The sequence below is a fragment of the Salinibacterium sp. SWN139 genome, from assembly GCF_015864625.1.
Taxonomy (GTDB): domain Bacteria; phylum Actinomycetota; class Actinomycetes; order Actinomycetales; family Microbacteriaceae; genus Rhodoglobus.
The window spans coordinates 626445-856266 of sequence record NZ_JADYWV010000001.1 but is presented as its reverse complement, the minus strand read 5'-3'; the positions used below and the strand labels follow the sequence as shown (position 1 = coordinate 856266).

At 61.1% G+C, this 229822-nt stretch carries 224 protein-coding genes, 4 tRNA genes and 4 pseudogenes (2 of these 232 only partly in view); 77 read left to right on the top strand and 155 right to left on the bottom strand.

Translation table 11 applies throughout. From position 1 onward, the window contains the following. The 3 genes in view from I6E74_RS04075 to I6E74_RS04065 are tightly spaced (at most 19 nt apart) and all read left to right on the top strand, a layout consistent with a single transcriptional unit that may run on beyond the window. Nucleotides 1-722, top strand: partial view of a branched-chain amino acid ABC transporter permease gene (locus I6E74_RS04075; RefSeq protein WP_197123184.1) — the 3' portion only. The gene continues 259 nt to the left of window position 1, outside the view; only the last 722 of its 981 coding nucleotides appear in the window; the start codon falls outside the window, past its left edge; it ends in the stop codon at nt 720-722. A 19-nt stretch (nt 723-741) separates the two neighbouring features. After that, nucleotides 742-1686, top strand: a complete 945-nt coding sequence (locus I6E74_RS04070; RefSeq protein WP_374189214.1) for an ABC transporter ATP-binding protein — start codon at nt 742-744, stop codon at nt 1684-1686. Further along, nucleotides 1683-2420 (top strand): ABC transporter ATP-binding protein, encoded by a 738-nt coding sequence (locus tag I6E74_RS04065; protein WP_197123180.1) that lies wholly within the window; start codon nt 1683-1685, stop codon nt 2418-2420. The genes I6E74_RS04070 and I6E74_RS04065 overlap by 4 nt, the downstream gene beginning before the upstream one ends. A gap of 457 nt (nt 2421-2877) precedes the next feature. On the opposite strand, the gene I6E74_RS04060 is transcribed toward I6E74_RS04065, so the two are convergent. From I6E74_RS04060 to groES, 5 genes are all read right to left on the bottom strand, one after another. Further along, nucleotides 2878-4149, bottom strand: coding sequence for an ABC transporter substrate-binding protein (locus I6E74_RS04060; RefSeq protein WP_197123178.1), 1272 nt, complete (start codon nt 4147-4149; stop codon nt 2878-2880). A gap of 170 nt (nt 4150-4319) precedes the next feature. After that, entirely contained in the window at nt 4320-5579 is a 1260-nt protein-coding gene (locus I6E74_RS04055) for an ABC transporter substrate-binding protein (protein ID WP_197123175.1), read from the bottom strand. Nucleotides 5580-5709: 130 nt separating this feature from the next. Further along, entirely contained in the window at nt 5710-6996 is a 1287-nt protein-coding gene (locus I6E74_RS04050) for an ABC transporter substrate-binding protein (protein ID WP_197123174.1), read from the bottom strand. A 56-nt stretch (nt 6997-7052) separates the two neighbouring features. Beyond that, nucleotides 7053-7997: an EamA family transporter RarD gene (gene rarD / locus I6E74_RS04045; protein WP_197123172.1), complete on the bottom strand. Its 945-nt coding sequence runs from the start codon at nt 7995-7997 to the stop codon at nt 7053-7055. 138 nt (nt 7998-8135) lie between these two features. Beyond that, nucleotides 8136-8432, bottom strand: a complete 297-nt coding sequence (groES, locus tag I6E74_RS04040) for a co-chaperone GroES (protein ID WP_197123170.1) — start codon at nt 8430-8432, stop codon at nt 8136-8138. Nucleotides 8433-8556: 124 nt separating this feature from the next. Between groES and I6E74_RS04035 the strand changes: the two genes are divergently transcribed. After that, nucleotides 8557-9747 (top strand): class I SAM-dependent methyltransferase, encoded by a 1191-nt coding sequence (locus I6E74_RS04035; RefSeq protein ID WP_197123168.1) that lies wholly within the window; start codon nt 8557-8559, stop codon nt 9745-9747. 53 nt (nt 9748-9800) lie between these two features. Here the strand turns inward: I6E74_RS04035 and I6E74_RS14340 are convergent, their stop codons facing one another. The 9 genes from I6E74_RS14340 to glmS form a co-directional block, all read right to left on the bottom strand. After that, complete coding sequence (locus I6E74_RS14340; RefSeq protein ID WP_231604464.1) at nt 9801-10787, bottom strand: DUF4190 domain-containing protein; 987 nt, start codon at nt 10785-10787, stop codon at nt 9801-9803. A 75-nt stretch (nt 10788-10862) separates the two neighbouring features. Continuing rightward, nucleotides 10863-11141, bottom strand: coding sequence for a DUF4190 domain-containing protein (locus I6E74_RS04025; RefSeq protein WP_197123166.1), 279 nt, complete (start codon nt 11139-11141; stop codon nt 10863-10865). Between the two features lie 99 nt (nt 11142-11240). Further along, nucleotides 11241-12362 (bottom strand): tRNA (adenosine(37)-N6)-threonylcarbamoyltransferase complex transferase subunit TsaD, encoded by a 1122-nt coding sequence (gene tsaD, locus I6E74_RS04020; RefSeq protein WP_231601118.1) that lies wholly within the window; start codon nt 12360-12362, stop codon nt 11241-11243. Continuing rightward, nucleotides 12362-12853 carry a ribosomal protein S18-alanine N-acetyltransferase gene (gene rimI / locus I6E74_RS04015; RefSeq protein WP_197123164.1) on the bottom strand — a complete coding sequence of 164 codons (492 nt, stop codon included), beginning with the start codon at nt 12851-12853 and terminating at the stop codon, nt 12362-12364. The genes tsaD and rimI overlap by 1 nt, the downstream gene beginning before the upstream one ends. Further along, on the bottom strand, nt 12850-13470 hold the full coding sequence (gene tsaB / locus I6E74_RS04010) for a tRNA (adenosine(37)-N6)-threonylcarbamoyltransferase complex dimerization subunit type 1 TsaB (RefSeq protein WP_197123162.1): 621 nt from the start codon (nt 13468-13470) through the stop codon (nt 12850-12852). Before tsaB ends, rimI begins: the two co-directional genes overlap by 4 nt. Further along, nucleotides 13454-14026 carry a tRNA (adenosine(37)-N6)-threonylcarbamoyltransferase complex ATPase subunit type 1 TsaE gene (gene tsaE / locus I6E74_RS04005; protein WP_307784372.1) on the bottom strand — a complete coding sequence of 191 codons (573 nt, stop codon included), beginning with the start codon at nt 14024-14026 and terminating at the stop codon, nt 13454-13456. The genes tsaB and tsaE overlap by 17 nt, the downstream gene beginning before the upstream one ends. After that, nucleotides 14023-15123: an alanine racemase gene (gene alr, locus I6E74_RS04000; protein WP_197123160.1), complete on the bottom strand. Its 1101-nt coding sequence runs from the start codon at nt 15121-15123 to the stop codon at nt 14023-14025. Before alr ends, tsaE begins: the two co-directional genes overlap by 4 nt. Further along, a complete protein-coding gene (locus I6E74_RS03995) occupies nt 15116-15490 on the bottom strand; it encodes a holo-ACP synthase (protein WP_197123158.1) in 375 nt (124 codons plus the stop codon). Before I6E74_RS03995 ends, alr begins: the two co-directional genes overlap by 8 nt. Before the next feature lie 8 nt (nt 15491-15498). After that, entirely contained in the window at nt 15499-17349 is a 1851-nt protein-coding gene (gene glmS / locus I6E74_RS03990) for a glutamine--fructose-6-phosphate transaminase (isomerizing) (RefSeq protein WP_197123156.1), read from the bottom strand. Nucleotides 17350-17404: 55 nt separating this feature from the next. On the opposite strand from glmS, the gene coaA reads away from it, so the two are divergent. Continuing rightward, complete coding sequence (coaA, locus tag I6E74_RS03985) at nt 17405-18352, top strand: type I pantothenate kinase (RefSeq protein WP_231601775.1); 948 nt, start codon at nt 17405-17407, stop codon at nt 18350-18352. Nucleotides 18353-18417: 65 nt separating this feature from the next. Here the strand turns inward: coaA and glmM are convergent, their stop codons facing one another. The 11 genes from glmM to I6E74_RS03930 form a co-directional block, all read right to left on the bottom strand. After that, nucleotides 18418-19779 carry a phosphoglucosamine mutase gene (glmM, locus tag I6E74_RS03980; protein WP_197123152.1) on the bottom strand — a complete coding sequence of 454 codons (1362 nt, stop codon included), beginning with the start codon at nt 19777-19779 and terminating at the stop codon, nt 18418-18420. Nucleotides 19780-19805: 26 nt separating this feature from the next. Further along, nucleotides 19806-20294, bottom strand: coding sequence for a 30S ribosomal protein S9 (rpsI, locus tag I6E74_RS03975; protein WP_197123150.1), 489 nt, complete (start codon nt 20292-20294; stop codon nt 19806-19808). 41 nt (nt 20295-20335) lie between these two features. Beyond that, complete coding sequence (rplM, locus tag I6E74_RS03970) at nt 20336-20782, bottom strand: 50S ribosomal protein L13 (RefSeq protein ID WP_010203785.1); 447 nt, start codon at nt 20780-20782, stop codon at nt 20336-20338. 172 nt (nt 20783-20954) lie between these two features. Continuing rightward, nucleotides 20955-21731 (bottom strand): class II aldolase/adducin family protein, encoded by a 777-nt coding sequence (locus I6E74_RS03965; protein WP_197123148.1) that lies wholly within the window; start codon nt 21729-21731, stop codon nt 20955-20957. 61 nt (nt 21732-21792) lie between these two features. Next, nucleotides 21793-23208 carry a rhamnulokinase family protein gene (locus I6E74_RS03960; RefSeq protein ID WP_197123146.1) on the bottom strand — a complete coding sequence of 472 codons (1416 nt, stop codon included), beginning with the start codon at nt 23206-23208 and terminating at the stop codon, nt 21793-21795. Nucleotides 23209-23228: 20 nt separating this feature from the next. Beyond that, the gene (locus I6E74_RS03955) at nt 23229-23978 is read right to left on the bottom strand and encodes a glutamine amidotransferase (RefSeq protein WP_197123144.1); all 750 of its coding nucleotides are present in this window, start codon (nt 23976-23978) and stop codon (nt 23229-23231) included. A 25-nt stretch (nt 23979-24003) separates the two neighbouring features. Next, nucleotides 24004-24567 carry an RpiB/LacA/LacB family sugar-phosphate isomerase gene (locus tag I6E74_RS03950; protein WP_197123142.1) on the bottom strand — a complete coding sequence of 188 codons (564 nt, stop codon included), beginning with the start codon at nt 24565-24567 and terminating at the stop codon, nt 24004-24006. Continuing rightward, nucleotides 24564-25607: an ABC transporter permease gene (locus I6E74_RS03945; protein ID WP_197123140.1), complete on the bottom strand. Its 1044-nt coding sequence runs from the start codon at nt 25605-25607 to the stop codon at nt 24564-24566. The genes I6E74_RS03950 and I6E74_RS03945 overlap by 4 nt, the downstream gene beginning before the upstream one ends. Before the next feature lie 8 nt (nt 25608-25615). After that, nucleotides 25616-26632: an ABC transporter permease gene (locus tag I6E74_RS03940; RefSeq protein WP_197123138.1), complete on the bottom strand. Its 1017-nt coding sequence runs from the start codon at nt 26630-26632 to the stop codon at nt 25616-25618. A 1-nt stretch (nt 26633) separates the two neighbouring features. Continuing rightward, the gene (locus tag I6E74_RS03935) at nt 26634-28148 is read right to left on the bottom strand and encodes a sugar ABC transporter ATP-binding protein (protein ID WP_197123137.1); all 1515 of its coding nucleotides are present in this window, start codon (nt 28146-28148) and stop codon (nt 26634-26636) included. Between the two features lie 91 nt (nt 28149-28239). After that, nucleotides 28240-29271 (bottom strand): autoinducer 2 ABC transporter substrate-binding protein, encoded by a 1032-nt coding sequence (locus tag I6E74_RS03930; RefSeq protein ID WP_197123135.1) that lies wholly within the window; start codon nt 29269-29271, stop codon nt 28240-28242. 282 nt (nt 29272-29553) lie between these two features. Between I6E74_RS03930 and I6E74_RS03925 the strand changes: the two genes are divergently transcribed. After that, on the top strand, nt 29554-30606 hold the full coding sequence (locus I6E74_RS03925) for a LacI family DNA-binding transcriptional regulator (RefSeq protein WP_197123133.1): 1053 nt from the start codon (nt 29554-29556) through the stop codon (nt 30604-30606). 45 nt (nt 30607-30651) lie between these two features. Here the strand turns inward: I6E74_RS03925 and I6E74_RS03920 are convergent, their stop codons facing one another. The 12 genes from I6E74_RS03920 to I6E74_RS03865 all read right to left on the bottom strand — a co-directional run bounded on the left by I6E74_RS03920 (nt 30652) and on the right by I6E74_RS03865 (nt 38797). After that, on the bottom strand, nt 30652-31572 hold the full coding sequence (locus I6E74_RS03920; RefSeq protein ID WP_197106436.1) for a tRNA pseudouridine(38-40) synthase TruA: 921 nt from the start codon (nt 31570-31572) through the stop codon (nt 30652-30654). Nucleotides 31573-31645: 73 nt separating this feature from the next. Then, a complete protein-coding gene (rplQ, locus tag I6E74_RS03915) occupies nt 31646-32158 on the bottom strand; it encodes a 50S ribosomal protein L17 (RefSeq protein WP_197123131.1) in 513 nt (170 codons plus the stop codon). Between the two features lie 38 nt (nt 32159-32196). Further along, nucleotides 32197-33192 (bottom strand): DNA-directed RNA polymerase subunit alpha, encoded by a 996-nt coding sequence (locus I6E74_RS03910; RefSeq protein WP_129072180.1) that lies wholly within the window; start codon nt 33190-33192, stop codon nt 32197-32199. Nucleotides 33193-33355: 163 nt separating this feature from the next. Further along, complete coding sequence (gene rpsK / locus I6E74_RS03905) at nt 33356-33754, bottom strand: 30S ribosomal protein S11 (RefSeq protein WP_197106438.1); 399 nt, start codon at nt 33752-33754, stop codon at nt 33356-33358. A gap of 51 nt (nt 33755-33805) precedes the next feature. Next, nucleotides 33806-34180 carry a 30S ribosomal protein S13 gene (rpsM, locus tag I6E74_RS03900; protein WP_197106439.1) on the bottom strand — a complete coding sequence of 125 codons (375 nt, stop codon included), beginning with the start codon at nt 34178-34180 and terminating at the stop codon, nt 33806-33808. A gap of 196 nt (nt 34181-34376) precedes the next feature. Next, nucleotides 34377-34493 (bottom strand): 50S ribosomal protein L36, encoded by a 117-nt coding sequence (rpmJ, locus tag I6E74_RS03895; protein ID WP_197106440.1) that lies wholly within the window; start codon nt 34491-34493, stop codon nt 34377-34379. A gap of 75 nt (nt 34494-34568) precedes the next feature. Continuing rightward, nucleotides 34569-34790, bottom strand: coding sequence for a translation initiation factor IF-1 (gene infA, locus I6E74_RS03890; RefSeq protein ID WP_010203795.1), 222 nt, complete (start codon nt 34788-34790; stop codon nt 34569-34571). A gap of 144 nt (nt 34791-34934) precedes the next feature. Next, entirely contained in the window at nt 34935-36068 is a 1134-nt protein-coding gene (locus tag I6E74_RS03885; RefSeq protein WP_197123129.1) for a mannitol-1-phosphate 5-dehydrogenase, read from the bottom strand. Beyond that, entirely contained in the window at nt 36065-36502 is a 438-nt protein-coding gene (locus I6E74_RS03880; RefSeq protein ID WP_197123127.1) for a PTS sugar transporter subunit IIA, read from the bottom strand. The genes I6E74_RS03885 and I6E74_RS03880 overlap by 4 nt, the downstream gene beginning before the upstream one ends. Nucleotides 36503-36513: 11 nt before the next feature. Next, nucleotides 36514-38043 (bottom strand): PTS mannitol transporter subunit IICB, encoded by a 1530-nt coding sequence (locus I6E74_RS03875; RefSeq protein WP_197123125.1) that lies wholly within the window; start codon nt 38041-38043, stop codon nt 36514-36516. A gap of 57 nt (nt 38044-38100) precedes the next feature. Continuing rightward, entirely contained in the window at nt 38101-38367 is a 267-nt protein-coding gene (locus I6E74_RS03870) for an HPr family phosphocarrier protein (RefSeq protein WP_197123123.1), read from the bottom strand. Next, the gene (locus tag I6E74_RS03865) at nt 38360-38797 is read right to left on the bottom strand and encodes a PTS sugar transporter subunit IIB (RefSeq protein WP_231604463.1); all 438 of its coding nucleotides are present in this window, start codon (nt 38795-38797) and stop codon (nt 38360-38362) included. Before I6E74_RS03865 ends, I6E74_RS03870 begins: the two co-directional genes overlap by 8 nt. Nucleotides 38798-38820: 23 nt before the next feature. On the opposite strand from I6E74_RS03865, the gene I6E74_RS03860 reads away from it, so the two are divergent. Beyond that, the gene (locus I6E74_RS03860) at nt 38821-40755 is read left to right on the top strand and encodes a transcription antiterminator (protein ID WP_197123119.1); all 1935 of its coding nucleotides are present in this window, start codon (nt 38821-38823) and stop codon (nt 40753-40755) included. A gap of 785 nt (nt 40756-41540) precedes the next feature. Here I6E74_RS03860 and I6E74_RS03855 read toward each other — a convergent pair. The 26 genes and pseudogenes from I6E74_RS03855 to hutH all read right to left on the bottom strand — a co-directional run bounded on the left by I6E74_RS03855 (nt 41541) and on the right by hutH (nt 59019). Continuing rightward, nucleotides 41541-42140 (bottom strand): adenylate kinase, encoded by a 600-nt coding sequence (locus I6E74_RS03855; RefSeq protein ID WP_197123117.1) that lies wholly within the window; start codon nt 42138-42140, stop codon nt 41541-41543. Beyond that, complete coding sequence (gene secY, locus I6E74_RS03850; RefSeq protein ID WP_197123115.1) at nt 42137-43459, bottom strand: preprotein translocase subunit SecY; 1323 nt, start codon at nt 43457-43459, stop codon at nt 42137-42139. Before secY ends, I6E74_RS03855 begins: the two co-directional genes overlap by 4 nt. Nucleotides 43460-43583: 124 nt before the next feature. Continuing rightward, complete coding sequence (gene rplO / locus I6E74_RS03845) at nt 43584-44186, bottom strand: 50S ribosomal protein L15 (RefSeq protein ID WP_197123113.1); 603 nt, start codon at nt 44184-44186, stop codon at nt 43584-43586. Next, complete coding sequence (rpmD, locus tag I6E74_RS03840) at nt 44186-44371, bottom strand: 50S ribosomal protein L30 (protein ID WP_009773114.1); 186 nt, start codon at nt 44369-44371, stop codon at nt 44186-44188. The genes rplO and rpmD overlap by 1 nt, the downstream gene beginning before the upstream one ends. Next, entirely contained in the window at nt 44371-45096 is a 726-nt protein-coding gene (gene rpsE / locus I6E74_RS03835; protein WP_197123112.1) for a 30S ribosomal protein S5, read from the bottom strand. Before rpsE ends, rpmD begins: the two co-directional genes overlap by 1 nt. Then, nucleotides 45093-45464 (bottom strand): 50S ribosomal protein L18, encoded by a 372-nt coding sequence (gene rplR, locus I6E74_RS03830; RefSeq protein WP_197123110.1) that lies wholly within the window; start codon nt 45462-45464, stop codon nt 45093-45095. The genes rpsE and rplR overlap by 4 nt, the downstream gene beginning before the upstream one ends. 2 nt (nt 45465-45466) lie before the next feature. After that, nucleotides 45467-46003, bottom strand: coding sequence for a 50S ribosomal protein L6 (gene rplF / locus I6E74_RS03825; protein WP_197106452.1), 537 nt, complete (start codon nt 46001-46003; stop codon nt 45467-45469). Nucleotides 46004-46009: 6 nt separating this feature from the next. Then, nucleotides 46010-46408 (bottom strand): 30S ribosomal protein S8, encoded by a 399-nt coding sequence (gene rpsH / locus I6E74_RS03820; protein WP_197123108.1) that lies wholly within the window; start codon nt 46406-46408, stop codon nt 46010-46012. 73 nt (nt 46409-46481) lie between these two features. Then, nucleotides 46482-47072 carry a 50S ribosomal protein L5 gene (gene rplE, locus I6E74_RS03815; protein WP_197123105.1) on the bottom strand — a complete coding sequence of 197 codons (591 nt, stop codon included), beginning with the start codon at nt 47070-47072 and terminating at the stop codon, nt 46482-46484. Nucleotides 47073-47167: 95 nt separating this feature from the next. After that, nucleotides 47168-47503: pseudogene (gene rplX / locus I6E74_RS03810) on the bottom strand (50S ribosomal protein L24); the annotation flags it as partial. A gap of 2 nt (nt 47504-47505) precedes the next feature. Further along, nucleotides 47506-47877 (bottom strand): 50S ribosomal protein L14, encoded by a 372-nt coding sequence (rplN, locus tag I6E74_RS03805; RefSeq protein ID WP_100388198.1) that lies wholly within the window; start codon nt 47875-47877, stop codon nt 47506-47508. Beyond that, nucleotides 47877-48176 (bottom strand): 30S ribosomal protein S17, encoded by a 300-nt coding sequence (rpsQ, locus tag I6E74_RS03800; protein ID WP_197106456.1) that lies wholly within the window; start codon nt 48174-48176, stop codon nt 47877-47879. The genes rplN and rpsQ overlap by 1 nt, the downstream gene beginning before the upstream one ends. A 2-nt stretch (nt 48177-48178) precedes the next feature. After that, a complete protein-coding gene (rpmC, locus tag I6E74_RS14655; protein ID WP_197123101.1) occupies nt 48179-48511 on the bottom strand; it encodes a 50S ribosomal protein L29 in 333 nt (110 codons plus the stop codon). Beyond that, a complete protein-coding gene (rplP, locus tag I6E74_RS03790) occupies nt 48511-48930 on the bottom strand; it encodes a 50S ribosomal protein L16 (RefSeq protein WP_009773124.1) in 420 nt (139 codons plus the stop codon). Before rplP ends, rpmC begins: the two co-directional genes overlap by 1 nt. Nucleotides 48931-48932: 2 nt before the next feature. After that, entirely contained in the window at nt 48933-49748 is an 816-nt protein-coding gene (gene rpsC / locus I6E74_RS03785) for a 30S ribosomal protein S3 (protein ID WP_197106458.1), read from the bottom strand. Further along, on the bottom strand, nt 49748-50140 hold the full coding sequence (rplV, locus tag I6E74_RS03780; RefSeq protein WP_197106459.1) for a 50S ribosomal protein L22: 393 nt from the start codon (nt 50138-50140) through the stop codon (nt 49748-49750). The genes rpsC and rplV overlap by 1 nt, the downstream gene beginning before the upstream one ends. A 24-nt stretch (nt 50141-50164) precedes the next feature. Further along, complete coding sequence (gene rpsS / locus I6E74_RS03775) at nt 50165-50446, bottom strand: 30S ribosomal protein S19 (RefSeq protein WP_009773127.1); 282 nt, start codon at nt 50444-50446, stop codon at nt 50165-50167. Nucleotides 50447-50461: 15 nt separating this feature from the next. Beyond that, complete coding sequence (gene rplB, locus I6E74_RS03770; RefSeq protein WP_197106460.1) at nt 50462-51301, bottom strand: 50S ribosomal protein L2; 840 nt, start codon at nt 51299-51301, stop codon at nt 50462-50464. Between the two features lie 17 nt (nt 51302-51318). After that, a complete protein-coding gene (gene rplW / locus I6E74_RS03765) occupies nt 51319-51618 on the bottom strand; it encodes a 50S ribosomal protein L23 (RefSeq protein WP_010203832.1) in 300 nt (99 codons plus the stop codon). Next, nucleotides 51615-52274 (bottom strand): 50S ribosomal protein L4, encoded by a 660-nt coding sequence (gene rplD / locus I6E74_RS03760; protein ID WP_197109484.1) that lies wholly within the window; start codon nt 52272-52274, stop codon nt 51615-51617. The genes rplW and rplD overlap by 4 nt, the downstream gene beginning before the upstream one ends. A 5-nt stretch (nt 52275-52279) precedes the next feature. After that, nucleotides 52280-52930, bottom strand: coding sequence for a 50S ribosomal protein L3 (rplC, locus tag I6E74_RS03755; RefSeq protein ID WP_197123099.1), 651 nt, complete (start codon nt 52928-52930; stop codon nt 52280-52282). A 40-nt stretch (nt 52931-52970) separates the two neighbouring features. Then, nucleotides 52971-53279, bottom strand: a complete 309-nt coding sequence (gene rpsJ / locus I6E74_RS03750) for a 30S ribosomal protein S10 (protein WP_009773132.1) — start codon at nt 53277-53279, stop codon at nt 52971-52973. A 512-nt stretch (nt 53280-53791) separates the two neighbouring features. Further along, entirely contained in the window at nt 53792-54961 is a 1170-nt protein-coding gene (gene hutI / locus I6E74_RS03745) for an imidazolonepropionase (protein ID WP_197123098.1), read from the bottom strand. Then, on the bottom strand, nt 54958-55815 hold the full coding sequence (locus I6E74_RS03740; protein WP_197123097.1) for an arginase family protein: 858 nt from the start codon (nt 55813-55815) through the stop codon (nt 54958-54960). Before I6E74_RS03740 ends, hutI begins: the two co-directional genes overlap by 4 nt. Further along, complete coding sequence (gene hutU / locus I6E74_RS03735) at nt 55802-57466, bottom strand: urocanate hydratase (protein WP_197123096.1); 1665 nt, start codon at nt 57464-57466, stop codon at nt 55802-55804. Before hutU ends, I6E74_RS03740 begins: the two co-directional genes overlap by 14 nt. 8 nt (nt 57467-57474) lie before the next feature. After that, nucleotides 57475-59019 (bottom strand): histidine ammonia-lyase, encoded by a 1545-nt coding sequence (hutH, locus tag I6E74_RS03730; RefSeq protein WP_197123095.1) that lies wholly within the window; start codon nt 59017-59019, stop codon nt 57475-57477. Between the two features lie 79 nt (nt 59020-59098). Between hutH and I6E74_RS03725 the strand changes: the two genes are divergently transcribed. Further along, a complete protein-coding gene (locus I6E74_RS03725) occupies nt 59099-59866 on the top strand; it encodes an IclR family transcriptional regulator (protein WP_197123094.1) in 768 nt (255 codons plus the stop codon). Nucleotides 59867-59920: 54 nt separating this feature from the next. On the opposite strand, the gene tuf is transcribed toward I6E74_RS03725, so the two are convergent. The 17 genes from tuf to I6E74_RS03640 all read right to left on the bottom strand — a co-directional run bounded on the left by tuf (nt 59921) and on the right by I6E74_RS03640 (nt 79038). Then, nucleotides 59921-61114: an elongation factor Tu gene (gene tuf, locus I6E74_RS03720; protein WP_197106468.1), complete on the bottom strand. Its 1194-nt coding sequence runs from the start codon at nt 61112-61114 to the stop codon at nt 59921-59923. 109 nt (nt 61115-61223) lie between these two features. Continuing rightward, the gene (gene fusA / locus I6E74_RS03715) at nt 61224-63338 is read right to left on the bottom strand and encodes an elongation factor G (protein ID WP_197123093.1); all 2115 of its coding nucleotides are present in this window, start codon (nt 63336-63338) and stop codon (nt 61224-61226) included. 89 nt (nt 63339-63427) lie between these two features. Then, nucleotides 63428-63898, bottom strand: coding sequence for a 30S ribosomal protein S7 (rpsG, locus tag I6E74_RS03710; RefSeq protein ID WP_009773140.1), 471 nt, complete (start codon nt 63896-63898; stop codon nt 63428-63430). Continuing rightward, complete coding sequence (gene rpsL / locus I6E74_RS03705) at nt 63898-64272, bottom strand: 30S ribosomal protein S12 (protein WP_197123092.1); 375 nt, start codon at nt 64270-64272, stop codon at nt 63898-63900. The genes rpsG and rpsL overlap by 1 nt, the downstream gene beginning before the upstream one ends. A 335-nt stretch (nt 64273-64607) precedes the next feature. Next, a complete protein-coding gene (locus I6E74_RS03700; RefSeq protein ID WP_197123090.1) occupies nt 64608-65450 on the bottom strand; it encodes a hypothetical protein in 843 nt (280 codons plus the stop codon). Nucleotides 65451-65567: 117 nt separating this feature from the next. Further along, complete coding sequence (locus tag I6E74_RS03695; RefSeq protein WP_197123088.1) at nt 65568-66266, bottom strand: hypothetical protein; 699 nt, start codon at nt 66264-66266, stop codon at nt 65568-65570. After that, on the bottom strand, nt 66263-66997 hold the full coding sequence (locus I6E74_RS03690; protein WP_231604462.1) for a fimbrial assembly protein: 735 nt from the start codon (nt 66995-66997) through the stop codon (nt 66263-66265). The genes I6E74_RS03695 and I6E74_RS03690 overlap by 4 nt, the downstream gene beginning before the upstream one ends. Next, nucleotides 66994-68034 carry a type IV pilus assembly protein PilM gene (gene pilM / locus I6E74_RS03685; RefSeq protein ID WP_197123086.1) on the bottom strand — a complete coding sequence of 347 codons (1041 nt, stop codon included), beginning with the start codon at nt 68032-68034 and terminating at the stop codon, nt 66994-66996. Before pilM ends, I6E74_RS03690 begins: the two co-directional genes overlap by 4 nt. A gap of 18 nt (nt 68035-68052) precedes the next feature. Then, nucleotides 68053-68856 carry an A24 family peptidase gene (locus I6E74_RS03680; RefSeq protein ID WP_197123084.1) on the bottom strand — a complete coding sequence of 268 codons (804 nt, stop codon included), beginning with the start codon at nt 68854-68856 and terminating at the stop codon, nt 68053-68055. Beyond that, complete coding sequence (locus tag I6E74_RS03675) at nt 68853-70586, bottom strand: hypothetical protein (protein ID WP_197123082.1); 1734 nt, start codon at nt 70584-70586, stop codon at nt 68853-68855. Before I6E74_RS03675 ends, I6E74_RS03680 begins: the two co-directional genes overlap by 4 nt. Continuing rightward, nucleotides 70583-71287, bottom strand: coding sequence for a Tfp pilus assembly protein FimT/FimU (locus I6E74_RS03670; RefSeq protein ID WP_197123080.1), 705 nt, complete (start codon nt 71285-71287; stop codon nt 70583-70585). Before I6E74_RS03670 ends, I6E74_RS03675 begins: the two co-directional genes overlap by 4 nt. Continuing rightward, the gene (locus I6E74_RS03665) at nt 71287-72681 is read right to left on the bottom strand and encodes a prepilin-type N-terminal cleavage/methylation domain-containing protein (RefSeq protein ID WP_197123078.1); all 1395 of its coding nucleotides are present in this window, start codon (nt 72679-72681) and stop codon (nt 71287-71289) included. The genes I6E74_RS03670 and I6E74_RS03665 overlap by 1 nt, the downstream gene beginning before the upstream one ends. A gap of 137 nt (nt 72682-72818) precedes the next feature. Then, nucleotides 72819-73247, bottom strand: coding sequence for a prepilin-type N-terminal cleavage/methylation domain-containing protein (locus I6E74_RS14650; RefSeq protein WP_197123076.1), 429 nt, complete (start codon nt 73245-73247; stop codon nt 72819-72821). A 285-nt stretch (nt 73248-73532) separates the two neighbouring features. Continuing rightward, entirely contained in the window at nt 73533-74774 is a 1242-nt protein-coding gene (locus I6E74_RS03655) for a type II secretion system F family protein (RefSeq protein WP_197123074.1), read from the bottom strand. Further along, nucleotides 74774-76804, bottom strand: coding sequence for a type IV pilus twitching motility protein PilT (locus I6E74_RS14645; protein WP_304611035.1), 2031 nt, complete (start codon nt 76802-76804; stop codon nt 74774-74776). Before I6E74_RS14645 ends, I6E74_RS03655 begins: the two co-directional genes overlap by 1 nt. 21 nt (nt 76805-76825) lie before the next feature. Further along, a complete protein-coding gene (locus I6E74_RS03645; protein WP_197123072.1) occupies nt 76826-78499 on the bottom strand; it encodes a GspE/PulE family protein in 1674 nt (557 codons plus the stop codon). Nucleotides 78500-78591: 92 nt separating this feature from the next. Further along, on the bottom strand, nt 78592-79038 hold the full coding sequence (locus I6E74_RS03640) for a hypothetical protein (RefSeq protein ID WP_197123070.1): 447 nt from the start codon (nt 79036-79038) through the stop codon (nt 78592-78594). A 225-nt stretch (nt 79039-79263) separates the two neighbouring features. On the opposite strand from I6E74_RS03640, the gene I6E74_RS03635 reads away from it, so the two are divergent. The 3 genes from I6E74_RS03635 (at nt 79264) to I6E74_RS03625 (ending at nt 82090) form a co-directional block, all read left to right on the top strand. After that, entirely contained in the window at nt 79264-79881 is a 618-nt protein-coding gene (locus tag I6E74_RS03635; RefSeq protein WP_307784369.1) for a LuxR C-terminal-related transcriptional regulator, read from the top strand. Nucleotides 79882-79958: 77 nt separating this feature from the next. Continuing rightward, nucleotides 79959-81095, top strand: coding sequence for a sensor histidine kinase (locus tag I6E74_RS03630; RefSeq protein ID WP_231604461.1), 1137 nt, complete (start codon nt 79959-79961; stop codon nt 81093-81095). Then, nucleotides 81092-82090, top strand: a complete 999-nt coding sequence (locus I6E74_RS03625; RefSeq protein WP_197123064.1) for a hypothetical protein — start codon at nt 81092-81094, stop codon at nt 82088-82090. Before I6E74_RS03630 ends, I6E74_RS03625 begins: the two co-directional genes overlap by 4 nt. 87 nt (nt 82091-82177) lie before the next feature. Here the strand turns inward: I6E74_RS03625 and I6E74_RS03620 are convergent, their stop codons facing one another. From I6E74_RS03620 to speB, 3 genes are all read right to left on the bottom strand, one after another. After that, a complete protein-coding gene (locus I6E74_RS03620) occupies nt 82178-86059 on the bottom strand; it encodes a DNA-directed RNA polymerase subunit beta' (RefSeq protein ID WP_197123062.1) in 3882 nt (1293 codons plus the stop codon). A gap of 44 nt (nt 86060-86103) precedes the next feature. Further along, nucleotides 86104-89628, bottom strand: coding sequence for a DNA-directed RNA polymerase subunit beta (gene rpoB, locus I6E74_RS03615; protein WP_197123060.1), 3525 nt, complete (start codon nt 89626-89628; stop codon nt 86104-86106). A 211-nt stretch (nt 89629-89839) separates the two neighbouring features. After that, on the bottom strand, nt 89840-90853 hold the full coding sequence (speB, locus tag I6E74_RS03610; protein ID WP_197123059.1) for an agmatinase: 1014 nt from the start codon (nt 90851-90853) through the stop codon (nt 89840-89842). A gap of 79 nt (nt 90854-90932) precedes the next feature. On the opposite strand from speB, the gene I6E74_RS03605 reads away from it, so the two are divergent. The 8 genes from I6E74_RS03605 to I6E74_RS03570 all read left to right on the top strand — a co-directional run bounded on the left by I6E74_RS03605 (nt 90933) and on the right by I6E74_RS03570 (nt 97042). Further along, nucleotides 90933-91799 (top strand): spermidine synthase, encoded by an 867-nt coding sequence (locus tag I6E74_RS03605; RefSeq protein WP_197123057.1) that lies wholly within the window; start codon nt 90933-90935, stop codon nt 91797-91799. 348 nt (nt 91800-92147) lie between these two features. Beyond that, complete coding sequence (locus tag I6E74_RS03600) at nt 92148-92699, top strand: alternate-type signal peptide domain-containing protein (protein ID WP_197123055.1); 552 nt, start codon at nt 92148-92150, stop codon at nt 92697-92699. 94 nt (nt 92700-92793) lie between these two features. Then, nucleotides 92794-93375 carry a TasA family protein gene (locus I6E74_RS03595; protein ID WP_197123053.1) on the top strand — a complete coding sequence of 194 codons (582 nt, stop codon included), beginning with the start codon at nt 92794-92796 and terminating at the stop codon, nt 93373-93375. Next, the gene (locus I6E74_RS03590) at nt 93372-94310 is read left to right on the top strand and encodes a hypothetical protein (RefSeq protein WP_197123051.1); all 939 of its coding nucleotides are present in this window, start codon (nt 93372-93374) and stop codon (nt 94308-94310) included. The genes I6E74_RS03595 and I6E74_RS03590 overlap by 4 nt, the downstream gene beginning before the upstream one ends. Then, a complete protein-coding gene (locus tag I6E74_RS03585) occupies nt 94301-95155 on the top strand; it encodes a hypothetical protein (protein ID WP_197123049.1) in 855 nt (284 codons plus the stop codon). Before I6E74_RS03590 ends, I6E74_RS03585 begins: the two co-directional genes overlap by 10 nt. Further along, on the top strand, nt 95148-95837 hold the full coding sequence (locus tag I6E74_RS03580) for a signal peptidase I (protein WP_197123047.1): 690 nt from the start codon (nt 95148-95150) through the stop codon (nt 95835-95837). The genes I6E74_RS03585 and I6E74_RS03580 overlap by 8 nt, the downstream gene beginning before the upstream one ends. 23 nt (nt 95838-95860) lie before the next feature. Further along, entirely contained in the window at nt 95861-96328 is a 468-nt protein-coding gene (locus I6E74_RS03575) for a SprT-like domain-containing protein (protein ID WP_197123045.1), read from the top strand. A gap of 51 nt (nt 96329-96379) precedes the next feature. After that, nucleotides 96380-97042: a CGNR zinc finger domain-containing protein gene (locus tag I6E74_RS03570; protein WP_197123044.1), complete on the top strand. Its 663-nt coding sequence runs from the start codon at nt 96380-96382 to the stop codon at nt 97040-97042. 24 nt (nt 97043-97066) lie between these two features. Here the strand turns inward: I6E74_RS03570 and I6E74_RS03565 are convergent, their stop codons facing one another. The 3 genes from I6E74_RS03565 to I6E74_RS03555 form a co-directional block, all read right to left on the bottom strand. Beyond that, complete coding sequence (locus I6E74_RS03565) at nt 97067-97369, bottom strand: DUF427 domain-containing protein (protein WP_197123043.1); 303 nt, start codon at nt 97367-97369, stop codon at nt 97067-97069. A gap of 87 nt (nt 97370-97456) precedes the next feature. After that, complete coding sequence (locus tag I6E74_RS03560) at nt 97457-97978, bottom strand: 2-phosphosulfolactate phosphatase (RefSeq protein ID WP_197123042.1); 522 nt, start codon at nt 97976-97978, stop codon at nt 97457-97459. Between the two features lie 114 nt (nt 97979-98092). Beyond that, complete coding sequence (locus I6E74_RS03555) at nt 98093-99151, bottom strand: NAD(P)-dependent alcohol dehydrogenase (protein WP_197123041.1); 1059 nt, start codon at nt 99149-99151, stop codon at nt 98093-98095. Between the two features lie 107 nt (nt 99152-99258). Between I6E74_RS03555 and I6E74_RS03550 the strand changes: the two genes are divergently transcribed. The 5 genes and pseudogenes from I6E74_RS03550 to I6E74_RS03530 all read left to right on the top strand — a co-directional run bounded on the left by I6E74_RS03550 (nt 99259) and on the right by I6E74_RS03530 (nt 104327). Further along, nucleotides 99259-99759 (top strand): hypothetical protein, encoded by a 501-nt coding sequence (locus I6E74_RS03550; protein ID WP_197123040.1) that lies wholly within the window; start codon nt 99259-99261, stop codon nt 99757-99759. A 62-nt stretch (nt 99760-99821) separates the two neighbouring features. Then, on the top strand, nt 99822-100814 hold the full coding sequence (locus I6E74_RS03545; RefSeq protein WP_197123039.1) for a DNA topoisomerase IB: 993 nt from the start codon (nt 99822-99824) through the stop codon (nt 100812-100814). 49 nt (nt 100815-100863) lie between these two features. Beyond that, a pseudogene (gene ligD / locus I6E74_RS03540) lies at nt 100864-101748 on the top strand (non-homologous end-joining DNA ligase); the annotation flags it as partial. A 20-nt stretch (nt 101749-101768) separates the two neighbouring features. Further along, entirely contained in the window at nt 101769-102371 is a 603-nt protein-coding gene (locus I6E74_RS03535; RefSeq protein WP_197123037.1) for a DUF1684 domain-containing protein, read from the top strand. A gap of 297 nt (nt 102372-102668) precedes the next feature. Continuing rightward, nucleotides 102669-104327, top strand: a complete 1659-nt coding sequence (locus I6E74_RS03530) for a DEAD/DEAH box helicase (protein WP_197123035.1) — start codon at nt 102669-102671, stop codon at nt 104325-104327. Nucleotides 104328-104435: 108 nt separating this feature from the next. Here the strand turns inward: I6E74_RS03530 and I6E74_RS03525 are convergent, their stop codons facing one another. After that, nucleotides 104436-104975 (bottom strand): NUDIX hydrolase family protein, encoded by a 540-nt coding sequence (locus tag I6E74_RS03525; protein ID WP_197123033.1) that lies wholly within the window; start codon nt 104973-104975, stop codon nt 104436-104438. 206 nt (nt 104976-105181) lie between these two features. On the opposite strand from I6E74_RS03525, the gene I6E74_RS03520 reads away from it, so the two are divergent. The 6 genes from I6E74_RS03520 to I6E74_RS03495 all read left to right on the top strand — a co-directional run bounded on the left by I6E74_RS03520 (nt 105182) and on the right by I6E74_RS03495 (nt 113670). Continuing rightward, the gene (locus I6E74_RS03520) at nt 105182-106000 is read left to right on the top strand and encodes a hypothetical protein (RefSeq protein WP_197123030.1); all 819 of its coding nucleotides are present in this window, start codon (nt 105182-105184) and stop codon (nt 105998-106000) included. A gap of 91 nt (nt 106001-106091) precedes the next feature. After that, nucleotides 106092-106715, top strand: a complete 624-nt coding sequence (locus I6E74_RS03515) for an alpha/beta hydrolase (RefSeq protein WP_197123028.1) — start codon at nt 106092-106094, stop codon at nt 106713-106715. A 140-nt stretch (nt 106716-106855) separates the two neighbouring features. Beyond that, nucleotides 106856-111625, top strand: a complete 4770-nt coding sequence (locus tag I6E74_RS03510) for an ATP-dependent helicase (RefSeq protein ID WP_197123026.1) — start codon at nt 106856-106858, stop codon at nt 111623-111625. Further along, entirely contained in the window at nt 111618-112478 is an 861-nt protein-coding gene (locus I6E74_RS03505) for a DNA-formamidopyrimidine glycosylase family protein (RefSeq protein WP_197123025.1), read from the top strand. The genes I6E74_RS03510 and I6E74_RS03505 overlap by 8 nt, the downstream gene beginning before the upstream one ends. A gap of 131 nt (nt 112479-112609) precedes the next feature. Beyond that, nucleotides 112610-113275: a hypothetical protein gene (locus I6E74_RS03500; protein ID WP_197123024.1), complete on the top strand. Its 666-nt coding sequence runs from the start codon at nt 112610-112612 to the stop codon at nt 113273-113275. Then, nucleotides 113272-113670 (top strand): (deoxy)nucleoside triphosphate pyrophosphohydrolase, encoded by a 399-nt coding sequence (locus I6E74_RS03495; protein WP_197123023.1) that lies wholly within the window; start codon nt 113272-113274, stop codon nt 113668-113670. The genes I6E74_RS03500 and I6E74_RS03495 overlap by 4 nt, the downstream gene beginning before the upstream one ends. 279 nt (nt 113671-113949) lie before the next feature. On the opposite strand, the gene I6E74_RS03490 is transcribed toward I6E74_RS03495, so the two are convergent. Together I6E74_RS03490 and I6E74_RS03485 are read right to left on the bottom strand one after the other, a co-directional pair. Then, complete coding sequence (locus I6E74_RS03490; protein WP_197123022.1) at nt 113950-114588, bottom strand: hypothetical protein; 639 nt, start codon at nt 114586-114588, stop codon at nt 113950-113952. A gap of 116 nt (nt 114589-114704) precedes the next feature. Next, on the bottom strand, nt 114705-115865 hold the full coding sequence (locus tag I6E74_RS03485) for a DNA cytosine methyltransferase (RefSeq protein WP_197123021.1): 1161 nt from the start codon (nt 115863-115865) through the stop codon (nt 114705-114707). A gap of 156 nt (nt 115866-116021) precedes the next feature. Here I6E74_RS03485 and I6E74_RS03480 point away from each other — a divergent pair, with 156 nt between their 5' ends. The 11 genes from I6E74_RS03480 (at nt 116022) to I6E74_RS03430 (ending at nt 127497) form a co-directional block, all read left to right on the top strand. Then, on the top strand, nt 116022-117221 hold the full coding sequence (locus I6E74_RS03480; protein WP_197123020.1) for a hypothetical protein: 1200 nt from the start codon (nt 116022-116024) through the stop codon (nt 117219-117221). Continuing rightward, on the top strand, nt 117218-118057 hold the full coding sequence (locus I6E74_RS03475) for a DUF3883 domain-containing protein (protein WP_197123018.1): 840 nt from the start codon (nt 117218-117220) through the stop codon (nt 118055-118057). The genes I6E74_RS03480 and I6E74_RS03475 overlap by 4 nt, the downstream gene beginning before the upstream one ends. A gap of 48 nt (nt 118058-118105) precedes the next feature. Then, on the top strand, nt 118106-120298 hold the full coding sequence (locus I6E74_RS03470; protein ID WP_197123016.1) for a RecQ family ATP-dependent DNA helicase: 2193 nt from the start codon (nt 118106-118108) through the stop codon (nt 120296-120298). Nucleotides 120299-120420: 122 nt separating this feature from the next. After that, nucleotides 120421-121266 carry a hypothetical protein gene (locus tag I6E74_RS03465; RefSeq protein ID WP_197123014.1) on the top strand — a complete coding sequence of 282 codons (846 nt, stop codon included), beginning with the start codon at nt 120421-120423 and terminating at the stop codon, nt 121264-121266. Nucleotides 121267-121422: 156 nt separating this feature from the next. After that, complete coding sequence (locus tag I6E74_RS03460; RefSeq protein WP_197123012.1) at nt 121423-121986, top strand: hypothetical protein; 564 nt, start codon at nt 121423-121425, stop codon at nt 121984-121986. 64 nt (nt 121987-122050) lie between these two features. Beyond that, entirely contained in the window at nt 122051-122773 is a 723-nt protein-coding gene (locus tag I6E74_RS03455; RefSeq protein WP_197123010.1) for a hypothetical protein, read from the top strand. A gap of 196 nt (nt 122774-122969) precedes the next feature. Continuing rightward, nucleotides 122970-123341 (top strand): hypothetical protein, encoded by a 372-nt coding sequence (locus tag I6E74_RS03450; RefSeq protein ID WP_197123008.1) that lies wholly within the window; start codon nt 122970-122972, stop codon nt 123339-123341. Nucleotides 123342-123435: 94 nt separating this feature from the next. Continuing rightward, nucleotides 123436-123717, top strand: a complete 282-nt coding sequence (locus I6E74_RS03445; protein ID WP_129072251.1) for a metal-sensitive transcriptional regulator — start codon at nt 123436-123438, stop codon at nt 123715-123717. Between the two features lie 61 nt (nt 123718-123778). Then, the gene (locus I6E74_RS03440; protein WP_197123006.1) at nt 123779-124003 is read left to right on the top strand and encodes a heavy-metal-associated domain-containing protein; all 225 of its coding nucleotides are present in this window, start codon (nt 123779-123781) and stop codon (nt 124001-124003) included. Further along, complete coding sequence (locus I6E74_RS03435) at nt 124003-126309, top strand: cation-translocating P-type ATPase (RefSeq protein ID WP_197123004.1); 2307 nt, start codon at nt 124003-124005, stop codon at nt 126307-126309. Before I6E74_RS03440 ends, I6E74_RS03435 begins: the two co-directional genes overlap by 1 nt. A gap of 84 nt (nt 126310-126393) precedes the next feature. Further along, a complete protein-coding gene (locus I6E74_RS03430; RefSeq protein ID WP_197123002.1) occupies nt 126394-127497 on the top strand; it encodes a sorbosone dehydrogenase family protein in 1104 nt (367 codons plus the stop codon). A 55-nt stretch (nt 127498-127552) separates the two neighbouring features. Here the strand turns inward: I6E74_RS03430 and I6E74_RS03425 are convergent, their stop codons facing one another. Beyond that, nucleotides 127553-128617, bottom strand: coding sequence for a YihY/virulence factor BrkB family protein (locus I6E74_RS03425; RefSeq protein WP_197123000.1), 1065 nt, complete (start codon nt 128615-128617; stop codon nt 127553-127555). A gap of 102 nt (nt 128618-128719) precedes the next feature. Between I6E74_RS03425 and I6E74_RS03420 the strand changes: the two genes are divergently transcribed. Next, a complete protein-coding gene (locus tag I6E74_RS03420) occupies nt 128720-129610 on the top strand; it encodes a VOC family protein (protein ID WP_197122998.1) in 891 nt (296 codons plus the stop codon). Here the strand turns inward: I6E74_RS03420 and I6E74_RS03415 are convergent, their stop codons facing one another. Then, complete coding sequence (locus I6E74_RS03415; protein ID WP_197122996.1) at nt 129611-130237, bottom strand: GyrI-like domain-containing protein; 627 nt, start codon at nt 130235-130237, stop codon at nt 129611-129613. A 30-nt stretch (nt 130238-130267) separates the two neighbouring features. Next, entirely contained in the window at nt 130268-130639 is a 372-nt protein-coding gene (locus tag I6E74_RS03410) for a PH domain-containing protein (RefSeq protein ID WP_197122994.1), read from the bottom strand. A gap of 151 nt (nt 130640-130790) precedes the next feature. On the opposite strand from I6E74_RS03410, the gene I6E74_RS03405 reads away from it, so the two are divergent. Together I6E74_RS03405 and I6E74_RS03400 are read left to right on the top strand one after the other, a co-directional pair. After that, nucleotides 130791-132035, top strand: coding sequence for a ThiF family adenylyltransferase (locus tag I6E74_RS03405; protein ID WP_307784368.1), 1245 nt, complete (start codon nt 130791-130793; stop codon nt 132033-132035). A gap of 2 nt (nt 132036-132037) precedes the next feature. Further along, nucleotides 132038-132463: a molybdenum cofactor biosynthesis protein MoaE gene (locus I6E74_RS03400; RefSeq protein ID WP_197122991.1), complete on the top strand. Its 426-nt coding sequence runs from the start codon at nt 132038-132040 to the stop codon at nt 132461-132463. Between the two features lie 12 nt (nt 132464-132475). Here I6E74_RS03400 and I6E74_RS03395 read toward each other — a convergent pair whose 3' ends face one another. From I6E74_RS03395 to I6E74_RS03360, 8 genes are all read right to left on the bottom strand, one after another. Then, nucleotides 132476-132721: a MoaD/ThiS family protein gene (locus I6E74_RS03395; RefSeq protein ID WP_231604460.1), complete on the bottom strand. Its 246-nt coding sequence runs from the start codon at nt 132719-132721 to the stop codon at nt 132476-132478. 1 nt (nt 132722) lies between these two features. Next, nucleotides 132723-133853 carry a GTP 3',8-cyclase MoaA gene (moaA, locus tag I6E74_RS03390; RefSeq protein WP_197122987.1) on the bottom strand — a complete coding sequence of 377 codons (1131 nt, stop codon included), beginning with the start codon at nt 133851-133853 and terminating at the stop codon, nt 132723-132725. 9 nt (nt 133854-133862) lie between these two features. After that, on the bottom strand, nt 133863-134690 hold the full coding sequence (locus tag I6E74_RS03385; protein WP_197122985.1) for an MOSC domain-containing protein: 828 nt from the start codon (nt 134688-134690) through the stop codon (nt 133863-133865). Nucleotides 134691-134812: 122 nt separating this feature from the next. After that, nucleotides 134813-136093, bottom strand: coding sequence for a sulfate/molybdate ABC transporter ATP-binding protein (locus I6E74_RS03380; protein ID WP_197122983.1), 1281 nt, complete (start codon nt 136091-136093; stop codon nt 134813-134815). A gap of 3 nt (nt 136094-136096) precedes the next feature. Beyond that, nucleotides 136097-136999 (bottom strand): ABC transporter permease, encoded by a 903-nt coding sequence (locus I6E74_RS03375; RefSeq protein ID WP_231604459.1) that lies wholly within the window; start codon nt 136997-136999, stop codon nt 136097-136099. Further along, on the bottom strand, nt 136996-137826 hold the full coding sequence (gene modA, locus I6E74_RS03370) for a molybdate ABC transporter substrate-binding protein (RefSeq protein WP_197122981.1): 831 nt from the start codon (nt 137824-137826) through the stop codon (nt 136996-136998). Before modA ends, I6E74_RS03375 begins: the two co-directional genes overlap by 4 nt. A gap of 2 nt (nt 137827-137828) precedes the next feature. Then, nucleotides 137829-138242 (bottom strand): molybdopterin-binding protein, encoded by a 414-nt coding sequence (locus I6E74_RS03365; protein WP_197122979.1) that lies wholly within the window; start codon nt 138240-138242, stop codon nt 137829-137831. Between the two features lie 223 nt (nt 138243-138465). Next, nucleotides 138466-139860, bottom strand: coding sequence for an OFA family MFS transporter (locus I6E74_RS03360; RefSeq protein ID WP_197122977.1), 1395 nt, complete (start codon nt 139858-139860; stop codon nt 138466-138468). Between the two features lie 153 nt (nt 139861-140013). Between I6E74_RS03360 and I6E74_RS03355 the strand changes: the two genes are divergently transcribed. Next, nucleotides 140014-142329 carry an FdhF/YdeP family oxidoreductase gene (locus I6E74_RS03355; RefSeq protein ID WP_197122975.1) on the top strand — a complete coding sequence of 772 codons (2316 nt, stop codon included), beginning with the start codon at nt 140014-140016 and terminating at the stop codon, nt 142327-142329. Nucleotides 142330-142344: 15 nt separating this feature from the next. Here the strand turns inward: I6E74_RS03355 and fdhD are convergent, their stop codons facing one another. Further along, entirely contained in the window at nt 142345-143196 is an 852-nt protein-coding gene (gene fdhD / locus I6E74_RS03350; RefSeq protein WP_197122973.1) for a formate dehydrogenase accessory sulfurtransferase FdhD, read from the bottom strand. 140 nt (nt 143197-143336) lie between these two features. Between fdhD and I6E74_RS03345 the strand changes: the two genes are divergently transcribed. Genes I6E74_RS03345 through moaC form a run of 4 tightly spaced genes read left to right on the top strand, consistent with a single transcriptional unit; the run spans nt 143337 to nt 146177 of the window. After that, nucleotides 143337-143966, top strand: coding sequence for a molybdenum cofactor guanylyltransferase (locus I6E74_RS03345; protein ID WP_197122971.1), 630 nt, complete (start codon nt 143337-143339; stop codon nt 143964-143966). Further along, on the top strand, nt 143963-144367 hold the full coding sequence (locus tag I6E74_RS03340) for a DUF6457 domain-containing protein (protein ID WP_197122969.1): 405 nt from the start codon (nt 143963-143965) through the stop codon (nt 144365-144367). The genes I6E74_RS03345 and I6E74_RS03340 overlap by 4 nt, the downstream gene beginning before the upstream one ends. Next, nucleotides 144367-145701, top strand: coding sequence for a gephyrin-like molybdotransferase Glp (glp, locus tag I6E74_RS03335; protein WP_197122967.1), 1335 nt, complete (start codon nt 144367-144369; stop codon nt 145699-145701). The genes I6E74_RS03340 and glp overlap by 1 nt, the downstream gene beginning before the upstream one ends. Next, on the top strand, nt 145698-146177 hold the full coding sequence (moaC, locus tag I6E74_RS03330; protein ID WP_197122965.1) for a cyclic pyranopterin monophosphate synthase MoaC: 480 nt from the start codon (nt 145698-145700) through the stop codon (nt 146175-146177). Before glp ends, moaC begins: the two co-directional genes overlap by 4 nt. A gap of 60 nt (nt 146178-146237) precedes the next feature. Here moaC and I6E74_RS03325 read toward each other — a convergent pair whose 3' ends face one another. Then, on the bottom strand, nt 146238-146747 hold the full coding sequence (locus I6E74_RS03325; RefSeq protein WP_197122963.1) for a molybdenum cofactor biosynthesis protein B: 510 nt from the start codon (nt 146745-146747) through the stop codon (nt 146238-146240). Nucleotides 146748-146800: 53 nt separating this feature from the next. On the opposite strand from I6E74_RS03325, the gene I6E74_RS03320 reads away from it, so the two are divergent. Continuing rightward, the gene (locus I6E74_RS03320; RefSeq protein ID WP_197122961.1) at nt 146801-147310 is read left to right on the top strand and encodes an N-acetyltransferase; all 510 of its coding nucleotides are present in this window, start codon (nt 146801-146803) and stop codon (nt 147308-147310) included. Nucleotides 147311-147322: 12 nt separating this feature from the next. On the opposite strand, the gene I6E74_RS03315 is transcribed toward I6E74_RS03320, so the two are convergent. Genes I6E74_RS03315 through I6E74_RS03305 form a run of 3 tightly spaced genes read right to left on the bottom strand, consistent with a single transcriptional unit; the run spans nt 147323 to nt 151484 of the window. Continuing rightward, on the bottom strand, nt 147323-149035 hold the full coding sequence (locus tag I6E74_RS03315) for an amidase (protein WP_197122959.1): 1713 nt from the start codon (nt 149033-149035) through the stop codon (nt 147323-147325). Further along, nucleotides 149032-150120, bottom strand: a complete 1089-nt coding sequence (locus I6E74_RS03310; protein WP_197122957.1) for an agmatine/peptidylarginine deiminase — start codon at nt 150118-150120, stop codon at nt 149032-149034. Before I6E74_RS03310 ends, I6E74_RS03315 begins: the two co-directional genes overlap by 4 nt. 2 nt (nt 150121-150122) lie before the next feature. Beyond that, nucleotides 150123-151484: an NAD(P)/FAD-dependent oxidoreductase gene (locus I6E74_RS03305; RefSeq protein ID WP_197122955.1), complete on the bottom strand. Its 1362-nt coding sequence runs from the start codon at nt 151482-151484 to the stop codon at nt 150123-150125. A 56-nt stretch (nt 151485-151540) separates the two neighbouring features. Between I6E74_RS03305 and I6E74_RS03300 the strand changes: the two genes are divergently transcribed. Beyond that, a complete protein-coding gene (locus tag I6E74_RS03300; RefSeq protein ID WP_197122953.1) occupies nt 151541-152185 on the top strand; it encodes a TetR/AcrR family transcriptional regulator in 645 nt (214 codons plus the stop codon). Nucleotides 152186-152261: 76 nt separating this feature from the next. Here I6E74_RS03300 and I6E74_RS03295 read toward each other — a convergent pair whose 3' ends face one another. Beyond that, the gene (locus I6E74_RS03295) at nt 152262-153614 is read right to left on the bottom strand and encodes a cell wall-binding repeat-containing protein (RefSeq protein WP_197122951.1); all 1353 of its coding nucleotides are present in this window, start codon (nt 153612-153614) and stop codon (nt 152262-152264) included. Between the two features lie 137 nt (nt 153615-153751). Here I6E74_RS03295 and I6E74_RS03290 point away from each other — a divergent pair. From I6E74_RS03290 to I6E74_RS03275, 4 genes and pseudogenes are all read left to right on the top strand, one after another. Then, nucleotides 153752-154291, top strand: a pseudogene (locus I6E74_RS03290) (tellurium resistance protein TerC); the annotation flags it as partial. Further along, nucleotides 154288-154530: a hypothetical protein gene (locus tag I6E74_RS03285; protein ID WP_197122949.1), complete on the top strand. Its 243-nt coding sequence runs from the start codon at nt 154288-154290 to the stop codon at nt 154528-154530. The pseudogene I6E74_RS03290 and the gene I6E74_RS03285, both read left to right, overlap by 4 nt. A gap of 463 nt (nt 154531-154993) precedes the next feature. Then, the gene (locus I6E74_RS03280) at nt 154994-155671 is read left to right on the top strand and encodes a DUF3800 domain-containing protein (protein ID WP_197122948.1); all 678 of its coding nucleotides are present in this window, start codon (nt 154994-154996) and stop codon (nt 155669-155671) included. A gap of 616 nt (nt 155672-156287) precedes the next feature. After that, a complete protein-coding gene (locus I6E74_RS03275) occupies nt 156288-156620 on the top strand; it encodes a hypothetical protein (protein ID WP_197122946.1) in 333 nt (110 codons plus the stop codon). Between the two features lie 25 nt (nt 156621-156645). Here I6E74_RS03275 and I6E74_RS03270 read toward each other — a convergent pair whose 3' ends face one another. Both I6E74_RS03270 and I6E74_RS03265 read right to left on the bottom strand, forming a co-directional pair. Continuing rightward, nucleotides 156646-156951 (bottom strand): hypothetical protein, encoded by a 306-nt coding sequence (locus I6E74_RS03270; RefSeq protein ID WP_197122944.1) that lies wholly within the window; start codon nt 156949-156951, stop codon nt 156646-156648. 73 nt (nt 156952-157024) lie between these two features. Continuing rightward, entirely contained in the window at nt 157025-157450 is a 426-nt protein-coding gene (locus I6E74_RS03265; protein WP_197122942.1) for a hypothetical protein, read from the bottom strand. A 268-nt stretch (nt 157451-157718) separates the two neighbouring features. Here I6E74_RS03265 and I6E74_RS03260 point away from each other — a divergent pair. Beyond that, nucleotides 157719-158869 (top strand): annotated as a pseudogene (locus I6E74_RS03260) (IS3 family transposase). Nucleotides 158870-158964: 95 nt separating this feature from the next. Then, nucleotides 158965-159516, top strand: coding sequence for a site-specific integrase (locus I6E74_RS03255; protein ID WP_374221045.1), 552 nt, complete (start codon nt 158965-158967; stop codon nt 159514-159516). Nucleotides 159517-159698: 182 nt separating this feature from the next. Here I6E74_RS03255 and I6E74_RS03250 read toward each other — a convergent pair whose 3' ends face one another. Beyond that, nucleotides 159699-160838, bottom strand: coding sequence for a site-specific integrase (locus tag I6E74_RS03250; protein WP_197122940.1), 1140 nt, complete (start codon nt 160836-160838; stop codon nt 159699-159701). Between the two features lie 205 nt (nt 160839-161043). On the opposite strand from I6E74_RS03250, the gene I6E74_RS03245 reads away from it, so the two are divergent. From I6E74_RS03245 to I6E74_RS03230, 4 genes are all read left to right on the top strand, one after another. After that, nucleotides 161044-161334 carry an AlpA family transcriptional regulator gene (locus tag I6E74_RS03245; protein ID WP_197122938.1) on the top strand — a complete coding sequence of 97 codons (291 nt, stop codon included), beginning with the start codon at nt 161044-161046 and terminating at the stop codon, nt 161332-161334. A gap of 416 nt (nt 161335-161750) precedes the next feature. Further along, entirely contained in the window at nt 161751-163385 is a 1635-nt protein-coding gene (locus I6E74_RS03240; protein WP_197122936.1) for a hypothetical protein, read from the top strand. A gap of 323 nt (nt 163386-163708) precedes the next feature. Beyond that, nucleotides 163709-164854, top strand: coding sequence for a plasmid recombination protein (locus I6E74_RS03235; protein WP_197122934.1), 1146 nt, complete (start codon nt 163709-163711; stop codon nt 164852-164854). Nucleotides 164855-165025: 171 nt separating this feature from the next. Beyond that, on the top strand, nt 165026-166660 hold the full coding sequence (locus tag I6E74_RS03230; RefSeq protein ID WP_197122932.1) for a DNA methyltransferase: 1635 nt from the start codon (nt 165026-165028) through the stop codon (nt 166658-166660). Between the two features lie 238 nt (nt 166661-166898). On the opposite strand, the gene I6E74_RS03225 is transcribed toward I6E74_RS03230, so the two are convergent. Together I6E74_RS03225 and I6E74_RS03220 are read right to left on the bottom strand one after the other, a co-directional pair. Then, a tRNA-Ser gene (locus I6E74_RS03225) sits at nt 166899-166988 on the bottom strand. Nucleotides 166989-167024: 36 nt separating this feature from the next. After that, nucleotides 167025-167603 carry a hypothetical protein gene (locus I6E74_RS03220; protein WP_197122930.1) on the bottom strand — a complete coding sequence of 193 codons (579 nt, stop codon included), beginning with the start codon at nt 167601-167603 and terminating at the stop codon, nt 167025-167027. A 174-nt stretch (nt 167604-167777) separates the two neighbouring features. On the opposite strand from I6E74_RS03220, the gene I6E74_RS03215 reads away from it, so the two are divergent. The 4 genes from I6E74_RS03215 to radA are packed head-to-tail and all read left to right on the top strand — an operon-like array spanning nt 167778 to nt 171482. Then, on the top strand, nt 167778-169433 hold the full coding sequence (locus I6E74_RS03215; protein WP_197122929.1) for an FAD-dependent oxidoreductase: 1656 nt from the start codon (nt 167778-167780) through the stop codon (nt 169431-169433). A 48-nt stretch (nt 169434-169481) separates the two neighbouring features. After that, nucleotides 169482-169784, top strand: a complete 303-nt coding sequence (locus tag I6E74_RS03210; protein ID WP_197122927.1) for a rhodanese-like domain-containing protein — start codon at nt 169482-169484, stop codon at nt 169782-169784. Nucleotides 169785-169786: 2 nt separating this feature from the next. Next, nucleotides 169787-170095 (top strand): metal-sensitive transcriptional regulator, encoded by a 309-nt coding sequence (locus tag I6E74_RS03205; RefSeq protein ID WP_197122925.1) that lies wholly within the window; start codon nt 169787-169789, stop codon nt 170093-170095. 31 nt (nt 170096-170126) lie between these two features. Then, entirely contained in the window at nt 170127-171482 is a 1356-nt protein-coding gene (gene radA, locus I6E74_RS03200) for a DNA repair protein RadA (protein WP_197122923.1), read from the top strand. 91 nt (nt 171483-171573) lie between these two features. On the opposite strand, the gene I6E74_RS03195 is transcribed toward radA, so the two are convergent. The 7 genes from I6E74_RS03195 to I6E74_RS03165 all read right to left on the bottom strand — a co-directional run bounded on the left by I6E74_RS03195 (nt 171574) and on the right by I6E74_RS03165 (nt 179541). Then, nucleotides 171574-172695 (bottom strand): DUF2510 domain-containing protein, encoded by a 1122-nt coding sequence (locus I6E74_RS03195; protein ID WP_307784366.1) that lies wholly within the window; start codon nt 172693-172695, stop codon nt 171574-171576. Nucleotides 172696-172880: 185 nt separating this feature from the next. Further along, the gene (locus tag I6E74_RS03190) at nt 172881-173306 is read right to left on the bottom strand and encodes an SseB family protein (protein ID WP_197122921.1); all 426 of its coding nucleotides are present in this window, start codon (nt 173304-173306) and stop codon (nt 172881-172883) included. A gap of 12 nt (nt 173307-173318) precedes the next feature. Continuing rightward, complete coding sequence (locus I6E74_RS03185) at nt 173319-173945, bottom strand: hypothetical protein (protein ID WP_231601112.1); 627 nt, start codon at nt 173943-173945, stop codon at nt 173319-173321. A gap of 26 nt (nt 173946-173971) precedes the next feature. After that, nucleotides 173972-174475 carry an amino-acid N-acetyltransferase gene (locus I6E74_RS03180; protein ID WP_197122919.1) on the bottom strand — a complete coding sequence of 168 codons (504 nt, stop codon included), beginning with the start codon at nt 174473-174475 and terminating at the stop codon, nt 173972-173974. Between the two features lie 176 nt (nt 174476-174651). Next, the gene (locus I6E74_RS03175; RefSeq protein WP_197122917.1) at nt 174652-177129 is read right to left on the bottom strand and encodes an ATP-dependent Clp protease ATP-binding subunit; all 2478 of its coding nucleotides are present in this window, start codon (nt 177127-177129) and stop codon (nt 174652-174654) included. Nucleotides 177130-177257: 128 nt separating this feature from the next. Then, a complete protein-coding gene (locus tag I6E74_RS03170) occupies nt 177258-178343 on the bottom strand; it encodes a hypothetical protein (protein WP_197122915.1) in 1086 nt (361 codons plus the stop codon). A 130-nt stretch (nt 178344-178473) separates the two neighbouring features. After that, on the bottom strand, nt 178474-179541 hold the full coding sequence (locus I6E74_RS03165) for a hypothetical protein (RefSeq protein ID WP_197122913.1): 1068 nt from the start codon (nt 179539-179541) through the stop codon (nt 178474-178476). Nucleotides 179542-179664: 123 nt separating this feature from the next. Here I6E74_RS03165 and I6E74_RS03160 point away from each other — a divergent pair, with 123 nt between their 5' ends. From I6E74_RS03160 to I6E74_RS03135, 6 genes are read left to right on the top strand one after another with little or no spacing between them, the layout of a single operon-like run. Further along, nucleotides 179665-182337 (top strand): ABC transporter substrate-binding protein, encoded by a 2673-nt coding sequence (locus I6E74_RS03160; RefSeq protein WP_197122911.1) that lies wholly within the window; start codon nt 179665-179667, stop codon nt 182335-182337. A gap of 3 nt (nt 182338-182340) precedes the next feature. Beyond that, nucleotides 182341-183330: an ABC transporter permease gene (locus I6E74_RS03155; protein WP_197122909.1), complete on the top strand. Its 990-nt coding sequence runs from the start codon at nt 182341-182343 to the stop codon at nt 183328-183330. After that, on the top strand, nt 183327-184184 hold the full coding sequence (locus tag I6E74_RS03150; RefSeq protein WP_197122907.1) for an ABC transporter permease: 858 nt from the start codon (nt 183327-183329) through the stop codon (nt 184182-184184). Before I6E74_RS03155 ends, I6E74_RS03150 begins: the two co-directional genes overlap by 4 nt. Beyond that, nucleotides 184181-185863, top strand: a complete 1683-nt coding sequence (locus tag I6E74_RS03145; RefSeq protein ID WP_231604458.1) for an ABC transporter ATP-binding protein — start codon at nt 184181-184183, stop codon at nt 185861-185863. The genes I6E74_RS03150 and I6E74_RS03145 overlap by 4 nt, the downstream gene beginning before the upstream one ends. Before the next feature lie 41 nt (nt 185864-185904). Then, nucleotides 185905-187065 carry a peptidase C39 family protein gene (locus I6E74_RS14535; RefSeq protein ID WP_307784365.1) on the top strand — a complete coding sequence of 387 codons (1161 nt, stop codon included), beginning with the start codon at nt 185905-185907 and terminating at the stop codon, nt 187063-187065. 24 nt (nt 187066-187089) lie between these two features. After that, on the top strand, nt 187090-188046 hold the full coding sequence (locus tag I6E74_RS03135) for a pirin family protein (protein WP_197122905.1): 957 nt from the start codon (nt 187090-187092) through the stop codon (nt 188044-188046). Nucleotides 188047-188051: 5 nt separating this feature from the next. Here I6E74_RS03135 and I6E74_RS03130 read toward each other — a convergent pair whose 3' ends face one another. The 5 genes from I6E74_RS03130 to I6E74_RS03110 all read right to left on the bottom strand — a co-directional run bounded on the left by I6E74_RS03130 (nt 188052) and on the right by I6E74_RS03110 (nt 195472). Beyond that, the gene (locus tag I6E74_RS03130; protein WP_197122903.1) at nt 188052-190232 is read right to left on the bottom strand and encodes an alpha-galactosidase; all 2181 of its coding nucleotides are present in this window, start codon (nt 190230-190232) and stop codon (nt 188052-188054) included. Beyond that, nucleotides 190216-191550: an ABC transporter substrate-binding protein gene (locus I6E74_RS03125; protein ID WP_197122901.1), complete on the bottom strand. Its 1335-nt coding sequence runs from the start codon at nt 191548-191550 to the stop codon at nt 190216-190218. Before I6E74_RS03125 ends, I6E74_RS03130 begins: the two co-directional genes overlap by 17 nt. Before the next feature lie 75 nt (nt 191551-191625). After that, nucleotides 191626-192504 carry a carbohydrate ABC transporter permease gene (locus I6E74_RS03120; RefSeq protein WP_197122899.1) on the bottom strand — a complete coding sequence of 293 codons (879 nt, stop codon included), beginning with the start codon at nt 192502-192504 and terminating at the stop codon, nt 191626-191628. After that, nucleotides 192504-193436: a carbohydrate ABC transporter permease gene (locus tag I6E74_RS03115; protein ID WP_197122897.1), complete on the bottom strand. Its 933-nt coding sequence runs from the start codon at nt 193434-193436 to the stop codon at nt 192504-192506. Before I6E74_RS03115 ends, I6E74_RS03120 begins: the two co-directional genes overlap by 1 nt. Continuing rightward, on the bottom strand, nt 193433-195472 hold the full coding sequence (locus I6E74_RS03110; protein ID WP_197122895.1) for a beta-galactosidase: 2040 nt from the start codon (nt 195470-195472) through the stop codon (nt 193433-193435). Before I6E74_RS03110 ends, I6E74_RS03115 begins: the two co-directional genes overlap by 4 nt. A gap of 235 nt (nt 195473-195707) precedes the next feature. Between I6E74_RS03110 and I6E74_RS03105 the strand changes: the two genes are divergently transcribed. Continuing rightward, nucleotides 195708-196730 (top strand): LacI family DNA-binding transcriptional regulator, encoded by a 1023-nt coding sequence (locus I6E74_RS03105; RefSeq protein ID WP_197122894.1) that lies wholly within the window; start codon nt 195708-195710, stop codon nt 196728-196730. A gap of 96 nt (nt 196731-196826) precedes the next feature. Here the strand turns inward: I6E74_RS03105 and I6E74_RS03100 are convergent, their stop codons facing one another. The 16 genes from I6E74_RS03100 to tilS all read right to left on the bottom strand — a co-directional run bounded on the left by I6E74_RS03100 (nt 196827) and on the right by tilS (nt 210593). Further along, a complete protein-coding gene (locus I6E74_RS03100) occupies nt 196827-197015 on the bottom strand; it encodes a hypothetical protein (protein ID WP_197122892.1) in 189 nt (62 codons plus the stop codon). 98 nt (nt 197016-197113) lie between these two features. Next, entirely contained in the window at nt 197114-197272 is a 159-nt protein-coding gene (locus I6E74_RS03095; protein ID WP_197122890.1) for a hypothetical protein, read from the bottom strand. Nucleotides 197273-197280: 8 nt separating this feature from the next. Next, nucleotides 197281-198780: a lysine--tRNA ligase gene (lysS, locus tag I6E74_RS03090; RefSeq protein ID WP_197122888.1), complete on the bottom strand. Its 1500-nt coding sequence runs from the start codon at nt 198778-198780 to the stop codon at nt 197281-197283. Nucleotides 198781-198838: 58 nt separating this feature from the next. Continuing rightward, on the bottom strand, nt 198839-199708 hold the full coding sequence (gene panC / locus I6E74_RS03085) for a pantoate--beta-alanine ligase (protein ID WP_197122886.1): 870 nt from the start codon (nt 199706-199708) through the stop codon (nt 198839-198841). Then, complete coding sequence (locus I6E74_RS03080; protein ID WP_197122884.1) at nt 199705-200454, bottom strand: Rossmann-like and DUF2520 domain-containing protein; 750 nt, start codon at nt 200452-200454, stop codon at nt 199705-199707. The genes panC and I6E74_RS03080 overlap by 4 nt, the downstream gene beginning before the upstream one ends. After that, nucleotides 200454-202121: a PH domain-containing protein gene (locus I6E74_RS03075; protein WP_307784364.1), complete on the bottom strand. Its 1668-nt coding sequence runs from the start codon at nt 202119-202121 to the stop codon at nt 200454-200456. Before I6E74_RS03075 ends, I6E74_RS03080 begins: the two co-directional genes overlap by 1 nt. Next, entirely contained in the window at nt 202118-202603 is a 486-nt protein-coding gene (locus tag I6E74_RS03070; RefSeq protein WP_197122882.1) for a PH domain-containing protein, read from the bottom strand. Before I6E74_RS03070 ends, I6E74_RS03075 begins: the two co-directional genes overlap by 4 nt. After that, entirely contained in the window at nt 202600-203088 is a 489-nt protein-coding gene (locus I6E74_RS03065) for a DUF3180 domain-containing protein (protein WP_197122880.1), read from the bottom strand. The genes I6E74_RS03070 and I6E74_RS03065 overlap by 4 nt, the downstream gene beginning before the upstream one ends. After that, nucleotides 203082-203612 (bottom strand): 2-amino-4-hydroxy-6-hydroxymethyldihydropteridine diphosphokinase, encoded by a 531-nt coding sequence (gene folK / locus I6E74_RS03060; protein WP_197122879.1) that lies wholly within the window; start codon nt 203610-203612, stop codon nt 203082-203084. Before folK ends, I6E74_RS03065 begins: the two co-directional genes overlap by 7 nt. Beyond that, nucleotides 203609-204028: a dihydroneopterin aldolase gene (gene folB, locus I6E74_RS03055; protein WP_231604457.1), complete on the bottom strand. Its 420-nt coding sequence runs from the start codon at nt 204026-204028 to the stop codon at nt 203609-203611. The genes folK and folB overlap by 4 nt, the downstream gene beginning before the upstream one ends. Beyond that, nucleotides 204025-204834 carry a dihydropteroate synthase gene (gene folP, locus I6E74_RS03050; RefSeq protein ID WP_307784363.1) on the bottom strand — a complete coding sequence of 270 codons (810 nt, stop codon included), beginning with the start codon at nt 204832-204834 and terminating at the stop codon, nt 204025-204027. The genes folB and folP overlap by 4 nt, the downstream gene beginning before the upstream one ends. A gap of 10 nt (nt 204835-204844) precedes the next feature. After that, nucleotides 204845-205429, bottom strand: a complete 585-nt coding sequence (gene folE, locus I6E74_RS03045) for a GTP cyclohydrolase I FolE (RefSeq protein WP_197122878.1) — start codon at nt 205427-205429, stop codon at nt 204845-204847. Between the two features lie 7 nt (nt 205430-205436). Further along, nucleotides 205437-207437, bottom strand: a complete 2001-nt coding sequence (ftsH, locus tag I6E74_RS03040) for an ATP-dependent zinc metalloprotease FtsH (protein WP_197122877.1) — start codon at nt 207435-207437, stop codon at nt 205437-205439. Between the two features lie 127 nt (nt 207438-207564). Beyond that, nucleotides 207565-208998 (bottom strand): serine hydrolase, encoded by a 1434-nt coding sequence (locus I6E74_RS03035; RefSeq protein WP_197122876.1) that lies wholly within the window; start codon nt 208996-208998, stop codon nt 207565-207567. Nucleotides 208999-209008: 10 nt separating this feature from the next. After that, nucleotides 209009-209560: a hypoxanthine phosphoribosyltransferase gene (hpt, locus tag I6E74_RS03030; RefSeq protein ID WP_129072323.1), complete on the bottom strand. Its 552-nt coding sequence runs from the start codon at nt 209558-209560 to the stop codon at nt 209009-209011. Next, nucleotides 209550-210593, bottom strand: coding sequence for a tRNA lysidine(34) synthetase TilS (tilS, locus tag I6E74_RS03025; RefSeq protein WP_197122875.1), 1044 nt, complete (start codon nt 210591-210593; stop codon nt 209550-209552). Before tilS ends, hpt begins: the two co-directional genes overlap by 11 nt. Before the next feature lie 48 nt (nt 210594-210641). On the opposite strand from tilS, the gene I6E74_RS03020 reads away from it, so the two are divergent. Then, complete coding sequence (locus I6E74_RS03020) at nt 210642-211133, top strand: inorganic diphosphatase (protein ID WP_197122874.1); 492 nt, start codon at nt 210642-210644, stop codon at nt 211131-211133. Between the two features lie 120 nt (nt 211134-211253). Here I6E74_RS03020 and I6E74_RS03015 read toward each other — a convergent pair whose 3' ends face one another. The 3 genes from I6E74_RS03015 to I6E74_RS03005 form a co-directional block, all read right to left on the bottom strand. After that, the gene (locus I6E74_RS03015) at nt 211254-212072 is read right to left on the bottom strand and encodes an SDR family NAD(P)-dependent oxidoreductase (RefSeq protein ID WP_197122873.1); all 819 of its coding nucleotides are present in this window, start codon (nt 212070-212072) and stop codon (nt 211254-211256) included. 51 nt (nt 212073-212123) lie between these two features. Further along, nucleotides 212124-213455, bottom strand: a complete 1332-nt coding sequence (locus I6E74_RS03010; RefSeq protein ID WP_231601108.1) for a M23 family metallopeptidase — start codon at nt 213453-213455, stop codon at nt 212124-212126. A 161-nt stretch (nt 213456-213616) separates the two neighbouring features. Continuing rightward, on the bottom strand, nt 213617-214891 hold the full coding sequence (locus I6E74_RS03005) for a M23 family metallopeptidase (protein WP_197122871.1): 1275 nt from the start codon (nt 214889-214891) through the stop codon (nt 213617-213619). A gap of 258 nt (nt 214892-215149) precedes the next feature. Between I6E74_RS03005 and I6E74_RS03000 the strand changes: the two genes are divergently transcribed. The 3 genes from I6E74_RS03000 (at nt 215150) to I6E74_RS02990 (ending at nt 215475) form a co-directional block, all read left to right on the top strand. Beyond that, nucleotides 215150-215225, top strand: a tRNA-Glu gene (locus I6E74_RS03000). Nucleotides 215226-215249: 24 nt separating this feature from the next. Continuing rightward, nucleotides 215250-215323, top strand: a tRNA-Asp gene (locus tag I6E74_RS02995). Between the two features lie 79 nt (nt 215324-215402). Next, nucleotides 215403-215475 (top strand) — tRNA-Phe (locus I6E74_RS02990). Between the two features lie 151 nt (nt 215476-215626). Here the strand turns inward: I6E74_RS02990 and I6E74_RS02985 are convergent. From I6E74_RS02985 to I6E74_RS02940, 10 genes are read right to left on the bottom strand one after another with little or no spacing between them, the layout of a single operon-like run. Then, nucleotides 215627-216895 (bottom strand): hypothetical protein, encoded by a 1269-nt coding sequence (locus I6E74_RS02985; RefSeq protein ID WP_197122869.1) that lies wholly within the window; start codon nt 216893-216895, stop codon nt 215627-215629. A 10-nt stretch (nt 216896-216905) separates the two neighbouring features. Then, the gene (locus I6E74_RS02980; protein ID WP_197122867.1) at nt 216906-219194 is read right to left on the bottom strand and encodes a hypothetical protein; all 2289 of its coding nucleotides are present in this window, start codon (nt 219192-219194) and stop codon (nt 216906-216908) included. Next, nucleotides 219194-220582, bottom strand: coding sequence for a hypothetical protein (locus I6E74_RS02975; protein WP_197122865.1), 1389 nt, complete (start codon nt 220580-220582; stop codon nt 219194-219196). The genes I6E74_RS02980 and I6E74_RS02975 overlap by 1 nt, the downstream gene beginning before the upstream one ends. Further along, nucleotides 220575-221021, bottom strand: a complete 447-nt coding sequence (locus I6E74_RS02970) for a hypothetical protein (protein ID WP_197122863.1) — start codon at nt 221019-221021, stop codon at nt 220575-220577. The genes I6E74_RS02975 and I6E74_RS02970 overlap by 8 nt, the downstream gene beginning before the upstream one ends. Before the next feature lie 3 nt (nt 221022-221024). Beyond that, nucleotides 221025-221390, bottom strand: a complete 366-nt coding sequence (locus tag I6E74_RS02965) for a hypothetical protein (RefSeq protein WP_197122861.1) — start codon at nt 221388-221390, stop codon at nt 221025-221027. After that, nucleotides 221390-223270, bottom strand: a complete 1881-nt coding sequence (locus I6E74_RS02960) for a hypothetical protein (protein ID WP_197122859.1) — start codon at nt 223268-223270, stop codon at nt 221390-221392. Before I6E74_RS02960 ends, I6E74_RS02965 begins: the two co-directional genes overlap by 1 nt. Beyond that, nucleotides 223254-223784 (bottom strand): hypothetical protein, encoded by a 531-nt coding sequence (locus tag I6E74_RS02955; RefSeq protein WP_197122857.1) that lies wholly within the window; start codon nt 223782-223784, stop codon nt 223254-223256. The genes I6E74_RS02960 and I6E74_RS02955 overlap by 17 nt, the downstream gene beginning before the upstream one ends. Continuing rightward, complete coding sequence (locus tag I6E74_RS02950; protein WP_197122855.1) at nt 223781-224338, bottom strand: hypothetical protein; 558 nt, start codon at nt 224336-224338, stop codon at nt 223781-223783. The genes I6E74_RS02955 and I6E74_RS02950 overlap by 4 nt, the downstream gene beginning before the upstream one ends. Next, the gene (locus I6E74_RS14690; protein WP_197122853.1) at nt 224335-225738 is read right to left on the bottom strand and encodes a polymorphic toxin type 4 domain-containing protein; all 1404 of its coding nucleotides are present in this window, start codon (nt 225736-225738) and stop codon (nt 224335-224337) included. Before I6E74_RS14690 ends, I6E74_RS02950 begins: the two co-directional genes overlap by 4 nt. Nucleotides 225739-225797: 59 nt before the next feature. Then, on the bottom strand, nt 225798-228308 hold the full coding sequence (locus I6E74_RS02940) for a hypothetical protein (protein WP_197122851.1): 2511 nt from the start codon (nt 228306-228308) through the stop codon (nt 225798-225800). Nucleotides 228309-228353: 45 nt separating this feature from the next. Here I6E74_RS02940 and I6E74_RS14530 point away from each other — a divergent pair, with 45 nt between their 5' ends. Beyond that, nucleotides 228354-228482 carry a hypothetical protein gene (locus I6E74_RS14530; protein WP_255529111.1) on the top strand — a complete coding sequence of 43 codons (129 nt, stop codon included), beginning with the start codon at nt 228354-228356 and terminating at the stop codon, nt 228480-228482. 342 nt (nt 228483-228824) lie between these two features. Here the strand turns inward: I6E74_RS14530 and I6E74_RS02935 are convergent, their stop codons facing one another. The 3 genes in view from I6E74_RS02935 to I6E74_RS02925 are tightly spaced (at most 10 nt apart) and all read right to left on the bottom strand, a layout consistent with a single transcriptional unit that may run on beyond the window. Beyond that, a complete protein-coding gene (locus I6E74_RS02935) occupies nt 228825-229091 on the bottom strand; it encodes a hypothetical protein (protein ID WP_197122849.1) in 267 nt (88 codons plus the stop codon). After that, nucleotides 229088-229537, bottom strand: coding sequence for a hypothetical protein (locus tag I6E74_RS02930; protein ID WP_197122847.1), 450 nt, complete (start codon nt 229535-229537; stop codon nt 229088-229090). The genes I6E74_RS02935 and I6E74_RS02930 overlap by 4 nt, the downstream gene beginning before the upstream one ends. 10 nt (nt 229538-229547) lie before the next feature. Next, a protein-coding gene (locus tag I6E74_RS02925) for a hypothetical protein (protein WP_197122845.1) crosses the window boundary here: on the bottom strand, nt 229548-229822 show its final stretch. Its footprint extends 898 nt past the window's final position; only the last 275 of its 1173 coding nucleotides appear in the window; the start codon falls outside the window, past its right edge; it ends in the stop codon at nt 229548-229550.

Below are 229822 nucleotides of genomic sequence, written 5' to 3'. Positions count from 1 at the left end.
CCCTGCGACTGCGCGGTGACTATCTCGCCATCGTGACCATTGCGGCCGCCGAGGTTGTGCGTCTGCTGTTCCTGACCACGACATTCGACAAGTACACCGGTTCTGCCGATGGACTGAGCGGATACCACGAGAGCTTCCGTGCGTTCAACCCGATTCCCGATGGCACCTACGGCTTCGGCCCGTGGGAGTACAACGCCAACGGTTGGTGGGTTCGTATCTTCGGAATCACAATTCTGGCGCTTGCTGCCTTCATCCTCTGGGCTGTCATGCGCAGCCCGTGGGGCCGAGTGATCAAGGGAATCCGTGAAGACGAGGATGCCGTGCGCGCCCTCGGCAAGAACGTGTTCTCCTACAAGTTGCAGTCGCTCATGCTCGGTGGTGTCTTCGGCGCCATGGGTGGAATCATTTACGCCCTCCCGGCCTCGGTGAACCCCGGTGTGTACGTCACGTCGCTCACGTTCTTCGTCTATACCGCGTTGCTGCTCGGTGGAGCTGCAACGATCTTCGGACCGATTATCGGTTCGGTGATCTTCTGGGGTGTGCAAACCCTCCTGAGCAACCTGCTTCCCGCCATGGTCAACGTCGGCCTCTTGCCGTTCATGACCACGACGCAGTCGCAGACGGTGCGTTTCATCCTTGTGGGTGTGGCACTGATGTTGCTCGTGATCTATCGACCGCAGGGCATCCTCGGCAACAAGAAGGAGCTGACCTTTGTCAAGTAATGACGCATCGGCTGCGCCGGTGCAGCGAGCAAAGACAACCGGACTCCACAAGGGCGACATCGTTCCTGGTGTTGCCAAGGTTGACCCGATCATCATCGCTGACGGAATTCGTCGAACATTCGGTGGCCTCACTGCGGTGAACGTCGACCACGTCGAGATCCCCCGCAATGCGATTACCGCATTGATTGGCCCGAACGGTGCCGGTAAGACGACGCTGTTCAACCTTCTGACCGGCTTCGACAAGCCTGATGAAGGCAAGTGGACTTTCGATGGGCACCCGCTCGCCGGAATGGGCGCGCACAAAGTGGCCGGCCTCGGCCAGGTGCGCACGTTCCAGCTGACGAAGGCCCTCGGGCTCTTGACGGTTCTTGAGAACATGAAACTCGGTGCCAAGGATCAGATCGGGGAGAACATTTTCCGCGCCATGATCCCCAGCCTCTGGCGCAAGCAAGAAGCCGAGATCGAAGAGCGCGCAATCGTTCTGCTCAAGAAATTCAAGCTCGACACCAAGTCGTCTGACTTCGCCGCCAGCCTTTCCGGTGGACAGCGCAAGCTGCTCGAGATGGCTCGCGCCCTCATGAGCCAGCCGACGCTGGTGATGCTGGATGAGCCCATGGCCGGTGTCAACCCCGCGTTGACTCAGTCGCTGCTCGACCACATCCTCGACCTGAAGGAAGAGGGCATGACCGTGCTCTTCGTGGAGCACGACATGCACATGGTGCGTCACATCGCCGACTGGGTAATCGTGATGGCTGAAGGTCAGGTCGTTGCTGAAGGTCCCCCGGATGAGGTCATGAAGAACCAAGCCGTCATCGATGCGTACCTCGGTTCGCATCAAGATGTCGACCTGGGAATCGTTACGGGCCGCATCGAAGGCGAACTCAACACTGAAGCGATCGAACTTGCCGCGGAGGTCAAACACCTCGACGAAAACATCGCTAACCGCAAGGAGACCGGCAAGTGAACGCAATCCCTACCGAGAATGCGGTTGTCCACGTCAAGGGCCTGACCGCAGGGTACCTGCCCGGCGTCGACATCCTCAACGACTGCAATTTGGTCGCTAACCCGGGTGAACTGATCGGAATTATTGGTCCGAATGGTGCCGGCAAGTCGACCCTACTCAAGGCCATTTTCGGTCAGGTGCAGGTGCGCGGCGGATCGATTAGCCTCAACGGCGATGACATCACCGGCCTCAAAGCTAACAAGCTTGTCGCCCGCGGAGTCGGTTTTGTTCCGCAAAACAACAACGTGTTCCCGAGCCTGACGATCGAAGAGAACCTTCAGATGGGGCTGTACCAAAACCCCAAGATCTACGATGAGCGTCTCGAATTTGTGACTGGCATTTTCGCCGAGTTGAAGTCGCGCCTCAAGCAGCGCGCGGGTTCACTCTCGGGTGGAGAACGCCAAATGGTCGCCATGTCTCGCGCACTCATGATGGATCCGCACGTTCTCCTTCTCGACGAGCCGTCTGCTGGACTCTCACCGGTGAAGCAGGATGAGGCGTTCATCCGCGTATCGGAGATCAACAAGGCCGGCGTGACCACGATCATGGTGGAGCAGAATGCACGTCGTTGCCTGCAAATCTGTGACCGCGGCTACGTTCTCGACCAGGGTCACGATGCGTACGAAGGCACCGGGCGCGAGCTCCTGAATGACCCCAAGGTCATCGGGCTCTACCTTGGAACCCTCGGCACCTAGCCAATACGCTTCTCACAAGGCCCCATCCGGATTCGTTCGGGTGGGGCCTTTTTGGTGCTCCGGGAGCGGCCGTGGGGCTCAATCGGGGCCATGCAGCGGCGTCCTGCTCCCCCACCACAGCGCCCGCAGCGCTCAGAGACGTCCTGAGCGGTCGTTTCGTACCGAACCATCCACGAATACGCCGGGACGAAGTAAGGCGCTTACAGGGCGACCTGATGCAGTTTCACGTTTGACTCGAGTGCAGTGATGGCCGTGAAACGCTTTCAGCACCGCCCCACGGCTCAACGACGCATCCGTGGGGCAACGCTGCACCCGACTTCGTGAACACGCCTCAGAAGGGCACACCCGGTCCACAGGGAAAACCCATTACGCGCCACCGCAGTCCCCCGCACGCAAAAAGGCCCCAACCCGTGAGGGTTGAGGCCTTCTCTTAGCGAAAGCTAAGTCTCAGTGAGACTTAGTAAGCGCTGTAGGTGTTGTCTTCACCGTACTGGTAGATACCAACCTGAGCTTCGGTGGGGTCACCGAGCTCATCGAAGGTGATCGGACCAGAGATGCCGTCGTAGTCAGCTACGCCGCCACCGTTGATGATTTCTGCACAGTCAGCGAAAGTGGTGCACTTCTCGCCGTTGCCCGAACCACCCGATACTTCCTGAAGCTTCTCAGCGATTGCTGCGGAGTCGGTGGAACCGGCTGCGAGCGATGCGAGAGCAAGAAGGATTACCGAGTCGTAGGACTCTGCTGCATAGCTGAACTCTTCGAGCTCAGGCTGTCCGGATTCGACCCAGAAGTCGTTGACGGCCGACGTGAAGTCAGCAATCGTGTCGACGCTCAGGCCGGGAAGAGTTCCCTTGGCGCCCTCGAGGGTTCCAGCAGCAAACTCGTCACCGAAGTTGGCGAGGTTACCGTCTACGAAGTAGAGGTTCTCGGCCGGGAAGCTGCTGACGATGCTCGGAAGCATGGTCGAAACTTCTTCGAACGTGATCAGTGCGATGGCGTCAGGGTCAGAAGCAAGAACTTCAGAGATCTGAGCATCGAACGTGGTGTCACCGGTGTTGTAGGTGGGCTGTGAAACTACCTCGCCACCGGCGGCTTCGAATGCTTCCTGCGTGTAGCCGGCAAGACCGGTTCCGTAGGAGTCATTGAGAACGATCATGCCAAGGGTCTCGTGACCATCGGCAGCGATCAGGTTACCGAGAACCTCACCCTGAAGTACGTCGGAAGGAGCGGTACGGAAGTACAAGCCCTTGTCGTCGTACGTCGAGAATGCGGCCGAGGTGTTTGCCGGCGAGAACTGGATTACTCCAGCGCCAACAACCTGGTCAATGAACTGAAGTGAAACACCCGAGGATGCTGCACCAAGAATTGCGGAAACGTCTTCACCGAGCAGGCGAGGGATTTCAGTCTCGTATGCCTTGTTGTCGGTGTCACCGGAGTCGCCCTGAATAAGGTCGATCTGGATGCCAGCATCGGCTTCGTTGACCTGCGACGCTGCATACTCGGTTCCCGCGATCTCGGGCGGGCCGAGGAATGCGAGGTTACCGGTTACGGGCAGTGCCGTTCCAAGCTTGAGGGACAGTTCGCCACCCTCGGATCCAGTGGAGGTTTCTCCACCGTCAGTTGCACAGCCGGCCAAAACCAGTGCGCTTGCACCGACGATTGCGAGACCGCTCAACAGGGTCCGCTTGGACCGTGATGGGGAGGCCGTAGCCTTCGCGAATACGCTCATGTTGCTCCTTGCGTTTCGAATGTGTTCAGGAATCAAATGTGGCACTACCGTGTCACCACACTGTCAAGCTATGCCCACCCGGCACATCCGCACAATACGTCTGTACTACAGCCTTGTAACGCTCTTGGGAATCGTTACCATTCGTAGACTTTGGGAAACACGGGTGTTTCTTACTTAATCCGGGTGTACACGTTGTCGCTACCGTACTGGTAAATCCCAATGATGGCGCCCTGTGGATCACCATTGTCATTGAGGGTTATCGGGCCTGAAACACCGTCGTAATCTACGGTGCGACCATCGAGCACAATCTTCGCCGCATCCGCAAACGTTGTCGCGACTTCACCGTCACCGCTGCCGCCGGAGACTTCTTGCAGTTTGCTCGAGATCGCTTCGCCCGAAATCTTTTGCGAGGCCAACGCGGCCAGGCTCGCAAGAATCACGGCGTCGTAACTCTCGGCGGCATAGCTAAAGTCTTTGAGGCTGGGGTTGATCTCCAACAGTCGATCCGTGAAGCCCGAAATCGTCGAGATATCAAGACCGGGATGCGTCACGATCGAGCCCGTGAGGCTGCCATTCGCAAATCCCGAGTCACGCTCGCCAAGCGACAATCCGGTGAAGAAGAGTTGGTCGCCTGAGTAACCGGCAGCGATGAACGCCTTAGCAATCTTCTCGGCCCGCTTCGAGCCCACGATCGCCACGGCATCCGGCTCTGCAGCGATTGCTCGCTCGATCTTCTCATCGAGATCAGTCGCGCTTTCATCGATCATCTCTTGAGAAAGCAATTCGCCTCCACCGCGCAAGAACGCTTCGCTGAGAGCACGCGGAAGAAGCGGTTCACACAGCGTGTCTTCGGAGAGGATCGCGATTGATCCCTCACCAATACGCTCTGCCATCTCGTTGCCCAGTGCGGTGCCTTCGAGCGCACAAGACGGCGAGGTGCGCCAGTACAGGTTGTTGTCACCGTAGTTAGAGAAGTCAGGAGAATCGTTCGCCGGCGAGATCTCGACAACGCCCGCTTCGGTGATCGTGTCGATCACTTTCTTGGAAATACCGTTGGAGAGTCCGCCGATAATCACCGTTGCACGAGCAGCGAGCAACTCCGTGACGGCATCCTCGGCGGTCGTTCCCGTGGAGTCGCCGGAATCGGCCGACTCCACGTTCACCGTGAGCTTGGCATTGGCGTCATTCACATCTTGAGCAGCCAATGCGATCGCAGCAGACACTGCCGGACCGAACTTGTCGAGCGCTCCGGACTCGGGCACCAAGGCTCCGACGGTGAGAGTCAAATCTTTGGGGGTAAGGGTCTCCTCAACGGGCTCCTCAACCGAGCATGCGCTCAGCATGAGGGCCGCAACGAGCACGCCTGCAACTGCCGTGAACCCGCGTCGGGCTCGCAGCGACACGCGTGATCCATAGGGCATGGATGTCATCACAGTCGCTCCTATCTACCACCCACAACAGAGAGCGGCATTGTTACGGTACTGGCCAATGCTGAAAAGGAGAACTCAGCGCGGGCCATTTAGGGTCAGAATCTCGCCCCCAATCCGGGCGGCACTCGAACTAGCCGACGATTGAGCCACTCTTAAAGACGAACTTATTTTCACCGTCGTAGGTGTAATAACCCCAGAATGCGGGCTCTACGTTGCCACCGGGAGTGAAGTTCACAGGGCCAGAAACACCGTCGTAGTCGATGTCGTTCGTGGTCTTGAGCACTTCGAGGCATTCCTCAAAACTCAGACACTTCACACCGCTTTTCGAGACATCGTAAAGCGAACCGGCGATGGCCTCACCTGCATCGTCCCCCGCCACGATTGCAGCGAGCGCCGCCAGCATCGTGGCGTCGTAGGCTTCTGCCCCGTAGCGGTAAGTCGTCAGCTTCGAGTTGGTGTCCTTAAGAGTGGCGATAAAAGTCTTTGACGGCTGCGCTCCCTCAATAACTCCCCGAACACCCTTGAGCGTGCCGTTTTTGAACGCTTGCGAATAGTCGCCCGTGTTCAGCGAGGTGAGCCAGAGCTCCGATCCCTTATATCCGGCCGCGACGATCTTCTCGATGGCGGCCTTCGTTGCCTTCTCAGCTTCATAGGTCGACCCGATCACCACGATGTCGGGTTCTGCCTTCTTCACGCTGGCGGTGATCGTGTCGAACTTCGTAGTTGAACTCGTGAAGACCTCATCCGCGACGAGTTCGGTGTCATACTCGGCGAGCGCTTCGACGAACGTGTCGTGCAGCGCTACGCCCTCCTCATCGTCGACATAGACAAAAGCGATTCTCTGCGTTGTGTCGCCACCAGCCAAAGTTTCAGCGAGCGCATAGCCCTGCTGGTCGTAGGCCGGGATGGTGCGGAAGAAGTAGCCGTCATCAAAAACGTCGTCGAGACTCGACAGCGTTGCGGCGGGCGAGATGAGCGGGATCTTCGCGTCTATGGCCAACGGGATTGCTCGCTGCGCCAGCACCGACGATGACGGGCCGATCACAACATCGACATCCTTAGAGACCAAGGTCTTGAAGTTCGACTCAAGCTTCGTGTTCTTAGCCTCGCCCGAATCGACCGCGACGATCTCGACCGGCTCACCGTTCACTCCGCCAGCAGCATTAATTTCCTTGACCGCGGCGGCTACACCAGCTTTCTGCGCTGCAGCCAGAAACGAAAACGTGCCACTCGTCGGAAAAATCGTGCCGATACGAAGAACACCATCACCGCTCGGCGTGGCTACGGAAGTGGGAACGACCGTGGGCGTCGACGCCACAATCGGAGCGGGGGTCGGCGTAGGAGTACTGCACGCAGCGAGAGCCACCGCGATCGTTACCGCCACAGCCACACGTCGAGTCGCTCGAAACCTCGTCATTGCCTAACCTCTCTCCGCGCGCTGACCTCGGGCGATCAGGCACCTTCAACGGAATACTACGGTGCGCCCGGTGCTTCAGCCGCCGAACCAAGCCGCGTGCGCGAAGAGTGGCGGAAGAGATCGTAGGTCAAAATAGCGAGCGCAATCCAGACGATCGCGAAGCCCAACCAACGCTCCGGCGGCATCGCCTCGTGGAACACAAAGACCCCAACAATGAGTTGAAGGATTGGTGCCAAGTACTGGGCCAAGCCCATATAGGTGAGCGGCAATCGCCGCGCTGCAGCAGCAAACAGAATCAACGGGATCGCGGTGATGGCACCCAAAAAGAGCGTCAAAGTGAGGTGTCCCGGTCCCGCCGTGCCCGCTGCGAGCTGCCCGTTGGCCGCAAGCACGAGCAGAATAACAATCGCAACCGGCGTCAAAAATGCTGTCTCGACGGCGAGGCCGCCCACGGCATCCGCCTTAGGCCCCACGCTTTTCTTCACGAGACCGTAAAGGCCAAAACTGAACGCGAGGCCCAACGCGATCCACGGAAAGCTGCCGTAGCCGATGGCCAAGACGAGAACGGCGAGCGCACTAATTGCCAGGGCGACCCATTGCAGCGGGCGAAGGCGCTCGCGCAGAACGAGCACCCCGAGGAGCACCGTGACGATCGGGTTCGTGAAATACCCGAGAGCAGCCTCAACGATGTGGCCGTTCAGGCTCGCGTAAACATAAATGAGCCAGTTGACGACAACAAAGGCGCCGCCCAAGCCCAACATCCAGAAGGTGCGACGATCGCGGACGATCGCCATGACCCGTGCGTATCCCCGCGTAACCACCAGAAGCGCCGCGCAAAACACCAGAGACAACACGATTCTCCACGCGACAATCTCGATCGCACCCGACTCTTTGAGCGAGAAAAACACGATCGGCATCGCGCCCCACAAAACGTAGGCAGACACAGCAAAGCCGAGGCCGCTGGGCGAGACGCGATCAGTCGCCGAAGAAGTGGAGGTCACTACTAAATCCTAGGGTCGGATGCTGCCCGCACATGCCACCGGGAACGGCGAAAGCCCAGAGCCGAGGCCCTGGGCTTTCGAGACGCCTCACCGCGAACGGGAGACGAGAAAGTTAGTATCGCGTGAGCGAGAGACTACTTAGCGAACGATGACAGCGAGAACGTCGCGAGCCGAAAGTACGAGAAGGTCTTCTCCGCCGTACTTCACCTCGGTTCCGCCGTACTTGGAGTAGATGACCTTGTCACCAACTGCGATGTCGAGCGGCACGCGGTTTCCGTTGTCGTCGATACGACCGGGACCTACAGCGACTACTTCACCCTCTTGGGGCTTCTCTTTCGCAGTGTCAGGAATGACGAGCCCAGACGCGGTGGTCTGTTCTGCATCGACCTGCTTGATAACAATGCGATCCTCGAGCGGCTTAATGGACACCGACACGTTTGACCTCTTTCTAAAAGTGCTTGGGCTGGCACACTCCGTGCAGGAGTGCCAGATCAACTATACGGCTTGGTTGGCACTCGATCAACGTGAGTGCCAATACGGATGCGGATACGGTTAGAGAATGAATCAGAGCGAATTGCGCGAGCTACTTTCAGCCGAGGGCCTTCGCCTCTTGGACTCGCTGCCGACCTGGCACTCGAGTGACGAAATCGTGCGCACCGTCGCCGAGCTTCGCAAGGCCGGCCACACCCCCGGCTTGGTTGCTGCCGTGCTCAGCCAATCCAAACTTCGCGCGAAAGCCGCCAGCAAGTTTGGCCCGTTTGCCGACCGGATGCTCTTCACCGAGGCCGGCCTCGAACAAGCAACTCGCCTTTCCGTCGCTGCCCAGCACGCCGGCCGGTTCTCGAAGGCCGGAGTGAAGTGGGTAGCCGACCTCGGCTGTGGCATTGGAGCGGATGCTCTCGCCATCGCCGCCCTCGAGATCAACGTCACCGCCGTTGAGCGTGACGAAACCACCGCCGCTATTGCCAGCTTCAACCTCGCGCCGTGGAGCAATGCCCAAGTCGTTCACGGCGATGCCGAAACTACTGACCTCGCTGGCATTGACGGTATCTACCTCGACCCCGCCCGCCGCGACGCCCGGGTGCGTCTCACTAACCCCGCCGACTGGACGCCCTCCCTCGACTTTGCGTTCGGTCTCGCTGAGCGCTATCCAACGGGCATCAAACTCGGCCCCGGAATTGACCGCGACCTCATCCCTGACACCGCCGAAGCCCAGTGGATCTCTGTTGGACGCGAAGTTGTCGAGCTAGGACTGTGGTTCGGGGCTGTCGCCCGCCCCGGCATTCGGCGCGCAGCCCTCGTGATCGGAGACCATGGCACTGCTGAACTCACGGCAGCCGCCGACAGCGAAGACGAACCCGCTGGAGAACTCGGACAGTTTCTCTACGAACCCGATGGCGCCGTCATCCGTGCCCGCCTCATCGGGGATCTTGCACGACAACTGAACGGGCGAATGCTCGACACCTCCATCGCTTACTTCAGTGCGGATGCTGCTGTCGCGAGCCCGTTCGCAAGCTGCTTCGAGATCGTCGAGGACTTCACTCTCGACAAGCGTTCGCTCAAAAAAGAATTGGCGGCGCGAAAGATCGGCACGTTGGAAATCAAAAAGCGCGGGGTCGACATCGACCCCGCGACTTTTAGAACGTCACTCTCGCTCAAGGGCGAAAACAGCGCGACACTGATTCTGACGCGCGTTGCTGGCAAACGCCGCGCACTGCTTGCTCAACGAGTGACACCAACTGCGGCCTAATACTGAAATTCCCGCCTCACTAGTGAGGCGGGAAAATCGGCACGTGTTAAGACTTAGTAGCCGTAGCCATAGCCGTTTCCACCAACGAAGATGAACGGCAGCAAGAAGGCAATCGCAATAAAGATGCCGACGATCAGGCTGAGGCCGATTCCAACGTAACCCGTGATGAGACCGGTGAGCCAGAACGGGCGGGCATACTTCTGCTTCTTCTGGGCAAGGTGGCCGAGAACAACCGCGGCCAGCGCAGGCAAGAATCCCATGAAGATGAAGGAAAACAACAATCCAGCGATTCCGGTGACCATCGAGGCGATGGAAAGCCCCTGAGGGGGGCCAGCCGGAACGGGGGTGAACGAAGCCTGCCCAGGAGTAGTCGTGTCTGCATAGCCGGGAACCGGAGTTCCACTCGGAGCCGCGTAAGGGTCACCAGCCGTAGGCGCCGCAGAAGCGGCTGGTGCTGCGGGAGGAACAGCCGGAGCTACGGGAGCACTCGATGCAGCCGTTGATGCCCCGGCGGGCTTCGGCGCTGGCGGGACGGGCGGCACGCTCGCTGCTGCGCTGCCAGCCGTCACTGCCGCCGCGGATGTGGCAGTAGTGGTGGCAGGCGTTGCAGCAGATGGTGTGGCTGGTGTCGCTGAGTCATTTGCGTTGGCTGCTTTAGCCGCTGCTGTCGTGGCCGCTGTTGTCTTAGCAGCGGCAGCCTTGGTCGCCGCAGCCTTGGTGGTTGCAGCTTTAGCCGTTGTCGACTTTGCTGCGGTTGCTTTTGTCGCCGTTGCTTTCGCCGTTGCTGGCTTGGCAGTCGTGCTCTTAGCAGCGCTGACCTTGGGCGCCGCAGTGACCTTAGGCGCGGCGGTTACCTTGGCCGCGGAAGTCGATTTGGATGCAGCAGTGGACTTAGCAGCGGTCGCCTTAGAGGCAGGCGACTTCTTCGCTGCGGGCTTCTTGGCCGAGGGGGTGGCTTTCGCCAGGGTCTCGTCAGAAGTTGAGGACGCGCCGGGCGTTGAGATCGACGGAATTGAGTCGTCTGAGTTGTTGGTAGCCATGGGCACACTTTAGCAAGACTCTCCCCACAGAAAAGGGCCCGCACTCGCGTGCGGGCCCTTTTCGTGCGTTGCTGCTTAGTACGAAGTTCCTGCGGCGCCGAGGGCGATGACGAAGCCGATGGCGAGGAAGAGGAAGACAACGAAGCCGAGGTATCCGAGGATGAGGCCGATGATGGCGAGAACGTTACCCTGCTCACCGGTCTTCTTGATCTGGCTCAGGCTAATGTGCCCGAGGATGATGCCGACGAGGCTGAGACCGAAGACCGATGTCACGAGGGAGATGATCGAGAGAACATTCCACTTCGCGGGCGCTGCGCCTGCAGGTGCTGCAGCGTAGGGGGTGGGTTCTGACATGGCGAAATGCTCCTTAGTTCATGGGCCAATTGCGGCGCACCTATATTCTCAGCCTGAAAGAACCCTGTCAACGCGAGTAACCCAGATTTTACTTCGCCATCACGCCTGAATCTGCGTTACGGGGAGCGTGGAGTCAGCGCTGAAGCCCAAAGTTGAGGGCTCTTTGCCTGCCATAATTAATTGGGCGCCCAGTGCTGCAATCATCGCCCCATTATCGGTACACAGCGACAACGGAGGAATCCGCAGCTCGATCCCCGCCTCCGCACACCGCGCGGCGGCTAGCTCACGAACGCGGTAATTCGCCACGACACCACCCCCGAGTAACAGGCGCGGCACCTCGCGATCAACGCAGGCCGCGACAGCCTTGGTGAGGAGTACATCAACGACGGCCTCGCGGAAACTTGCTGCGACATCCGCAATCGAAAAGTCGGTGCCTGCGTCCTGCTCGCGCTCAACCCAACGAGCGACCGAGGTTTTGAGACCCGAGAACGAGAAGTCGTAACGGTGACGATCAACATCTTTGGTATGGGTGAGTCCGCGCGGAAAACGGATCGCCTTTGGATTGCCGCCGATAGCAACTCGATCGATCTGGGGTCCACCGGGATAGGGCAATCCGAGCAAGCGCGCGACCTTGTCGAATGCCTCGCCCGCAGCGTCATCAATCGTCTCGCCGAGGAGCTCAACATCAGAAACGAGATCCCGCACCAGCAGCAGAGAGGTGTGACCACCAGATACCAGCAGAGCAATCGTCGGAAGCTCAATCTCAGTTCCATCATCGCGCAAGACATCGGCGCCGACGTGACCAACCAAGTGATTCACCGCATACAAGGGCTTGCCCGTGGCTACCGAAAGCGCCTTGGCAGCCGCAACTCCAACCATGAGAGCGCCTGCAAGCCCCGGGCCGCTCGTGACCGCGATCGCGTCCAGCTCGGACAGTTCAACGCCGGCTTCGGCGAGCGCCTGCTCGAGCGCTGGTTGCATCGCCTCGAGGTGCGCGCGAGCCGCAACTTCGGGAACCACGCCCCCGTAGCGAGCGTGCTCATCCATCGACGACGAGATCACATTGGCCAACAATTGATTGCCGCGCACGATACCGATTCCGGTCTCGTCACAGCTCGTCTCGATGCCAAGCACGAGTGGATTTGTGGTGTTGGCGGGAAGCTGACCCGAGAGAGCAGAGCTTGCTACCGCTGAAGCTGGATTCGGAGCCGGATTCGACATCAGGCACCCACCGCGGGAGAAAGTTTGGGCTCAGGAATAGTGAGTCGCATCACGATGGCATCAACCCCATCCGGTTGGTAATAGTTCGGTCGCACCGCAATGCGCTCGAAGCCGAGCGAGTCATACAGTCGCTGCGCAGAGGGATTATCGTCGCGCACCTCAAGAAAGAGCTCGCTCGCCCCGCGATCGCGCGCTTCCACCATCAGCGCGTGCATCAGCGCACGACCGATTCCCTGACGCCGCGCATCCGGAGAAACAGCAATCGTCTGGATGTCAGCCTGTGGCGACCGGAACGGCGAACGCAATCCCGCATAGGCCGTGACCACCGCGGGCTCCCCCACGGGATGCGCGATCACGTAGTACCCGTGGTTGTCGCGAATCTCCGCACGCATCATGTCACTCGACCAGGCATCGTTCGCGAACTCGCTGGTCTCAATCGCCATGATGGCGTCGAGGTCGTTCTCGGTCGCGCGGCGCAATTGCCAGCTCATGCGGTTACTCGTTTCGGTCCGGCGGAGAGTGTGACGTCTGGCGAACGCAAGTAGAGCGCCTCTTCGCCGGCAAAAGGACGGTGGTGTTCGCGCAGCAGGAATGCGAGCCGTGCCAAGTTCGAGGCGTGCACGGGTTGCGAATCCCTCAGTTGAAAGTGTTCGAAACTCGGGACGCTAGCGGCGAGCTCGGCGGCGGGAGCGAGCGCCGGGCCAGCAACGCGCACGGGCAACCCCGCGGCATCCGATCCCTCGTACGTTGACCAGTACAGTTCCTTGCGACGGGCATCGGTGGCCACGACGATCGGTTCAGTTTCCCCAAGCGCTAGTGCGTCATGCGTCACGACAGGCAGCAACGGAAGGCCAGCGCCAAAGGCAAAAGCTCGAGCCGCCACAATACCAACGCGCAGGCCCGTAAAGGGCCCGGGGCCCATTCCCGCAACGACACCGGTCAGGTCGGTTACAGCGCACTCAGCGTCGGTCAGGCAGCTGCGGATGAAGTCGCCAACGACTTCGGCGTGCTTGCGAGTATCCAAAGAATTGTGTTCCGCTCTCACCACGCCCTGAGCGTCGACGATCGCAACGCTCGTGCCCGCCGAGGTATCAATCGCTAACAGCATTGAGCCACTCCATGTCTGCCCATCTCGGACCACTTCCCGTCACGGTGACGGTGCGCGGCTCGATCGCCTCGTCAGCAAAATCGTCGGCGTGATCGCTGGAGGCGTCGACGCCGTCTGAATCGGGGTCCTCATCTGCCGCCCCGGCGCCCACCGGGCGCACGATGTCGACGGTGAGCCAGCTTTCGCTCACGCCGTCGAGCAAGCCAGCGCCCCATTCGACGACCACAATGGATGACTCAAAGTCGATGTCGAGGTCGTCGAGCTCTACGGCACTACCAAGACGGTATGCGTCGACGTGCACGAGCGGTGGCGCCTCCGCCTGCGAAACTTCTGCTCCCGAATCGTCGAGTCTCGGATGCGTGCGCGCCAGCACAAAAGTGGGGCTCGTGACCGTGCCGCGGATGCCGAGAGTCTCCCCGATCGCGCGCGTCAGCGTGGTCTTTCCGGCACCGAGCTCGCCATTGAGCATCACCAGATCGCCCGCCACAAGTTGCGCGGCGATGACGGCACCCAGCTCGGCCATGCGGTCGGGAGAAGCGATTGTCAGTGTGGTCACGACTCATACCTGCGGGTTACACGGGAACCGATGCGGGTCACGATTTCGTAGTTGATAGTGTCAGCGGCTGCCGCCCAGTCATCCGCCGTCGGCACCGATTGTGCTGGGTCGCCGAAAAGGACTGCCCGATCGCCGACTGCGACGTTCGCGTTGCCCATGTCGACAACAATTTGATCCATCGCGACACGACCCGCAACTCGACCGACGACGCCATTGATGGAAACCGGTCCGCGATTGGAGGCATGACGGGGAACCCCATCGCCGTAGCCGAGCGGCACGAGCGCGAGCGTGGTGTCTTGCTCGCACCGGTAGGAGTAGCCATAGGAAACCCCAGAACCGGCAGTAACGCGCTTCACCGACACGACAGGAGCGCTGAGGGTCATGGCGGGTACGAGACCGAGTGCCGCAGCATCCACATCGGCGGCGGGTGACAGCCCATAACTGCTGATGCCGACACGAACGAGATCAAAACGAGCAGAAGGATGTTTGATCGCGCCCTCTGACGCGGCTAGGTGGCGCAGTTCGGGGCGGAGCCCTACCGACTCGGCCATGGCGACCGCGGCCGAGAACTGCTCAATCTGGTCAGCGTCGTGCTCGGCACCCGCGTTGGCGAGGTGACTCCACAGACCCCGCACGCGAACGCGACCCGCGAGCTCGTGAACAACCGCCGCTTCGAAGAACTGGTGCCACTCTTCGAGGAAGGCGCCATTGCGATGCAAGCCTGTATCGACTTTCAAATGCACGAACGCAGTATCGGATGTCGCGGCCACCTCATGCAGCTGCTCGGTGCTGCTCACGCCGAGGTCGATATTCGCGCGAACCGCTTCGCCAAACGCTGCCCCCGGCTGGTGTAACCACGCCAGCAGCGGAGCGTCGATTCCGGCGCCGCGCACGGCAAAGGCCTCGGTCAGATCAGCAACGCCGAGCCAGTCGGCGCCTCCCGCGAGAGCCGCGCGGGCACTCTCGATAGCACCGTGGCCGTAACCATTGGCTTTGACAACAGCCATCACCTGCACCGGCGCAACGAGCGCCCGCAGGGTCGCAACGTTGTGGGTGATGGCCGCCGTGTTGATAGTGGCGAGTCGAAGATCAGCCATGGTGTGCCTCCGCGATGACATAGGCGATCGCGATTCCGGCGTCGTGACTCATCGACAGGTGCACCGAGGTGATTCCGCGACGTTCGGCAATGGCTTTGGTCGAATTGTGGAGCTCGAGCGAAGGATTGCCGAGCTGGTCAGAAACCACCCGCATGTCGTGCCAAGTGACTCCCGCCGAATCGCCGAGGGCTTTGATGAGTGCTTCTTTCGCCGCAAAACGCCCTGCTAGCGAGCGCAGGGGTCGCGGTTTACCGTCTTTGAGTTGTTCGCTCTCAGAGAACAGGCGCGATGTGAGGGTCGGTGTGCGCTGCAACGCTCGCTCGAAGCGGGCGATATCAACGACATCCACACCGATCCCCACAATCACGGTGAAACCTATTCGACGGTGACAGACTTCGCGAGGTTGCGAGGCTGATCGACGTCGAGTCCCTTCGCAGCAGAAAGCTCCATGCCGAAGATGTGCAACGGAATGACAGCAAGCAGCGGCTCAAAGAACGAGCCAGCCAACGGAATCGGAATAACCTCATCGGCGAACGGCAGCACTGCGGCATCGCCCTTCTCGGCGATCGCAATAACCCGGGCGCCTCGAGCACGGATCTCCTGAATGTTGGAGACAACCTTCTTGTGCAAAGAGTTCGGGTCGCGGGGGCTCGGAACGATCACGAAGACAACCTGACCAGGCTCAATGAGCGCGATCGGGCCGTGCTTCAACTCGCCAGCAGCAAAACCCTCCGCGTGAATATACGCGAGCTCCTTGAGCTTGAGCGCGCCTTCAAGGGCGATCGGGTAGCCAACGTGGCGACCGAGGAAGAGCACTGACTGGGTGTCTGTCATCCAGTGAGCCAGCTGCTTGATCGACTGCGACGTGACCAAAACCTCGGAGATCTTGTCGGGAATCGCCTGCAACTCGGCGACATTCTCGCGAATCTCCTCATCGCTGAGCGTGCCGCGCACGCCCGCAATGTGCAGACCAATCAAGTACAGCGCCGTGGCCTGCGCGACGAAAGCCTTCGTGGATGCCACAGCAACCTCAGGACCAGCGTGCGTGTACACAACAGCGTGCGATTCACGCGGAATCGTTGCGCCGTGCGTGTTGCACACCGAGACAACCTTCGCGCCGGACTCCATCGCGAACTTGACCGCCATGAGCGTGTCCATCGTTTCGCCGGACTGGCTGATCGAGATCACAAGCGTGCGGTCAGTCAAAATTGGGTTGCGGTAGCGGAACTCGTGAGCGAGTTCAACATCGACAGGAACGCGCGCCCACGCCTCGATGGCGTACTTGCCGAGCATTCCCGCGTACGCCGCGGTTCCACACGCAATGATGACGATGCGGTCGATGTTCGCAATCACGTCATCACCGAGAGGCTCGAATTCAGTGAGCTTGACCAGCCCATCCTGAACGCGACCAAGAATGGTGTTAGCTACGGCATCCGGCTCTTCGCTGATTTCCTTCGCCATGAAGCTCGACCAGCCACCCTTTTCGGATGCTGAGGCGTCCCACGCGATGTCAAATTCCTCGACCTCAACCGGGTTGCCGTCGAAGTCGATGACGTCGACAGAGTCGGGACGGATCGTAACGATCTGGTCTTGGCCAATCGCAACCGCGCGACGCGTGAACTCTACGAAAGCCGCAACGTCAGAGCCCAAGAAGTTCTCGCCGTCGCCCAAACCGATGACGAGCGGAGAGTTGCGGCGAGCGCCGACAACAACACGTGGCTGGTCCTGGTGTACGGCGAGGAGAGTAAAAGCGCCCTCAAGACGCGAAACGACGCTCTGCATCGCAGCGGTGAGGTCACCCGTCTTGTCGTACTCGCGCCCGATCAGAAGGGCTGCAACCTCAGTGTCGGTCTCGCTAATGAACGTTTCGCCCTCGAGGAGCAACTCGTTCTTCAACTCAGAGAAGTTCTCGATAATGCCGTTGTGGATCAGCGCGAGCTTAGAGTCGCGGCTCAAGTGCGGGTGAGCATTCACGTCGGTGGGGCCACCGTGGGTTGCCCAACGGGTGTGGCCGATTCCGGTGGCGCCATTGCCCAAAGGGTCGGCTTCAAGATCATCCAAGAGCATCTGCAGCTTGCCTGCACGCTTGCGCGTTCCGAGCACTCCAGCCTCGTCGATAATCGCGACACCGGCGGAGTCGTAACCCCGGTATTCAAGACGCTTGAGACCGCCGAGGAGAACCTCAAGGCTTTTTTCGTTACCAACGTAACCGACGATTCCACACATGGAGACGAGTTTAGTTCCCCAAACTGGGTATCCGTGCGCAGATAGGATGTTCGGGATGCATGAAAATGGCTCCGGACACGGTCACATCTCTCCCTTTCTTGAAATTGATCGGAGCGATTGGGCTGAACTTGCCCCGAAAATGAAAGTTCCCCTGACCCAGGCGGAGCTCATTGAGCTGCGCGGACTCGGCGACGAACTCGACCTCACCGAAGTTGCTGAGGTGTATCTTCCCCTCAGCCGCCTCCTTAATCTGTACGCAGAGAATGCCCAACAGCTGCACTCTGCGACCACCCAGTTTTTGGGAGCATCCACCGGACGCACGCCTTTTGTCATTGGTGTCGCTGGGTCTGTCGCCGTGGGAAAGTCCACGATCGCCCGGCTGCTCCGCGAGCTGCTCTCCCGTTGGGAAGGCACCCCGCGCGTCGAACTTCTCACCACCGACGGCTTTCTGCACCCCAACGCTGAGCTGGAACGCCGCGGCATCCTTGAACGCAAGGGGTTCCCCGAAAGTTACGACCGTCGGGCGCTGCTCCGCTTCGTCAGCAAAATCAAAGCCGGCGAACCCGTTGTGCGCGCACCGTTCTACTCCCACCTGGCCTACGACATCATCCCGGATGCAGCAGTGACCGTGCGCAAACCCGACGTACTCATCGTCGAAGGCCTCAACGTGCTGCAACCACCAAGCCCCGGCAATAGCCTCGCCGTCAGCGACCTCTTCGACTTCACCATCTACGTGGATGCGCGTACGAGCGACATTGCGCACTGGTACGAGGAACGCTTCCTGCGGCTCCAGCGCGGCGCGTTCAGCAATCCGCGATCCTACTTTCACCGCTTTGCCGATCTCAGCGAGAGCGCAGCCCGGGCACGCGCTCAAGAAGTGTGGAAGCGCACCAACGAACCCAACCTCATCCAGAATGTTCGCCCCACCCGACCACGGGCGTCACTCATTCTGCGCAAGGATGCGAACCATGCGGTGTCGAAGGTGCTGCTGCGCAAGACGTAGAGCATTGAGGCCTCGCCGGGCACACGAGGGACTGTCGCGGGCAGCCAATGCGGCGAGAAAACTCGTTAGTTGCCGAGTTCAGAAAGCACAACAGCGGCAAGGCGATCTGCCATCTGCTGAGCGACCTCATGGTGCTCGGCTTCGACCATGACACGAATCATGGGTTCAGTGCCGGATGCCCGCAAGAGCACGCGGCCGGTGTCGCCCAGTTCAGCTTCCACAGCAGCAACCGCGTCAGCGATGGCGGCGTTGGAACCGAGTGCGTGGTGGTCAACCCCGCGAACGTTCACAAGAACCTGCGGGTAGACCGTCATGACAGCAGCGAGTTGCGCCAGTGTTTTGCCGGTGCGAGCCATCTCGGCCACGAGGTGAAGTCCGGTGAGGATGCCGTCGCCCGTGGTCGCAAACTTGGTCATGATGACATGGCCCGATTGTTCTCCGCCGAGGGACAAACCGTGCTCGCCGAGTGCTTCGAGCACGTAGCGGTCACCGACCTTGGTTTCGAGCATCTTGATATTGTGCTCGGCCATGGCACGACGAAGTCCGAGGTTGCTCATCACGGTCGCGACGAGCGTGCGGTCGTTCAGCACCCCACGTTCAGCCATCGAGACAGCCAGGATTGCCATGATCTGGTCGCCATCGACGATGTTGCCCTCTTTGTCCACAGCGAGGCAACGGTCAGCGTCGCCGTCGTGGGCGATGCCGACATCGGCACCGTGCGCGAGGACTGCGGAGGCAAGGTTGTCGAGATGCGTCGATCCAACGCCCTCATTGATGTTGATGCCGTCGGGGTCTGCACCGATCACGGTGACCTTGGCGCCGGCATCCGTGAAAACCTGGGGCGAAACCCCAGCGGCTGCACCGTGAGCACAGTCAAGAACGACGTGGATGCCGTCGAGCTGGTTCGGCAGCGTCGACAAGAGGTGCACGACGTAGCGGTCTTCAGCATCGGCGAAACGACGGATGCGACCAACCTCAATACCGGTGGGAGCGAGGCTCGGTGCGGCGAGGGCTGCTTCGATGCGGTCTTCAACCTCATCGGGAAGTTTGGTGCCGCCCTGACCAAAGAACTTAATTCCGTTGTCGGGGGCGGGATTGTGCGACGCGGAGATCATTACTCCGAGGTCGGCTTTGAAATCGGCAACGAGAAACGCAGCTGCCGGGGTGGGAATTACCCCGGCGTCGAAAACATCGACGCCCGAGCTCGCGAGCCCCGCGGATACTGCGGCGGATATGAATTCGCCGGATACGCGGGGGTCGCGTGCAACAACTGCGACGGGACGGCGGCCAGAAGCGCGCCGGCCATCAGCAACTCGACCCTGACCCAGTACGACTGCTGCCGACTGAGCCAGGCCGAGTGCAAGCTCGACAGTAAGATCACTGTTCGCTAAACCGCGAACACCATCTGTACCAAAAAGACGTGCCATGCGTTGCCGCTAGCAGGGAAAGCGGGTTAGCGCTTCGAGAACTGCGGAGCCTTACGAGCCTTCTTGAGTCCAGCCTTCTTACGCTCCTTGACGCGAGCGTCACGGGTAAGGAAGCCAGCCTTCTTGAGGATTGCACGGTTGTTCTCTTCGTCAATCTGGTTGAGCGAACGAGAGATACCGAGACGCAGTGCGCCGGCCTGACCCGAGGGGCCACCACCGGTGATGCGTGCGATTACGTCGTAACCGCCGAGCAGGTCAAGAACCTTGAACGGGTCGTTGATGAGCTGCTGGTGAAGCTTGTTGGGGAAGTACTCGGCGAGCTCACGGCCGTTGACCGTAATGGTGCCCGAACCGGGAACGAGACGCACGCGGGCGATTGCCTGCTTGCGACGTCCGACGGCTGCGCCGGGAACGGTGAGAACGGGGCGAGGCGCGGTGGGCGCCTCAACTGCTGCCGACTCGGTCGTGTACGACTCGGGTGCACCCTCGGTGATTGAATCTTCGATCTTAGCCACTGTAATAAGTCCTTTTATCTTTGCTTAGTAAAGCGCGGGCGCTACTGAGCGACCTGGGTGAGGGTGTACGGAGTCGGCTGCTGAGCAGCGTGAGGGTGCTCAGTACCCGCGTAAACCTTCAGCTTGGACAGCTGAGCGCGACCGAGTGAATTCTTGGGGAGCATTCCACGGACGGCCTTTTCAACGGCGCGCGTGGGGTGCTTCTCCAGCATCTCGGAGTACGTGGTGGCCGTGAGCCCACCCGGGTAACCGGAGTGGCGGTAAGCCTTCTTCTTCGCGAGCTTGGAGCCGGTGAGGGCAACCTTCTCAGCGTTGATGATGATGACGAAGTCACCCATGTCCATGTGAGGAGCAAAGGTGGCCTTGTGCTTTCCACGAAGCAAGATGGCTGCGTGGCTGGCAAGACGGCCGAGAACGATGTCGGCGGCGTCGATGATGACCCATTCCCGCTTGACGTCTTCGGGCTTGGGCGAATATGTACGCGTCACAATAGTGCTGCTTTCATTGATCGAGTGAGGTGTTCGTGAATCCCGCTCCGATGGTTGTTTCAGAAGAAACAATGCCGGTTGGAGGGCTCATGATCGGATGTCGCACCCTATAGTGCAGACACCAAGGGTCAACACTAGCGGAACTGCGGCCCGGCGGCAAACGCCTCAGCTACTATTTGGTGGTGCCCGTGAGAGCAGCACGGCGCTCACGGAAGTCGGGGCGGTCGAAGTAGTGGGCAGTCACTTCCGCACTCAAACTCGCGATTCCGCCGGCTTGTAACGCACCGAGACGAACCCGGGCGCTCTTGACCGCCATCAGGGAAATCGCCTCAGCCCCCTCCGCCGTATCAGCAATCGCGACGATGCCGTGGTTTCCCAACAGAATCAACGACGGCACTTCACCATACTGTTCGACGTGCTCACCGAGTCGTGACAAAAACAGCTGGCCAAGTTCGATACCGGGCTGAGCATAAGGAATGTAGAGACTACGACCCAGGACCATGAGCTCGTCTGAGTAAACGGCATCGACGAACGAGGTTTCAGCGTGCACGCTCGCGAGCAACGAAACGACCGCGGTCGGGTGGGTGTGAGCCACGTACCGCGCCGGTGCATACGCGCGCACCGCCACGTGAATGAGGGTCTCAATGGATGCCCGCACCCGCTGACCGTCGATCTCACCGGCATCCAGTTCGGCCGTCAATCGGTCTTGGCTGGCATTCGGATCACGCAGCACCTCGAGGAGAGGTTCGATTTCGACGCTGACAAAGTTTGCTGCCGTTGCGTTCTGCATCGAGGAACCCGACGTCTTGACGATAATCGTGCCATCAGCGATCAATTCGCTCGTGTTGCCTTCAGCGAGAATCACGAGGTCGCGCTCGGGTAGGCCGAGGCGGGTGGTGAGTCCGAGGAGATCGGCGCTAACGAGGTCGGGAGCAATTCGTGCGGTCATCTTTTCAGTCCTTATGTTGGGCGAATTCAGGGGTGAGACTAATTCAGGGAGAGTTGCGGGGTCAGCGAGGCGTGTAGCTGACGGGATGATGTGTGCGTCGCACGAGATCGCGAAGCGAGTCGAGACTGCCCGAGATGTGTCCCATCGCGCGCGCTTGAACAAGGACACTTCCGAGCGCTGTCGCCTCGACTGGGCCCGCGAGAACCGGGATTCCCGCGCGGTCAGCGGTGCGCTGACACAGCAAACGGTTGAGGGATCCGCCGCCAACGATGTGGATCGTCTTTACCGGGACGTCGCCGAGCAATCCAGCGCTGAGCACGGCATCCGCGAAAGCTTGAGCGAGAGATTCAATAATGCAGCGTGCCATCTCGGCGCGATTGCCGGGTGCGCGGATGCCGCGCTCCGTGCACCACTCAGTGATTCGTCGAGGCATATTGCCTGGCGCCAAGAATCGAGGATCGTTGACGTCAACTACGGGCATCGCGTCGGAGACGGCGGAGGCTGCCTCAATAAGTTCGGGCAAACTGATCGCTTCGCCGTCGCGTTCCCACTGGCGCACTGCTTCACTCAAAATCCACAACCCCATGACATTGCGCATGAGAAGAATGCGTCCATCGACGCCGACCTCGTTGGTGAATCCACCGGTACGGGTCGCCTCAGTAACAACGGGGCTCTCCAACTCGACACCAGCCAGTCCCCACGTGCCGCACGAAATAAACGCTGCCGTCTCCGGTTGCATCGGAATCGCCGTCACCGCCGACGCCGTATCGTGCGAGCCAACGGCGACCACTTCGATGGGTGACTCTGCGCGCACTTGGGCGACGACATCCGCGTCCAGCTCGCCAACGCGAGTACCCGGGATCACGAGCTCGGGCAACAGTTCGCGCCGCACTCCGGCGACGTCGAGCAGGCTGTCGCTCCACTGCCGAGTGTGCACATCGAGCAGTCCGGTCGTTGAGGCCATCGTGGTCTCGGCGATGCTGATCCCACTCAGCCAGTAGGTAAAGAGGTCGGGCATGAGGAGAACGGTGTCAGCTAGCTCGAGCCGATTTTCTGCCGCGTCGGCTGAAAGCTGGTAGATCGTGTTGATCGGCATGAACTGGATGCCGGTTGCCGCATATTGCTCAGCCTGCGGGCTCAGCGATTGCACGCGCTCGACCGCGGCGTCGGTTCGTTCATCGCGATAGTGCCGTGGATTGCCGAGAAGCTGTCCGTCGCGCAGCAGCCCGTAATCGACTCCCCACGTGTCGGTCGCGACAGACGACACCGTTGGCACTTCGCGGATCGCCGAAGTGAGCCCGTCGAGCGCGCCCTGCCACAGGGAGAGAACGTCCCAATGCAGGCAGCCGCGCACGCTCACCGCACGGTTAGTGAATCGCGCGTGCGTTGCCGTGCGCAACTGGTCAGGGCCGACCTCGCCCAGAATTACACGGCCGCTAGTCGCGCCAAAGTCGAGCGCAACAACGTGGCCCACCATTTAGTCCTACTTGCCTGTGCTTAGTCAGTCTCGCGAGCGAGCCACGAGATCAACTGGTTCCACATGGGAGCAAAGCCGTCCCATTCCAAGAACTCGGTCGGCAGCCAGTGCGGGCCCATGTCGCTCGCAAAAGCGGCAACGCGGCCGGCACCTTCGGCATCCACGACAAGAAGAGGGAACGCCCCGACAGTCGCCAGGGTCTGGGCACCGTCGCGGGCAACCAAGCGATGATGACCGAGCACTGCGGGCCACGAGGTCGGCAGGCCGGCGGTGGCAGAATGGTTGTCGAGGGACACGGCTTCGACACCCTGCGGAGTCTCTTCGCGGTCGTCGCCAATCTCCATTTCGACCGGCAGAACGCTCGCCAAGGCAGTGTTGCGGTAGTTCGCTTTCGCTTCGATGCCTTGGAAGCTGAGGTAGCCGCCAACCATCAAGAGCGATCCTCCGTCGCGCACCCACTGCGCCAACACTTCGAGGCGATGCGGAATCCGCTCGCCCTTGGCAAAGACGCCGTTGGGCAGCAAGAGCGTATTAGCCCCGATGTCGCTGAGCACGACAACGTCGTACTGGCTGAGCTCCTCAGCGGTGGTCGGGAATCGTTCGGCCGCAACGTGGTTGGGCTGGAACTCAACGCTGTTACCCGCTGACTTCAGAGCAGCGATGAAATCATCTGCCCCCTCGGCATATGCGGAAGTGACAAAGGAGTCAAAACCCTTCGTGTGGATCGACGTCGTCGACCATGACTCTCCTGCGAGCAATACCTTCGCCATGTGTCTCCCTCTGGCTATCGATCAGTTAGTAAGCGAGGCCGCGAGGCTCTGGCCCCATGGCAACGTTGCGCTCGTCGACGATCTCAAAACCGTTGTCTTTGTAGGCCTGGTAGTCGAAGTTTTCACACTCTTCGTAGCCGATCATGTGGTAATCGCCGAAGCCTTCCCAGTTCTCGTAGCCGTCACCAAAGCTGTTATCAAGGAACGCATCCGCCATGGCCATTCCGAGGCGCGGGCCAATGTAGAACGCGCCCATCGCCATGAGGTTGCAGTTGTTCGCCGTGGCCGCACGCAACGCCGATGGCGCACTTTCACAGACGGCGGCGTGCACGTGAGGCACCTTGCTCGCAGCAACGTGGATGCCCATTCCGGTGCCACAGAACGCAAGAGCCTTTTCAAACTCGCCCTCGGCAAGCTTGGCTCCGAGCATGAACCCAGCTCGCTGGTACATCGGAGCGTCGTCGAGAGTGGGGGTCAGGTCAGTAACAGTCCAGTCGCGCGCCTCAAGGTGCCGCTTGACGGCCTCTTTGAGAGGGAATCCAGCAAAGTCAGCGCCTACAACAACGTGGCGGTCTTTAGTCAGTTTCATGATTTGTTTCCTTTCACACCGAACAGACGAGAGAGCCTGTTCTTTTTAGTCCATTGATTCACCACGATGACGAGCAGCAGCACTCCACCCCAGATCAGCGGGCGGTAGAAGTTGCTGATATTCGGGAAGGTGTTGAGCAGCGATGAGAGAACCTGCAGCACAACGACCGCGAGGATCACTCCCGACAATCGACCTGATCCACCGTTCGGGTTCACTCCGCCCAGCACCACGATAAGCACTGCGAGCAGCGTGTACGTGGAGCCATAGTCAGCCTTCGCCGAGTTGTAGTTGGCCAGCATCACGAGACCGGCGGCCGCGGCGTAAATGCCCGAGGTCATATAGGTGCGGATGATGAGGTTGTCGGTCTTGAGCCCACTGAACTGCGCCGCTGTTTCGTTCGAGCCGAGCATGTAGAGCTTGGTGCCGAATGCGGTCTTGTACATGATCAGAGCGATCACGACAGTGGCGAGGATGAAGATGATGAGCGGCATCGGAATGATTCCGAAGACGCGCTGCGCCATGATCTCGCCGTACTGGGCGGGAAGGCCACTGGCGGGCTTTCCTCCCGTGATGATGACCGCGATACCCGTAAAGAGCTCAAAGGTTCCGAGCGTCACCAGAATCGCGGGGATCTTCACTTTGGCTATCAAGAACCCGTTGAAGGCGCCGGCTATCGCTCCCACAATGAGCGAGAACGCGATCGCCGCGACAACAGCGAGGTAGCCCTGGGGACTGTCGGAGCCGGTGGGTGCAATCGACATCATGAGGGTCGCGCTGCCGATTGCTGTCATATTGGCGACGCCGACCACAGAGAGGTCGATACCTCCAATAATCATGGTGAGCATCACCCCGAGAGCCATGAGGCCAAACTCGGGGAACTGCACAGCCATTGACTGCCACGTGGCAATTCCAAAGAAGTTCTTAGTCTTGACGAGCATGAAGAACGTCAAGAGCAGAACGAGAATCACGGCGAGGCGCGTGACGTGGGGGTCGCGAGTGAGACGATCCCGAAGAGGCGTAAGAGTCGTTAGAGCAGACATGGCCGTCCCTATCCTTGAACCAGCGCGGGTGCGCGTTTGCGTGATCGGGTGAGTTGCACGGCCGAAATACCTGTTCCGACGAGGATCAGGGTGCCGAGCGCGAAGCCCTGCCAGAAGGTGGGGATGCCGACCAAGATCATGCTGTTTTGCACGATCACAATCAACAGCGTGCCCAGCATCGTTCCGGTCAGGGTTCCGGTTCCTCCCGTAATGGAGGCACCACCGAGCACGACCGCGGCGATAACCATGAGCTCCATACCGAGCAGGTTCGTCGGATGCATTTGGTCCATCATGCTCGTGCGCACCAGTCCAGCGAGGCTGGCAATAATTCCCACAATGACGAAGAGCCAGAACTTGATCTTGCGCACTTTGAAACCTGCGCGAGCAGCAGCACTTTCGTCGCCGCCAATCGCGTAGAGGCCGCGGCCGAAGGTGGTGTACCTCATCACGACGAAGGCAACAGCAACGACCGCAACCAAGATGAGGAATGCCACCGGCATGTTCGAGGTGAGCCCTGACTCAGGGTTCGTCGCCACGAACAGTGTCGAGCGGCCGAAGTCGCTCATCCCCTGCGGCAGGTTCGGAATCTGAACCGACTTGAACACGCCCTGCATGACTCCGGAGAAGACGCTGGCGGTTCCGAGGGTGATGATGAGCACAGGCACCACAAACCTCGAGGTGAACAGTCCGTTGAACGCCCCGAGGATTGCCCCGACCACAACGACCATCAGGAACGGCAACCAAACTCCCCCGGTGTAGCCCGCATCCACGAGCACTCGGGTGGTGGCGTAGACGGAAAGCGACGCCAGCGCCGGAAATGAGACATCGATTCCGCCAGCGACCAGCACCATGAAGGCGCCAACCGCAAAGATGCCGGGAACGACCATCGCATTGGCGAGGTCGACCAGGTTGTTTGCGGAGAAGAATTGCCCGCTGCGCAACTGGATGACAATGCTCACGGCAATGATCACGAGCAAAAGGTAGAACTCGTTTGATTTAGTGAGCTTTCGCACTAACTTGGCCATCTCAGCCCTTCCCGTCAATAGTGCTCGGGTCTTTCGACATGAGCTCGGCGAGCTCGGATTCGGTCGTCGTGCGCGGGTCAATTTCCGCCACGATTCGTCCTGCGTTCATCGCCATGACCCGGTTGCAGTTCTGGATGACCTCAGGGATGTCATCGGAGATGATGATGACGCCGAGGCCTTCGCTGGCAAGCGTGCGCAAAATGCGATGGATGTCGTGCTTCGATCCGATATCGACACCGACCGTTGGGCCGTTGAGAATCAAAATCTTCGGGTGAGTGGCGAGCCACTTCGCGAGCACGATGCGCTGCTGGTTTCCTCCGGAAAGAGTGTTCACCGGGTTAGCAGGGTTGGGCGTTGCGATCTTGAGCTCGTCGACCCAGCGCTGACCTTCGGCATCCGCCTTGCGCTGATCGAGTGCCCCGAACTTCGAGACGAACGAATCGATCTCGGAGATCACGATGTTTGAGCTAATGGAACGCTCGAGGAAGAGACCTTCGGTGAGGCGGTCTTCGGGAACGTAGCCAATACCGTGAGCGATCGCGGCGCGCACGCTGCCGACCTCGACGACTTCACCGTTGATCAGGATCTTGCCCGAATCGGCAGGCTTCGAACCGAAGAGCGAGAGCGCGAGTTCCGTTCGTCCGGAGCCAAGCAGCCCGGTGATTCCCAGGATTTCGCCCTTACGCAGTGTGAGGTCAACATCCGCAAACGCTCCATCGACGCCGAGTCCCCGCGTTTCCAAGATGGGCTCTTCGGAGACGTGCTCAGGAACGAAGTGGTCGTCGTCGAACTCGCGGCCGGTCATGTGGTGCGAGAACGTCGCGTGATCCAGTTCCTCCGGCAGGCACGTGATAACCGACTTACCGTTGCGGATGATCGTGAAGCGTTCACTGATCTCGAACACTTCGTCCAGCTTGTGGCTCACAAACAGCGTCGCAATTCCACGGGCCTTGAGATCGAGGATGATGGCAAAGAGCGCGTCAACCTCGCGCTTCGTCAGAGCCGTGGTTGGTTCATCCATAATGATGAGTTTTGCGTCGCTCATGAGCGCGCGGGAGATAGCGACGAGTTGCTTCTGTGCCACAGAAAGCTGGCCGACCTTCTCGTCGAGGTCGATCGTAAAGTTAATTTTGGCGATCGCCTCTTCAGCGACGGCCCGCATCCGCTTCCAACTCACGAAAGTGCGGTGGGCTGCGAGCTCGGCGTTGAGCGCCAAGTTCTCCATCACCGTGAGGTTCGGAAAAACGGAGAAGTCTTGATAAATGACCTGAACGCCGTTCGAGATCGCCTCGATGGGCGACAGCTTCGAAAACGTCTTGCCGTTCAGTTCGATGGTTCCGGTATCGGGGGCGTGTACACCAGACATGACCTTGATCAGCGTGGACTTGCCACTGCCATTCTCTCCAGCGAGACAGTGAATCTCTCCGGGAGCGATCTCCAAGGTGATGCCATCAAGCGCTTGAACGCCAGCGAAAGCCTTACCGATATCGCGTACCGCGATGACGTTATCTACCATCGTCCGGTCCTTTCCGCGCGTGAATAAATCTGGGGGTGCGACCAGGGCAGAACGAATGTTCGCTCTGCCCTGGTCGCGTAAACGGAACTGTTTAGAAGCCGAAGCTGTCTACGTTGTCCTTGTCGATAACAACCCAGCCGTTACCTTCGAGAACCTTGTCGCTACCTTCAGCGAAGGTCATGTTTTCGTAACCGGTGACTCCGAGGTTCACGCCGTCAGCGATGTCTTCGCCGTCGAGGATCTGCTCGGCGAGCGATGCCAGAGCGTAACCAGCGTCTGCCGGGTCCCAGAGGGTCAGCGTCTTGACGAGGCCCTTTTCGAGGATCGACTTGTTAGCGGCCGGCATGCCGGTTCCGCTCACGAAGACCTTGCCGGTGAGGCCGAGTTCTTCGATCGCACGAGCGACACCAGGAGCGTCAAACGACGAGGTTCCGACGATGCCGGTTACTTCGGGGTACTTCTTGAGGAGTTCCTTGGCTGCTTGGTAGGCAACCTCTCCGTCGTCCTGCGACTCAACGCGCGGCTCGGCAGCAAGCAGCGTCATGTTCGGGTAAGCCTCCATTTGACGAGCAACAGCACCGTCAGCCCACTCGTTGTGCGACGCGTTAGTTACGTGGCCAACCATCGTGGCGTAGGTGCCCTCTTCGCCCATTGCCTCAGCGAGGTTGTCCATGATGAACGCACCGTACTGGGTGTTGTTGAAGGCTTCGATGTCGTACATCGTGTTTTCCTGGCTGGCACCTTCGTGGGTGACAACAACGATGCCGGCGTCCATGGCCTGCTTCAAGACGGTCTCAAGTGCTCCGGGGTCAACCGGTACGACGCCGATGGCGTCTACACCCTGAGCGATGAGGTCTTGGATGACCTGAACCTGCAGTGTGGCGTCCGTTTCAGCGGGGCCCTTTTGGTAAACATCGTTGCCGGAATCAGCCGCGAACTTGTTGACGCCCTCTTCCATGCGAACGAACCACGGGTTAGTCGAGTCCTTGGGGACGATAACGATTGTGTAGGCGTCTTCCCCGGATGCGGTAGATGTGTCGGCGTCAGCGGAACATCCAGCGAGGCCGAGTCCTACGACGGCCACGAGACCGATCGCGAGGCCTGCAAAGCGACGTTGCTTCATGTGTTTCTCCTTTTGGTGTGAGTGCAGTGTTGCGCGGACGCAGCGCCTAGAGCCTCAGCACTTTCGCGTCATTGCGCCCGGTCGAGAATTTTGAACCGGTTCATTTTTTAAAGCGGTTCAAACGTACACTGGACAAATACCGATATGCAACCGCTAGGCAAAGATGATCACAACGATGCGATTACGAGAAGCTCGACTGCACCCATACCCGGTGCACCCCGGCAATGCCCTTAGAGTGAGAAACCTGCAGCACCCGAACCATGCACAAGAAGTGAGCTATCCATGAGTACCCCCGACACTGCGACATCGAAGTCGCCCGCCGGGATCCGCGATGTCGCCGCACTGGCCCAGGTGTCGACAGGCACCGTGTCGAATACGATCAATCGCCCCGACACTGTTCACCCGCGCACCCGCGCCGCCGTTGAGAAAGCGATTGCCGAACTTGGCTTCGTGCCCAACCAGCAAGCCCGCGTGCTCACGGGAGCCTCGAGCAACGTCATCGGGCTTGTTGTTCTGGATATCGAAAGCCCCTTCTATATGGAAGCCGCGCACGTCATCGAGCGCACCGTCCGCGAATCGGGCCACGTGGTGATGCTCTGTAACTCCGAAGGCGACACGACCCGCGAGTCTGGACTTCTCGCAATGTTGGCCGCCCAGCGAGTCCGCGGCGTACTACTGGCACCCGCGAGCCTCGACGAAGACTCCGACCCCTACAAAGACCTCCCGGGCGATCTGCCCGTTGTGTTGATCGACTACAACGGCGGTCCAGAACACTGCTCCATTTCCGTCGACAACGTCGCAGGAGGGCGCCTCGCAATCGAACACCTGCTGCAGCTAGGCCACACCCGCATCGCTGTCGTCGGAGGACCAACCGGGCTCCGTCAGTTCGCCGATCGCGCCCAAGGCGCACGCGAAGCGATCATTGCAGCCGGCATGGATCCAGAAGTGTCTTTGATCGAAGTCAGTACGTCAGGGATCGGCATCCAAGATGGTCGACGAGCCGCGGAACTGCTTCTCGAGGGAGACTCCCCCGACGCCGTATTTTGCGGAAACGACATGCTCGCCTTCGGCGTCTACCGCGGACTTATCGACGCGGGACTCAGCGTGCCAGAGGACGTTGCGCTCGTCGGGTACGACGACATTGACTTCGCTCGCGATTGGGTTGTGCCGCTCACGTCAGTGCGCCAGCCCATTGACGAGCTCGGCACGCGCGCCGCACGATTGCTCATTGAGCACTCAGCGCGAGAAGATTCCCACACCCACCGTCAAGAAGTGCTCCCGCCCGAGCTTGTCGTACGACGTTCCACCGACCTTCGGGCACCCGCGCAGCACTGACGCGGTCGGTAACAACGGCGGCAGCGCAGCGCGCCGCAGCGGTGACTAGTCGATCAACTCGCGACGTGATCGCGTGAGTTCTGCGCGCGCGTGCAGTTCTTCATCTGGCGGATACCCGACCTCAACAAGCGTGAGTCCTTTAGCCGGCATGACCTTGTATTCGCTGCCCTTCGAACGTTCATCACGGATGTCGGCGGGGCGCGAAGCATCGATCTTGCCCTGTCCCACAAAGACTCCGGCTCCCACGAGCGACCGCACCATGCTGTGGCAAAACGCATCGGCGCGCACTTCGGCGAGGATGATGCCCTCATCGGTGCGGGTAAAGCTGAATCGCTCAAGGCTGCGCACCGTCGTGGCACCTTCGCGGGGCTTGCAATAGGCAGCCCAATCATGGAGCCCGAGAAGCTCTTTCGCCGCCACGTTCATCGCGTCCACGTCGAGAGTGGCCGGGTACCAGAGTGTGTGATTGCGTTGACGCGGGTCACGCGGTGACTCGTTGTCGGCGATGCGGTACTCGTAGCGTCGCCAGAGGGGCGAGAACCGGGCATCGAACCCGTCCGCTGCGATCACTGACTGGGTCACGAAAATGTCGGACTCAAGGCCCGTGATGCCATTGATCCGTCGTGCCAGCGAGGCCGGTCCGTCATATCGCCGGCCGCCCATGTTGCCGCGACGCGGGCGGTCGAGGCTGCGCAGCTGAGTCTCTGTGAGGTCAAGGTGAGCCACTTGGCCTGTCGCGTGAACGCCGGCATCCGTGCGTCCGGCAACGACCAGTTGCGGTGTAACCCCAAACCGCCGAAAGATGACGGCCAGGGCGTCTTCAATGGTGCCCTGCACGGTGCGCAGCACAGGCTGCTTGCCCCACCCAAAGAAGTTCGTACCGTCGTAGGCGATATCTAGCCGCAGGCGGGCAAAGGGCGCGGCATCCGACTCAAGCGCCGGGATGGCGGGTGCCGTTTCAGTCATAGTCCAACCCTATTTCACGAAGAAAACCCCGGCCCGCACGAAGCGGAGCCGGGGTTTTCTCGAACGAAGAAAGTTACTTCTCTTCTGCAGTCTCTGCAGCAGCATCCTCGACGGCGACGTCTTCGGTTGCTACTTCTTCAACGGGAGCCTCCTGGGCGGCGGGCTCTTCTGCAGCAGCCTTGGGCTCAGCCTTAGCGGCAGCCTTCGGGGCCTTCTTCTTGGGCGTTACGGGCTCAAGAACGAGTTCCATCTGAACCATCGAAGCGTTGTCTCCCTTGCGGAAACCAAGCTTCGTGATGCGAGTGTAACCACCATCGCGGTTCTCAACCTGCGGTGCGATGACCGTGAAGAGTTCGTGGATGACAGTCTTGTCGCCAATGATTCCGAGCGCGCGGCGACGGTTGTGCAAGTCACCCTTCTTCGCGAACGTGATCAGGCGCTCAGCAACGGGACGCAGACGCTTCGCGCGCATTTCCGTTGTCTTGATGCTCTTGTGCGTGAACAGGGCTGCGGCCAAGTTGGCAAGCATGTGGCGCTCGTGCGCCGGTCCACCGCCGAGACGCGGGCCCTTAGTAGGTGTAGGCATTTTCTAATTCTCCAGTGTCAAAGTTTCGAGCCAGTGGCTCAAGCGTTGGTCTCGTCGTCGGCGTATCCGCCGTAGAAGTGTGCTCCGTCGAATCCGGGAACGCTGTCTTTCAACGACAGTCCCATCTCGACGAGCTTGTCGCGCACTTCATCAACCGACTTCTGACCGAAGTTACGGATGTTCATGAGCTGGGTCTCCGAAAGAGCAACCAGTTCACTTACGGTGTTGATGCCTTCGCGCTTGAGGCAGTTGTAGCTACGCACCGAAAGATCAAGATCTTCGATCGGCATGCTGAGTTCGGTCGAAAGCACGGCGTCAACCGGTGCAGGACCAATCTCAATACCCTCTGCTGCCGTGTTGAGCTCGCGAGCGAGTCCAAACAGTTCGGTCAGCGTGCGACCGGCCGAAGCCACTGCATCGCGAGGGGTGATTGCCGACTTGGTTTCAACATCTACAACCAGACGGTCAAAGTCAGTGCGCTCACCGGCACGAGTTGCCTCGACGCGGTAGGTGACCTTGAGAACGGGCGAGTAGATCGAGTCGACCGGAATTTGGCCGGCTTCGCTGAACTCGCTGCGGTTCTGAGTTGCGGTGACATAGCCACGGCCACGCTCGATCGTCAGCTCAAGTTCAAACTTGGCCTTGTCGTTGAGCGTTGCGATGACGAGTTCCGGGTTGTGAATCTCTACACCGGCAGGTGCTGAGATGTCCGCTGCGGTAACTTCACCAGCACCCTGCTTGCGCAGGTAAGCGGTGATCGGCTCGTCGTGCTCACTGGAGACTACGAGGTTCTTGATGTTGAGGATGACCTCAGTGACGTCTTCTTTGACACCGGCGACGGTGCTGAATTCGTGAAGAACTCCATCGATACGGATGCTGGTGACAGCTGCTCCGGGGATCGACGAAAGAAGGGTGCGACGGAGTGAGTTTCCGAGGGTATAACCGAAACCAGGTTCGAGCGGCTCGATAACGAACCGTGAACGGAATTCGGAAATGTTCTCCTCAGCAAGGGTGGGACGCTGTGCAATCAGCACTGGTAATTCCTTTCGGCGAAGTGTCCGCTATATGACACTTGTGGGCGACGGGTGGCTGGCCCGACGTTGTATTGAGTTGTGCGCTGGAACTGTGAGCGAGGGCCACAAGGGCCCTCGCCACGACGCCAGCACTAACGAGTTGCCCCGCTAGTACGGCGTGAAACTAAACGCGACGACGCTTGGGCGGACGGCAACCATTGTGCGTCTGCGGTGTTACGTCGTTGATCGAACCCACTTCGAGGCCAGCGGCCTGCAGCGAGCGAATCGCAGTTTCGCGACCCGAACCCGGTCCCTTGACGAAAACGTCAACCTTCTTGACACCGTGCTCCTGAGCCTGGCGTGCAGCCGACTCAGCAGACATCTGCGCGGCATAAGGGGTCGACTTACGCGAACCCTTGAAGCCAACGACACCTGACGACGACCAGGCAAGAACTGCGCCGGTGGGGTCAGTGATGGTCACGATGGTGTTGTTGAACGTTGACTTGATGTGAGCCTGGCCCACAGCAATGTTCTTCTTTTCTTTACGACGCGGCTTACGAGCGGCCGATTTTGGTGCTGCCATTGTTTTCTCCTAAAACGTTGATGGCGACGACACTGGGGTTGAACCCAGGGTCTATCGGGCCTTCTTCTTGCCGGCTACGGTGCGCTTCGGGCCCTTACGGGTACGAGCGTTGGTCTTCGTGCGCTGACCGTGAACGGGCAGTCCCTTGCGGTGACGGATACCCTGGTAGCTTCCGATTTCAACCTTGCGGCGGATGTCTGCTGCAACCTCACGGCGGAGGTCACCTTCTACCTGGAAGTTTCCTTCGATGTAGTCGCGCAGCGCGATGAGCTGGTCATCGGTGAGATCCTGAACACGGATCTCTCCGCTGATCTGAGTGTCGGCGAGGGTTTTGAGTGCCCTCGTGCGGCCAACACCGTAAATGTAAGTCAGTGCGACCTCTACACGCTTGTCGCGTGGGATGTCGACGCCTGCTAGACGTGCCATAGTGGCTTCTCCTGTTTGATGAGTGGAGGTCTGTAACAGCACCTGTGCACCGGCCTCCAACCGATGGTGTCCCTATTACTTGTTTTCACAAGTCTCAGATCTGGTGTTGCTAGTTCTCGTATTTAGTTATGTGCGCTGCGGTGTGTGGCGATTGCTCGCCCCACCCCGTGCAACTGTGCGATCTGCTCGCGGAACCTTAGCCCTGGCGTTGCTTGTGACGCGGGTTCGACTTGCAGATAACCATGACGCGACCGTTGCGGCGAATTACGCGGCAGTTGTCGCAGATGGGCTTAACGCTGGGGTTAACCTTCATTATTTTTCCTTGTGAATCGCTGTCGTCGTTCCACTAGCCCGCAAGGGCAGCGTGGACGTTACTTTCCAGCGCGGTCTACTTGTAGCGGTAGGTGATGCGGCCGCGAGTCAGGTCATACGGGCTCAGCTCTACAACTACACGGTCCTCCGGAAGGATTCGAATGTAGTTCTGTCGCATTTTGCCGGAGATGTGCGCGAGCACAACGTGGCCGTTCGTCAACTCAACACGAAACATCGCGTTGGGCAGAGCCTCGACTACTGCTCCTTCGATCTCAATGACACCGTCTTTTTTGGCCATAGCCTCTTCGTCGCTATAAGTGGGGTTCGCTGGTCTGCGTAGATTGTGGTGAGTGACTTTCGAGAAAGCCAAGGCGCGAAAAAAACGGCCTGAAACACCAAAGAGAAAGCCTACGCTAATCCCGGGCGTTTCACCAAGTTGGGGCTAAGATTGCGCGCTAACAGTTTCGACTGCAGCGGCAAAGAGAGCATCGCCCTCGCGCAGTCCCATAACTTCGGTGACGAATTCGGGGGCGGTGAGCGACGACCGCAGCTCCATCATCCGCACACTTTCGGGGTCTTCAGCCACGGTGAACTGCATCGCGGCACCGACCGCACGCAGGATCGCGTGAGGAGTCGTTCCCGATGCTGCCAGTTCGCTGGCAGGGCTGATAAAGCGTTCGTTGCGCGACAACTTGCGCAGCGGACTACGGCCAACGCGCTCCGGAGTGTCCGGCAGGTGAGGGTTGCTAAATCGACGAGTACACGTCGCGACATAGTCGGCGTGGTCAGCAGCATCAAAGCCGTGCTTGGCGACAAGCATGGCGCTGGTCTCCGCCAAGACGGCATCGACCTCCGCCGCAACCTCAGGGATCGCCATCGCGGCAGAAAGTGTCTCCGCCCCGCGAAGATAGCCGTGGTACGCCACGGTGGCGTGGCCAGTGTTGACGGTGAAGAGCTTGCGCTCGATGTAGGGCTCAAGATTGTCGACGAAATGTACGTCGGCAATGTCGGGAACGTTGTCCCCAAACGGTGCGCTCTCAATAGCCCACTCGAAAAAGTCTTCTACCGTGACGTCGAGTCCTGCAGCGGGATCCTGGGCTGGCACGATGCGGTCGACCGCAGTGTTAGCAAAAATAGCTTTCGCGGCGAGCGTTTCAGCATCGACAGCGACCGCAACTTCGGCGCGCAGATTGTTCGTGGCATAGAGCGCGTTCTCACACGCCAGCACCTGCAGAGGCGGCAGATCATCAGCGCGAGCCTTGATCGCCTGAGCAATCAAGGGAGCGACAAACTTGAGGATGTTGGGGCCGACAGCAGTCGTAACCATGTCGGCGGTGGCGATCTCTTCGATCACGCCAGCTTCATTGCTCGCACTGTTGAGTGCGCGGAAGTTGTCGACAGTCTCAGTGCGGGGTTCCGCGCCCACCTCGTGCACCTGGTAGCTGTCCGCTGCGGCGAGGCTGTCGATGAGCTCCGCTGCGACATCCGCAAATACGATCTCATAGCCAGCCTTGTGCAGGATCAGACCGACGAAGCCGCGCCCGATGTTGCCAGCTCCAAAATGTACGGCCTTCATGCGTTGTTCAATTCAGAGAGAAGACCGAGCAACTCGTCTTCGCTCGATGCGTCAATGAGCTTCTGCACTTCGTCATTGTCGCTAAAGATTGTGGCTACCGCAGCGAGGGTGTCCATGTGTCCGCCATCTTTGCCTGCAATGCCGACAACGAAGCGAACCTCGTTGCCATCCCAATCGATGGGATCCGCGTACCGCACGAACGAGAGCGCAGACGACAAGATCGTGTCCTTGCCCTCGTTCGTGCCGTGCGGAATGGCTAGGAAGTTACCCATGAACGTTGAAGTCAACTCTTCACGGGCCTTCATGAAACCAAGGTACTCGGGCGTTACCGCGCCAGCAGCAATCAGAATCTCCGCCGCCTCAGCGATGGCTTCTTCTTTGGTGCGAGCGGTGCCAGCCGCTTTGATCTGGTCTAGCTCGAGTACCTTGCTCATGATTTCTCCTGTTATTCGCTAACCATGTTTACGACTTCATCGTATTTCGGACTGTTCATGAAGTTATCAACTGAAACATGGATTGCGCCGGGAACTTTCTCCGTGGCACGGTCAGTCAGTTGATTCTGCGTGATGATGAGGTCTTCCGAACCATCGAGGTTCGCGATTGCCTTGTTCGTCACGTTGACGCCCTCGATGCCGGCCTTCGCAAACTTGTTGCGGAGAACGGTTGCTCCCATGGCACTCGATCCCATGCCTGCGTCACACGCAAACACAACGTTCTGGATCTTCGTGGCAGTTGCTGCACCAGCAGTTGCACCAGCAGTTGCAGCACCAGCTCCGAGCAGGTCGCTTACCGAGCTGCCCTTGCCCTTGTTGGCCTCGTTCTTAGCAACGGCTGCTGCGAGAGCATCGTCACCGTTGGCCATAGCTTCCAGGTCGCGCTTACGACCCGCACGAATGATGATCGAAGCGACCAGGAATGAGACAGCCGCGGAGAATACAACCGACAGCAATACGCCAACGATGCTTCCGGGAGGCGTCTGGGCGAGAACCGCAATGATCGAGCCCGGTGATGCCGGAGCGCGCAGACCCGACTGGAAGATGACGTTCGTGAGAACACCAGTTGCTCCACCAGCGATTGCTGCAACAACGAGCAGCGGCTTAGCCAAAACGTACGGGAAGTAAATCTCGTGGATACCACCGACGAAGTGAATCAGGATGGCACCAGGAGCGCTCGCACGCAGCAGACCAACACCGAATACCAAGAAGGCAAGCAGGATACCGAGGCCGGGGCCAGGGTTTGCTTCGATGAGGAACAAGATCGACTGTCCCTTTTCAAGAGACTCGGCCGTTCCCAGCGGCGTGAAGACACCGTGGTTGATGGCGTTGTTCAGGAAGAGGATCTTGCCGGGCTCAACGAAAACGCTTGCCAAAGGCAGCAGGCTGTTGTCAACAAGGAACGCGATAACCGCTTCGAGACCGTTGCTGATCGCCGTGACGAGCGGAGCGATCAGGAAGAATGACGCAATCGCGAGCAGCATGCCAACGATTCCACCAGCGAAGTTGTCGACGAGCATCTCGAAACCAGGACGAATCTTTCCCTCCCAGAGTGAGTCGATCTTCTTCATGACCCACGCAGCACCGGGACCAACGATCATGGCGCCCAGGAACATCGGGATACCGGCGCCAATGATGACACCCATCGTCGCGATGGTTCCAATAACTCCACCGCGGGTTCCGTAAACCATGCGGCCACCGGTGTTAGCGATGAGCAAGGGAAGTAGGTAAATGATCATCGGACCGACGAGGCCCGTGTTTGTTACCTCGGGGTCAAGGCTCCAGCCACCAAGCTGCTGAACCCAGACCGGGTCGATGCCGAGCAACGGCAACCAACCTGTTTGGATGAACAGTGCAGTGATAAAGCCCCAAGCGATGAATGCCGCAATGTTGGGCATCACCATTCCGCTAACGAAGGTTCCAAATTTCTGGACCCCTACGCGCGCACCGCCACTCTTGGCGGTCGTAGACGACGTTGTCATTGTTTTACTCCGATATCTGTGATGTGAGGATACTGCGAGGGAAGCGGCCGAACACGACTAGCTCTCGTCGTGATCGGTACTGAGAATTTCGGTCAGGGTGGCGATAACGGCATCGGCGCCCTCGCCTTCAGCGGCAATGGTGACCTCGTCGCCATGCGTGACGCCGAGCGAGATGACGCTCAGGATGCTTGAGGCATTTACCGACTTGTCGCCTTTGGCGATAGTGACGTCGAGTCCAGAGGCAGCTGCCGCCTGGGTGAAGAGTGATGCGGGACGAGCGTGAAGCCCGTGTGCCGAAGCCACCCGAATAGTTTGTTCAGCCATTGTTGCTGCTTTCTGTCGTTACTTGAGGGAAGGAATCAAGGAGGTCGAGGGCAATATTTGCGCCAGCTGCATCAAAGTTCAGGGCCGGAAGTTGGATCGCTTTCGCACCAATCGCGTCGGCGGCAATTGCTGCCTGGTCGAAGAAATCTGCAACGTGGGAGCTCACCAGCACGACATCCACAGAAGTGAGAGGCATACTCAGCGCTGCAACGCTCGCGGGGGTAAAGGTATGAGGCAGACCGCGAACAGTCGCCTGTCGACGAAGTGCGTGTGCCAAAAAGGTGCTCGAGGCACCTGCTCCGCACAAAACCAGCACTGTAGACACCTGATCGCCTCCTCGCGATAAACCTTCTTCACACCTTCGATATCTATAGTGGCTGGGAAGGTCCCCTGAGTTCCAGTAGAGAAGATTCCGCCCCCGCGGAAACATTCATAGGCAAGAATGGAGTTCTCATGCTTGCCAATCACGCACGACTCATCGACTACCTCGCTCAAGCCGAGGCGTGGGTGACCGCTGCCGAGCTTGCTGACAAACTTGGCGTCACTACGCGCAGCGTGCGCAGTTACGTCACTGCGGTGAAGTCCTCAGCGCTTCCTCTTGAGGTCATCGAGTCATCGACGGCCGGCTATCGCCTCAACCGCGAGAATTACGCAGAGTTCCTCAAGGGCGCATCAAATCGCGAGGCAGAACGCCCCCGCGATCGCCAGTACCATCTTGTTCGTCGCCTTGGCGATGCTCCTGACGGCACAGACATTCACGCCCTCGCCGATAGCTTTTTCGTCAGCGAGTCGACTATCGAAGCCGACCTGCGAAAGATCAAGGCAGCCGTAGAGGAATCAGGGTTAACGCTCACTCGGCGCGGGCCGCTCGTCATCTTGTCAGGAACGGAGCCCAACCTTCGTCGGCTGCTCAGCAAGATGTTCCGTCACGAAGAATCCCAGGGTTTTCTTGAACTCGAGAGTATTCAGCGTGAATTTGAGTCGTCCGATCTCCGCTCGTTTAAGACTTCGCTGCTCGAGCTCCTCGACTCCCACGGGTACTTTGTCAACGAATATGGGATTAACCATGTCTTGCTCCACGTTGCGATTGCTGCAGACCGCACGCTCCCGCGCGATCAGGACACTGCGGATGACGCAAGCTCTCCCCCAGCTCTGAGCACCGCGCCAACCCTCTCCAAAGAATCGGCAGCCTTTTCCATCGACCTCGCGGCGCTCATCACGTCGCACTTCGGCGCGAATCTGCGAGAAGACGACCTTAATGAGATCGAGCTCCTGCTCACTACGCGCGTCATTACCCGCGTCGCAAGCCCCGATTCGCCTGCGGATGTCGATCTAGAGGAACTCACCTCTCGCGTTCGCCGCACCGTGAAGCACGTTGGCGAGGAATACCTCATTGACCTTGACGACGACGACTTCATCATGAGGCTGTCATTACACGTGCGCAATCTCATCCTTCGCGCGCAAGACCTCTCCTACTCGCGCAACCCCATGACGCGGTCAATCAAGACCACTTATCCGATGATCTACGAACTCGCAGTGTTCATCGCGGCGGAAGTGCAACGCGATGAAGGCATCACGATTCACGACGACGAGATTTCCTACATTGCCCTTCACGTTGGCTCGCACCTCGAGCGTCAGGCGAAGCGCGAGGTGCGACTGACAGCCGCGCTCGTATGCCCCAACTACCATGACCTCCACGTCATCTTGCGAGAGCGAATCGAAGCCGTGCTCGGCGACGAGCTGCAACTTCGCATCGTGATCACTCGAACCGATGTCGACCTCGCTGAGCTCTCCACCGATCTCGTTTTGACCACCATCGATCTGCGGTCGTTCGCTGACAACGTTGTGCTGATTCAACCGTTCTTGACCGAAACCGATGTGGATGCGATTCGTCGCACGATCGGTCGCATCCGCCGGCTGCGTCGCCGGCGTGAACTCACCGATGAACTCTTGCGCTTCTTTGACCCCGCGCTGTTCTTGCGCAACTTTACCGCCCCGAGCGAGGAAGCGATGATCGCCGCCCTTGGACATCGGATGATCGAAGCCGGCGTTATTGACCACGGCTACATCACAGGCGCGATCGAACGCGAACGCATGTCATCCACGGCCTTCACCGACACCCTGGCTGTTCCCCATGCGATGACCATGAACGCTCACCGCACGGCAATAAGCATCGTCATCAATGAAACGCCGATGCCATGGGGTGAAAACAAGGTCAACGTGATCGCCTTGATCGCCTTCAGCGCTGCCGGTCGCACAACGTTCCAAACAGTGTTCGACCAATTCGTAACGGTCTTTTCTGACCGTGAGTATGTGCAGCAACTCGTCAAGAAGGCGGTCGACTTTCCCACATTTATCGATGAACTAGTTCGAGGCATCGAAAGCTAGCGATCAGGGGCAATAATTTCTGCGAGATCGTGCGCGGAGTGAACCTGATTGCGATGCGCCAGTCGCGAACCGTCTTTTTTGTCCGCCTGTGCAGGCGAATCAGTAGTTGGCGAGCTCCCAGTATTCGTATTCGTCAACCCACACCGTCTGTTCGACTGCCCAGCCCTCGAGATTTGTAAGAGCGAAGCAAACCGCCACGATCTCCTACTCCAGCCCAGTGCGCTGCCATTCGTTCATATAGGGCTTTTGATTTGTCTGGGCGTCGTAGCGCGCCGTGGAGAGATCGACGAATGTCACGCATCCCGCAACATCTTGACCGCAAAGGGCGTCTGCGTCGTCGAGAGTATAAAACGCGAAGCACATGCCGAGAGAGAGTTGGCAACGGATTCCATTGTCGTGCCGGCACTATTTGTCGCGGTGATTGTTGCCGCCACGGCGAACACCTCTGTTAGTTCGGCGCTTGTTGTTTCGAGGCAGAGGGAATCCTCACGCACCTCGCGCGCCTCCCGCCCGCGCTTTCAGGCCCAACTTTCAACGATGAGCTCGACTCGCGCCCCGATCACTCGATCCTTCTGTTCGATGTGTCCGTAGCCTGCTCAAGCCTGATGAAGCTCTGCGGCGATGACGAAAGCTAGGGCCAGAACGACGATCGCGATGATGAAATCGCGCCGCTCAGCCGGTTTCCCGACGCTGTGGATAGCGACCGCTATCCCCTAATCGTCAGGATGGATAACAACTCACGGCGCAGAACACGCTGCTAACGGCGCTAGCCACCAATCAGAGTTTTAGCGAGAACCCGCATCAGTGGCAGAAATACCGCGATCGAAAAGAGCTTCGGTGATTCGCGCAGTGACCGCGTCAATTTCGCCAAGAGCATCGATCGTGACAAGCACGCCGCGGTCCGCGTAGACCTTCACGAGCGGAGCAGTCTGTTCGCTGTAGACCTCAAGACGGTGACGAACTACCTCTTCGGTATCATCGCTGCGGCCCTGTTCGAGCGCGCGCTTACGAAGGCGGTCCACAACGACATCAGGATCCGCTTCGAGTTCGACGACAACATCAAGCGCAGCACCGTGGCTTGCCAGAAATTCGTCAAGCTCGCGGACCTGATCGGTCGTGCGAGGGTAGCCGTCGAGCAGGAAGCCCTGCTTGGCGTCTGGCTCTTCGAGACGATCACGAATCAATGCGTTCGTGAGCGAGTCAGGAACATTGTCGCCGGCATCCATAAATGCTTTGGCTTTGTTCCCGAGCTCCGTGCCGTTCTTCACATTGCTGCGAAAAATGTCACCAGTAGAAATTGCAGGAACGCCGTAGATCTCGGCAAGACGAGCGGCCTGGGTGCCTTTTCCAGCACCAGGGGGACCAATCAAGAGAAGTCGTGTCAACGCAACAAACCTTCGTAATGGCGCTGCTGCAGCTGCGAATCGATTTGCTTGACGGTCTCAAGACCGACGCCAACGATAATCAGGATGCTAGCTCCGCCGAATGGGAAATTCTGGTTGGCCCCGATGACTACGAATGCAATCAAAGGGATCATTGCCACGAGGCCTAGGTACAAAGAACCAGGCAAGGTGACGCGAGTCAAGACGTAATCGAGGTATTCGGCGGTCGGTCGACCGGCACGGATACCAGGAATGAAGCCACCGTACTTCTTCATGTTATCTGCGACTTCTTCAGGGTTGAAGGTAATCGCAACGTAGAAGTAGGTGAAGCCCACAATCAGCAGGAAGTAACCGATCATGTAGATCGGGCTATCGCCTGAAACCAGATTGTTCTGGACCCAGACAACCCATGCTGCAGAGGTTTCGCCAGCTTGTGGCTGGTTGAACTGTGCAATCAAGGCGGGGAGGTAGAGCAACGACGAAGCGAAGATCACGGGGATCACGCCGGCCATATTGACCTTGATCGGAATGTAGGTGTTGTTACCACCGTAGGTACGACGGCCCACCATGCGCTTGGCGTACTGCACAGGGATGCGCCGTTGCGACTGCTCGACAAATACAACGGCCGCCATGATTAGGATGCCCATGAGCAGCACAAGAACGAACGTCTCGATGCCGCTAGCCACGTAGATGCCCCAGAGTGCGCTCGGGAACGTTGCAGCGATCGAGGTGAAGATCAACAGCGACATACCGTTACCGATACCGCGCTCAGTGACGAGCTCTCCCATCCACATGATGAGGCCGGTTCCTGCGGTCATGGTGATGACCATGAGCAAGATCGCGTACCACGCATCGTTGGTGATGAGTTGGCTACATTCGGGAGCACCAGCCGACTGGAACAGTGCACCACTTCGCGCGACAGTGATCAATGTCGTGGACTGGAGAATCGCGAGAGCGATTGTGAGGTAACGCGTGTACTGAGTCAGCGTTGCCTGGCCAGACTGGCCCTCTTTGTGAAGAGTTTCAAAGTGTGGGATGACCACACGAAGTAGTTGCACAATGATCGAGGCCGTGATGTACGGCATGATTCCGAGTGCAAATACGGAAAGTTGAAGGAGTGCCCCACCGCTAAAGAGGTTGATGAGGTCGTACAGTCCGCCACTCGATGAGTTGTAGGCGAGACATGCCTGAACGTTGGCGAAGTCAACGAACGGCGCGGGGATGAAGGAGCCAAGTCTAAACAGCGCAATGATGCCTAGCGTGAACCCGATCTTCCTGCGAAGGTCAGGCGTCCGTATGATCCGCGCGACAGCTTTAAACACAAGGCCTCCGATTTATCTATGTACTACGGGCGAGTGGGGAACCCCCTGCGGGATTCCCCACTCAACCTGCCTGCGTTTGTCACCGGTGTGACTAACGCGACACTAACGTTTGTCGTAGTGACAGTTACTGAACCGAACCGCCGGCCGCAACGATCTTCTGCTCGGCAGAGCCGGAGACCTTGTCAACTACAACGTTCAGCTTAACCGCAATATCACCCTGACCAAGAACCTTGACCTTTTCGTTCTTGCGAACCGCGCCCTTCGACACGAGGTCAGCAACGGTTACGTCGCCTCCCTTGGGGTACAGTTCCGCGAGCTTTTCGAGGTTTACAACCTGGTACTCGACGCGGAATGGGTTCTTGAATCCGCGCAGCTTAGGTGCACGCATTACGAAGTTGATGTTTCCACCTTCGAAACCAACGCGCATGTTGTAACGCGCCTTGGTTCCCTTGGTTCCACGGCCCGCGGTCTTACCCTTGGAGCCTTCACCACGACCAACACGCATGCGGTCTTTCTTAGCACCGGCAGCGGGACGGAGGTGGTGCATCTTCAGAACCTGCGGGCGGCTTGCAACATCGTCGCTCGAGGACTTCGTGGTGGTCGATGCCTTAGCGGCGGTCGACTTCGCAGGAGCCTTCGTGGCGGATGCCTTCGCAGCAGGAGCCTTTTTGGCAGCAGGAGCTTTCGCAGCTGCAGCCTTTTTTGGGGTTTCTTTCTCGTCAGCCATTAGTCAATCTCCTCGACCTTGACAAGGTGAGCAACCGTGTTGACGTAACCACGGTTCTGCGAGTTGTCCTCGCGCACAACCACGGAACCGATGCGCTTGAGCCCAAGGCTGCGCAGCGTGTCGCGTTGGTTCTGCTTCTCACTAATTTTGGACTTGATCTGGGTTACCTTCAGGCGACCAGCCATCAGACACCTGCCTTAGCTTCAGCCTCGGCGCGCAGCAAGCGTGCCGGGATTACGTGTTCTGCATCGAGCCCACGACGAGCGGCAACCGAACGCGGCTCTTCGAGCTGCTTGAGTGCCTCAACCGTTGCGTGAACGATGTTGATCGTGTTCGAGGAACCGAGCGACTTGCTCAGTACATCGTGGATACCGGCGCACTCGAGTACGGCACGAACGGGTCCACCAGCGATAACACCGGTACCAGCGGATGCGGGACGCAGCAGGACTACACCTGCGGCTGCCTCGCCCTGGACCGAGTGAGGGATGGTAGCGCCGACGCGAGGAACGCGGAAGAAGTTCTTCTTCGCCTCTTCGACACCCTTGGAGATCGCGAGAGGAACTTCACGAGCCTTGCCGTATCCGACTCCGACCATTCCGTTGCCGTCACCAACGACGACGAGAGCGGTGAAGCTAAAGCGACGACCACCCTTGACGACCTTCGATACACGGTTGATGGTGACGACGCGCTCCAGGAACTGGTTCTTGTCGTTGTCGCGGCTGTTGTTGCCACCACGTCCACCACGGTCGGGTCCACGCTCGCGACCGCCACGACGAGCCTCGCGGGGCTCGCTCGTTACGTCGGTCGCGGGGGCGTCTACGACGACCTCGGGTACGGAGATGGCGGTAGTCGCCTCAGCGGCCACGGCCTGCTCCTTGTTAGTTGTCTTGTTGTCCACGTTGTCGCTCACAGGTTCAATCCACCCTCTCGCGCTCCGTCGGCGATTGCTGCAACGCGACCTGCGTAGCGGCTTCCACCACGATCAAATACGACGGCTTCAACACCGGCGTCCTTGGCACGCTCGGCCACCAACTCACCGATCTTGCGTGCCTTGGCGGTCTTGTCACCATCGAACGTACGCATGCTCGACTCCATAGTCGACGCCGAAGCGACGGTAACGCCCTTGGAGTCATCGACAACCTGGACGAATACGTGACGTGCTGAACGCGTAACCACGAGACGGGGGCGCACTTCGGTGCCCACGACCTTCTTGCGGAGACGTGCGTGACGACGGCCCTTAGCGGCCGACTTGCTCTTACCTCTGGTTCCGAGAGCCATGTCTACTTACCACTCTTTCCGGCCTTGCGACGAACAACTTCGCCGGCGTAGCGCACACCCTTGCCCTTGTAGGGCTCTGGCTTGCGCAATTTACGAATGTTGGCTGCTACTTCGCCAACCGCCTGCTTGTCGATGCCGCTGACAACTAGTTTGTTATTGCCCTCGACCGCGAAGCTGATGCCTGCGGGCGGGTCAACGGTGATCGAGTGCGAGTACCCGAGAGCGAACTCGATTGAGCTGCCCTTTGCGGTGACGCGGTAACCAGTACCAACGACCTCAAGGCCCTTGGTGTAACCGTCGGTAACACCGATGATCTGGTTAGCGATGAGCGTACGAGTCAAGCCGTGCAGTGAACGCGATTCGCGCTCGTCATCGGGACGGGTTACGAGAACCTGACCCTCTTCGAGTGCTACAGCGATAGGTGCCTTGACGGTGAGCGCGAGCTCACCCTTCGGGCCCTTTACAGTGACGTCCTGGCCGTTGATGGTGAGTGTGACACCAGCGGGGACATCAATAGGAAGTCTTCCGATACGTGACATTTTGGGTTACCACACGTAGGCGAGGACTTCCCCACCTACGCCCTTCTGAGTCGCCTCTTTGTCGGTCAAAAGACCTGAGGAGGTGGACAAAATAGCCACACCGAGTCCGCCAAGAACCTTGGGGATTTCGGTCGAGCGAGCGTATACACGAAGACCAGGCTTCGAGACGCGCTTGATTCCCTTGATGGAACGCTCGCGAGTGGGGCTGTACTTAAGTTCGATCGTGAGGGTCGAACCCACGCGAGCGTCCTCGGTGCTCCAGCTGAGGATGTATCCCTCGGCCTTGAGCATTTCAGCCAGGCGCGACTTCAGCTTGCTGTTAGGCATTGAAACGCTGTCGTGGTGCGCCGAATTGGCGTTGCGCAGTCTGGTCAGCATGTCAGCGACCGGATCTGTCATTGTCATTATGTGTTTCCTGTCTCAACTGGTTTCGGCATCCGTTACACGAAGGCCGACCTGGTCGATCGGTGTTACTTGGTTAGTTAGATGCGTTCTCAGCGGTGCGGAAGGGGAAGCCCAGAGCCTTAAGCAATGCGCGACCTTCTTCGTTGTTCTTACCGGTGGTGACGATAGTGATATCGAAACCACGAACGCGGTCAATCTTGTCCTGGTCGATCTCGTGGAACATGGACTGTTCCGTGAGGCCGAAGGTGTAGTTACCGTTGCCATCGAACTGCTTGTCCGACAGACCGCGGAAGTCACGGATACGCGGAAGCGCCAGCGTGATCAGACGGTCGAGGAACTCCCAAGCGCGGTCACCACGGAGGGTAACGTGTGCGCCAATGGGCTGTCCTTCACGAAGCTTGAACTGAGCAATCGACTTGCGAGCGCTAGTTACGTAAGGCTTCTGACCAGTGATCGCGGTGAGGTCCTTGACGGCCCCATCGATGATCTTTCCGTCGCGAGCAGCTTCACCGACACCAGTGTTGACGACGACCTTGACGATCCCCGGAACCTGGTGGACGTTGGAAAGTCCAAGGTCCTTCTTGAGCTGAGCCGCGAGTTCATCGCGGTACTTCTGCTTGAGGCGCGGCTGGATTTTGCCAGCAGCAGGTGCAGTCGTCGTCATTAGTCTGCGTCCTTCTCGGTTGCCTTCTCGGCATCCTTCTTCGAAGCCTTGGGCTCAGCCTTAGCTGCCTTGGACTTCTTGGTCTCTACGCGGCGCGACTTCTTGAAGAAGCGCTCGCGCGTGGTCTTGCCACGGTCATCGGTGCCGACAGTGAAGCCAACACGAGCCGGGAGCTTGGTCTCGGGGTCAACGAGGGCGACGTTCGACACGTGAATCGGTGCCTCCATCGTCTCGATGCCACCGGTCTTGGTTCCACGCTGAGTCTGGCCAACCTTGACGTGCTTGGTGACGAAGTTGACACCCTCCACGACAATGCGGTCTTTTCCAGCGATAACACTGATAACGCGACCCTGCTTGCCGCGGCTTCCGCCACGCTCTTCGGTCGGGCCGCTGATGACCTGTACGAGGTCACCCTTGCGAATCTTTGCCATATCTACAGCACCTCCGGTGCGAGCGAGATGATCTTCATGAACTTCTTGTCACGAAGTTCGCGGCCAACCGGCCCGAAGATGCGAGTACCACGGGGGTCTCCGCCATCGGACTTGAGGATTACAGCCGCGTTCTCATCGAACTTGATGTATGAGCCGTCTGGACGACGAGTCTGCTTGATGACGCGAACGATGACGGCCTTGACGACCTCACCCTTCTTGACGTTGCCGCCAGGAATTGCGTCTTTGACGGTTGCCACGATGACATCGCCGAGACCTGCGTAGCGACGGCCTGAGCCACCGAGAACGCGAATCGTGAGGAGCTCCTTGGCGCCGGTGTTATCGGCAACCTTTACTCGGGATTCCTGCTGAAGCATTACTTAGCCTTTTCGAGGATCTCGACCAGACGCCAGCGCTTCGTAGCGCTGAGCGGACGGGTCTCGCTGATAAGTACGGAGTCACCGACGCCGGCCGTGTTGGCCTCGTCGTGAACCTTCACCTTGGAGTTACGGCGAACAACCTTGCCGTACAACGGGTGCTTTACGCGGTCTTCAACGATGACAACGATGGTCTTATCCATCTTGTCGCTCGTAACCAGTCCGCGACGGGTCTTACGGTACCCACGAGCGACCTCGGCGGTCGTCTCCGCGGTCTTCTTGTCTTCAACCTTGGCCATGACTACGCCTCCTTCGTCTCGTCAGTGGAGTCTGCTGCGGTCTCAACCGCTGCATCCGCCTTCTTGGTGCTGCGCTTCTTGGTCTCCTTGGCGGGAGCCTCGACAGCAGCGGGGGTTGCACGGATGCCCAGCTCGCGCTCACGGATAACCGTGTAGATGCGGGAGATGTCGCGCTTTACAGCGCGGATACGTCCGTGGCTTTCCAGTTGACCAGTTGCGGCCTGGAAACGAAGGTTGAAAAGTTCTTCCTTCGACTTCTTCAGCTCGTCAACGAGTCGTTCGTCTTCAAAAGTGTCTAGCTCGACAGGGGCTAGCTCCTTGGATCCGATCGCCATTATGCGTCGCCCTCCTCGCGCTTGATGATGCGTGCCTTGAGGGGCAGCTTGTGAATTGCACGAGTGAGTGCTTCGCGCGCAGTCGTCTCGTCCACGCCGCTGAGCTCGAAGAGCACGCGACCTGGCTTGACGTTGGCGACCCACCACTCGGGCGAGCCCTTACCGGAACCCATGCGGGTTTCAGCGGGCTTTTTGGTGAGCGGGCGGTCGGGGTAGATGTTGATCCACACCTTTCCACCACGCTTGATGTGACGCGTCATTGCGATACGAGCTGCCTCAATCTGGCGGTTCGTAACGTATGCGGGCGTCAGAGCCTGAATACCGTACTCGCCAAACGACACCGTGGTTCCACCAGTAGCGTGGCCGCTACGGGAGGGGTGGTGCTGCTTGCGGTACTTGACCTTACGCGGAATCAACATTGTTATGCCTCAACTCCTGCTGCAACCGGTGCGTCGGCCTTGGGGGCTTCTGCCTTGGGTGCTTCAGCTTTCGGTGCGGACGAAGGGCCACCGGTGCGACGACCGCCACGGTCGCCACCATCGCGACGCTCTGGACGCGACGACTTCTGGTTAGCCTGCTCGCGAGCGAGCTCCTTGTTGGTGATGTCGCCCTTGTAGACCCACACCTTGACACCGATACGACCGAACGTGGTCTTAGCCTCGTAGAAGCCGTAGTCGATGTTTGCGCGCAGCGTGTGCAGCGGAACGCGACCTTCGCGGTAGTACTCTGAGCGGCTCATTTCTGCGCCACCCAAACGACCCGATACCTGGATGCGAACACCCTTGACCGAACCAACGCGCTGGGCGCCCTGAAGACCCTTGCGCATTGCACGACGGAAGGCGACACGAGCAGCGAGCTGCTCTGCGATTCCCTGTGCAACGAGCTGAGCCTCAGCCTCGGGGTTCTTGACCTCGAGGATGTTGAGCTGGATCTGCTTACCGGAGAGCTTTTCGAGCTCGCCACGGATACGCTCTGCTTCGGCGCCGCGGCGACCGATCACGATGCCCGGACGGGCAGTGTGAATGTCTACGCGAACGCGGTCACGGGTGCGCTCGATTTCAATGCGAGCAACACCTGCGCGGTCGAGGTTCGACTTGAGCAGGTTGCGGATCTTTACATCTTCCGCAACGTAGTCGCTGTAACGCTGACCCGGCTTGGTGCTGTCAGAGAACCAACGCGACACGTGGTCGGTGGTGATTCCCAGACGGAAACCGTAGGGGTTTACCTTCTGTCCCATTACTTCTTCCCTGCCTTGTCGGCCTCGGCTTCAACGACGTGGTCTGGCGTGGCCAGCACGACCGTGATGTGGCTTGTGCGCTTCAGGATCTGGAACGCGCGGCCCTGGGCACGCGGCTGGAAACGCTTGAGCGTTGCACCGTCGTCGACGTAAGCCTTCGAGATGATCAGATCCTGTTCGTCCAGGAACGTGTTCGAAGCATCTGCCTTGACTCGCGCATTCGCGATTGCAGATGCAACCAACTTGTAGACCGGCTCGCTCGCGCCCTGAGGTGCGAACTTCAAAATTGCCAGTGCTTCCTGTGCTTGCTTGCCGCGAATCATGTTGACAACGCGACGAGCCTTCATGGGGGTCACGCGGATGTGACGCACGCGTGCGATCGACTCCACCATTTCTCTACCTCCTTCACCACCGCGTTAGCGGCGGCGACCCTTCTTGTCGTCCTTCACGTGTCCACGGAAGGTACGGGTGGGCGAAAACTCGCCGAGCTTGTGCCCAACCATGGTTTCGGTGATGAACACCGGAATGTGCTTGCGACCATCGTGCACCGCGATCGTGTGACCCAGCATTGCTGGAACGATCATCGAGCGGCGCGACCAGGTCTTGATTACGTTCTTGCTCTTGGCTTCGTTCGCCTTGACAACCTTTTGTAGGAGGTGGTCGTCGACGAAGGGGCCCTTCTTCAGACTGCGTGGCATCTTCTGACTCTCCTACTACTTGCGCTTCTTGCCGACATTGCGGCGGCGAACGATGAGCTGGTCACTGGGCAGTTTGCGCTTACGTGTGCGCCCTTCTGCCTGGCCCCAAGGGGAAACGGGGTGACGTCCACCGGACGTCTTGCCCTCACCACCACCGTGGGGGTGGTCAACAGGGTTCATGGCAACACCACGGACGGTCGGGCGAACGCCCTTCCAGCGCATGCGGCCGGCCTTTCCCCAGTTGATGTTCGACTGCTCGGCATTGCCGACCTCGCCGATCGTTGCGCGGCAACGAACGTCAACGTTGCGGATTTCTCCGGAAGGCAAACGCAGCTGCGCGTAGGGGCCCTCTTTTGCAACGAGTCGAACTGATGCTCCAGCGGAGCGGGCCATCTTGGCGCCGCCACCGGGGCGAAGTTCAATCATGTGGATAACCGTACCGACGGGGATGTTCTTCATCGGGAGGTTGTTACCAGGCTTGATGTCTGCGCCGGGACCCGACTCAACAATGTCGCCCTGATTGAGCTTGTTCGGAGCAACGATGTAGCGCTTCGTGCCATCAACAAAGTGAAGCAGTGCGATACGTGCGGTGCGGTTGGGGTCGTACTCGATCTCGGCAACGCGGGCGTTTACGCCGTCTTTGTCGTTGCGCTTGAAGTCGATTACGCGGTACTGGCGCTTGTGGCCACCACCGATGTGACGAGTCGTGATGCGACCTGCGTTGTTGCGTCCACCAGTCTTCGGCAGAGGGCGCAGAAGCGACTTCTCCGGCGTTGAACGGGTGATCTCAGCAAAGTCTGCAACCGAGGATCCACGACGACCAGGCGTCGTGGGCTTGTACTTGCGAATAGCCATTAGTTTCTCCTTGGTCCCTAGCCGACAGCGGTGAAGATGTCGATGGAACCGGACTTGAGCGTGACGATGGCGCGCTTGGTGTCCTTGCGCTTGCCCATACCGAAACGGGTACGACGGGTCTTGCCCGTGCGGTTCAACGTGTTGACCGAGTCGACCTTGACGCTGAAGATCTTCTCAATAGCGAGCTTGATCTCGGTCTTGTTCGCACGGGGGTCTACCTCGAAGGTGTACTTGCCCATATCGATCAGGTTGTAGCTCTTCTCAGAGACCACGGGAGCGATGATGATGTCGCGCGGGTCCTTGTACGTGACGGTCATGCGCTGACCTCTTCCTTGTTCGAAGACTTGGTGTTGAACGCAACGAACGCGTCGAACGCGCCCTTGCTGAACACGATGTCGTCGCTGACGACGACGTCGTAGGCGTTGAGCTGGTCGTAAGCCAAGACGTGAACCGTGTCGAGGTTGCGAATGCTCTTGAGGCTGGTTGCATCTTCGCGCTGGAGAACAACGAGAACGTTCTTGCTCGGCGCGATGTTGTTCAGCAGAGCCAAGACAGACTTCGTCGAAGGCTTGCCGTCTACAGCGAGAGCGTCGATGACGTGAATTCGCTCACCACGAGCCCGGTCAGACAACGTGCCGCGAAGTGCTGCAGCAATCATCTTCTTGGGGGTGCGCTGTGAGTAGTCACGCGGGTGCGGCCCGTGAACGATGCCACCACCCTTCATCTGAGGAGCACGGATCGAGCCCTGACGAGCGCGACCGGTTCCCTTCTGCTTGAACGGCTTGCGACCAGCACCCGAAACTTCACCGCGGCGCAGGGTGTTGTGCGTACCCTGACGTGCTGCTGCACGCTGTGCAACAACAACCTGGTGGATGAGCGGAACGTTGGTCTGCACGTCGAAGATCTCGGCGGGAAGTTCAACAGAGTCGACCTTCTTGCCCTTGGCGTCGATGACGTCGATGGAGGTAGCCATGTGTACTACGCCCCCTTCACTGCGTTGCGGACGAAGACGATACGGCCACGAGCACCGGGAACAGCGCCCTTGATGAGCACGAGTCCCTTCTCAAGGTCGATCGAGTGGACGGCGAGGTTCATGACCGTTACACGGTCACCACCCATACGACCGGCCATGCGCATGCCCTTGAAGACACGGCTGGGGGTCGACGAGGCACCAATGGAACCAGGCTTGCGGTGGTTACGGTGCGAACCGTGGCTTGCAGATACACCCTTGAAGTTGTGACGCTTCATAACACCGGCGAAACCCTTACCCTTGCTCGTGCCGACAACGTCGACCTTCGAGCCTGGAGTGAAGATGTCGACCGCGAGTTCTTGGCCAACGGTGTACTCCGCGGCGTCAGGGGTGCGAATCTCGGTGAGGTGACGGCGAGGCGTAACACCTGCCTTATCGAAGTGACCGGTAAGCGGCTTGTTGACCTTACGAGGGTCGATCTGGCCGTACGCGATCTGGACTGCGCTGTATCCATCAACCTCGGGGCTACGCAGCTGCGTAACCACGTTCGGGGTGATTTCGACAACGGTCACGGGAACGAGCTTGTTGTTCTCGTCCCAAACCTGCGTCATGCCGAGCTTTGTGCCCAGCAGACCCTTAGTCGTCTTAGTTGTAGACATTATTTTCCTTATCGGCTCTGTCGCTCAATAACTGCGCGAGCTAAAGCTTGATCTCGATGTTGACGTCGGCCGGCAGGTCGAGACGCATAAGCGAATCCACAGCCTTGGGCGTCGGGTCGATGATGTCGATGAGCCGCTTGTGGGTGCGCTTCTCGAAGTGCTCGCGGCTGTCCTTGTACTTGTGGGGAGAACGGATAACTGCAATCACGTTCTTCTCGGTGGGCAGCGGCACGGGGCCTACTACCGTGGCACCCGCGCGGGTAACCGTGTCAACAATTTTGCGTGCCGACGAGTCGATGACCTCGTGGTCGTACGACTTAAGTCGAATGCGGATCTTTTGTCCCGCCATGACTGGCTCTCTTCCCTTAGTACTTTGGCTGCACTGCGTGCACCTGGGCTGTTCGACGCCGGATGTTGCCACCCGAAGACGCTCAGCACTTTTGCTTTCGCACCACTATTTATCTGTCAAGTTCTTGCTGTCACTGCTTGTGATACCAACTCGCGAAACCGCGAGGAGCACATGCCAGCGAACTGGCACAAGCGTCTCCCGCAGCACGAATTCTTTCGAATCGAATTGGGGAGTTGGTTAAGCTTGGTTCTGCTCCCCGCGGCCTAGCTACAACACGGTGTATAACTCACGCTCTGCGAGGGTCATACGATGTGGAACTATGCACTGCCTGGAAGTGATCCGCACGCACGTGGCGGCGAAATGTTGAACTAGAAGAGTTTGTCACATCCACGCATTTACTGCAACCCGGGCGTGTCGGATTTTTGCGGCGCCATTCGCCGTCGTCACGCTGGCGACGTGATGGCTCGATTTGAGCATCCGCTTGCGCCTGATAGCGGGACTTTTGGGGAGTCTCAGGCCAAGGGCCGCACCAGCTCGTGAACGCCATCCACAAAGACGCTGGAGACCAGCGGTACCCCGGGGCGATACGCCAGATGACGGTAGTGCGGAGCATCGAGAAGCTGAGCATTCGCTCGCGCGCCGACCGTTAAACGACCCACGTCATCGCGGCGCAAGGAACGTGCCCCTCCGAGCGTCGCCGCCGTGACGGCTTCTAGCGACGTCATCCCCATTTCGCGCACCGCGAGGGCAATGCAGAACGGGAGGGATGACGTGAAACTCGAGCCGGGATTGCAATCGCTGGCGAGCGCAACCGTCACGCCAGCGTCAAGGAGTCGCCGGGCATCCACGTACGGATGTCTGGTGGAGAACTCGACCCCGGGAAGCAGTCCAGCAACCGTACTGCTGCCCGCGAGCGCTTGCACATCGTCATCGCTGAGATAAGTGCAGTGATCGACACTCGCCGCGCCCAGCTCAACCGCGAGTTGCACAGCACCTGACTCCGCCAGTTGCGCACCGTGCAGACGAGCGCCCAAGCCACGAGCCTGCCCGGCCGTGATGATGGCGCGCGTCTCGTCCTCGGTGAAGGCACCGTTGTCGCAGAACACATCGATCCAGCGCGAATGGGGAGCGCACGCCTCCAGCATGTCGCCCATCACCAGGTGCACGTAGGCCGCACGGTCTGCCGCAAACTCATCGGGGACGACATGCGCACCCAAGAACGTAGTTTCCTCAGTGAGCATGGCCGCGAGCCGCAACATCCGCGCCTCATCTGCAACGCTGAGACCGTACCCGCTCTTGATCTCGATCGTCGTCGTGCCCTGGCGGCGCATCTCCGCAACCAAAGCGGTCGCATTCGCGAGCAACTCAGCGTCAGTCGCCGCCCGCGAAAGTGCGACCGTGCGACGGATGCCGCCCGCCTCGTAGCGGCGGCCAGCCATGCGAGCCTCAAACTCATCCGAGCGGTCCCCCGCGAAAAGGATGTGGCTATGGCTGTCAACAAAACCAGGAAGGACACAGCGACCAGCGGCATCCACTCGCCCGTCAGCAGCAGGAGCATCGACCGACGCACCCCACCAGACCACGCGACCCTCGTCGAATACGAGGGCGGCATCGGCGATCTCTGCACGCTCGTCATCATGCGTGAGCAATAGGCCAATGTTCTCGATCGCCGTGCTTGTCATCGCAGCGACACTCCCGCGATTGCTTCGAGGACGCAGAGCGCCACCAAGCGCACCGTTCGTTCATCAGGAGCGTCAGCGGCGGCATCCACCTCGACGAGATCAATCGAGGAGACGGCTTGATGCGCGGCAGCGCGCCGTGCGGCCGTGCGCAACTCAATCGCCGAGATACCCCCCGGCACCGACGCGGGGCACCCGGGAGCAACCGAGCGATCACACACATCGACATCAAGATCGACGTGGATAGGCCCGCCCGCCGCGCCAGCAATCTCCAGCGCCTGCGCCATCACCTCATCCATCGAGCGCGAACGCAACTCGTCACGCGTGATCACCATGATGCCCGCGTCCCTAGCGCGCTCGGCATAGGCGTGAGAATTGGCCAGCGGCTCAATACCGATCTGCACCACACGACTGCCATCGAGGCCGGCCTCAAGAAGGCGACGCACGGGTGAACCGTTACTGGCGCCGTCTCGTAGGTCGTAGTGGGCGTCGAGCGTGATCAGCCCAGCGGACGTGATGTCTGCGCCCCACCGCCCCAACGCCGTCGGAACCGTAGCCGCATTGTCGCCGCCCAACGCGATAACGAGCTCAGCCCGCAGCTGCGCCACCGCATCAATCGCACCCTGCTCGTTCAGGTCGGGTTCGCGCACGGTGCCGGCGTCCACGATCCGAAGATCAGACAGCGCGGCATAACGACGAAGTGCCTCACGAACCGCAGCGGGAGTTGTGTGAGCCTGCGTCGGAGAGAGTGACGTGCGCGACGTCGGGATACCGATGAGTGCGACATCCGCCCACTCGTCGTCAACCGGCGAAGGCCAATCCCCCGCACGCGGCCACAGCGGATCAGCGTTGAGCATTGTGACCCTTCGTGAGCGGAGCCTCGTTCATGGGAATGCGAACGCCGAGGTTGTCGGCGACCGCGATGGCTTCATCGTAGCCAGCATCAACGTGACGGATGACGCCCATACCTGGGTCATTCGTAAGCACTCGCTCAAGCTTCTGGGCGGCAAGCTCGGTGCCATCAGCAATCGTGACCTGGCCCGCATGGATCGACCGGCCAATGCCAACACCGCCACCGTGATGAATGGAGACCCACGTTGCTCCCGACGAGGTATTGACCAGAGCGTTGAGCAACGGCCAGTCAGCGATCGCGTCGGAGCCATCCTTCATCGCCTCGGTCTCGCGGTACGGCGACGCCACCGAACCGCTGTCGAGATGATCGCGCCCGATCGCGAGCGGGGCAGCCAGCTCACCCGAGGCGACCATCTCGTTGAAGAGCAAACCGGCCTTGTCACGTTCGCCGTAACCCAACCAGCAGATGCGGGCAGGGAGCCCCTGGAAGTGCACGCGCTCCCCCGCAAGCTTGATCCAGCGAGCGAGCGATTCGTTCTCGGGGAACAACTCGAGAATCGCCTTGTCTGTCTTGTGGATGTCGCTGGCCTCGCCGCTGAGAGCGGCCCACCGGAACGGCCCCTTGCCCTCCGCAAATAGCGGACGGATGTAGGCCGGCACGAAGCCGGGGAATGCAAACGCATCGGCATAACCCGCCGCGAGCGCCTCGGTGCGCAAGTTGTTGCCATAGTCAAAGACCTCAGCTCCCTGACGCTGGAAGCCAACCATCGCCTCGACATGAATCGCCATCGATTCGCGGGCACGCTGGGCGAAATCGGGCTGGCTGCGGGCACTCTGCCAGTCGTGGAAGTCCACGCCGAGAGGAAGGTAAGCGAGAGGATCGTGAGCGCTGGTCTGGTCGGTGACGATATCGATCGGCGCCCCCATTGCGAGCAACTCGGGCACCGCAGCAGCCGCATTCGCCAGCACCCCAATCGAGAGCGGCTTCTTCGCATCGCGCGCGGCAACAGCGAGTTCGACCGCGTGCGCGAGCGACTTCGCCTCAACGTCGAGGTAGCCGTGATCGATGCGACGCGTGATGCGGCTCTGGTCAACATCAATACAGATCGCAACACCGTCGTTCATGGTTACGGCGAGCGGTTGGGCCCCGCCCATACCTCCGAGGCCAGCCGTAAGGGTGATGGTGCCCGCCAGAGTACCGCCGAATCTCTTAGCCGCGACTGCAGAGAAGGTCTCGTAGGTGCCTTGCAGAATGCCCTGCGTACCAATGTAGATCCACGATCCTGCCGTCATTTGGCCGTACATTGTGAGGCCAAGCTGCTCGAGCCGACGAAACTCATCCCAGTTCGCCCAGTCGCCAACCAAGTTGGAGTTCGCCAACAACACCCGGGGAGCCCACTCATGGGTCTGCATCACACCGACGGGCTTGCCCGACTGAACCAGCAGCGTCTCGTCACCCTTGAGGGTCGTGAGCGAACGAACAATCGCATGATAACTGGGCCAGTTACGCGCAGCCTTGCCCGTGCCGCCATAGACGACGAGATCTTCCGGGTGCTCAGCAACCTCAGGGTCGAGGTTGTTTTGGAGCATGCGCAAAGCACCCTCCTGCTGCCAGCCGAGAGTATTGAGCGTGGAACCGCGGTGTGCCTGAATCACGACGTCTCCTAGCTGAGTTCGGTAATGGTGCGTGCGGCGGACACGAGTGCGCCCGACTGCACAAGCGCAACGCTCGCCGCAATGTCGGGGGCCAAATAACGGTCGGGCCCTGCGGCGGGAACGTGCTCGCGCAAGTTCGCGATCACCGCCGCCGACACCGGCGATGGTCGCTCGCCGCGCATCTCGATTCCCCGCGCCGACGTCAGCAACTCGATGGCGATCACGCGCGACAACCCATCGATACTGCGGCGAAGCTTCAAACCAGCGCTCCACCCCATCGAGACGTGGTCTTCCTGCATCGCGCTCGTCGGAATTGAATCGACGGATGCCGGCGCCGCCAACCTTTTCATCTCGCTGACGATTCCCGCCTGGGTGTACTGCGCGATCATGTGCCCAGAGTCCACCCCGGGATCGTCGGCCAGAAACGCGTTAAGGCCGCCGCTGCGATTGCTGTCGAGGAATCGGTCAGTGCGACGCTCGCTCATGCTCGCAACATCCGCGGCGACTATCGCCAAGAAGTCGAGAGCGTAGCCAACCGGGGCCCCATGGAAATTGCCGTTGGATTCCAGCCGGCCATCCACCGTCACCACCGGGTTGTCGATCGCGCTCATAAGCTCACGCTCGGCCACCCGACGCGTGTGATTAACCGTGTCGCGCGCCGCTCCGTGAACTTGGGGCGCGCACCGCAACGAGTAGGCATCCTGCACCCGCGTGAAGCCTCTCGTAGCGTGGGCCGCAATCGTGTCGGAGTCTCGAAGCACCGCGCGCATGTTGGCTGCCGACTGCGCCTGACCCGGATGAGGCCGGAGGGCATGCAGGTCCTCCGCGAAGACTCGGTCGGTTCCCGCCAAACCCTCCACGCTCATGGCAGCGGACAGGTCGGCGGTGGTGAGCAACGCCTCAAGATCAGTAATCGCCAACGACAGCATGCCGAGCATCCCATCGGTGCCGTTGATCAGCGCCAAGCCCTCTTTCTCGTGCAAAACAACTGGGGTAATTCCGGCGGCTTTCAGCGCAGCGGATGCCGGCAGCTGCTCGCCCGCAACGCGTACGTCGCCCTCGCCCATCACCGCAAGCGCGCAATGCGCGAGCGGAGCGAGGTCTCCGGAACAGCCGAGGCTGCCGTACTCACCAACGATGGGGGTGATCCCCGCGTTCAGCAGAGCCGCGTAGGTTTCCGCAACGACAGGCCGCACGCCGGTGCGCCCGGTGGCCATCGTCGAGAGTCGCAACAGCATTGTGGCCCGCACCACTTCGTCGGCAATTTCCGCACCGGAACTTGCCGCGTGACTGCGCACGAGTGACCGCTGCAGTTGCAGGCGCTGCTCGGGGGCGATGTGCTTTGTCGCCAGCGCGCCAAAACCGGTGGAGACACCGTAGTGCGGGCGCACGTCTTCGGCCAACGCTTCAATCACCGCACGCGACGCAACCATCGCGCTCGTTGCTTCGGGCGAGATCGTGACGGGTGCACCGTGGCGCGCGACCGCCACAACATCGGAGATGCTCGCGGCGCCGACGCCGATGGTCACTGTTTGGCCGGGGGCTGAGGTCATGATCCCAGTGAACGCGCATCGCCCCTCCGCCACGAGTGGATATCGCGATATGGTGTCTGAAATACCAGACAGGAGCCGCGTGTCCAACATTCCTGCCGCGCGCAACACCATGGCTGTGCTGCGCCACCTCGCGACCCGCAAAGGGCCTGTGCCAGCCTCTGCTTTGGCGCGCGAGCTAGCGCTCCCCCGGTCATCCGTCTACCAGCTGCTTACCGTCATGATCGACGAAGGATTCGTGGTGCATTACCCCGAAGACCGCACCTATGGATTGAGCTCCCTCGTCTCTGAGATCGGCACGTCTGCACTGCGTAGCGAACGGCTCTCCGCACTCGCTAGCCCGCTCATGCGGAGCCTCGCGGCCGAAGCCCCGATCCCGGTTGTCGCGCACCTTGCCGTGCTCAGCGGTGCGGATGTCAGTTACGCCGCTCGAGTGCAAGGAACCCGAGCGCCCACCACTGTTTCGGCTGTTGGCGTCAAACTTCCCGCGCATTTGACTGCGACTGGCCGAGCCATGCTGGCGCAACTGACTGCTCCGCAAGTGCGAGCGCTGTATCCCGCGCGCAGCAGCCTTACCCGGCGCCAGACCGCAGGGCCGAACACACTGGCAGAACTCGACCGGCTACTGGCTGCGACTCGTGAGCGCGGCTGGGCGAGCGAAGTGGGCGACATCACTGCGGAGTATGCCTCGGTTGGCGCTGCAGCGTTCGACCGCAATGGCTACCCTTCGGCAGCGATCGGGCTCACTTTCAGAACGGATGCCGTCGAAGACCAGTGGGACGAGCTCGGCCAGGCCACAATGGCCGCCGCTCGCGCCCTCACCTCGAGGCTCACCGGCCGCGCTGGTTAAACGACGAAGGGCCGAGCCTTTCGGCTCGACCCTCGTCGTAATTAGTTACTGAGCTTACGCCAGAACCTTGGTTACCTTACCGGCACCTACGGTACGTCCACCCTCACGGATGGCGAAGCCGAGGCCCTCTTCCATGGCGATGGGCTGAATAAGCTCAACGGTCATGTCAGTGGTGTCGCCAGGCATAACCATCTCGGTGCCCTCAGGCAACGTGATGACGCCGGTGACGTCGGTGGTACGGAAGTAGAACTGCGGACGGTAGTTCGCGTAGAACGGGTTGTGACGCCCACCCTCATCCTTTGACAGGATGTATGCGGTTCCCTCGAAGTTCGTGTGAGGAGTAACGGAACCAGGCTTAACAACAACCTGTCCACGCTCAACATCTTCACGCTTGGTTCCACGAAGAAGCAGACCACAGTTCTCGCCAGCCCATGCTTCGTCGAGCTGCTTGTGGAACATCTCGATACCAGTGACCGTGGTCTTCTGGGTCGGACGGATTCCAACAATCTCAACGTCAGAGTTGATCGAAAGCGTTCCACGCTCGGCGCGGCCCGTAACAACGGTTCCACGACCAGTGATCGTGAAGACGTCTTCAACCGGCATCAAGAACGGCTTGTCCTTGTCGCGGATGGGGTCAGGAACGTTCTCGTCAACAGCATCCATGAGGTCGAGGATGGACTGGGTCCACTTCTCGTCGCCCTCAAGAGCCTTGAGACCTGAAACCTGGACAACAGGAACGTTGTCGCCGTCGAAGCCCTGGCTGGAGAGGAGTTCGCGAACCTCGAGCTCAACGAGCTCAAGAATCTCTTCGTCATCTACCATGTCGGACTTGTTCAGTGCAACGAGCAGGTAAGGAACACCAACCTGCTTCGCGAGCAGAACGTGCTCGCGAGTCTGAGCCATCGGTCCGTCGGTCGCTGCAACCACGAGGATTGCACCGTCCATCTGAGCTGCACCGGTGATCATGTTCTTGATGTAGTCAGCGTGGCCCGGAGCGTCTACGTGTGCGTAGTGGCGCTTGGGGGTCTCGTACTCAACGTGCGAGATGTTGATGGTGATACCGCGTTGACGTTCTTCCGGAGCCGAGTCAATCGACGAGAAGTCGCGCTGCACGTTCGTCGCCGAAGGGTACTTGTCAGCAAGTACCTTCGAGATCGCTGCCGTGAGCGTGGTCTTTCCGTGGTCAACGTGACCGATGGTTCCGATGTTTACGTGCGGCTTGGTCCGCTCGAACTTGGCCTTAGCCACTGTGGGTCCTCCTCAGGACTCGGTTGCTCTGCACCCGACGACTTTTCACTGCCGAATGTTTCGCAAGTTGGTGTGTATCTATGTTAGTTGCGCGCTGGTAGTGCGGCGATTACTCGCCCTTGTTCTTTGCAACAATCTCGTCAGCTACCGCGCGGGGAACCTCAGAGTAACTGTCGAACGTCATCGAGTACACCGCACGACCTGAAGTCTTGGACCTCAAGTCACCGACGTAGCCGAACATTTCCGACAGTGGTACGTGGGCGCGAACGACCTTTACGCCGGTCGCGTCCTCCATGGACTGGATCTGTCCGCGGCGACTGTTAAGGTCACCGATGACGTCTCCCATGTACTCCTCGGGAGTACGAACCTCGACCGCCATGAGCGGCTCGAGGAGAACTGGGTCAGCCTTGCGCGCTGCCTCTTTGAATGCCATGGTTCCCGCAATCTTGAACGCCATTTCTGACGAGTCAACATCGTGAGCAGCACCATCGAGGATGATTCCCTTGACGCCGACCATCGGGAATCCTGCGAGGATTCCGACGTTCATCGACGCCTGGAAACCCTGGTCGATTGAGCCAATGTATTCACGAGGAATACGGCCACCGGTGACCTTATTTACGAATTCGTAAATCTTGTCGCCTTCAACCTCCATCGGCTCGAGCGAGATCTGGACCTTAGCGAACTGTCCCGATCCACCCGTCTGCTTCTTGTGGGTGTAGTCGTGCTTGTCCACAATGCGGCGGATGGTCTCGCGGTACGCAACCTGCGGCTTACCAACGTTGGCTTCAACGTTGAATTCGCGCTTCATGCGGTCTACGAGGATGTCGAGGTGAAGTTCACCCATTCCCTTGATTACCGTCTGGCCAGTTTCCTGGTTCTGTTCGGTACGGAACGTGGGGTCTTCTTCAGCGAGCTTCTGAATAGCAATACCAAGCTTCTCTTGGTCAGCCTTCGTCTTCGGCTCGATCGCTACCTCGATCACGGGCTCAGGGAACGTCATCGACTCAAGAACGACCTGGTCGTTCGGGTCACACAGCGTGTCACCAGTCGTGGTGTCCTTGAGGCCAATGACGGCGTAGATGTGTCCAGCGGTAACGCTGTCGACAGGGATTTCCTTGTTGGCAGCCATCTGGAAGATCTTTCCGATGCGCTCCTTCTTGCCCTTGGTGGAGTTAGCAACAGCTCCACCAGAGTCAAGGTGTCCCGAGTACACGCGAATGTACGTGAGGCGACCGAAGAAGGGGTGCACTGCAACCTTGAAGGCCAGAGCCGAAAACGGCTCCGAAGCATCAGGCTTGCGGATGATGATCTTGTCTTCATCGCGGGGGTCGCGTGCTTCCATGGGAGGCACATCAACCGGCGAGGGAAGGTAGTCGATAACAGCGTCGAGCATCGGCTGAACGCCGCGGTTCTTGAAAGCAGAACCACAGAGAACCGGGTAGATCTCGCTGTTGACGGTGAGCTTACGGATCGCAGCCTTGATCTCAGCAACGCTGATCTCTTCGCCGGCGAAGTAACGCTCCATGATGGCGTCGTCGGTCTCAGCGACAACCTCGAGAAGAGCGGTGCGGTACTCCGCAGCTTTCTCCTTGAGGTCTTCGGGGATCTCTTCGATGGCGTACTTGGCGCCCATCTGAACGTCACCCTTGGAGTCGCCGCGCCACGTGAGTGCACGCATCTCAACGAGGTCAACAACACCCTCGAACTCAGACTCGAGTCCGATGGGGAGCTGGATAACGAGGGGACGAGCACCGAGGCGCTTCACGATGGTGTCTACCGTGTAGTAGAAGTCCGCGCCCATCTTGTCCATCTTGTTGACGAAGCAGATGCGAGGAACGTCGTACTTGTCGGCCTGGCGCCATACAGTCTCCGACTGCGGCTCAACACCTTCTTTACCGTCGAACACAGCGACTGCACCGTCGAGAACGCGGAGCGAACGCTCCACCTCAACCGTGAAGTCAACGTGGCCGGGGGTGTCGATGATGTTGATCTGGTTTTTGTCCCAGTAACAGGTCACAGCAGCGGACGTGATCGTGATGCCACGCTCTTGCTCCTGCTCCATCCAGTCAGTAGTCGACGCACCATCGTGAGTTTCACCAATTTTGTGGTTTACACCCGTGTAGAACAGGATGCGCTCAGTCGTAGTGGTCTTGCCGGCATCGATGTGAGCCATGATGCCAATGTTGCGGACCTTAGTCAGGTCGGTGAGCACGTCCTGTGCCACAGGTTCCTCCGAAGTATGTTGGTGAAGCGAGAATCTCAAGAGTGAAGCGAGCCAGACAGCGTCTGACCCGCCTCACTGCGAGGTGCTGACTACCAGCGGTAGTGAGCGAATGCCTTGTTCGACTCGGCCATCTTGTGGGTGTCTTCGCGGCGCTTTACAGCGGCGCCAAGTCCATTCGATGCGTCCAAGATCTCGTTGGTGAGACGCTCAGTCATCGTCTTTTCACGACGACCCTTTGCGTAGCTCGTGAGCCAACGCAATGCGAGCGTGTTAGCACGGTGCGACTTGACCTCAACAGGAACCTGGTAGGTCGATCCACCGACACGACGCGACTTGACCTCGAGGGTCGGGCGAACGTTGTCGAGAGCCTTCTTGAGCGTGACAACGGCGTCTTGGCCGGTCTTCTCTGTTACGCCTTCGAGTGCGCCGTAAACGATGCGCTCAGCAAGGCCCTTCTTGCCATCAAGAAGAATCTTGTTGACAAGCTGGCTGACAATGGGTGCGCCGTAAACCGGGTCTGCGACTACGGGACGCTTTGGTGCTGGTCCTTTACGAGGCATTACTTCTTATCCTTCTTCGCGCCGTAGAGGCTACGAGCCTGCTTACGGTTCTTAACGGCCTGGGTGTCGAGCGCTCCGCGAACGATCTTGTAGCGAACACCGGGGAGGTCCTTTACACGACCACCGCGGATGAGCACCATCGAGTGCTCTTGAAGGTTGTGACCTTCACCGGGAATGTAGGCCGTGACCTCGGTACCGTTAGAAAGCTTGACACGAGCAACCTTGCGAAGAGCCGAGTTCGGCTTCTTCGGAGTTGTTGTGTAGACGCGCGTGCAAACGCCGCGCTGCTGCGGGTTGGACTTAAGGGCGGGCGTTTTGGTCTTGACGACCTTCGGCGAGCGTCCCTTACGCACCAACTGCTGAATGGTGGGCACTAAATTACTCCTTGATTTTGCTGCACGGTGACAGCGTCATGATGGTTAGCATTCGACGTTCTTTTCAGAACACCGAGTTCATCTGGACCCACGCCCCTACCGAACTGATCGGTTGGTTTGCGGGTATGCCGTGGGGGCCAACCGGAAGGTCGAACCCTGTGGTGTGGAGTGACTCGCGCCTAAACCCCGCGTGAGCGGTAATCCTCGAGAGGCATGGCTTAAGCGCACGACAAAGCGCACACCTCAGAAAGAATAGCCCCCGGGATAGGCCGGGGTCAAATGGTCACAGCCCACACGCAGGCTCCAGAACAGGGCACGCGTGCACGGCAGAGACTTTAGCGCTGAGCAGCAGTTTTCTCCGCGAGCTCAGCTTCCCACTTGGCACGCGCATCCACGTTGCGTTGCGTGACCTTGCGGCCTCGTCTCGCGACCAACGCACCCGTCCACAACGAGACCTCGCGGCCCAGCAAACCGGCGGCGATGACAAGCGGATCCGCCAGCGCTGCAAGGAACATTGCGTGAGCCTGCTCCGGAGTATTTTGAATGACACCGTTGATGAGCAAGAGGGCGCCGACTGTACCGAAGTACACGACGAGCCCCACGATGATGCTCGAAAAGACGTGTGCCGCCCAACCTGCGCGGTTCACAATGAGCGCGATCACGATGGCACCAAGTGCGAAGAAGGCGACAGGAACGTAGAACGAGGGCGCCTGCACGAAAGCGACCGCAACTCGGCCCGACTCGGCTGCACCAATGATGACGACAGCGATGGCGAAAACGATCGCGAAGGCGACAGTGGATGCCAGCGCAATGAAAATACCGAATCCACGGTTGCCCGCAACCTTCGGCGGCGTCGGCGCAGTCACATAAACGACCCGGGGCTCACCGGATGCAGCGGCTCCCGTCGTCTCGGCCACTACCGGCTCGGACTCGGGCTCGGGCTCGGCGACGATCTCGGGCGCCACTACCAGAGCGGGCTCCGCAACAGGCTCCGCTTCAGCTTCGAGCGTGGCGTCGTCGTACACAGCAGACTCAGTGGACGCAGTAGGCGCCTCGAAGGGATCGACAAGCGGCGTTGCAGCGTCAGAAGCAGCGGGGGTCTCGTCGACAACCACAGCATCCTCGATGTTGTCGTCGTTCTTCGGTGAAGAACCACGCTCTACAGATGGATCGGTCATGACTGATGCCTCCTCGTGCCAGCGACTGATCCGCCCAGTCTACCGAAGCAACTCTTAGAAACGAGAAGAACGCCACGACCAAGAGGTCGTGGCGTTCTTCTCGTTCTTTGAATATGACTAGCTAACGGTGCCGTTGCCGCTCACTGCGAACGCAGTCGCACTATCTACAAGCACGTACACCACCCCAGAGAGTGAGATCTCGAATAGATCTGAGGTGCCGTCTCCTTGAACAGAAACGGTAGTCACTGAGAACGATCGATCGTTCAGCTGAACGCTCTCCAAGAACTTGTTGAGATCGTCATACGAACCGGTGGCGTTGACGTCAACGCCCAAAGCCACTAAGCCGGGCACGGACTGCACAGCCTGCGCGCCTGGCTGCACCTCGGGTGCTGCAGCTTCTCCGCCAGCATCGGCGTCAGATTCCTCAGCGTCAGCGTCCTGCGTGCTTTCTACGGGCTCCGCTTCGGGAGCAATCGCATCGGTGGCGGTGACGTATGAAATGTCGACGATTGTCACTCCCGCCGCCTCCGCTAGAGTGGCGAGTTGCTCAGCGAAAACTGAGGTACCGTGCGCGGAAGGAACCGATTTCTGCACTTCGGCGAGGTCGGCGAATAGCCCCTCAGAATTTTCGGCAAGCGCCTTAAGCGCGTCGAGTTCGTTCTGCTTGACTTGATTCTGCGCCTCAACCGCGATGATCTCCTCGTCGGCGCTCGACACGTCGGCAAGCGCTGGAGCGACGCCGATTGCGTAGCCTGCGAGCAGGATGATGATTACTGCAACTGCCCCAATGAGCGTCCACATTCGTGTCAATGTCATGAGCCGTTCTCCTCGTCGTTCGTGCCTTCAGCCGGAGCCGCTTCATCAGCACCCTCTTCTTCCTCGACGAAGCCGTCGAAGCGGTGCAGGAGAGCATCACGGGTGACAAACACAGCGACTTGAGCGAGGTAGGTCCCCTCTTCTTGCTTTACTGACACGAGCGAGACATCAGCGACACCATCGACGTCAGGCGCGCTGCGAACCCACGAATCAATCTCGGCCACTGATGATGCAGTGATCTCGATACTGAACTGAGCGATGCGCTCGGGATCGAGCGGCGACACCGACGCGCCGTAACCCAGCAGTGGTGTTGCCGTCTCAAAGCTGTACGAGCTGAAAAACATCGCGCCAGTGAGCTTGTCACCTAGGTCATCGACGACCGTCTGAACTGAAATTTCAGTGGAGGTCGCGAAGATTTGAGCCGCGGTCGTGGATTGTAGGAGTTGACTAGCGGTGCGCACCTCGTTGTACTCGCCTTGTTGTTGGGTGAGCGCCAGCGTGGTCGCGCGTGCATTCTCGAGAGCGAGAGTGCGCTGCAACGAAAGGAGATTTACGGCGCTGGCGGCCAAAATAGCGACGCCCAACGCAACAATCGCCATGAAGATAGCACGGCCTCTGGCGGCATTGGCAGCCTTGCGCTGGCCGACCTCAGGCGGGAGCAAGTTCGCGTAGGGCGGATAGGCAATCGCTACCTTTATCTCACGGCGCTGTGCAGGTTTTTTGTCGCTCATGCGGAGACCCCCGTTACCAATCCAAGCGCGAGGGACATGTCGTGAACGTCGCCGGTGCCACGTAGGTCACGAGCCACCGTCACCATCGAGAACGGATCCGGCTGACTTGCCGGCACCTTTGTGAATTCAGACACAGTTTCTACGAGCCCGAGCAGTCGAGAACCGCCACCGCTCATGACGATCCGGTCTATGGCACGATTCTCTCGCGCGTTTTGGAAGTACTGCATCGTCGCACGGATCGCAAGCAGGGTCTCATTGACCAATTCGAACGACACCTCGAGGGCAGGCCGTTGCTCGGCGGTTGCTCGAGCTGCAACGACACCCACCGAACGCTTGATCGCTTCGGCGTCGCGCGCCGAAATGTCCATGCGCTGCGAAATTCCCTTGGTGATGTCTGCGCCACCGCTGGGCAGCAAGCGCACAAAGTGCGGCACGTGACCGTCGAGCGCCACCAAAGTTGTCGTCGCGGCACCGATGTGCACAAGCAATGTTGTCATGTTCGCTGACTCGGAGCTCGAGAACAGACGCGTGAGAGCGAAGGGTGAGAGGTCTACGTTTTGCGGGTTCATCCCCGCAGCGATCGCAGCATTCACGTTCACCAGGAGTGGTGCCTTGATAGCCGCGACCAACATCCCGGAAAGCATAGGGCCATTTTCTCCCTCGGTCTCTGCTGCCGGATAAAAATCGAGCAACGCCTCCGTCGCTGGAACGGGAAGAAGATCCTGAACCTGGAACGGAAGAGACTCGCGTACCTGATTCAGCGGAAGCCGCGGAACCTTAATATCGCGGGCGAGCACCTTAGAGTTTCCGACGCCCATAACAACGTCCTTTGTGCGAAAGCCGCCCTGTGTCCAGAGACTGCGGATCGCTGCCGTGACGGTAGCCGAGTCAACGACCTCTCCCGCACGCACAGCGCCTTCCGGTAAAGGCGCCTCGCCAAAGCGAAGAATTGTCGGTCGTGGCTGTTGTGGATTATCGACTTCGACAGCACGAACGGCTGTCGTGCCGATATCAAGCCCTACTAGTTTCTTTCCCATATATCCCCCCGGTGGCGATCAGCTAAGACCACTCGCCACCATATATCCATTCCAAATTTGTGCGCCGAAGGCGATACCTAACCACGCTCCCGCTATCATCCACGGGCCAAACGGGATCGCGGTGCGGCGACGCGCGCGCTTGATCAGTAGCAATACGACGGCAAAAAGGCCGCCAAACAAAAACGCGGCGAACGCGCCGACGGCAAGCACTCCCCATCCCAGCCATCCCAAATAGAGGCCGAGCACAGGAGCCAACTTGACGTCGCCCATGCCCATCCCCCGCGGGGAGATGAGAGCAACGATCAGGTAGAAGGCGAACAGCGCGGCGCCTCCTGCTAGGGCACCAACGAGCGCTCCCCAATTACCGGTGCCCGCGCTGGCCAGCGCCAACAGCGCTGCACCGACCACGATCGAAGGCAACACGACGGCGTTGGGCAAAGTCTGAGTATCAAGATCGATGAGCGTCAGCGCAATCGACACCGCTGCAAGATAAAGGAACGCCGGTAGCGCCCAGACAAGCGTGGTGTCGGCGCCAATTACAGCGGCGATGACACCAAACGCGACGGCAGTAACCGCTTCGACCAGCGGATAGCGAGCGGCGATCGGTTCGCCGCAGTCACGGCACTTCCCGCGCAAAAGGAGCCATCCGAATACCGGGATGTTGTCATGCCACCGAATGGAGTGCTCACACTTTGGGCACGCACTCGGAGGCGAGGAGATCTTCTCGCCACGAGGAATCCGCCATACGACGACGTTCAGAAACGACCCGACAGCAAGCCCCAAGAGCACAGTAAAAACTACGAGTAGAAGGGTTGCGCTCATGAGATCTGGGCACCAGTGCTCGCGAAAGCCGGCGATACTTCAATCCACACGTTCACTCCATAGGTCGTTGTCACTGGCGACAAGAACTTAGGAGGAGCCGTGAAGCGTAGTCGCGTGTCATAGACGTAGTTCTTGGTGTAACCACCATTACCCTGACGCACGATTCCACGGAATTTCTGAGCAATTGCGCCGTTTACGGTAAGAGTACCGCGCCCGCTTCCCGCTCCCGGGTTTTGCACTGCGAATGTGTGGCCCACCGAAAGAATGGCGGCGTCGATGCGACGGTGATTGTCGCTGAGAAGTGTGTTATTGCTGCTGGTTACGGGGTTCCACACCCAGACGGCGTCGTTTCCGACCAGGCCAAGAACGTCGTCGTCGACGCTGTTGTATGTGATGTCATCGGTGACATAGACGTAGTGCTCAGCGGACAGCGTTGTCTGTCCGCTCAGCGTTCCCTCGACGAACAAGTCACCAACGCGGCACTCATACGCGCTGCTGGGCGCAGTCTCATAGTAGGTGGGGTAGCCGATGCCGTTACCGACACGGTTGCCCGATGCGCTGCGGCAGTTGAGCCCGTCTGGCTCGTCATTGCTCGCCCAATAGTTGGGGTCAGACGACACTGCCGGCACGTCCTGGATATAGATGACGTTGCTGGGCGGAAGGTCAAATGTGTCACCACTGCTGCTGTTGATGCGGTCAACGTTGCCGCACTCAATCGGTTCACTTCCGCCCGTGGCCGGCGAACCCGTGATCTGAGTCTTGATAGTCCACGGCGAATGTACAGTGATAGTGCCGTTTGAGTTGAGGTTGATTTCTGTCGGGCCCGTGTACAGGCAACCTGGGCGCGGAACACCGTCTGTGATCAAGTCTGAGCGGGTCTCACGCAAGTGCTGGGAGTTGGTGGCGGGCATCCCGATCACCGGAGAGAACGACGGTGAGTTCAGTACCGCGAACGACTGACCACTGCAGTTTTGACCAAGCGAGTTCTTCGGGTTATAGCTAAGCCCGCTCGACGGGGCGTAGCTCGTAGTCACATTGCCCAAGAAGCTCGCGTTACAGATGCGAATCGTGTCGTTAGAGTGAACCGGACCATCGACGGTGTCACCGCCCGAGAAGGCGATTTCGCCGCAGTTGTTGCCACGGCCATCCCACCAGTACTTAACGCAGGAGTTGTTTGCTCCGGAGAAGGCGGGATCCTGAATTTCGTAGTCGGTGAAGTAGAGGAAGTCAATGAATCCCGACTGCCTCAAGTCGGCAACGATCGTGCGGGTTTCTGTGCCTACCTTGCCTGTAGAACGCACGCGGATAACTCCACTGCCCGCATACTCCGAATTATCGACTTCGTAACGGAAGAATGACCCGCTCTCCCCGGAGTCGGGCACCGGAATTGCAACCCACGGTTCGCCGTCCAAAACATTAAACGCGTCGTTGATGGTGGCCGCAGTCGCGGGAAGGCGAACATCGCTGGTTGACGAGAAGGCTGCGTCGGGGTTGCCGTACTGCACGTAGGACGTGTCTTCAGAGAGTCTGCTCTGGTAATCCTCAACGCCGGCATAGGCTGCGGCGAGAGACGCCGACCACTCCTGAGTAGCAACCGCCTGACGGAAGCCGCCTGTCGCGAAGGCGACCGCTGTGGTCACGAGGAGCCCCAAGACAACAGTGATCCCAATCACCATCGGCAGGGCGGCGCCCTTTTCGCCGGCGAGGCGTGCACGTACGAGACGGATCATCGGTCAATTCCAATCCTAGAGAGGCCGAGGTTCGGGATACCCACGGTGTTTTCGAGACTTGCCGTCTTCGCGTTTCCGGACGGATCAGTCTGAATAGTCATCGACACTTTCACCGCGGCCACTGCCCGGCGCTGAATCGTTGTAAGGGTGCCATCTTCCGGCGGAACCATCTCGGTGTTGCTGGCATCAAAAAACCGAAAAACCGGCGACGTGCCGTTAGAAACCTGGCGCACAACTGTGCGCTCGGTTGCGGGCGTTGGCCCAAAGGTGAAGTATGACGAGCTGAGTTGCGCATCCCACCGCCGCTCGACGAGCGTGCGGTCGGACGTGATCACGAACTCGACTTTGACCGGCTCCGGACTGGCGGCATCCGTGTCGAGGTAGGCCTGAAGCACGACGCGCTCAGCACCGGCGTAGCTAAACACAGGATCGTTCGCGACCGCAGGGCCAATCGGAATTTCCGTGCCCGAACGAATGACACGAGTGAGTTCGTTCATCGCGATTGCCGCGCTCGAAGTGTTATTCGAGGCCGAACGCGATTCTGCAAAGGAGCGCGTGAAAGTGATGAAAATTGTCATCACCATCGCGAGAAGCATCCCCATGAGCGCGATGGTGACAATGAGTTCACTCAGCGTAACCCCCGCCTCGTCGCGGTGAATCCGCGAGACGCGAGAAAAGAGAGTGGAGCGCAATCGTTTCATTACGGAGCCACCCTCGGGTCGACTGTAACAATGCCAGAAGATGGAGTTGAGGTCCCCAGAAGAAGAGAGACCAGGCTGCCTGAGGACAAAGGAACCCAACCGCCCAAGCCATTCCATCGTTCCAACTCCCATGTTCCGTAGGGCAGAGCGATGTGCGTGGTGTCGCTGCGAATCGAGGAAATTACGAGCTGTTCTCCCGTAGTGCACCCAGGGTCACCGTTCACGGTAGCCGGCGCGACCGTCGGCGCGACTGCGGTAGCCCGCAGCGCGCGACCGGCGAGGCCCGAGACCGCCACGAGGCCCATCGGCACGGTCATCTCGGCATTGCCGCCGGGCTCTGCCGCGACAGCCTCTGGTACGGGCGAACTGTAGGTGACGCCGTCGACTGCGATGTCATCCCAGTCTTGAGGGTTCCGTGAAGCACAGTATGGCTCCGTGCTGGTCGCCGATTCAGGCTTGGGAATATAAGTTCCCGCGTAGCCGACGTAGCCGGAACGCCAGGGGAAAAGATCGATATCTCTCGTCAACGAAGAGTTCGTGCTGTCGCTGAGATGAACCCCGTACGAGCTACTGAATGACGTCGTCATGTCTCTCGGGATCTGCACGTCGCTCGGTACAGGGTTCGACACGTAGTTCACATCGAAGTCTGCCGAGTCGTCGTAATTGAACGAAACAGAACTCGCGGTACCGGCCTGCACCTGGGTGAGCTGGCTCGGCACCGTCGATTGACCATCGTCGCTGATGTACCCAGAGCGAGAGACTGACACGTCATAGTTGCCCGGAGCGACTTTGAGTATGTAGGTGCACCCCTGCGCGTCCGTAGCGGGAGGAGCGACCGTGAGGTTTTGCGCCCCGTTGGCCGGCGAGGCCCTTGTAGCTGTGACAGAGACACCCGCAGCCCCCGCCCCAGAACCGCCCGTAACGGACACCAGAATGGTGCCGAGCCCCGGGTCATTGATGCGGTCGTTCGGAGCAAGAAGCGTGTCGAAGCGGACGGGCTCAGTGCCGGTGCGCATGTTCGTCCACGAGACCTCAATATTGATTTGCTTGTACTGGAGTGTGCCACCGCCGGTACCGCAGGAAGCGCCGGTGTTCTCGGAATCGACCCATTGGGTTGAGCGTGTGACGGTGAAATCGTCGCCATTGAGCGTTTTCACATAACTATCGTCACCAAGTGTGAAGACGTCGCCGGCATCTCGAGCCAAGTCAATTTCTTGAGAGGCGAGGTTAGCGGCGACGATGCGAGCGCGGTTATCGCGAGTGACCGTAAGAACCGTGGTCAGTGATTGAAGAACGCCGAGCGAGACGATCGCGAAGATCATCATCGCCACGAGAACCTCAAGAAGGCTCATTCCTGCGTCGGAGCTACGAAGACGCTGTAGAACCTTGTGCATGATGAGCCCTTTCGTTCGGGTGTTAAGGCTTGCGGGTAGTACACGAGAGAAGGGTTCCCTCGGGAGAGCGATCACTCTCGGATGTGCAAACGGGGCGCCGCCGCCTGGCGACGCCCCGTTTACGGTGTAACTAAGGGTTACGGAGTACTAAGGTCGGTCGGTGTGGTTACACCGGTGTTGCTGTCGTACTCCCACGTGCGGGTGTCGTAGAGGTCGTGGGTTACATCGATCGTGTACGTGGTGGCGGTAACAGTACCAACCGTGAGGTTCACGTCATTCGTAGCCTTGTAACCGTTGTCGATCAGAGCCTGGTCGTTAAGGGCTGCGAACGAACCATTGGCGCTGACTGCGTGAGTCTCGGCAGCGATAACAGCGTTAGCGATGTCCGACTTGACCTGTGATTCCCAAGCGCCCTGGCGCTGGTTGAGGAAGAACGGGATAGCGATCGCGGCAAGGATGCCGATGATCAGAACAACAACGAGGAGTTCAACAAGGGTGAAGCCCTTCTGGTCGTTCTCGAGGTCTGAGCGCTTGCTGCGCAGTGCTTCATTCAAACGTGCAATCATTAGGATTTTCCTGTCTGTGGTTCGGATCTTGGACAGGGGCCCCCAGAAAAAATTAGCTTCTCAGCCCCCACAAAAAATACTCTCAACATGTGGGCTACCTGAGAATCCCACAAACGGGGGTGAACTGCCCGAATCACGCCCCCAGTCTGAGGGGTCATAAGCGCGTCGAACCACAATATGCGCCCCGTTCGCGGGTAAGAGCGCCTGTTTAAGACCAAACGGGGGCACCGCGACTCGGGTCGCGATACCCCCGCCTGGGGCTGCTAGGTGCCTATTGACTAGGTACTACTTGATCTGATCGAAAATTGCGAAGATCGGGAGATAAAGCGCGATGACCATAACGCCGACGATCGCGCCGATGACGCCGATCATAAGGGGCTCAATGAGCGCCGTAAGCTGCTCCGTTGTCTTCTGAACCTCGTCATCATAGAAGTCTGCAATTTTGGAGAGCATGACTTCCATGGATCCGGAATCTTCACCCACCGCGACCATCTGGGTCACCATCGATGGGAAGACGCTCTCTCGAGCCAGTGGACCCGAAACGGACTGACCCGAGCGAACCGAGTCGGCAACGCGACGCAGCGCCTCCTCGATCACATAGTTTCCTGAGGTCTCCCCCACGATCGAGAGAGCCTGCAAAATGGGAACACCGGCACCAAGCATGGTTCCAAAGTTTCGGGTGAAACGTGAGATGGAGACCTTGCGAAACAGCGGGCCGAATACCGGCATGCGCAGTTTCCACGGATCAAGCGCCTGGCGAACGCGATCAGTGTGTTTGTTCTTTCGCCACCACACCGAGAAAGCGATACCGGCAATAATCAACACAGGGGCGGCAAACCTCATGCCTGCCGACATCCACACCAAAACCTGGGTGAGCAACGGCAGCTCGCCACCGAGGTCGGCGAACATCTGCTCGAACACCGGCACGATGAAGACCAGCATGCCGACCACTGCGGCGACGGCCATGATGAGGACAACGACCGGATAGGTCAGCGCCGACTTAATCGTACCGCGAAGCTTGACTTCACCCTCAAAGTTGCCTGCGATGGACTCGAGAGCGTTATCGAGAAACCCGCCCGTCTCACCAGCGCGAACCAGATGGATCATGATTGGCGGAAAAACCGTGCCGTGCTTGGCGAAAGCATCAGACAGCGTTCCCCCGGTCTCAACGTCTTGGCGAATCTCGCTTAGAGCCTTGGCCAGCGTCGGATTCTCGGTCTGCTCCGACAGAATTACAAGAGCGCGAATAAGGGAGAGACCCGACGAAATCATCGTCGACATCTGACGGCTCATGACCGCGAGGTCATCAAGACCTACGCTCTTCTGCAAGAAGGAGAGATTAATCTCCTTATTGAGCCCAGAGCCTGCCCCCGCCTCCGTGACAGAAATCGGGCTGATCTCCATGGAACGGAGCCGCACCAAAACCGCATTCTCGTTAGGAGCATCGATGCGCCCCTTCACAACTTTGCCGCTCTGATCCCGCGCCCTGTATTCGAATGACTTTGTCGTGGAAGCTGTCGCGGCCATTAGTTGGGTACTCTCGTCGAGCTATCGCTCATCAAGCGGTGCATGCCCTCTGGGTCATGCGACTTTGCCAGTGCGGCCTCTTCGGTAATCGCACCCGACTTAGCCAACCCCGCAAGGTGCTGGTCCATGGTGTGCATGCCGCCACTACGACCTGCCTGCATCGCCGACGGAATCTGATAGATCTTGCCCTCGCGAATGAGGTTTCCGATAGCCGGAGTCATCGTGAGCACCTCGGTGGCCGCAACTCGGCCTTTGCCGCTGGCTTTTCGCACGAGAGTCTGACAGACGATGCCTTGAAGCACGGCCGCAAGCTGCGTACGAACCTGGCCCTGCTGGTGCGGCGGGAAAACGTCAATGATGCGGTCAACGGTTTGAGCGGCATCCTGCGTGTGCAGGGTTGCGAACACAAGGTGACCGGTCTCCGCCGCGGTAAGCGCGATAGAGATCGTTTCGAGGTCTCGAAGCTCACCAATCAGGATGACGTCGGGGTCTTGACGCAGAACGTGCTTCAGCGCTGCGGTGAACGAATGAGTATCGCGGCCAACTTCTCGCTGGTTGACGAGTGACTTCTGGTTGCCGTGCAAGAACTCAATCGGATCCTCGACCGTCACAATGTGGTCGGCCCGGGTGCGGTTCACGAGGTCGATCAGCGCAGCAAGCGTTGTCGACTTTCCCGAACCAGTCGGGCCGGTGACGAGAACGAGTCCACGCGGCAGGCCAGCAAACTGACCAACCGACTCCTGAATACCCAGATCTTTAAGCTGCTTGATCTCTGTCGGAATGATTCGGAAGGCGGCACCAAGGTTTCCGCGATCCATGTAGAAGTTCACACGGAATCGGGCAGCCTCAGAAAGTTCGAACGCGAAGTCGAGTTCGAGAACCTCGAGAAACTGTTCCTCCTGCTTTGCATCGAGAATGCTGAACAATGCGGTACGAGTACGTTCCTTGTCCCATTCGCCCATTCCCTTCAACGGCTGCAGTCCACCATCCACGCGGATCATGGGAACAGCACCCGAGGAAATGTGGAGGTCAGACGCACCGGTGTACACAACCTCTTTGAGCGCGTCGAGCAGCTCAGGGTTGGAGCCTTCGCGTGCCGTGAGTTCCATGTCGGGGCGCGCTTCGCGAGCCTCTTCAACGATCTCCGGTACGGAAAGCAACTGAGACTCTCGCGTCGGCTGAGGATCGGCAGCGCCGAAGCCACTCGTGAAGCTCAAAAGCCCCTCGTCAACTCCGGGCGGTGGGAAGTTCAGCGCATCGTCAGCCTCAGGCGCGACGTCCGGAAGATCTAGAAGGCCTCCCTCAGCAGCAGCCGACGGTGGCGGGAATGCCATCGTGGGCGGATCCAACGGAACCTCGTTCAGAACTTCGGTGGGGCTGTCGCCGGCATCCGACGCATCCTCCGTGAAATATGGAACCTCTGCGGCCGTCGGTGACGGAGCAGGTGCCGCAGGCGGCGCTTCAGCAACAGGTGGAGCTTCCGGCGCTGGCATCGATGCGCCAGCGGCTGACGTTGCAGCCGAGGTCTGAGACATCGCGCCGGCGGCAGCCTGGCGGAACAGTTCATCGAGCGAATCGATCGAAGTGACCGGTTCGGTAGCCATGCGGCGTGCGCGACGCCCACCCTCAGCAGCGGCATCCGCTGACGGCGTAGCAGCGGGCTCAGCCGGAGCCTGCGCTGCAGGTGCAGGTGCAGGTGCAGGCGAGGTTGGCGGTGCGGGAGGTGCCGAGGCGGCAGAAGTGTCGGTGCTATTGATCGAGCCAGACGGCGGTGGAATCGTCGGAAGCGGCGACGCCGGCACCGTTGCGGCGGAAGCCGACGGCGCAGCACCCGTTTGTGCCCACTCAGGGAACGCCGAGGACGATGCTGCTGACGCCTGCGGGCTGCCAACACCAGGAACGCTGGTTCCCGGCATGGGCGGTGGAGCATCCGCTGGGACGCTCTGCCCTGAAGGCGCGCTCTGTCCCTTCGGTGTGAACAAACTTTCGTCGACCGATTGCGACGGGATGTCGTAAATCCGCTTAGCCATAATTCCCCCAGATACTTCGTCTTATGCGACGACGCGCAAAATCTCTTCGATGGATGTCAAGCCCAGCTGAGCCTTAGCCCAACCGTCCATGCGCAGAGTGCGCATCCCCTGCTCGATCGCGACGCGGCTGATCTCCGCGCTTGACGAACGAGCAACAGCGAGACGTTCAATCTCTTCGGACACTGCCATCACTTCGTGCAGTGCAATTCGACCGCGGTATCCCGTCTTGGAACACACGGTGCACCCGACAGGTGCATACAGGGTCGGCATCGGACCTTCTGGGTTGAAGCCGACCTTCAAGTTCACGAGATCCTGCGGGTTGTGAGCCGCAGGCTGCTTGCAGCGATCGCAGAGGCGTCGCGCAAGTCGCTGAGCGACGACACAGTCGATGGCCGAACCGACCAAGAATGGCTCAATGTCCATCTCGATCAGGCGGGTGATAGCGGCCGGTGCGCCGTTGGTGTGCAGAGTGCTCAACACGAGGTGACCGGTGAGAGCGGCTTCGATCGCAATCTGCGCCGTCTCTTGGTCTCGGATCTCACCGATGAGAACGACATCCGGGTCAGAACGCAGAATCGAGCGCAGCGCACTCGCGAACGTGAGCCCCGCCTTCGGGTTGACCTGCACCTGGTTGATGCCCGCCATGCGGTACTCCACCGGGTCTTCAACCGTGATGACGTTGATCTCCGGGCGAGCAACGGCATTAAGGGTGGTGTAGAGCGTGGTCGACTTACCGGAACCCGTAGGACCGGTAACGAGGATCATGCCGTACGGCTTCGTGTACGCCTCTTTGAAGATCGCGGCGTTGTGCTCAAGCAAGTACAGCTGGCTTAGATCGAGCGTCGTGTTCGAGTTGTCGAGAATACGCATGACGACTTTTTCGCCGTAGACGGTGGGCAGGGTCGCAACACGAAGGTCAATTTTCTTCTGACCGTGGATGACCGAAATACGACCATCCTGAGGCTTACGACGCTCAGCAATGTCCATTTCGGCCATGATCTTGAGACGCGAAATAACGCCGTTCTGGATCTGACGCGGAGCACGCTGCATTTCGTGCAGAACACCGTCGATACGGTAGCGAACACCGAGGTCGTGCTCACCGGGCTCGATGTGAATATCCGAAGCCTTGTCTTGGATGCCCTGGCTGATCAGCAAGTTCACGAAGCGAACGATAGGTGCGTCGTCTTCGGTCGGCTCATTGTTATTCGAGGCAAGCGCGACATCCGTGGAGGTCGCTTCTTGCTCAAGTTCGCTGGAGAGGCTCGAGAGTTCACCGTCAGCGCGGTGGAACCGGTCGAGGGCTGCTTGGAGATCGCTGCGCTCAGCAACGACGGTGCGCACTTGGCGACCGGTGGCTGCACGGATGTCATCGAGGGCGAAGATGTTGCCGGGGTCGACCATGGCGAGCACGAGGTATCCCTCGCTGAACGCGATCGGCAAAACCTCGTGGCGGCGGCAAATCGAGGCCGGTGCAAGCGCAACAGCCTGGTGGTCAACCGCGAAGTCAACGAGCTCAACGAACGGCACTCCAGCCTGCGCAGCACGCGCGGACGCGAGTTGTGCCGGCGAAATTGTTCCGCTGTCGAGTAGATTTCTGACGAGGGCTTCCTCATCAGAGTGCGAAGTTCCTACAGAATCAATGCTCTCAATCGGCATCATTCCGCGAAGAATCAATACTTCAGCAAGTGTTGTCACGCGTGCCTCCCCCCAAGGTCCTAGCGGAGTCCAACGCTAATCGACTCACATCTGCACCACTAGCCCCACTTGTGAGGGGTAGTCAGGACGTTTCAGGAAGCCCATTCGCCGCGAGTCGCAGCATTAAGTGCCAAATTGATGTTTTTTTCGACGTAAACGGCCAATCGCGGCAACGCGCATTCAGTCACGACATCGGCAATATCTTGCGCGTGACGATGAGCACACGCCTGCACAGTGGACCGCGCCGCTGCCACGCACGTCGGACACGGCTTGGTGGAACGCGCCTCCGTGCCGGGGCAGTGTCGCTCTTCATGCAACGAGACAGCAAGTTGGAACGTCACAACTTCCAGTGTTTCCACGAACGAGTGGATGAGGTCGTGCGGCCACTGACCGCGGCGATCGGCAGCGGCGAATTCAGATTCGCGGCACGTGACACAACCAGCTTCGGTTCCGGGAGCGGGGCTGCGCCATTCGGAGACCATGCGGTACCAGCGGTGAAGAGAGCAGTCGATCAGATCATTAACGGCGTGACGATTCACAAGCCCTCTGCCCCCTAAGTAGTCGTACGAGTTGATCGTGTCACTGGGTGCCCACTTCTCACAGTCGTCACTATCAATGACACCCGTTTGGGGGACAGACAGAAAGTTCCGGTAGATTTGTCTGTGGTAACTGCAATCCTTTGCCAACAACACGCCTACCCCGATCCGAACGAGGCACCATTGACAACGCAGGACCAACCACCACGCTCCTACCGAGTCGCACACGTGGACGACCACGAAACTGTGCAGCTCGGCTTCGCGTCGTTGCTCGGCCACTGCCCTGACATCACCCTCCTTGCCTCAGCGTCGAGCGTAAGCGACCTCGAATCGGTGGTGCACCTCCTCGACCTCGTCGTTCTTGACGTGCGCCTCTCGGACGGCAGCACCGTCGAACAGAACGTCGCGTGGCTGCGCGAGCGCGGGCTCAACGTGTTGGTGTTCACCGCTGCAGACAACGCCTCCGAGGTGCGGGCCGCATCCCGGGCAGGCGTGCTTGGCATTGTTCGCAAATCGGAAGCACGCGACATCATCGTCGATGCTGTGCGCGAAGCAGCGTTGGGCAATCCTGTGGTCACGACCGACTGGGCTGCCGCGCTCGACTCCGACCCCGAGCTATCGGCAGCCGGCTTGAGCCCGAAGGAACAAGAGGTGCTCGCCCACTACGCCTCAGGCGATAAGTCTGTTGCGGTCGCCCACCGCGCTGGACTCTCCACCAGCACCGTTGCCGAGTATGTGCGCCGCATCCGCCACAAATATGCGATGGCCGGGCGCCCCGCCCACACCAAAGTCGACCTCTACAAGCGCGCGGTCGAAGACGGCATCCTTCCTCCTCCCAGTTCATGAAGAAGGGCCGCAGCGTGATCAGCCTCATGAGGACGCCGCCCGGTTCCGAAGGTGCAGAACTCGGGGTTGTCCGGAGTATGACAACCGTGCTGGCGGCGGCAACACTCTTCTTCTTGGCGCTCACCGCTAGTTCGTTCTTCGATCAGGCGCAGTATTCCTATCCCTATTGGCAACTCGTCGCCGGCATTGCCGTCTTTGGAACTCCCCTAGTGATGGTGGCCGTCGCGCCGTGGAGTTCCTTGCACCAGCTTCGCATTCTCCATGGGGCATATGCCGTCATCTTCACGATCGCGGTGCTGAGTTGGGTGCCCGCTTTCATCAACGGCCCCATGCCCGGCGAGATGGCCCCCTGGACCGTCGGCCTGACTGCGCTCGGCACCGTACCCGCGGCGATAGCCTGGCGTCCGGTCGCAGCGTGGGCCTTTTTGCTCGGTAATTCCTTTGCGATCACGCCCATTCGTATCCTTGCTGATGGTGGCGCCGACGTCTCACTCGCCGTGCAATTCGCGTTCTTCACCATCACGGTGTGTGCCGCATTCACCGCGGTGGCTACCGTGGCGATGGGTGCTGGACGTGAAGTGGATGCCGCAACGGCCGCCGCTCGCACGTCAACCATGCGTGCCGCAGCCCTCACCGCGCGTGGAGAGGAGCAAGCTCACCTCGACGCGCTCGTGCATGACGAAGTGATCGCCACAATCTTTGCCGCGGCCGGCGCCGGTCGCAGCGATTCCTCCTCCACCCGACTTCAGGCGGCCCGCACCATCGCCCGCCTGAGAGAGCTCAAAGACGCGACCGCAAGTGTCCCCGAGCTCATCCACGTCGACTACCTGATCCAGGGCCTCACGACATCCATCAATGAGACGACGGATGCCGCCACCTTCACTGTCGAGGGCACCCGACGAAAACCGCTCCCGTCGTCGATCGCAAGTGCGCTCATCGAAGCCACCGTCGAAGCCTTGCGCAACAGCGTCGTCCATGCGGCGGCCACTGTCGAGCCCGTCAGCCGCGACGTGCTCTTGCGGCTCGCTACCGACCGGGTAGAAATATCGGTGACTGACGATGGGCAAGGATTCGATCCACAGAGTGTTCCCGCGAACCGGCTTGGCATTGTGGTCAGCATTCTCGGCCGGGTGCAGGCACTTTCCGGCGCCTACGCCACCGTGGTGTCAAAACCCGGCGAGGGAACGTGCGTGACTGTGGGGTGGACCGAATGAAACAAGATGCCACTCAATCTCGACGCCTTGAACTGCCCCAAATAACCGGTCGTGGTGCCCATCTATTGATCTGGATCTACTTCGTCACGATGTCGTCGCTCGCACTGCTCTCACTGGATGACGTGCGATCCCCTGTGCCGGTGTACATCTCCATTGGGTTGTTCGCCACCATCTGGTTCGTCCTCACGCGAGACACTCACCCACGGGTGAGCACCGGAGTGAGCGTGTACGTCATCGTCGCCAGCGTTGCCGCTTCCGCCCTCTCCTCCGACAACGCCATCACGGGAGGGTTCTCGCAGTGGTACGTCGGCGCCGGAGCCATCGCGATGTTCTACCTCAGCTTGCGCCGCCGTGACCTTCTCGCGTGGATCGGATTCGCCGCAATCGGCACGACCGTCATCCTGTGGGGCTTCACAACGGACGACCGGCTCCTCGAAGCAATTGTGCTCGTTGCGCGCCAAGCACCTTTCGTGCTGGTCGGCTCTCTCTTCTCTCTGGGCATGCGCCGCACCAGCCAGCGTTTGGACGGCATCCATGAGGCTGAGACGGCACGCGCCGCCGCAGAAGCTGCGGCGCTCGCTCGCACAGCGGAACGTTCCCGCCGGCTTGTTGCCCTCGACTCAGCCGTGGGGCCCCAGCTGCAACGCATAGCGGATGGAGTTGAGTTGACGACGGCGGAACGCGACGAACTGCTCATCGCTGAGGCGCGCTTACGAGATAGTTTGCGCGCCCGCCAGCTCGATCTGCCCGAGATTGTGGCCGCAGTGCAGCGCACCCGGCGACGAGGAATCTCGGTGGTGCTGCTCGATGACCGCTACCCTCTGCCGCTGCCCTACGGCACTCTGCCGATCATCACCGAAGCCGCGGTGCGCATCCTTGACTCCGCCAACACCGGCGCAGTCACGATCCGTTTACTGCCCGCTGGCCGGCCACTGCTGGCCACGCTCGTGGCGGATGACGACGAGTACTCCCGCATCGAAATTCCGTCGCTCTAGCGGCCAACTTCAGTCGCACGACAAAGGGCCCCCGTCGCAATGACGAGGGCCCTTCGTGGTATCACCCGGAGGTGATGCCGAGACTACTTAGTTGTAGGTTCCCGGCGTGGAATCATTCGAGCTGAAGCTGTCGAAGTCGACGAAGCTCAAGTCGCTCTCGGTGAGGCTTGCGTCATCAGCGAAGATGCGGTTGGGGTAACGTTCAGCTTTCGCCTCTTCCGTTGCCTCGACCGATACATCGCGGTAGCGCGGCAATCCCGTACCAGCCGGGATGAGCTTACCGATGATGACGTTCTCCTTGAGTCCCATGAGCGGGTCAGACTTGCCTTCCATGGCCGCCTGCGTAAGAACGCGGGTGGTCTCCTGGAACGACGCAGCCGACAGCCACGACTCCGTTGCCAGCGAGGCCTTGGTGATACCCAAGATCTCCTGACGCGCGGATGCCGTTGCCTTGCCCTCGGTGAGAACACCGCGGTTGAGCTCGTTGTACTTCGAACGGTCGACCAGCTCACCCGGAAGGAGTCCGGTGTCACCGTGGTCAACAACAGTCACCTTGCGGAGCATCTGACGAACGATGACCTCAATGTGCTTATCGTGAATCGGAACACCCTGCGAGCGGTAAACGCCCTGGACGCCATCGACGAGGTGCTGCTGTACGGCACGGACACCGCGAACACGAAGAACTTCCTTCGGGTCAACGTTTCCGACGTGCAGCTGCGTGCCGAGCTCAACGTGCTGGCCATCCTCGATGAGGAGGGTTGCGCGACGCAGAATCGGGTAAGCGATGGGCTCGTCACCATTGTCTGGCGTGAGGATCAGCTTGCGGCTGCGGTCAGTGTCTTCGATCGTGACGCGACCAGCGGCTTCTGCGATGGGGCTTGCACCCTTAGGGGTACGAGCTTCGAAGAGTTCCGTAACGCGGGGAAGACCCTGCGTAATGTCGTCTGCCGAAGCAACACCACCGGTGTGGAAGGTACGCATGGTCAGCTGAGTACCGGGCTCACCGATCGACTGTGCGGCGATAATTCCGACAGCCTCACCGATGTCAACGAGAAGTCCCGTTGCGAGCGAGCGGCCGTAGCAGACTGCACACACACCAACAGCGGACTCACACGTGAGTACCGAACGAACCTTGATGCTGTGAACACCAGCAGCCACGAGCTTCTCGAGCAGAACGTCTCCGACGTCTGCACCAGCAGCAGCAACTACATCGCCCTTGTCGTTGGTGGCTTCCGCAGCAAGGCTGCGAGCGTAGACCGAGTTCTCAACGTTGTCGTCGAGGATCCACTTGCCATCAGCGTTCTGCGCTGCGATCGGCATGTCGAGTCCCTTGCGGGTGCCACAGTCGTTTTCACGAATGATGACATCCTGCGACACGTCAACGAGTCGACGCGTGAGGTATCCCGAGTCTGCAGTACGCAGTGCGGTGTCAGCCAGTCCCTTACGAGCACCGTGAGTCGAGATGAAGTACTCGGCTACAGTCAGGCCCTCCTTGTAGGAGTGAACGATCGGGCGAGGAATGATCTCACCCTTCGGGTTCGATACCAGACCACGCATACCGGCGATCTGACGAACCTGCATCCAGTTACCACGAGCACCAGACGACACCATGCGGTTGATGTTGTTGTCGGTGCGGAAGTTGGACTGCATGGCAGTCGCTACTTCTGCGGTTGCCTTGTTCCAGATCTCGATGAGCTCCTGACGACGCTCGGCGTCGGTCGTGAGTCCCTTCTCGTACTGGCCCTGAACCTTGGCTGCGATCTTCTCGTAGCGGCCAATGATCTCCGGCTTGTTCGGCGGGGTCACGATGTCAGACAGCGCAACGGTTACACCGGAGCGAGTAGCCCAGTGGAATCCAGCGTCCTTGATCGCGTCAAGAGCTGATGCAACATCCACCTTCACGTACCGCTCAGCGAGGTCGTTGACGATAGCCGAAATCTGGCCCTTGTCAGCGAGTGCCTCAATGTACGGGTAGTCCTTCGGAAGCGCCTCGTTGAAGAGGGCACGACCGAGGGTCGTCTCCATGAGCTTGGACTGACCCTGAACGAAGCCCTCAGGGGCATCTTCTTCAGAGAGGTACACGTTGTCGAGACGCAGACGCACCTTGGCGTTGAGGTCGAGCGAGTGCTGATCGAACGCGAAGATCGCTTCAGCAACCGACGAGAACGCGCGGCCTTCGCCAGCAACGCCTTCCTTGAGCGTGGTCAGGTGGTGCAGACCAATGATCATGTCCTGGGTGGGCAGGGTCACTGGGCGACCGTCAGACGGCTTGAGGATGTTGTTGCTTGCGAGCATCAGGATGCGAGCTTCAGCTTGTGCTTCAACCGACAACGGAAGGTGAACAGCCATCTGGTCACCGTCGAAGTCAGCGTTGAACGCAGCACAGACGAGGGGGTGAAGCTGAATAGCCTTACCCTCAACGAGCTGAGGTTCGAATGCCTGGATGCCCAAACGGTGCAGTGTTGGTGCACGGTTCAGCAGCACGGGGCGCTCGCGGATGATCTCTTCGAGGACGTCCCAGACCTGCGGACGTGCACGCTCAACCATGCGCTTAGCGCTCTTGATGTTCTGAGCGTGGCTCAGGTCGATCAGGCGCTTGATAACGAACGGCTTGAACAGCTCGAGAGCCATCTGCTTCGGGAGACCACACTGGTGCAGTTTGAGCTGCGGTCCCACGATGATTACCGAACGACCGGAGTAGTCAACGCGCTTTCCGAGCAGGTTCTGGCGGAAACGACCCTGCTTACCCTTGAGCATGTCGCTCAGGGACTTGAGGGCACGGTTACCAGTACCCGTGACGGGGCGACCACGACGACCGTTGTCGAACAGTGCGTCAACGGCTTCCTGAAGCATGCGCTTCTCGTTGTTGACGATGATCTCGGGAGCACCGAGGTCAAGGAGTCGACGCAGACGGTTGTTGCGGTTGATAACACGACGGTAGAGGTCGTTGAGGTCGGAGGTCGCAAAGCGGCCACCATCCAGCTGAACCATCGGGCGAAGCTCCGGAGGAATAACCGGAACAACGTCGAGCACCATCGCGGCCGGCGAGTTGCCGGTCTGAAGGAACGAGTTGACTACGCGCAGGCGCTTGATGGCGCGGATCTTCTTCTGACCCTTGCCGTTAGCGATCTGGTCGTGCAGCTCAACGCTCTCGAGAGCAAGGTCGAAGGCCTGCAGGCGCTTCTTGATTGCCTCGGCACCCATGAATGCTTCGAAGTAGCTACCGAAACGGTCCTGCAGTTCCTGGAAGACAGAGTCTTCAGGCTTCAGGTCACCGATCTTGAGGGTGCGGAAGTCTTCCCACACGCGCTCAAGCTGAGCAATCTGCTCATCGATCGACTTGCGCAGCTGAGACATTTCTTTCTCAGCAGCATCCTTGACACGACGCTTCTGGTCGGCCTTCGCACCCTCTTCTTCAAGAGCGGCGAGGTCTTCCTCGAACTTGGTCAAGCGGTCAGCGATGCGGGAATCGCGCTGGCCCTCAAGCGTCTTGATTTCGAGACGGATCTCGTTCTCCAGCGCAGGCAGGTCAGCGTGACGGCCCTCTTCGTCAACCGAAATGATCATGTATGCAGCGAAGTAGATGACCTTTTCGAGGTCCTTCGGTGCCATGTCAAGCAGGTAACCGAGACGACTCGGAACACCCTTGAAGTACCAGATGTGGGTAACCGGAGCAGCAAGCTCGATGTGACCCATGCGCTCACGGCGCACAGCCGACTTGGTTACTTCAACACCACAGCGCTCACAAACGATGCCCTTAAAGCGGACACGCTTGTACTTGCCACAGGAGCACTCCCAGTCGCGCGAGGGTCCGAAGATCTGTTCGCCGAACAGACCATCTTTCTCCGGCTTGAGTGTGCGGTAGTTAATGGTCTCTGGCTTTTTTACTTCACCGTGCGACCAGCGACGAATGTCGTCGGCGGTAGCGAGACCGATTTTGATTTCATCAAACGCGTGAACGTCGAGCAATTTATCTTCTCTCTTCGAAAGTTCTGCAGTCGTGGTCGGTCGAGTTAAATCTCGTCAACAGACGAGGACTCGAACCGCGCGGAAATGTTGATGCCCAACTCTTCAGCGGCACGGAACGCTTCATCGTCCGTGTCGCGCAGGTTGACCGTTGAGCCGTCGGCCGAAAGAACTTCGACGTTGAGGCACAGCGACTGCATTTCCTTGATGAGAACCTTGAAGCTCTCGGGGATACCGGGCTCCTGAATGTTCTCGCCCTTAACGATGGCTTCGTATACCTTGACGCGACCGAGGATGTCATCCGACTTGATCGTCAGAAGTTCCTGCAGAGCGTATGCGGCACCATAGGCCTCGAGTGCCCACACTTCCATCTCACCGAAGCGCTGTCCACCGAACTGAGCCTTACCACCGAGTGGCTGCTGAGTAATCATGGAGTACGGACCGGTTGAACGAGCGTGGATCTTGTCGTCAACGAGGTGGTGCAGCTTGAGGATGTACATGTAACCGACCGAAACGGGAGCCGGGAACGGCTCACCCGAACGACCATCGAACAACGGGGTCTTACCCGTGTGGTCGATGAGACGAACGCCGTCACGAGTAGGAGTCGTGGAGTCAAGAAGACCCGCGATTTCCTCTTCGTAAGCACCGTCGAATACAGGGGTAGCAACCTTGGTTCCTGGTGCAGCGCTGAACGCTTCCTCAGGAAGGTTCTTCGCCCACTCCGGCTTGCCTTCAACTTCCCAACCCTGCTTCGCAACCCAACCGAGGTGAGTTTCGAGAACCTGACCGAAGTTCATTCGACCGGGGATACCGAGCGGGTTCAGGATGATGTCGACCGGGGTTCCATCGGCCAAGAACGGCATGTCTTCGACAGGCAGAATCTTGGAGATAACACCCTTGTTGCCGTGACGACCAGCGAGCTTGTCACCTTCGGTGATCTTGCGCTTCTGGGCGATGTACACAACAACACGCTGGTTGACACCCGAGCCGAGCTCGTCATCGTTGTCTGCAGAGAATTCCTTGACAGCAATGATTGTGCCCTGCTCACCGTGGGGAACCTTCAACGAGGTGTCGCGAACTTCGCGGCTCTTCTCGTTGAAGATGGCACGGAGCAGACGCTCTTCAGCCGAAAGCTCAGTCTCACCCTTAGGCGTGACCTTGCCGACGAGGATGTCGCCGGGGCGAACCTCTGCACCGATACGGATGATTCCACGCTCGTCGAGGTCAGCCAAAAGTTCTGGGCTAACGTTCGGCAGATCGCGCGTGATCTCTTCCTTACCGAGCTTGGTGTCGCGAGCATCCACTTCGTATTCTTCGATGTGGATCGACGACAGTACGTCATCCTTAACCAGGTTCTGGCTCAGGATGATCGCGTCCTCGAAGTTGTGACCCTCCCACGGCATGAATGCCACGAGGAGGTTCTTTCCGAGTGCGAGCTCGCCGTTCTCGGTTGCAGGACCATCAGCGATGACCTGACCAACTTCGACGCGCTCTCCGGCGCTGACGATGACGCGGTGGTTGTAGCTCGTGCCCTGGTTAGAGCGGTCGAACTTGCGCAGGAAGTATTCCTGCGTTCCGCCCTCATCGAGCTGAACAACAACGACGTCTGCTGAAACCTCAGAGACAACACCAGCCTTGAGCGTGGTGACAACGTCACCAGAGTCAATGGCGGCGAAGGCTTCCATACCGGTTCCGACAAGCGGGCTCTCGCTGCGCAGCAGCGGGACAGCCTGACGCTGCATGTTGGCACCCATGAGTGCGCGGTTTGCATCGTCGTGCTCGAGGAAGGGGATGATCGAGGTCGCTACCGACACCATCTGGCGCGGCGAGACATCCATGTAGGCAATGTCTTCAACGGGAACGAGGTCAACCTCGCCACCCTTCTTACGTGCAAGCACGCGAGGCTCAGCGAACTTCATGTCCTTCGTGAGCGGTGCGTTTGCCTGCGCGACGATGTAGTCGTCTTCGTCGCTTGCAGTCAGGTAGTCGATGGTCGTCGAAACAACGCCGTCAATGAGGCGACGGTATGGGGTTTCGATGAAACCGAATGCGTTAATACGTGCGAACGAGGCGAGCGAACCAATCAGACCAATGTTGGGGCCTTCAGGAGTCTCAATCGGGCACATGCGGCCGTAGTGAGAGGGGTGAACGTCTCGAACTTCAACACCAGCGCGCTCACGGCTCAGACCACCAGGGCCCAGCGCCGAAAGGCGACGCTTGTGGGTCAGTCCCGCGAGCGGGTTGTTCTGGTCCATGAACTGCGAAAGCTGCGACGTTCCGAAGAACTCCTTGATCGCGGCGACGACGGGGCGCACGTTGATCAGAGTCTGCGGGGTGATCGCTTCGATGTCCTGTGTGGTCATGCGCTCGCGAACAACACGTTCCATACGGCTGAGGCCGGTACGAACCTGGTTCTGGATGAGCTCACCCACGGCACGGATACGACGGTTGCCGAAGTGGTCGATGTCGTCAATGTCGAGACGAATGGCAACCTTCTTGCCATCGCGGACGCCCTTAACACTGGCTACACCGCTGTCGCTTACCGAAACGTTGGGTGCCGAAGTGTCGTGAAGCGAAACCATGTACTTGATGGTCGCGATGATGTCTTCAACGGTGAGCACCGACTCTTTAATGTCAGTGTCGAGACCGAGCTTGCGGTTGATCTTGTAACGACCAACCTTCGCGAGGTCGTAGCGCTTCGAGTTGAAGTAGAAGTTGTCGAGAAGCGCGCGTGCGGCTTCTGCAGCAACCTGCTCGCCGGGGCGAAGCTTGCGGTAAATGTCCTTGAGCGCCTCTTCCTTGGTAAGGATGTTGTCCTTCTCCAAGGTGGCTTCGATCGACGGGAAGCCCTTGAACTCCTCGAGGATCTCTTCGCTGGACAGGCCGAGGGCCTTCAGGAAGACCGTGACCGACTGCTTGCGCTTGCGGTCGATGCGAACGCCGACCTGGTCGCGCTTGTCGATCTCGAACTCAAGCCAAGCACCACGGCTCGGGATGATGCGAGCCGAGTAGATGTCCTTGTCGGACAGCTTCTCGGGCTGGCGGTCGAAGTACACACCAGGCGAACGGACGAGCTGCGAAACAACTACGCGCTCGGTTCCGTTGATGATGAAAGTACCGCGAGCGGTCATGAGGGGGAAGTCGCCCATGAAAACAGTCTGAGTCTTGATTTCACCGGTGAGGTGATTCATGAACTCAGCGTTCACGTAGAGAGGCGCAGCGAAAGTCTTGCCGCGCTCCTTGCACTCGTCAATCGAGTACTTGGGTTCTTCAAGCTCAGGATCAGTGAACGACAGTTGCATCGTCTCGCCGAGGTCTTCAATCGGTGAAATCTCTTCAAAGATTTCATCGAGACCACTACGAGTCGGCAGATCGGTACGACCAGCGGCAACACCGTCAGTTACACGGTTCTTCCAGATGTCGTTTCCGACGAGCCAATCAAAGCTCTCGGTCTGCAAGGCGAGCAGATCGGGAACCGTTAGCGTGTCAGTGATTTTTGCGAAAGAAAGCCGCGAAGCTGAGCGGCCGTTTTTCGGGGACTTATTGGTGGACGCATCGCGCGCAGCAGCCAAGGAACAACCTCCGTGAACCCCGTCGGGTTCGTCTGTCAAGATAAATGACGGTCGGTAATGAAATGCTCACCAGAAACGCCCCGCCGCTATACTCGGGGCACCCAGCTGTCCGCAATATGACTGCTTAATTTGTCTGGGAGCGCAAGGATCTACTATAAGCCGCTATGCCGCGCCATGTCCACCCGATTCTTGACCTAAACCGCAAATTCGACTAGGGGTTTGCTGTGAGTCCCGCCGCACGCTTCTTCGCCGCCATCGCTCCGAAGGCCTCCCAGATGAGCCGATGGGCGTTGTTTACGGTGATGTCGGCGTGGTCGTAGGCCGGCGCGACCTCCATGACATCGAAACCAACGACATCCGTTTCGAGCACAATCTGGCGGATGATGCGCAGCAAATCAATGGGCGCGAAGCCACCGGGCTCTGGCGTTCCTGTTGCCGGAGCGAAGCCGGGATCGAGCACATCGATATCAATCGAGATGTAGACCTTGGATGCTCGAGCCTTCGCCGCCGCGATAATCTCGGGAATCATCTCCTTGACGCCGCGCTCCCAAAACTCTTGCATCATGAAGTGTTTGAGACCGTTGTCGCGCATCCACTTCTGATCTTCTTCTCCCGGCCAGTAGCCGCGCAGGCCGACCTGTAAGAAGTTGGGGCCAGGGATCGCGCCCGATTCAATGAGACGACGCATCGGGGTCCCGTGGCTGGCGAGGTTGCCCTCGAGGATGTTCGCGGTGTCGGCGTGGGCATCGAAATGAATCATGACCACATTGCCGAAACCGTGGTGCTCGGCAACCGCAGTGGCTGCCGGCCACGTGATGGAGTGATCTCCGCCGATGATGAACGGGATGATGCCACGACTGGCAACTTGAGAGACGCGATCGAAGATGGCCGCCTTCGATAGCTCCCACATTCCGTGACTCGCAATGGCATCCCCGTAATCGACAACGTCGAGGTGGTCGAAGATCTCGACGCCAAGATCGAGGTGATAGGTGCCGGGGTCGTAGGCGCTGGCGCGCAAAGCACGAGGCCCGAAGCGGGCACCGGGGCGGTTGGTGGTGCTGTCATCCCAGGGGGCACCTACGACCGCGACATCCGGTTTCCAGGAATCGAGCTGCTCTGGCTCGCTCAGCATCGGTCGCATTCCGAACGTTGCCGGCCCCACGTAGGACTGGGCGTTCAATTGCGCCTTGAGGTGGGGAGGGAGTTCGCGGTTCACATCGGCCATGCTTCACCGTACCGCCCAGCGGTTCTGGCGCCCGCGAGCGCGGCTGCATGTCTGTACGGAGTGTGGCAAAGTCAATGCCATGGCCGAACATCCCAGCACCACCCTGAAATTGAGCGGCCACTTTGCCGAAATTGCCCCTGACCGTTGGCAGGATGGCGCCTTCACTTTGACCGTGGACGGCACCCCGCAGTCGCACGTCAACATGGACGACCCCAGCCAGCTGTTCTTCGAGTACGTGCAGCGCATGGGCCACGTCATCGATCAGCTCTCAGAACCCGGCGCCCCCATCACTGCCGTTCACCTCGGTGGCGGCGCCCTCACTCTGCCCCGCTATGTCGAGGCCACACGTCCAGGCTCACGCCAACAGGTCGTGGAGTTGGAATCGGATCTTGTGGATTTTGTTCGCGCCGAACTTCCGTGGTCGAAGCGGGCATCCATCCGCGTTCGCCACGGTGACGCTCGCGAAGTGCTCGCGAAGTTTCCGGCGGGGATGCGCGGAGCCGTTGATCTTCTCGTAGTAGATGTCTTTAGTGGCGCCCGCACTCCGGCCCATGTAACGAGTGTCGAGTTCTACGAGGAAGCGATGACGCTGCTCGCACCCGAGGGCGTTGTCGTCGTCAACGTTGCTGACGGCCCAGGGCTCGCTTTCGCACGCAGTCAGGCCGCAACGCTCAAGCACACGGTCGGCCATGTGGCCGCGCTCGCCGAGACTCAGATTCTCAAGGGGCGTCGTTTTGGCAACATCGTGCTTGTCGGCTCACCCTCAGCACTGCCCCTGCATTGGATGCCGCGGCTTCTTGCCGGTGGCCCGCACCCCTCAAAAGTGGTCGCCGGAGTGGAACTTTTGGACTTTATTGGCAGCTCTCCGGTGGTCACAGACGCCACTGCGGTGAAATCTCCACCCCCATCCAAAAATATTTTTCAGGTCAAACCGGGTAGAGGATAGACAGATCTGTCCCCTTGTACCCCGATTTTTCTGAGACTTTCGGGGTACAAGCGCTGTACCCTTTTCGCGGTCTTTGGGCGACAACCCCGTAAAAACGGGGTATTTCGTCCCCCAAACGAGTGTGTCTAGTCCCCCATGGTGCGGACATAGCCTGCCCCCCATTACTGGGGACTGTCCTCCTTAGGGAGGACAAGTAGATTCGTTTTTAGGAAGTTGAGAGCGAGGCCCGAACCTCGTTTCTTCTCACCTGAGATGCAGGAACCCGAAACCAGCAGACAGCTTCTTGAATCCCGACCAACCCGAACCACACTCATCCCGGCCTGCTCCGCTGCGCCGCGAAAGGAAATCATGAACAAGCTCGTCAAAGGCTCCATCGCAGGTGCAGCAGGAATCGCCCTTCTCCTCGGTGGAGCAGGAACCCTCGCTACGTGGAACTCCTCAGTAACCGTCGCTTCGCCCGGCAGCATCGCTGCTGGCACGCTCGACATCGCAGCCGGTAGCGGCTCGACCGACGGCTGGAAGCTCGGCACCGCAGCGACCGTCTCATCGCCCGCTAGCTTCAAGATCGTTCCGGGTGACACCGTCACCTACACCAAGACCTTCAACGTGACCGCAACCGGCGACAACCTCGCCGCTACCGCTGCACTCGGCGCCACCGCGATCACCGCAGCAAGCTCATCCGCTGCAGACACCGCGCTCGCCGCAGCACTCACCAAGTCGGCTACCTTCACCGTCAACGGAGCAGCCACGTCGAGCGTCGTTGCAGCCGCTGGCACACAGCCCGTCGTTGTCTCTGTCACCATCACGTACCCGAAGAGCGCCACCGCCGGAGCCGAGAACAGCTCCAAGCTCGGCGCGGCATCGCTGAGCGGCTTCACCATCACACTCACGCAAAACTAGTTTTACCCGGTTGGGTGTGCGGCCTGGGGGGACGCACACCCGACAGTCCTCTTCACATTTCACAGCAGTTTCTCTCATCGAAAGGCGGTGCACCATGAACTCTTCAACAGTTCGCGGATCGCACCGCCTTGACATGGTTAACGGCCGCCACCAGCGCCGCGCAGCATCGCCCCTCGCCGTCTTCGGCGGAGGAGCCCTTGGCGTGGTGAAAGCACTCACCGTCCTCACCATCGCCGTCTCGCTCGGTCTCGTTGGCACCGGCGGAACCTACGCCTACCTCAACTCGTCCGTCACTGCGACGCCCGGTTCGACTATCAGCGCCGGAACAGCAGCGCTCACCGTCGGAAACCAAACCCTGAACTGGTCGGCGCTCGCGCCCGGCAAGTCAGTCACCGGCACCTTCACCATCACCAACACTGGCGACGTGCCCCTCGTCCTTTCCGCAGCAATCGCTGCCACTGCAACGGGTTCCTCGACGACGAACCCCTTCACGATCTCCATCGCCAACAGTGCGTGCCCCGCCTCAGGAACTCCTACAGGAACGCTGAACAGCACACTCGCCGCCGGCGCCTCCACGAGCGCCTGCCTCGTCGTCACCCTTCCCGCTAACGCTCCCGCAAGCGCCCAGTCGACTAACGTTGCCATCACCGCAACGATTTCGGGGGTTCAGCCGTGATCCGCTCAGGAGCAAGCGCCAGCACGGTCGACTACCGGGGCATGAAGCGCTCCACTCGGATGTCGATCATCGCGGGTGTCGCCGTCTTTCTGACGCTGGTCTCCGGAGTCAGCTTCGCAGCCTGGACTGCGTCGTCGGCTAAGACCGCCACGGCTACGACCGGCGCCGTTTCACTCACAACCTCGACGACCGCTGGCGCAGCGACGATCACCGCACTCGGTCCTTATACCTACACCGCAACCAACGGGTCGGTGACGAAGCCGATCACCGTGCGCAATACCGGTTCCGTTGAGGCATCTATTACTAGCGTGACGATCACTCGCAGCGGAACCCTCGCCGGCAACCAAGTCGCCGTGAAGTTCTGGGTCGGCACGAGCTCCGCCTGTGCCGCAACGACGCCGGTTGTGTCGAGCACGCTCAACGGCGGCACTGTTTCTCTGAGCACGTTGAACCTGACTCTCGCGTCGACTGGTAGCGCCATCCTGTGCACCTCGACGACGTTCACTGGCAGCATGACGACCCAGGCTGGCAAGACCACCACAGCGACGTTCGCCGTGAACTCGAGCGCTGGCACCAACTGGAACACCACCGACTCGACGACGGCCGCAAGCCGTTCGTTCACGCAGGACATCTTCGAGAGCAAGGCTCCGAACGCTCCGACAGCGACTCAGTGCGTGAACCAGAATTCCTACACCGCGATCACGATCTCGTGGTCGACTCCAAGTGGCTTCACGACACCCAACGGTGGCTACAACGTTTATTACAACGGAGGCTTTGTAGCCAACACCAGCGGCAACTCAATGGGGCTGTCCAGCAGCGGCGCAACCGGCGACCTGACAGTTCGCGCGGTAGCCGCTGACGGCACCGAATCTGTCGACTCCGCAACAATCCCAGTAGAGCCACGCTTCTTCAACTACGGCCTCTCATGCGGCTAGGACTTCGCCGGACATTCGGAATCGCCACTGCGGCACTGCTGAGTCTCATGCTCGGCGCAACTCCCGCGAGCGCAGCAACCGGCGTGGGAGTAATCGAGCTCAGCGACGACGGTGTCTCGTTCGCTCGCACCTACCCTGGTGCGATCTTCGACAGCATCGCGTTGCTCAGCCCAGGCGACAGCCAGACCGAGACGGTCTATGTGCGCAACACCGGCACCGTGGCGGGCTACCTGCGCATCACCATGCAGGATGTGTCGTACTCCGACACGAACTACGCGGATGCACTCACGGTGACCACCAGCACACCAAACAACGCCGGTTCTCCGCAGTCCATCAGCGGAGCCTCGCCCTGCCTCGTCACCAACGAGGGTGTAACCATTGCCGCCGGGCAGACCGTGCCTGTGACGGCAACCCTCGACCTCGGGGACCTGACCGGCTCGCAAGGCCAAGGAGCTACGGCATCCGTATCGCTTCGTTTCACGCTCTCGGACACAACGCCAGGAACTCTACCCGCGACGCAATGCACGAATTCAGGTTCGACAGTGCCACTCGTGCCCGCCGTACCCGGCACAACAACCGGCACAGGCACGACAGCCACCGGCGCAGGAAACAGCTCAACATTGCCTGTTCCCACGCCGAGCCCGAGTCCCGCGATCGCCGACGCTGGGGACGACACCGCATCGGGCCTCACCCCCACTTTCCCTTCCGGATTCACTCTTGACCCCAACTCTTGGCGGCTTTACCAGGAGTACCTTGTACTGATCCTGTTCTTGGCCGCACTTGTTGGCGCTGGTATCTCATGGATCGCCGGGCGACGCACACGAAAGGACACTGACGATGTCTGATCTACCGACTCGCGCAACCGCTCGCAACACGGGCGCTGACGAAGAAAAATCGCGTGGCATTCTCTACTACCTCGGTATGGGCATCAGCGGCGGACTATTCGCTCTGGTACTGCTCGTCGGAGCCCTCGTCATCATCATCCCGAACCTCACGGGCTCGCTTCCGCTCACAGTGCTGACCAGCTCGATGGAGCCGGGTCTTCCCCCGGGAACGCTCATCGTCGTCAAGCCCATCGACACCAACGAGATCATCGTTGGGGATGTCATCACCTACCAAATCGAGTCAGGCAAGGCCGGTGTCATTACTCACCGCGTCACCGGCATCACCAACTCCAGCGACGGCACCCGCACCTTCACGCTCAAGGGCGACAACAATGACGTCGCCGACGAACTGCAAGTGCTGCCTGTTCAGGTGCAGGGCAAGCTCTGGTACAGCGTTCCGTGGATTGGTTACGTCAGCAATTTCGTCAACGGCAATGCGAAGAGCTGGCTCGTTCCCGTGATTGCCATCGGCCTCTTCGTCTACGCCGGGTTCATGATCGCCAGCGGGATCATCTCGGGCGCCCGCAAGCGCAAACGTCGCCGGGCCCGCGCTCAGCGTGAAGCCGAGCGTGCGGCATCCATCGCAGCAGCAACCGAAGCCGATGCGGTCGAGCCCGCCGATAACCGCGTGCGGTTCGACTAGCCCTCATCCATTAGCCTCGACAGGTGGCTGAACTTTCCCGAGTGCGCGTGTGGGCGGATGCCCTCATCCGACTTCACTTGGATGACAGCTGGCAGTTCACCTTCGACAACGCCAAAACACGCGCCGGGCTCTGCAACTACACCCACAAACGCATTTCGGTATCGCGCTATTTGGCGGCCAGGTACGAAGATGACGAAATTCATCAGATCCTGCTGCACGAGATCGCGCACGCCATGGCGGGCTCCGGTGCCGGGCACGGAGCGCAATGGAAGGCCGTAGCGAAAGAGCTCGGCTATGAGGGTAAGCGACTGCACGGTGGAGCGATCGCCGATGAGTTTGCGCCCTGGGTTGGCACTTGCCCGGCAGGCCACCAACACTTTCGCTACCGCAAGCCGACCCGACCTCTGGCGTGCGGGCTGTGCTCTCGTCGCTTCAGCACGGCCAACCGCATCGACTGGGTGCACCGAGTTGTGTCGCGGCCTCGCGGGTAGCCGCGAGCGCACCCGGTCACGGGGTGTCCCGTAACCGGCGATAATGGTTAGGTGCAGCATCCCGAAACCACCACTCCTACTGGCACGCCCAGAACCATGCCCGCCAACACGCCTGCGAGCGACAACGCCGGCGGTGCGACTGGCCAATGGTTTACGTCGCGCACGTCACGTCAGTGGTGGTTCGATTCTGGTGCCCGCGCACTCGACTTCGCCTACACGGGCGCGATGGGCAACAATCCCGAGTGGGAACGCCTGCGCACCCCGGCCGACCTCGCGACGTGGCTTGAGGGTCGCTTTGAAGCCTGCGATGGAACCGTCACCGATCGTGACCTCACCGATGCGAAGGGCCTGCGCGAAGCAATTGCGTCGATCGCCACAGCACTGAGCGTGAACGGTCAGCCTGACCCGAAGCAGATCGACATCATCAACCTGTTCGCTGCGACCCCGGATGTTCCCCCGCGGCTAGCGGGAGGAAACCTGCAGGCAGGCCGCACGCGCGTTCGCACCGGCCAAGCCCTCGCAACGATGGCGCGTGAAGCCGTCTTCTTGTTCGGCGACGAACAGCACGAACGCATCCGGGAGTGCGCTGCCGACGATTGCGCTCTCGTCTTCTACGACGAATCCCGCTCCAATAACCGCCGTTGGTGCTCGATGCAGCGCTGCGGTAACCGCGCAAAAGTGCGCAGCCATCGTGCCCGCACTGCGGCACGCTAACTGCGCACTAGAGAAAGTTGTCGATTAGTCGACGAACTGAACCTCTTTCCAGAAGGTGACGTAGTTGGAGAAGTCTTTGCCGACGCGCTCTGCGGCGCCCGGGAGGATGTTCGGGTAGCTAAAAGCGCGGTCCTGGAACTTCTGGCCGTTGGCGCTGACGATGAAGTACTGGCAGTCACCCTTCCACGGGCAGTGGTACGGGGTGGGGCTCTTCTCGAGCAGTTCGTGGTTCACGCTGGCCGGCGGGAAGTACCAGTTGCCCTCAATCTTGAGGAGATCTTCCTTGGGTGCTTCTGCGATGACGGTGTCGCCGATTACTGCCTTCATACTGTCCTCCATTGAGTCGGTCGTTAGTGAGTCAATGACGGGGTGCTCAGTCAGTGACTACTCGGTTCAACGCTCACGGAGCAAGCGTCATTCCCGAACGATGGCAAACCTGACTGCAGCGTTGCTGACAATGGCCTCATCGAGGGCGCCGCGTCCGGCATCCTGAATCAGCTGCTGACCTGCCGTACTCGCCGACAGCAGGTGGTTGTGGGCAGGCTGCAAGCCGGTAAACGCAGCGACGGCGGATGCCGCTTCCGGCGAAATGTAATCAATGCCGGCATCGGCGAGAGCATCTACGATCGCACCCGCCGCGAGGAGGTCGTCGACGGTGAACCCGCCGTGCGCGTTTCCGGCAGCGATAACGGCGACGGTGAAGCGGTCACCTTTGAGTTCTTGTTGCGCGATGACCCATCCGGCGACGGCCGTGGCTGCCCCGGTGCCGGCGCTGAGAATCGAGAATGTTCCGGGCAACTCGGGGGCGGGCGTTGAACCGTCGGCGAGAGCATCCGCCCACACGACAACGTCGGCACCGGTGCTCAGCTCGAGCGCTTGGGCGCCGCCGAAGCCAAAGCGAACTTGGTACTGGGGTTGGGTACGGGGATCGTTCACTTCTTGAGGTTAAACGCGGCGGTCGTCTCGGTCACGTTGGGTTACAGAATGTGACATCAGACGCGGGCGGGCGGCGTCGGACTGCCGCATCGCTGCAACGACGAAATCACGCAGCTATTCAGCAGGGTTCGGAGCCCCACTCGGCACGACCGCAACCTTGCCTCTGCCATGGCTGGAGGCGATCTGGTCGATCGCGTCAACGACTCCGTCGAGCCCGACAACGCGTTCGATCGCGGGAACGAGCTCGCCGGATGCGAGCAACTCGGCAAGGTAGTTGAGGTCGTCGGGCGTGGGTGCAGCGGTGAACTGGTGGAAGGAGACATCCGTCCCCTTGAAGGCCCGCCCCATGCGCATCAGGTGGAAGACGGGGCCGACCCACCGGTTGGTCATGGGGCCGCTGACTCCCACGACGCGGGCGCCGGGAGCAAGGATGCTGCGCAGCTCGCCTGCGGTTCGGTTGCCCATGAGGTCGAAGACCACGTCGTACTGGCCGCCGGCCGCGATGTAGTCCTCGGTTTCGTAGTCGATGACGCGCGTAGCGCCCAAGGCCCGCGATTGCTCCACGTTGCGACCGCTGCAGACTGCAGTGATCTCCGTTGCGCCGAGAATGCGAGCGAGCTGCACGGCAAACGTGCCGACTCCACCCGCTGCACCATTGATGAGCACGCGGTCACCGGGCTGCACTGCGCCTTCGCGTCGCAAGCCCTGCAGCGCGGTGAGGCCAGCGACCGGCGTTGCTCCGGCCGCCACGAAGTCGATACGCGCCGGCAGCACAACACAGTTCTTGGCGGTGACGGACGCGTACTCGGAGAATGCTCCGCCGGCTGCCTCGCCAAAGACAGCATCTCCGATCGCGAAGCCGGTGACGCCCTCGCCGACCGCAAGCACGCGCCCCGCGACATCCGCTCCTGGGCTGAGACGCTTGGGTTTACGCAGCCCCATGACCAATCGAACGAACAGCGGCGTGCCACTCAGGATGCGCCAGTCGAGAGCGTTCGCGGAAGAACCAAGCACCTGCACTAGTAGCTTTCCCGGCGTGACAGCGGGAGTCGGAATGGTCTCGATCGCCAGGACATCTGTGTCGCCATAGCGCCGAGCAGTCACGGCCGTCATCGTCTCGGGTATCGCCCCGGCGGTGCTCGGATTCGAACTCGTGTGGGGAGGAATGGGCATCGCGGCTCCTGCCGAATCGGTGCCCACAGTTTAGGACGAGCGTGCGCCACTTGGTTCTTTTCTGTTCCACTCTGGATTCCTGAATCGCACTGGTAGAAACTATGACTATGCGCGTTCTGCTGAAGCTCGTACTCGATTGTGACCCCGACGACGCGTGGCGTGCCATCCGCAGCCCGCACGTGTTTCAACAAGTGTCGGCCCCGCTGACGACCTTCAAATCCTTGGAGGTCGGCGGCTTTCCTGAGCTGTGGCAGCCCGGCGAGCATCCGGTCAATATGGCAGCGCTCGGCCTTGTCACGGTTGGTCAGCAAGTGATCGACATATCGTTCGAGGAGGCCCCCCATGGTGTTCGCCTCGTGCGCGACCGTGGCCGCGGCCTCAGCGGCCCCCTCGCTCTCGTCACCGAGTGGGAACACACGATGGCCGTCAGCCCCGCTCCCGGGGGAAAAACTCTGTATCGCGACCAGTTGATCTTTAGCGCTGGCATCCTCACTCCCCTGCTGTGGCCGCTCTATTGGGCCTTCTGGCAGTGGCGTGGTGCCGCACTGCAGCGACTTGCCCCAACGTGGAGTTGGGGCACAACAAGAAGAACTAATCTCAATCTTTAGGTTGACCGTTGTGGCTTCAGCCGTCGGCGTGAGCCGAATCGTGGGCACGAAAGGAACACGCGGTGCCTCGACTGCGGCGAAGCAATACAACAGGGCGCGGCTACTCGCGCGTGCGATCGGGCCGGGGGTTCAGCTACCGCGACCCTGCTGGCGAAACAGTAACCGAGGCCGATCTCAAGGCGCGTTTCGGCTCGCTGGGCATCCCACCGGCATGGACTGACGTGTGGATTTGTCCGTACGAAAACGGTCACGTGCTTGCGACCGGCTTCGACGAGGCAGGCCGTCGCCAATACATCTACCACCCGGCCTGGCGTGAGCGTCAAGATCGCGTGAAGTTCGACCGCGCGCTCGAACTCGCGGCGGTGCTCCCCGGCGCCCGCGGTGTCGTCACCCGTACTTTGCGCTCCAGCGACGACCCCCGCGAGCGCACTCGTGCCGCCGCGTTTCGGATGCTCGACACCGGCTCATTGCGCGTCGGCAGCGAACGCTATGCCGAAGAGCACGGCAGCCACGGCCTCTCCACTCTGCTGTGCGACCACGTCACCGTCATCGGCGACCGCGTGCAACTCTGTTTTCCCGGCAAGAGCGGCCAGCGGTGGGAAAGCGAAATTGTGGATGCCGATCTCGCCGAGTTCATCCGGCGACGCCTGCGCAGTGCTCCCGATGCATCGGTACTGTCGTGGCGGGAGGGCCGCGAGCGCCGGTCGCTGACCGCTGCGGATATCAACGACTACGTTCGCGAGCGCACGGGTGGCGACTTCACCGCCAAGGACTTTCGCACGCTGCGCGGCACAGTTGCTGCCGCGTCAAGTCTGGCGGTGAGCGCGGCTGCTGCCGAGGTCGCGGTGCCGAAACTGAGCCAACGGGCACGCTCGCGCGCCATCCGAGAGGCAATGGAGGCCGCCGCGGAGGTGCTCGGTAATACGCCCGCCATCGCGAAGAAGAGCTACGTCGATCCCCGCATCGTTGACCTATTCTCGGCGGGTGAGACCATCGATCCGCACCGGCTCGCCTCCGCGGAAAGTGAAGTGCGTCTGTTGCTCTCCCGCGACTGAGTCAAACGCTGGCCTTGTGTGGCGAGTGGTTTGAGCGCATTCTGAACGGATGGCGCACTCACGGCAGGCCATCACCATCGACGGCCACTCCCTCACCCTGAGCAATCTCGACAAGGTGCTCTACCCAGAAACGGGAACCACCAAAGCCGACGTTCTTGAGTACTACGACGCCGTCGCCGACTTGGTCATCGCGCACGCCCACGACCGCCCTGCCACCCGAAAGCGCTGGGTTGACGGGGTAGGAACTGCTGAGAACCCGGGCGCCGTCTTCTTTCAGAAAAACCTCGAAAACTTCGCGCCTGACTGGATCGCTCGCCGCACAATGAAACACAAAGACCACTCCAACGTGTACCCGCTCGTCAACGACCGCGCGACTCTCGCCTGGTTCGCTCAGGTGGCTGCCCTCGAAATTCATGTTCCGCAGTGGCGATTCGGCGAGAACGGCCAGCCCAAGAATCCCGATCGGCTAGTGCTCGACCTTGACCCCGGTGAGGGCGTCGGGCTGCCCGAGTGCGCCGAAGTCGCGCGCTACGCTCGCGCGCTATTGGAAGACATGGATCTGAAACCGGTGCCGGTGACCAGCGGGAGCAAGGGTATCCATGTGTATGCGGGCCTCGATGGGCGCTCCAACTCTCACAAGATGTCAGCGGTGGCGCACGAGCTGGCGCGAGCGTTAGAGGCCGATCATCCTGACCTCGTTGTTAGCGACATGAAGCGTTCGCTGCGCCCCGGCAAGGTGCTCGTCGACTGGAGCCAAAACAGTGCCGCCAAGACCACGGTGGCGCCGTATTCGTTGCGCGGGCGCCTCCATCCCACCGTGGCAACGCCGCGCACCTGGCACGAAATTGCCGACCCCAACCTTGCTCAACTGGGGTACCGCGAAGTGATGGAACGGGTGACGCAGCTCGAGGATCCGCTCGCCGCACTGTCGGCTGCGCGAGATAACCTGAAGCCATGACCGCCCTTGAGGTAGCCGACTGGCGCCGCCGCAACTTCGCTCTCTACGCCGCTATCCGCGAGAACCCGGATGCAGCGAGCGCCCACGCCGCTTGGCGGGCGGGTCGAGATGAGATGTTTGCCACGCATCCAGCTTCGCCGCTCTTGCCGGAGGACCTGCGCGGCTTTAAGGGGCTGCCGTTCGAGGCCTACGATCCCGCTTGGCGTTTCGAGGCATCCATTGTTCCGGGCGACGGTCGCCGCATGAACGTCGAGACCGGAACGGATGGCGTGGTGCCGTTCGACCTGCTGGGCACGGTCGAGATTGATTCGGTTGGCTCGCTCGATGTGTGGCGCCTTGCTTCGTATGGCGGCGGCATCTTCATCCCCGTGAAGGATGCTCTTTCTCGCGTGAAGGGTGGAACCTACGGTGGCGGCCGCTACCTTCTCGACACCGTCAAAGGTGCCGATCTCGGACCGGGTAGTACCCCCGAGTCGCTCGTGCTCGACTTCAACTTTGCGTACAACCCGTCATGCGCCTATGACCCGGCGTGGGCGTGCCCGCTCGCGCAGGCCGGCAATACTCTGGCTGGGCAAGTGCCGGTAGGCGAGCGCTACTAGAGGCATAACTGCTACGCTGGGGTTACTTGCGAAACAATTGTGTTTCCCTGCGTCGTAGAACGCTTCCCTCTTCTCGCCCACGTCAATCAGAAACGTGCGGCTCGTAGAAAACTTTCTCCGGCGAACTGGAGTAATCCGCGCCGAACGAAAGTTCGAGATCTGACCTGTGTGCCGCACCCGTGCGAAACGCCTGATTGGGTCGGTGTAGATCAGCACTGCCACGTTCATTTTGAACTGTGCCCGTGTGCCTCCGGTGTAACGCCCATCTGTTACTTATGCCTGAAAGGCACCATTACTTTGACTGAACAAACTTTTAGCTCGCTTGGCGTACCCGCGCCTCTCGTTGCTGCTCTTGCAGCCGACGGCAAGACCACGCCGTTCCCCATCCAGCTCGACACCCTGCCTGACACGCTCAACGGTCGCGATGTTCTCGGCCGCGGAAAGACAGGCTCGGGCAAGACCCTCGCCTTCTCTCTTCCGATGGTTGCTCGCCTCGGTGGCACACTCTCCGGTGGCAAGCGTCGCCCGGGTCGCCCGCTGGGTCTCGTGCTCGCACCGACCCGCGAGCTCGCCACACAGATCTCTGCTGTGATCGAACCTCTCGCTGCCGCGTATGGCCTCAACACCACCACAATCTTCGGTGGCGTGAGTCAGAACCGCCAGGTTGCTGCCCTCAAGGCCGGCGTCGACATTATCGTTGCCTGCCCCGGTCGCCTGGAAGACCTCATGAAGCAGGGCTTCGTGAGCCTCGACGCAATCGAGATCACCGTGCTTGACGAGGCCGACCACATGGCCGACCTTGGATTCTTGCCCGTCGTGACCCGCATCCTCGACAAGACCCCCAGCAATGGACAGCGGATGCTGTTCAGCGCCACCCTCGACAACGGTGTAGACAAGCTGGTTCGCCGCTTCCTCCACAACGAGGTTCTGCACTCGGTCGACGAAGCAAACTCGCACGTCTCCGCCATGACCCACCACGTCTTCGAGACCGAGAGCGTCGAATCCAAGCGCGTTCTCATCGAGAAGCTTGCTTCGGGAACCGGCCGCCGCATCCTCTTCATGCGCACCAAGCACCACGCCAAGAAGCTGGCACGCCAGTTGACGGATGCCGGAATCCCCGCCGTTGACCTGCACGGAAACCTCTCGCAGGTTGCCCGTGACCGTAACCTCGCCGCGTTCTCCGCTGGCGACGTGAAGGTGCTTGTTGCTACTGACGTCGCAGCCCGCGGCGTGCACGTCGACAACATTGAGCTGGTGATCCACGTTGACCCGCCCGCCGAGCACAAGGCATACCTGCACCGCAGTGGCCGTACCGCTCGTGCTGGTGAAGAGGGCGACGTTGTGACGATCGTTCTTCCGACCCAGCGCAAAGACACTGCAGCGCTGTTGCGTAAGGCCGCCATCACGGTGACCCCGCAGCACGTGAACGCCAAGTCAGAAGCCGTCGTGGCCCTGACCGGTGAAGTAGCCGAATACGTCAAGCCTGCGCCTCGCGCAGCAGTCCCCGCCCGTGGCCAGTCACAGGGTGGACGTTCGCAGGGTGCAAACGCCCAGCGCAAGCGTTCACGTCGCGACGGCGAAGGCGGATTCTACGAAGGCGAACGTGATGGTGCCCGTGAGAGTGGCCGTGGTGGCGCCGGTGGACGTGGCGGCAACGGAAGCAACTCTCGTGGTGGCCGTAACGGTGCCGCTCGCGATGGCCAGGCACGTGATGGCGCTCGCGATGGCGCTCGCGGCGGCCAGCAGCGTAACGATCGTCAAGGCTCCGGCCGTGGCGCCGTCGTTGCCGGTTCAGGCTCAAGCGAACAGCGCTCAACTCAGCAGCCGCGCCAGCAGCAAGCTGAAGCTCCCACGCGTCCGCGCGGCGGCAAGGGCCGCGCTCAGGCCGGAAGCGGACCCGTTCGCGTTGGCCAGGTAGTGCGACCCAACCGTCGTGCTTCGAGCAGCGGGCGCTAAGGCTCAACGCAACACAGCTTTACCGTCTGAGGGCGGCGAATCTCACCCAGCAATGCTGGGTTGGGGTTCGTCGCCCTTCGGCGTTTAACGGGTGGTTGGGCTCGCGAGTTACGGCAGAACGCCGACGGAAGCGAGGGCGGCGCGCAAGAGTGCGCCGCGGCCACCTTCCATGTCGGCGGTGACGTCGTCGGAGACCGCTGCGGCGGGGCTCAACCAGGTGAGCTCAAGCGCATCCTGACGCGGTTCGCACGTACCCGTGACAGGAACGACGTAGGCCATCGAAACGGCGTGCTGGCGGGGATCAGTGAACTGGCTATCGCCGGGCCACGGGAAGTACTCGGCGACCATGAACGGGGTCGGGCTTGCGGGCAAAAGTGGGAAGGCCATCGGGCCCAGATCTTTTTCCAGATGACGGAACAGAGCGTCGCGCAACGTCTCGCCAAACATGACACGACCAGAGACGAGGGTGCGGGTGATCTCACCATCGTTGCCGCGCACCAGGGTGCCGACCTCAGTGACGCGACCCAGCCCATCCACTCGCACAGGAACCGCCTCTACATAGAGCAGCGGCAGTCGCCTGCGGGTCTCCGCAAGCTCCTCATCTGAAAGCCAAGACGAGTTGGGATCTGGTGTGCCGACGGAGCTCATGCTCCATTGTCACCCATCGTGCGGGTTTGGCGTGCACGATGTCGGCGGTCGGATGCCGCGGCGGGCTTGCCCTGGCCGGTGACTAGTCGCTCACAATCCCGCTTTCTCTCGCGCACTGCACAGCTCGCGCACTCCACGCTGGAGGCACCAACCCCCGAATTAGCGTTCATGTCTCAGGCACTCGCCTGTCACGCGAAAGGGAACCCATGACCGATCAGACACCCCGCAACAGTCCGCCTCAGCTTCCCCTTCCGGCGGACGGGTCGGCGCACGACCCGGCAAGTGCTGGAGACCCGACCCCACGACGCGGGTTACCGCGCTGGGCGTGGGCGCTCATCGCCGCCGGCGGACTCGTGTTCATCGGTATCGCCGCAGCGTTCGTCGTGACCGCAAGTCACGTCTTCGGCACTCCACCAGCAGCGGATTGCGACAATGATCGCTGCAATTCTGAAGGCACAGCGATCACGAAGGGAAAGTCAACGCGATCGCCTGCGCCGCTGGCTGGTGGCGTGGAACACATCCCGCTGACGACATTGGCGGTGTTTGAGGGGCAGCCGGTGTGGGCTTGGCAAATGACTCCTGACTGGACGCACGTCACCTTCGACGACAACGGCGTCAACGTGTGGCAGCACGACGAAACCGGGTGTTCGCTCATCACGTCACAAACTGTTGCTAGCCAGATGGCTGAGAGTCCCACTGACAGCATTCCCTCAGAAGAAATGGTCGATGGCGTCATTGAGGCTTACGCCGACAAAGGCCCCGAAGCCTCGGTTCTTGACGCGGGAACCATCGACGTCACTTTTTCTACAACACAAGGCGAAAGCGCAATCGAATTTGCCACAGGAACTCTGGCGCTCACCTTACCAACTGGCGAACATCAGGTTGCAGAAGTCATTGCCCGCTCGATGCCCGACTCCGGCACCTCGCTCGTCGCAACGATGACGTGTGATCCCGCAGTGCACGCTGCAGCAGCCGAGCCCTACGGTCAACTCCGGACAATTTTGGCCGTGATCATTTACCCCTAAGCCTGCTGTGCGGAGCTTTCAAAGATTGATGCTTAGCCCCGTCGGTGCTTAGCCACGTCGGTGCTTAGCCCCGCCGCGTAGGCTTGGTGCCATGCAGATCGATTCCTCCGCAGTGCTCTGGTCGGCCCCCGAACGTGAACGGGCCGGCCGCCCGCTCATCGTGCTGTTACACGGGTATGGCTCCCACGAGGGCGATCTGTTCTCGCTTGCTCCCGCCCTGCCGCTCGGCCCCGTCATCGCGTCGCTGCGAGCGCCGCTCCCCGAGAGTGGCGGATTCTCGTGGTTCCCGATCGACCTCAGCGGTGGCGGGCTCCCCCAGGTTTCTGGCGTGGATGACGCCGCCAACGCCGTGCTCGAATGGCTCGATTCCCAGCAGTACACGAGTGTGAGCCTCCTCGGTTTCTCGCAAGGGGCCGCCATGTTGCTCCAACTCTTGCGGCTCGCCCCGGAACGCTTCACGAGTGCCGTCGCACTCTCCGGCTTCGTGGCCAGTGCCGAGCATCCGGGAGATGCGAAGCTCGCGAGCATCCGCCCGCCCGTGTTTTGGGGTCGCGGCACGGATGACCCGGTCATTCCCGCGGCGGCAATTGAGCGCACCGAAGAATGGCTCGTCGACCACACGCGCGCTGAGACCCGCATCTATGAGGGGCTCGCGCACGCGATCTCGACCGACGAGCTCAACGACTTCGTGAGCTTCTTGCACGCGCACGCGTAGCGTTTCATGGTGCGGTTCGCGGGGCGGCCGCGAGTGAACGGCGGTTGCGGTGGTGCGTCGTTACCGCCGTTGGCAGTCGCGCTGCACGCCCACGGCGAAATCCGTAGGGCACTGTCAGGGGTTGCGACGAAGATAGAACAATGAGCGACGTGCTCGGCAAATTTTCGCCCGCCACCCGAGAGTGGTTCCAGGGCGCGTTCGATGCTGCCACCCCGGCGCAACTCGGTGCGTGGGATGCAATCTCTACCGGGGCGCATGCACTTGTCGTTGCCCCCACCGGTTCGGGCAAGACGCTCGCAGCTTTCCTGTGGGCGATCGACCAACTCGCGTCGAGCCCTCCCCCGGCCAACCCCAAGCAGCGCACGCGAGTGCTCTACATTTCCCCGCTCAAGGCGCTCGGCGTCGACGTCGAGCGCAACCTTCGTGCTCCCCTCGTCGGCGTCACCCAAACCGCTCGGCGGCTCGGGCTTGGCGAGACCGACATCACCGTGGGCGTGCGATCGGGAGACACGACCCAGCAAGACCGGCGTCTGCTTGCCCGACTGCCTCCCGACATCCTGATCACGACTCCTGAGTCGCTGTATCTGATGCTCACTTCGGCGGCCCGCGAGACCCTCAAGAACGTCGACACCGTCATCATCGACGAGGTGCACGCCGTCGCCGCCACCAAACGTGGCGCGCACTTGGCGTTATCGCTCGAACGGTTGGATGCTCTGCTCGCGAAACCCGTGCAGCGCATCGGGCTCTCCGCCACCGTGCGACCGATCGAAGAAGTTGCGCGGTTCTTGGGCGGCCGCTCCCCCGTGACGATCGTGCATCCGCCGTCGACCAAGACGTTCGAGTTGAGCGTTGTCGTTCCCGTGCCCGACATGACGATTCCCGGCACCGTGGCATCGGCACGCGGCACAGCCAGCGGCGGCGACGGCAGTGACGATGAAGCAACGCCCGAATCGGCGGCATCCCTGTGGCCGCACGTCGAAGAGCGCATTGTGGACGCGATTCTCGAGCACCGCTCCACCATCGTGTTCGCGAACTCCCGGCGCCTCGCCGAGCGGCTGACGGCACGCCTCAACGAGATCTACGACGAGCGGATGAACGACGGCAGCGTCGACGGCGACGAAGCCCGCGCCCGCAGCCAAGCCAGTGCGGATGCCACGGCCTACGCCGCCCCGCAACAACCGTGGAAGCCACCCTCCGAGATGATGGCGCAGAGCGGCTCCACGATGGGCGCCGCCCCGTTGCTCGCTCGCGCGCACCACGGCTCCGTGAGCAAAGACCAGCGCGCGATCATCGAAGACGACCTCAAGACCGGCGTGCTGCGCTGTGTTGTCGCAACCAGCTCGCTCGAACTCGGCATCGACATGGGCGCCGTCGACCTCGTCATTCAGGTCGAGTCGCCGCCGTCGGTCGCGAGCGGGCTTCAACGCATTGGGCGAGCCGGGCATCAGGTGGGAGAAATCTCCAAAGGCATGCTTTTCCCGAAGCACCGCACCGACCTCATCCACACCTCTGTTGCTGTTGAGCGGATGCGCAGCGGGCAGATCGAAGCTCTCTCGGTGCCGACGAACCCGCTCGATGTGCTCGCGCAGCAGACCGTCGCCGCGGTTGCTCTCGACGAGATCGACATCGAGGACTGGTTCGACACCGTGCGCCGCAGCGCGCCGTTCTCGACCCTGCCTCGAAGCGCCTTCGATGCGACCCTCGACCTGCTGAGCGGTCTCTACCCGAGCGACGAATTCTCTGAGCTGCGGCCGCGCGTGGTGTGGGATCGGGTTGCCGGCACCATCAGCGGCCGCCCCGGCTCGCAACGCTTGGCCGTCACCTCGGGCGGCACCATCCCCGACCGCGGCCTCTTCGGCGTGTTCATGATCGGCGGCGAAGCAGGAGCTCCCGGCCGTCGAGTGGGCGAACTCGACGAAGAGATGGTTTACGAATCGCGTGTCGGCGACGTCTTCGCGCTCGGCACCACCAGCTGGCGCATCGAAGACATCACCCACGATCAAGTGCTCGTCTCCCCCGCCTTCGGGCAGCCCGGCCGCGTGCCGTTCTGGAAGGGCGATGGCCTCGGCCGCCCGGCAGAATTGGGCGAAGCGATCGGGGCGTTCACGAAAGAAATTGCTACGGCATCCGCTGACGATGCGCGCGCTCGGGCCGAATCGATCGGGCTCGACGAGCATGCCGTGAGCAACCTGCTCGCCCTCGTCACCGAGCAGAAGGCGGCGACGGGGCACGTTCCGAGCGACACGACTCTCGTCGTCGAGCGGTTCCGCGATGAGCTGGGCGACTGGCGCGTGATCCTGCATTCCCCGTACGGCATGCCCGTGCACGCGCCCTGGGCGTTGGCGATTACGGCGCGCATCCGCGAACAGCTGGGGGTGGATGGCGCAGCCATGGCCGGTGACGATGGCATCGTCGTGCGCATCCCCGACACCGATGCCGCCCCGCCCGGTGCCGACCTCTTTGTGTTCGACGCTGAAGAGCTCGAACAGATTGTCACGGAAGAAGTGGGTGGTTCAGCCCTCTTTGCCGCGCGCTTTCGGGAATGCGCCGCCCGAGCCCTGCTGCTGCCGCGCCGCGACCCCGGCAAGCGTTCGCCGCTGTGGCAACAACGCCAACGCGCTTCGCAGTTGCTGGATGTCGCGCGCAAGTACCCGAGCTTTCCGATCGTGCTCGAGACGGTGCGCGAAGTGCTGCAAGACGTGTACGACCTGCCGGCGCTCACGGCGCTGACGAAGCGCATCGCCAGCCGTGGCATCCGCGTGATGGAGACCGAAACGGATGTGCCGTCGCCGTTCGCGCGCAGCCTGCTGTTCGGCTATATGGCCGCTTTTGTCTACGAGGGTGATTCGCCGTTGGCTGAGCGTCGGGCCGCTGCGCTCTCGCTTGACCCGGCGCTGCTCGCCGAGCTGTTGGGGCGCGCTGAGCTGCGCGAACTGCTCGACCCCGGCGTTATTGAACAGACCGAGAACGAGTTGCAGCGACTCGAGCCCGACCGTCATGCCCGGAATGCAGAAGGGCTCGTCGATCTGTTGCGCGTGCTCGGCCCGCAGTCCGTCGCCGAGATCGAGGCGCGCTCGCTCGTCACCGGCGCCGCCCTCACGACCGACCTCACCGGGCTGGCGAAAGCCAACCGCGTGCTCGAAGTGACCATCGCGGGCGAACGCCGCTGGGCCGTCATCGAAGATTCCGCTCGCCTGCGCGATGCCCTCGGGGTGCCGCTGCCGATCGGTGTTCCGGCCGCCTTCATCGAACCCGTTGACGATCCCGTCGGCGACCTCGTGAGTCGTTACGCCCGCACCCACGGTCCCTTCACACTGGCGGATGCCGCTGCCCGCTTCGGTCTCGGAACCGCCGTCGTGCAGGACACCCTGCGTCGCCTCGCGGCCGACCGTCGTGTCGTTGATGGCGAGTTTCGCCCCGGAGCGAGCGGCACCGAGTGGTGTTCCGTGGATGTGCTGCGTCGTCTGCGCAGCCGCTCCCTCGCGGCGCTCCGCCAAGAGGTGGAACCCGTTTCGCACGCGACGCTGGGACGGTTCCTGCCCGCCTGGCAACACGTCTCCGCTGCCGGTGACTCCCTGCGCGGCATTGATGGCCTGGCGCAGACCATCGACCAACTGGCCGGGTACTCAGCCCCAGCATCCGCATGGGAGAACTTTATTTTGAGTGCGCGGGTACGCGACTATTCGCCCGCCTGGCTCGACGAGCTGACGACCTCGGGCGAGGTGGTGTGGGCCGGGCACGGCGCGCTGGCCGGCAACGACGGCTGGATCAGTCTGCATCCTGCGGCGACAGCAGCGCTGACTTTGCCCGAGCCCGACCGCGATGGGCTGAGCGAACTGCAGCAGAGCATTCTCGCGGACCTGGCGGGCGGTGGCGCGTTCTTCTTCCGGCAGCTCTCGAATCAGGTCGGCAGCACTGATGACAAGGCGCTGCTCAAAGAGTTGTGGGATTTGGTGTGGCGATCGCTCATCACCAACGACAGTTTTGCGCCCTTGCGGGCGCATCTCGGAGGCACGGTGCGGGCCACTCGGGCGCCGCGTCCGGCACGGGCTCGGGCCTATCGCGGGCGCGTGTCGACGGTGGCACAGGCGGGGCCGCCGAGTGCGTCCGGGCGCTGGGCGCTGCTGGAAACCGCCGAAGGCGACACGACGGTTCGCGCCAAGTCGACCGCCGAATTGATGCTCGAACGGCACGCTGTCGTGACTCGCGGCGCTGTCGTGAGCGAGGGCATCCGCGGCGGCTTCGCCCTGACGTACCGGGTGCTGAGCGGCTTCGAAGAAACCGGCCGGGCACGCCGCGGCTACTTCATCGACGGTCTCGGCGCGGCCCAGTTCGCGACCGGCGCGACCGTGGACCGCCTTCGTGGTTTCACTCGGGATCCGGATGCTGCGCCCGAACTTCGCGCGATCACTCTCGCCGCGACTGACCCGGCGAACCCCTACGGGGCGGCGCTGGGGTGGCCCGGGATTGGTGGGGCGGATGCCGGTGAAGGCTCTGGCGGTACTGGCAGTTCTGGTGCAGGTGCTGGCTCGGCGACAGGTAGTCCCGCAGGGAGCGACTCGGACGCCCCCTCGTCGCCAGACGAAGGCTGGGCGACAGCCGCCAAATCCGCTGCGGATGCTCCCAAGAAGCATCGCCCGGGCCGCAAGGCCGGCGCCGTCGTGGTGATGGTCGATGGCCATCTGGCCCTGTATTTGGAGCGCGGCGGCAAGTCCCTCCTCGCCTTCGACCTCGAGCCCGCCGTCGTGGATGCCGCGACGCGTTCGCTCACGAGCACCCTCCGCGGAACCCTGCCCAAGCTGCGCATCGAGAAAGTGAATGGCGACTTCGCCGTCGGCACCCCGGTGGGCAAAGCCCTCGTGGAGGCTGGATTCGTCGCGACACCGCAGGGGTTGAGGCTTCGTGCCTGAGGGTGATTCCGTCTACAAGGCGGCCGCGAAGCTGCGGGCGGCACTCGACGGCCAGGTTCTCACGCGCACCGACTTTCGAGTGCCCGCCTTCGCAACCCTCGACCTCAGCGGCCAGACCGTCACGAGTGTCGTGCCGCGCGGCAAGCACCTGCTGATTCGGGTTGCGCCAGCCGCCGACTCCGTCGCTTCAGCAGCCTCGGGCGCAGTCACCGGCTCAGGCACAGGCGCAGCCGTCGAACCCGGCGGCGGCCTCACCATCCACAGCCACCTCAAGATGGAGGGCGTGTGGCAGATTTACGGCGCCGGGGAACGGTGGCGCAAGCCGTCCTACCTGGCTCGCGGGGTGCTGAGTACGGCAACGAAGACCGCGGTAGGTTTTGAACTGGGGCTGCTGGAGGTGGTGCCCACGGCATCCGAAGACAGCATCGTGGGGCACCTGGGCCCCGACCTGCTCGGCCCCGATTGGGATGCCGACCTCGCGTTAGCGAATCTGCTCTCAGACCCCGAGCGGCCAGTTGCGCTCGCACTGCTCGATCAGCGTAACCTCGCCGGCCTCGGCAACGTGTTCGCGAACGAGTTGAGCTTTCTGCGCGGCGTGCGCCCCCACACCCCCATCGGCGAGATCGCCGACCCGAAACGCCTCGTCGCGCTCGGCTACAAGGCGATCATGGTGAACAAGGACCGCCCGATCCGCAATCTCACGGGCCTGCCGCGCGGCAAGCCCCGCTACTGGGTGCACGGACGGCGCGGCGAACCGTGCCTGCGCTGCGGCACCCGCATCGAGTCGGATCAGCTCGGCACCGGCCCCACCGATACTCGCTACATGTGGTGGTGCCCGAGCTGCCAGAAGTAACTGGTGACTGCACGCGAACAGTAGTCTCGGTGATGATCGCGGGAACGCCCCTGCCCAAGCACTCGCGGCGATGACTGCCCGACGACCGCTGCCGCACACCGGCTCGAGTGAACACCGATGGAGGCCCTGCTGTGACTGAGGTTCTTGACCCCACCCCGCGTCCCTACAGTTTCGGGCGCGGTGTCGCGTTCGCGTTGCTCGCGATCCCGCTGGCGGCAGCAGTGACGACGGTGCTGGCGTCGCTAGGCTTCGGGTTCGCTCCAGCCTTCGCCGCGGTCGGGATGCTGGCCGTCTTCGCGCTCTTCACGTTCGGTTCCCGCCGCAAAACCATCAGCGGCGCCGGCTTCGCCCTGAGCGCTCTGATCGGCGCTATCGCCGTGACGCTCGGGTTCATCAGCGGATACCTCGCAGCCATCTACCGCTCCTTCATCTCGGTTGGCGACAAGGGCGGCCTGTTCGGCAGCGTCTTCGCGCGCCGCGTTGAACTCCAGCTCAGCAACAGCAATCTCGAGGTGCTGATCCCGGCGCTCCTCGTGATCGTGTTTTCAGTCATCCTGGTGGGGAGCGCGGCCCGCAATGCCTTGGCCGCTCGTCGCGAACCTGCCGACGTTCACACCGCTGATGCTTCGGATGGGTCGGGTGCTCCGGGTGCTCAGGCCGCCACTCCGGCAAACACTCCTGTCTCCCCCGCTCCGCGCAGCAGCCCAGGTATTCTGCTGAATGGCGAGCCGCTGGCGACTCAGCCGGAGAAGAAGAGTCTCTGGAATCGATCAGCCGTCACAAAGGATCAGTCGTGAAGAAGCAGATCAAAGTCGTCGGCGCGGTCATCGTGCGCGATGGTCTGATCCTGTGCGCCCAGCGCGGACCCGGCGGCGCCTTGCCCGGCATGTGGGAGTTCCCCGGCGGCAAGATCGAAGCTGGTGAGACTCCCCGCGATGCCCTCGCGCGCGAGATCACCGAAGAGCTTGAGTGCGAGGTGTCCGTGGGCGAGCTGATCACCACCACGACTCACGAGTACGACTTCGGAATCGTCATGCTGACCACGTTCTACTGCGAACTGCTCTCCGGCACACCGGTGCTGACCGAGCACGCGGAAGTTCGTTGGCTCGCACCTGCCGAGCTGAGCGCGCTCGACTGGGCACCTGCAGATATTCCTGCAGTTGAGTTGATTGAGAAGGCGGCGGGGTTCTAGTCCCAGTGCAAGAGCGCTCCATCAGCTGAGGCGACCCCTTCCATTCTTCGTGGCCCTCCAGCTGAGATGACTGCAAAAGAGCTGACGACCCCCACCCCAACTATGCTGGGGCGCCATCGAGAAGCTTTTCACGTAATGGTTCTCTAGTTGACAGAAGAGGTTTCGCGGATCAGTCGCCAACGTGAAACCGGCCGCCGCCCTATGACGATGCCGAGACTCGGCGGAAAGTCGAGACGCGCTGACGCCCCAGACGGGGCTTCATAGCTCGGGCGACAGCGACTAGGCGATCGAGAAAAAACCTACAACCTGTCCCAGCGCCAAGTACGCAATGGCCAGTAAATAAAGCATCGCGAATCCAGCAAGCACAACTGCAGTGAGTTCTGTGCCGAACGACAAAATTTTCGCGCTGCGTCCCTCATCCCGCGATCCTCGTTTATGCAGCCACTTGCGAAGCAGCTCGTTCCGCTGATCACCAAGACGCGCAATATCGATCCCTGCCCTAATCGTCCACAAAACGACAACAACCATGAACCAAACAAAAACTAACGCTGCCGCGAACCCAACCAGGGCTACCAAATCACCATTCGGGTTAGAAATTTGGGCACCTAACAAACCACCGATCAGCGAGCCCGAAACCAGTATCAGTACGCCAGCAGACCCTCTACCCATGAAGTTGAGCCACGACCAGAGAAGAGATTCGCGGGGGACCAGCGGCCTGTACGGCGCAGCGGCCCCGAGGGAGATAAGTGAAACGAATACATAACCAATCGACGGCAATGCCAGCACTAACAAGACCACGAGTCCGGGTGTTTTGAACTGCTCCCCGAAGACACCTCCGTACGCGACACCACCAAGAATTGCGGCCAACCCGACACACCCCGCTCCAACGAGCAGAGCCCAACTGCGTTTGCTATCCAAGATGAAGCTCCTTAGTGTCTCTAGGTCGACCCCGCCGTGCTCAAGCATGGATGTGGTCGTGAAGGCACTAACCATGGAGACCGTTGCTTACTCACCGATGGTTTCGCGCCAGGAATCTAGTTACTTACGAGGATTCTCGCCCGCGTGTCAGCCACTGGGCGTATGTACCCTAACTGTGTGAGTAGTGCCCGAGCTACGGCCTTGCCCAGCTCAAGCGGCACAGCGTTTCCAAGCTGTCGCTGAGTGTCAACTTTTCGATCTGGCACATCGAAATCGTCAGGAAAAGACATTAGCCGGAGAAGCTCGTTAACCCTGAGACGGCGAGCGCGCTGGTCGCCTTCAGGCGTTCGCATGTTCTCCCAATGAAACGGCCCGACGTACGGCCCCGGCTGCGCCTGCAAAGTAGAAGACGGCCGATTCGGATCAAGGCGGAGAAGGAACGTCCAATAGCGGCTCCGCCATTCGAATTCATCACGGCCTGCATTCCGGGCCGTGTGCCACAGGTAGTTTCCCCCCGGAGGGACTTCCGAGGCCAACTCGCCGTATCGGCCCGCTACGTACTCATCATTCGTCGCCGGACTTTCTAGACCTTCGAATGCCTGAGCTGCCGTGACGTGAGGAATGAGAGAGGTATCGAACACACGGGTGTGTTCGCTCCAGCCTGAGTGCGTCGGGCGAGGGAATTCGAACGCAAGTCCGTCCCTCCGGCCCACGACAAATACGCGGCGTCTGAGCTGAGGGACCCCATAGTCCGCTGCTAGAAGAACTTTCCATTGAGGGTTATAGCCTAGTTCCGTCATGCTCTTCAGCAGTCGATCGAACTGGGCTTTATGGGTCTTATAGGTGAGCCCCTGTACGTTCTCAAGGATGAAGCCTTCTGGCCTTGTGTCCTTGACAACTCGAACGTACTCATCGAGCAAAGACGCGTTCGGGTCACGACTCTCTCGCTTTTGTTCAAGCCAAAACCCTGACTTGCTGAACGGCGTACACGGAGGGCCGCCTACTACGAGGACGGGCTCGCCGCTCTTGAGGTTCGCCGCGCCGAGCAAGTCGGCTGAGTCGAGGGTTCTGATGTCGCCGTTGATTGAGTGCGTCCTCGGAAAATTCTTAGCAAGCGTCTCGAGAGCTGGCGAGTTGTAATCGGTAGCAACAGCGACATGCGCAAGCCTAGTGCCGGGGTCGCTAGGAACCAGAGGTTCAGCATCAGCGCGCTCGACCGCAAGGTCGAGGCCTCCTGCCCCAGAAAAAAGGCTCAGTACCGGAATGCCATCACTCAATTTCGTACACCTCAATAAACATTTCGTGGAAAAGCGCCCGGCAACGCCAAGTGGCAATATGGTCGAATAAAGTATCTCCCATATACATCCTCGCAACAGCGACCGACAATGACTCGTGTAAAGACGAGCTGCCCTGCCACGTTGAAGGAGAAGCCATTGAGTCTTGAAACGGACATAGCTGGGCGCTCGTATCCACGCGTATACAAAGTCAGCAGGCGAAGTGATCTACACGCTGCGATTCTCGAAGCAATCTCTGAGTCCGGTGGAAAAGTCTTATATTCCAGCGCGCCAACGCGAGCGCCGTTCTATTTCGGCATCCAGACGCTTCGAGGCGAACGCTTCGGTATCCTCGTTTACGCTTTCCGAATAGTAAACGGGAAAACAAAGAATCGCCCGGACGACGAAGTGCGTGGACAACTACGATTCGGATCAGAAGAGTCCTGGACCCAAGAACACCCGGTTGCTCGCGATGTCGCAGGTGTTGACATCACTCTCTTGCTTGGAATTCAGCCTGATGTGGGCCTTTTCATCGCGCTTGACCCTAACCTATGGGACCCCCTTCCTATGGGGATCTCCTTCTACGCGAAGCAATCGAACCTAGACGCTATGGGCGACTCAGGTTGGTCTGTCTGGGAGAAGGACAATAGAACAGGCAAGAAGCGTTCTGCCCGGTCTGAGAGCGGGCTAGAAACTCTAGTTGCATTTGAAAAATCCAGGTTGCTCGACTACGTCCGATTTGAGCGTTCAGCCACTGACTTGATGCTCGATACCGCACTAAGACATAGCGCCGCCGAGAAATACCAAGAGCCCAATTTTGCTCTCAACGTAGTAGGGGCGCACGAGCTGGAGGACCAGTTCCAACTCTCCAGTTCTCAAATAATGGAGATCATCGCTAGTCGCACTAGATTATCGGTTGCAGTACGGGGAGGGGTGGCGGAACACCATCTTCAATCTTTCTTCCAGTCAGCTGCCGAAGTCGAGCACGTCTCCAGCTTGGACATCGACGCCATGCATGATTTCGACGTGCTAATGAAATCAGGCGACACACTTCGCGTTGAATGCAAAAATGCGAGCCCGAATAAATACGCGGATGGAAGCTTCAAAGTCGAAGTGCAAAAAACTAGAGCTTCTAAAGGCAACCCATCCAGCAGGTTCTACCGGACCGACGCTTTCGACGTAGTGGCTGCTTGCTTGTACTCGGCCACGGGACAGTGGGTCTTCCGGTTCAACCTCACATCGAATCTCGCGCCACACAAGGATTTCCCCGAATGCATGGCGCCAATGCAGAAGGTTGACCATACTTGGGCAACTAGCATTGCTGACTTGAAGAATGCTCCTCCAGGGCGTCAAGAGTGAGTGACCTGACGGGAAAACCATGGACTAACGAAGAGGTCGAAGCCATAGTTTCCAAGTATATGGAAATGCTCAAAATGGACCTATCGGGCGAGGCCTTCGTCAAAGCTCACCAGAACGACGAACTCCGACAGCGCCTCCGCGGTCGATCCAACGCCTCCGTTGAGTACAAGCACCGGAACATCAGTGCCGTAATGGCCGAATTGGGTTGGCAATACTTGCGCGGTTATCGACCAGCCGCAAACCTGCAGCGGAGCCTACGCGACGAGGTTGAGCGAGTGCTGCGTCTAGATGGCAAGCTCGATACGCTCGCAGCCAAGGCGGCGTCAGCTCCGATCGACCTCTCGACCGCCACAGAGCCAAAGGTCGCCGCGCCGCCGGAAGCGGTGTTTGGCGAAGCGAAGTGGACGCCGAGGAAGATCGGTGTCAAACGCGACTACGTCTATCAGGATCAACGAAATCGACAACTAGGCCTCTCGGGCGAACTCGCTGCAGTGAAATTCGAGCAGCGCCGATTGACGACTCTCGGGCGGGCAGACCTTGCATCGAAGGTCGAGCACGTGGCAGTGACCGTCGGTGATGGTCTGGGATATGACGTTAAGTCCTTCGAAACTAATGGCGCAGATAGGCACATCGAAGTCAAAACCACTACGCATCCGGCGGAGACCGCTTTCTTCGTAAGCAGTAATGAAGTCGCGGCATCCGCGTACTTCTCGGATTCCTATTTCCTGTATCGCTTCTACAAGTTTTCTAGTTCCACAGGAATCTACGTATTGCCCGGATCTCTGGAAGACTCGTGCTTCCTCCGCCCACAGTCGTTCATCGCGTTACCCCGCTGAGAACCCGCGCGACAGCCGAAAGTCAGCACCCCCTGACACACTAGCCACGTGACAGATACCCGCACTGAGGCCCTGACCGTTCTTCGCACGCTTGTCGGCAATGAGACTGCCGATTTTCACGAGGGGCAGTTTGAGGCGATCGAGACGCTCGTTGATGGGCGCCGCCGGGCGCTCGTGGTGCAGCGCACCGGGTGGGGAAAGTCCGCCGTCTACTTCGTTTCCACGCTGCTCATGCGCCGGCGAGGTGCGGGCCCTACCGTGCTCGTGTCGCCACTGCTCGCGTTGATGCGTGACCAGATTGCCGCGGCATCCCGCGCCGGAGTTCGGGCCGTCGCCATCAACTCCACCAACCCCCACGAGTGGGCTGAGGTGCAGCAGCAGCTCGCCAACGATGAAGTCGATGTGCTGCTCGTCTCGCCCGAACGCCTCAACAACCCCAGCTTTCGCGACAACCAACTACCCGCCCTGATCAACCGCATCGGGATGCTCGTCGTCGACGAAGCGCACTGCATCAGCGACTGGGGCCACGACTTTCGCCCCGACTACCGCCGCCTGCGCGAACTCATCGCCACCATGCCCGCCGGCGTACCCGTGCTCGCCACCACCGCCACCGCCAACTCCCGCGTCGTCGCCGACATCGCCGCCCAACTCGAAGGTGGGGCAACCGACGGCACCGCTGGCGTCGAAAATCCCGTGGGCACCACAAGCGCAGCCACCGGCAGCAATAGCGCGGCAGGCACCGAAGTCGTCACCATCCGCGGACCGCTCGCGCGAGCATCCCTGCGCCTGGGCGTACTGAAATTGCCGGATGCCCGAGCCCGCCTCGGCTGGCTGCTGAGCCACCTCGCCGAACTGCCCGGCAGCGGAATCATCTACACGCTCACCGTTTCGGCCGCAGAAGACACCGCGCGACTGCTGCGCGACAGCGGCATGGAGGTGCGCGCCTACACCGGCAAAACCGACCCGCAAGAACGCGAAGAGTCCGAACAGGCGCTCAAGAACAACACCGTCAAAGCGCTCGTTGCCACCAGCGCCCTCGGCATGGGCTTCGACAAGCCCGACCTCGGCTTCGTCATCCACTTGGGTGCTCCTTCTTCTCCCGTGGCCTACTACCAACAGGTCGGGCGTGCCGGGCGTGCCACCGACAACGCCGACGTGCTGCTCATGCCCGGGCCCGAAGACCGCGACATCTGGGAATACTTCGCCACCTCATCCATGCCCGACCAGGCCAACGCCGAACTCGTGATCTCCGAGCTCGCTGCCGCCGCCGACTCTGGCGCCGGGCCCGTCTCCACCCCCGCTCTCGAAGCGCGCGTCAACCTGCGCCGCAGCCCCCTCGAACTCCTCCTCAAAGTGTTGGATGTCGACGGAGCCGTCGCCCGCGTGCAAGGCGGCTGGACCGCCACCGGCCAACCCTGGAGCTACGACGCCGAACGCTACGCCGGAGTCACCGCCGCCCGCCGCGCCGAACAACAGAACATGCTCGACTACGAACAGCTCCCCGCCGGCACCGAAGGCTGCCGCATGGAATTTCTGCAACGCGCCCTCGACGACGACACCGCTATCCCCTGCGGCCGCTGCGACAACTGCGCCGGCATCTGGTACCCCACCGACATCACCACGGATGCCACCAGCCGCGCCACCGCCACCCTCGACAAAGTCGGCGTACCCATTGAACCCCGCGCCCAATGGCCCACCGGAGCCGACAAAGTGGGCGTACCCGTGCGCGGACGCATCAACCCCGACCAACGCTCCCTCGAAGGCCGCGCCCTCGCGCGCCTCACCGACCTCGGCTGGGGCGGCACCCTGCGCACCCTCTTCGCCCCCGGCACCCCCGACGCACCGGCGAGCCCCGCGCTCGTTGCCGCCTGCGTCCGCGTACTTGCCGACTGGGGCTGGGATGAGCGCCCCGTCGCCGTCATCTCGATGCCGTCACGCCGCCGACCACAACTCGTGGCATCCGTCGCCGAAGCGCTCGCCAGCGCGGGCAAGCTCCCTTACCTCGGGTCGCTCTCGCTCACCGGTGATGGACCACAGGGCGAGACGGGCGGCAACAGCGCCTACCGGCTCGCGAGTGTGTGGCAACAGTTCGAATGGGCTGGCGACGAACTGCCCAACGGCCCCATCCTGCTCGTCGATGACCTCGTCGACTCGCGCTGGACACTCACGATCGCCGCGAAAGCGCTCCGCGACGCCGGGGCGGATGCCGTGCTTCCGTTCGCGCTCGCCCTGCGCGGATAATCCGGAACGGCTAACCCTCACTCGCCAGCAATCTCACACTCTCTCTGCCGCTTCACCGGCAAGAAAGCTACTCTGGTAACTCGAACAACGTAGCCGTTGCGGTGCGATCGGAGGTCGCGTTCATGTCAGGTCTCTCCACGAATCAGAGCCCCACCAAGCACGCGCGCTCGCTCGAACGCCACTCCGGCACCATGATCTCCGCCACGAACATCAACGGCGGCACTGTTCCCGGCGGCACCCTTCCCACCGACACCGTGCCCTACAACTTCGCCCTCGGAGCATTCCTCTCCCCGTTCGCGATTCCCCTCGCCCTCGCCGCTGCGATCCTTGTTGGCCTGCTGGGCTTCGGAATCGGAGCCATCTTCGGAGCGGTCGGGATGCTCACCGCCTTTCAACTTTTTGCCGTGGGCTCGCGCCAGACCGTTACCCGCGGGCGAGATTTTCTGTTCGCCCTCATCGTGGGATCGATCGCCACCGCTCTCGGAGCCGTCGCCGGACTGCTCTCCGGGCTCTTCAACACCTACATCTCTAACGGCGGCACGACCGGCATCATCGAGGACATCCTCACCGGGCGCACCGAGTTTCCTTTCCCCACGCAGGCCGAACAAATCGCCGTTCCTTTCATCGTCACCGCTGTTCTTGCCGTCCTCGTCGTGGTTATGTACGCCGCCAAAGCAGCTGCGGCGCACCGCGATAACCTCATGGCGAAAGCCAATGCTGCTGCAACCACCGCGACCAACCGCTTCGAAACGTCGCGCCAAGCCCTGTCGTCCTCCGCCGCCAACTCGGCTAATGCAGCCAACAAGTTCGCCAATCACGTCATGACCATCAATGCGTCATCCCCCGGCATCATCCTCAACGGCAAACCACTCGGCGAACAAGAAACCCCGACGGGGTTCGCGTCGCGGTTGAGCGATCTCGCCCGAAAAGCAATCACGGCGTGGTCGGGACTGCCAACACGAAGATAGGCATTCGATCGGAATCGCTAGACAGCCGGGGCGACGTCAACGTTCTCGCACCACGAACGCCCCTTTCAGAGAAATACTTAGCTATTCTGAGACCTAGCGAGAAGTGCCCGGCGAGAAACTCCCGCCGCACCATGCGAGGTGATGACAATGTCAGAGATGGATCAGAACCCTGGCCCCGGAAATTACGCGCACACGCAGGGTCGCGTGTTCGAAGGCGAAGCCGCGATCGCCGCCGCTGCAGCACGGGGCGAAGGCAACATCCTCCCCCGCCCCGAGCGGCCGTACAACTATCGCCGCGGGGTGCTGCTAACGCTGCTCACCATCCCCATCACCGCTGTACTAGTGGCGGCACTTGGCCTCAACTCGCCAATGGCAGGCGTCGCCGGGGCCGCCCTTGCTGTCACCATCGCGTTCTCGCTTTTCGCCAGCGGCTCTGCGCGCACCCCCGTCACCGGACGCGGGTTTGCCGTTGCCACCGGAATCGGCCTCGTCACCATGATCGCCGGCACCGCCATCAGCTTCCCCTACAGCCGCTACCTCACCTACCTCTACGACGACGGCGCGGGCAGCATTGTCAGCAGCGAATTCGCCACCAACTTTGACACCTGGGTGGGAGCCAATACGGTAAATATCCTTCTCCCCGGCGTGCTCGTGACAGTAGTCTCTGTGGTGGTCGTGTGGAGAAGAGCACGAGCCGCTCGCGCAGCCAACGTCGCCTAACAGGCGCCGCCCGCGAGTGACCGCCCCGCCGGATGCCCCCTGCGGTTTACCCGAAAGCGCCACGATGTCCGACAGCCCTGCCACCACCGCGAACACCCCACTCCCCACGAAGCCCTACAACTTCGCGCTCGGAGCCCTCGCATCCGTGTTGGCGATTCCCGCTATAACGATCGCCACTATCATCGTCGGTCAGGTCGGCTTCGAGTACCCCGCAATTTTTAGCGGTATCGGCATGGTGTTCGCGTTCAGTTTCTTCGGCGCTGCATCCCACCGCCGCGTGGTTCGCGGGGTGGGCTTTCTTGTCGCGCTCGTGATGGGCATCATCGCCACCACCTTCGCCTTCATCGGGGGCTTCATTTCGGGCATCTACTACTCCTTCAATGCCGTCGGCGGCAAAGGCGGGCTGCTCGGTGAGGTCTTCATTGGCCGCGTCGTCTTCCGCCTCACCGACCACTTCGACGAGTTCATCATCCAGGCCAGCGCGGTGGTCGTGCTCGCCATCATCCTGCTCGTCAAATACATCAAAGACGCCAACGCCGCCCGCCGCCTCGACAAAGCAACCGCAGGCGCTGGCGCTGCACCGAATTTCGGCACGGCAACTATGCCGCCGACAGCACCGACGAGTGATGCGCTCAATGTGCTGGGTGCGCCCGACCTTACGAGCGCAGCTGGAGAGCGGATTGCGGATGTCGCTGCCCCCGTCACTCTTAATGCTCCGTCATCCGGAATCCTCCTCAACGGCCAGCCGGTGAGCGACAGCCAGCCCAAGAAGAAGTTCTGGCAGTAACGAGCGGGCAGTAGTCGGGGTTCACCCGAGGCGCCCCGGCGCCCGAACTCTCCATCCGCCCAGGCCCCCAAGCGCGTGCCGCTCGAGGCCCGCCTGATCGATCGCACCCATCCGCGGTGCCCGACGTCTCCGAATCACTCTGCACACAGGAGTTTCGGCACCGTGCCGGGCAGTGCAGGTAGGCAGGGCAGACATCATGGCGATCATCCGTTACACCGGTATCTACAACGCTGACGGCGGCGTCTGGGGAGAAACGCGCTACGTCATTGGCCACATGCTCGGCACGGCCGCGTGCTCGCTCTGCGACATCACCCACTCGCCGATCCGACGCAAGCCTGAGTGGGATGCCATGGTGCGCCGCCTTGGAGTGCCGCTTGAGGTGCGCCACCGCAACGAAATCACTGAAGCAGAAACTGCCTTCGTCGCGACCGTCGAGCTACCGGTCGTTCTTGCTCATCATGACGATGGTCGCATCTCGACTGCACTGCGGAATCACGAGCTTGAAGCCGCCAGCGGATCGGTGAGCGCGTTCGAGTCGGCGCTCACTCGGTCGGCAGTTCTCGCCTAAAGCCCGCTCACCCCGGTTGACTTTCCGCGCGCACAGGCGTCTAATGGAGATACCCCCAAGGGGTATCAATCCAAGCGCACACGCGGAGGTCTTCATGCCCGGCTACGACGACAACAAAGAGCAGCTGCTCAAGCGTCTGCGTCGCGCGGAAGGTCAGGTTCGCGGCATCCACCGGATGATCGAAGAAGACACGTACTGCATCGACGTTCTCACTCAGGTGTCGGCCGCGACGAAGGCTCTCGAGTCTGTCGCACTCGCCCTGCTCGACGATCACCTCAGCCACTGCGTTGCCGAAGCCGCCCGCGAGGGTGGCCCCGTTGCCGACGAGAAACTGCGCGAAGCGAGTGCCGCCATCGCGCGCCTCGTTCGTTCCTAAAACTCGCTTTTCACTACAACTTCCGCCCGCGCTGAGCGCCTGCGGCCACCGAAGGAGAATCATGACCCACACCGCCGAATACCTGGTCGAAGGAATGACCTGCAGCCACTGCGTCAGCAGCGTCACCGAAGAACTCAGCGAAGTGGATGGCGTCACTGCCGTCACCGTTGACCTCGCCTCGGGCCTGCCCTCCACCGTTTCTGTCACGTCGGAATCACCCCTCGACGACGCCACCGTCAGCGCCGCAATCGAGGAGGCCGGCTACACGCTCGTCACGAGCCTCTGATGCCCGCCGAACCCCTCGCCGCCGGCGACGTCAACCTGCTGGATGTCGAACTCGACATCACCGGAATGACCTGCGCCTCCTGCGCGGGCCGTATCGAGCGCAAGCTCAACAAGCTCCCCGGCGTCGAGGCGACCGTCAATTACGCCACCGAGAAGGCTCGTGTTCGCGCGCCCGAGGGCACCGACCCGGAGCAGTTTCTGGAAACCGTGAAGGCTGCCGGGTATAGCGCCGTCATCCCGACGCCGGTGTACGAACGAGACGACACCGACGGCAGCGACACCGGCAGCACCAGCGCAAAAAACAGCGACGACGACTGGGCTTCACAAGTACTGCGCCGCCTGCAGGTCTCCACCGCACTCGCCGTGCCGGTCGTGCTCATGTCGATGATCCCGGCACTTCAGTTCACGTACTGGCAGTGGCTGGCTCTCACTCTCACGGCCCCGGTTGTGGTGTGGGGCGCGTGGCCGTTCCACCGCGCCGCCGCCACCAACGCGCGCCACGGCGCCGCGACGATGGACACCCTCATCAGCTTGGGCATCATTGCCGCCTTCGGCTGGTCGCTCTACGCCCTCTTCTTCGGTGGCGCTGGTGAGCCCGGCATGCACATGACGATGACGTTCTTCGGAACCCCGCACGGCGGCGCGAGCGAAATCTATCTCGAAGTTGCCGCTGCCGTCACTGTGTTTATCTTGCTCGGCAAGTACATCGAGGCGCGCGCCAGTCGCGAATCCGGGGCGGCGCTGCGTGCGCTGCTGGAACTCGGCGCGAAGGATGCCGCCGTTCTGCGCGGCGGCGTCGAACAGCGCGTTGCCGTCTCCTCGCTCGTCGTCGGCGACCACGTCGTGGTTCGCCCCGGCGAGAAGATCGCCAGCGACGGGCTCGTGATCGAAGGCAACTCTGCCGTCGACGCGAGCATGCTCACGGGCGAATCGGTACCCGTCGAAGTCGGCCCCGACGACCGCGTCACCGGTGCCACCCTCAACGTCGGCGGACGCCTCGTCATCGAAATCACCCGCGTCGGCCGCGACACCGAACTGGCTCGACTCGGTCGCATGGTCGAAGACGCGCAGACCGGCAAAGCCGACATCCAACGTCTCGCCGACCGCGTTTCGGCGATCTTCGTTCCGGTCGTGCTCGTACTTGCCGTCGTTGCGTTCGTCGGGTGGATGATCGCCGGCGGCCCCATCGAACTCGCCTTCACGGCCGCCGTCACCACGCTCGTCATCGCGTGCCCCTGTGCCCTCGGCCTCGCAACGCCCACCGCCCTACTCGTGGGCACCGGCCGTGGATCGCAGCTCGGCATCCTGATCAGCGGACCGCAGGTTCTTGAACAGACCCGCTCGGTCGACACCATCGTGCTCGACAAAACCGGCACCGTCACGACCGGCGAAATGCGCCTCAGCGCAATCGAGGTGCTCGACGGCGAGAACGAGCAGCTCGTACTGGCTCGCGCCGCCGCCGTGGAGGCTGGCTCCGAGCATCCGGTCGGCCGTGCCGTTGTGGCTGCAGCCGAAGATCGCAGCATCGACCTTCCGGCCGTCAGCGACTTCGCCGCCCACGCGGGCACCGGCGTTCAGGCCACGATCGATGGCACCGTCGTGCTCGTCGGCAAGCCGTCGTGGCTCACCGCCGACCACCAGCAGACGGTGTCGGATGCCGCGATCGCCTTAGTCGAGAAAGCCGAAGCCGCCGGGGCAACCGCGATGGTCATCGCGTGGGCCGGTCAAGCGCGAGGCGTGCTGGTTGTCGGCGACACCGTCAAGCCAAGCAGTGCGGATGCCATCGCCGAGTTCACGCGGCTCGGCTTGCGCCCCGTGTTGCTCACGGGCGACAACGCCGGAGCAGCAGCCTCCGTCGCCAGTGTGGTCGGAATCACTGATGTGCATGCCGGGATTACTCCGCAGGGAAAGCTCGACGTCATCCGCGAGCTGCAGGCCGAAGGCCGTGTTGTCGCGATGGTCGGCGATGGAGTGAACGACTCTGCCGCCCTCGCCGCCGCCGACCTCGGCATCGCCATGGGTGGCGGAACGGATGCCGCAATCGCCGCCAGCGACATCACCGTCGTGAGCGGGGACCTCATGGTCGTCGCCGACGCGGTTCGTCTCGCCAAGCGCACCTTGGGCATCATTCGCGGCAACCTGTTCTGGGCTTTCGCCTACAACGTGGCAGCACTGCCGATCGCGATGCTTGGTCTGCTCAACCCGCTCATCGCGGGCGCGGCCATGGCGTTCTCGTCGGTTTTCGTCGTGACGAACAGTCTGCGCTTGCGTGGTTTCCGGGGCTCGGTCGGCTCTCGAAACCCCTAGTTGCGAGCACTAGACCGAGCCACAATCGGGGAGCAAAGACGCCAAGACCTTTCTTCTCCGACGAATCTACGGTGGGATTAGCGCATGCGTTCTCCCCGTTTCACCGCCGTGCTCGTTATTGGATTGCTAGCGGGATGCGCTCAGTCGCCCGTTGCTGAGCCAGAACAGTCAGCAGGAACGTCGGCGCCAAGCGTCGACGCCGCCGCCGTGACAGTCAACGCTGCCGAGGAAGCGACGACGATCGTTTCGGGGCTGGACGCTCCGTGGTCGATGGTGCGGCTGGCATCCGGTTCGACGCTGATTAGCGAACGCGACACCCAGCTCATCAAAGAATTGACCGCAGCCGGAGATCTTCGCGAAGTCGGGATCGTCGGCGAGGCTGCCCCCGACGGCGAGGGCGGGCTGCTCGGTCTTGCCATGCTCGACGAGACCCAGCTGTACGCCTACCTCACCACCGCGGCGGACAATCGCATCGTGCGTTTCGAACTCGAAGGTGAGGCGGGCAGCTATGCCCTCGGCGCGAGCGTCGACATCATTACCGGCCTGGGCAAGTCGCGCATTCACAATGGCGGGCGCATCGCCTTCGGCCCCGATGGGATGCTCTACGCCACTGTCGGCGACGCGAGTGATCCCGAATCAGCCCAAGACCTCGACAGTCTCAACGGCAAAATTCTCCGGATGCAGCCTGACGGCTCCGTTCCCGACGACAACCCTTTCGACGGATCGCTGGTCTACTCCCTCGGTCACCGCAACCCGCAGGGCCTTGCGTGGGACGACGAAGGCCAGCTGTGGGCTTCAGAGTTTGGCCAAAACACGTGGGATGAGCTCAACATCATTCGCGCGGGCGCCAACTATGGCTGGCCGCTCGCAGAAGGGGAATCCACTGATTCGAGTTTCGAAGAACCCAGCTATCAGTGGGCGACCGACGACGCGAGCCCCAGCGGCCTCACCTTCATCGACGGCACCTTCTTCATGGCCGGTCTCGGCGGCGAACGCCTGTGGGAAATTCATCCCGGCGAAACGACCACCGCGACGGCGACTTTCGAGAATGCTGCCGGCCGCATCCGTGATGTCATTCCCGGCCCCGATGGCACCCTCTGGATGCTTACCAACAACACCGACGGCCGGGGCGACCCCCGCGACGGTGACGACCGCATTCTGCAGGTCGAGCTCGTACCGCAGCCGTAGTTGAACCTGCAGGTACCGCTGAACTTCCGGGTGCAGTTGCAAACCCGCTTGGTGGCTATTCGCTCTCGGCCGCGTTCTCGCGAATGGCGATGCCGGCAGCCTCATCCGCTGCCTGACGGCGAGCCAACACGAGATTGCGAAAGGTATCGCGCACGGGCAGTTGCACGGTGTTCTCTGCTGAGACGCCAGCCCTCAGCTGGCGGAGGCGGGTGAACTCGGCATCAACCTCGACGCCGGCCACGACCGCGAGGTTGCTGATGTAGAGCCAAATCAGCAGCGCGAGCGCTCCCCCAAGCCAGCCATAGACGCGGTCGTAGTTCGCGATCGTGGAGACGTAAAAACCGAACCCCGCGGTCGCGAGGCCCCACGTCACTATCGCGAACACGGCGCCGGTGCTGACCCACCGCATCCGTTCGTGACGAATGTTGGGGGTGTAGTAGTACAGCACCGCAATGATGAGAGTGAGGATGCCACCGAGAACCGGCCAGCGACCGTACGACCAGATCGCGACCCAAGGTTCCCCAAAGCCGAACGCTTCACCGATGGCGGTGGCGACGTTGGTGGTGGTGAGCAGGAGCACAGCCACGGCCGCAAAGGCCGCAAGGAGGAAGGCCGAGAGCACAAGCATGAGGCCGCGGAACTTCACAAAGCGACGACCCTCTTGGATCTCAAAAACGCTGTTCGCGGCCCGCCCGAACGCGGTGGCATAGCTCGACATCGACCACACGCTCAGGGCGATGCCGATGGCGAGAGCTAGGCCCGGGCTCCCCACCGAGAAGAGTTGAGTCAACGGTTCCTTGAGGGCCTCCACGGTGTCTTCTTGCAGCACTTCTCGCGCCAGATCGAGCACGGTCTCGGCCGCTTGGTCTTCACCCTGACCTAGCGCTAGTGCTGACACGACCGTAAGCGCGGCTGGGAAAATCGCGAGCGCAGCAAAGAATGCGAGAGTGGCTGCGGAATCGATTCCGCGATGCAGCATGAAGCCGTGATACGCGCGTAGGAAGGCGTAGCGCCACTCATGCCGACGCCCTGCGGCACTGTGATCAGTGGCCCTGGGCTTAGCCGCACTGTCGCCGCGCTCATCGGGGCTCGCGTCTGGCCCCAACTCGTTCACATTCATCCCGCCAGCTTAAACGAAACCTTCTCTCGCAGCCTGCCGCGGCTTATGATCGTGTCATTAGCCGCCGCGCGTTGCGACGACATGGGTTCGAGGAGGAACACCATGACCACGATCACGCCGTGCCTCTGGTTCAACGGCAATGCCGAAGAGGCTGTTCAGTTCTACACCGCAGCGTTTTCCGATAGTTCGATCGTCGGCACCACTCACTACCCCTCGGAGGGGTTGGCTGATTTTCAACGCGACCTCGCCGGTGCGGTGCTGACGGTTACTTTCCGTCTCGCCGGGCAAGACTTTTTGGCGATCAACGCGGGCGAGCGATTTGCGTTCAACGAGTCCACGTCGTTCATGGTCAATTTCGATCCCTCTATTGATCCGGATGCTCGCCACAACCTTGATGCGTTGTGGAATACACTTATCGACGGCGGCAGTGCGCTCATGCCGATCGCTAACTACGATTTCAGCCCGCGCTATGGATGGTTGCGGGACCGTTTTGGCGTGAACTGGCAGCTCATTTTGACCGATCCCGCTGGTGAACCGCGACCCACCATCATGCCCGCGTTGTTGTTCGGCGATGGCGTGCAGAACCGCGCGCGGGAGGCCATCGAGTTCTATGCCTCGGTGTTTGATAATTCGCAGTTGGGTGCTGATGTTCGCTACACCGAGCGGTCGGGGCCCGCGCATCCCGGTTCGGTAATGTTTGGAGATGTCAGGCTCCGAGACCTGTGGTTTGTGGCAATGGATGCCGCGACCCGCCAACACGTGACATTCACGGAGTCGGTGTCGTTTGTGATTCCGTGTTCGGATCAGACTGAGATTGATCGCTACTGGGCGGCGCTCTCGGCGGTTCCCGAGGCGGAAGCCTGCGGGTGGTGCAAAGACAAATTCGGCGTGAGTTGGCAGATCACTCCCGCCAACATCGACGAACTCATGAAACGGCCGAATGCCTTCGAGCACATGATGCAGCTGAAGAAGATCGAGATCGCCAAGCTTTAGCTAGACGCGTTCCACGGGTTGCCGCAGCAGCGTGCGGAGCTTGGATGCCTCGACTTTGCGAAAGTCGTTGAAGTAGATCTCGTGGTGCTTGCCGGTCATCCGCAGCCCCTGCTCGGGAACGAACTCGGTATGCAGCTGCGCCAGAATCTCGGCCTCATCGTCATAAGGCCCGAGGTGGAGTGTTTGCACGCACAGCCCCTCGTCGAGGGTTTCGAAGCGCACCTTGTCGAGGCTGGCGGGCAGACTCTCGGGTGTCTTGCTCTTGGCGACCACCGAGGCCACCGCATCCTCAAACATGGTCGGAGTGATCCACTCGGGCGCGAGGATCATCGCGGTCCAGTCCCACTGTGACTTGTCGCGCCCGCTCGTGAAGGCGGCCATATCTTCGGCCCACCAGAGCGCTTCCAGCGGCGGCACGACATAGTCGCGGTCGAGTGCTTTGCTCGCAAACTTCAGCGTGTACGCCACGGGATAGAGCGCGCCGATTGCGGCCGTGTAGTCGCTGTCGGCACCGGGCGCACCATGGCCGTCGACCATGAGGTACTGCTGGGGTGGGACATCCAGAATTCTGAATTCGTTATGGCGCGCTTTATACGCGTCGAGCGTTTTCTTGAAGTCCGTTTTCATTGCCCCACCCCGTCGTGTGTGTTGGTGGCGTTAGCTCGCGCCGATGACCACGTTGGCGATGAGCATGTCGAGCTTGCGCACGTCGATGGCCTTGCCGACCTTGATTTTGATGTGACCGGCGCGGGTCCACAGTTCGAGTTCGGCGTTGATGTCGAGAGTTCCGGCGTTCTCGGAGGACCACATGAGCACGTTCGAGTAGGGCAGCGAGTAGAGCTCCACCTTCTTGCCGGTGATGCCTTGAGCATCACGGACAATCAGGCGCTTGTTGGTGAACACGGCGCTGTCGCGGAACGTCTTGTACGCCGCGATGGGCTGTTCACCGGGGAGCAGCATGGGCATGACGTCTTCGGGAATCGGGGCTTCAGAAACGAACGTCCAGGCGGCGATTACGGCGGCTTCCATGGGGTACTCCTTCTATCGGGTGGTGAGCCGAGATCTCCGGCCCGCACACACCCTATCGGTAGGCAACGACGCTGCGATTAAGCCCGGTTTCGCAGCATCCGAAACGATAGAATCGTGGCCGTGCCACTTTCGGCGCGGTAAGGATCGCCTCGTGACATTGCCTGCTCAGTCTGACCGCCAGCCGCTCGTGGGGCCGGGCGAACCGCTCAGTTCCGAACGTCTGATCCGTTACTCGCGCCAGCTCGCTAATCCTGACTTTGGTGAGATCGCGCAACGTCGCCTCGCTCACGCACGAGTGCTGGTCGTGGGCGCGGGCGGCCTCGGCAGCGCCACCATCCCCGCCCTCGCTGCGATGGGTGTCGGCGCCATCGGCGTGATCGATACGGATGCCGTTGAGCTCTCCAACCTGCACCGCCAGCTCGCCCACGGGGTTGCCGATATCGGGCGCAGCAAGCTCGAATCGATGACCGAAACCGTCAGCCGCATCGATCCCGAAGTCTCGTTCATCGGCCACAACGTGTGGCTCGATTCCAGCAACGCCCTCGAACTCTTTGCGGGGTATGACCTCGTGCTCGACGGCAGCGACAACTTCGCCACTCGCTATCTCGTCAATGACGCAGCGGTGCTGACCGGCATCCCGGTCGTCTGGGGTGCGATCCTGCGCTACGGCGGTCAAGCCGGAATTTCGTGGTCAGGCCAGGGGCCCACCTACCGCGACCTCTTTCCCGTTCCGCCCGCACCCGGCACCGTTCCGTCATGCGCCGAGGGCGGCGTGCTGCCGACCGTGTGCGCCATGATCGGCGCGATCATGTGCTCCGAAACTGTGAAGCTCATCACGGGCATCGGCGAACCGCTTCTGGGCCGAGTCACCACCTACGACGCGCTCAGCGGGCGCTTTCGCGAGCTGGAATACGCCGTGAGCGACGAAGTGGATGCCGTTACCGAGCTCATTGACTACGACCTATTCTGCGGTCTGGCGCCTGCCGCCGTCGGTTCGAGCGGTGTCGGCGACACGAGCAAAACTGGCGGCTCCGCCGAATTCGGCGAGACGAGCGGAAGCGACGCTGCGGGCGGCGTGAGCGACGAGATCGATTCGCGCGAACTTGCAGCCCTGCTCTCCACGAAGGCTGCGCTGCAGCTGGTCGATATTCGGGAGCCCTTCGAGTTTGCGATTGCCTCGATTGAGACGGCCGAGCTGATTCCGCTTGGCGGCCTTGAGGGCCGGCTTGCCGACATCCGCACCGATATTCCGGTGGTCGTATATTGTCATCACGGAATCCGCAGCGAACGCGCCCTGCGCCTGCTGCAGAGCGCCGGCTTCACCAACATTCGCCACCTGGTGGGCGGCATCGACGACTACGCGCAGGTCATTGATCCTGCGCTCGCGAGGTACTAAAAATGAACGCGTCCACCCCGGCAAGCTTCGCCACCATCACGGATGCCCCGATCGATGAGGCCGCTATTCGTCGCGCTGTCGAATCCCCCGCTTCTGGCGCGGTCGTCGTGTTCTCGGGTGTGGTGCGCAATCACGACGGCGGCAACGAGGTGTGGTCGCTGGAGTACCAAGCGCATCCCGAAGCCGAGGCGCTGCTCGCGCAGTGCTGCGCTGAAGTGGCAGCCGAAACGGGCCTCGCAATCGCAGCAGCGCACCGCGTTGGCCTGCTGCAGATTGGGGATGTTGCCCTGTCGGCGGCCGTCTCCGCCGCGCACCGGCGTGAAGCGTTCGAGGCGTGCGAACTACTCGTCGAGCGCATCAAGCAGACGGTGCCGATCTGGAAACGTCAGCAGCTCGCAGGTGGCGCCACCGAATGGGTCGGGCTGTAGCAGCTCCGAGCCCTAGCCGCCAGCGAACGGCGGTAGCACGTCGACGCGAGCGCCCACCGCGTACAAGGGATCACGACGAACAACGCCATCAATCAGGAACGATCCCGACTCGACGACCTTCCGCATGAGGGCGCCATAGCGTTCGATGAGCAGCTCCTTGACCGTTGCCAGAGTTGCCCCCGACTCGATTTCGAGGTGCTCTTCATCGCGCCCGGCAGCCTCGGCGGCCGCAGCGAAATAGCGAATGTGAAGGGTCATGTCAGCCACCAATGTACGACATCTCGATCCTCTTGGCACCGGGCTTGGTGCCGTCGGCTCCGGCCGGACGCGGGGTGTTGAGCGAGCGCAACTCGGAGTAGCGGTCGGTGCGCTTTCGCCACAGGCTCGCCATGGCATCCGACAGCTGGTCGTCGGTGCAGCCGTCGCGCATGAGCGCGCGCAGGTCGTGGCCCGAACTGGCGAAGAGGCACGTGTAGAGCTTGCCGTCGACCGAGATGCGGGCGCGCGAGCAGGTGTGGCAGAACGACTGCGTGACGCTCGAGATCACACCAATTTCGTTGCTGCCGTCGCGGTAACGCCAGCGCTGCGACGTTTCGCCGCTGTAGTTGGGGGCGATTTCGTCGAGGGGAAGCTCCGCGTTGATGCGCGCGACGACCTCGGCCGACGGCACAACCTCGCCGAGCTGCCAGCCGTTGGTGGTGCCGACATCCATGTATTCGATGAAGCGCAGGATAAACGGGGTGTCTTTGAAGTGGCGGGCCATCGCGACGATGTCCTTGTCGTTGTGGCCCTTCTTCACGACCATGTTGATCTTGATGGGGCCAAGCCCGGCAGCGTGGGCGGCGTCGAGGCCGTCCAATATCTTCTTGACGGGAAACTTCACGTCGTTCATGGCTTGAAAAGTCGCGTCATCGAGCGAATCGAGCGATACCGTCACGCGCTTGAGGCCGGCTTCCTTGAGCGCGACCGCAAGGTGCCCGAGTGCGGAGCCATTGGTGGTGACCGCGAGGTCGAGGGGCTTGCCGGCCGGGGTCGTGAGTTTCGACAGCATCCCGACCAGTTCGGGGAGTCCTTTGCGTAGCAGCGGTTCGCCACCGGTCAGGCGGATCTTCTCCACGCCGTGCAGCGCAGCAATGCGCGCCAGCCGAGTGATCTCTTCAAAACTCAAGAGCTCGTCGCGGGGCATGAACGCGTAGTCGGCGCCGAACACTTCCTTGGGCATGCAATACACGCACCGAAAATTGCACCGGTCGGTGACCGAGAAACGGATGTCGTGCAGCGGCCGACCGAGGGTATCCACGAGGGAGTCCGCCGCCGTGGCTGCGAGCGCGTTCTCTTGGGCGCCCGCCACGCTGTTCTCCCCAGGAGGCACTACCGCGGAGGAACTCATCCCGTCACACTATCCCGCTGCGGGCTGCGAAACCTCCGAGGTCGTCGCCTCGATCGCATCGCCCACGTGAATGCGCCCGCCATCGAGCGGAGTGAGGCGGATGCCGAACCACGTTTTGTGGTCCCGCTGACGGTGCTGCGCCAGGGTTCGAATCGGCTCCTTGCCGCGCTCGAGCGTGCTGGGTTCGATCGTGGTCATGACGCAGCGGTCGCAAATCATGGTGACGCGAAAGCGCACGTCGCCAATCGTGACGTGCGTCCAGCTTTCTTCGACCCAGGGTTCGAGATCGTCGATTATCACGTTGGGGCGGAACCGGATCATGTCGAGCGGCTCGTCGTTCTCAGCGGTCCACTCGTCAAGCTGCCGCAGTGACGCTTCGCTCGCCAGCAGCAGCGGGCCGCCATCGGCGAGCGAGACAACCTCTCCGGGCTGACCTCCGTCTTCGGGGTCGATCGCGCGCACGGTCGGGTCGGACTGCCAGACGAGTCGTGCGTCGAGGCCGACGCGTTCGCTCAACCAACGGTTGACGTCACCGCGAGCGGCAAGCGCCGTGCCTTGCCCGCTGTGGCTTACCTCGATGGTGTCGCCGCCATCCGCCATGTCGACGGTCACCCTGGAGCCCTCGCGGTCGGAGAGTTGCACTGCCGTCTCGCTCAGGGCGTGCGCCGAGAGGCCGAGCAGATGATTGTGTTGGCGTGCGGTGAGGCTCTTGCCGTCACTATCGACGAGCGCCCAGCGGCGATCCTGGTCGAGGCCCCACGGATTCACCGCGGCAGACTCGACGTCTTCGCCGGCAAACGACTTCACTGGATACACTCTGAGTTTCGTCACGCGCATGGGCGAATCCTAGCAACGTGCGCCCCGAGAACAACGGGATTGTTGAGAGCGACCCCGGGCATTTCTCGGTCGCCGATGTTCGTGCCGCTGGCGGTACCGATTGGAGCACCGATGGGCGTGGCTTAGCGGCGCGGATACACCGTGATCTGAGACGGATCAACGGATGCCACGATGCGGTCCCCCGGCGCGATGTCGTGCGCGAGCAGGTCAGCCGCCGAGGCCTCGGCCGCGACGGTATCGCCCACGAGGGTGACGCGGATGCCCTTGAGGCCGGGCTCGAGCAGATCGACCGTGGCCTGCCATTCGTGCGGCAGAGGCGGGGCGGATGCGGCGGGCTCGACACGTGCGGAATCGGCGGCTCCCGGCGCTGCAGTCGCAACGCCGTCGGCCCGAGCGGCACCCCGCGACTCCCGACGCAGCGTGACCGCAGACGGCGGGAACGCGACCGAAACGTCCGCACCGACAACCGGCTCAATGCTGTCGACGGCTAGAGCACGCCCATCCGCGAGCCTCACGAGCTGGCTCGATTCGACGATTCCGTGCAGCACGTTGAGGCCGACCAGAGTGGCGGCGAACTGGTTGATGGGCTCACCGAGAACGCGGGCGACATCGCCGCTGTCGATGATGCAGCCGGCATCCATGATGGCGACGCGATCGGCCAGCACCAGGGCATCCACCACATCGTGGGTAACGACGATGGTGGCGGGTGCGGTCGGCGGTCGGCCATGGATTCCGGTGTGGACGGCGGAGACTCGGGCTGCCAGACACTCGCGCAGGAGGGTGCGCACGAGCGACGCATTCTGCACATCGAGGGCAGCCATCGGCTCGTCGAAGAGCAGTACGTCGGGTTCGGTGGCCAGCACACGGGCGATCGCCACACGCTGTTGCTGGCCGCCAGAAAGCTCGGCAGGTTTGCGAGCGGCGAACTCTGTCATCTCCACGGCATCCAGCCATTCGGATGCTCGCTCGCGCGCTTCGTCCGTTCTCATTCCGAGAGAGCGCAGCCCGAAAGCGACATTCTCGAGGGCGCTGAGATGCGGGAACAGCAGCGGGTCTTGCCCGAGCAAACCAATGCGGCGACGATGGGCGGGCACCACGGTCATACGACCGGCCCCAGTGCGCTCGCCACCGACGCGACCGCGACTAGCGGGCCCACCACCCGCGCGATCGGCAGCCCGACCGTCGGCGCGATAGGCTGCGCTCGCAACTTCGGTCAGTACCCGCCCGTCGACCGAAACCGCACCGCGCTCGGGGGCGAGCAGCCCGGCAATGACCGCGAGCAGGGTCGACTTTCCCGAGCCGTTCGGGCCCAGCAGGGCGAGCGTTTCGCCGGGCGCGACCGTGACGCTCGCGTCGAGGGTGAACGATCCGCGGCTCACCAGCATGGTGGCATCCAATGTCATCGCTCAGCGCTCCGGGGTCGGGCGCCAACTGCGCAGCAGAAGGAGGATGACGATGCCGACAACCACGAGCAGCAGCGACAGAGCGATGGCCGAATCTTGGCTCACGCCGGCGCCGTTGAACGCGGTGTAGATGGCGAGGGGCATGGTGCGGGTCGTTCCGGCGGCGTTGCCAGCGAAGAGGGCGGTGGCGCCGAATTCGCCGAGGGCGCGAGCGAAGCAGAGCACGGTTCCGGCAATGACGCCCGGCATGATGAGCGGCAGCGTGACGCGACGAAACACTGTCCAGCGCCCGGCGCCGAGAGTGGCCGCGACCAGCTCGTAGCGGGTGCCCGCGGTGCGCAGCGCGCCCTCGACGGAGATCACCAGGAACGGCAGCGCTACGAACGATTGCGCGATCACGACCGCTCCCGTCGTGAACGGAATGCTGATGCCGAACCACAGTTCGAGCACGCTGCCGACGAGCCCGTTGCGTCCGAGAAGGTACAGCAGCGCGATGCCTCCGACAAGGGGCGGCATCACGAGCGGGAGCGTCGTGAGGGCGCGCAGCAGTCCCGCCAGACGGTTGCCCGAGCGGGCGATCACGAGCGCGAGTGGAATGCCGACGATGAGGCACAACACGGTCGCGGCGAGCGCCGTCTGCAGCGATAGCCAGAGCGCCGACTGCGCCTCCTCGGAGACGATCGCGGCCGGAACGCTCGGCCAGTCGGCACGCAGAAACAACCCGACAAGAGGCAAAATCAGCAGGGCGAAACCGAGAGCCGCGGGCAGATAGAGCAGTCGCGGGATGCCGGCGCCTGCCGCTGCAGTGGTGCGGGTGCTCGCGCTTCGGCTGGCTCCGTTGCGCTTCGCCCCCGCCTCGGAGGCTCGGCTCACGGCAACCCGCGCGCTGGGCACTGGGCCGCTCATGGTGTTACGAATCCGTAGCTCGCGAGAATGGCCTGCCCCGGCGCCGAGAGCACGAAGTCCACGAAGGCGGCTGCAATCGCCGGGTGCGCGGCCTCGTTCAGCACGGCGATCGGGTAGTTGTTGCGGGCCGCGTCGGCACCATCAACCGCGACGCCCTCGACCGCTCCCGCCGCATCCCGCACGTCGGTGACATAGACGAGCCCAGCATCCACTTCGCCCAGCTCAACCTTGGTGAGCACGGCTTTCACGTTCTGCTCTTCGGTCACCGGCGTGAGGTCGACCGCGGCGGCATCGAGCAGGATGCGGGCTGCAGCACCGCACGGAACCGCGGGAGCGCACACGGCAACCTGCACGCCGGGCTCCGCCAAATCGCTCAGGGTCGTGATGTCCAGAGGGTTGCCGGGCTGCACCGCAATCTGCAATTCGTTGGTGGCGAACGCAATAGGAGCACTCGCCAGCTCGGCGCTGACCTGCTGCATCGTGGCGTCATCCGCGGAGGCGAAGACATCGGCCGGCGCACCCTCGCTGATCTGGGTGGCGAGAGTAGAGGAGCCGTCGAAGGAGATCGGCGCGATGGTGACGCCGGGGTTCTCGGCGCTGAATGCCTCGGCCAGCTCGGTGAACGACGCGGTCAACGATGCCGCAGCATAAATCGTGAGCTCACCCTGAAGGGCACCGTCCGCTGACGTGGATGCCGGTGCCGGCTCAGTTGCCGAGCATCCAGAAAGCCCCACGATGCCCGCAATCGCGACGGCGGCGACCGTTGTCAGCAGGTGACCTCGATGGCGCCCATCCCAGCCCTGCCACCGCTGCCGCACCGTCCCCATCACTAGGAGTTGTCTTTCGGCGCCTCGACCACGACCATCGTCGCCTTCACGACGGCGACCGCGAGCGAACCAATTTCGAGCTTTAAGTCGCGCACCGCTTCCGTCGACATGAGCGACACGATGCGATGCGGGCCGCACTGCAGCTCGACCTGCGACATGACGGTGTCGCTCAGGATGCCCGTGACGAGCCCGACCATGCGGTTGCGCGCGCTGCTTTCTGAGCCGGATCCCGCTGCGGCCTGTTGGGCTTGCTGCGCCCGCTCTTGAGCACGCTGCGCGAGGTCCGCGCCATCGATGACCTGGCGACCGGCGTCGTCAAGCGACACCGGCAGGCCATCGTTCGCGATCCAGCGTCGCAGGGTGTCGTCACTGACTCCGAGGAGCCCTGCGGCCTCGCTAATCCGATATTGCGCCATAAAACACAGCATAACACCGCAACTGCGGAACTTTCAGGGCTTTTACCCCGCTTCTTCGATGCGCTGCCGTCGCTTTTCCACGGGTTGCCGGACGTTTGCCTGCTGCTTGCCGCCGCTTGCTCAGCCGAACAGTGCCGAAGCCTTCGTCATGGTCTGAAATACGCCGTAGAGCAACGGAATGCCGACGAGCGCCCAGACGATCGCGAGTTGTGCTTTCTTCATCTCAGGCCTCCGCGGAAATGGTGAGGCCTTTAGACCCCGCTGTGGATGGTTCATGGAAGGTGGAATGTACGGGCCGCACCATGAGGTTGGCGATGAAGCCCACGACAAGCAGTCCGACCATGGTCAGCAGAGCGGGCTGGTACGCCGCGGCGGTCAGCTCGCCAGGCGCACCCTGAGCGTCCAAGAAGGAGTTCACGATCAGTGGACCAGCAATGCCAGCCGCTGACCAGGCAGTCAGCAGTCGACCATGGATAGCGCCCACCTGGAACGTGCCGAAGAGGTCACGCAAGTAGGCCGGCGCCGTGGCGAAACCGCCGCCGTAGAACGAAATGATGACGAAAGCGAGTGCCACGTACAGTGCCGTCGTGTTGGAGCCAACGAGTGCCAGCAATACGTACAGAATCGCGCCCACTCCGAGGTAAATCATGTAAATGTTCTTGCGCCCGGTGACATCTGACGTGGACGACCACACGAACCGGCCGCCCATGTTGGCGATCGACAGCAGACCGACGAAGCCACCGGCTACCGCGGCCGTGACCAAGGACTGCCCGTCGGCTTGACGGAAGAAGTCCTGAATCATCGGCGCCGCTTGTTCAAGGATTCCGATGCCCGCCGTGACGTTACAGAAGAGCACGATCCACACGAGCCAGAACTGGCGGGTCTTGATCGCGTTGTTCGCTGAGACGTGGTTACTAGTGACGAGCGCCTTCGCCTTGACCTTCGACGGGTCGAAGCCGGCTGGCGTCCAGCCCTCGGCAGGCACCCGAATCGTGAACGCGCCGAACATCATGTACGCGAGATAAATGAGCCCGAGCGTGAGGAACAACTTGCCAACGGCGTCACCACTGGCAACCCAGCCCTCGGTTCCCGCGTTGGGATCGTAGAGCGCAAGCAATGCCGTAGAAACGGGGCTGGCGATGAGCGCGCCACCGCCGAATCCCATAATCGCCATGCCCGTGGCGAGGCCGGGACGGTCAGGGAACCACTTAATCAGGGTCGACACCGGCGAGATATAGCCGATCCCGAGTCCAATACCGCCGATGAAGCCGTAGCCGACGTAGACCAACCACAGCTGGTTGGAGAAGACGCCAAGCGATCCGATCAAGAATCCGCCCGACCAGAACAGCGCGGCGACAAACATCGCCTTGCGCGGGCCACTGCGGTCTACCCACGTTCCCATGATCGCGGCCGACAATCCGAGCATGACGATGGCGATCGAGAAGATGACGCCGATCTGAGTGAGACTCGCGTCGAAGTGATCAACGAGTGCAGTCTTGTAAACGCTTGTGGCGTATGCCTGACCGATACTCAGATGCACTGCCAGCGCGGCCGGCGGAACAAGCCAGCGATTGAAACCGGGAGGGGCTATGGTGTGTTCTCGGTCAAGCCAGCTCATGGATGGTCTCCTCGTCGCACTAAGCGTGTCAAACAGCAACGCTGCTGTCGGCAAATCGGCCGCGAACCACAGGCTAGCAATTAACTGATCAATCTTTAGGTATCAGACCAAGATTGTGCACAAATTCTCATTGATTGCAGGCAGTATGGGGACATGACACGTGGAGCCCCGGTTGACGACATCAATGAAGACGACCTGCTGGTCAAGAAACCGAAGAAGTCGGCGGCCGGCGTTGAAGCCGTGCTCGTGGCACTGGATCGGGGAATCGCGCAGGCCGGCGTGACCCGCACCGCGCGCTCCTTGCTGCGGCTGAACCAACGCGATGGCACAGACTGCCCCGGCTGCGCCTGGCCGGAATCGCAAGGTCACCGCAAGGTTGCCGAGTTCTGCGAAAACGGCGCCAAGGCCGTCGCCGAAGAGAGCACGCTGCGCACCGTGACCCCGGAGTTTTGGGCAGAACACTCGATCGAAGAGCTGTCGGACAAGACCGAGTACTGGCTCGGCAACCAGGGCCGCATCACGCATCCGGTTGTCATCCGCCCCGGCGATACCCACTACTCGCAGATCTCCTGGAACGACGCCTTCGAACTCATCGGCGAGAAGATCCGCGCCACGACTCCCGAGCGCACCGTCTTTTACACCTCCGGCCGCACGGCCAATGAGTCGGCGTTTCTGTACCAACTCTTCGCGCGCTCGATCGGCACCAATAACCTGCCGGACTGCTCGAACATGTGCCACGAATCATCCGGTTCCGCCCTGAACCCCACGATTGGTATCGGTAAAGGCACAGTCTCGCTCGAAGACATCCATGAGGCTGAGCTCATCTTTGTGATTGGCCAGAACCCCGGCACGAACCACCCGCGGATGCTGTCGGCCCTGGCCGAATGCAAAGACAACGGTGGCAAGATCGTCGCCGTCAACCCGCTCCCCGAAGCCGGGCTCTTCAACTTCAAGGATCCGCAGACACCCAAGGGAGTCGTCGGTGGCGGCACCAACTTGGCCGACGAGTTTCTCCAGATCAAGGTCGGTGCCGACCTCGCGCTCTTCCAGGCCCTCGGTCACCTGCTTCTGGAGGAAGAGGAGCGGGTTCCCGGCTCCGTAGTTGACCACGAGTTCATCGCAGCGAACACCGACGGCATCGATGCCTACCGTGCCGCACGCAAGACCATCGACTGGGACGAGACCGAAGCAGCGACCGGCCTGTCTCGCCTCGAGATCGCCAAGGTTGCTCAGATGATGGTCGAGTCGAAGGCCACGATCATCTGCTGGGCGCTCGGCCTCACGCAACAGCCTCACTCCGTGAACACGCTCAAGGAGATCATCAACCTGCTCCTGCTGCAGGGGAACTTCGGCAAGCCCGGCGCCGGTGCGTGCCCCGTGCGCGGCCACTCGAATGTGCAGGGCGACCGCACGATGGGCGTGTGGGAGAAACCTCACGAGTGGATGTTGGATGCCCTCGACAAGGAATTCGGAATCGCTTCGCCCCGCGAGCACGGCTTCGACTCGGTCGACACCGTTGAGGCATTCGAGAACGACAACGTCGACGTGTTCGTCTCGATGGGCGGAAACTTTGCGCTCGCCGCCTCGGACACCGAAGCGCTCGGTAACGCGTTGCAGCGGGTGGGCCTGACCGTTCACGTCTCAACCAAGCCCAACCGCTCGCATGTCGTGCACGGCCTCACCTCGCTAATTTTGCCCACGCTAGGTCGCACCGACACCGACGACAAGCATCCGAGCGGCCGTCAGGTGCTGTCGGTCGAAGACTCCATGTCGGTAGTGCGCACCACTCAAGGCCGACTCAAGCCGGTGTCAGATCACCTGCTCGCGGAACCCGTGATCATCGCCCGCATGGCCATCGCCACCCTGGGCGAGGATCACCCGGTGGACTGGAAAGCGATGGCCGAGGACTACGACGTCATCCGCGACCACATCTCCCGCGTGCTGCCGGGCTTCGTCGACTTCAACACCCGCCTGAGGACCAAGAACGGTTTCGTGCTGCCTAACCCGCCCCGCGACTCCCGCAGCTTCGCCACCGACATCGGGCTCGCCCGCTTTACGGTGAGCCCGCTCGAGTATCTGACACCGCCTCCCGGACACTTGATTCTGCAAACGATGCGCAGCCACGACCAGTACAACACCACGTACTACGGGCTGGATGACCGCTACCGCGGCATCTCGGGTGGCCGCCGCGTCATCCTCATCAACAAGGACGATGCCGCCGAAATGGGGTTCGCCGACCGGGACCTCGTGGATGTCATCAGCACGTTCCAAGGTCAGGAGCGCCGGGCAGACAAGTTCCGCCTTGTCTTCTATCCGACTCCGCGGGGATGCGCGGCAGCGTACTTTCCGGAGGCGAACAACCTCGTGCACCGCGAACTGGTCGCTCGCGAATCGAATACGCCCGGCTATAAGGCGATGGCGGTGCGATTCATCCCAGCGGTGGAAGACGACGCCCCGCAGATGAGCTAGCGCGGGGCGGGCCGCCTAGTTCGCGTCGGCCGACTCATTCTGCACAATGCGTTCTTGCCCGGCATAGAGCACCATCGATTGTCCGCGGAGGAAGCCGACCAGCGTCATGCCAACCTCCTCGGCAAATTCTGCGGCCAGCGACGACGGTGCCGACACTGCAGCCAGAACCGGGATCCCCGCCATCATGGCCTTCTGCGCGAGTTCGAAGCTCGCGCGGCTCGACACCATGAGCACGATGCCCGACAGCGGCAGCAGATTCTGTTTAACGGCCCAGCCGATGACCTTGTCGACAGCGTTGTGGCGCCCCACATCCTCGCGCGCGACCAACATCTCCCCGGTCGCGCCATCGAACAGCGCCGCCGCGTGCAATCCGCCCGTCTTCTCGAATACGTCTTGCGCCTCGCGCAGCTTCTCGGGGAACGTGGTCAGCAGCTCGGCGTCGACTCGCGCGGCATCCTCGGCTACAGAGAACGCCGATTTGGTGCGTACGGCGTCGATGCTTGCCTTGCCGCACAGTCCGCAGGAACTGGTCGTGAGGAACGACCGCTCCAAGCTCGGATCGGGTGCCGGCACGCCCGGTGCCAAGGTGACATCAACGACGTTGTAGGTGTTCACTCCGTCGACGGTGGCACCGGCGCAGTAGCGAGCGGCAAAGAAGTGCTCGCCCGAGGTGATGATCCCCTCGGAGACAAGAAACCCCGCGACGAGGTCAAAGTCGTCACCGGGAGTGCGCATTGTCACGGCAAGCGAGCGCCCGTTGACGCGCATCTCGAGCGGCTCCTCCACTGCGAGTACATCCTCCCGGGATACCGGAGGCGAACCGATAGTGACTCGGGTGATCTTGCGTCGTGCCGTGATTCTGTTCACGCTGCCTGCCTCCTCCTGAGCTTCACAATTTCTGCGCGAGCCCTGAGCCGAGACTATCTCGGTGGAGGTGCTGAGGGCAGCAGCGGCCGACACTCGCGCCGCATAGTGACGCTGATTCCGCCGTCACTTAGAGTGGCTGCATGCTGATCGATGCAGCGGTGCTTGCCGGAGGTCGCTCATCCCGCTTGGGGAGGGTCGCGAAAGCAGCACTCCACGTGGACGGCCGTAGCCTTCTCGACCATGCTCTCGCTGCGGCATCCAGAGTCGCGCGTACCTGCGTCGTCGTCGGCCCCATCGATCCCGACCTCGTGGACACTACGGTGTTCATTACGCGCGAGGATCCGCCCTTTTCGGGGCCCGCTGCTGCGGTCGGCGCCGGCGTGCACCACCTCTCTGCCAACGCCACTGCCGAGAGCGACGCCATCCTCGTGCTTGCCTGCGACATGCCGGGCATTGCCGCCCAGGTGCCAGCACTAGTCGACGCACTCGCTGCCGCCCCCGCCGACGTGGATGGCGTGATCTCCGTCGATGCGACTGGCTACCGTCAGCCGCTTGCCTGCCTGTATCGCCGCCGCGCTCTGATCAGCGCCCTCTCGCGGTTCGACGCCGACAGCCTCAACGGACTCTCGATGCGAAAATTGATTGAGCCGCTCACCCTGATGCCCGTGATGGCTTCGCCCGGAGCCACCGATGATGTTGATACGTGGGAAGACGCAGCTCGCCTCGGCGCCACCGATCCGACCGCAGAAACGGAAGAAGCCGCACAATGAACTCCGAAGAACGCCAACGTCTCGACGACTGGGCCGCGCACCTCAGCAGCGAGCTGGGCATCGCCAGCGATGAGTTTCGTGCCGCAATGGATGTCGATGGGATTCTGGATCTCGCCGGCGTCGCCGCGCACACGGTGATCCGGCCAGCGGCTCCCGTGACGACGTTTCTGGTCGGCTACGCGGCGGGGCTCGCTGCCGCTGCCGGAACCGACCCGTCCTCGGCCATGCGAAGCGCGGATGCGTTATCGAGAGCCGCGCTTGCCGCCGCGAGCAACGCTGGCCAGGCCGCTGCTGCTGCCGCTCCTCCTCCTGCTGTGTCGTCGTCGGACTTGGCACCGGAGTCGTCGGCATCATCCGGCTCAGCACAGTCAGGCTCAGCACCGTCAGGCTCGGCAGAATAATGGCGGCCTCCCCCGCGTCGATCAGCATCGAGGAGCACCTCGCCCGCGTTCTGGCCAACGTCGCGCCATTGCCGATTGTCAGCGTCCCGATCGCGCAGGCGTTGGGCCTCACCCTCGCCGCCGACGTGCACGCCGCGGTCGATGTTCCCAGTTTCGATAACTCCGCGATGGACGGTTATGCGCTCCGACGAGCGGATGCCATCTCCGCCACGACTGAGACACCGATAGCGCTCCGTGTGGTCGCTGACCTTCCGGCAGGCTCCGCCGAGAATCCGTCATTGCAGCCCGGCGAGGCTGCCCGGATCATGACTGGTGCCGCAGTGCCCACTGACGCGGACTGCATCGTGCCCATCGAAGACACCGATGAGGGCACCGACACCGTTCTCATTTTTCGCGCCCCGAAACCCGCCGCCCACATCCGGCGCACGGGTACCGATGTGCGCCTGGGCGACCCGGTACTGACGGCAGGGCGCGTTCTCGGCGCGCGTGATCTGGCTGCCGCAGCGGCATCCGGAGTCAGCACGCTGTCGGTTCAGCCCGCACCGCGCGTCGGTGTGCTCTCGACCGGAACTGAACTGCGCAAGCCCGGGGAGCCGCTGGAGCGTGGCCAGATTCACGACTCGAACTCGCTTCTTTTGGCGGCGATGATCACCGAGTGCGGCGGCATCCCCGTTCAACTGGGCTCGGTTGCCGACGACGATGATGCTCTGCGCGAGATGCTCGAGAACCATGCACCCGACGTGGATGCCTTTGTCACCTCGGGCGGAGTGAGCGTCGGCGCGTATGACGTCGTGAAGGCAGTGCTCGCCCCGCTTGGAGTCTGGTTCGGACCGGTGCGGATGCAGCCGGGCAAGCCCCAAGGGTTCGGCCGGTTCCCTGTTGGCCGGGTTCCCCTCGGTGGCCCTGCTGGCGACGCTGGTAGCGACCACGACTACGACCGCAGCAGCAACAGCAACAGCAACGACAGCAGTAGCGACGTCGCCGGGCCGCTGATCTTTGCCCTGCCCGGCAATCCCGTGAGCGTCTTCGTCTCCTTCGAGGCATTCGTGCGCCCCGCGCTGCTCGCGATGGCCGGGCGCGCTGCGATCATGCGCCCGACGATCACCGCTACCGTCAGCACGGGCTGGCGCAGCCCCGCGGGGCGGGCGCAATCCATGCCCGCCGTCGTCGAACAGGATGAGGCGGGTGCAGCATCCGTTCGTCCTGCGAGCGCGGGCGGTGCCGGTTCCTATCTCGTCGCGAGTCTGGCTGGCGCAAACGCCCTGGCCTTCGTGCCCGAAGATGTGACCGAGGTACGCGAAGGCGACCTGCTGGCTGTCACACTGGTGTCATGAGCGAACAGCCTTTCACGCACCTCAATTCCGCTGGCAAAGCCCGGATGGTGGATGTCACCGCTAAGACCCCGACCGTGCGCGAAGCGACGGCGGAGGGTTTCGTTCGCTGCTCCCCCGTGATCATCGACGCGCTGCGCGCGGGCAACGCTCCCAAGGGTGACATTCTCGCGGTCGCACGCATCGCCGGCATCCAAGCCGCCAAGCGCACCGCCGAACTGCTGCCGCTCGCTCACATCATCGGGGTGCACGGCGCGACCGTCGACCTTGAAGTGACGGATGACGGAGTCGCCGTAACCGCGACCGTGCGCACGGCAGACCGCACGGGCGTGGAGATGGAAGCCATGACCGCCGTGTCGGTCGCTGCTCTCGCGATCGTCGACATGGTCAAGGGTATGGACAAGACCGTGCAGATTGAGAACGTGCGGTTGCTCGCGAAGTCGGGCGGACGTTCTGGGGATTGGCGTCGCCCGGAGTAGGTCGCCCGAGCGCCCTCGCACCCGGCGTTCTGTATCCGGCTGCCGAATGAAACTCGTTAGCTAGTGATCTCCGCCATCGAGCTGCTCGAGGATGTGGCCGATCAGCGGCGCAACCACCGCGAGCCCCTCTTCAACGGCTTTGGTTGAACCGGGCAGGTTCACCACGAGAGCATCACCCGCGATGCCGACCAGGCCGCGGCTCAGCACCGCCATCTTCGTGTGGCGTGCACCTTCGCGCCGCAACTCTTCGGCGATGCCGGGAATCTCTCGCGTGAGCACGGGCCGGGTTCCTTCGGGCGTGAGATCCCGGGGTGCCACTCCGGTTCCACCACTCGTGATGACGATGCGGGCACCAGCGGCGAGCGCGGCCCGGATGCCGGCAGTGACTGATTCCGCGCCATCCGGAATCACCGTTAACGACACCGCATAGCCCTGCGCCGTGAGCAGCTCGACCGCGCGCGGCCCCGAGGTATCAGCTCGCTCGCCGCGAGCGCTGCGGTCAGAGACGGTGATGACGGCGGCGGGGACTGCCTCAACATCGCTGCCCTTGCCACTGTGAATGTGAACCATACCTGCAACGGTACGGCAGGCTGCGTGCCCGGCCCGCAACTAAGATTCAGAACATGCGCGAGCCACAGTTTTCGATCCGACGAACGGAGCCAGCAGACTGGCGTGAAGTTCGCGATCTTCGCTTGGAGATGCTCGCTAATACCCCGATTGGTTTTGCCGAGCACCTTGAGGATGCGCGGCGCGCCACGGAAGCAGAATGGCAGCGGCGCGCTGTTCGCGGGCAGAACTCGTTGGCCATTGCTGTCGCCGCCATCACCACAGACGGCAGGTGGATCGGCACGATGGGGTGCTATATCCCTGACGCAAAAACGGGCCCGCTCCTTGTGGGTGTCTACGTCACCCCCGATTTTCGTGGCCGGAAAGCTGGCGTGACGGATGCCCTACTTACGACCATCGAGCAGTGGGCTTTCCAGTACGGCAGCACCCTCACCCTCGGCGTGCACGAAGACAACGCTCGAGCGCGTGCCGCCTACGAAAACCGCGGCTTCACCCTAACGAGGCACACGGTGCCGTACATTCTCGATAGGTCCCGACGCGAACTCGAAATGATCAAGCAGCTTTAGGGCGCGACCCGCTTAGTCGACCAGCGGGGGTGTTCGCGGCGGCGCCACCCGACGCTGCGACACCGCTTCATACGCGACGCCGATGCGCAGCAGGTCGAGGTCGGAGTACGCGGCTCCCGCGAAGGTGATTCCCACGGGCATCCGGATGTCGTCCATGAGCCCCATAGGAACAGTCACGGTCGGGATGCCCAGGTGCCGAATCGCGAGGTTGCCGTTCGCGACCCAGACGCCGTTTCGCCAGCCCGCTTCCGCCGTGGCGGGGTTAGTGCCCATATCGGCGGCTCCCACATCGGCGACCGCGGGGAACGCTACGGCGTCGAGCTCGTTGGCGCGCATCCACTCTTCGAGGTCAATGCGGCGAGTTTCTTCGAGGCCGCGTACGCCACTTTCGAGCTCGGGGATATCGGTGAATGCCGCATACGGGTGGTCGCGCACCTGAGTCGGATACACCGCGATGTCGTCTTCGAAGCCGTCGTAGTGATCGTGCGGAGTGCCCGGCGTGACCGGGAAAATCGTGCTGCCGTCGACCCCGACGATGGTGTCGAAGTTCGGGTCGCCGTTGGCCTGCAGAAAGTCTTCCCACGCCCACGCCGAGAGATCGACGATTTCGCGCTTCAAGAACTCCGGGCTCACGAGACCGCGAGTTGCGATCGTGGGGGCTCCGGCGCGGTCTGCTTCGTAGTTCGAGACGGCGGGAAAGTCGACCTCCACCACGGTGGCGCCAGCGGCTTCGAGGTCGCTGCGCGCTTCGTCGAACAGGGTCAGGATGCTCGGGCGGGTGTCGATCGCGGTTCCTGTCGGGCCGCCTACTCCGCGCGTGCCTGAGCCCGCCTCGGTATCGCGGTTGATGTACATCCGGGGGATGCCGAAGCGCTTGCCCGCCAACGGCAGCTCCGCATCGTCAGCCAGCAGCGACAAATACGTCTCGGGTCGCCCACTCGACGCCGCCGGGATCTCTACCCACGGCTGCGAGCGCCAAAAGTCGCCCCGAGCATCCGCATCGTCGAACACGATCACGTCGAGCACGGCGAGCAAGTCGGCCATCGTGCGGGTGTGCGGCACGACGACGTCCATGGTGGGAACGAGCGGCCAGTTGCCACGCACCGAAATCACGCCGCGCGAGGGCGTGTAAGCGCACAGTGCATTGTTGGATGCCGGCGCCCGACCGCTCGACCAGGTCTCTTCGCCGAGGCCGAAGGCGGCAAAACTCGCGGCCGTCGCGGTGCCCGATCCGTTCGACGATCCCGAGCCATAGGCGGCGGTCAGGTACTCGGCGTTGTAGGGGCTCTCGGCACGACCGTAGACGCCGGGCTGCATTCCGCCATTGGCCATCGGGGGCATGTTAGTGAGGCCGAGGCAGATTGCTCCCGCAGCGCGCAGGGCACCGATCGTGGCGGCATCCCGCATCGCCATCAGATCGGCGAAGGCGGGGCTGCCCGCCGCAGCGGTGAGCCCGCGGTGCAGGTAGCTGTCTTTGGCCGTATACGGGATGCCGTCGAGTGGCCCCCGCAACTGACCAGCGGCCCGACGCGCATCCGATTCGCGCGCTTCGGCGAGCGCCTCGGAGTTGGGAACCACGACGGCGTTGAGCAGAGGACCGCTGCGGTCATAGCGGTCGATGCGCGCAAGGTACGCGGTGACGAGTTCTTCGCTCGTGAGAGTTCCTGCCGCGAGCGCCACTTGCAGTTCGGCTATCGAGGCTTCAACGACATCGAAGGTTCTCATACGATTGCTCCCGGTTCTTGCGCGGAAGCAGCGCCGTCTGCGCTCACACTAACTCCGGGCACTTTCGGCTGCTGCTGGGTGATGCAATGGATGCCTCCGCCGCGCGCGAAGATTTCGCGGGAGTCGACCATCTGCACGGTTCGGCCGGGATACGCGTCGGCCAGAATCTCGGCGGCTCGGGCATCCGCGACTTCATCGGCGAAGCCACAACCGATGACTCCCCCGTTGACCACGAGGTGGTTGACGTAGCTGTAGTCGACGAAGCCATGATCGTCTCGCAGCAGGGCGGGTGCGGGCAGCTCGACGATTTCAAAGGCGCGACCGGCGGCATCCCGCTGGCTCTCGAGGCTAGCCCGAATCTCGGCCATCGCCTGATGGTCCGGATGCTCAGGGTTGGGCTGGGCGTGCAGCAGAACGCGCCCGGGCGATGCGATTGTCGCGACGATGTCGACGTGCCCGTTGGTGCCGAAGTCGTCGTAGTCGCGCGTCAGTCCACGCGGCAGCCAGACGGCGTGCGTTGCCCCAATCGTGCGCAGCATCTCGCTCTCGACGCGGGCGCGATCAGCGAGCGGATTACGGCGCGGGTCGAGCTGCACCGTGTCGGTGAGTAAGACTGTGCCTTCACCATCGACGTGTAGTCCGCCGCCCTCGGCAACCAGCAGCGAGCTAACAAGTTCGGCACCCGCAGCTTCCGCGACGAAACGACCGATCTCAGCCGACTTCGCCCACTCGGCCCACTCGGGAGCACCCCAGCCGTTGAAGATCCAGTCGACGGCGCCGAGAACACCCGGCCGCTCATCGTCGAGCACGAACGTGGGCCCGATGTCACGCATCCAAAACTCGTCGAGCGGTGCTTCGAGCAGCTCAATACTGCTGGCGAGCATCCGCCGAGCACGAAGCATTTCGGTCGGATCAACGACCATCGACACCGGCTCGAACTCCGCGACAACATTCGCAACATCAGCCCACGCGGCGTAGCCGAGTTCGCGTTCGGAGTCAGTCGCGCCGAGCGTTTCGCCGACGCGCGGGAACGCCATCCACGTGCGCTCATGCTCAGCGGTTTCGGATGGCATTTTCCAGCTCATGGCTAGCCTTTCGCCGTTTCAATAATGGTGGATGCCAACCGCTGCCCCACCCGAATAGCACCGTCAACGTGCTGGTAGCCTTCAGCCGCGAGGTCGCTGGAGCCGAACTGAATCGGACCAACCGGCTCAAGCTGCAGCGCGCCGTAGCGCGTGAGTCCGCCGAGGTCGAAGCTTGCGGCGTAGGCGCCGCGGGTCCACTCTTCGGAGGCCCAGTCGCTTTCGTAATACACGGCGGGGGTCAATGCTTCGTCGCCGTAATAGGTAGCGAGCGATTCGAGGATGCGCTGCTTGCGGTCGGCAGGATCAAGCGTGAACAGTTCGTCGGCCTTCTCCCCCGACACAAAGCCCACGAGAGTGCCGCGATCTTCGCCGTGGTTGGTGTTGTCGTAGGCCTCGTGCACGATTTGGTATGGGCTAAAGGCTGTACCGGAAAGCCCGGCCGCGCGCCAGAACGGGGTCGCATAGGTCGCGTGCACCTTGATGACGAGACCGAGGGAGGAGTGCTGCTGCATTTGCTGGCGCATCCGTGGAAGGGCAGGAACGTAGTCGATGCGGTCGTAGAGGTTCGGCGGTACGGCAACGATCACGTGCTGCGCGCGCACCGTGAGTTCGTCGCTCGTGACCGTCGCGCCCGCGGCGTCCCATTCGATCTGGCGAACGGGCTGCGAAAGGCGAACGACGTCGCCACCCAGGGCGTCGGCCATGAGCAGCGGAACCTGCTGAAGCCCACCGACCACGCGCTTATCGAGGATGAAGTCGGCGTCAACGAGGTTGCTGAAGCTGCCTGCGCTGGCTGCCATGAGCAGAGCCTGCAACAGCGAGAACGAGTGGGCGGGCTTGGTGAGCATTGCTTCGGCAACGTAGAGCGCAATGTTGTCGACAGCTTCCGCATCCGCGCTCTGGCTTTCGAGCCAGCTGCGGTACGAGATGCGGTCAAATTCTGCGGCCCGCGGATGCTCCCACGGAGCCTGAAGGTCGAGCTCAGCCACGAGGCCGTCAAGCAACGCGATCAGTCGAGTGATCTCGGCTTCGGTTGCTTCGCCGGCGGGGAAGATGTCCCCGGTGAAGCGACGCGCAACGCCATCGCGAGAAACATAGACGCTGTCACCTTCGCGGTAGCGGGAGTAGGTTTCGAGGCCGAGTTCGGCGAGCATGTCGATGAGTGCGGTTTGGTCAGGCGAAACCCACTGGCCGCCGATCTCATACATCTGCCCATCGATGTCGTTCGTCCAGAGACGACCACCAATGCGGTCGCGAGCTTCGAGCACGATGACGCTCTTGCCCGCGCGAACGAGACCCCTCGCTGCGGTGAGGCCGGTGGCGCCGGCTCCGACGATGACGACGTCTCGCTGAATGGTGTTCATGATATTCATTATTGATCACCTACTCAATAAGAGTCAATAGCGGCTACACTTTTGCCATGGCAGCAGGCACTACTCGACGGCGGAACCCCGCCGAGCGCGCCCTCGAAGTGCGCGAAGCGGCGAAGACGCTCGCGCTGACTCGCGGGCTTGCCGCCATCTCGCTCCGCAACCTTGCCACCCACTGCGGAGTTACCGCCCCGCTCATCGCCCACTATGAGCCGAACATGGATGCCCTCGTCGCCTCCACCTTCGCAGCCATCGCGGAGCAAGAAATCGCTGAAGTCAGCCTTCACGCCCTGGCACCCGACGACACCCTCGACCAGCTTCGAGCCCTCATCAGCGCTCTCGCCGACCCCGCCCGCGACAACGTCGGCGAAGTGTGGTGTGACGCGTGGAGCCTCGGCCGCAAAAACGAGCCTCTCGCCGAAGCAGCCCGCCACTCAATGGATTCCTGGCACGCGCTCGCCATCGGGATCATCCGCACTGGTCAGAATGGCGGACGATTTGCCGCGATCGCGCCCGAGCGTGCAGCCCTGGTTCTCTTCGCCCTCGTGGATGCCACGGCCTCCTACCAGCTCGTCAACTTCCGCAGCCGCGAAACCCGCGACGCTCTCGTGCGGGAAACCCTCGAAGACATGCTCGACGTGTCGCTAAGGATCAACGAAGACGCTCGAAACCCCAGCAACAAACCGACCGTTTAGTATTCCGCGCGTCACACTCCGCACGCACAACAAAGCCCCGCATTCGTTGAGAATACGGGGCTTATGTTGGTCCTCACTACTTGCAGACCGTCAGCTTCGCGACTCCACTGCCGAGAGCTGCCGTTCCTCCAAGCAGAACTCGACTGGAGGTGTCAAAGTCATTCAAATTGCTCACAACGCCCTTCGGAACACAGTTCCCCGGCACCACATACAAGGGAGCCGATGTGCCGCCCGCGAGCGCGGCGCCAGCGAGTGCATCCGCGAACCCGGTGCCAACGGCGAAGAAGGCGCGTGGTGCGGTGTCGAAGCTTGCGTCGTTTATTGCCTCCGAAGTTCCATACCGGTCGGAGCCGGAGTAGCGAGTGACCTTCGTGACGCCAGGCTGCGCATCCAAAGCCTTGAACACTTTGCTGGAGATCACACCGGTGCCTCCCGCAATCACAATTTTCGAAACATCAAGTCGATCGATGAGTTTGGCCGTTGCCGAGTCGACACCACTACCCGTGCCGTTGATCAGGATGACCGGGCTACCGGAATTTCCCGCTGCAGCACTGGCGCTGAGCGCGTCTGGGTAGTTGGCACCCGTGGCGAAGAACGCCGTGTCTGCGCCATCAGGAAACGCTCGTTGGATCACGATGCGCGACGTCTGGTAACGGTTTGAGCCACCATCGCGTCGAATTTCGGGTGCCAGCGCTGCGAGCTGCTTGTAGATGGAACTCGACAGCACGCCGGTTCCGCCCACGACGACAATGAGATCCGGATCTAGCCGTTTGATCTCATTCTTCACCACCGTCGGCAACCCCGTGGGAGGTGTCAGCAGGAGCGGACCGCCCTGCTTAGCTGCGGCAGGCGCCGCGCTGAGAGCGTCAGGATAGTCCGCACCGGTTGCAACGTACACAACGCTGACTCCCGGGTCGAACTCCTGTGAGATCGCGACCGCCGTCGAATAGCGGTCGGAGCCCGAAAGGCGTTCAACCCCGCTCGGCAGCGTGATGTCTGGAACGCTTGCCCCATACTTGGCGAAGTTTTGGACCGCCCACGTGGTTCCGCCGGAGGTCACGAAAGCGATTCCAATGTCGGTGTAGTCACCCATGATGTTGGCTCGATGTCCCGCAGAGTCCATCCACGCATCGTGCACGGCCGTCGCCGACGGCCAGCCGCGGGCAACATTCTCGCCCGCTCGAGTCCATCCACTAGGGATTTGGCTTGAGTACGAAGGGTTGTGAGTCATCGCGCCGTTGGCAGCCATTTGGTACGCCCACTTCGACGACACCGAGCTGAGCGAAGAATTGAGTTTCAGAGGCCCAAGCCCCTCAGCCGCTCTCGCCTCATTCACGAGGCTGAGAATCGTGCTCTCCCCTGCTGCCTCGGCTGGCGATGGCGTCGAAAGCGCTAGGCCAGAAGCCAACACCCCAATGATCGCAAGCATGCCAAACGCGCGGACGACTGTGCGCCGCGCTCGAAACCCCCCGGTTTTCCCCACGTCAGGAACGCTACGCGAGCCCCCAGCGCACGTATAGTCCCCACTTGCGGGGACTAAAGGGGGCCGTTACAGCTTCGGGCGCTCATCGAAACCTTCGCAAACGAAACGAGCACTACGACCCCGAGAAGTCGGTCGTGCTCAAGATCTTCCGTCGCCGCGTCCCCATGACGGATGTTTTCTACGGTCAGAAGTTCGTCGTGCGCAAGGCGGGCGTGGTGCTTGCTACCCCGCTGCTGGCCGTGCTGGTTCTTGTCGAGATCACTGACATCGTGTTTGCCGTTGACTCGATCCCGGCCATCTTCGCCGTCACCGACGAAGCGTTCCTCGTGTTCACCGCTAACGCCTTCGCGATCCTAGGTCTGCGGGCAATGCACTTTCTGCTCGCTGACCTCATGCACCGCTTCATCTATCTGAAGATCGGTCTTGCGCTCCTGCTCGACGTTTACTACATCTCGACGACTCTGTCGCTCGGCGTGATCTTCGTCATCCTGGCCACGTCGATCGGTACGAGCCTGTGGGCCACGCGCGGCCAGCCCCGCCACGCGATCGAGTCCCCCGCGGGCGGCGGATTCCGGATGGCGACCGACGACGAACTCGCGGAGGTCGATAGTGTGGCCACGTGAACCCATTACTTCCGGCAACCTATGACCTCGTTTACTCCCTAATTCTTGGCGGCCTTTTTCTGCTGAACCTCTTCATCTCTTTCTTGGTCGCCGGCTCAGCTAAGCGCAAAGATCGCAGCTTCGGATCGTTTTTCTGGCTATCGTTCGCCATGGGGTTCCTTCTTCCGGCGTTGGTGGTTGCCGCACTGCCCTTCCGCGACGACGACCCCAACCGTCCGAGCAACAAGCCTCAGTTCTAGAGCTGCACCACGGCGCCAGCGCACGCGCACGCACGCGCGCACGAAAAAGCCCCGCATTCACAAGGAATGCGGGGCTTTTGCTGGCGGTACCGGTGGGATTTGAACTCTAATTCATGCCCAATTAGCGAGCGGGGAGACCCTGTAAACCCCGGAAACATAAGGTTTTTGGTTGCATTTGGCTCACATGGTTTTCGCTGGATTTTGTGAGATTGTGGGCAAAATGTGGGCAAAGGGAGCTCTAACCATGGCAACCACTCCGGATCCGCTCGACACCCCCAACTGTCCGCGCTGCCTCGAACGGATGAAACCAACTAGTCACGGAAACGCGGTCATATGAGATTGCCGCGAGTGCGGGCTGCCGAAGCTTTAAGCACACGATCGGGCACTTTCTGTCCGTGGCGATGCGCGGCAGCCGGCAGCGTGCTGTGTATCGTAAGCAGCCACTACGGACTTTGGCGAGGGAATGACCACTTATATCGCGTACATCGATGATTCGGGTGATGAAAAGTACGCCGTCTACACCGCGCTGCTAATCCCAATTGAGAAATGGACGAGCACTCTTCACGAGTGGCTAAAGTTCCGTAGGAACGTTTTCGAGACTTTCACCGTGCCGGCCGATGGCGAGATTCATGCGACCGAATTGCTGTCCGGCAAAGGGAACCCTGCCCCGACTCTGAGCTACGGCATCAACAGGGACATGGGAAAAAGGAAGAAGCTATTGAACCTGGCAGTGGCAGCCGTGGGCAGCCTCGAACATGTGCGAGTACTGAGTCGTGTGGTGCCAAATGGCAAGCCGGATGACTGCTACCGCTCCCTACTGAAAGATATGGAGAGTCGGCTTACCGCCGAGGACAGCTGGGCTATTCTCGTAGTTGACGGCAACGGTACAGACGGCAGCCACAAGAAGGCCCATCGAGCACTCAAGATAGCCAACCGCCGCATAGTGGAAGATCCATGGCATCAAGACAGCAAATTGAGCCAGCTAGTCCAAATGGCCGACATCGTTTCCTTCACCATATTTCAAGCCCACAAGTTGAATCAGACGAGGCGATTCATGTGGGGCTGGATGCCTGACTTCATACATCGACGAGAATGGCCCGGCGCGTGCAACTGTCCGCCCGGAGCGCAACAAAGGCCCTAGCGAATTTTCACTAAGGCCTTGTCGGAGCCGAACCTCGCTACCCACGAACGTGGACGAAACCCAGCTATATGAATCTAGCTGGTGGAGTTGACAATTGCAACCTAAAGCCGTGAGCTGCGACGTGTCATCGGTGCACCACGAGCAGACCGAGCATAGAGCCGGTGCGAGGTGGTCGGCAGCATTGCTCCCGTTGACGTTTGCAACACTGTTTGCAACAGCCCCATACCCTGTTGCATCTGTTGCAAGTGTTGCTTTCTCTTCTTTTAGTAGGGGGAAAGTGGTGTTGCAAAGCGGGCCTTCACAGACGAAACAGCCAATAACACCCGAAATAACACCCGCACTAGGTGTACCGAGTGTTATTTCTGTATCGTTCTCTCGCTCTTGACCCTTCAAAAAACACTAATAACACTCGATACAGGGTGTGTGCCTGTTATTTTGGTGTTTCGTTTGGGGCCGTACTTGCCACGAGTCAGCTTGCAAACCCTCACCTGAATAGAGTGATCAGGAGCTAAGAGAGAACGTCGCCACAGTGTGGGAATACGGCTCATGCGGCCTAGCGGAGCTCTGACAAACGAGCGCACTAGCTGCCCGGCGATCCTCTAGATAGACTCACTTTATGGGCGTTCGGAAAATAGCGGGATCAGTTGCGATTGCGATACTGACCCCTTTAGGCAAGGCGGCTATTTGGATTGCCGAGCTGGTGCAGGAAGCTAAAGCAAGCGAGGCTGCAGATCGTTTAGCCAAAGAGCAGGCCGCGCTGGATAAGTCAACATCCGAGCCCTTCGTATTCCTCGAAGTTCAATCCGATGATGATCTCAAGCACTACATAAACCGCGGCTGGGAACTCATGTATTACACACCGGAAAAACCGAAAGAGTTCGTGTACGAAAAGTGGCATTTGCAGCACGACCGCGAGAAGTTGCAAGAGCGGTTATCTGCCTCAAGCTAGCGGATAGCTAGTCCCCGCTCTGGGCTCAATCCGTGCTCACTGCTGAGGCCCACACCCAGGCCTTGTGTACGCCCCCTGTATCCGTTTTCCAGCGGATAGCGACCGCACGTTCAGTCCACGCCACAACCTCCACAGGGAGACGCAGAGCAACCCCGCCATAACGCACCCACGCAACAGCCGGCACCGCAACAGGTGTGCGAGTCAACGGCAACTTGTCTAGCTCGAGTTCATCATCGGTGAGCGTGGACGGTTCATCCTGCATGATCGTTTCCACAACCTGCTCACTCATACGCCGATCGACCTGCTCCGCATAACGCTTACTCGTACCCACACTCACCGCCTTCAGAAGAAAGCGTCCGGCCACGCAGCGACGAGTCTACGAAGGGGAACCGACAGCGCCGGTGTTACTCGATGACAACGCCCTCGCGAAGCTCGTCTTCTGTGTACACGCCAAGATCGCTGCCACTGAGCTCGAGGTCGTAAAATGCTTCCCCGCGAGGAATATCGGTGACTTCGAAATGAATCACGCAGTACATCGCGTACTTATCAAAGATGTTGTACTTGGCGGGAGTCGTGGTTTCGGTAACTGTTCCGCGCGCAAGTATCTTGTCGCCATCATCTTTCACCAGTACCTGCTCACCAGTCGTGACAGCCGGTTTGCTGTAGCAAGGATCTCCAGATTCCAAGTGCATTCGGTCTGCCTCAACGTGGGCAGAACCATCCAGCGCGAGACGCACCGTACCTTGCCCCGTGAATAGCTCCGGAGCGGCAACAGCGGAGCATCCGCCGAGGGCGACCAGCAGTAGAAGCATTAGCAGTGGTGAACGCATCTTGACATTCTGGCACTAGTCATCGCCTAAGCTGACGAATTTTCGAGGCGACAAGCGAAGAACGTCGCCAAACGCACTGCCCCACAGGGCGATGAACCGAGGGTGAACGTGTGTTTAATGTCTCTGTCTCTGTCTCTGTCTCTGTCTCTGTCTCTGTCTCTGTCTTAGCTACGGTTTCGCTATGGGTTCCAGCAGCTTTTGGGTCTGCTGTCGGTTTGGTTGACTTCAACGCTGTGAGGATTTTGGTTCTCACGGAAGGATGGTCAACGTGCCTAAAGCATTTCCTAAAGAGTTCCGCCGCGACGTGGTCGCGGTCGCCCGGAAGGGTGAAGCCCCGATCAGTCGCATCGCGAGAGACTTCGGAATCTCCGAGTCGTGTCTGCAACGGTGGCTGAAGATCGCTGATGTTGAAGACGGGGTCAAACCTGGAGTGACCCAGGCTGACGCGACCGAGCTGCGAGAGGCGAAGAAACGCATCCGGCTGCTGGAGCAAGAGGTCGAGATCCTGCGCAGGGCTGCCGCGTATCTGTCGCAGGCGTCGCTCCCAAAATGATGTTCCCGCTGGTTCTTGAGTTGGCTGCTGATCGGATTCCGATCGCGGTGACCTGCCGGGTGTTGAAGTTCTCGAAGCAAGCGTTCTTCAAGTGGAGGGCGAACCCTGTCTCAAGGCGAGACTGGGACAACGCCCACCTGACGAACGCCGCGGTGGATCTTCACCGAGATGATCCCGCGTTCGGGTATCGGTTCATCTCCGACGAGATCGAAGCCGCCTCGGGGCTGCCAGCGTCGGAGCGGCGGGTGTGGCGATTGTGTGCGCAGCAGCGCCTCTGGAGCGTGTTCTCGAAGAAACGTGGCCTGAATCGGAAAGCCGGCCCACCGGTGCATGACGACCTTGTGCTGCGCGACTTCACCGCGACTGAACTGAACCAGTTATGGCTCGTGGATATCACGGAACATTGGACCGACGAAGGCAAGCTCTATATGTGCGCCATCAAAGACGTCGCCTCCAACCGGATCGTCGGCTATTCGATCGATTCAAGGATGACCGCGGACCTGGCTGTCGCGGCGCTTCGCAACGCGGTCGCACTCCGCAACCCGATCGGCACGACGCTGCATTCGGATCGAGGATCTCAATTTCGTTCCCGGAAATTCGTCGAGTTATTGTGGGAATCAGGGATCACCGGATCAATGGGACGGGTCAGCGCATGCGCTGATAACGCCGCTATGGAGTCGTTTTTCTCTCTCCTGCAGAAGAACGTGCTGAACAAGAAACGGTGGCAGACCCGGCAGGAACTACGGCTGGAAATCGTCACCTGGGTCGAGCGGACCTACCATCGCCGACGCCGATAACGACGCCTCGGTCGCCTCACCCCGATCGAGTTCGAGATAATCAACACAGTGGCCGCTCACGCGGCCTGAAAACCCCCAACAAAACTAGCCAACTGAATCGACAGCAGACCCCCTCTTATTGCGGCGAGCGCGAGCTGCTAGTTGAGTTCCTGGCGTACACAGGCGTGAGGTGGGGTGAAGCTACGGCGTTGCGGGTGAAAGACCTAGACCCAGTGCGGCGGCGGGCTAACGTGCAACAGAACGCGGTGATGGTTGGTGGGTCGATCGTTGTTGAAACCCCTAAGAGTCATGAGGCGCGGAGTGTGCCCTACCCAGATTTTCTCTCCCCCGCCCTCGAGGTCGCCTGTGCGGGCAAATCACGGGATGTCCTCGTGTTCGGCAATGGGCTAGATCATGTGCGGCCACCGGACAGCAGGCGCGGTTGGTGGATCACAGCGCTGGCGAAGTGTCGTGAGCTTGACGACACCTCCCCCCAGCTAACCCGCCACGACCTCAGGCACACAGCAGCGTCGCTGGCAGTCAGTGCCGGCGCGAACGTGAAAGCTGTACAGAAGATGCTGGGTCACGCCTCCGCAGCAATGACCCTCGATACCTACGCTGACCTGTTCGACGATGACCTAGACGCGGTTGGTGAGGCTTTGAACACTGCACGCACGCTTTCAAGTGTGGGCAAAGCGTGGGCAAACAACGATTCCGGAAACAAGAAAACCCCCTGACTTCCCGGATTTACTGGGAAGTAGGGGGCTTTTCTTTGGCGGTACCGGTGGGATTTGAACCCACAGCGAACTAAACCGTACCGGTGCCTCCCCACACAAAAGCCTTTGTTTGCGGGGAAGTAGGACACACTGACTCACATCTGCCGACATCGTTCCACGTTCATTCCTTTGTCATATCCGTGTCAATTGAGACTGGCTGCGCGATGTCGATCCAACGCCTCCGCGACTCCATCAAGATCGTCGTCAAAGAGTTCCGCATATCTGTCGAGCGTCATTGCCGCACTCGCATGGCCGAGCATCCGCTGCACTGCCTTGACATTTGCTCCTGCGCTTATTGCCAAAGATGCGGCCGTGTGGCGGAGGTCGTGAGGCGTCACACGCGGCATCACCGGCCGCTCTTCTTCACCAACCGCCGTTGCTTTCGCCGCGACCTTCACATCTTCAGCTTGCACCCGCTTAACTGCCGCACCGAACCAGCCCGAGGCCGCATTGCCAGGGCTAAGGTAGCCGCCTGAGTCTGCCAACCATAGGAGCGCTTCGGGTCGCTTTCCCTCAATCGCGGCACTAATCGCTGGATCCAAAAATGCCGGATAAGGCACCGCCCGTCGTTCGTGAGTTTTCGGGGTACCGACCTGCACGTGTCCGTTGACAACGACAGCATTCTCGTCTATCTGCACTCGCCGACGTGCTTGGTTGACGTGCATCACCCTCAGCCCTGTTGCCTCACCCCATCTAAGTCCCGTGTAAGCGAGGAATCGAATGAAATCTGGGTAACGCGACTCCTCCGCTAACCGCTCAACCTGCCGGTGGGAAAGATACGCACGAGGCTTCGATACCTTTCGCGGCATCTTGACCTCGCGCGCCGGGTTGGACATGATCCGCCTATCACGCACCGCGCCGTCGAGGATCGCGGCAAGAACTCCATGACAGCGCTTAACTGTCGTTGCTGACTTCCCGTCGCTGAGTTCGGCGACCCAACCTGCCACCTCAGTGTGCTTTATTGACCCGACCGGGCGCGCACCCCATCGCGGCTCGACATGAATGCGCCACGCCGACTCGTCGCTGTGGAGCGTTGACGGCTTCACCGCTGCTTTGTGTGCCGCGAGCCACCCCTTGCCTAGAACACCCACAGTCGCTTTCGAGTCGCTGGGCGCGATGTAAGAACCCTGCAATTTTGAGACGTCGACCGTGGCGGCGAACGCTTCGGCTTCTCTTTTGAGGTTAAAGCCACCTTTCGTGGTGTTGGTGCCGTCCGGACGCTTGTATGCAACCCGGTAGCTTTTCTTCTTCGTCCGTGTATCGAGATAAACCTTCGCGGCCATGCGTACTCCTCGTGGGTTGAAGCTGTCAGGTGTAAATGTGAGCTAACGTCGCCGTAGGTGTATGATAGTTGGCAAGCGATTCCCGCGTCAGGGACGAGCGAGACGTACAGGCCCAGGTTCCGCATAAACAACCGAAGGCCCCTAACGATGGGGGCACCGCGTACGACGTCACGAGGTCTCACTTCTTCTGAAGGGTTACTTCGCCATGTCTTCTCAAGCTCTAACTGCCGGCCAGCTCAACAAACTTGCCGAGCGCATTTCCATTCTCGAACGCCGCCTAAGTCGCCCGAGCGCTTCGGTACTCGACGACTTGCTCACTCCCGCCGTGCTCTCTGAGCGCATTGGCCAAACCGAGCGAACTCTGAGCGAATGGCGGATCAACGGGAAGGGTCCGCTGTTCATTCGAATCGGTCGTTCCGCGCGATACCGTCCCGAAGCTGTGGATGAATGGTTACTCTCCCGCGAGTATCGCAGCACTGCTGGGGAGGTGCGATGATGCACGATTCTGAAGAGAACAAGGAAAACCGCGGACATCTGGACGCAACAGATTCCTTTAGCGAATCCCGTAATTCCGTAGAAGGCTCCGTACGGGTTGGTGCCGAACACGGCGCCGATGCAAAAAACGAATCGAACACACCCCATGCACGCGGGGGGAACTCCTTGGGTTCCCCCCGCGCAAGCGCTGCAGGATCGGTTTACGGGATAGGCGATCCCGCAAGTGACGCGGATTTCACTGACCCCGTAGCTGGCGCCTCCGATCTGACAAGCAAGACTTCGAATCGAAACTATGCATCGCTCCCTTCGACTCCCGAACAGACCAACGAAGCCGTTGCTTTTTTCAAGCAGATCAAAGCAAGCGAGACCACGCAGCAGATAGAGCGCGCCAGGGGCCGCAGCACGGTTTTCAGCATCATGCAGTACCACACCCACCCCGACAGCGGCAAAGTCATGCTGACTCAACCACAACTCGAGCGGTTGCGAGAAGCACTCGCAACCGAAGACATTCTGGAGAGCTGGGCCGATATTTGGCACGGTGCTGACACATTCAGCGAAAGTGAAGCCTCAGCACAGCAAGAACAAGGGCGCCCGGTGCAGGCTGGGGATGTCAAGCCTCTGCACAATCACGCAGCGGTGAAGCTAAAACCTGGTCGTGAAAAGTCGATCCGGTACATATCTGAGTTGGCCTCGATCCCGTCAGCGCGAATTGCGACGCCAAAGGAGTCACCGCTTCAGTCTGGAATGGGGCCCAGCATCGGACCCTTGGCCGCAAAGCAAGCTTTCTTCGACTTTTGTCAGTATCTTGTCCACGGCGGCCGCTCCCAACGGAACAAGTTTCAGTACGCCCATAGTGAGGTCCATGCTGATTTTGACTTCAGTGCGCTGCTCGCCGCTGGGCGTCCTGGGCGCAAAAAAGGCAGCAGCGCAACCAGCAGCATGACGTCCCGCAAACAAGCTCTACGTCGCGCAGTCGGACATGATGGAGTGAAGCTCACTCGTGCCCGCGAAATGGACTACGACGCTTACGCCGAAGACCTGCCTCGACTTCGTGCGCTGGCAAAAGACTTCCTTGATCTCCCGGAGAACCAGCCCAATGTCGGCGAGGGCGGCGTCTACCGCAAGAGCTCAGTGTTAATCGGAGGCGCATCACGCCAGGGCAAAGACGTACTTGCTCAGTCCATTACTGCGTTCTTGATTGCGTTTGCACGGGATGCGGGTCAACAGTGGGAAGCCGTGAAACCTAGCGGGGAGCATTCAGCCGAGGATGTCGGCCAGGCACAGATAGCCCATCATGAAGATGTGCGATTCCGCGTTACTCGTTCGTATGACGACGCACTGCGGTACTTAGACCCCAATCAAGCTCCTCGGCAAGCAGCCCGAAACTCAAACCTGACTGCTGTGGCCCCACGAGCGATACTGATGACCAGCTCGGAAACTCTCGGGTCCCTTGCTCTCAGCTTGAAAGCGCGCAAAGATTCGGTCGATCTAGTGAATTCTCGCGACGACTACGCGGCGGTAAACGTCGATGAGTTCCTATTTCGCTTGGGCTGGCATGTCGAGGTATCGAAACCGAGCTGGGTAGGGCTTCGAGACTTGGCGAACACCAAGACGGAGATGACAGCCTCGATCTTTCGCATCGAGGAGGGACCGGAGTATCGGAAGGAAAAGGTCGAAGACCGCGACGGGGTAGCTCTAGGAGTGATCCGAACCAAGCATTGGCTCAATCCAGTCGCGATAATAAAAGGCGTCGAGAATGCTGCTCGATTTCTCGCAATTTCGATCATCGAGGAATACAGCCCTGATATCGCAGCCAGCATCCCCGACACGATTGAGGCTTTCATTCCCGTACGATCCGCAGCTGCGGAACATGCCGCTCGCGCACACGAAGAGCGAATGACTCTTATCGCGGTCAAGAAACTCGGCAAGCGTAGCGCAGATCACTTTCGTGAGGCGCATCTCGCCGGGGTTCAGACCTCTGACCCGAGCGCTTCGATCTTCGAACAAACAGACGGAGTAGTCAATTGCGGCCTCTGCGCGCTTGCCGCCTGATCGACTAGCTCATCACCGCTCTGGACACGCCGAGGTTACGTCAAACCTCGACCGCTCGTCGGAACCCGTCAGGATCAACAGCGTTCGCGGCCCGCTGATGATCCTGGCGCTCGGCAGGTCCTGAGCATCATGCGAATGTGCACTTGCCCCGCAGGGCACCAGCAACTTAGAGGGAGCGCAGCGAACTTTAAGTGTATGGGGCTACACTTAAAGTAATGAAAACTCACTTAGGCCAACATGGGCTGATAGCGAGCCAGTTGTACGGGAAAGACCCTAGAGAGGGATTTCAACGCAGCAGAGAGGAAGCTGGCATGGGATACACGATGACATTCGACGCGAGTCACAAGGTGGTTAGCGGCGGTGGCCACCTTCAGAGCTTCCTACGGCATATTGCACGGGACGCCGATGGCGCGGCCGGGTTCCAGTTCCCTCATTCGAATAAGAACATCGTTCCGACTCGCACTGCGATGAACGAGACTTTGGTCAACGACGAGAATGGCGGGTTTCGACCCCTGGTGTCGATCGATGGCAATCCTCCGTCTAAGGAATTAGAGACGTATCTCAACACGCGTCTCGCAACGGTCAATCGCCCCCTACGAAAGGACGCAATCAAGATGCGCGGAATTATTCTCCAACTCGATCCGAAATGGTTCGAAGACAACAACCCGGACTGGCGGGAGAACGGTCTCAACCAGGACGCAGTGTCCCTCCTCGAGTCATCTTTTGACTGGTCGGCAGAGGAGTTTGGACAAGCCAACATTGTCGGAGTTTCAGTTCACCTCGATGAGTACAGCCCCCAACTCCAAGTTTTAATGACTCCGGTGACTAGTGACGGGCGTCTCTCGCAGAAGGACTTTTTCAAGGGCCCAAGCGATTTCAAACGTCAGCACAAAGAGCTGCGAGAGCAGATGGAGGCTGTCGGCTACGACGTCGAGAAACGCTCCACGGAGCGGTCTACAGAGCACTTGAGCAGCAGCGAGTACCAAGCTAAAGCAGACCGCCTTCAGGCCGCCGCGGAGGATATCGAAAGCGAAAAGGCTACTTACGCGACCTTGCTGAAAAGCCTGGCGAATCGAAAGAGCGACGTCGATGCGAAAATTCTAGAGTTTGCCGAGCGTGAAGCGGAACTCGAAGAACAACGGCGAAAGGTCGCCGATAAAAACGCGGCGCTCGACGCGGAGCGACAAGCAGCCCGGCGAGCCGCAGCGGCCGCGGACGCCGCGCGAACCAAAACTGAACAACTCAACGCTTCTTACGAGCGCGAAGTGCATCGGCTGGAAGAAACGCCATCAGATATCAACCGGTGGCTCGACAACGCGAAGCTCGGAGGAGTGCGTGCCCGACGCTTATTTGACGATTTCACGGCCAAACGGCAAGCGGCCCGACTCCACGCTCTCAGCAGCATCAACGGCGGCCCGTCTTCAAGTAACACGCCCCCTGAATCGAGCGCCAGCTTCGGCCCTTATTAGATTTCGACCGATGTCCGCGATTTGTCTTAGGTCACGTTTTAACTTGAATGGCAAAACGCCGTTGGAGCTTCCGGTGTAACTTCCACTCCTCGCTCTCAGCACATCATAAAAACATTGCCTCCGCGCGTGCAGTCTCCGCACGCCGTCGAGGCTGATCGATAGGATCAGCACATGTCCTCAGCTAAGAATCGACTCTTTTACGGCGACAATCTAGACGTCCTCAAGCAGTTGCCAACAGAGTCGGTCGATCTTGTATACCTTGATCCGCCGTTCAACTCGGCTCGAAACTACAACGTAATCTTTGCGCGCGCAGACCACGCAAATAGTGCGGGCGCACAGATTCAAGCGTTTGAGGACACTTGGGAGTGGACTCACGAAACAGAGGAGCAGTTCTCCGAGTACGTGAATGGCGGGTTGCCCGTGAGAGTTGCCGAAGCTCTGCGGGCATTCCACACTCTCCTCGGCGAGAATGACGCACTCGCCTACCTGGTAAATATGGCCCCCCGGCTGGTGCAGCTCCATCGGGTTCTGAAGAGCACGGGTTCGCTGTACCTGCACTGTGATCCGACCATGAGCCACTATCTCAAGATCCTGCTGGATGCTGCCTTTGACGCGAGCAACTACGTCAATGACATCTCTTGGGTACGTAGCAGCCTACGATCATCTATTTCAAAGATTTACCGCAGAGCTCACGACGTCATTCTGTTCTACGTGAAGGACTCCTCGGCGTACCGGTTCGACGTTCAGTACCGCGAACTTTCAGACGCTTCTAAAAGCAATTACTCGAAAACCGACGCGAATGGCCTGTACCGGCTCGTGCCACTGCTAGTTAGCGGACTTCGCAACGGGGACACCGGGAAAGTGTGGCAGGACATCGACCCAGCCTCGCGCGGCAAGGGAGGGATGCACTGGGTGACGAAACGAGAAAATCTCGATAAATACTTAGCTGACGAACGCGTCGTTTTCTCCAGCTCGGGAACACCAAGCCTCAAATACTACGACTACGAGTCACCCGGAGTTCCTGTTTCCGATATATGGGACGACATCAAACTGTTGTCGCCCGCTTCCAAAGAGGCACTCGGCTACCCGACCCAGAAACCTGTAGCGCTGCTTGAACGCATCCTGGAGGCCTCGTCGCGCCCTGGTGACGTAGTACTGGATCCATTCTGTGGTTGCGGCACAACCGTCGACGCAGCCCAGAAACTGGGTCGGCAATGGATCGGTATCGATATTACATATATCGCAATTGACCTCATTCTGAAGCGGTTGGAACACTCCCATGGGAAGTTGGTCCTCGACAGCATCGATTTGAACGGGCTACCTCGCGATTCAGGCGGCGCTCAGGCACTATTCGATCGCAATCCCTTCGATTTCGAACGCTGGGCTGTTTCATTCATCAATGCGCAACCGAATGAGAAACAGGTGGGCGATAAAGGCATTGATGGCGTCGCGAGATTCCCTCTCGACGGCGGGGTAAAGAATCTCGGCCGCGTGCTTGTAAGCGTCAAAGGTGGCAAAAACTTGAATCCCTCAATGGTGCGGGACCTGAGCGGGACCGTAAATACACAAAAGGCGGAAATGGGCGTCCTCATCATTCAGCACTCTGCGACCAAGGGCATGCTCGATGAAGCCCACCACGGCGGCACCTACACACACCCCTCGACCGGTCAGTCTTTTCCGCGAATTCAGATCATTACAACAGACGAGCTTCTGGCAGGGACAAAACCCGATTTGCCGGGAATCCTTTCGCCGTATATTCAAGCTCAGCCGACTCAACTGAGTGCTGGCTCCCAGCAGCTGTTCTAACGTCTACTGGGCTAGACGAAAAACGTAGAAGGCAACATCAGCCTTGCGCGCCTCCACCACGCGCTCCGGATTCAGCAGTTCAGAAATTGCAGCGTCGCCGCCGCTACGCGCCGAGCGGTGACAAAAGGCTAGCTGTCCGATTAGAGCGATCTCGGAATTAGTTTTGTCAAATTCATGTCGGATACCGAAAAGGTAAACAAAAAAGCCCCGCATTCACGAGGAATGCGGGGCTTTTCTTTGGCGGTACCGGTGGGATTTGAACCCACGGTGCGCTTTCACGCACACAACTTTTCGAGAGTTGCACCTTCGGCCGCTCGGACACGGTACCGGGAGAGAGTTTAGTACAGATATTGGTGACGTGCGTTCACGGGTTTCGGCGCATCCAGTCGAGGCAGTGCACGAGTAGGGCGCTTGCTACACAGAACGCGCCAGCGGTGATGCAGATCGGTGATGCGACTTGGGCGAGGTTGAACAGCTCCCAGCTGTTTTCGTTGATGGTGCCGCGACCATAAAGCCCTTTGAACGCCCACCACAGCCCTCCGACGCCACCTGCCATGAGACCACCGCCCACCGCCCAAAGAACGTAGATCCAGGGGTTGCGGGCGAGACCTGTTGGCGTGCGGGTCGCGACGGGGGCAACGGATGCGGCTGCGTCATCCAGATACTGTGACTGCGGCCCCATGGACGGCTGTTCGTTGTCGCTCAGCGGTGAGGTTCTGGGCGCTGACGGGGAACCGGTCGCGGCGACTCCCGCTAGCGGGGCGGTCTCTTCAGCGAAAGCGCGTGTCGCCGACGGTGCCACAGCGTTAGTTACCGGTTGGCGGTAGCTGTCGACGTTGCGGGCGGCACGGGTGTTTTCTTCGCGCTCGCCGCCCTCCCCCGCTGCATAACCTCGTTGAAAAACGGGGTCGAATCGGGGGTCAATGTTTTTGTCTGTCGCCACGGTGCTCCCTTGTTCGTTCCTCATCGTAGGCGGGAAGCATCCATAAGTCGCGCATTCCTCAAAAACGGTCGAGGTGTGCAACGCGCACTCGCCCGACACCCGTTTCGCGCTCAGCGGATCTCTAGTTACGCCGATAGATTGGGGGCTGCATACCCCCCTAGGTATGCTTGGTTGATGAGCACTTCCCCCACGCACCGCACACGCCGCATCCTCGTTATCGGCGGAGTCGCCGCCGGAATGTCCTTCGCCACCCGCATGCGCCGTCGCGATGAACACGCCGAGATCATCATCTTCGAACGCAGCGGTCACGTGTCGTTCGCCAACTGTGGCCTTGCCTACTATCTGGGCGGTGTCATCACCGACCGCGACGAGCTGCTGCTGCAGACCCCCGCAGGCCTCGGCAGCCGTTTCGGTCTCGACGTTCGCGTCAACCACAACGTCACCGCGATCGACCCGACCCAACGCAGCATCACCGTGCACAACCACGTCGATGACACCATCAGCACCGAAAGCTTCGACGAGCTCGTCATTGCCACGGGCGCGAGCGCAGTCATCCCTGCTATCGCCGGCAGCGAGCGGATGCTCGTGCTGCGCAACATCGAAGACGTCGACCTGCTCCAGTCCTCCCTCGACGCCCTCGACCCGGCGAGCGCGAACGTCGTCGTTTTGGGTGCCGGCTACATCGGCATCGAAATGGCGGAGAACCTCGCCAAGCGTGGCCTCAGCGTCACGCTTGTGCAGCGTCCCGCCCATGTGCTCGGCACCTTTGATTCCGAAATGGTTACCCCGATCGAAGCCCACCTTCGCGAGAACGGTGTCGCCCTCCATCTCGGCACGGAAGCGACCGCGATGGATGACACCTCCGTCCAGCTCAGTGATGGCTCCAGCGTCGCCGCAGACCTCGTCGTCGCGGCTGTTGGGGTGCGACCCGACAACGGGCTCGCCGTGCACGCTGGCCTCGCTACGGGGCCAACCGGCGGCATCCGAGTCAGCGCTGGGTATCAGACCAGCGCACCCCACATCTATGCGATCGGCGATGTCGCCGAGAAGGTCGGGGCCATCACGGGCGAGCACGAACTCGTTTCGCTCGCCGGGCCAGCCAACCGTGACGGCCGCTACCTTGCCGACACGCTCGCCGGGGATGAGGTGCACTCGAAGCCCGCACTCGGCACCGCCATCGTCGGCGTTTTTGATCTCACTGCCGCCAGCCTCGGTTCGACCGAGCGCGCGCTGCGTGCTGCCGGTCGCGACATTCGCGTGATTCACACCCACCCGGTTTCTCACGCGGGCTACTACCCCGGCGCCCAGTCGCTGTCGCTCAAGCTCATCGTCGACGCCGCCACCGATCTCATCCTCGGCGCCCAAGCTGTCGGACGCGAGGGTGTCGATAAGCGGATGGATGTGCTCGCCACCGCCACGAGCGTCGGCCTCACTGCGAGTGCTCTCGCCGACCTCGAACTCGCCTATGCGCCGCAGTATGGCTCAGCCAAAGACCCGATCAACCACCTCGGTTACGTCGCCAAAAACCTGCGGGACGACCTCAGCGCTTCCATTCAGTGGCACGAGATTGACGCCGAGCTTGAGGCTGGCACCCTGCTAGTGGATGTTCGCACCCCCGCCGAGTTCGCGCTCGGTGCCATCCCGCACGCCGTCAACATCCCGCTCGACGATTTGCGCAGTCGCTTCGGTGAACTCGATGACCGCCGCGTGATCGTGCACTGCCAGGTCGGACAGCGCGGCCACACCGCCGTGCGCATCCTCACCCAGCACGGAATCGACGCCGTCAACCTCGATGGCGGCTACCGCACGTGGCTCGCCGCGACCGCCTAGGTCGCGGATTCCTGATCAACTCATCTCCCACTCACAAAGGAACCAACAATGAACACCATTACCACCCAGGCCCTGTCCGAACTGGCCAACCCCGTCGTCATTGACGTGCGTGAACCCTTTGAATACGTTTCGGGGCATGCGCCGGCAGCCGCGAGTATTCCGCTCGGAGAACTCGTTGCTCGCGTCGAAGAACTCGACCGTGATGAGACCGTCTATGTCATCTGCGAAAGCGGTGGACGCAGCGCGCAGGCTGTCGAATGGCTCAACACTCAAGGCTTCGACGCCGTCAACGTCGAGGGCGGCACCTCCGCGTGGCGCAACGCTGGCCTGCCCGTCTCGAAAGACAACTAACGATGGCTGCCACTGAAGTCGCTGCCGTAGCGGATGCCGGGCACGACCCCGAAGCGATGCGCAAGGTCATGAACCGCCTCAAGCGCGCCGAAGGTCAGCTGCACGCCCTCATCCAGTCGATGGGAGCCGAGTCGAATTGCAAAGACGTTGTCACTCAACTCGCCGCCGTGAGCAAGGCACTCGATCGCGCCGGTTTCATGATCATCGCCAACGCCCTGCAATCATGTTCAACGGACGATGCGGATGGCGAAGGCAGCCACGACGGAATGTCTCACGCTGACATCGAGAAGCTGTTCCTCACTCTCGCCTAGCAGTGTCGGTCGTGCCGCCTAGGGTTGAAACATGGCCCGAGCTGTAAGTAATTTTCGCTGCACTGAGTGCGGCTGGACGAGCATCAAATGGGTGGGCCGCTGCGGCGAATGCCAGCAGTGGGGCACCGTGACCGATGCTGGCGCAGCTACCGGCATCACCAAGCGCGTCACGACCGTCGCTGTCTCCGAGACTCGCGGCGCGCGCTCCATCACCGAGATCGGTGCCGAGTCCGTCGCCCACTGGCCGAGCGGCATCGCCGAGTTCGACCGCGTGCTCGGCGGTGGCGTCGTGCCGGGCGCTGCCATTCTGTTGAGCGGCGAACCCGGCGTCGGCAAGTCAACGCTGCTACTTGAAGTGGCATCGCGGGCCGCGGCATCCGGTCAGCGTGTTCTGTATGTCACGGCCGAAGAGTCGGTAAGCCAAGTCCGCTTGCGCGCCGAACGCACCAACGCCCTGCACCCATCGCTATTCTTGGCCGCCGAAACCGATCTCGGCACGATCCTCGGTCAGATCGATCACGTCAAGCCCCAACTCGTGATCGTCGACTCCGTGCAAACTGTTGCCTCTGCCGCGACCGAGGGCATCGCGGGCGGGCCATCGCAAGTGCGCGAAGTCGCGTCCACGCTCATCAGGGTAAGCAAAGACCAGAACCTGCCCATCCTCCTTGTGGGTCACGTCACTAAAGACGGCACCATTGCGGGTCCACGCCTGCTCGAACACCTCGTGGATGTCGTGCTCCAGTTCGAAGGCGACCGCCAGACGGCGCTGCGCTTTGTCCGCGCCCACAAGAACCGTTTTGGCTCCACTGAAGAAGTCGGTTGCTTCGAGATGACCGGTGAAGGCATCGCCGAAGTCACCGACCCCAGCGGCCTCTTTCTCTCCCACGCCCGCCAACCCGTCAGCGGCACGTGCGTCACCATCGCTCTCGAGGGCAGACGTGCTCTCCCCGTGGAGGTGCAGGCCCTCATCGTCAAGTCCCAGGCCCCGCAACCGCGCCGCGTCGTCAACGGTGTCGATGCCTCCCGTGTCGCGATGCTGCTCGCGGTGCTTGAGCGGCGAGCGGGGATTCCGCTGTCGACATTCGATGTCTATGTGTCGACGGTGGGCGGCATCCGCGTCACCGAACCCGGGGCCGACCTCGCGATTGCCCTTGCTATCGCCAGTGCTTACAAAGACAAAGCGTTCTCCGCCACGATGGCCGTCGTCGGCGAGATCAGCCTGGCAGGCGAGATTCGGCCGGCATCATCGGCGAAGCAGCGTCTGGCCGAAGCTTCCCGGCTCGGTTTCGACACCGTGATCGATGCCGACGCAGCCCATGTTCGCGAAGCGCTCCGTCTGGCCTTTGCCGGCGCGACCGACGAGCGCGTGCAGATCCCCGAGTTCTAAGAAGACCATTCACGCCACTCCCCCAGCACGCAGCAACGGCGGCTCATCCGAGGATGAGCCGCCGTTGCGACGCTAGGTGCTGAACTGTTGGCTAGCCGAACAGGGTCCAGAGACCCCAGTCCTCTACGCGCCAGCTGATCCAGCCGTTCTCACGCTGCAAGCTGACCAGAATCGAGTCGCTCTCGCCGGTCGCGGGCTTCACTGCGCGACACGTGAAGGTGTCCCCCATGAGAACCGGCGGCGTTGCGGGGCACGAAAGTTCGATGTTTGCGCCGAGAGTCGCAGCTTGAGCCTGAATCGAATTTTCGATCTGGTTGCTGAACGTCTGCGGAATCAAGGAGATTAGGAGACCAGGAAGGATCAACATTCCGATAACCAGAGACACGATCGAGCCGGCCCACGTGGCGATCGGCGCGATGCCCTTGCCTGTCTCCTTCATGGTGCGCAGACCGCGAACCACCAAGTAAACCGGTGCGGTCAAGAATGCCCATGCAGCGTTTGCTGGCTCCTCGTGGCCCCACACCTGCAGAAGCAGGTTGTCGTAAGCGGCGAGGCCCAAAACGACCAAGTAAGGAGCGATCCAGACGACGAGCAGCAGCGGCAAGTTGGCGCCGAGGCCCGCGCCCGCAATCAGGAACATGCTGGTCAGAAGTTGAATAAGCGGAAGGATCGCGATGAGCCAGACAGCCGCGTTGTACGTGCGGTGTTGACGAATCTCGCGCTCAGGCGCTGCTTCTTCTTCGGCAAAAGCGCTGAGGGTGGATGCACCAGGCATCGTGTTCGCGTGGGCATTAGCCGACTTCGGCAGCAGCATCGGCTCATCGGCCTGCTGCGCGTCGTCTACGGGCGCTTCGAGTTCACGCAACGTCATCGCGAGAAGCGGCTGAGCGCTCAGCTCATCGTGAACGGGTGCTGTCTCCGGCTCCGGCTCGCTACGAGTCTCGGTCGTGAGGTAGTCACTCGAGTCGTAGCGTTCGCGATCGCGCTGTTCGCGTCGCGACGGAAGCTCATCTACATCGTCGTCATAGTCATCGTCGGCGAACGCCAGCTTGGTAGCCGGCTGCACAACGATAGGGGCACGTGCATCTGAGGTGTGCTCAGTCCAGGCTTGGGCATCCCACCAGCGCAACTGGGGCAACCCCAGAGGGTCTGGGTACCATCCCGCTGGCACACCGAAACTGTTGTCTTCCACGTTGAACAGAGTAACCGTCACAGAGAGGGGATAGAAAGGCCTGTTTATAACATTGATGCTGGTGCGAGTCTGGATGTAACCCTAAAGAGTGCCGAAATTGGCCTTAAATGGTCTATTTTCGACCTTTTGTCCCCTGAACTGGGTCAGAAGCGTGATTCCTCCAGAACCGCGAATATCTGTGGAAAACACCTCGGCGAGCGGCTCAGTTAGGAAAGAGTGAGGGCATCCAAGATGTCATCGGGCGATGCTTGCATCGTGTGGGGGCCTGCAACGTCGAACCAGACCGACTCCAGAACGCCACGATTGGTCTCGAGGAACGCACGCAAGTCCTCCGCGCGATACGCGACAACCTGATGGTCAGTCTCCTCGGGCAGCATGGCAACGTAGGCGTCAACCGACGAGAACAGCAAGAGCATGTACTTATCTGCTTCGCCGCGGCGGAAGACGCGCACTTGCGCTTCGTTCTCGTTCGGGGCGGCGTCGTCGCCGTCGGCATCCGTCAGCAAAGGCACCATGACTCGGTCATTGCGCAGCGCCAGAGCCACCGCTACGGGGTCGCCAGCCTCAAGAGCTTGAGCGAGCAAAGGGGAACTGAATTCGGCACTCTGTGCCGAGGAGGATGAAGAATCCATGACCAATCCGGGTTAGTTCAAAATGAACTGTTTGGTGCTCTCTGACGTGATGTCGCCAACAGAGACCTCGAGGTGATAGCTGGCACCGTCCGCAGTGACAACGGGGCGGTCGGACTCACAAGTGTCTGTGGCCGATCGGGTGCGGTCCCACTCAATCGAGCTCGATTGCACGGAGACGCCAGGCTGCAACGTAATGGTGGCCGGCTCCCCTTCGGTCTGACAGTGCTGCGAGTTCCAAATTTCGTCGCTACCGCTCGTTATGACGAACTCTTGAATGTCACTCCCGGCTTCAATAACGCACGGTTCTGTCATGGTGCTCTTGATTGAGAATGACAGCTGCGGGTTCTGGTCCTCGCTGTAACTCGAATCATCAGTGATTGCTTCGAGCGTGAGCTTGGCCGGATCGCAGATGACCGAACCAGAGGCATCAGTGGCCGCGGGCGTGCTGGATTCCGCGGCCGAGGGATCCGTTTCCGATGCCGACGGCGAGGTGGTTGCGGTATCCGACGACGCCTTAGGGCCGAAGATGATCAGCAAGATGATGGCGATCACGGCAAGGAGCCCTAGCCCGACGATCAAGCGCCGGCGCCAGTAGACGCTGCTTGACTGCGGGCCGACAGGATTCTTGAACGTCGACATACCGCAAGGCTAAACGTCTGGGGCCGCTAAAGACGCTTCAGCATGCGCGTGTTGCCGAGGGTATTGGGTTTTACACGGGAAAGATCAAGGAATTCGGCAATACCTTCGTCGGGCGAGAGCGCCAACTGCGCAAACACCGTGGGATCGACGAGATCTTCCTCGACGGGCTCGAAGCCGTGCCGGGCAAAGAACGCGGTCTCAAACGTGAGACAAAACAGGCGTTCAAGGCCGAGCATCTTGGCGTCGTGCTCGATCTGGTCGAGCAACGCATGACCGACACCGGCGCCCAACCATTCGGAGGCGACAGCAAGCGTTCGCACCTCGGCCAAGTCGTGCCACATCACGTGCAGAGCACCGCATCCGATGACCTCGCCCTGCGGCGACACCGCAACGCGAAACTCTTGCACCGCTTCGTAGAACACCACGAGATCCTTGCCGAGCAGGATGCGCTGGTTAACGAGCGGCTCCACGAGCCTCTGGATGACCCGTACGTCGGATGTCGTAGCCGGGCGGATGGTGAATGTGGTCACGCGCTAACGCTACCGCTCAGGGCCGCGCACACCCCGCACTCGCGTGCGGGTTTCGCCGAACATCCGCTGGCCGTCTGCTGGAGGCTGTCTGCCACGTCATGCCTGCGCGTTAACGACGAAGTAGCTGAGCCGACACCGTGAGGTGCAGCCCAGCCACTTGTCGTCTGCGGTGAGGTTTAGGCCTCGACCTCAGCCGGCTCCTTTTCGGGGAGACCGGGCTGGCGGCTCGTGACGAACACGAACTTGTTGTCAACGAAGTCAACGTGCACGTGGTCACCAGCGTTGAGCTCGCCGTGGAGGATCTTCTCGCTGAGAGCGTCTTCCACTTCGTGCTGCACTGCGCGGCGAAGCGGTCGAGCACCGAGGGCGGGGTCGAACCCGACTTCGATGAGGCGCTCCTTGGCGGGGGCAGTGATCTCGACGGTGAGGTCGCGATCCATCATGCGCTCAGAGAGACGCTTGATGAAGAGGTCAACGATCTGCAGCAATTCAGGCTTGTTGAGCTGCGGGAAGACGATCGTCTCATCGACACGGTTGAGGAACTCAGGCTTGAAGTGCTTCTTGAGTTCTTCAACAACCTTGCCGCGCATGCGGTCGTAGCTCGTTGCCGAGTCACCTTCCACCTGGAAGCCCATGGGACCAGCGGTGATGTCCTTGGTACCCAAGTTGGTGGTCATGATGATGACGGTGTTCTTGAAGTCCACCACGCGACCCTGGCCGTCGGTCAAGCGACCCTCTTCGAGGATTTGCAAGAGCGAGTTGAAGATGTCGGGGTGAGCCTTCTCGATTTCGTCGAAGAGCACAACGCTGAACGGCTTGCGGCGCACCTTCTCGGTGAGCTGGCCACCCTCTTCGAATCCTACGAATCCGGGAGGGGCACCAAACAGGCGCGACACGGTGTGCTTTTCGCCGTACTCACTCATGTCGAGCGAAATGAGGGCGTTCTCGTCATCAAAGAGGAACTCTGCGAGCGCCTTGGCAAGCTCGGTCTTTCCTACACCGGTCGGACCGGCAAAAATGAACGAACCACTCGGACGGTTGGGGTCCTTGAGGCCTGCACGCGTGCGACGGATGGTCTTGGAGAGAACCGAAACGGCTTCCTCTTGACCAATGACGCGCATGTGGAGTGCCTTCTCCATGAAGATAAGGCGGCTGGACTCTTCTTCGGTGAGCTTGAAGACGGGGATGCCAGTTGCTGCTGCCAGAACTTCGGCAATCAGACCTTCATCCACGATTCCGCTCGCGCCGACGTCGCCCGACTTCCACTGCTTCTCGAGGCGCAGGCGCTCTCCGAGCAGCTTCTTCTCTTCGTCGCGCAGGCTTGCAGCCTTCTCGAAGTCTTGGTCTTCGATGGCGCCTTCCTTGCGCGAGCGAACGTCGGCGATCTTGTCGTCGAATTCGCGCAGCTCAGGAGGTGCCGACAGGATCGACAGACGCAGGCGTGCGCCGGCTTCGTCGAGCAAGTCGATGGCCTTGTCGGGCAGGAAGCGGTCGGCGACGTAACGGTCGGCGAGGTTTGCTGCGGCAACAATGGCACCGTCGGTGATGGATACCTTGTGGAACGACTCGTACTTGTCGCGCAGTCCCTTAAGGATGTTGATGGTGTGCGGAAGGTTAGGTTCGTGCACCTGCACGGACTGGAAGCGGCGCTCAAGCGCGGCATCCTTCTCAAAGTGCTTGCGGTATTCGTCGAGGGTCGTTGCACCAATGGTCTGGAGCTCGCCACGAGCCAGGAGCGGCTTGAGGATGGATGCTGCGTCGATGGCACCTTCAGCAGCACCGGCACCCACGAGGCTGTGGATCTCGTCGATGAAGACGATGATGTCGCCGCGGGTGCGGATCTCCTTGGTGACCTTCTTGAGGCGCTCTTCGAAGTCACCGCGGTAACGGCTGCCAGCGATGAGGCTTCCGAGGTCGAGCGAGTAGAGCTGCTTGTCTTTCAGCGTCTCGGGAACGTCGCCAGCAACGATCGCGTTGGCGAGGCCTTCAACAACAGCCGTCTTACCGACACCGGGTTCACCGATGAGCACGGGGTTGTTCTTGGTGCGGCGGGAGAGGATCTGCATAACGCGTTCCATCTCCTTCTCGCGACCGATGACGGGGTCGAGCTTGCCATCGCGAGCCGCCTGAGTGAGGTTGCGGCCGAACTGGTCAAGAACCTGCGATCCCTTGTCGGGCGCAGATTCGTTGCCACCAACGGCAACGGCTTCCTTGCCCTGGAAGCTACCGAGGAGCTGGATGACCTGCTGGCGAACCTTGTTGAGGTCAGCGCCAAGCTTCACGAGAACCTGAGCGGCAACGCCTTCACCCTCGCGGATGAGACCCAAGAGGATGTGCTCGGTGCCGATGTAATTGTGACCGAGCTGCAGCGCTTCGCGCAGGCTCAGCTCAAGTACCTTCTTGGCACGCGGCGTAAAGGGGATGTGGCCGGTCGGCTGCTGCTGACCCTGACCAATAATGTCTTGCACTTGCTCGCGCACGGAGTCGAGCGAAATACCCAAAGACTCAAGCGCCTTTGCGGCAACGCCTTCACCCTCGTGGATGAGGCCAAGCAAAATGTGCTCTGTGCCGATGTAGTTGTGGTTGAGCATCTTGGCCTCTTCTTGGGCCAAAACGACTACACGACGGGCGCGGTCGGTAAATCTCTCAAACATCTCTTCACTCCTTAGATACCGCTACAGATTCGGTACCGATGTAAAGAGACTAACCAGAGAAATCGCGAAATAGTCCGCTGTTCGCCCTAGGCGTGACTGTGCTGGGTTACTGCTGGGAGACACAAACGTCACGACCCGTCGCCGGACGCAGAACCGCCACCCCACGACTGAGGATACTCGGGGACACAGCGCCCCGGCGCTAGCCTTTCGAGCGAGGCGACACCATCTTCACGCAGCGTAGCGAAGAGCAGTTCGTCGTCGGCTGTCTGCTCGATCGTGCCCTCGCAGGGGGAAGTGTGAAAACGGAACTCGCGTTCGGGCGACACGTAGCCGAAGTCAAAGCCCGCGACCTGGGCAGCATCTGCGGCAGCGGCGACGATTGCCGGCCACTCGTCATCGCGGTACTCAGCGCTGTTGACTGCTACCTCTCGGCCGTGCAGTGCAGCTTCGTTGTCCGTCCACTGCACCAGCGCGCCAGCCGCGGCGAGAGCGGCCGGATAGTCGTAGTCGTAGTCGAGGCCGAGCCACGCATTCTCTTGCAACGGAAAAGAGCGGCCGAGAGCGGCAACGAGTTCGATGACATCCCTCGGCGGTAGGTGGCCAGAGGCATTGAGCCCTGGGAGCGCCCACGTCTCGTACTCGTTACCCTGCGCTGCAGCCACGCCGGTGCCACCGCTGCCCTGTGCCGAAGACACTGTCGCGAGCGCGTCATAATTGATCACCACCTGAGCGATAGCTTCTCGCGAGACCGCGCCGTTGCCTGGGCCTATGATTCGCGCGTACGAAACCTCGTCGTAGTCGTCGGTTAACAGCACCATCGTCAGCTCAGCGCCGAGCGCTTGCTCGAGCGCTCGCCAATAGTTGAAGTTGCTGATGACGAAGTCTGGGTGAAGTCCGAGGCCGGCCACCCGAAAACGACCGCTGGATTCTCCCGCCACCCGAATCGTGAACGCTACCGGGATGCCGTACAAGGGATAGCTGTCGGATACCCGGCGCAGCGTTTCGACGACGGCAACCGTTTGGGCCTCAGCGAACTCCTCGCTCACCTCGACATCGATCATGACGGAGCTATCCCACAACGCACCCGAGATCGGGGCTTGCGAGACTTCCCCGATGCCCTCAATTTCCCTTAGTTGAGTGGCACTCTCGGCAAGGAACTCCTCGTACGACGCGACCAGCCCGGCACTGTCAAGATCGGTTGCGTCATCGTTCATGAACGAGCACCCCGCCAGCGCGGGAACAAGTAACGACAGCGCCGCCAGTGCGCTCACAATCCGCCGCTGAAAACTCAATGCTCATCCTCTTCTTTTGCCGTCGCGAAGCCACCCCGGACCGCTATCGGCGTCACTGCTCGGGGAAGCACACGCCGGGGCCAGCGCCGAGAGCAAGCTGTGCTCCGGAGGAGGAAACAGCCTGGAAGAAAATGTCGTCGTTGGCAGCAGCCTCCACTAATCCGCTACACGCGGAGGTATGGAAGCTGAAGCCGCGGTCGCCCGCGCGAAAGAGAAAGTTGACGTTCTCGAACTGCCCAGTGCGAGTCGCAGCTGCAAGTGCCTTCTGCCACGCCTCATCGGAATACTCGTTGCTCGAAACAGAAATCTCGGAGATCCCGTCAAGCACTCCGGGGGTTGCCCATGTGGCCGTGAACCCTTCCGGATAGTCCGCGTCGCCAAAGCTTGAGTCACCAACCTTCGAGTTATCCCGCAACGGGATCACTGCGCGAAGATCGGTAACGAGTTCCACAAACTCAAGCGGAGCGAGTTCCTCTGGCGAATAAATGCCGGCCACAAACCAGCTCGTGCGGTTCGGCTCAGATTCGCTCGCGAGCTGTTGTAGCGCTGCGTAATTTTCCACGACACGGTCTGCCGCCGCATCGAAATCTGATTCATCTGGAACGAAAACTGAGCGTGAATTCCCGCCGAAGCCGTCGACGGTCTGCACGTTTACGCTGAGCTCGGTCCCCGCTGCGGTGGACACCGCTCGCCAGAACTCAAAATTTGCCACAAAGGCTTCAGCAGACTCAGGAAGACCCTGTGTCTCTAGAGCTCCGGCCGGATTGTCGGCGAGCTCCAGTGTGAAGCGCGGCAAGAACGCGGCTTGCTCGACACCGGTATAGCCCCCGCGAAATTGTTCAGCAATTCGCTCCAGCTGGGCGCTGTGGACCTCCGGCGTCGCTATCACGCTGACGTCCCCCACATTCCTTGACGCGGAATCGCTCGTGTAGTCGTACGACGCCTCGTTCACACCCTCTAGTTCCGCCAGCTCTGAAACCATCCGAGACAGCGCAGCGTGAGCAATTACCCCCTCCCCTGCTGAGGTCACGGCCTGCTCGATCAGTGAGCAACCGCTCAAAACGAGGGAAAGAGCTACGGCGCCCGAGAGGAGTGCGGGCAGGCGTCGAGAACTTGTCATGATTTAAGAGTACTTTTCCGGTCGCGATTCGGCCCGCCCCCGAAAGGGCTGCGTCGCGCCCCATAGCCAAAGTTAATCATTCTGTAACGTTATGCAGGTGCTGTTTACCCATAAGGTGTCGTTATGAAGGACGCACCGCACGACACCGCCACCCTCGACGAACTGACGCGTGCGCTCGACCTCCACATGCTGCGCATCCTCGTTGCCATCCAAGAGACCGGTAGCGTTTCGGCAGCCGCTCGCCGACTTGGTTTCAGCCAGCCCGCCATCACCCAGCACCTCAAGCGCAGCGAAGCTCGGCTGAACATCGCCCTCGTCGCCCGCACGCCGCGCGGCATGGAACTCACCGAAGCCGGCGCCCTGCTTGCCCGCCACGCGCCCCGCATCGATGCCGCCGTTACCGCCGCCGCAAGCGACCTCACCGCGCACCTCGGTCTCGACCGGGGCGCCGTGCGGCTTGCCGCGTTCCCCGCCGCCGTCGCCAGCATCATCGCACCGCTACTCTCTCGCCTCGATCGCGAGTTTCCGGGCATCCACGTCGAATTCGGCGAAGCAGCACCGGATGCCGCCCTCAGCGCCGTCGCCGAAGGTCGCGCCGATATCGCCCTCGACTACCGCTACGCAAGCGACCACACCATCGCATCGAGCTCGCACACAAGCCCGGAGGGACTGCGCTCGCGCTTCCTGCTCTCCGAAAACGTGCTCGCGATCGTGCCTCAAGCCGCCGCCGATCAGCTCGGCGCGTCAGCGAGTGTCGCGGGGCTTCTTCCGTTCACGTGGATCGGCGGCCCGGCGACCTGCACCGAGCAGCTTGTTGCCGTCGCGACCGCCCTCGGCGAGAAGCCCACGCTGCGGCACGATGTGACGACCACCGGCGCAGCCCTTGCGCTCGTGGCATCCGGGATCGGCGTCACCTTTCTCTCCGAACTTGCTCTCGCCACCACGACCCTGCCCGATGGCGTCGTGGCCCTCGAGCTGCAGCCCAAACTTCGTCGACGCATCTATGCGACCACTCTCGACGACTCAGCCGACACTCCAAGCATCGCCGTAGCCCTCCGGCTATTGGCCATGCGAGAGGTGGCCCGGAAAACCAACAGTGACCGCGCGGCACTGTCACAGCACTCGCACCTCCAACGCGCGAAATTTGCATCCCCTCCCTTTACACCTCCTGTAACGCTCACCGAAAGGCACGAACTTCGCATGAGATCTACTAATTCCACCCTGGCAAAGGGGGCACGGGCCTCCACGGTCGCCGTCGCCGCCTCGGCCCTGCTGCTCGCGGGCTGTGCCACATCGAGCACTCCCACCGGCGACGGCAACATCGACACCATCACGGTTGCTCTGCCCGGCTCACTCTCGAGCCTCTATGTTGGTGCCGAAAGCGGCATCCTCAACTACTACATTGCCTCCATCACTCAAGAAGGTCTTGTCTCGATCGACGCCGACGGTGCCCTGCAGCCCGGCCTCGCCGAATCGTGGGACCAGCCGGATGACGTGACCTACGTCTACGAGCTGCGCGACGATGCGATGTTCCAAGACGGCACCCCGGTGACCGCCGACGACGTCGTGTTCAGCCTCGAGCAGGCGCGCGACGAGACCAGCTCGCCCGGCCTCTCGTACTACTTGGGTGGCGTGGAGAGCGTCGAGAAGACCGGTGACCTCGAAGTCACCGTGACCCTCTCGGCCCCTGATGCAGCATTCGCCGCCAACATGAGCACGGGTGGCGCGGCCTTCATCACTTCGCAAAAGTTCTGGGAAGAGAACAACGGCGAAGTCGGTACCAGCAGCGCCCTGCTTCTGGGCTCGGGCCCGTACAAGGTCACCGAGTTTGTTCCCGACTCGCACGTGAACTTCGAACGCGTTGACACCTGGTGGGGCGACCTTCCCGAGGTGAAGAACATCAACGTGAAGTTCATCCCGGATGAGGGCACCCGCCTTCTTGCTGCCCAGTCTGGCGACATCGATGTGGCGTTCAACGTGCCGCTCGCCCAGTCGACCCAGTGGGAAGACCTCGACAACATGCGTGTCGACTACGTCAACGACCTCTCGTACGTCGGCATGTACTTCAACACCGCCCTCGAGCCGTTCAACGACCCGAAGGTGCGCGAAGCCTTCGCCCACAGTGTTGACCGCACCACGATCGTCGACAAGCTGCTGCGCGGCCACGGCGAAGTAGCTACTGCCATCGCGACCCCCGAATCCCTCGGAAGTGTCTACAGTGCCGATGATGCCCGCGACCTGCTCGCGACCATCCCGCAGTACGACTTTGACCTTGATGCGGCTGCGGCAGCACTGGCAGCCTCCGATCACCCGGATGGCTTCGAGACCGACATTCTGTTCCCCTCCACAGGACCGCAGCTCGGCACCGCGGCTCAGTCGCTCGCCGAGAACCTCTCCAAGATCGGCATCACGCTGAACGTGCGCGAAGTTCCCATCGAGGAATGGCTCGCGAGCCTCGAACAAGACAGCAGCTACGGCGTTGGCCTCATGTGGTACTTCTCCACCCTGGGCGACCCCGCTGAAGTCTCGACCTACATGCTCGGCGACTACAACATCTCGAACTACGAGAACCCCGAAGTTCTCTCGCTATTCGAGCGCATTGGCGCCGAGACTGACCCCTCTGCTCGCATCGACCTCCTCATCGAGGCCGAAACGCTGCAGGCAGAAGACATCATCAGCGTTCCGCTCTGGTGGGGACAATCCGCCACCGCGTTCTCGAACGACATTGACATGAGCAGCTACAGCTCATTCGCGTTCATCTCGTCCTGGCCGACCCTGCTCACTCCGGCTGGATAATTTGTGACAACCACCCCGATCGCACGCGCATCACAAGCACGGTCCTTGGGCCGCATGCTTGTGGTGCGCGTGCTCGGCACCATCGGCATCCTGCTGGTGCTGTCCATCATTGTGTTCTCGATGCTGCACCTCGCTCCCGGTGACATCGTCAAGAACCTGCTCGGCAACCGGGCATCATCGCCGGAAGCCATCGCCGCCATCCGTGCGCAATACAATCTCGATCAGCCGCTGTATATGCAGTACCTGATCTGGTTGGGCAACACCCTCACCGGAGATTTTGGGCAGTCCATTCGGCTGCAAGATTCGGTATCGAATGTCATCGGCTCGCGCCTGGGCATCACTGCCGCCCTCAGCGGACTCGCGTTCCTCCTTGCCGTGATCGTCGCCGTTCCGCTCGGAGTGCAGAGCGCCGTTCGTTCGGGAAGCTGGATCGACCGCTTCGCTACCGGCTTCGGAATCGTCGGCCTCAGCGCCCCCACCTTTGCCGTCGGCCTCCTCCTTCTCTATACGTTCGCGTTCTATCTGCCGATCTTTCCGGTCTACGGATCGGGCGACGGTGGCCTCGACACCCTCTGGCACCTCGTACTGCCCGCCATCACTCTGGCCTTGGGACTCGGCGCCATCATCCTCAAACTCACCCGCACCGCCATGCTGCGCGAACTCGAAAGCGACTACGTGACCTTTGGTCGCGCGCGGGGCCTGCCCGACCGCCAAGTGCATCTGATCGCCCTGCGCAACGCCGCCATCCCGATCGTCACCGGCGCCAGCCTCGTACTGACCTTCCTGGTCGGCGGCACCGTGCTCGCCGAAACGACGTTCGCGCTGCCCGGCCTCGGCACTCTGCTGCAAGGCTCCGTGCTGTTCAAAGACATCGCCGTCGTGCAAGCGCTCACCCTGCTGGTGGCCGTGACAATTGCGATCATCGCCCTGCTGGCCGACCTTGCCTACATCTTCCTCGACCCCCGCATCCGCGCGAAGGAGAGTGCTCAGTGAGCAGCACCGAAGCCATCGTTCTGGCTAAACTTCCGCGGTCGCGCCGCCGGCATCCGGTGGCCGTCTGGTTGTCGCTCGCCCTGCTCGGCGTCGTCGCCTTCCTAGTGCTCTTCGGCAACCTGATTGCCCCGGATGCCACAGCCCAGTCGATTCTCGATTCGTTGCTGCCCCCGGGCAGCCCTGGTCACCTTCTCGGCACCGACGAACTCGGTCGTGACGTGCTTGCTCTGACGATCGCGGGAGCGGCATCCGCCCTCGTTGGTCCGGTGTGTGTCGCCCTCGGGTCGATGCTGCTCGGCATTCTGCTCGGCACGGTTGCGGGCTACCTCCGTGGACCGATCGACTTCATCATTGGCCGCTGGACCGACCTGCTGTTCTCGCTGCCGCTGCTGCTGGCCGCCATCGTCGTCGCGGGCGTCTTCGGCGCTGGCTATTGGATGACCGTGCTGCTGCTGATCCTGCTGTTCTCGCCCTCGGACATCCGCATTGTGCGCGCCGGAGTTATGGAGCAGGCCGCGCGCCCCTTCGTGGAGGCAGCCCAAATGCTGTCGCTCTCCAAGACCCGCATCATGTTCACGCAGGTGCTGCCCAACGTGTGGTCGCTGATCATCACCAACTCGATGCTCAATGTGGCGTTCGCACTCGTAGCCTTCTCGTCGCTGTCGTTCTTGGGCGTCGGCGTTGCCCCCGGCACGGCCGACTGGGGGCGCCAGCTCACCGATGGTCGCGCCATCATGATCGACAACCCGGCAGCGGTTCTTGTGCCAGCCCTGCTCATCATCGGCGTCGCTTCGGCAGCAAACCTTGTGGGCGACTGGCTCGGCCAAAACTTGACCAGAACGGGACGCTCATGACCGAGACCAGCATGACAAACGTGCCCGCGTCGGGTGACGGCTTGGGCTCCGGATCGAGCAGCGGCTCGGGCACTGGCCCCGGCATCGACTCGACCGCTCAGGTGGCCGTTACCGGACTCACGATCGACGGGCCGGCTGGCGTTGTTGTCGCCCCCTTCGACTTCTCCATTGCGCCAGGTGAAACCCTCGCCCTCATCGGCGAATCGGGCTCCGGCAAGACGCTCTCAGCCAAAGCCATCGCCGGGCTGTTGCCTGCCGGCTTCACCGCGCGCGGCACCATCGAGCTTGCGAGTGCAACGATCGAACTGCCCGCTACGGATGCCGTGTGGCGTGCGACCCGAGGTCGCCGCATTTCACTGCTGCTGCAGGATCCGTTCACGAGCCTGAGCCCCGTGCACCGCTGCGGCACCCAAATCGGGATGACGATCGATGCCGCGAGCGCGACCCGCCTCAGCCGTGAGGAACGCACCGCCCGCATCACGCAGAGCCTGGCCGAAGTGAACCTGCCCGCGGATGTCGCGCGCGCCTACCCCCACGAACTCTCCGGGGGAATGCGTCAACGGGTGGCCATCGCGGCGGCCCTCGCCACCGACCCCGAACTGCTCATTGCCGACGAGCCAACCACCGCTCTCGACGCGAGCAACCAGGGCGAGATTCTCGACCTCCTTCGGGGCCTGCAAGAGAAGCGCGGCATGGCTGCCCTTCTCATCTCGCACGACCTCGGGATGGTGCGCGGACGTGCCGAGCACGTGCTCGTCATGCGCCACGGCGAGATCGTGGAGCGCGGTGTCACGAGCTCCGTGCTCAATGCGCCAAGCCACCCCTACACTCGGGCGCTGATCGAAGCCGACCCCTCACTCACCGATCGCTCGGCCGGGGTCGTGCGTATGGCATCCGGTGTCGGCATGACCGCTGCGGTAGCAGACGCCGACTCAGCAATCGGCGACCTCGTCACCGCCACCGACATCACCAAGAGCTTCGGCGATAAGACCGTTCTGCACGGTGTGAGCGTCACCGTGGGCCGCGGCGAGACCGTCGGCATCGTCGGCGAGAGCGGTTCGGGCAAGACCACAATCGCGCGGTGCATTGCCGGGCTCGAGCACGAGACCAGCGGAGTGATCGAGTTCGACGGTGTCGCCCTCGCCGCCGGCCGCGCTTCACGCACGCCGAAGCAGATGCAGATCGTGTTCCAGGATCCGTACTCCTCGCTCAACCCGATGATCAGTGTCGGACGGTCGCTGAAGTTGGCGTTGAGGGTGGCGGGTCGTCCGGCATCCGACCTCAATGGCCTGCTGCAGTTGGTTGAACTGCCCACCGACTTCGCGAGTAAGCGACCAGCAGAGCTGTCGGGCGGCCAACGCCAACGAGTCGCCATTGCCCGTGCTCTGGCTGTTCAGCCAGAGTTGCTGATCTGCGACGAATCAGTGTCGGCGCTCGATGTGTCGGTGCAGAAACAGATTCTCGATCTGCTGGCGAAGCTGCGCGTCGAACTCGGCCTTTCGATCCTGTTCATCTCGCACGACCTCGCCGTGGTGCGCCAGCTCGCCGACCGCGTGTACGTGCTGCGGTACGGCGAAGTCGTCGAGTCAGGTCAGTGCCACGACGTGCTCAACGCGCCGACTCATCCCTACACTCAGGCGCTCGTCGCAGCGTCCATTCACGAAGCACCCACTCACTGAGCTCGGCGCCACAAGCGCCCGACTCGCCCCGAAAGGACCCCGTGGACACCTCCACTCCTGCTGACTCCGCCGCCACACACACGACCGACGCCGCCGCCTCGAACACCACCACCGCTGCTGTTGATGCAACGATCGGCACTGCCGTTGTTCAGCTCGCGCCCGCCGAGCTTCCCACGCACCTCGCAGAGGCTCTCGGCACCGAGCGTGCCGCCGAATGGCAGCGCGATCGCGAGCCCTATAGCCCTCGGGTATGGATGCTCGCCTCCCCCACCGGCAGCGCAGCGGCCCTCACCTCGGGTCGCCCGAATACGCGCTACACGAAGCTCGTTGATCTCTGGGCCGACAGCGATGCTGCTGCCCAGAGCCTTCTCGGCGAGCTGATCGCGGCTTCCGCGGAGCGTGGAGACGCCGCCCTCAAATGGCAACTCCCGCTCGAGGCTGAGCTGCCAGCCTTCGCCGCCAACTTCGGGTTCACCGAACTGCGCACCCCCATCTCCTCGGCCGACGGCACGCAGGGCGTTCGCGGCTTCGCGCTCTGGCACGGCGGCTGGCCGCACGAGCAACTTCGCTACTACGGCCAGACCACGCTGTTCACGTGTGGCGCGGTTGCCGCCATGACAGCGCTCAGCCACCTCGGCCTTGAGCCCTTTGCCGACACCGAAGACGATGATGCCCGCGAACGCGAACTCGCGTTCTGGCGTTCGGCCACCAATTTCCCGGCGTGCGAACCCCTCGGTCTCGCCGTCGCCGTGCACGATGTGATCGCCCAGTCGGCTTCTGCCATCAGTCTCGAACTGCACCTCGACACGACCGCACCGACACTGCTCGAGACCTATGAGGGCGAAGAGCGCACGTTCCGGGAGCAGCTGCAGGAGCAGTCGCGGGCCGAAGCGGCGAGCCGCGGCATCCAGCAGCACACGGCTCCGTTGTCGATTCAGCAGATCAGCGAACGCGTTGCCGGTGGCGAACTCGCCATCCTGTTGATCGAAGAAGAACCCATGCACGATGCCTCGACCCCGCACTGGGTCGTCGCTCACTCGGTGAAGGGCGACACCATTCTGCTCAACGATCCGTGGATCACGGCCGAGCAGGGCGAGACCTGGGTCGACTCCCACGATCTGCCCGTCTCGATCGCGGTGCTCGACCAGATGGTCGCGTTCGGCGACCCCACTTATCGCGGGGTCATTTTTGTGGCACGCTAGCTCTCACTGAGGTCAGGAGCCGCCGTGAGTAACACCGAGAAGAACCCGGCCGAAGTGCTGTGTGAAAACGAGCTCGGCACTGGCGTGCAGTTGCTCTCGCCTCGCGAGGTTCCCCTTGGCGGCCCACGCGCGATGAACGTGAGGCGCACGCTGCCGCAGCGGTCCCGCTCGCTCATCGGCGGGTGGTGCTTCGTCGACCACTACGGCCCTGAGACGACGCGGATGCACGTGCCGCCGCATCCGCATACCGGCCTGCAAACCGTCAGCTGGCTTTTCGCGGGCGACATCGAGCACAGCGATAGCGTCGGCAGTCTCGCAACCGTGCGGCCCGGAGAGTTGAATCTCATGACGGCCGGGCGCGGCATTTCGCACTCCGAGGTCTCCCCCGCCGAGCCGACGCTGCTCCATGGTGCGCAGCTCTGGGTCGCCCTGCCGAACGCCCACCGCGACACCGCGCCCGCGTTCGAGAACTTCGTGCCGACGCCGTTTGAGCATCAGGGCGCGACCGTGAGCGTCTTCATCGGAGAACTCGCCGGCGTCTCATCTCCCGCCCGCGTCTTCTCCCCGCTTCTCGGCGCGCAGCTCGACGTACCCGCCGACACCAGCATCACCCTCACGCTCGACGCCACCTTCGAGCACGGCGTGCTCGTGGATGCCGGCGACGTGACCATCGCTGATGTCGAGACGCCCGAAGATCACCTCGCGTATCTCGCTCCCGGCCTCACCGAACTCTCGATCACGGCGGCGACGGATACTCGGCTCCTGCTACTCGGCGGCGAACCGCTCGGCGAGGCCATCATCATGTGGTGGAACTTCATCGGGCGCAGTCACGACGAGATCGTGATGTTCCGCGCGCAGTGGCAGGCCGACGTGATCGAGGCCGGCAATCCCTCTGGCCGCTTCGGAACCGTGGCCAGCTGTGATGGGCATCCGCTGCCCGCCCCGGAACTGCCCACGATCAGGCTGAGGCCGCGCCTCTAGACCGGCTAGAGTGCACCGCTCGCGTTTTCTCCGCCGACCGCAGTCACCCGCAATACGAGCGCCTCATCAGGATGCAGAATCGGCAGAGTGAGACCAACCGACCCGAGCGCTGCGCCCGACAGCGTGAGCTCGCCGTCGTGCCACCACGCTGGCGCAGTGCCCGGGTAGGTTGCCGCTTCCGCACCCACATCGACGGGGGTGATGCGGTACAGACGGTGCGGGTCAAGTCCGGGCAATCGCCGGGCGGTGGGTACAGAGTCGGTGGGGGTCACGAGGTTGGTCACCCAGAACACGGCATCAGCTGTTGAACCGGTAGCGTCATCCGCCACAATTCCGGTGACGATCGGGTCGGCGCTGAGTTCGCTGCGCACAACGCGCCCCGAATGGATGAGTCCGCGCAGTGAACGGTAGACGCCCGCCCACGTGCGCAGCGCATCTCGCTCTTCGCGAGTCGCGGCGGTGAGGTCCCACTCGATGCCCGAGTGGCCCATAAGCGCAGTCGCGAGCCGGAAGCTCAGAGACAGTGAACGCCCCGAGGTGTGCGCGGGCGACGAGCCAACATGCGATCCGAGGTACTCGAACGGCACGAGCAGGTTGGTCCAGCGCATGATCGAGAAACGGTCGTGCGCATCATTGGTGTCGGATGGCCAGACCCGCTGCACGCGCTCGAGCACTCCGGCATCCACTCGGGCCCCACCCGAAGCGCAGGACTCAATTTCGACGTGCGGGTAACGCTCGCGCAGTTCGTCCATGAGGAGATACGTTGCGGCGACATGGCGGTGCACCGAGCCACCGAGCAGATCACGGTTCATGTCCCACTTGAGGTAGCTGATCGCGTACTCGTCGAGCAGCGCCGCAATTGCATCGCGCACATGCTCACGCGCAGCAGGGTTATCGAGATCGAGCACGTGCTGGTTGCGCCACGACTTCGGCAGCGGCCGGTCGTCGTCGCGCAGAATCCATTCCGGATGCTCGCGCGCAAGATCGGAGTCGAGCGACACCATCTCGGGCTCGACCCACAACCCGAATTGCATACCGCTGGCTGTCACTCGGTCAACGAGTGGAGCGAGACCCTCTGGCCATGACGTGGCATCCACCGTCCAGTCGCCGAGCGCGCGCTTGTCGTCGGTGCGGCCGGTCATCCAGCCGTCGTCGAGAACGAAACGCTCAACGCCGACGTCTGCTGCGGCATCCGCAAGTGCTGCGAGCTGGTCAAAGTTGTGGTCGAAGTACACGGCCTCCCACGTGTTGAGGGTGAGCGGGCGCGGTGTCGAGGGATGCGCGGGGAGGCTGCGGAACCAGTGATGAAAACGGTTGCTCAGCCCGTCGAGGCCGGAATCCGACCACGCGGCGTAGGCCCACGGAGTTTCGTGGGTGTCGCCCGTCGCGAGGCGAACTTCGCCGGGAGCCAGCAGCTCGGCGATGCCTACTGTGGTGTAGCCGAGCGCAAGGCGATCAATCCACACGCGGGTATCGCCGCTCGTTCCGGCGTGTACTGCCCACACCTCACCGTGGCGGAAACCAAAGCCGGGTGTTCCCGACACGGTGAGGAAGGAATCGTTGTGACCGCGGCGACCGTGGCGCGACTCGCGCAGCCAGGTTCCGTAGTCGATGGCGGAGCGCTGGGGTTGGCGTTCTGCCGCCCAAATTCCACTGAAGTCGAGTCGCTCGCGCGCAACCGGTGGGAGCGGAAAAACAGTGGCCAACGATGAAAGCTCGAAAGCCTCGGCGGCGGTGTTGGTCAATCGTGACCGGCTGCGCAGCACTCCGGCGGCAGACAGTTCAAAGTCAATGGTGAGGCTGAGGGCCTCGTCGTCGACCAGCGTGACCGAGATACGGTCGGGGGTCGGATGCTCGATGCTCGCGGTCTGCAGAGACGGCCGACGCACACGCCCACCGCTTGCTCCGGCAGCCCGATCGTGGCGGCCCTCAAGACCGGGCAACCCGGTCCAGCCCTCGGCGAGCAAGGGAACGATGCTCAGCCGGAAAGGTTCGTCGATGGAACTCGGCCCCAGAGCACGCTCGCGCGAATCTGCGAGCGCCGCGAGCTGGTCGTGGTCAAGTTCTCCGAGGTCTGCACCCCAGTGCGTGATCGACGGCACGCCCGTGCCGCGAGCATCCAGCACGAAGCTGGTGCCCGCGGCACGGAGGTGAACGATGTCGTTCGTGTTATTCGTTGACAGCAATCGCGGCAGCCTTCATGGCGTCGATTGTCTTCTGCTGACCGGTGGTCAACGCATCCGTGAGGGTGCCTGAGCCAGAGATGGCGCCAGAGAATCCGTCAGCAACATCCGTGTACACCTGCGTCATAGTCGGGCCCCACGTGAAGTCAGGGTTAACTTCTGCGCCGGCAGCGGCGAAGACGTCGTAGATGTTCTGTCCGCCGAAGAAGTCGAGACCTTCGGAGAAGGCCGGCAGGTCGCCACCGGTCTTCGTTGCGGGGTAGATGTTCGCCGTTGCGTTCATGCTGGCGAGTGCCTCAGGGTCGGTGTTCAACCAGAGAGCGAACTGTGCCGCCTCGTAGGGGTGTTCGCTTCCCTTGAGAACAGCAGTGCTCGATCCGCCCCAGTTGCCGGCTGCAGAGTCGCCTTCGTTCCACTGCGGCATCGGAGCTACAGCCCAGTTGCCTGCGGTGTCAGGTGCACCACTCGTGATGGAGTTTGCACCCCATACTGCAGAAACCCAGCTCCAGACGTCACCGGAGTTGTAGCCGTTGTTCCACTCGTCGGTCCAGGCCGGGAGGGTGGCAACGAGGTCATCGTCAAGCAGTCCCTGCCAGTAGTCAGCAACCTTGAGCGACTCGGGCGAGTCAAGGGTTACGTCCCAGGCTTCGCCGTCGTTTTCGAACCACTGGCCATCTGCCTGCCAGACGAGTCCGGCGAAGGCGTTGATGTCGCTCTGTGAGAAGTTGGTGATGTAGCCACCCTCTTCACGAATCTGCGCGGCAGCCTCTGCGTATTCGTCCCACGTGGTGGGGATGTCGATGCCAGCGGCTTCGAACAGGTCGGCACGGTAGAACAGAGCCTCGGGGCCGGTGTCCTGCGGAATTGCGTAGACCGAGTCTTCTTCACCGAAGGTGACCTGGCTCCAGGTCCAGTCGATGAACTCGTCCTGAGCGTCCATTACTCCCTCACACGAGGCGATGTTGACAACGCCGTCTTGTACGCGGAAGTTGGGCAGGGCGTCGTATTCAATCTGACCAAGGTCGGGCGCGTTGCCGGCTTCGATCTGGTTGAAGAAGTTGTTGTACGTTCCGCCAAGACCGTTGGGTCCCGTCTGAACCTCAACTTGGATGTCGGGGTTCTGCTCGTTCCAGATTGCTGCGGCGTCTTCCATGCCGGGCAGCCATGTGGTGAAGCTGAGCGTTACGGGTCCGTCTGACGGGGTGCACGCGTCAGCGGCGTCAGTGCCACCGTCTGTGCCTGCACCGGTGGAGCATGCTGAGAGTGCGAGCGCGGAGACGAGCACCAATGCTCCTCCAGCGCGAGCTATGCGATTAGCCATGCGATTACCTTCCTAGTGATTGTGATTGTGATGCGGGGTTTCCCTCGGGGGTAGTCCGAGTGGTCGAGCGGGCGACTACTTGAGTGCGCCGGTTCCTAGTCCGCTGCGCCAGAAGCGCTGCAGGCTGAGGAAAGCAATGATGAGCGGGATGATCGACAGCAGTGCGCCGATGATCACGTATGCCCGAATTTCGGGGATCTGGTTCACTTGGCTATTCCAGATGTAAAGACCAAGCGTCACGGGGAACAGCTTCTCGTCGCGCAGCATGATGAGCGGTAGGAAGAAGTTGTTCCAGATCGTGACGAACTGGAAGAGGAAGATCGTGACCATTGCCGGCGTCATGAGTCGGGTGGCAACGGTAAAGAAGGTGCGTACTTCTCCGGAACCATCGATGCGCGCAGCTTCGACCAGTTCGTCTGGCACACTCGAGGTCGCATAAATACGAGCGAGGTAGACGCCGAACGGGCTCACGATACTCGGCAAGAACACCGACCAGAATGTGTTGGTGGCGCCCACCTGGCTGAAGACCAAGAACAACGGAAGCGCGAGCGCCGTTGCGGGAACCAGCACGCCACCCAGCACCACGTTGAAGAGCGTTTCGCGGCCGCGGAAGCTGTACTTCGCTAGCGCATAACCCATCATCGTGGCGAAGAGCGTCGCGACGGCGGCACCAGCTCCGGCGTAAAGGATGCTGTTGAGCATCCACTGGAAGAAGAGTCCATCGCGGTAGTTCGCCAGATTGACGATGTTCTCAACCAGGTTGAAGTCAGCGAACCACAGCGGCGCAGACGAGGTGAAGTCGCCACGGTCTTTCGTCGCTGCGACGAAAAGCCACCAGATCGGAATCAGGAAGTAGAACGTGCAGATTGCCATCACTAGCATGGCACCCGAACGCGAGAAGAGGCTTTCGCGAGGACCGTTGTGCTTCTTCACGGGAGCTTTGGTGGCACTCATCAGTCAGCCTTTCGCTGGGTGAACTTGAGCACGGTGAATGAGAGCGCGAAGGTGAAGAGCGCGAGAACCACCGAGAAGGCTGCGGCGAGGTTCACGTTCGGCACCGACGCTGTCGAGTAGATGAGCAAGTTAGGGGTGTAGGTGCTCGTCACAGCAGACGTGAAGCTCTTGAACACTTGTGGCTCGGCGAGCAGCTGCAGAGTTCCGATGATGGAGAAGATTGCGGTGAGGGTAATCGCCGGAGTGATCAACGGGATCTTGATCGACCACGCGATTCGAGCTTGCGACGCCCCATCGAGGCGGGCTGCTTCGTAAATCTCGCTCGGAATCGCCAGCAGCGCCGAGTAGATGATGATCATGTTGTAGCCGACGAAGACCCACGTGACAACGTTCGCGATCGACCAGAGCACAAGGTCGGCGCCCAAGAAGTTGATCTCTTTCGTGATCGCGGTGAACGGCGACAGGTTGGGCGAGTAAAGGAAGCCCCACATGACAGCGGCGATAACACCCGGCACGGCATACGGTGCGAAGAAGGCGAGACGGAAGAACCGCTTGCCCTTGACCAGCGGCGAGTCCAGCAGAAGCGCCAGCAGCAGCGCCAGCCCCAGCATGACCGGCACCTGAACGATGCCGAAGCCGAGAACCCGAAGAATGGAATCCCAGAACGAGGAGTCTTGGAAGACTCGTGCGTACTGCACGAAACCGCCGAACACCTCCGTTGGCTTACCGAAGGTGCCTTCACGCTCGACCGTCAGCAACGACTGATAGATCGCCACCAGAATCGGCAAAATGTAGAACAGGCTGAACAGTATGGAGAACGGCGCGATGAAGAACAGCACCGCTGCACGGTTATTCGTGGCCTTAGTCTTCACCCGGATCTTCTTCGTCACCGCCTTTTTTGGTGTGGCGGGCGTGGCAATGTCTGTAGTCATCGCGTTGCTCCTTCTTCGACAGTCAGGCGGATGACGCGAACGCCACCAGCGGGAACAGCCACCGAACCTGTGACTGTAGTTTCCGTCAACAATTCTGCGCCGTCGGCGGGGAAAGTAATCTCATGCGCGCTGTGGTTAATCACAAAGCGGAAGCGGTCGGTGTCATTTGATCGCGTGACGACCTCAACGCCCTCGGGCAGCTCGATCGCTTCGATGCCAGCTTCGTTGAGCGCGCGGCCCATCAGGTCAGCAAAGCTGGGCTCGTCGAGCGCGGTTGCCACATACCACGCAGCACCCGAACCGAAACGGTTGCGAGTGATGGCCGGGCCACCAGGAATGGGGCCGGACGCGAACTCGGCAACGACATCCGCTGTGGTGGGGCGGACGTGCTCGGCCCAGATGCTCGCGTTACCGCCGTCGTTCAGCATGAGGCGCGTTTCGGGCTTCACAGGCATGAACTGCTCGGTCCAGACACCAAGCATGTCGCTGAACGCACCGGGAGGGGTCTCGCCGGTGGCATCGAGGCGGATGCCGTCGGTTTCGTCCACGATGCCGGAGAAGAACGTAACAACGGCGTTGCCACCGCCCGCAACGTAATCGCTGATGACGGCCGCACTCGCGTCGTCGACGAGGTAGAGGCTAGGAACAATGACGAGCTTGTAGGCGTCGAGCGCAGCACCCGGGGCGACGATGTCCACCGTGACGCCGTTCGCGCTAGCAGCGTTGTACGCCGCGTGAACCTGCTCGAGGTAGCGCACGGCAGACGATGGCTGCGAGTCGCCCTCGGCCGCCCACCAGGATTCCCAGCTGAAGACGAGGGCAACGGACGCCTCGACCCGAGTGCCCGCGAGAGTCTCGAGGGAGTGGAGTTTCTCACCCAGGTCGAGGGTCTCGCGCCACACAGCAGTGTCAGTACCAGCGTGAGGGAGCAGAGCCGAATGAAACTTCTCGGCGCCTTGTCGTGACGCTCGCCACTGGAAAAAGCAGACGGTGTCTGCTCCCCGAGCAACGTGCGTCAACGTGTTGCGAAGCATTTCACCCGGCTGCTTCGCCAAGTTGTATGGCTGCCAGCTCACCGCGCTGCTGGCCTGCTCCATGAGCATCCACGGCTCGCCCTGGGCAAGCCCACGAGTGAGGTCGGCAGCAAACGAGAGTTCATTGTTCGGATGCGGCAGCCGGTGATCGAGGTAGTGATCGTTAGCGATGACATCCATTTCGCTCGCCCACTGCCAGTAGTTTTGGCTGCGGATGTGCGCGGTCACCATGAAGTTCGTGGTCACCGGGATGCTGCTCTGCGAGCGCAGCAGTGTCGCTTCGGCCTTGTAGTAGCCGAGGAGCTCGTCGGAGCTGAAGCGGTTGAAGTCGAGGCGTTGCGCAGGGTTCGCCGACGAGAGCGTGGCGCGGGGCGGCAACACTTCGTTCCAGTCGCTGTAATGCTGACTCCAGAAGGTCGTGCCCCAGGCGGCGTTGAGCCCATCGATGGTGTCGTAGCGCGACTGCAACCAGACGCGGAACGCGGCAGCAGAAGTGTCGCAGTAGCAGTGCGCGTTGTGGCATCCGAGTTCATTGGAGACGTGCCACATCGCGAGGGCGGGGTGGTCGCTGTAGCGCTCGGCGACTTTAGCTACGAGGCCGAGAGCCGCAGTACGGAACTCGGGAGAACTCGGGCACCACCCTTGGCGGCCGCCCTGCCAGCGACGGGTGCCATCGGCGGCGGTGGGCAGAATATCGGGGTGCGCCGTCGTAAGCCACGCGGGCGGCGATGAGGTGCCAGTGCCCAGGTTCACCCGGATGCCGGCAGAGTGCAGCAGATCCATGATCGCGTCGAGGCGAGTGAAGTTGTACTCTCCCGCTCGCGGCTCAATCTCGGCCCAGCCGAAGATGTTGATCGCGACGAGGGTGACCCCGGCCTGCTGCATGAGGGCGACGTCTTGCTGCCACACTTCTTCGGACCACTGCTCGGGGTTGTAGTCACAACCGAGCACGAGGGATTCGGGTGACCAGCTCGCGACGCGATCTGCGCGGGGTGTGGTCACGCGTGCCTCCTTTGGCGATGGGTGCAGCTGCTGGGTCAGCAGTTCTACTCACAATTGTCCGAGTTCTGTGAACGTGCACAGAACCTCACCCACAAAAATTGGCGACAATCTCTGGGAGCGTTCACACACTAAGCGAGCCTTATTCGTTGTGTCAAGCGGTCGGCGTGTCTGTGAGCGTGAACAGTCCCGCGAAACGGGGCCAGTGCCGCACCCGTGGGAGCGCTAGCATGGGGTTATGGCAACACCTGGGGCACGACCACGCCGCGCGACAATCTTCGACGTCGCGGCCGAGGCCAACGTCTCCCGTGGCACCGTCTCCCGCATGCTCAACGGCGAACCGTACGTTTCTGACTCCGCGCGAGAGGCCATCGAGAAAGCCATCGCCAAGGTCGGCTACGTGCGCAATATGGCGGCCCGCAACCTTGCCACCCAGCGTTCCAAAGCAATTGCGCTCATCGTGCATGAGCCCCACTCCGTCTTTCTCGAAGATCCCAACATCGGCGCGATTCTTCTCGGCACCAACGATCGTCTCTCTGAAGACGACTACCAACTCGTCTGCCTCATCATCGGCTCCGACCGCGACAGCGCCCGCATTGCTGACTACCTGCGCGGTGGCTTCGTCGACGGCGCCGTCATCGTCTCCGCCCGCGAACACGACCCCATCGCCGACGCCATCGCCCACATCGGCCTCCCCGCCGTCTTCGTCGGCCACCCCATGAGCGCACCAGAAATGCCCTACGTCGGCATCGACAACCGCGGTGCCGCCCGCGACATCACTCGCGAACTGCTCTCCACCGGCCGCAAGAAAATCGGCATGATTGCCGCAGCCCTCGACCGCGACTCCGGTAGCGAACGACTAGCCGGCTTTCGGGATGCCCTGGGCGACCAGTTCGACGAGAATCTGGTTGTCGATTTTCCGCTCTACTCGCGCACCAGTGGCGTTGAGGGAATGAAAGCCCTCCTCGACCGCGCCGGCGATATCGACGGAGTTTTCGCGGCATCCGATGCTCTCGCTGCTGGCGCCATGGATGTGCTGCGCGAACGCGGGCGCTCAGTGCCAGGCGACATCGGCATCGTTGGTTTCGATGACAGCGACTGGGCGATGCGGTGCCAGCCCCAACTCACGACGGTGCGCCAGCCAGCCGACCTCCTGGGGCGCGAAGCGGCATCCATGGTGTTGGAGCTCGTGAACGGCATCACGCCCGAGTCTCCCGGTCGCATTCTGCCGACCGAAATCAAGCTGCGCGGCTCAGCCTAAAGCAGCGTTTCTTCTCGCGGACGCAGAACTTCTTCTCGCGGACTCAGGGGCCTCTTCCGTCCGACGCAGAGAACCCCTGCGGTCAGCCGCTGAGGTTTACGCCGAAGGGGTTGTCGTTGCCTGAGCGGCTACTTTGGCGCGCTCTTCGGCTTCGATCTTGGCGTAGCTGTCACGTTCGGTGCGGTCAGAACGAATAATGGCCGACATGACGATCCAGAAAATGGCGCCAATAGCAATCGTCGGGATGACGGAGAAGAGGGCGTTCGACCAATATTCTTGAGGCACCTCTCTAGCCTAACCGTTCACGAAGGTGACAATAGCGATGAGAACCACAAGTCCCACGAGAGTCACAGTCATGATGAGCCGTGAAGATTTACGATCCACTACTGAGCCTTTACGAGTACGCCAACGAGGCCAGTAAGCACCATGAAGAGCCCTGCGCCCGCCACGAGCACCCACAGCGCGATGCGCATCGGGGTGATCGTCGACTTCTTCGGCGTCTCAGACGCGTCCGAAGTCTCGCCGGGAACGGGATCAGTCATTGCCGTACTTACTTAACCAACGGAAAAAGGATGGTTTCGCGGATGCCGAGGCCAGTGATGGCCATCAGCAAACGGTCAACGCCAACACCGATTCCACCGCTCGGCGGCATGCCGTGCTCGAGCGCGCGGATGAAGTCTTCGTCGAGTCGCATCGCTTCGACGTCGCCTTGGCTAGCCAAGAGTGCTTGCTCAACGAAGCGTTCACGCTGGATAACCGGGTCGACGAGTTCGGAGTAGCCGGTGGCCAGCTCGAACCCACGAATGTAGAGGTCCCACTTCTCCACAACACCTTCGATGGTGCGGTGGTCGCGCACGAGCGGGCTCGTGTCGACGGGGAAGTCCATGACGAAAGTCGGGCGGTCGAGGCCCGGCTTCACGTAGTGCTCCCACAGCTCTTCAACGTACTTGCCGTGGGTGGGCTGCGTGACCTCGATGTCGACGGCATCCGCCAACACCTTCAGCTCGGCGGCGGGCGTCTGTGGGGTAATGCTGAGCCCGGCTGTCTCGTTGAGGGAGTCGTACATGGAGATGCGCGCCCAATCGCCGCCGAGGTCGTACTCGGTGCCATCGGAAAGCGTAACGAGCGTGGAACCGGTGACGGCAACCGCCGAGTTCTGAACAAGCTCCTGCGTGAGGTCGGCCATTTGGTTGTAATCGCCGTAGGCCTGGTAGGCCTCGACCATGGCGAACTCGGGCGAGTGCGTGGAGTCCGCACCCTCGTTGCGGAAGTTGCGGTTGATCTCAAACACGCGCTCAATGCCACCGACGACGGCACGCTTCAAGAACAGTTCCGGCGCGATACGCAGGTAGAGGTCGGTGTCGAACGCGTTCGAGTTCGTGATGAACGGACGAGCGGATGCCCCACCGTGCATCGTCTGCAGCATCGGCGTTTCGACTTCGAGGTAGTCGTGCGCGGCGAACGTTGCGCGCAGGCTCGAGTTGACCTTGGCGCGGGCACGCACCGTGAAGCGGGCCTGTTCGCGAACAATGAGGTCGAGGTAGCGGCTACGAACGCGCTGTTCGTCGCTCAAGTCTTTGTGGAGGTTCGGGAGGGGCAAGACGGCCTTGGCGGCGATCTTCCATTCCTTGACCATGACCGACAGCTCACCGCGACGGCTCGAGATGATCTCGCCGCTCACGAAGAGGTGGTCGCCGAGGTCAACAAGTTCTTTCCAGAGAGCGAGCGACTCGTCGCCCACTTCGCCGAGAGAAACCATGACCTGGATGCGCTGGCCGTCGCCCGATTGCAGCGACGCAAAGCACAGCTTGCCGGTGTTGCGGAGGTGCACGATGCGACCAGCAAGGCCGACAACATCGCCCGTGGTGTCATCCGCTTCAAGCGACGGATACTTCTCGCGAACCGCCGGAATGCTCGTGGTGATGGCAACGCCGACCGGGTACGCCTCAGCGCCCGAATCGATGAGTCGCTGACGCTTCTCTAACCGAACAGCTTTCTGTTCAGAAACTTCGGCCTCGGTAGGGTCTGGAGTGTTAGCGGCGTCATTCACGCCCTCAATCGTAGCCGGGATAACGCCACGCTGTAGCGCCCCAAATTGCAGGCGAAAACTAGCCGACGTAAAGGGTCCAGTTGTCGATCAAGCGGGTGTCTCCCACCCGCGCTGCGATGAGTGCGATTGCCGGGCCACGGTAGCCATCGGGCACCGGCATGAAGGTCTCAGTGTCGACAATCGTGAAGTAGTCGAGTTCGACCCCGGACTCCCCCATGAGAGCTCCCTGCGCTGCGGCGATGACGGCATCGAGGCCGCTATCGGCGGCCGAGCTTGCAGCCTTCAACGCCGTCGACAGTATGACGGCTGCGTGGCGCTGGCTGGCATCCAAGAACTGGTTACGGCTCGACAGCGCGAGGCCATCTTCTTCGCGCACAGTTTCGATGATTTCCAACTGAACCGGGATGTTCAGGTCGGTGATCATGCGGCGAACGAGAAAGAGCTGCTGGGCATCCTTCTGGCCGAAGGTCACGAACTGGGGAGTCGTAATCGCGAGCAGCTTGGCGACCACCGTGAGCACTCCATCGAAGTGGCCGGCGCGGCTCTTGCCCTCAAACATCGCGCCGATCTGACCGGCAGAAATGGTCGTAGTGGGAGCAGACGGCCCCTTCGGGTACATCTCCTCCACGCTGGGGGCGAAGACATAGGGCACCCCCAGTTCGCCGAGCAGGTCGAGGTCTGCATCCATGGTGCGCGGATACTTGTCGAGATCTTCATCGGCACCGAACTGGGTGGGGTTCACAAAGATCGACACAATGCGCACGTCAGCGAGCTCTGCGGCACGCTCAACGTGAGCGAGATGACCCTGGTGGAGGGCACCCAACGTCGGCGTCAGAGCAATGCTGCGGCCGGCGGCACGCTCGTGCGCTACTACGTCGCGCATTCCGGCGACGGTCTCAATAACTTGCGGGCGGGGGTGTGAACTCACGAGGGGTCCTCCTGTGAATGGGGCCTCGGCTCGGGGTCGAGCAAGGAAACATCGATGCTAGTCGCAGTTGCGCGAGTGAGCGCACTCTCGACCGAGGAACGCAGCAGCGGCCCTAAGACGCGAGCGGGGTCATCCACCCCAACACTGCCGAGCAAATCTAAGGATTGGCCGACAATCGCTGCTGAGAAGCTGGTGGCGGTACTCACCGCTTCTGCCCACGACGCTCGCTCGTTTTCAGCGATCACAATCGGCTCGGCACCCATCTCCACGACAAGCGCTTGCGCGATCGGCAACACCGGGGTTGGCGCGCTGACAGCGCAATACGCTTCGTGCAAGCGCGTGAGATCGAGACTCGTTCCCGTGAAGACCATGGCCGGATGCAGCGCCAGGGGAATCGCTCCCACTGCCAGCACCGACGCCAAGGCCTGATAGCCGAGCCCAGGCGCGGTGTGCAGCACAAGTTGCCCCGGCTGCCACACTCCAGCATCGGCGAGACCCTTCGCAAAGGACTCGATCTCGGCCTCAGGAATCGCCAGAATCACGAGCTCGCTGCGTTCCACGAGAGTGGGGATATCGAGCACCGGAACGTCGGGGAGGATCGCGCTAGCGCGCTCAAGGTTGCGCTCAGACGTCGCGGCGATGCCCACAATCGCGTGGCCAGCGCCCGCGAGCGCTGCGCCAAGAATGGGGCCGACTTTGCCCGCGCCAATGATGCCGATTCCGAGCCGGCCCGCCGCCTGCGCCATTACGCCTGTCCCTCAGGGGTTGTTGGTGCCGGGGACTCGGTGTTCGCACCGGCACTGCGCCAGCGGTGACTCGTGTCTACTCCGGCGGCATGCACTGCTGCGTGCTCAACCTCATCGAAGAAGCGCACAACATCGTCGCGGTCGAGCGCACCGATGGTGGCCGAAATCGGCCCAGCGACCGTATGAATCCGCAACTCGGCGAGCCCCATCCGGCGCAGCAGCGGACCCTCATTCATGCTGACGCTCTGCATGCGGGCTTGCGGCACAAGCACGAGGGAACGCCAGATGGCTCCCTTGCGCAGCGCTACGGCATCCGAAATCAGCACGAAACCGTTGCGGCGCCAAGAGAACCAGCGCAACCAGGCCGCCCGCTTGGGCGAGGTGACGTAGTCGTCGTCGTGGGCTCCAGCGGCGAGGCCGCACTCGAGCAGTTCACGCGACTTGTCGTCAGCGAGGCTCGGCAGAATGAGTTGCAGCACGCGGTGCACGTCGGCCATATCTCCGACCGGGAGCAGTGTGGTTTTCGCGGTTGCGCCGCTTGAGCTTGCCGCTTGCGAGGCGGTGTTGATCTTGATTTCCCACCAGCCGGCTGGACGCCACATCAGTGGCTGCGAGACTTCAACGGCGTGAATGCGGCCGGGTGGCAGCGTCTCGTTGGTAGTCGAGAGGAGGCCGTACCCAACTCGGATGCCGTCTGCAGTCGACGCGATGGAGTATCGCAACGACCGCGTGAGCCGCGATCCGAGGTAACCGGCGAGCCCCAGAAAACCGGGAAGAATAATGAAGATCCAGCCGACGTCGCCCGTGGTGATAACAGTGGTGATGATGCCGATAGCCGCCAGAATCGCGAAGACTGTCGGTCCGCTCAGGAGAAGCGAACCGATGAGCCGCGGAATGCCGATGCGCACGATCGACTCGGGCGGTGCCGTGTTCGGGTCGAGCTCGGGGGCCAGAAGTTCGTTGACCCGGGATTCGACGAGGCCACCGACGCCGGGGAGTGCGGCTGGTCCTGCAATTGCGGCCGCTTCGGCCGCACGCGTGCCCGAGGCAAGCTGCAGTATCGCGAGGCGCAAATCATCCGCGCCCTTGGAGCCCAGATACGCCAACTCAACGTTCGCGTCTTGACCGGCCACATTCACTTCAAGTTTGGCTGCGCCGAACAGGCGGGCCAAGAACGGCCGCGAAATATTGATGCCCTGGATGCGGTCGAGTCGACCGCGACGGTTGGTGCGGAAGAGGATGCCGCTGCGCACCTCCACAAGCTCATCGGTGATGCGGAAGGTGTGCATCCGCCACGACAGATAGAAGCCGCCAACGCTCAGAAGCAAGATGACGACTACGGCGAGGATGGCCAAGATGAGGAGGCTGGACTCGGCAAAACGTTCAAAGAACCGCAGCTCACGGCTGCCGCCACCAAAAATGACGTCGAGAAAGACATCGCGAGCGTTCACGACAATGACACCGATAATGGCCACGAAGGCGATGCCACCGCGCAAGAACGGAGTGGCCGGGTGCAGGCGATGCCATTCGCCATCGGCGAGGCGACGGGCGCTCTCGGGCACGTTCAGCTCAACGGGGCCGAGCGGTTCGCTTGGCTCCAGAGGGACGCCTGGCTCCAGAGGGACGCCGGGCTCGCCGGGGTCGAAGGGATCGCGCGGGTCGCTCACAGTCCGGCCCTGCGGCTTTCAGCCAGGGCGACGAGCCTGTCTCTCAACTCCTCAGCGTCCTGCTCGGGCAGGCCGGGGATGACAACCCCGGTGGATGCCGCTGCCGTCACGAACTTGAGTTCGCTGAGGCCAACGGCGCGATCGAGGGGTCCGCGGTTGATGTCGACGAGCTGCATGCGGCCGTAGGGCACAGCAACCACGCGGCGGAACATCAGTCCGCGCCGAAAGACTAGGTCATCTTCGCGCAGCATGTACCCGATTGCCCGCACGCGTCGCGGTGTGAGCGCGATGTTGATGATGAAGATGATGCCAAGCGAAACGGGAATCACGGCAAGCCACTGAATCCCGGTCAGGACGGTGGGGATCGAGGTGGCGACGGTCAGCACGATGCCCGTAATCAGCAGCCCGACCGCTTCCACGATCGTGTACTTGCGGGAGACGCCGCGCCACTCGGCGCCGGGGAGATCGAGTCGCTCGGTCACGCTGCTCCTTGGGGGTCCATCGGGTTCCGCGATGACGGGTCGTCATCATCTGGCGGGATGGTGCACAAATATTCGGCAACCAATCCTGCGATCAGCAACACTATCGCGCCAGCCGAAACGACAAAGCTCGTGGCGATGGCGCCAGTTTCGGGAGAAACGGTGCGACTCAGCAGGTAGACCGCGATGCCGAGGGCGGTTCCCCCGAGTAGAGCCCCGGCGAAGCTCGATGCTTTCGCGAGCACGACAACACGCAGGGCGAAGAAGGGATTCACACGTTCTTTACGCAGTCCGCGTGATGAGCGGTAGATCGGTACTGCCAGCACGACCACGATCACGGCGATCAAGAACAGCGACACCGCCAACGCGACCGAGGGGGTCACAATCGGATTTCCGGATGCGGTGAGCACGACTTCGAGCAACCAGCCGACGACGGCTCCCGCCGCGGCTATGGTCACCAAGTGCACGGCTGACGTGCGGGCTACCACAGGGGCGCTGCCTCAAACTCGGTGGCGTCGTTCTCGATGCCCGCGAGGGCGTCTGCCGCGCTTCCGATTCCGGCGAGCTGCGCGTGCGGGTCAAGCTGAAGCAGCGGCACAAGCACGAACGATCGTTCCGCGGCCCGCGGATGCGGAATCGTCAACAATTCGTCATCCACCTGCAGGTGCGCGAAAGAAATGATGTCGATATCGAGGGTGCGGTCGCCCCAGCGTTCATCGCGCACACGGCCATGCGCGGCTTCGACGTGCTGCAGTTCGGCGAGGAGGGCGTGGGGCTCCAGCGAACTGCGCGCTAACACCACCGCATTGAGATACGCGGGCGCAGAGTGGTCGATGCCCGAGAGTTTCAGGGCCGGCGTCTGCACAATGCTGGAGGCGGCATCCACTGTCACACCGTCGATGCGGTTGATGGCGTGCACCGCATCGCGCAGAGTAGTTTCGCGGTCGCCCAGATTGCTGCCAATGGCAAGCATCACCGGCAACTCGACGTGGAGTCGTTGCTGGCGCATCATCGCAGTGGCTGCGGTTCTGCGCTGAAGCCGGCGGTCTGGGCGCGAGCTGCACGCTGGCGCGTGATCGTGACCGAGACATCAGTGAACGGCACCGTGATGGGCGCTTCTGGTTTGTGCAGCGTGATCTTGGTGCTCACTGCGGCCTCATGCGCGAGCACCGCGGCGGCGATGCGTTCAGCAACCGTCTCGATGAGATCAACGGGATTGCTCTCGACGGCGGCGACGATCTCTTCGGCCAAGACACCGTAGTGAATCGTGCGGTCGAGGTCGTCGGTGCGCGCAGCAGCTGCGAAGTCGAGATACACGGTCGCGTCGATCACGAAAACTTGGCCGTCGCGACGCTCGTGGTCGAAGACGCCATGGAAAGCCGTGGCGCGCAGGCCAGTGAGAGTGATTTCGTCCAGTGCGGGATTCATCGTTTCTTGCCCTTCTGCATCGCTCGATAGACGGAAAGCGCCACCTGCGTTGACGGGACATCGTGCACGCGCACGGCCCACATCCCCGCTTCGGCGGCAACGTTGCTGATTACCGCGGTAGCAAGATCGCGGTCGGCCGGTGGCGCATCGGCGGGGAGCATTTTGGCGAGAAAGCGCTTGCGTGATGCCCCAATGAGCACCGGATGCCCGAGTGATGCAATCTCGTCGATGCGCGCTAGCAGCGCCCAGTTGTGGCGCGCGTCTTTCGCAAAACCGAGACCCGGATCGAGCACGACCCGTGTGGGCTTCACTCCCCACACCATCATCTCGGCCAGTCGAGCCTTTAGCTCGCTGCGCACATCCGCGACGACATCGTCATAGTGCGCGAGTTGCCCCATCGTGGTGCTGTGCCCCCGCCAGTGCATCGCGATATAAAGCAGATCCGTTTCGGCAACCGTGCGGTACATTTCCGGGTCAGCAAGCCCACCGGAAACATCGTTGATAATGGATGCTCCCGCTGTCGCCGCGGCCAGTGCAGTCTCGGCATTCATGGTGTCAACGCTCACGGTCACGCCTTCAGCCGTGAGGGCCTTGATCACCGGGATTACGCGCTGCTGTTCCGCCGCGGCAGACACCCGCTCCGCACCAGGGCGAGTCGATTCGCCGCCGACATCGACGACATCCGCGCCCTGATTGCGCAGTTCGATGCCACGCGCGATTGCGGCGTCAACGTGTTCGAACTGGCCGCCGTCGCTAAAAGAATCAGGCGTGACATTCAGGATGCCCATAACTTGGGGAACCGCCACGCGAGGGTTTCTACGCATCGCCACCTCGGCCGATGAGCGCCATCACTTCTGCGCGCTCCACGGGATCGCTGAGCACACCGCGAGAGGCCAACGTGACCGTGGAGCTTGCCGTTTGGCGTGGTCCGCGAGCAGACACACAACCGTGAACAGCGTCGATCACGACCAGCACACCCCGCGGCGACAAGCCCTCGTTGATCGCGTCAGTGATCTCCTCGGTTAACCGCTCTTGCAGTTGGGCACGCGCGGCAATGGTCTCCACGACCCGAGCGATATTGCCCAACCCGATGATTCGTTCATCCGGAACGTAGGCGACATGCGCGACGCCCAGAAACGGCAACAAGTGGTGTTCGCACATTGACCGGAACTCGATGTCGCGCACGAGCACCAATTCGCCGGTCTGGTCTGCCTTGGCAGTGAACTCGATGCTGTCGGAAAGGTGCACAAGCGGGTCGATCGCGTTGCCCGCAAAGAACTCGGAGTACGCCTCGGCGACCCTTCGCGGGGTGGCGGTGAGGCCTGCCCGGGCAGGGTCTTCGCCGACTGCAGCCAAAATCTCGGCTACCGCAGCTTCAATGCGTGCGAGGTCGATCGACATGGTGTCCCTAGGCCGTTGCTACCCCGGGCGACTTACGTGGCCGTGGGGTGCGTGCCGGCTTCGAGGGGGTGCTTTCGTCGCTGTCGCTAGCGTCAGCCTTCGCCACCTTCTTCTTGGGGACCTTGATGGGAGGCAACTGCGACACCGGACGCGCGTCACTCGAGAGCCACTGGGGGCGCTCGGGAAGCTTGGCGATTCCCTTGAAGATCTTGTCCAGCTCGACGTGGTCGAGAGTCTCTTTCTCCATCAGCTCAAGCGCGATCTTGTCGAGCACCTTGCGGTTCTCGTTGAGCATCTGCCATGCCTCGTCGTGAGCTTTCTCGATCAGCAGGCGAACTTCTTCGTCAATGATCTTGGCGAGCTCGTCGGAGTATTCGCGGCTCGAACTCATATCGCGACCCATGAAGGGTTCACTCGATGCACTGCCCAGCTTCACGGAACCGACTCGGGCACTCATGCCGTATTCGGTGACCATACGGCGAGCAATTGAGGTGGCTTTCTCAATGTCGTTGGATGCACCGGTCGTCGGGTCGTGGAACACGATTTCTTCCGCAACCCGGCCACCCATCGCGTAGGCGAGCTGATCGAGCAACTCGTTACGCGAGACGGAGTACTTGTCTTCGAGCGGCATGACCATCGTGTAACCGAGGGCACGGCCGCGAGGAAGAATGGTGATCTTCGTGACGGGGTCGGTGTTGCGCATCGAGGCGGCAGCGACCGCGTGACCACCCTCGTGGTACGCCGTGACGAGCTTCTCTTTGTCGTTCATGAGTCGCGAACGACGCTGAGGGCCAGCCATGACACGGTCAACTGCCTCGTCGAGGGCCCGGTTGTCGATGAGCTGCGCGTTGGAGCGCGCAGTCAGCAAGGCTGCTTCGTTGAGCACATTCGCGAGGTCAGCACCGGTGAAGCCTGGCGTCTTACGAGCGAGCACTTCAAGGTCAACGCCCTCGGCCATGGGCTTGCCCTTGGCGTGCACTTCGAGAATCTGTTTGCGGCCGATCTTGTCGGGAGCATCCACACCGATCTGACGGTCGAAACGACCGGGGCGCAGAAGCGCGGGGTCGAGAACGTCCGGACGGTTCGTTGCAGCGATGAGGATCACGTTGGCGTTCACGTCGAAGCCATCCATCTCAACCAGCAACTGGTTGAGAGTCTGCTCGCGCTCATCGTTGCCGCCACCGATTCCGGCACCACGGTGACGACCGACAGCATCGATCTCGTCGATAAAGATGATTGCGGGAGCATTCTGCTTGGCCTGTTCGAAGAGGTCACGAACACGGCTTGCACCGACACCCACGAACATTTCAACGAAGTCAGAACCAGAGATTGTGTAGAACGGCACGCCAGCTTCCCCCGCGGTGGCCTTGGCCAGCAGGGTCTTACCGGTTCCGGGAGGGCCGTACAGCAGTACGCCCTTCGGAATGCGGGCGCCAACAGCCAAGAACTTGGCCGGTTCCTTCAGGAAGTCTTTGATTTCTTCGAGCTCTTCGATGGCCTCGTCAGCACCAGCGACATCCGCAAAAGTGGCCTGCGGGCTGTCTTTACCGACGAGCTTGGCCTTCGACTTGCCGAACTGCATGACCTTGCCGCCGCCACCCTGCATGCGGCTGAAGATGAAGAAGAAGATGATGCCGATGATGAGGAACGGCAGCATGATCGAGAGGAAGGAGACGAAGAAGTTCTCTTGAGGAACTTGGTCGTTGAATTCGGAGACGTCAGCACCGTTGATCGCCGAGACAATCTCGGTGCCCCGGGGCGCTACGTAGTAGAACTGCACCTTCGTGCCGTTGTCGCCGTCGGCTTTGGAAAGCTCGAGGTCGACGCGCTGCTCGCCGTCGATGATCGTGGCGGAGGACACCGTCGATCCCTGAAGAAGGTCGAGACCCTCTTGCGTGGTGATCTCTTTGTAGCCCTCGCCGAGGAGAAGGCTCGCGGCGATGGAGACGGCGGCGATACCGATGATGATGTACGGAATGGGGCCGCGGAAGATGCGCTTAAAATCCATGATGTTCCGGGTCGGGCGACCCAGTGCCTCTCTCTGAAGAAACGTGCTGCAAGGTTACCGTTATCGCGCTGCAAGACCACTGCATGTTTGCCCTCGGCGTAATGCGGTCCGCGCGAGGTCTCGGCGGTTAGTCGGTTTCGGTGGTGACTGCGAAGGTTTGCACGCGGGGTGGCAGTTCGGGGCTCATCAAGATGTGGCACTTGATGCGACCGCGTTCGCCATCGATCGTCCAGTTGGTCACGGCAGGGGTGTCGCTGAGGGTGCGGGGCAATTCAGTGAGCGGCGCACCGGTGAGCGGCCCCACCTCAGCAATCGCTTTCGCAATGCCAGCGATGCGCTCTTCCCACGGAACATCGAGCGCAAGGTTCACAGCCGCAAGCGCATTCGCGGTCGGGGTATCCCACTCGTGAATGAGTCCATCGAAGACGTCGCGAGCGGCCAGAGTTTCGGGCCAGGCCGGAGCTGGCGTCGTCAGCTCGCCGTACGCATTCAACGCGGCCTGCAAAGCCTGAGTTGCCGGGATCGAGGATGCGGCAAACGTGCCATTCTCGAATGCCACGATGCCGAGCCCGGTTGGCGCATGCCAGCGCATGTGGGCACTCACGCCGGGGTAACCGCCCGAGTGCGACACGATCTTCGTCGTACCTTCATCGATGAACAGCCCGTAGCCGTACCCGTGCGCGGTCGGCTCCGAGAACTCGGCGGTTTTCGACAGGCCCGTCGGCACGGCACGCTGAATCTGCTGAAGTTCGCGACGGCTGGCAGCAGACAGCGGTCCGTCGGAGGCGTCTTCGGGATCGAGGGCGCCCGCGAGCCACAGCGACCAGCGCACCAGGTCTGTCGCGCTGGAAAACAAACCACCCATGGAGGAGAAGACTCCGGGCCCGGTGAACGGCTGAACTTCCCACTGCCCATCCGCGAGCCGGTAGCCGAGGGCGGTATCAGCATCCGGATCTTCGGCAAAGGTCGTCGAGGTGAGACCGAGCGGCGCGAGAATTTCGGCCGCGATCGCCTCGATGTACGGGCGCCCCGTGATCTCGGCAATGACTTCACCGAGCAGGGCGTAGCCGAGGTTCGAGTACTCAAAGCGAGTGCCGGGCAAGCTGGAATAGCGGATGCCCGCCGCCATGAACTCGTCGAGTTCGGCCCGCGTCATGTCCTCCACGCGGTCGCCCCACGGGTTATCGGTCGGGAACCCCGCCGACATCGTCATGAGCTGACGCACACTCGGAGTCACGGGAGCCGCCGCTGGCTCAAGCGGAGTGAACGCCGGAACAAAGTCAGTGATCGGCGCATCGAGGTTGAGCTGGCCACGATCGCGCAGCATCAGCAACATCGTGCACGTGAAGCTCTTGGTGCACGACGCGATACGGAACACCGTGTCGCGGTCGGGAGCGTTGCCCTCGCCGAGAACCTTCTCGCCGTAGCCGCCCTCCAACACGATGCCATCGGGTCCGAAGACCGCGAAGAATGATGCTGGAGCCTTTTGCTCGGCTACCCGATTCTCGAACAGCCCAACGATCTCGTCGGATGCCTGATCAATTGCTGCCTTCGCCCGCATTCAGCCGGCCCTACGCGTACACGTGGGGAGCGAGTACTGCGATTCCGCGAAGGTTGCGGTACTTCTCAGCGAAGTCGAGGCCGTAGCCCACCACGAAGGCGTTCGGGATGTCGAAGCCAACGTACTTGACGTCAACTTCGACCTTGGCGGCATCCGGCTTACGCAGCAGGGTGCAGATCTCTACCGAGGCAGCGCCGCGGCTGCGGAGGTTGCCGAGCAACCAGGAGAGCGTGAGGCCCGAGTCGATGATGTCTTCGACGATAAGAACCTTGCGGCCCTCGAGGTCGCTGTCGAGGTCTTTGAGGATGCGAACGACACCCGAGGACTGCGTGCCGGCGCCGTACGAGGAGACGGCCATCCAGTCCATCTCGATGGGCAGAGCCAATTCGCGAGCCAGGTCCGCCATCACCATGACGGCACCGCGAAGCACGCCAACCAGCAGCACCTTCTCGCCGGCGTAGTCGATCTCGATCTGACGCGCCATCACGGCGATCTTCTCGTGGATCTCTTCCTGGGTCAGAAGGACCTCGCTGAGGTCTCCTTCGACATCGCTAAACTGCATCGCGTTCCTCACTGTGGGCCGAAAAGTGGAGAAGGTTCTCTCGTCGTTCAACCCTAACGCCGGGAACGTCGATCGGTCCCTGCCCCTTCCAGTCGGTGACAAGGCGCGCGATCTCCAGAGTGTGGGTGCGGCTGAGCGACACATGAAACTCGCTAGCGACCGCCAACCTAATCAAACGCTGGCGAAGAGCGGCAGGATTGGCCGCAAGCGCGCGCACCGGCAGCGAGATTCCGGCCTCCGAAATCTCGGCCAAATCTTCGGCCATTTCTTCGGCAAAATGGTCGAGTGCTTCGGCATCTTCGCGCGCTTGGTCGGCCGTGCGCACTAAAGCGTCGCGGATGCCGGGCCCCAGTTCACTCTCCAGCAGCGGCAAAACAGTCTGCCGAACCCGCACTCGCGTGTACGAGGTATCGAGGTTGTGCGGGTCATTCCACGCCACGATTCCGGAGTCTTCGCAGCACTGAACGGTCGTGGTTCGCGGCACAGCCAGCAGTGGCCGCAGGTACTGGCCGGTGTCGATTGCCATGCCTTTGAGGCTGCCCGCTCCGCTGCCGCGGGCGAGGCCCAGCAGCACGGTTTCGGCCTGATCGTCGAGCGTGTGGCCGAGCAGCACGCGGATGGCGCCATGCTCGGCGGCGGCTTCCGCGAGCGCCGCGTAGCGCGCGTCACGGGCGGCAGACTCGGGGCCTCCGGCGTCACCAACGAGTACCGAGCGGATGTCAACGGGGTCGAGCCCGAGGTCGCGAGCCTGCTGTGCGGCGGCGGCTGCAACATCCGCAGACCCGTCTTGGAGGTTGTGATTGACGATCACGGCACCGGCTCGCATGCCGGCCTTGGACGCTTCGAAGGCCGTCGCCGCCGCCAGCGCGAGCGAGTCGGGGCCGCCGCTGAGGGCGACAAGTACGAGCGGTTCTGCGCCCGCAGTGCCCGCCGCTGAGTCTGCGGAGACCGGTACCGCGCCAAGCGCAGTGCGCACAGCACGCCGAACATCAGCAATTGCGGGCGTAAGACGGGGGCGCCGTTCGGAGTGCATCCAGTAACGTTATTGCAGCAACCCCATAATTTTCTTAGGAGCACCTAGATGGCCGCATACGACGTTGTCGTTGAGATTCCGCGCGGAAGCCGGAACAAGTACGAAGTTGACCACGTAACTGGTCGCGTTTTTCTTGACCGTTACCTGTTCACGACCTTCGCATACCCCACCGACTATGGCTTCTTCGAGAACACTCTCGGCCTCGACGGTGACCCCGTAGACGCCCTGATTCTTCTCGATGCCCCCACCTTCCCCGGTGTTGGCATTTCGGTTCGCCCGGTCGCTGTGCTCAACATGAGCGACGATGGCGGCATCGACTCCAAGGTCATTTGCGTTCAGGCGAAAGACCCGCGCTGGTCGTACATTCAGGACCTGAACGATGTGCCTGAGTTCACGCGCAAAGAGATCGAGCACTTCTTCGAGCACTACAAAGACCTCGAGCCCGGCAAGTGGGTCAAGATCGACGGTTGGGGCGACGCCGCAGAAGCTGAGGCGATCGTTCTCGCTGGCTTCGAGAAGCTCAAGGCCGAAGGCCACTAGGCAGCACCAAGCACTCCTCGCGCACCGTGCTTACGTACCGCGCGCGTCACCCCGATGGCGGATGCTCAGGCATTCGCCATCGGCGTTTAACCGAGTAGCGCTGCTCAGCGCCCGGCTCGCTCAGCGACCGGTGAACTCGTCCATCGAGTTGTAGACCTTGAAGACTCGACCAGCCACGAAATCCCAAGCGCGCGTCGGCAGCAGCCCTTTGAGCCCGCGAGCGAGCCCCACCGTCCACGGCTTCATGAGCAGTGGTTTGCCGCGGAGCATCGCCGACCACGCTGCGGCGGTGGCTTTCTCGGGAGTCATGATCGGGGTCCACAGCGGGCCTCGGACGCCGGCAAACATCCCGGTGCTGATGTAGCTGGGCGCGAAGGTAGTCACCGCAATATGGGCGTGGCCCGCTTTGATCAGTTCAAGGCGCAGCGAATCGCTCCAGCCGATCATGGCCCATTTGGATGCCGCGTAGACACTCATGTTCGGATTCGAGAGAGTGCCGGCCGCCGACGCAATGTTGAGGATGCGGCTTGACTCTCCACCCTCGATCATCGCCGGCAGCAGTTCGCGCGAGAGGTACATCGCCGCGAGGGTGTTGATCTGCATGGTCGCTTCGATATCGCGAACAGCGTCGTGCTCCCAGAAGTAACCGCTGCGTACGATGCCCGCGTTGTTGATGAGCACGTGTGGGGTTCCCACTTCGGCGCGGATACGGTCGGCGGCGGACTCGATTGCGGTGCGGGACGAGAGATCGACAACGTAACTGCTGACGGAACCGCCCGCAGCGCGCAGAGCGGCTGCCGCGACATCCAGAGCCGTGGCATCGACGTCGAGCAGCACTACTTTCGCGGCGCCCTCAGCGACAGCGCGCTGAGCATAGATCTCGCCCATTCCGCGGGCAGCGCCCGTAATCACAACAACGAGTCCGGCGACTGAGTGCATGGCGTGCTCCCTCTGCGAGAGACCTCGTTGCCTCACGCGTGTGGTCAGACTTTAGCCGAGGCTAACGCCCTTACCTGACATGAATGTGACGGGGTTCGTAGTGTCCCAGCCGTTGGGACGAACCTCAAAGTGGAGGTGGCAACCGGTGGAGTTTCCGGTCGAGCCCACGCTGGCGATCTTCGTTCCGACGGCCACACTCTGACCGTACGAGACGTTGATTCCGCCAGCAACAATGTGACCGTAGGCAGTGCGCACTCCACCAGCGTGTTCGATGATGATGTAGTTGCCGTAGCCGCCATTCCAGCCATAACCGGCATAGACGACAGTCCCGCTTGATGCGGCGTAGATCGGTGAGCCACAACTGGCACCGATATCGGTTCCCTTGTGGAAGCTCGAACCGTAGTTCGAGCTGTAGCCGTACACCGACGTGATGTAGCCATAAGCGGGCTTAGTCCAGCCGTTGGCGCTCGAGGAGCCTGAACCTGAACTTGCACCACCGGTAGAGCCACCGCTCTGAGCGGCTGCAGCAGCAGCAGCCGCGGCGGCAGCAGCAGCCTTCGCAGCAGCTGCCTTCTCGGCGGCGATGCGTTCTTCTTCGCGTTTCTTGACGCCAGCCTGGTAGTCGGCTTCGGTTACTACGCGCTCGGCAGTGAGCGCAGCAAGCTGGGCGTCGAACTCAGCCTTGCGTTCCTGCTGCTCAGCTACTGCGGTTTCCGCTGCAGCTGCTGCAGCTTGAGCTTCCTCAAACGCTTTCTCGGCGGCGATCTTCAGAACTTCGAGTTCGGCGCGAGCCACTTCGGCAGCATCGCTCAGCGACTGCGCCGTGTTACGAGCTTGAACGGCACGATCAAACAGAGCGGATGTCTGCTGCGAGATCTTCGACGACATCCCCAGGTTGTAGAGCAGCGCGTCTGCGTCCTGCGAGTTGGCGAGGAGGTTCGTGGTGACGTCTCCGCCACCGGCACGCACGAGCCGCGCAGCAAGCTCACCGATGCGCTGCTCAGCGTCATCGGCTTCGGCGCTTGCGTCATCCGCTTGCTCTTGCAGAGTTTCGGTCTGTGCGGCCTTCGCTTGGTACTTCGTGTCTGCCTCTTGCCAAATGTTGCCTTTTTCTTCGGCATCCTTTTGAGTGGCGACGGCGTGAGCTTCGAGTTCAATCAGTGCGGCCTTGATGCGGTCGACGACCTTTTGAGTCGCCGCTTCGTTGTTTCGGGCCTCAGTGACTTCGCTCCACGTGGGGTAGTCATCGGCGAAAGCAGCCTGGCTACTTCCCGCAACAACGCTGACACCGACGACAAGGCTGAGCGCCGCGACGAAACTGATTACCCGAAAAGATTGTGAGCGAAGCGTACGCTTTGCTGCGGTCCCCCGACTCGCATGCATGACCTTCAATTGTTCCCCTAAACATTATTGAGCGCCGACTAATGGCCATTAGTCACACGAATAACATTGACCACACTAACAACATGCGACCCAAAAGTCTCAACCTTTTGTTGAATGCGCGCTTCGCAAGGTTTTCCTCAGCGGGAGCGCGTTCTGAGGCTTTAGCCGAGTTGGATGCCTTGCCCGGCCATGAACGGCACCGGGTTCGTCGTATCCCAGCCGTTGGGGCGCACCTCAAAGTGAAGGTGGCATCCGGTGGAGTTTCCGGTCGAGCCCACGCTGGCGATCTTCGTTCCGACGGCCACACTCTGCCCAGAAGAAACCTGAATGCCGCCGTCGACGATGTGGCCATACGCGGTGCGCACTCCACCAGCGTGCTCAATGATGATGTAGTTTCCGTACCCGCCATTCCAGCCATAACCGGCATAGACAACGGTTCCGCTCGACGCCGCGTAAATGCCAGCACCACAAGCAGCACCGATATCGGTTCCCTTATGGAATTTGGACCCGTAATTCGAGCTGTAGCCATACACCGACGTGATGTATCCGCCGGCGGGGCGAGCCCAACCGCTCAGACTGATTTCACCCGCGTCCAAGTTCGGAACCTGTGCAGCAGCTGCTGCAGCAGCACGGGCAGCTTCGCGCTCACGCACGCCCTCTAGATAGCTGTCTTCAGTTGACTTGCGCGCAGAAGTCAGCGCGGCGAGTTGAGCGTCAAACTCAATCTTGCGCTCCTGCTGCTCGGCGAGAGCTTCCTCGGCGGCCTGAGCGGCGGCTTGAGCCTCAGCAAAAGCCTCTTCAGCAGCGATCTTGAGGATCTCGAGCTCAGCGCGAGCAACCTCAGCAGCATCCGTCAGCGACTGCGCTGTGTTGCGAGCCTGAACGGCACGCTCAAATAGAGCGGATGTCTGCTGCGAGATCTTCGACGACATCCCCAGGTTGTAGAGCAGCGCATCCGCGTCCTGCGAATTGGCCAAAAGGCTAGTGGTCACGTCGCCACCACCGGCACGCACGAGCCGCGACGCAAGCTCACCGATGCGCGTCTCAGCTTCGTCAGCTTCGGCGCTTGCGGCATCCGCTTGCTCTTGCAAAGTTGCGGTCTGGGCTGCCTTGGCCTGGTACTTCGTATCGGCCTCTTGCCAGATGTTGCCCTTTTCTTCGGCATCTTTCTGGGCAGCTGCAGCGTCAGCCTCGAGTTGAACGAGTGCCGCCTCGATGCGCTCTACAACCTTTTTGGTTGCGGCTTCATCATCGCGGGCCTCGGTGACATCGCTCCAGGTGGGGTAGTCATCGGCGAAGGCAGCCTGGCTCGTGCCGGCAACGACGCTCACGCCGACAACGAGGCTAAGCGCGGCAGTAAAACCAACGACGCGGAACGCTATCGAGCGAAACGCTCGCGTTGCCGTGGTTCCCCGACTCGCATGCATGACCTTCATTATTCCCCTCAGCGTTATCGGTCGTGGGTTGAGAGCCCGTAGCCACACGGGGAAAGTGCACCCGCGCTAACGACACCTGGCCCAAAAGTCTCAACCATTTAATGAACGTAGTATCTGAACGCCTCAGAGTCAGGTACATTTAAGCCTGTTGGGAAAAAGCGTTTCGCGAGATACAAAATAGTTTGCTTCTCAGTTTGGTAAATCACGAAACGCACCGTATGCTTTTCCCTCGGTAGCTAAGAAGTTCTGTGACTTCGAGGCCCCATCGTTTAGTGGCCTAGGACACCGCCCTTTCACGGCGGCAGCACGGGTTCGAATCCCGTTGGGGTCACCAGACACACACAGAATTTAATAGCTTGGCCCTGTAGCGCAGTTGGTTAGCGCGCCGCCCTGTCACGGCGGAGGTCGCCGGTTCAAGTCCGGTCAGGGTCGCAAAACAGAAAGCCTCTTCGCAAGGAGGGGCTTTTTCTGTAGCAAGGGGCAACTCTTGCGCGTAGGAGGAAACTCTTACGGCTCTGTAGCTCAGTTGGTAGAGCGCACGACTGAAAATCGTGAGGTCACGGGATCGACGCCCGTCGGAGCCACTTGACCCTTTCCCGGGCTTCTACCGGGCGAGGGTCATTTTCGTTTTCGAGCGCTCAGGCCAGCCTTCGTCAGAGCTTGTCGTGCATTACGAAAAGTTTTGGTCGCGCACGAACTCGACGAAGGTGTAATTCGACGCCAATCCCTTTCGCTCTAACGACTGCGGAGAGCGCGGGCCACTCTGGCTCCCGTAACAGCAGCACGCACACGACTCTCGTCGAGTTGACCGCCGGAAGCTTCCACGGCATTAATCACATCTTTGACTGTGGCGCCTGCGAGGGTTCCTATCCGCCCGAAGCCTGCCGCGCCTAAAACATCGGCATCCGTCTCCGATACGGATGCCAGCCCGACCACGCCACTCGACATAAGCGCGCCTCCGCTACGATCGGCGACATCCGCCCGCAATACAGAGTCGCGCAGCGAGTCCCTCTCGGAAGCGCTCGCGCCCGCCAACACCCGTTCCGTCACTAGGTTGACGAGGCCCGCGTCGGTGAGACTTTCACTTTCCGAGACCCCGTCGGTGAGGGCGACGACCAAGGCGTCGCCGTTGGCCCGAACGGAACCAACCGTACGTTCACCAGCCACACCGCCCAGCCGTTCTTCGACAATGGATGTAAAGCGATTGAGATCCTCAACCGCGAGGGGACGACCTGATGATGTGGCGAGACGATCGGCATTGATGACAAGACTGTCCGCAGGCATGACAACTTCGCGCCCATCCGTATCTATAACGAAGCTGCCGAGACGACCCGGATCGACCGGGAATGGCTCTGTTCCCGCAACAACCGTCGCCGACCCCCCTTTGAACACTTTTCCCCCCGTGATCATCTCCTTTTGCACCTCGGACATCATGATCTCGTCTCCAAGCCGGGAAACGATGACGGATTGTTCTCCGATATTTGCACTGCCCAGGTACTCCCACGCGCCCGGTCGAATCGTCGCGGTGTTACCTGTGCTGGATCCAGACTTGAGGTCCTGGATCTGACGATCCATGTCAGTGATTTTGGCTTCAAGCTCACCCACGACTCCGACCAAATCGGCTCGTAGCGCCCGAACGCACCCTGACAGTGCAGAGAATTGTTCGGACACTCCATCGAGGTCGGCCTCAAGGGCATGAAAACGAGCGTTGAAGCCGAGTTCCTCAGGGGTGAGTCCCGCTTGGACCCGGCTGACGCCATCTACCCAATCGGTGTGTTCAAATGACCGCTCGAACGTAGCCCTGCAGCGCTCATCGGTGGCCTCGACCTCCGTGGTGAACCGAAACGCGGGTTTCCCTTTGCCCCCGACGTAGCCCACGAGCATGTGCCCGATGAGGTTCATGACCTCGGTGTTCTGCATCCCCGCCGCGATTAGCCCATCGGCGATAGCGACGGTCGATACGCCGTCGACGAAAATTGCTTCTTTGTTTATCTCGATGGCCATCAGGTTCTCCTTATGGTGTGCGATCGGCCGAACGGCGCGACCAACGGACTTGGCGGTATTGGTGGTAACTGCGGGAGGCGCGAGAAGTAAGCCACTCGGACTCGCCGTCGCCATCCGCGTCGACGTGCGCACGCCGCAGGTCGAATGTGTTGATCTCTATTCCTATGGGGCAAAACGCCCCCAACAGGTTCATGACGTAGCCGTACTGCTCTGCGGTGAGCAGCGCTTCGGGGTCCGCGAGGGTGATTCGCACCCCATAGGGATCTGCCAAACCGACCCGATGGTAGCCAACGACAGCGACGAGACCGATCCCCTCAGCGCGTGCGCGAACCCGCACAGAAGTAGATCCGTCAGCGGATATTCCACACGGATGTCGCTGTACAGAGTGTGGACCCGAGATAATCGCTGTCTCTGTCCACCAGTACGCAGCAGCTGGCGGTTCGCCAGGGACCGAAAGCGACCCAGGTAGCTGGGCGACGGAAGCAACCAAGACAAGCGAATCACTCGAGGCACTCGACAACCCAACGACCGAGGAAAAGCCACCGTCGGTCAGCACCCGAGACAGCTCCGAGACGTGTTTCACAAGGCTGTCGTCACCTCGTGTGCCCACGACCTCTTCGCGCTTCCAGAGAAACGCAACGGCAAGGTCGAGGTCCGCCGCGCCTAAGAGGCTCGTTGCCTGAGCGGCGCTGTCCCTAGCTACGATTCCGGCCTTGACCAAGGGCGCGAAAGCAACAGGAGCATCAGGAGCATCACCAGCGATTGACTCGACGATCTCTGTCAGTTGTGCCCCGTCGACGATCGACATCAGACGCAGCTGCTCGCCGACCGCGAAAGCACCTTCGACCCGCTGTCGAGCCTGTGCCGCCAAAACGTGGACGCCTCCGCTAGACGCACTGACATAGCGAGCTCGAAGCCTCACCGAGTCGCCGGGGTCGAGCCTGCCGGGCCCCTCGATGCTCAATCCATGCATCGGGAATGGAGACAAGAGGACTTCCTTCGTGGAATGCTCGACGACAGTAACGAATCCACACGCATTGAAGAACCATGCCCCTAGGGGATCGTCCTCGACCGGCCGAGGGTGCATATCTGCTGCAAGGGCAACATTGGGGTCCTCGACACGTTCGGATCGTGCGACTTCTGGAATTCTTTCGACAAGCGTCTTGAGCTGCTCCTGCGTCAACTTCCCTGCGACGATTCCTAGCCCGAGCTCGAACTCGGACCCCGCCTGAGGATCATGGGCTTTGTTGAGCGAAATCTGATCCGAAATGCCGACTCCTCGCATCAACCGCACAGCACTAGCGAGACAACGAGCCGCACCCGGATGAAGGTATCGAGCGGAATCCCCCGCGGGAACGATAACTTCAGAGCGAATAGTTGCGCGATCCGCTTCCCATTCAACCCGTCGCGCGGGAGGAAGTTGCGTTGGCGCCCGATGCAGAAGGTCGACGAGATGGTTCCGGCGCAATTTCTTATGAAAGTCGTTGAGCGACGAGCCATCGCCGACCTCAACGAGTTTGAGGGCAACGCTGAGCGGGTTGATCTGCTCAATAATGTCGAACCGGTGCTTGACGCCAGCTAACGCAGGAAGCCCTCGGTTGGCACCTTCAGGATCTCCAGGACCATTGAGCGCATTCGCGAAACCGCCGGGAGTCGAAAGCCGGAATGCTCTAAAGATCGCCAGACGGGCGCGGTAAGCGTCATCCGCTTCATCGATGTCGGTCCGCCTGGGAACTCCGAGTTCCACGCCAAGCACATCGAGGGAATGGCGCCGAGCAAGATCCAGCGAACGGCTCGCAGCGACTTCGCGGGCCTGCGCAATGAGCCGCTGTTTCTCTAATGCACCAATCACAGCGAGCTTGCCAAGCACTCCCGTGACTAAACGTCCCTCAAGAAGCTCCTCGACATCCGGAGATTGCAGTGCGGGCTCCTCCGGCGAGGTACCCGAGAAAGCCGCATCGCCGCCCTGATATCTCACGGTTACATGAACGCTGAAAGGTCCCGAGAGATCCGCAGTCGTAGTAGGGGCCACGGCCGGCAAAGCGGTTCCCTCGTGGCTATAAGCGCCGAATACAACATCTGGGTGACGCTGTTCACCCACCACGATAGAGACGACAAGGCGTTCGTCAACAAGCGGTCGACGAAGGCAGAGCAACAATGTGGGGTGGCGATGCGACGCGGTAACGGCAAGGGTCCCGTCAACGATGGCGATCGTATCGCCGCCGACGCCGCCGTTGTAGGGCACAGGAAGTGCCGCTTTCGCCGACGCGAAAACGTCTGCGTCGAGTAGCCGCGTCATCAGAGAATCCGCAGTGGATCAAGGTCCTCGACGAGAACCGCAACTTCAGACTCGCCGATTGACAAGTCACTCCCGCATGCCGCGATATCGAATGTCTCAGCAGTGGTGGAGCCGACGCTGGCAGGGAAGCGCCGCAGCCGCAGGTTGGTACAGTTCGTGACGCCGGGCTCCTCCATGATTGCCCACAAGACTTCGGCGAAGCGCACTGCCTCCGCTATTTGCAGCCCTGAGACGTAGCGTCGGATTCGGTTGAGTATGCGCTGTTTGAGCGCCTTAGCCTGCTCACTCTCGTTGACGGCTGCAGGATCGCCCGAAGGTACAGGAAGTCCCTCGACAGCCAAGTCGCAGGTCAGCGACACAGCAATCTGGCTCGCTTCCTCGACCCGGGGGAAGATGCCGATGGGTCGAATTTCATCGACAGCTGCCTCAACGCGAGCTTTCAACTGGCTCGGTCCTAGCCAAATCGCTCCATCCCCCGGCGCCACGACGATGGTAAAGAAGTACGGTGAAGCCAGTGACCTCTCCTGCGAGAAGAGTCGCTCAACAAAACTGAAATTGCCGAAGATCGACTGGTTGATGTCCAGCCCTCCGTAGAGGTCTTTGACAAGTACCTGACGTACGCCGGGAACAAGCGAGACAGCGATCCTAATCGCGTCCGGGCTCCAGATGTTGCGGGGGTAGGCCAGAAGGAGATCACGATATTCCTCATCGGACCACACGAGCTCGCCCCCCGTTGTTGGTTCGCCATGATCAATCTCCACGATCGGCTCACCAAGCCTCGACTCGATGGAACGGACTCTGTCGCTCCGATGATCGTATTGGTTGAACTGCGCAATAAGTTGATCAGGACTCGAAGCATTGAGATTCTGCGCCGGACCCGGGACGAAGGCAATAACGGGGACCAGCGCGGAACGACGGGTATTCACTAGCTCCACACGTTCCCCGATGAAATAGTCGTGCCCCCCGCCGCTAAGCAGTCGAGTGCCGCGCTCGAGCACCAACTCAGGATCGGAGCTAGGTAAGTCGGTTGCGAGTGAGATGGTGACGGTGCCGACTGCACGCCGGTACGGCCGAGAAATGCCCAATTCCTCCCCCAGCCCGCTGAGGAAGCTGCCCTCGGCTGTGACAACACTCGTGTTTCCGGAATAGGAGTCGAGATGCTCCCAGCACCTCAGTTCCTCGACACACATCAGCTCAAGAACCTTTCGGACCGCTGACCCGGCTGTGAGGTCGATGTCATCTCCGAAGAGGACCCGAGCGGCCGCGAGCTTCTCGTCAACGAGTCTCCCGAGGGGTTTCGGCACGAAACCATTCGCCGTAATCCCGAACTCCTTACCCCGCTCGCTTGAACGGACTAATGCCTCCAGATCGGTAGCTAAATCAGCCATCAGAACCCACCTCTTCCCACGTCACATCGATCACTTGATCAGTCACAGTCCGCGCTTGCACTACGATCCGCCACAACCGCCGCCCAGGGTCGTCACGGACAACCCGAACATTGAGCACGGCCGCAATACGTGAGTCTGCGGCTATCACTCGCATGGTCGCTAGGCGCAACAACTCTTCGCTGAGCCGTGCCCCGCCACCTCGTGTGAGGGCTGTTAGCCCCTCAAAACCAAACCGCCGATGAAGCACATCGCCGCCAAGCGGCGTGAGCAAGGCAACTTTGAGGTCTTGGGCCAGAGCGTCGGCGCCCGTTTCGATCCTGAGGTCGCGTCCGCCGGCTGTCGAATCGAGAGCGAGATCGAGTCCTATTCGCGCTCCGGGCGCTACCTCTTCGAGACCGAACGTTCTTCCGAGCACTCGGGCTTGCTGGGTGGAGTCCATGATCTATACCGTCCTGAGCTTGGATTGCTTGGCGTCACTCACTGAGAAATTGGTGGCGGGAGGAACGACGACGGGCAGGCCATCGGTGATTCCTGCGGCGGAATCAAACAGCACAGCAAGCCCTCCCACGGTCAGCTTGGTGGCTGCGCTCCCTGCCGCGACTGTCACAACTATCGTGCAAGGCTTTGTCGTGTTTGAGGTCGCTTGGGTGCACCCTGCCACGCTGGCCCCAACGAGGTCTCCCACCAGGAGAGCGGGAGATCCACCGACGATAAGAGACGACGCTAAACCGTTGTTCGCGATACCCACCCCCGGTGTCGGGTGGGAGCACACGAGCAGCGAACTCTTCGTGAGGACCAACTTGCCCATCAGATCACCTCGAACTTCGTTGCGACGTGAGCCTCGATAGTGTCCGCTCGAAAAGTGAGTTTTGCGTCAGTTGCAATCTCTATATTTCCGCTCTCATCGATGGTTATTCGAGCGTTTCCTTGGTCGTGCGTGATCTCAAGTCGGCCCTGCGGCGGATCCGTTGGGCGTTCCCCCAGCGGTGGCATCGAGCTTTCACCGATGGTGATCCGAAAGCCCGCTACGTGGATCGCCCGCGCACCGTCGGCGTCGATGAGGTCATGCGACCCTCGCATTGTGTCTGGCGGATCCGCGACCCGACTCGCATCGTCAGTCGAGTCGATCTCGCTGACTCCGGTAGGCAGGCAAAGCCACCAATCACCGTTGTGGGCTGGAGGCTCATATCCTTCTGGCCACAGACAACCGGCGATTGCCCCCACTTGAGTAAGACCACGGTAGTGCAGGTCGACAACACGAGTGCCTGGGTAGTGCGGCATAACTAGCCCGGCCTTCTTCCAGGCGAACGGGGTCAAGTACGGCCGCGCGAGCAACGGAGTCGCGTCGCGGTGAAGGTGCGCATCGACGATGCGATTGTCTGACACGCTCGGTTCCAGCCCAGCCTCGATGTTGCGCCGTTGTGCGTGATAAGTCCGCCCGTCCGATTCCTCGGTATTGGCAAACTGCTTGGACACAACTCCGACTTCCCACATCCGCAATTCGATAGAGCGCCGCTCAGCCGACATCCTCGAGGCGATCGCACGCGCGGCGCTCGTTTGATCGTGCTGACTCCTCGTCGGTTCCGTCGGATGCGGCGCAACGTGCAACCGTGTAACAAAGCCAGAGTCTGGCCCGAGAGTGTGTTCGACCGAGACGACATCGAACACAGGTTCCGAATCTCCCCCCGGCAAAGAAAAACCAACGGACTCGATAACGGAATCGACACCCCCTCCGCCCGTGAGCTCGTCAATTTCGAAGGACACTACGTCTGCGACATCAATATCCGCACGGCCGAGGAGAACTAGGTCATACTCGAGCGCAGCGGCATCCTGAGCGGCGAATGGGCTCCCTTGGTTTCCTGGCGCACGCTGAGCGAGAACTGGGGAGACCTCGGCGAGACCATTTCCCGGTTCGAGGTGGTGCGCTTCCGCGAAAGGTTCCGCCCAATGCCCGACGTGGAGGATCTCTACAGCGGGATCATCATCCGAGTCCAGCCGGAAGAACACCGGCACCGTGCGGTCGTCTCCATCCGCATGTCCGCGGGAGGCCAAATCGGCGACGGCATTCAAAGCACTGGCATCCACCGCAGGAGCTTGCAGTTGAACGAGCGCCGGAAGGTCTCCGTCGCCGTGCGTAACCACCCTGTCGAGCAACGGTGCCGCTATCGCGTTGATCGCTTCGACTGCCGTCCAGCCGCTACGCAACTCGACGTTGAATGCTCCGGCTCCCGCTAGTCGATGAAAGCCTTCACCGATCCCCCGGAACGTCGTTCGGTCGAGGAAGTCGCCCGCGCTTTTAGAAACATCAAGAATCCTGCCGACAACGACAGTGCGCAGCGTTCCATCGCCACTGTTGAACATCGATTCGATAGCGGCCCCGAATGCCCCTCCCGCCGTATCCGCAACGTCACGCCACCCTAGAGAGATCTCAACGAACATCCGCTCTTCAGAGATGATCCTTCCGAAGACTTCGCGGGAGAGGCCGTCCACGGTCAACTCGAATGTCGCTGCACGCAACGCCGAGGTGCGAGCGACCCTCACCTGAGCGTCATATCCACTTCGTGTCAGCGTTAGCGGTTCAGCTTCAGTGCGATCGGGGCGGCCAGAGAGATCCTTGAAGAACACCGCCCGCCACCCTGCATCAAAACCGATTAGCGACCGATCCGTTCCACTAGCGAAGGCTGTCATAAGGGTCCTTCCGTGCGCCCTCCGACGTGGGAGAGATACTGCCGACAGACACATCACGCACACCGATATTGATCTCGGCTCCGACGTTGGCCGGAGCGACGAGAGAAGCGCTGCGGAGTTCGCAAGCCGCGATGGCAATGTCAAACAGATGCCCTGCGCCCGCGCTCTCAACAACGTGCTGGATACGCCCCATGACGACAGGTCTGGCCCAGAGCACTCCGGTCGCCGACACGACCACAGCTGTGGGGCGTATCCCTTCTGGCATCGATGCGGCTCCCGCATGCAATGCCGAGGCAATGTTGGAACTTCTTAGGGCGCTCGGCACTCGGCGCTCGGCTCCGTCGAACCATGGCGAGTCCAACGGCCGGGCCACAATCCCGGCAACATCATCGGGTGTCGCAACGAGGATGAGGCGAAACGAGCCTGCGTTGACGCGTACGGTAGCGGACAGCGGTAGCGGCCGACGCGCATCGATGGCGAGCCGAGTAAAACCCTCAGGCAGCGTCGCATTCATAGGAACTCCAATGTTGTGCTTGCTGCAGCCGCCCCCGCGTCGACTAGGAGATGCTGCATTCCCGGTCGCGGCACGTGTTGTAAACCGATGGAGACTTCGAGCGCGTCGCGCCGTTGTGCGGAAGCAGTGAACGTCAGGCTCGTTACTTGCATATCGAGCTTCACCGCCATTTTCGTCACGAGGAAGAGCCCGTTGGTTGCACCCCCCGAAAGCATGCCGAATGAGCCACCGCGTCGAGAAAAATCCGCCAGCAGTTCAAGCCTTTGCTTCCACGCAAACCGCAGCTCGCCAATGAGCAAGCCCGACAGCAGCACCTTGTCATCCGAGTTTCCCACTGCGGCGCGAAGACCCGCGCTGCCCACCGGCGGCATCCGGTACGTCTCAGTAAGACTCATCCTCTCGACCGCAAACAGAGGCACCCAGACGACCAGATCCGTGAGAATGGCAGAGGGCGGTACCGGGTGGTCTGCCCAGAAATCCTCCCAATTTTGGTTCAGCACATCGGGGGAAGCGACACCGGAAATGAAATCGTCAATCCGCGTACGGTTGCTCATCGTGCATCTCCATTCGCTGGCCTGAAGTCAATAAGACCAGGGAGGCCGGATCCTTGCGGAGGTTCAAATCCCGCGATTGTGCTTGGCCCAATACCCGGAATCTCTAAAAGTCGATCCAGCGAGGTAATGGGGCGCTCACGGCGAACGAAAGCGACGATACGTTCAGCTAATGCATCCCCAATACCGGGAAGTCGCTTAACCTCCCGCACGTCAAGATCCCACTGGTTAATGTCGACGGGATGGGCAAAGGCTGGATCATAACGCCCAGTGGATGGGTCGAAACGCCCGAAAGACGCGTCAGGACGTGGCGGAAGCTCCACTCCTTCCACTTCAAATCTGCTGTCGGGCCCGACCATGTGGTGGTCATGTGAGGGAGCATCGACTGTAAACCGGCCCTGAGTGTCGACATCGATTCCTACGGTGTATTGCGGTTGCCGTGTGCCATCGGGGAACTCCAATACAACGTGGTACTCGACACGCGCCAAGGCATCACCGACGAATCCTGGCGGAAGCCCTCGGGCTCCTGGTGGATGCGATACCGCGCGCGCTTCGACGAGCAGCCGGCCGCCCATCGCTCTCGCCTGCTCGGCGCTCTGGCGGATAACTCCTTCGACACCGAGATTTTGCAAGATCTGGTTGACTCCACGCGGCGCATACATAATGCCGTCTGCCGCTTCATCTCCGAATCCTGGGCCCCACAGATGCGCTCGCTCATAACCAGGCAAACCAACTCGTCGCGCTGATTCGAGACGATTTTGGTAGTTCGGAGCTTCCGCGCGTGGAACCGATTTGAAAATTTCCCCCTCTACGACGTAAACAGTCGCGCCATTGGCGTCACGTGCGCCATGGATATTCGAGATCCCGTTGGTGCCCGCGGTCTGGCCAGACATGATGACGCCGCCACGGGCCGTAACCGAGGCTGCGAGATCACGCGATCGACGAGCGCTCGCTCTGGCTGCTGGCGAGCCGGCAAGGTTTACGGGGTTACCTTGCGCGACCGCAATCCCCAGTGCATCAGCGATCTCATGTCTGAGGCTAGCCACGAGGGGCCCATTGGTATCAGCCAACGCCTCAGTGACGTGCTGCCGAAGGGTCCGAACATCAGAAAGTGCGGTCGAGAGTGCTTGCATGTCTGCCGCAACGGCTTCGGGTGCACGCCCTCCTCCTTCCCTGCGACGCCGGAGAGCCGCGACGTCGCCAAGAAGCTTCCCCAAGCTTGAGTCAATGATCGACATCGTCCCGTTCATCGTTTCGCGGTAGTCGCGAATCACAGCGCCGATAGCGTTATCTGCGATATCTCCGAGTGCAGCTCGCCCCTCACCCCTCGGCGGAGCAAGCATCCCATCGAGGGCATCAGAGAGCGCTCGCCACTCCGGGCTGCGGTCAATGAGAGAATTCACCAGAGGAGCTGCGCGCCCACGCAATCTAGGAATATCAAGGGGAGCAAAGCGCGGCCTAGTCATCGCGTCCCGCTTTCCTCGGCCGCGAACGCTGTATCCGCCTCGCGCATCGAGTCAATCGCCTCGCGCGAGTCAGGATCTGCGGAGATCATCGAAACATCGATCCCGGAAGTCTCAAGAATTCCTGAAACGTCGACGTCGAGACCGTGTTCAACCGCCGCGCGTTGTCCAACTTCGGCGATTACGGGGGCCAGTACCACGGGCATGAGCTCAGACATGATGACCTGCATCACGACATCGGTTGCTGCTTGACGAATCGCATGTTCGAGAGCCCCTTCTGCGAGATTGCGCAAGACCTTCTGGTACTCGAGCCGAATGGTCTCTCGAGTCCCTCCCCGCACGGCACTTTTCAACGGCACGACTCCCGCACGCACTGCCCTGCCGACGGCTGCAACGTCAAAAATTGAGAAGGCTACGCTGAGCGTCGCCATCATCCATTCGAGCTGCACCTCCTGCCACGACAGAACCGCCTCGGGGTCTTCCAGCGATCGATAGAGCTCTTCGCGGTCGGCAGCATTAAGTACGTCGCGCGCAGCAAAGCCGAGGCTCGCCATTCCCACAATTGCGCCTGCGGCCACCGCTCCGAGAGGGGCACACACCACAGCAAGCACGATGATGAAGCCGGTCTCGAGAATCGTTCCTGCAAGATCGTGCCGCGCTTTCCGCCCCACGGCCAAGTCAACCCCGCGGTTATAGATGTAGCGCGCTCTGCCGATGTGTAGGCGTAATTCAGAATCCGCAAGGCCGTGAATGCCGTGCATCGCGTAGCGAGTACCGAGCTCGCTATAGCCTCCCTGCGCCTCTACATATTGAGACGTCTCCACGGCAAACCACATTCCATCGTCCGCATCGCGAACTTCAGCCGCAATATTCGCGTTCGCGCGAACGAGCCGTCGAAGCAATTCGACGAGGTACGGACGGGCACTGCCATCGCGAAGCACTCGCGCATGCACAGCCACCAGATCATCCACTTGAAAGAAGAGGGGGTCTATTTGATTGAGGAATGCGCGCTGGCGCTGCTTGTGCTCGTCGAGGTCGGCGTGAGTCCACAGCCGATCGCGCCATTGGATCCGACGGCCTTCGGTCTGCTGAACAACGTGCGCACCATCGACCAGCGCGAGTCGCTCTGCTTCGGTTATTGGAGCAAGCACGTAGGGACGCGGCGGCGAATAACCGATCTCGGAGTAGTGGTCTCGTGGCGTTGGAGGCACAGGAGCACTCAGAATGTCCGACGCACTTCCGGTTCTCCCCAGCTGGCCGCTTCGGCGCAGGGCTCGCTGGAGAAGCTCAGTTGCGACGATACGTTCACCAAGGATGCCAAGTGCAGAATCAAAGTGCCGAACGGTGTCATCGAGGCCAGAACCGCTCCGGTTGGCCAAGGTCTCCCTCGTCGACTCGAGTTGCTGCATGAGCACCACTCGGCAGGTTTCAGCGAAGAGATGCGCGCAGCTCGCCTCAAGACTGTCGCTCGCTTCGATTAGAAAGTCGATACCCCAGCTGGTCGCGTACTGCACAGCCCCTCGATCTCCCATCCCTGTATACAGCGAGTGCACAAGCTGGTAGAACGCTTCTACTTCAGCGACCAGATCGGCGAGCGCCTTGAGGTACAACAGCCCTGGGGTCACCTCGACTTCGATATCGATAACGCCGTTATTACCTCCGCCGTTAGGCCGTGCAATGACGGTAGCTGTGCCCGCATTCTGTCTGGCAGCCAGCCCGATACTGTGAGCAATCGCTCCGATCGCACGCGCGGCAGATATCGCGAAATGCCCGGCATAGTTGCACTGGTCAATCTCGAGCGCGCTGGCGATGGCGACAATGCGTTCAGCGAGGCGCGCACTGATTTCCGGCCGCGTCGCTGCTATTTGTTCTAGCGACTTCTCTTCTTCGTAGGGCTCGCATCGCTGGCTCTCCGCGCTACCCCGCCGAGGCCACCGTGTTCTCTCTTCCTCTGGGTTGCTTGCGTCGCCAAGCGGACCACCGCGTCTGCCACCGTCTGTTCCGTCGCCGGTACCCGCAAAGCCGCCGTTGACCTCGTCGCCGTTTGCCGTCTCAGCCGCACCACCAGAGCCTGTCCCTTCGCCTTCGTTCTCGGGAATTTCAGTGTTCCCTACTGCGACGTGGATATAACGGGACGAAAAGATGGCGCCACCAACAAAATTTGACGAACCAGCGGAACTGGTCACACGAACCAATACGCTTCCTTGCGTCCGCTCTGATACCTCTGCGATAAGCAGTCGCCGACGGTCCGCGAAAGCTTCAGCTGTCAGCCGCTCTCGGTCTTCCGCACGGAAACCAACAATGCCTCTCGAGATCGCGGCGTCAACAAGAGCTTCTGCATCGATCGGGCCCCGCGACTCCATAGTCACGGTGTCTCCCGGGCTCCAACTGGCGCGCTTAGAGGAATCGCGAACACTGAGGGAATCTCCCGTCCAATTCAGGTCTAAAAAATCGGTCTGCCCTTCCCAGAACTGCTCGATTCCCGTCGTGCCGCAATACCATGTCAGCATCAATACGATTCCATTCGGGGTAACCACGCCACCGTAGTAACCCGGGTGCGTAACCCCGTCCGCCACTCTTTGACGCAGAGCCTGACGGACTTCTGCCCGAGTTGGAAAATCGCTCGTGCTCCGCTCGACCGCTTCTACCTCGCCGTCTTCACCGTCGTCGTAGAACGGGATTAGATAGGAGCTTCCATCGTTCTGGACTCTGTCTTCACGGCGCTTTTCGCGCACAGGCCCACTACCGCCCTGTGTCGAGGACACGATCTCGAGCTTTGCCGCGACTGAGTGGGCAATATCACCGTGCCGAGCAAGCCCGCTGCGAACAGCAGATTCCACTGGGGCTTCCGGCCTCGCCGAAAAGGCCGGCCTGAAAATCACGCGATCTCTCGCACCACCTCGCTTCTGCAACTGCCGAAGTGCAGTCGTGGCAGCCTTCGCTATACCGTCCTCGATTGCCGCAACCTGTTCATCGTCAGGATGCGCCGGGATACGGAGCAGAATGGGCATGCGGGCGAGCATTTTTCAGCGAACCTCCGCATCGAGGGCATCTCGCAGTTCGCCGAGCACCAGATCCGCAATCGCCCGACGATCTGCATCGCTAACGGGCATCGAGATAATTATCTCGATCGGTACTTCTACGACGATGCCGGGCTCTGCAGCGGAGAGCTTTGCTGCGGCACCTTCAGCGGGCAGCACCCACTCCCCCTCGTGCACGACAGCGAGTCCGGTGGAATCGACATATAGCGCCGGCCTGCTCTCACCAACATCGCCGTTCAGAATATTGATCACGGCTCAAACACCGGCAGCGACACGGCATCCGACTCTCCGACTAGCGTTGCACCGGCCTTACGCGCCACACCCGAGAAGGTTGCGTTGGGCGCTCCGTTCGTTGTCGCGTTCGACGGATTTGCCGAAGTAATGATGCACTTTTCCAGCAAAATTTGCTCGAAGTCCCATTCATCAGGAGAAGAATCTGCTTGACGGTAAAGCCCGACCGAGAACTCCGTGCCTGTCATCGCTAGGTTCATCAGATGCGCCGCACCTCCACCAATCGCTTTGACCGATACGGAGAAAGTGAACGACTCTGGGTTCGCGACGTAGCCGACATGCGTGGCTTCGAGGCTATGTATCGTCTCGGTGTTCAGCGAGAACGACGGTGTAAAAGTATCTACCGGCGTGATCATTGTGGTGCCGACGAATACGGCAAGACGAGTGTTCTTCCAAGTGGATTCCATGATGACCTCCTCAGGCCTTGAGTGCGAGCTGGACGTCGAGCGTGTGGATGGAGCCGGCGTAGGTCACTGACAACAAGACCTCCACGGTTCGATTAAGACGGGTGTCGGTGAGTACCGTCGCTTCTCCAGGGGAACGATCTGCTTCTTCTTTGGCGAGTGTGGGGACTATCGGAATGTAGATCGAGTAGTCGTCGATAACTCGGCCTGACTTGAGCGGCGCAAGGATGCCGTCCAGCCGACTCGTGAGCGTCTGAATACCAAGGCGGTCGATGCGGACATTGCCGA

Excerpts from the sequence above, each read along its gene's own strand:
- rplB (WP_197106460.1), bottom strand. The coding sequence starts at position 51,301 with ATGGCTATTCGCAAGTACAAGCCCACGACGCCTGGTCGTCGTGGATCC.
- I6E74_RS03460 (WP_197123012.1), top strand. The coding sequence starts at position 121,423 with ATGGATCAGAACCCTGGCCCCGGAAATTACGCGCACACGCAGGGTCGC.
- I6E74_RS03625 (WP_197123064.1), top strand. The coding sequence starts at position 81,092 with ATGAAACAAGATGCCACTCAATCTCGACGCCTTGAACTGCCCCAAATA.
- I6E74_RS03695 (WP_197123088.1), bottom strand. The coding sequence starts at position 66,266 with ATGACATTGACACGAATGTGGACGCTCATTGGGGCAGTTGCAGTAATC.
- I6E74_RS03365 (WP_197122979.1), bottom strand. The coding sequence starts at position 138,242 with ATGGCGCAATATCGGATTAGCGAGGCCGCAGGGCTCCTCGGAGTCAGT.
- rpsM (WP_197106439.1), bottom strand. The coding sequence starts at position 34,180 with ATGGCACGTCTAGCAGGCGTCGACATCCCACGCGACAAGCGTGTAGAG.
- rplP (WP_009773124.1), bottom strand. The coding sequence starts at position 48,930 with ATGTTGATTCCGCGTAAGGTCAAGTACCGCAAGCAGCACCACCCCTCC.
- ftsH (WP_197122877.1), bottom strand. The coding sequence starts at position 207,437 with ATGGATTTTAAGCGCATCTTCCGCGGCCCCATTCCGTACATCATCATC.
- I6E74_RS03550 (WP_197123040.1), top strand. The coding sequence starts at position 99,259 with ATGCGCGTTCTGCTGAAGCTCGTACTCGATTGTGACCCCGACGACGCG.
- I6E74_RS03455 (WP_197123010.1), top strand. The coding sequence starts at position 122,051 with ATGTCCGACAGCCCTGCCACCACCGCGAACACCCCACTCCCCACGAAG.
- rplD (WP_197109484.1), bottom strand. The coding sequence starts at position 52,274 with ATGGCTACCTCCATCGACGTCATCGACGCCAAGGGCAAGAAGGTCGAC.
- I6E74_RS03400 (WP_197122991.1), top strand. The coding sequence starts at position 132,038 with ATGAACGCGTCCACCCCGGCAAGCTTCGCCACCATCACGGATGCCCCG.
- I6E74_RS02965 (WP_197122861.1), bottom strand. The coding sequence starts at position 221,390 with ATGGGCAAGTTGGTCCTCACGAAGAGTTCGCTGCTCGTGTGCTCCCAC.
- I6E74_RS03595 (WP_197123053.1), top strand. The coding sequence starts at position 92,794 with ATGAACTCTTCAACAGTTCGCGGATCGCACCGCCTTGACATGGTTAAC.
- pilM (WP_197123086.1), bottom strand. The coding sequence starts at position 68,034 with ATGGGAAAGAAACTAGTAGGGCTTGATATCGGCACGACAGCCGTTCGT.
- rplF (WP_197106452.1), bottom strand. The coding sequence starts at position 46,003 with ATGTCACGTATCGGAAGACTTCCTATTGATGTCCCCGCTGGTGTCACA.
- I6E74_RS02950 (WP_197122855.1), bottom strand. The coding sequence starts at position 224,338 with ATGAGCAACCGTACGCGGATTGACGATTTCATTTCCGGTGTCGCTTCC.
- rimI (WP_197123164.1), bottom strand. The coding sequence starts at position 12,853 with ATGAGCTGGCAATTGCGCCGCGCGACCGAGAACGACCTCGACGCCATC.
- I6E74_RS03125 (WP_197122901.1), bottom strand. The coding sequence starts at position 191,550 with ATGGCTAATCGCATAGCTCGCGCTGGAGGAGCATTGGTGCTCGTCTCC.
- rpsQ (WP_197106456.1), bottom strand. The coding sequence starts at position 48,176 with ATGGCCAAGGTTGAAGACAAGAAGACCGCGGAGACGACCGCCGAGGTC.
- I6E74_RS02980 (WP_197122867.1), bottom strand. The coding sequence starts at position 219,194 with ATGACGCGGCTACTCGACGCAGACGTTTTCGCGTCGGCGAAAGCGGCA.
- rpmJ (WP_197106440.1), bottom strand. The coding sequence starts at position 34,493 with ATGAAGGTTAACCCCAGCGTTAAGCCCATCTGCGACAACTGCCGCGTA.
- I6E74_RS03190 (WP_197122921.1), bottom strand. The coding sequence starts at position 173,306 with ATGGATTCTTCATCCTCCTCGGCACAGAGTGCCGAATTCAGTTCCCCT.
- I6E74_RS03015 (WP_197122873.1), bottom strand. The coding sequence starts at position 212,072 with ATGCACTCAGTCGCCGGACTCGTTGTTGTGATTACGGGCGCTGCCCGC.
- hpt (WP_129072323.1), bottom strand. The coding sequence starts at position 209,560 with ATGCAGTTTAGCGATGTCGAAGGAGACCTCAGCGAGGTCCTTCTGACC.
- hutI (WP_197123098.1), bottom strand. The coding sequence starts at position 54,961 with ATGACAAGCACGGCGATCGAGAACATTGGCCTATTGCTCACGCATGAT.
- I6E74_RS03005 (WP_197122871.1), bottom strand. The coding sequence starts at position 214,891 with ATGAAGGTCATGCATGCGAGTCGGGGAACCACGGCAACGCGAGCGTTT.
- I6E74_RS03305 (WP_197122955.1), bottom strand. The coding sequence starts at position 151,484 with ATGAACACCATTCAGCGAGACGTCGTCATCGTCGGAGCCGGCGCCACC.
- I6E74_RS03955 (WP_197123144.1), bottom strand. The coding sequence starts at position 23,978 with ATGGCGAAGGTATTGCTCGCAGGAGAGTCATGGTCGACGACGTCGATC.
- glmS (WP_197123156.1), bottom strand. The coding sequence starts at position 17,349 with ATGTGTGGAATCGTCGGTTACGTTGGTAACGAAAAAAGCCTTGAGGTT.
- tsaB (WP_197123162.1), bottom strand. The coding sequence starts at position 13,470 with ATGCTGTTAGCGATTGATACCTCGGCGGGCACGAGCGTTGCGATCGTC.
- I6E74_RS03585 (WP_197123049.1), top strand. The coding sequence starts at position 94,301 with ATGCGGCTAGGACTTCGCCGGACATTCGGAATCGCCACTGCGGCACTG.
- I6E74_RS03860 (WP_197123119.1), top strand. The coding sequence starts at position 38,821 with ATGCTTGCCAATCACGCACGACTCATCGACTACCTCGCTCAAGCCGAG.
- I6E74_RS03245 (WP_197122938.1), top strand. The coding sequence starts at position 161,044 with ATGTCTTCTCAAGCTCTAACTGCCGGCCAGCTCAACAAACTTGCCGAG.
- I6E74_RS03095 (WP_197122890.1), bottom strand. The coding sequence starts at position 197,272 with ATGACTGATCCCGTTCCCGGCGAGACTTCGGACGCGTCTGAGACGCCG.
- moaC (WP_197122965.1), top strand. The coding sequence starts at position 145,698 with ATGAGCGAACAGCCTTTCACGCACCTCAATTCCGCTGGCAAAGCCCGG.
- I6E74_RS03145 (WP_231604458.1), top strand. The coding sequence starts at position 184,181 with ATGACCGAGACCAGCATGACAAACGTGCCCGCGTCGGGTGACGGCTTG.
- I6E74_RS03965 (WP_197123148.1), bottom strand. The coding sequence starts at position 21,731 with ATGACCGCACGAATTGCTCCCGACCTCGTTAGCGCCGATCTCCTCGGA.
- I6E74_RS03240 (WP_197122936.1), top strand. The coding sequence starts at position 161,751 with ATGCAGTACCACACCCACCCCGACAGCGGCAAAGTCATGCTGACTCAA.
- I6E74_RS03265 (WP_197122942.1), bottom strand. The coding sequence starts at position 157,450 with ATGCGTTCACCACTGCTAATGCTTCTACTGCTGGTCGCCCTCGGCGGA.
- rplO (WP_197123113.1), bottom strand. The coding sequence starts at position 44,186 with ATGGCTGACGAGAAAGAAACCCCAAAAAAGGCTGCAGCTGCGAAAGCT.
- I6E74_RS03960 (WP_197123146.1), bottom strand. The coding sequence starts at position 23,208 with ATGGTGGGCCACGTTGTTGCGCTCGACTTTGGCGCGACTAGCGGCCGT.
- rplQ (WP_197123131.1), bottom strand. The coding sequence starts at position 32,158 with ATGCCTACACCTACTAAGGGCCCGCGTCTCGGCGGTGGACCGGCGCAC.
- speB (WP_197123059.1), bottom strand. The coding sequence starts at position 90,853 with ATGGCCGATGTGAACCGCGAACTCCCTCCCCACCTCAAGGCGCAATTG.
- rplR (WP_197123110.1), bottom strand. The coding sequence starts at position 45,464 with ATGGCTCTCGGAACCAGAGGTAAGAGCAAGTCGGCCGCTAAGGGCCGT.
- rpmC (WP_197123101.1), bottom strand. The coding sequence starts at position 48,511 with ATGGCGATCGGATCCAAGGAGCTAGCCCCTGTCGAGCTAGACACTTTT.
- I6E74_RS03120 (WP_197122899.1), bottom strand. The coding sequence starts at position 192,504 with ATGAGTGCCACCAAAGCTCCCGTGAAGAAGCACAACGGTCCTCGCGAA.
- folE (WP_197122878.1), bottom strand. The coding sequence starts at position 205,429 with ATGTCGATCGACCTCGCACGCATTGAAGCTGCGGTAGCCGAGATTTTG.
- I6E74_RS03385 (WP_197122985.1), bottom strand. The coding sequence starts at position 134,690 with ATGCGCGTGACGAAACTCAGAGTGTATCCAGTGAAGTCGTTTGCCGGC.
- I6E74_RS03170 (WP_197122915.1), bottom strand. The coding sequence starts at position 178,343 with ATGAACGATGACGCAACCGATCTTGACAGTGCCGGGCTGGTCGCGTCG.
- rpsJ (WP_009773132.1), bottom strand. The coding sequence starts at position 53,279 with ATGGCGGGACAAAAGATCCGCATTCGACTTAAGTCGTACGACCACGAG.
- I6E74_RS03515 (WP_197123028.1), top strand. The coding sequence starts at position 106,092 with ATGCAGATCGATTCCTCCGCAGTGCTCTGGTCGGCCCCCGAACGTGAA.
- I6E74_RS03865 (WP_231604463.1), bottom strand. The coding sequence starts at position 38,797 with ATGTTTCCGCGGGGGCGGAATCTTCTCTACTGGAACTCAGGGGACCTT.
- rplC (WP_197123099.1), bottom strand. The coding sequence starts at position 52,930 with ATGTCTACAACTAAGACGACTAAGGGTCTGCTGGGCACAAAGCTCGGC.
- I6E74_RS03630 (WP_231604461.1), top strand. The coding sequence starts at position 79,959 with ATGACAACCGTGCTGGCGGCGGCAACACTCTTCTTCTTGGCGCTCACC.
- I6E74_RS04035 (WP_197123168.1), top strand. The coding sequence starts at position 8,557 with ATGAATCAGAGCGAATTGCGCGAGCTACTTTCAGCCGAGGGCCTTCGC.
- I6E74_RS03275 (WP_197122946.1), top strand. The coding sequence starts at position 156,288 with ATGGGCGTTCGGAAAATAGCGGGATCAGTTGCGATTGCGATACTGACC.
- I6E74_RS03310 (WP_197122957.1), bottom strand. The coding sequence starts at position 150,120 with ATGAGCTGGAAAATGCCATCCGAAACCGCTGAGCATGAGCGCACGTGG.
- I6E74_RS03885 (WP_197123129.1), bottom strand. The coding sequence starts at position 36,068 with ATGAAGGCCGTACATTTTGGAGCTGGCAACATCGGGCGCGGCTTCGTC.
- rplV (WP_197106459.1), bottom strand. The coding sequence starts at position 50,140 with ATGGTGGAGTCGATCGCACGCGTGCGTCACATCCGCGTGACCCCCATG.
- I6E74_RS03175 (WP_197122917.1), bottom strand. The coding sequence starts at position 177,129 with ATGTTTGAGAGATTTACCGACCGCGCCCGTCGTGTAGTCGTTTTGGCC.
- I6E74_RS03420 (WP_197122998.1), top strand. The coding sequence starts at position 128,720 with ATGACCACGATCACGCCGTGCCTCTGGTTCAACGGCAATGCCGAAGAG.
- I6E74_RS02970 (WP_197122863.1), bottom strand. The coding sequence starts at position 221,021 with ATGGACTCCACCCAGCAAGCCCGAGTGCTCGGAAGAACGTTCGGTCTC.
- I6E74_RS02985 (WP_197122869.1), bottom strand. The coding sequence starts at position 216,895 with ATGGCCATCGAGATAAACAAAGAAGCAATTTTCGTCGACGGCGTATCG.
- rpsK (WP_197106438.1), bottom strand. The coding sequence starts at position 33,754 with ATGGCAGCACCAAAATCGGCCGCTCGTAAGCCGCGTCGTAAAGAAAAG.
- I6E74_RS03380 (WP_197122983.1), bottom strand. The coding sequence starts at position 136,093 with ATGACATTGGATGCCACCATGCTGGTGAGCCGCGGATCGTTCACCCTC.
- rpsC (WP_197106458.1), bottom strand. The coding sequence starts at position 49,748 with ATGGGACAGAAGGTAAACCCCTACGGTTTCCGTCTGGGAATCACCACC.
- I6E74_RS03395 (WP_231604460.1), bottom strand. The coding sequence starts at position 132,721 with ATGACCCTTCACATTCGCTATTTCGCTGCGGCCGCCGAGGCTGCCGGG.
- I6E74_RS03205 (WP_197122925.1), top strand. The coding sequence starts at position 169,787 with ATGGCTGCCACTGAAGTCGCTGCCGTAGCGGATGCCGGGCACGACCCC.
- I6E74_RS03160 (WP_197122911.1), top strand. The coding sequence starts at position 179,665 with ATGAAGGACGCACCGCACGACACCGCCACCCTCGACGAACTGACGCGT.
- I6E74_RS14650 (WP_197123076.1), bottom strand. The coding sequence starts at position 73,247 with ATGATTGCACGTTTGAATGAAGCACTGCGCAGCAAGCGCTCAGACCTC.
- I6E74_RS03535 (WP_197123037.1), top strand. The coding sequence starts at position 101,769 with ATGACCGCCCTTGAGGTAGCCGACTGGCGCCGCCGCAACTTCGCTCTC.
- I6E74_RS03880 (WP_197123127.1), bottom strand. The coding sequence starts at position 36,502 with ATGAGCAAGGTACTCGAGCTAGACCAGATCAAAGCGGCTGGCACCGCT.
- I6E74_RS03935 (WP_197123137.1), bottom strand. The coding sequence starts at position 28,148 with ATGGTAGATAACGTCATCGCGGTACGCGATATCGGTAAGGCTTTCGCT.
- I6E74_RS04050 (WP_197123174.1), bottom strand. The coding sequence starts at position 6,996 with ATGACGAGGTTTCGAGCGACTCGACGTGTGGCTGTGGCGGTAACGATC.
- I6E74_RS03440 (WP_197123006.1), top strand. The coding sequence starts at position 123,779 with ATGACCCACACCGCCGAATACCTGGTCGAAGGAATGACCTGCAGCCAC.
- I6E74_RS03940 (WP_197123138.1), bottom strand. The coding sequence starts at position 26,632 with ATGGCCAAGTTAGTGCGAAAGCTCACTAAATCAAACGAGTTCTACCTT.
- I6E74_RS03280 (WP_197122948.1), top strand. The coding sequence starts at position 154,994 with ATGACCACTTATATCGCGTACATCGATGATTCGGGTGATGAAAAGTAC.
- I6E74_RS03375 (WP_231604459.1), bottom strand. The coding sequence starts at position 136,999 with ATGAGCGGCCCAGTGCCCAGCGCGCGGGTTGCCGTGAGCCGAGCCTCC.
- I6E74_RS03235 (WP_197122934.1), top strand. The coding sequence starts at position 163,709 with ATGACATTCGACGCGAGTCACAAGGTGGTTAGCGGCGGTGGCCACCTT.
- I6E74_RS03010 (WP_231601108.1), bottom strand. The coding sequence starts at position 213,455 with ATGCATGCGAGTCGGGGGACCGCAGCAAAGCGTACGCTTCGCTCACAA.
- I6E74_RS03105 (WP_197122894.1), top strand. The coding sequence starts at position 195,708 with ATGGCAACACCTGGGGCACGACCACGCCGCGCGACAATCTTCGACGTC.
- coaA (WP_231601775.1), top strand. The coding sequence starts at position 17,405 with ATGCATGAAAATGGCTCCGGACACGGTCACATCTCTCCCTTTCTTGAA.
- rplN (WP_100388198.1), bottom strand. The coding sequence starts at position 47,877 with ATGCTTCAGCAGGAATCCCGAGTAAAGGTTGCCGATAACACCGGCGCC.
- I6E74_RS03690 (WP_231604462.1), bottom strand. The coding sequence starts at position 66,997 with ATGAGCGACAAAAAACCTGCACAGCGCCGTGAGATAAAGGTAGCGATT.
- I6E74_RS03250 (WP_197122940.1), bottom strand. The coding sequence starts at position 160,838 with ATGGCCGCGAAGGTTTATCTCGATACACGGACGAAGAAGAAAAGCTAC.
- I6E74_RS03580 (WP_197123047.1), top strand. The coding sequence starts at position 95,148 with ATGTCTGATCTACCGACTCGCGCAACCGCTCGCAACACGGGCGCTGAC.
- tsaD (WP_231601118.1), bottom strand. The coding sequence starts at position 12,362 with ATGTCGAATCCGGCTCCGAATCCAGCTTCAGCGGTAGCAAGCTCTGCT.
- I6E74_RS02960 (WP_197122859.1), bottom strand. The coding sequence starts at position 223,270 with ATGACAGCCTTCGCTAGTGGAACGGATCGGTCGCTAATCGGTTTTGAT.
- I6E74_RS03450 (WP_197123008.1), top strand. The coding sequence starts at position 122,970 with ATGGCGATCATCCGTTACACCGGTATCTACAACGCTGACGGCGGCGTC.
- I6E74_RS03740 (WP_197123097.1), bottom strand. The coding sequence starts at position 55,815 with ATGCTCAACGCTGATCCGCTGTGGCCGCGTGCGGGGGATTGGCCTTCG.
- I6E74_RS03430 (WP_197123002.1), top strand. The coding sequence starts at position 126,394 with ATGCGTTCTCCCCGTTTCACCGCCGTGCTCGTTATTGGATTGCTAGCG.
- I6E74_RS03525 (WP_197123033.1), bottom strand. The coding sequence starts at position 104,975 with ATGAGCTCCGTCGGCACACCAGATCCCAACTCGTCTTGGCTTTCAGAT.
- hutH (WP_197123095.1), bottom strand. The coding sequence starts at position 59,019 with ATGACCTCAGCCCCCGGCCAAACAGTGACCATCGGCGTCGGCGCCGCG.
- I6E74_RS02955 (WP_197122857.1), bottom strand. The coding sequence starts at position 223,784 with ATGAATGCGACGCTGCCTGAGGGTTTTACTCGGCTCGCCATCGATGCG.
- I6E74_RS03870 (WP_197123123.1), bottom strand. The coding sequence starts at position 38,367 with ATGGCTGAACAAACTATTCGGGTGGCTTCGGCACACGGGCTTCACGCT.
- I6E74_RS03035 (WP_197122876.1), bottom strand. The coding sequence starts at position 208,998 with ATGCGGGCGAAGGCAGCAATTGATCAGGCATCCGACGAGATCGTTGGG.
- I6E74_RS03700 (WP_197123090.1), bottom strand. The coding sequence starts at position 65,450 with ATGACCGATCCATCTGTAGAGCGTGGTTCTTCACCGAAGAACGACGAC.
- I6E74_RS03945 (WP_197123140.1), bottom strand. The coding sequence starts at position 25,607 with ATGTCTGCTCTAACGACTCTTACGCCTCTTCGGGATCGTCTCACTCGC.
- I6E74_RS03665 (WP_197123078.1), bottom strand. The coding sequence starts at position 72,681 with ATGCACAAGGTTCTACAGCGTCTTCGTAGCTCCGACGCAGGAATGAGC.
- I6E74_RS03295 (WP_197122951.1), bottom strand. The coding sequence starts at position 153,614 with ATGCTTGCGATCATTGGGGTGTTGGCTTCTGGCCTAGCGCTTTCGACG.
- rpsS (WP_009773127.1), bottom strand. The coding sequence starts at position 50,446 with ATGCCACGCAGTCTGAAGAAGGGCCCCTTCGTCGACGACCACCTCCTA.
- I6E74_RS03565 (WP_197123043.1), bottom strand. The coding sequence starts at position 97,369 with ATGAAGGCAGTAATCGGCGACACCGTCATCGCAGAAGCACCCAAGGAA.
- I6E74_RS03080 (WP_197122884.1), bottom strand. The coding sequence starts at position 200,454 with ATGGCGCAGGCGGCGGGCCGGCTCGGAATCGGCATCATTGGCGCGGGC.
- I6E74_RS03415 (WP_197122996.1), bottom strand. The coding sequence starts at position 130,237 with ATGAAAACGGACTTCAAGAAAACGCTCGACGCGTATAAAGCGCGCCAT.
- modA (WP_197122981.1), bottom strand. The coding sequence starts at position 137,826 with ATGGGGACGGTGCGGCAGCGGTGGCAGGGCTGGGATGGGCGCCATCGA.
- I6E74_RS03355 (WP_197122975.1), top strand. The coding sequence starts at position 140,014 with ATGACACGTGGAGCCCCGGTTGACGACATCAATGAAGACGACCTGCTG.
- I6E74_RS03465 (WP_197123014.1), top strand. The coding sequence starts at position 120,421 with ATGTCAGGTCTCTCCACGAATCAGAGCCCCACCAAGCACGCGCGCTCG.
- I6E74_RS03410 (WP_197122994.1), bottom strand. The coding sequence starts at position 130,639 with ATGGAAGCCGCCGTAATCGCCGCCTGGACGTTCGTTTCTGAAGCCCCG.
- infA (WP_010203795.1), bottom strand. The coding sequence starts at position 34,790 with ATGGCCAAAAAAGACGGTGTCATTGAGATCGAAGGAGCAGTAGTCGAG.
- glmM (WP_197123152.1), bottom strand. The coding sequence starts at position 19,779 with ATGGCACGTCTTTTTGGTACAGATGGTGTTCGCGGTTTAGCGAACAGT.
- I6E74_RS03875 (WP_197123125.1), bottom strand. The coding sequence starts at position 38,043 with ATGACAACGTCGTCTACGACCGCCAAGAGTGGCGGTGCGCGCGTAGGG.
- I6E74_RS03510 (WP_197123026.1), top strand. The coding sequence starts at position 106,856 with ATGAGCGACGTGCTCGGCAAATTTTCGCCCGCCACCCGAGAGTGGTTC.
- I6E74_RS03320 (WP_197122961.1), top strand. The coding sequence starts at position 146,801 with ATGCGCGAGCCACAGTTTTCGATCCGACGAACGGAGCCAGCAGACTGG.
- moaA (WP_197122987.1), bottom strand. The coding sequence starts at position 133,853 with ATGAGTTCCTCCGCGGTAGTGCCTCCTGGGGAGAACAGCGTGGCGGGC.
- rpsG (WP_009773140.1), bottom strand. The coding sequence starts at position 63,898 with ATGCCTCGTAAAGGACCAGCACCAAAGCGTCCCGTAGTCGCAGACCCG.
- I6E74_RS03215 (WP_197122929.1), top strand. The coding sequence starts at position 167,778 with ATGAGCACTTCCCCCACGCACCGCACACGCCGCATCCTCGTTATCGGC.
- I6E74_RS03340 (WP_197122969.1), top strand. The coding sequence starts at position 143,963 with ATGAACTCCGAAGAACGCCAACGTCTCGACGACTGGGCCGCGCACCTC.
- I6E74_RS03435 (WP_197123004.1), top strand. The coding sequence starts at position 124,003 with ATGCCCGCCGAACCCCTCGCCGCCGGCGACGTCAACCTGCTGGATGTC.
- rpmD (WP_009773114.1), bottom strand. The coding sequence starts at position 44,371 with ATGGCTGGTCGCCTGAAGGTAACCCAGATCAAGTCCAAAATTAGTGAG.
- rplE (WP_197123105.1), bottom strand. The coding sequence starts at position 47,072 with ATGACGACGACTGCACCTGCTGCTGGCAAAATCCAGCCGCGCCTCAAG.
- rpsH (WP_197123108.1), bottom strand. The coding sequence starts at position 46,408 with ATGACAATGACAGATCCGGTCGCTGACATGCTGACCAGACTGCGCAAC.
- tilS (WP_197122875.1), bottom strand. The coding sequence starts at position 210,593 with ATGCACTCCGAACGGCGCCCCCGTCTTACGCCCGCAATTGCTGATGTT.
- I6E74_RS03655 (WP_197123074.1), bottom strand. The coding sequence starts at position 74,774 with ATGGCCGCGACAGCTTCCACGACAAAGTCATTCGAATACAGGGCGCGG.
- I6E74_RS03425 (WP_197123000.1), bottom strand. The coding sequence starts at position 128,617 with ATGAATGTGAACGAGTTGGGGCCAGACGCGAGCCCCGATGAGCGCGGC.
- I6E74_RS04025 (WP_197123166.1), bottom strand. The coding sequence starts at position 11,141 with ATGTCAGAACCCACCCCCTACGCTGCAGCACCTGCAGGCGCAGCGCCC.
- I6E74_RS03185 (WP_231601112.1), bottom strand. The coding sequence starts at position 173,945 with ATGTCGACGTTCAAGAATCCTGTCGGCCCGCAGTCAAGCAGCGTCTAC.
- I6E74_RS03230 (WP_197122932.1), top strand. The coding sequence starts at position 165,026 with ATGTCCTCAGCTAAGAATCGACTCTTTTACGGCGACAATCTAGACGTC.
- I6E74_RS02940 (WP_197122851.1), bottom strand. The coding sequence starts at position 228,308 with ATGCTGACATGGTATTGCGGCACGACGGGAATCGAGCAGTTCTGGGAA.
- I6E74_RS02975 (WP_197122865.1), bottom strand. The coding sequence starts at position 220,582 with ATGGCTGATTTAGCTACCGATCTGGAGGCATTAGTCCGTTCAAGCGAG.
- I6E74_RS03930 (WP_197123135.1), bottom strand. The coding sequence starts at position 29,271 with ATGAAGCAACGTCGCTTTGCAGGCCTCGCGATCGGTCTCGTGGCCGTC.
- I6E74_RS03675 (WP_197123082.1), bottom strand. The coding sequence starts at position 70,586 with ATGATCCGTCTCGTACGTGCACGCCTCGCCGGCGAAAAGGGCGCCGCC.
- I6E74_RS04060 (WP_197123178.1), bottom strand. The coding sequence starts at position 4,149 with ATGAGCGTATTCGCGAAGGCTACGGCCTCCCCATCACGGTCCAAGCGG.
- I6E74_RS03165 (WP_197122913.1), bottom strand. The coding sequence starts at position 179,541 with ATGACAAGTTCTCGACGCCTGCCCGCACTCCTCTCGGGCGCCGTAGCT.
- rplW (WP_010203832.1), bottom strand. The coding sequence starts at position 51,618 with ATGACCGTCACGTACAAGGACCCGCGCGACATCATCATCGCTCCCGTG.
- I6E74_RS14645 (WP_304611035.1), bottom strand. The coding sequence starts at position 76,804 with ATGGCTAAGCGGATTTACGACATCCCGTCGCAATCGGTCGACGAAAGT.
- glp (WP_197122967.1), top strand. The coding sequence starts at position 144,367 with ATGGCGGCCTCCCCCGCGTCGATCAGCATCGAGGAGCACCTCGCCCGC.
- folK (WP_197122879.1), bottom strand. The coding sequence starts at position 203,612 with ATGATGCGCCAGCAACGACTCCACGTCGAGTTGCCGGTGATGCTTGCC.
- I6E74_RS03210 (WP_197122927.1), top strand. The coding sequence starts at position 169,482 with ATGAACACCATTACCACCCAGGCCCTGTCCGAACTGGCCAACCCCGTC.
- I6E74_RS14340 (WP_231604464.1), bottom strand. The coding sequence starts at position 10,787 with ATGGCTACCAACAACTCAGACGACTCAATTCCGTCGATCTCAACGCCC.
- I6E74_RS04055 (WP_197123175.1), bottom strand. The coding sequence starts at position 5,579 with ATGACATCCATGCCCTATGGATCACGCGTGTCGCTGCGAGCCCGACGC.
- I6E74_RS03605 (WP_197123057.1), top strand. The coding sequence starts at position 90,933 with ATGGCCGAACATCCCAGCACCACCCTGAAATTGAGCGGCCACTTTGCC.
- I6E74_RS03950 (WP_197123142.1), bottom strand. The coding sequence starts at position 24,567 with ATGAAACTGACTAAAGACCGCCACGTTGTTGTAGGCGCTGACTTTGCT.
- I6E74_RS03680 (WP_197123084.1), bottom strand. The coding sequence starts at position 68,856 with ATGAGCGCAACCCTTCTACTCGTAGTTTTTACTGTGCTCTTGGGGCTT.
- I6E74_RS02930 (WP_197122847.1), bottom strand. The coding sequence starts at position 229,537 with ATGGAATCCACTTGGAAGAACACTCGTCTTGCCGTATTCGTCGGCACC.
- I6E74_RS03520 (WP_197123030.1), top strand. The coding sequence starts at position 105,182 with ATGACCGATCAGACACCCCGCAACAGTCCGCCTCAGCTTCCCCTTCCG.
- I6E74_RS03325 (WP_197122963.1), bottom strand. The coding sequence starts at position 146,747 with ATGGTTCACATTCACAGTGGCAAGGGCAGCGATGTTGAGGCAGTCCCC.
- I6E74_RS03555 (WP_197123041.1), bottom strand. The coding sequence starts at position 99,151 with ATGCCCATTCCTCCCCACACGAGTTCGAATCCGAGCACCGCCGGGGCG.
- I6E74_RS03020 (WP_197122874.1), top strand. The coding sequence starts at position 210,642 with ATGGCCGCATACGACGTTGTCGTTGAGATTCCGCGCGGAAGCCGGAAC.
- folB (WP_231604457.1), bottom strand. The coding sequence starts at position 204,028 with ATGAATCCCGCACTGGACGAAATCACTCTCACTGGCCTGCGCGCCACG.
- I6E74_RS03445 (WP_129072251.1), top strand. The coding sequence starts at position 123,436 with ATGCCCGGCTACGACGACAACAAAGAGCAGCTGCTCAAGCGTCTGCGT.
- I6E74_RS03600 (WP_197123055.1), top strand. The coding sequence starts at position 92,148 with ATGAACAAGCTCGTCAAAGGCTCCATCGCAGGTGCAGCAGGAATCGCC.
- I6E74_RS03300 (WP_197122953.1), top strand. The coding sequence starts at position 151,541 with ATGGCAGCAGGCACTACTCGACGGCGGAACCCCGCCGAGCGCGCCCTC.
- I6E74_RS03345 (WP_197122971.1), top strand. The coding sequence starts at position 143,337 with ATGCTGATCGATGCAGCGGTGCTTGCCGGAGGTCGCTCATCCCGCTTG.
- alr (WP_197123160.1), bottom strand. The coding sequence starts at position 15,123 with ATGGCTGATCTTCGACTCGCCACTATCAACACGGCGGCCATCACCCAC.
- I6E74_RS03315 (WP_197122959.1), bottom strand. The coding sequence starts at position 149,035 with ATGAGAACCTTCGATGTCGTTGAAGCCTCGATAGCCGAACTGCAAGTG.
- I6E74_RS03920 (WP_197106436.1), bottom strand. The coding sequence starts at position 31,572 with ATGACTGAAACGGCACCCGCCATCCCGGCGCTTGAGTCGGATGCCGCG.
- I6E74_RS03670 (WP_197123080.1), bottom strand. The coding sequence starts at position 71,287 with ATGAAACGATTGCGCTCCACTCTCTTTTCTCGCGTCTCGCGGATTCAC.
- radA (WP_197122923.1), top strand. The coding sequence starts at position 170,127 with ATGGCCCGAGCTGTAAGTAATTTTCGCTGCACTGAGTGCGGCTGGACG.
- I6E74_RS03360 (WP_197122977.1), bottom strand. The coding sequence starts at position 139,860 with ATGAGCTGGCTTGACCGAGAACACACCATAGCCCCTCCCGGTTTCAAT.
- I6E74_RS03115 (WP_197122897.1), bottom strand. The coding sequence starts at position 193,436 with ATGACTACAGACATTGCCACGCCCGCCACACCAAAAAAGGCGGTGACG.
- I6E74_RS03925 (WP_197123133.1), top strand. The coding sequence starts at position 29,554 with ATGAGTACCCCCGACACTGCGACATCGAAGTCGCCCGCCGGGATCCGC.